Source organism: Actinomadura macra NBRC 14102 (assembly GCF_001552215.1).
GTDB lineage: Bacteria > Actinomycetota > Actinomycetes > Streptosporangiales > Streptosporangiaceae > Spirillospora > Spirillospora macra.
Genome location: NZ_BCQT01000004.1, coordinates 230,687 through 454,926 on the forward strand (window position 1 = coordinate 230,687; position 224,240 = coordinate 454,926).

Annotated in this window: 222 protein-coding genes, 2 tRNA genes, 2 pseudogenes and 2 riboswitches (2 of these 228 running past the window's edge); of the genes and pseudogenes, 74 read left to right on the top strand and 152 right to left on the bottom strand. The window is 70.2% G+C overall.

The genetic code is table 11. The features are described from left to right. A protein-coding gene (locus tag AMA02S_RS05790) for a hypothetical protein (protein WP_067452737.1) crosses the window boundary here: on the top strand, window positions 1-431 show its end. Its footprint begins 577 nt before the window's first position; only the last 431 of its 1,008 coding nucleotides appear in the window; its start codon lies beyond the left edge, outside the window; it ends in the stop codon at window positions 429-431. Here AMA02S_RS05790 and AMA02S_RS05795 read toward each other — a convergent pair. Then, window positions 418-1,860, bottom strand: coding sequence for a WS/DGAT/MGAT family O-acyltransferase (locus AMA02S_RS05795; RefSeq protein ID WP_067452740.1), 1,443 nt, complete (start codon window positions 1,858-1,860; stop codon window positions 418-420). The two genes, AMA02S_RS05790 and AMA02S_RS05795, sit on opposite strands and share 14 nt — an antisense overlap. 243 nt (window positions 1,861-2,103) lie before the next feature. Here AMA02S_RS05795 and AMA02S_RS05800 point away from each other — a divergent pair, with 243 nt between their 5' ends. Then, a complete protein-coding gene (locus AMA02S_RS05800) occupies window positions 2,104-2,781 on the top strand; it encodes a uracil-DNA glycosylase (RefSeq protein WP_067452742.1) in 678 nt (225 codons plus the stop codon). A 243-nt stretch (window positions 2,782-3,024) separates the two neighbouring features. On the opposite strand, the gene AMA02S_RS05805 is transcribed toward AMA02S_RS05800, so the two are convergent. After that, window positions 3,025-3,882: a hypothetical protein gene (locus AMA02S_RS05805; RefSeq protein WP_245667369.1), complete on the bottom strand. Its 858-nt coding sequence runs from the start codon at window positions 3,880-3,882 to the stop codon at window positions 3,025-3,027. A 122-nt stretch (window positions 3,883-4,004) separates the two neighbouring features. Here AMA02S_RS05805 and AMA02S_RS05810 point away from each other — a divergent pair, with 122 nt between their 5' ends. Then, the gene (locus AMA02S_RS05810) at window positions 4,005-4,778 is read left to right on the top strand and encodes a lysophospholipid acyltransferase family protein (RefSeq protein WP_067452748.1); all 774 of its coding nucleotides are present in this window, start codon (window positions 4,005-4,007) and stop codon (window positions 4,776-4,778) included. Window positions 4,779-4,828: 50 nt separating this feature from the next. Continuing rightward, a complete protein-coding gene (locus AMA02S_RS05815; RefSeq protein ID WP_084264695.1) occupies window positions 4,829-5,995 on the top strand; it encodes a DUF5925 domain-containing protein in 1,167 nt (388 codons plus the stop codon). Window positions 5,996-6,137: 142 nt separating this feature from the next. On the opposite strand, the gene AMA02S_RS05820 is transcribed toward AMA02S_RS05815, so the two are convergent. Further along, the gene (locus AMA02S_RS05820; protein WP_067452751.1) at window positions 6,138-7,376 is read right to left on the bottom strand and encodes a trans-sulfuration enzyme family protein; all 1,239 of its coding nucleotides are present in this window, start codon (window positions 7,374-7,376) and stop codon (window positions 6,138-6,140) included. Window positions 7,377-7,697: 321 nt separating this feature from the next. After that, window positions 7,698-8,486, bottom strand: a complete 789-nt coding sequence (locus AMA02S_RS05825; protein WP_245667370.1) for a DUF2470 domain-containing protein — start codon at window positions 8,484-8,486, stop codon at window positions 7,698-7,700. A gap of 67 nt (window positions 8,487-8,553) precedes the next feature. On the opposite strand from AMA02S_RS05825, the gene rpsD reads away from it, so the two are divergent. Then, window positions 8,554-9,159, top strand: coding sequence for a 30S ribosomal protein S4 (gene rpsD, locus AMA02S_RS05830; RefSeq protein ID WP_067452754.1), 606 nt, complete (start codon window positions 8,554-8,556; stop codon window positions 9,157-9,159). A gap of 102 nt (window positions 9,160-9,261) precedes the next feature. Next, the gene (locus AMA02S_RS05835) at window positions 9,262-9,750 is read left to right on the top strand and encodes a GNAT family N-acetyltransferase (protein WP_218004864.1); all 489 of its coding nucleotides are present in this window, start codon (window positions 9,262-9,264) and stop codon (window positions 9,748-9,750) included. 146 nt (window positions 9,751-9,896) lie between these two features. On the opposite strand, the gene AMA02S_RS05840 is transcribed toward AMA02S_RS05835, so the two are convergent. From AMA02S_RS05840 to AMA02S_RS05885, 10 genes are all read right to left on the bottom strand, one after another. Beyond that, on the bottom strand, window positions 9,897-10,379 hold the full coding sequence (locus AMA02S_RS05840; RefSeq protein ID WP_245667371.1) for a MarR family winged helix-turn-helix transcriptional regulator: 483 nt from the start codon (window positions 10,377-10,379) through the stop codon (window positions 9,897-9,899). A gap of 106 nt (window positions 10,380-10,485) precedes the next feature. Then, window positions 10,486-11,367, bottom strand: a complete 882-nt coding sequence (locus AMA02S_RS05845; RefSeq protein ID WP_067452765.1) for a hypothetical protein — start codon at window positions 11,365-11,367, stop codon at window positions 10,486-10,488. Window positions 11,368-11,391: 24 nt separating this feature from the next. Then, entirely contained in the window at window positions 11,392-12,690 is a 1,299-nt protein-coding gene (locus tag AMA02S_RS05850) for an MCE family protein (RefSeq protein ID WP_067452769.1), read from the bottom strand. Beyond that, window positions 12,687-13,736 (bottom strand): MCE family protein, encoded by a 1,050-nt coding sequence (locus AMA02S_RS05855; protein ID WP_157430408.1) that lies wholly within the window; start codon window positions 13,734-13,736, stop codon window positions 12,687-12,689. Before AMA02S_RS05855 ends, AMA02S_RS05850 begins: the two co-directional genes overlap by 4 nt. Next, on the bottom strand, window positions 13,736-14,815 hold the full coding sequence (locus tag AMA02S_RS05860; RefSeq protein WP_067452772.1) for an MCE family protein: 1,080 nt from the start codon (window positions 14,813-14,815) through the stop codon (window positions 13,736-13,738). The genes AMA02S_RS05855 and AMA02S_RS05860 overlap by 1 nt, the downstream gene beginning before the upstream one ends. After that, on the bottom strand, window positions 14,815-15,837 hold the full coding sequence (locus tag AMA02S_RS05865; RefSeq protein WP_067452775.1) for an MCE family protein: 1,023 nt from the start codon (window positions 15,835-15,837) through the stop codon (window positions 14,815-14,817). Before AMA02S_RS05865 ends, AMA02S_RS05860 begins: the two co-directional genes overlap by 1 nt. Beyond that, entirely contained in the window at window positions 15,837-16,916 is a 1,080-nt protein-coding gene (locus AMA02S_RS05870) for an MCE family protein (protein ID WP_245667372.1), read from the bottom strand. Before AMA02S_RS05870 ends, AMA02S_RS05865 begins: the two co-directional genes overlap by 1 nt. Next, complete coding sequence (locus AMA02S_RS05875; RefSeq protein ID WP_067452779.1) at window positions 16,913-17,992, bottom strand: MCE family protein; 1,080 nt, start codon at window positions 17,990-17,992, stop codon at window positions 16,913-16,915. The genes AMA02S_RS05870 and AMA02S_RS05875 overlap by 4 nt, the downstream gene beginning before the upstream one ends. Beyond that, a complete protein-coding gene (locus tag AMA02S_RS05880; RefSeq protein ID WP_067452782.1) occupies window positions 17,989-18,843 on the bottom strand; it encodes an ABC transporter permease in 855 nt (284 codons plus the stop codon). The genes AMA02S_RS05875 and AMA02S_RS05880 overlap by 4 nt, the downstream gene beginning before the upstream one ends. Then, on the bottom strand, window positions 18,843-19,646 hold the full coding sequence (locus tag AMA02S_RS05885; RefSeq protein ID WP_067452785.1) for an MlaE family ABC transporter permease: 804 nt from the start codon (window positions 19,644-19,646) through the stop codon (window positions 18,843-18,845). Before AMA02S_RS05885 ends, AMA02S_RS05880 begins: the two co-directional genes overlap by 1 nt. A 204-nt stretch (window positions 19,647-19,850) precedes the next feature. On the opposite strand from AMA02S_RS05885, the gene AMA02S_RS05890 reads away from it, so the two are divergent. From AMA02S_RS05890 to AMA02S_RS05900, 3 genes are all read left to right on the top strand, one after another. Next, on the top strand, window positions 19,851-20,393 hold the full coding sequence (locus AMA02S_RS05890; protein WP_067452788.1) for a MarR family winged helix-turn-helix transcriptional regulator: 543 nt from the start codon (window positions 19,851-19,853) through the stop codon (window positions 20,391-20,393). Between the two features lie 93 nt (window positions 20,394-20,486). Beyond that, window positions 20,487-21,374, top strand: a complete 888-nt coding sequence (locus tag AMA02S_RS05895) for an aggregation-promoting factor C-terminal-like domain-containing protein (RefSeq protein WP_067452791.1) — start codon at window positions 20,487-20,489, stop codon at window positions 21,372-21,374. Window positions 21,375-21,416: 42 nt separating this feature from the next. Beyond that, on the top strand, window positions 21,417-22,070 hold the full coding sequence (locus tag AMA02S_RS05900; protein ID WP_084264697.1) for a TetR/AcrR family transcriptional regulator: 654 nt from the start codon (window positions 21,417-21,419) through the stop codon (window positions 22,068-22,070). Here AMA02S_RS05900 and AMA02S_RS43330 read toward each other — a convergent pair. Next, window positions 22,067-22,750: a hypothetical protein gene (locus AMA02S_RS43330; protein WP_157430409.1), complete on the bottom strand. Its 684-nt coding sequence runs from the start codon at window positions 22,748-22,750 to the stop codon at window positions 22,067-22,069. The genes AMA02S_RS05900 and AMA02S_RS43330 overlap by 4 nt on opposite strands. A gap of 145 nt (window positions 22,751-22,895) precedes the next feature. Between AMA02S_RS43330 and AMA02S_RS05910 the strand changes: the two genes are divergently transcribed. Then, complete coding sequence (locus AMA02S_RS05910) at window positions 22,896-23,690, top strand: NAD-dependent epimerase/dehydratase family protein (RefSeq protein ID WP_174550934.1); 795 nt, start codon at window positions 22,896-22,898, stop codon at window positions 23,688-23,690. 80 nt (window positions 23,691-23,770) lie between these two features. Then, complete coding sequence (locus tag AMA02S_RS05915; RefSeq protein WP_067452794.1) at window positions 23,771-24,418, top strand: TetR/AcrR family transcriptional regulator; 648 nt, start codon at window positions 23,771-23,773, stop codon at window positions 24,416-24,418. A gap of 174 nt (window positions 24,419-24,592) precedes the next feature. On the opposite strand, the gene AMA02S_RS05920 is transcribed toward AMA02S_RS05915, so the two are convergent. Next, window positions 24,593-26,056, bottom strand: coding sequence for a flavin-containing monooxygenase (locus AMA02S_RS05920; RefSeq protein ID WP_067452797.1), 1,464 nt, complete (start codon window positions 26,054-26,056; stop codon window positions 24,593-24,595). 82 nt (window positions 26,057-26,138) lie between these two features. Here AMA02S_RS05920 and AMA02S_RS05925 point away from each other — a divergent pair, with 82 nt between their 5' ends. Next, window positions 26,139-26,765, top strand: a complete 627-nt coding sequence (locus tag AMA02S_RS05925) for a TetR/AcrR family transcriptional regulator (RefSeq protein WP_245667373.1) — start codon at window positions 26,139-26,141, stop codon at window positions 26,763-26,765. 198 nt (window positions 26,766-26,963) lie between these two features. Then, window positions 26,964-27,827 carry an SDR family NAD(P)-dependent oxidoreductase gene (locus AMA02S_RS05930; protein ID WP_067452803.1) on the top strand — a complete coding sequence of 288 codons (864 nt, stop codon included), beginning with the start codon at window positions 26,964-26,966 and terminating at the stop codon, window positions 27,825-27,827. Window positions 27,828-28,247: 420 nt separating this feature from the next. On the opposite strand, the gene AMA02S_RS05935 is transcribed toward AMA02S_RS05930, so the two are convergent. Then, entirely contained in the window at window positions 28,248-29,042 is a 795-nt protein-coding gene (locus tag AMA02S_RS05935) for a hypothetical protein (RefSeq protein WP_067452806.1), read from the bottom strand. 121 nt (window positions 29,043-29,163) lie between these two features. Between AMA02S_RS05935 and AMA02S_RS05940 the strand changes: the two genes are divergently transcribed. Beyond that, window positions 29,164-30,690, top strand: a complete 1,527-nt coding sequence (locus AMA02S_RS05940) for an ATP-dependent DNA ligase (protein ID WP_067452809.1) — start codon at window positions 29,164-29,166, stop codon at window positions 30,688-30,690. A gap of 58 nt (window positions 30,691-30,748) precedes the next feature. Here AMA02S_RS05940 and AMA02S_RS05945 read toward each other — a convergent pair whose 3' ends face one another. Continuing rightward, window positions 30,749-31,645: a hypothetical protein gene (locus AMA02S_RS05945; protein WP_067452812.1), complete on the bottom strand. Its 897-nt coding sequence runs from the start codon at window positions 31,643-31,645 to the stop codon at window positions 30,749-30,751. 89 nt (window positions 31,646-31,734) lie between these two features. Here AMA02S_RS05945 and cds1 point away from each other — a divergent pair, with 89 nt between their 5' ends. Then, window positions 31,735-32,838 carry an L-cysteine desulfhydrase Cds1 gene (cds1, locus tag AMA02S_RS05950; RefSeq protein ID WP_067452815.1) on the top strand — a complete coding sequence of 368 codons (1,104 nt, stop codon included), beginning with the start codon at window positions 31,735-31,737 and terminating at the stop codon, window positions 32,836-32,838. Between the two features lie 51 nt (window positions 32,839-32,889). Here the strand turns inward: cds1 and AMA02S_RS05955 are convergent, their stop codons facing one another. Beyond that, complete coding sequence (locus AMA02S_RS05955; protein WP_067452818.1) at window positions 32,890-34,188, bottom strand: M50 family metallopeptidase; 1,299 nt, start codon at window positions 34,186-34,188, stop codon at window positions 32,890-32,892. Between the two features lie 261 nt (window positions 34,189-34,449). Next, a riboswitch (glycine riboswitch) is annotated at window positions 34,450-34,545 on the top strand. 4 nt (window positions 34,546-34,549) lie between these two features. After that, window positions 34,550-34,640: riboswitch (glycine riboswitch) on the top strand. Between the two features lie 75 nt (window positions 34,641-34,715). On the opposite strand from AMA02S_RS05955, the gene gcvT reads away from it, so the two are divergent. Genes gcvT through AMA02S_RS05975 form a run of 4 tightly spaced genes read left to right on the top strand, consistent with a single transcriptional unit; the run spans window position 34,716 to window position 38,922 of the window. Beyond that, window positions 34,716-35,810, top strand: a complete 1,095-nt coding sequence (gene gcvT / locus AMA02S_RS05960; protein ID WP_067452821.1) for a glycine cleavage system aminomethyltransferase GcvT — start codon at window positions 34,716-34,718, stop codon at window positions 35,808-35,810. Between the two features lie 20 nt (window positions 35,811-35,830). After that, window positions 35,831-36,235, top strand: a complete 405-nt coding sequence (gene gcvH / locus AMA02S_RS05965; protein ID WP_067452824.1) for a glycine cleavage system protein GcvH — start codon at window positions 35,831-35,833, stop codon at window positions 36,233-36,235. Continuing rightward, window positions 36,232-37,494: a serine hydroxymethyltransferase gene (glyA, locus tag AMA02S_RS05970; protein ID WP_067452827.1), complete on the top strand. Its 1,263-nt coding sequence runs from the start codon at window positions 36,232-36,234 to the stop codon at window positions 37,492-37,494. The genes gcvH and glyA overlap by 4 nt, the downstream gene beginning before the upstream one ends. A gap of 54 nt (window positions 37,495-37,548) precedes the next feature. Continuing rightward, the gene (locus AMA02S_RS05975) at window positions 37,549-38,922 is read left to right on the top strand and encodes an L-serine ammonia-lyase (protein ID WP_067452830.1); all 1,374 of its coding nucleotides are present in this window, start codon (window positions 37,549-37,551) and stop codon (window positions 38,920-38,922) included. A 275-nt stretch (window positions 38,923-39,197) separates the two neighbouring features. Here AMA02S_RS05975 and amaP read toward each other — a convergent pair whose 3' ends face one another. The 9 genes from amaP to AMA02S_RS06015 form a co-directional block, all read right to left on the bottom strand. After that, window positions 39,198-39,758 carry an alkaline shock response membrane anchor protein AmaP gene (gene amaP, locus AMA02S_RS05980; protein WP_067452833.1) on the bottom strand — a complete coding sequence of 187 codons (561 nt, stop codon included), beginning with the start codon at window positions 39,756-39,758 and terminating at the stop codon, window positions 39,198-39,200. Then, the gene (locus tag AMA02S_RS05985) at window positions 39,758-40,324 is read right to left on the bottom strand and encodes a DUF6286 domain-containing protein (protein WP_067452836.1); all 567 of its coding nucleotides are present in this window, start codon (window positions 40,322-40,324) and stop codon (window positions 39,758-39,760) included. The genes amaP and AMA02S_RS05985 overlap by 1 nt, the downstream gene beginning before the upstream one ends. After that, window positions 40,321-40,725 carry an Asp23/Gls24 family envelope stress response protein gene (locus tag AMA02S_RS05990; RefSeq protein WP_067452840.1) on the bottom strand — a complete coding sequence of 135 codons (405 nt, stop codon included), beginning with the start codon at window positions 40,723-40,725 and terminating at the stop codon, window positions 40,321-40,323. The genes AMA02S_RS05985 and AMA02S_RS05990 overlap by 4 nt, the downstream gene beginning before the upstream one ends. Then, a complete protein-coding gene (locus AMA02S_RS05995) occupies window positions 40,722-40,919 on the bottom strand; it encodes a hypothetical protein (protein ID WP_439951580.1) in 198 nt (65 codons plus the stop codon). The genes AMA02S_RS05990 and AMA02S_RS05995 overlap by 4 nt, the downstream gene beginning before the upstream one ends. A 10-nt stretch (window positions 40,920-40,929) precedes the next feature. Beyond that, window positions 40,930-41,238 (bottom strand): hypothetical protein, encoded by a 309-nt coding sequence (locus tag AMA02S_RS06000; RefSeq protein WP_067452843.1) that lies wholly within the window; start codon window positions 41,236-41,238, stop codon window positions 40,930-40,932. Further along, window positions 41,235-41,693 (bottom strand): Asp23/Gls24 family envelope stress response protein, encoded by a 459-nt coding sequence (locus AMA02S_RS06005; protein ID WP_067452846.1) that lies wholly within the window; start codon window positions 41,691-41,693, stop codon window positions 41,235-41,237. The genes AMA02S_RS06000 and AMA02S_RS06005 overlap by 4 nt, the downstream gene beginning before the upstream one ends. Before the next feature lie 122 nt (window positions 41,694-41,815). After that, on the bottom strand, window positions 41,816-41,977 hold the full coding sequence (locus tag AMA02S_RS41390) for a hypothetical protein (protein ID WP_157430410.1): 162 nt from the start codon (window positions 41,975-41,977) through the stop codon (window positions 41,816-41,818). A gap of 61 nt (window positions 41,978-42,038) precedes the next feature. Further along, window positions 42,039-42,710: a response regulator transcription factor gene (locus AMA02S_RS06010; protein WP_067452849.1), complete on the bottom strand. Its 672-nt coding sequence runs from the start codon at window positions 42,708-42,710 to the stop codon at window positions 42,039-42,041. Continuing rightward, the gene (locus AMA02S_RS06015) at window positions 42,707-44,320 is read right to left on the bottom strand and encodes a sensor histidine kinase (protein WP_245667374.1); all 1,614 of its coding nucleotides are present in this window, start codon (window positions 44,318-44,320) and stop codon (window positions 42,707-42,709) included. Before AMA02S_RS06015 ends, AMA02S_RS06010 begins: the two co-directional genes overlap by 4 nt. Window positions 44,321-44,600: 280 nt before the next feature. On the opposite strand from AMA02S_RS06015, the gene AMA02S_RS06020 reads away from it, so the two are divergent. Continuing rightward, a complete protein-coding gene (locus AMA02S_RS06020) occupies window positions 44,601-45,986 on the top strand; it encodes a cation:dicarboxylate symporter family transporter (protein WP_245667396.1) in 1,386 nt (461 codons plus the stop codon). A 44-nt stretch (window positions 45,987-46,030) separates the two neighbouring features. On the opposite strand, the gene AMA02S_RS06025 is transcribed toward AMA02S_RS06020, so the two are convergent. From AMA02S_RS06025 to AMA02S_RS06045, 5 genes are all read right to left on the bottom strand, one after another. Next, window positions 46,031-46,603 carry a hypothetical protein gene (locus AMA02S_RS06025; RefSeq protein WP_067452855.1) on the bottom strand — a complete coding sequence of 191 codons (573 nt, stop codon included), beginning with the start codon at window positions 46,601-46,603 and terminating at the stop codon, window positions 46,031-46,033. 21 nt (window positions 46,604-46,624) lie between these two features. Further along, window positions 46,625-47,239: a DUF6286 domain-containing protein gene (locus AMA02S_RS06030; RefSeq protein WP_067452857.1), complete on the bottom strand. Its 615-nt coding sequence runs from the start codon at window positions 47,237-47,239 to the stop codon at window positions 46,625-46,627. Between the two features lie 139 nt (window positions 47,240-47,378). Beyond that, the gene (locus AMA02S_RS06035; RefSeq protein WP_067452860.1) at window positions 47,379-48,395 is read right to left on the bottom strand and encodes a right-handed parallel beta-helix repeat-containing protein; all 1,017 of its coding nucleotides are present in this window, start codon (window positions 48,393-48,395) and stop codon (window positions 47,379-47,381) included. Between the two features lie 114 nt (window positions 48,396-48,509). Then, window positions 48,510-49,370 (bottom strand): formyltetrahydrofolate deformylase, encoded by an 861-nt coding sequence (gene purU, locus AMA02S_RS06040; RefSeq protein ID WP_067452863.1) that lies wholly within the window; start codon window positions 49,368-49,370, stop codon window positions 48,510-48,512. Between the two features lie 174 nt (window positions 49,371-49,544). Continuing rightward, window positions 49,545-50,150 carry a TetR/AcrR family transcriptional regulator gene (locus AMA02S_RS06045; protein WP_067452866.1) on the bottom strand — a complete coding sequence of 202 codons (606 nt, stop codon included), beginning with the start codon at window positions 50,148-50,150 and terminating at the stop codon, window positions 49,545-49,547. A 106-nt stretch (window positions 50,151-50,256) separates the two neighbouring features. Between AMA02S_RS06045 and AMA02S_RS06050 the strand changes: the two genes are divergently transcribed. From AMA02S_RS06050 to AMA02S_RS42770, 6 genes are all read left to right on the top strand, one after another. Then, window positions 50,257-50,904 (top strand): FMN-dependent NADH-azoreductase, encoded by a 648-nt coding sequence (locus AMA02S_RS06050; protein WP_067452870.1) that lies wholly within the window; start codon window positions 50,257-50,259, stop codon window positions 50,902-50,904. After that, window positions 50,904-51,236: a DMT family transporter gene (locus tag AMA02S_RS06055; protein ID WP_067452873.1), complete on the top strand. Its 333-nt coding sequence runs from the start codon at window positions 50,904-50,906 to the stop codon at window positions 51,234-51,236. The genes AMA02S_RS06050 and AMA02S_RS06055 overlap by 1 nt, the downstream gene beginning before the upstream one ends. A gap of 62 nt (window positions 51,237-51,298) precedes the next feature. Continuing rightward, a complete protein-coding gene (locus AMA02S_RS06060; RefSeq protein WP_067452876.1) occupies window positions 51,299-52,228 on the top strand; it encodes a CE1 family esterase in 930 nt (309 codons plus the stop codon). A gap of 56 nt (window positions 52,229-52,284) precedes the next feature. Beyond that, a complete protein-coding gene (locus AMA02S_RS06065) occupies window positions 52,285-53,469 on the top strand; it encodes an amino acid deaminase/aldolase (protein WP_067453930.1) in 1,185 nt (394 codons plus the stop codon). A gap of 25 nt (window positions 53,470-53,494) precedes the next feature. After that, complete coding sequence (locus AMA02S_RS06070; RefSeq protein WP_067452879.1) at window positions 53,495-54,163, top strand: SIMPL domain-containing protein; 669 nt, start codon at window positions 53,495-53,497, stop codon at window positions 54,161-54,163. 31 nt (window positions 54,164-54,194) lie between these two features. Next, on the top strand, window positions 54,195-54,470 hold the full coding sequence (locus AMA02S_RS42770; protein WP_067452882.1) for a zf-HC2 domain-containing protein: 276 nt from the start codon (window positions 54,195-54,197) through the stop codon (window positions 54,468-54,470). Here the strand turns inward: AMA02S_RS42770 and AMA02S_RS06080 are convergent. After that, window positions 54,421-54,732, bottom strand: coding sequence for a DUF3618 domain-containing protein (locus AMA02S_RS06080; RefSeq protein WP_067452887.1), 312 nt, complete (start codon window positions 54,730-54,732; stop codon window positions 54,421-54,423). The two genes, AMA02S_RS42770 and AMA02S_RS06080, sit on opposite strands and share 50 nt — an antisense overlap. 133 nt (window positions 54,733-54,865) lie before the next feature. Between AMA02S_RS06080 and bcp the strand changes: the two genes are divergently transcribed. After that, window positions 54,866-55,333, top strand: a complete 468-nt coding sequence (gene bcp / locus AMA02S_RS06085) for a thioredoxin-dependent thiol peroxidase (RefSeq protein ID WP_067452890.1) — start codon at window positions 54,866-54,868, stop codon at window positions 55,331-55,333. 53 nt (window positions 55,334-55,386) lie between these two features. On the opposite strand, the gene AMA02S_RS06090 is transcribed toward bcp, so the two are convergent. Together AMA02S_RS06090 and AMA02S_RS06095 are read right to left on the bottom strand one after the other, a co-directional pair. Further along, window positions 55,387-55,755: a hypothetical protein gene (locus tag AMA02S_RS06090; RefSeq protein ID WP_067452893.1), complete on the bottom strand. Its 369-nt coding sequence runs from the start codon at window positions 55,753-55,755 to the stop codon at window positions 55,387-55,389. Beyond that, window positions 55,752-56,048: a hypothetical protein gene (locus AMA02S_RS06095; protein ID WP_067452896.1), complete on the bottom strand. Its 297-nt coding sequence runs from the start codon at window positions 56,046-56,048 to the stop codon at window positions 55,752-55,754. Before AMA02S_RS06095 ends, AMA02S_RS06090 begins: the two co-directional genes overlap by 4 nt. Before the next feature lie 139 nt (window positions 56,049-56,187). Between AMA02S_RS06095 and AMA02S_RS06100 the strand changes: the two genes are divergently transcribed. Further along, a complete protein-coding gene (locus AMA02S_RS06100) occupies window positions 56,188-57,468 on the top strand; it encodes an NsdA family TPR-like regulatory protein (protein ID WP_084264705.1) in 1,281 nt (426 codons plus the stop codon). Continuing rightward, window positions 57,459-57,767, top strand: coding sequence for a 4a-hydroxytetrahydrobiopterin dehydratase (locus AMA02S_RS06105; protein ID WP_067452899.1), 309 nt, complete (start codon window positions 57,459-57,461; stop codon window positions 57,765-57,767). The genes AMA02S_RS06100 and AMA02S_RS06105 overlap by 10 nt, the downstream gene beginning before the upstream one ends. A 164-nt stretch (window positions 57,768-57,931) precedes the next feature. On the opposite strand, the gene AMA02S_RS06110 is transcribed toward AMA02S_RS06105, so the two are convergent. After that, a tRNA-Leu gene (locus tag AMA02S_RS06110) sits at window positions 57,932-58,015 on the bottom strand. A gap of 193 nt (window positions 58,016-58,208) precedes the next feature. Here AMA02S_RS06110 and AMA02S_RS06115 point away from each other — a divergent pair. The 4 genes from AMA02S_RS06115 (at window position 58,209) to AMA02S_RS06130 (ending at window position 62,006) form a co-directional block, all read left to right on the top strand. Further along, window positions 58,209-59,186, top strand: coding sequence for a sensor histidine kinase (locus AMA02S_RS06115; protein ID WP_067452902.1), 978 nt, complete (start codon window positions 58,209-58,211; stop codon window positions 59,184-59,186). Window positions 59,187-59,266: 80 nt separating this feature from the next. Continuing rightward, window positions 59,267-60,184 (top strand): MEDS domain-containing protein, encoded by a 918-nt coding sequence (locus AMA02S_RS06120; protein WP_067452905.1) that lies wholly within the window; start codon window positions 59,267-59,269, stop codon window positions 60,182-60,184. Next, window positions 60,181-61,098 (top strand): anti-sigma factor RsbA family regulatory protein, encoded by a 918-nt coding sequence (locus AMA02S_RS06125; protein ID WP_067452909.1) that lies wholly within the window; start codon window positions 60,181-60,183, stop codon window positions 61,096-61,098. The genes AMA02S_RS06120 and AMA02S_RS06125 overlap by 4 nt, the downstream gene beginning before the upstream one ends. 89 nt (window positions 61,099-61,187) lie before the next feature. After that, window positions 61,188-62,006: an MEDS domain-containing protein gene (locus AMA02S_RS06130; RefSeq protein WP_067452912.1), complete on the top strand. Its 819-nt coding sequence runs from the start codon at window positions 61,188-61,190 to the stop codon at window positions 62,004-62,006. Window positions 62,007-62,195: 189 nt separating this feature from the next. Here the strand turns inward: AMA02S_RS06130 and AMA02S_RS41400 are convergent, their stop codons facing one another. From AMA02S_RS41400 to clpS, 16 genes are all read right to left on the bottom strand, one after another. Beyond that, on the bottom strand, window positions 62,196-62,699 hold the full coding sequence (locus AMA02S_RS41400; RefSeq protein ID WP_157430412.1) for a hypothetical protein: 504 nt from the start codon (window positions 62,697-62,699) through the stop codon (window positions 62,196-62,198). Further along, on the bottom strand, window positions 62,689-63,210 hold the full coding sequence (locus tag AMA02S_RS06140; RefSeq protein WP_067452918.1) for a SigE family RNA polymerase sigma factor: 522 nt from the start codon (window positions 63,208-63,210) through the stop codon (window positions 62,689-62,691). Before AMA02S_RS06140 ends, AMA02S_RS41400 begins: the two co-directional genes overlap by 11 nt. A gap of 16 nt (window positions 63,211-63,226) precedes the next feature. Then, the gene (locus AMA02S_RS41405; protein WP_067452921.1) at window positions 63,227-63,796 is read right to left on the bottom strand and encodes a hypothetical protein; all 570 of its coding nucleotides are present in this window, start codon (window positions 63,794-63,796) and stop codon (window positions 63,227-63,229) included. 89 nt (window positions 63,797-63,885) lie between these two features. Then, window positions 63,886-64,506, bottom strand: coding sequence for an RdgB/HAM1 family non-canonical purine NTP pyrophosphatase (gene rdgB / locus AMA02S_RS06150; RefSeq protein WP_067452924.1), 621 nt, complete (start codon window positions 64,504-64,506; stop codon window positions 63,886-63,888). Further along, entirely contained in the window at window positions 64,503-65,222 is a 720-nt protein-coding gene (gene rph, locus AMA02S_RS06155) for a ribonuclease PH (RefSeq protein ID WP_067452927.1), read from the bottom strand. Before rph ends, rdgB begins: the two co-directional genes overlap by 4 nt. Before the next feature lie 20 nt (window positions 65,223-65,242). Further along, window positions 65,243-65,992: an MBL fold metallo-hydrolase gene (locus AMA02S_RS06160; RefSeq protein WP_067452930.1), complete on the bottom strand. Its 750-nt coding sequence runs from the start codon at window positions 65,990-65,992 to the stop codon at window positions 65,243-65,245. A gap of 30 nt (window positions 65,993-66,022) precedes the next feature. Next, a complete protein-coding gene (gene murI / locus AMA02S_RS06165; RefSeq protein WP_067452933.1) occupies window positions 66,023-66,850 on the bottom strand; it encodes a glutamate racemase in 828 nt (275 codons plus the stop codon). Window positions 66,851-67,041: 191 nt separating this feature from the next. After that, window positions 67,042-67,830 carry a thioesterase family protein gene (locus AMA02S_RS06170; RefSeq protein ID WP_067452936.1) on the bottom strand — a complete coding sequence of 263 codons (789 nt, stop codon included), beginning with the start codon at window positions 67,828-67,830 and terminating at the stop codon, window positions 67,042-67,044. A gap of 137 nt (window positions 67,831-67,967) precedes the next feature. Beyond that, on the bottom strand, window positions 67,968-68,915 hold the full coding sequence (locus AMA02S_RS06175; RefSeq protein ID WP_067452938.1) for a PLP-dependent cysteine synthase family protein: 948 nt from the start codon (window positions 68,913-68,915) through the stop codon (window positions 67,968-67,970). Between the two features lie 22 nt (window positions 68,916-68,937). Continuing rightward, on the bottom strand, window positions 68,938-69,210 hold the full coding sequence (locus AMA02S_RS06180) for a MoaD/ThiS family protein (RefSeq protein WP_067452941.1): 273 nt from the start codon (window positions 69,208-69,210) through the stop codon (window positions 68,938-68,940). A gap of 253 nt (window positions 69,211-69,463) precedes the next feature. Then, window positions 69,464-69,880 (bottom strand): M67 family metallopeptidase, encoded by a 417-nt coding sequence (locus AMA02S_RS06185; protein WP_067452943.1) that lies wholly within the window; start codon window positions 69,878-69,880, stop codon window positions 69,464-69,466. Between the two features lie 55 nt (window positions 69,881-69,935). Further along, window positions 69,936-70,946 (bottom strand): sensor histidine kinase, encoded by a 1,011-nt coding sequence (locus AMA02S_RS06190; RefSeq protein ID WP_084264707.1) that lies wholly within the window; start codon window positions 70,944-70,946, stop codon window positions 69,936-69,938. Further along, a complete protein-coding gene (locus AMA02S_RS06195) occupies window positions 70,943-71,791 on the bottom strand; it encodes an MEDS domain-containing protein (RefSeq protein ID WP_067452946.1) in 849 nt (282 codons plus the stop codon). The genes AMA02S_RS06190 and AMA02S_RS06195 overlap by 4 nt, the downstream gene beginning before the upstream one ends. A gap of 144 nt (window positions 71,792-71,935) precedes the next feature. Continuing rightward, window positions 71,936-72,871 carry an MEDS domain-containing protein gene (locus tag AMA02S_RS06200; RefSeq protein ID WP_067452948.1) on the bottom strand — a complete coding sequence of 312 codons (936 nt, stop codon included), beginning with the start codon at window positions 72,869-72,871 and terminating at the stop codon, window positions 71,936-71,938. A 143-nt stretch (window positions 72,872-73,014) separates the two neighbouring features. Continuing rightward, on the bottom strand, window positions 73,015-73,554 hold the full coding sequence (locus AMA02S_RS06205) for a DUF2017 domain-containing protein (protein ID WP_067452951.1): 540 nt from the start codon (window positions 73,552-73,554) through the stop codon (window positions 73,015-73,017). 7 nt (window positions 73,555-73,561) lie between these two features. Then, window positions 73,562-73,858 (bottom strand): ATP-dependent Clp protease adapter ClpS, encoded by a 297-nt coding sequence (clpS, locus tag AMA02S_RS06210; protein WP_067452955.1) that lies wholly within the window; start codon window positions 73,856-73,858, stop codon window positions 73,562-73,564. Between the two features lie 101 nt (window positions 73,859-73,959). On the opposite strand from clpS, the gene AMA02S_RS06215 reads away from it, so the two are divergent. The 3 genes from AMA02S_RS06215 to AMA02S_RS06225 all read left to right on the top strand — a co-directional run bounded on the left by AMA02S_RS06215 (window position 73,960) and on the right by AMA02S_RS06225 (window position 76,597). Beyond that, on the top strand, window positions 73,960-75,300 hold the full coding sequence (locus AMA02S_RS06215) for a nicotinate phosphoribosyltransferase (RefSeq protein WP_067453940.1): 1,341 nt from the start codon (window positions 73,960-73,962) through the stop codon (window positions 75,298-75,300). A gap of 119 nt (window positions 75,301-75,419) precedes the next feature. After that, complete coding sequence (locus AMA02S_RS06220; RefSeq protein ID WP_067452958.1) at window positions 75,420-76,001, top strand: isochorismatase family protein; 582 nt, start codon at window positions 75,420-75,422, stop codon at window positions 75,999-76,001. Window positions 76,002-76,090: 89 nt separating this feature from the next. Further along, window positions 76,091-76,597, top strand: a complete 507-nt coding sequence (locus AMA02S_RS06225) for a gluconokinase (protein WP_067452961.1) — start codon at window positions 76,091-76,093, stop codon at window positions 76,595-76,597. A gap of 22 nt (window positions 76,598-76,619) precedes the next feature. Here the strand turns inward: AMA02S_RS06225 and AMA02S_RS06230 are convergent, their stop codons facing one another. From AMA02S_RS06230 to AMA02S_RS06245, 4 genes are all read right to left on the bottom strand, one after another. Continuing rightward, window positions 76,620-78,398 carry a DEAD/DEAH box helicase gene (locus AMA02S_RS06230; RefSeq protein ID WP_174550940.1) on the bottom strand — a complete coding sequence of 593 codons (1,779 nt, stop codon included), beginning with the start codon at window positions 78,396-78,398 and terminating at the stop codon, window positions 76,620-76,622. Between the two features lie 36 nt (window positions 78,399-78,434). Beyond that, entirely contained in the window at window positions 78,435-79,292 is an 858-nt protein-coding gene (locus AMA02S_RS06235) for a zinc metalloprotease (RefSeq protein WP_067452963.1), read from the bottom strand. Between the two features lie 330 nt (window positions 79,293-79,622). Further along, window positions 79,623-79,883 carry a DUF3039 domain-containing protein gene (locus AMA02S_RS06240; protein ID WP_067453945.1) on the bottom strand — a complete coding sequence of 87 codons (261 nt, stop codon included), beginning with the start codon at window positions 79,881-79,883 and terminating at the stop codon, window positions 79,623-79,625. A 10-nt stretch (window positions 79,884-79,893) separates the two neighbouring features. After that, complete coding sequence (locus tag AMA02S_RS06245; protein WP_067452966.1) at window positions 79,894-80,469, bottom strand: YqgE/AlgH family protein; 576 nt, start codon at window positions 80,467-80,469, stop codon at window positions 79,894-79,896. A gap of 170 nt (window positions 80,470-80,639) precedes the next feature. Between AMA02S_RS06245 and AMA02S_RS41410 the strand changes: the two genes are divergently transcribed. Beyond that, complete coding sequence (locus AMA02S_RS41410) at window positions 80,640-81,314, top strand: hypothetical protein (protein ID WP_157430414.1); 675 nt, start codon at window positions 80,640-80,642, stop codon at window positions 81,312-81,314. 44 nt (window positions 81,315-81,358) lie between these two features. Here AMA02S_RS41410 and AMA02S_RS06260 read toward each other — a convergent pair whose 3' ends face one another. From AMA02S_RS06260 to AMA02S_RS06270, 3 genes are all read right to left on the bottom strand, one after another. Next, window positions 81,359-82,762 carry an NAD-dependent malic enzyme gene (locus AMA02S_RS06260; RefSeq protein ID WP_067452976.1) on the bottom strand — a complete coding sequence of 468 codons (1,404 nt, stop codon included), beginning with the start codon at window positions 82,760-82,762 and terminating at the stop codon, window positions 81,359-81,361. Between the two features lie 99 nt (window positions 82,763-82,861). Then, window positions 82,862-83,461: a cytidylate kinase-like family protein gene (locus AMA02S_RS06265; protein ID WP_245667375.1), complete on the bottom strand. Its 600-nt coding sequence runs from the start codon at window positions 83,459-83,461 to the stop codon at window positions 82,862-82,864. Window positions 83,462-83,624: 163 nt separating this feature from the next. Continuing rightward, window positions 83,625-84,560: a tetratricopeptide repeat protein gene (locus tag AMA02S_RS06270; protein WP_084264715.1), complete on the bottom strand. Its 936-nt coding sequence runs from the start codon at window positions 84,558-84,560 to the stop codon at window positions 83,625-83,627. Window positions 84,561-84,921: 361 nt separating this feature from the next. Here AMA02S_RS06270 and AMA02S_RS06275 point away from each other — a divergent pair, with 361 nt between their 5' ends. Both AMA02S_RS06275 and AMA02S_RS06280 read left to right on the top strand, forming a co-directional pair. Next, window positions 84,922-85,851, top strand: coding sequence for an ATP-binding cassette domain-containing protein (locus AMA02S_RS06275; RefSeq protein ID WP_067452983.1), 930 nt, complete (start codon window positions 84,922-84,924; stop codon window positions 85,849-85,851). Further along, window positions 85,844-87,160: a hypothetical protein gene (locus tag AMA02S_RS06280; protein ID WP_067452986.1), complete on the top strand. Its 1,317-nt coding sequence runs from the start codon at window positions 85,844-85,846 to the stop codon at window positions 87,158-87,160. Before AMA02S_RS06275 ends, AMA02S_RS06280 begins: the two co-directional genes overlap by 8 nt. 57 nt (window positions 87,161-87,217) lie before the next feature. Here AMA02S_RS06280 and AMA02S_RS06285 read toward each other — a convergent pair whose 3' ends face one another. Next, window positions 87,218-87,529 (bottom strand): DUF3817 domain-containing protein, encoded by a 312-nt coding sequence (locus AMA02S_RS06285; protein WP_067452988.1) that lies wholly within the window; start codon window positions 87,527-87,529, stop codon window positions 87,218-87,220. Window positions 87,530-87,639: 110 nt separating this feature from the next. On the opposite strand from AMA02S_RS06285, the gene AMA02S_RS06290 reads away from it, so the two are divergent. After that, complete coding sequence (locus AMA02S_RS06290) at window positions 87,640-88,356, top strand: DUF4230 domain-containing protein (protein WP_067452991.1); 717 nt, start codon at window positions 87,640-87,642, stop codon at window positions 88,354-88,356. 104 nt (window positions 88,357-88,460) lie between these two features. Here AMA02S_RS06290 and AMA02S_RS06295 read toward each other — a convergent pair whose 3' ends face one another. Beyond that, complete coding sequence (locus AMA02S_RS06295) at window positions 88,461-89,651, bottom strand: acetyl-CoA C-acetyltransferase (protein WP_067452994.1); 1,191 nt, start codon at window positions 89,649-89,651, stop codon at window positions 88,461-88,463. A gap of 106 nt (window positions 89,652-89,757) precedes the next feature. Between AMA02S_RS06295 and mce the strand changes: the two genes are divergently transcribed. The 3 genes from mce to AMA02S_RS06310 all read left to right on the top strand — a co-directional run bounded on the left by mce (window position 89,758) and on the right by AMA02S_RS06310 (window position 93,459). Continuing rightward, window positions 89,758-90,180: a methylmalonyl-CoA epimerase gene (gene mce, locus AMA02S_RS06300; protein ID WP_067452997.1), complete on the top strand. Its 423-nt coding sequence runs from the start codon at window positions 89,758-89,760 to the stop codon at window positions 90,178-90,180. A 361-nt stretch (window positions 90,181-90,541) separates the two neighbouring features. Continuing rightward, the gene (locus AMA02S_RS06305) at window positions 90,542-91,867 is read left to right on the top strand and encodes a DivIVA domain-containing protein (RefSeq protein ID WP_067453001.1); all 1,326 of its coding nucleotides are present in this window, start codon (window positions 90,542-90,544) and stop codon (window positions 91,865-91,867) included. 158 nt (window positions 91,868-92,025) lie between these two features. Next, window positions 92,026-93,459 (top strand): AI-2E family transporter, encoded by a 1,434-nt coding sequence (locus AMA02S_RS06310; RefSeq protein WP_067453004.1) that lies wholly within the window; start codon window positions 92,026-92,028, stop codon window positions 93,457-93,459. Window positions 93,460-93,481: 22 nt separating this feature from the next. Here the strand turns inward: AMA02S_RS06310 and AMA02S_RS06315 are convergent, their stop codons facing one another. The 4 genes from AMA02S_RS06315 to AMA02S_RS06330 form a co-directional block, all read right to left on the bottom strand. Then, window positions 93,482-94,273, bottom strand: coding sequence for an alpha/beta fold hydrolase (locus tag AMA02S_RS06315; protein WP_067453007.1), 792 nt, complete (start codon window positions 94,271-94,273; stop codon window positions 93,482-93,484). 110 nt (window positions 94,274-94,383) lie between these two features. Further along, window positions 94,384-95,106 carry an alpha/beta hydrolase gene (locus AMA02S_RS06320; protein WP_067453010.1) on the bottom strand — a complete coding sequence of 241 codons (723 nt, stop codon included), beginning with the start codon at window positions 95,104-95,106 and terminating at the stop codon, window positions 94,384-94,386. A gap of 59 nt (window positions 95,107-95,165) precedes the next feature. Beyond that, a complete protein-coding gene (locus AMA02S_RS06325) occupies window positions 95,166-95,483 on the bottom strand; it encodes an Rv1322 family protein (RefSeq protein ID WP_084264717.1) in 318 nt (105 codons plus the stop codon). Between the two features lie 63 nt (window positions 95,484-95,546). Next, complete coding sequence (locus tag AMA02S_RS06330) at window positions 95,547-97,127, bottom strand: 3-hydroxyacyl-CoA dehydrogenase family protein (protein WP_067453015.1); 1,581 nt, start codon at window positions 97,125-97,127, stop codon at window positions 95,547-95,549. On the opposite strand from AMA02S_RS06330, the gene AMA02S_RS06335 reads away from it, so the two are divergent. From AMA02S_RS06335 to AMA02S_RS06355, 4 genes are all read left to right on the top strand, one after another. Beyond that, a complete protein-coding gene (locus AMA02S_RS06335) occupies window positions 97,126-98,169 on the top strand; it encodes an LLM class flavin-dependent oxidoreductase (RefSeq protein ID WP_439951581.1) in 1,044 nt (347 codons plus the stop codon). The two genes, AMA02S_RS06330 and AMA02S_RS06335, sit on opposite strands and share 2 nt — an antisense overlap. Window positions 98,170-98,600: 431 nt before the next feature. Further along, entirely contained in the window at window positions 98,601-99,281 is a 681-nt protein-coding gene (nucS, locus tag AMA02S_RS06345) for an endonuclease NucS (RefSeq protein ID WP_067453021.1), read from the top strand. Window positions 99,282-99,490: 209 nt separating this feature from the next. Beyond that, window positions 99,491-99,898, top strand: coding sequence for a DUF3224 domain-containing protein (locus tag AMA02S_RS06350; RefSeq protein WP_067453024.1), 408 nt, complete (start codon window positions 99,491-99,493; stop codon window positions 99,896-99,898). Window positions 99,899-100,022: 124 nt separating this feature from the next. Then, window positions 100,023-100,814 carry a site-2 protease family protein gene (locus AMA02S_RS06355; protein WP_067453026.1) on the top strand — a complete coding sequence of 264 codons (792 nt, stop codon included), beginning with the start codon at window positions 100,023-100,025 and terminating at the stop codon, window positions 100,812-100,814. On the opposite strand, the gene AMA02S_RS06360 is transcribed toward AMA02S_RS06355, so the two are convergent. Then, window positions 100,811-101,437, bottom strand: a complete 627-nt coding sequence (locus AMA02S_RS06360; RefSeq protein WP_067453028.1) for a TetR family transcriptional regulator — start codon at window positions 101,435-101,437, stop codon at window positions 100,811-100,813. The genes AMA02S_RS06355 and AMA02S_RS06360 overlap by 4 nt on opposite strands. Window positions 101,438-101,553: 116 nt before the next feature. On the opposite strand from AMA02S_RS06360, the gene AMA02S_RS06365 reads away from it, so the two are divergent. Together AMA02S_RS06365 and AMA02S_RS06370 are read left to right on the top strand one after the other, a co-directional pair. Next, on the top strand, window positions 101,554-102,375 hold the full coding sequence (locus AMA02S_RS06365; protein ID WP_067453030.1) for an SDR family oxidoreductase: 822 nt from the start codon (window positions 101,554-101,556) through the stop codon (window positions 102,373-102,375). 116 nt (window positions 102,376-102,491) lie between these two features. Next, entirely contained in the window at window positions 102,492-103,991 is a 1,500-nt protein-coding gene (locus AMA02S_RS06370; RefSeq protein WP_067453034.1) for an aldehyde dehydrogenase family protein, read from the top strand. Window positions 103,992-104,322: 331 nt separating this feature from the next. On the opposite strand, the gene AMA02S_RS06375 is transcribed toward AMA02S_RS06370, so the two are convergent. Beyond that, a complete protein-coding gene (locus tag AMA02S_RS06375) occupies window positions 104,323-105,918 on the bottom strand; it encodes a GMC family oxidoreductase (RefSeq protein WP_067453037.1) in 1,596 nt (531 codons plus the stop codon). 91 nt (window positions 105,919-106,009) lie between these two features. On the opposite strand from AMA02S_RS06375, the gene AMA02S_RS06380 reads away from it, so the two are divergent. Next, window positions 106,010-106,660, top strand: a complete 651-nt coding sequence (locus AMA02S_RS06380) for a cob(I)yrinic acid a,c-diamide adenosyltransferase (RefSeq protein WP_067453040.1) — start codon at window positions 106,010-106,012, stop codon at window positions 106,658-106,660. Window positions 106,661-106,778: 118 nt separating this feature from the next. Beyond that, on the top strand, window positions 106,779-107,711 hold the full coding sequence (locus AMA02S_RS06385; protein ID WP_169806785.1) for a DUF4097 family beta strand repeat-containing protein: 933 nt from the start codon (window positions 106,779-106,781) through the stop codon (window positions 107,709-107,711). Window positions 107,712-107,738: 27 nt separating this feature from the next. Here AMA02S_RS06385 and dnaE read toward each other — a convergent pair whose 3' ends face one another. Beyond that, on the bottom strand, window positions 107,739-111,347 hold the full coding sequence (dnaE, locus tag AMA02S_RS06390; RefSeq protein WP_067453046.1) for a DNA polymerase III subunit alpha: 3,609 nt from the start codon (window positions 111,345-111,347) through the stop codon (window positions 107,739-107,741). 118 nt (window positions 111,348-111,465) lie between these two features. Here dnaE and AMA02S_RS06395 point away from each other — a divergent pair, with 118 nt between their 5' ends. After that, complete coding sequence (locus AMA02S_RS06395) at window positions 111,466-112,410, top strand: LysR family transcriptional regulator (RefSeq protein ID WP_067453049.1); 945 nt, start codon at window positions 111,466-111,468, stop codon at window positions 112,408-112,410. A gap of 11 nt (window positions 112,411-112,421) precedes the next feature. Here AMA02S_RS06395 and AMA02S_RS06400 read toward each other — a convergent pair whose 3' ends face one another. From AMA02S_RS06400 to AMA02S_RS06465, 14 genes are all read right to left on the bottom strand, one after another. Then, entirely contained in the window at window positions 112,422-113,981 is a 1,560-nt protein-coding gene (locus AMA02S_RS06400; RefSeq protein WP_067453953.1) for a M28 family peptidase, read from the bottom strand. Window positions 113,982-114,106: 125 nt separating this feature from the next. Continuing rightward, window positions 114,107-114,595 carry a DUF2550 domain-containing protein gene (locus tag AMA02S_RS06405; protein ID WP_281181846.1) on the bottom strand — a complete coding sequence of 163 codons (489 nt, stop codon included), beginning with the start codon at window positions 114,593-114,595 and terminating at the stop codon, window positions 114,107-114,109. A gap of 126 nt (window positions 114,596-114,721) precedes the next feature. Then, a complete protein-coding gene (locus AMA02S_RS06410) occupies window positions 114,722-115,102 on the bottom strand; it encodes a F0F1 ATP synthase subunit epsilon (RefSeq protein WP_067453052.1) in 381 nt (126 codons plus the stop codon). A gap of 73 nt (window positions 115,103-115,175) precedes the next feature. After that, on the bottom strand, window positions 115,176-116,606 hold the full coding sequence (atpD, locus tag AMA02S_RS06415) for a F0F1 ATP synthase subunit beta (protein WP_067453057.1): 1,431 nt from the start codon (window positions 116,604-116,606) through the stop codon (window positions 115,176-115,178). Between the two features lie 2 nt (window positions 116,607-116,608). After that, window positions 116,609-117,508, bottom strand: a complete 900-nt coding sequence (locus AMA02S_RS06420) for a F0F1 ATP synthase subunit gamma (protein ID WP_067453060.1) — start codon at window positions 117,506-117,508, stop codon at window positions 116,609-116,611. 6 nt (window positions 117,509-117,514) lie between these two features. Next, window positions 117,515-119,152 carry a F0F1 ATP synthase subunit alpha gene (gene atpA, locus AMA02S_RS06425; RefSeq protein ID WP_067453063.1) on the bottom strand — a complete coding sequence of 546 codons (1,638 nt, stop codon included), beginning with the start codon at window positions 119,150-119,152 and terminating at the stop codon, window positions 117,515-117,517. 39 nt (window positions 119,153-119,191) lie between these two features. Continuing rightward, window positions 119,192-120,061 carry a F0F1 ATP synthase subunit delta gene (locus tag AMA02S_RS06430; protein WP_067453066.1) on the bottom strand — a complete coding sequence of 290 codons (870 nt, stop codon included), beginning with the start codon at window positions 120,059-120,061 and terminating at the stop codon, window positions 119,192-119,194. Beyond that, the gene (locus AMA02S_RS06435; RefSeq protein WP_067453068.1) at window positions 120,058-120,615 is read right to left on the bottom strand and encodes a F0F1 ATP synthase subunit B; all 558 of its coding nucleotides are present in this window, start codon (window positions 120,613-120,615) and stop codon (window positions 120,058-120,060) included. The genes AMA02S_RS06430 and AMA02S_RS06435 overlap by 4 nt, the downstream gene beginning before the upstream one ends. Window positions 120,616-120,644: 29 nt before the next feature. Continuing rightward, a complete protein-coding gene (atpE, locus tag AMA02S_RS06440) occupies window positions 120,645-120,881 on the bottom strand; it encodes an ATP synthase F0 subunit C (protein ID WP_067453071.1) in 237 nt (78 codons plus the stop codon). 102 nt (window positions 120,882-120,983) lie between these two features. After that, window positions 120,984-121,778: a F0F1 ATP synthase subunit A gene (atpB, locus tag AMA02S_RS06445; protein WP_067453074.1), complete on the bottom strand. Its 795-nt coding sequence runs from the start codon at window positions 121,776-121,778 to the stop codon at window positions 120,984-120,986. A gap of 61 nt (window positions 121,779-121,839) precedes the next feature. Further along, the gene (locus AMA02S_RS06450) at window positions 121,840-122,064 is read right to left on the bottom strand and encodes an AtpZ/AtpI family protein (protein WP_067453077.1); all 225 of its coding nucleotides are present in this window, start codon (window positions 122,062-122,064) and stop codon (window positions 121,840-121,842) included. An 84-nt stretch (window positions 122,065-122,148) separates the two neighbouring features. After that, a complete protein-coding gene (locus AMA02S_RS06455) occupies window positions 122,149-122,568 on the bottom strand; it encodes a Cg1360 family ATP-synthase-associated protein (protein ID WP_067453080.1) in 420 nt (139 codons plus the stop codon). A 380-nt stretch (window positions 122,569-122,948) separates the two neighbouring features. Beyond that, a complete protein-coding gene (locus tag AMA02S_RS06460) occupies window positions 122,949-124,118 on the bottom strand; it encodes an MraY family glycosyltransferase (RefSeq protein ID WP_067453084.1) in 1,170 nt (389 codons plus the stop codon). 116 nt (window positions 124,119-124,234) lie between these two features. Next, entirely contained in the window at window positions 124,235-125,302 is a 1,068-nt protein-coding gene (locus tag AMA02S_RS06465) for a DUF2207 domain-containing protein (RefSeq protein ID WP_067453087.1), read from the bottom strand. 222 nt (window positions 125,303-125,524) lie between these two features. On the opposite strand from AMA02S_RS06465, the gene AMA02S_RS06470 reads away from it, so the two are divergent. The 3 genes from AMA02S_RS06470 (at window position 125,525) to AMA02S_RS06480 (ending at window position 128,662) form a co-directional block, all read left to right on the top strand. Beyond that, window positions 125,525-127,471: a sensor histidine kinase gene (locus tag AMA02S_RS06470; protein ID WP_067453090.1), complete on the top strand. Its 1,947-nt coding sequence runs from the start codon at window positions 125,525-125,527 to the stop codon at window positions 127,469-127,471. 209 nt (window positions 127,472-127,680) lie between these two features. Next, on the top strand, window positions 127,681-128,127 hold the full coding sequence (locus tag AMA02S_RS06475) for a hypothetical protein (RefSeq protein ID WP_157430415.1): 447 nt from the start codon (window positions 127,681-127,683) through the stop codon (window positions 128,125-128,127). A 115-nt stretch (window positions 128,128-128,242) separates the two neighbouring features. Then, window positions 128,243-128,662 (top strand): hypothetical protein, encoded by a 420-nt coding sequence (locus AMA02S_RS06480; protein WP_067453095.1) that lies wholly within the window; start codon window positions 128,243-128,245, stop codon window positions 128,660-128,662. Window positions 128,663-128,668: 6 nt separating this feature from the next. On the opposite strand, the gene AMA02S_RS41415 is transcribed toward AMA02S_RS06480, so the two are convergent. From AMA02S_RS41415 to AMA02S_RS06585, 21 genes are all read right to left on the bottom strand, one after another. Continuing rightward, window positions 128,669-129,874, bottom strand: coding sequence for a hypothetical protein (locus tag AMA02S_RS41415; protein ID WP_157430416.1), 1,206 nt, complete (start codon window positions 129,872-129,874; stop codon window positions 128,669-128,671). Continuing rightward, window positions 129,871-130,371, bottom strand: a complete 501-nt coding sequence (locus AMA02S_RS06490; RefSeq protein WP_245667376.1) for an RNA polymerase sigma factor — start codon at window positions 130,369-130,371, stop codon at window positions 129,871-129,873. Before AMA02S_RS06490 ends, AMA02S_RS41415 begins: the two co-directional genes overlap by 4 nt. A 101-nt stretch (window positions 130,372-130,472) precedes the next feature. Beyond that, window positions 130,473-131,207 (bottom strand): AfsR/SARP family transcriptional regulator, encoded by a 735-nt coding sequence (locus AMA02S_RS06495; protein WP_067453103.1) that lies wholly within the window; start codon window positions 131,205-131,207, stop codon window positions 130,473-130,475. Window positions 131,208-131,259: 52 nt separating this feature from the next. After that, window positions 131,260-133,452 (bottom strand): hypothetical protein, encoded by a 2,193-nt coding sequence (locus tag AMA02S_RS06500; RefSeq protein ID WP_084264726.1) that lies wholly within the window; start codon window positions 133,450-133,452, stop codon window positions 131,260-131,262. Beyond that, the gene (locus tag AMA02S_RS06505) at window positions 133,449-134,120 is read right to left on the bottom strand and encodes an ABC transporter ATP-binding protein (protein WP_067453106.1); all 672 of its coding nucleotides are present in this window, start codon (window positions 134,118-134,120) and stop codon (window positions 133,449-133,451) included. The genes AMA02S_RS06500 and AMA02S_RS06505 overlap by 4 nt, the downstream gene beginning before the upstream one ends. A 108-nt stretch (window positions 134,121-134,228) precedes the next feature. Next, window positions 134,229-134,552 (bottom strand): hypothetical protein, encoded by a 324-nt coding sequence (locus AMA02S_RS06510; protein WP_157430417.1) that lies wholly within the window; start codon window positions 134,550-134,552, stop codon window positions 134,229-134,231. Window positions 134,553-134,746: 194 nt separating this feature from the next. Beyond that, window positions 134,747-135,445, bottom strand: coding sequence for a hypothetical protein (locus AMA02S_RS06515; protein WP_067453114.1), 699 nt, complete (start codon window positions 135,443-135,445; stop codon window positions 134,747-134,749). Further along, window positions 135,442-135,843: a PadR family transcriptional regulator gene (locus AMA02S_RS06520; RefSeq protein WP_084264837.1), complete on the bottom strand. Its 402-nt coding sequence runs from the start codon at window positions 135,841-135,843 to the stop codon at window positions 135,442-135,444. The genes AMA02S_RS06515 and AMA02S_RS06520 overlap by 4 nt, the downstream gene beginning before the upstream one ends. A 91-nt stretch (window positions 135,844-135,934) precedes the next feature. Beyond that, window positions 135,935-136,747, bottom strand: a complete 813-nt coding sequence (locus tag AMA02S_RS06525) for an L-threonylcarbamoyladenylate synthase (RefSeq protein ID WP_084264839.1) — start codon at window positions 136,745-136,747, stop codon at window positions 135,935-135,937. A gap of 120 nt (window positions 136,748-136,867) precedes the next feature. Continuing rightward, window positions 136,868-137,728, bottom strand: coding sequence for a peptide chain release factor N(5)-glutamine methyltransferase (prmC, locus tag AMA02S_RS06530; RefSeq protein WP_067453120.1), 861 nt, complete (start codon window positions 137,726-137,728; stop codon window positions 136,868-136,870). Next, complete coding sequence (prfA, locus tag AMA02S_RS06535) at window positions 137,725-138,789, bottom strand: peptide chain release factor 1 (RefSeq protein ID WP_067453121.1); 1,065 nt, start codon at window positions 138,787-138,789, stop codon at window positions 137,725-137,727. Before prfA ends, prmC begins: the two co-directional genes overlap by 4 nt. A gap of 108 nt (window positions 138,790-138,897) precedes the next feature. Continuing rightward, window positions 138,898-139,116, bottom strand: coding sequence for a 50S ribosomal protein L31 (gene rpmE / locus AMA02S_RS06540; protein ID WP_067453124.1), 219 nt, complete (start codon window positions 139,114-139,116; stop codon window positions 138,898-138,900). 199 nt (window positions 139,117-139,315) lie between these two features. Continuing rightward, window positions 139,316-139,969: a response regulator transcription factor gene (locus tag AMA02S_RS06545; protein ID WP_084264728.1), complete on the bottom strand. Its 654-nt coding sequence runs from the start codon at window positions 139,967-139,969 to the stop codon at window positions 139,316-139,318. Window positions 139,970-140,165: 196 nt separating this feature from the next. Then, a complete protein-coding gene (locus AMA02S_RS06550; RefSeq protein WP_245667377.1) occupies window positions 140,166-141,551 on the bottom strand; it encodes a sensor histidine kinase in 1,386 nt (461 codons plus the stop codon). Window positions 141,552-141,912: 361 nt separating this feature from the next. Further along, window positions 141,913-143,997: a transcription termination factor Rho gene (gene rho / locus AMA02S_RS06555; RefSeq protein WP_067453130.1), complete on the bottom strand. Its 2,085-nt coding sequence runs from the start codon at window positions 143,995-143,997 to the stop codon at window positions 141,913-141,915. 455 nt (window positions 143,998-144,452) lie between these two features. Next, the gene (gene thrB, locus AMA02S_RS06560; RefSeq protein WP_067453134.1) at window positions 144,453-145,406 is read right to left on the bottom strand and encodes a homoserine kinase; all 954 of its coding nucleotides are present in this window, start codon (window positions 145,404-145,406) and stop codon (window positions 144,453-144,455) included. A 128-nt stretch (window positions 145,407-145,534) separates the two neighbouring features. Continuing rightward, window positions 145,535-146,602 carry a threonine synthase gene (gene thrC / locus AMA02S_RS06565; protein WP_067453137.1) on the bottom strand — a complete coding sequence of 356 codons (1,068 nt, stop codon included), beginning with the start codon at window positions 146,600-146,602 and terminating at the stop codon, window positions 145,535-145,537. Between the two features lie 141 nt (window positions 146,603-146,743). After that, the gene (locus AMA02S_RS06570; RefSeq protein ID WP_067453968.1) at window positions 146,744-148,030 is read right to left on the bottom strand and encodes a homoserine dehydrogenase; all 1,287 of its coding nucleotides are present in this window, start codon (window positions 148,028-148,030) and stop codon (window positions 146,744-146,746) included. Window positions 148,031-148,053: 23 nt separating this feature from the next. Continuing rightward, window positions 148,054-149,445, bottom strand: a complete 1,392-nt coding sequence (gene lysA, locus AMA02S_RS06575) for a diaminopimelate decarboxylase (protein ID WP_067453139.1) — start codon at window positions 149,443-149,445, stop codon at window positions 148,054-148,056. Then, window positions 149,442-150,122: a DALR anticodon-binding domain-containing protein gene (locus AMA02S_RS06580; RefSeq protein WP_067453140.1), complete on the bottom strand. Its 681-nt coding sequence runs from the start codon at window positions 150,120-150,122 to the stop codon at window positions 149,442-149,444. Before AMA02S_RS06580 ends, lysA begins: the two co-directional genes overlap by 4 nt. Before the next feature lie 36 nt (window positions 150,123-150,158). Then, window positions 150,159-150,521 carry a response regulator gene (locus AMA02S_RS06585; protein ID WP_067453971.1) on the bottom strand — a complete coding sequence of 121 codons (363 nt, stop codon included), beginning with the start codon at window positions 150,519-150,521 and terminating at the stop codon, window positions 150,159-150,161. A 129-nt stretch (window positions 150,522-150,650) separates the two neighbouring features. On the opposite strand from AMA02S_RS06585, the gene AMA02S_RS06590 reads away from it, so the two are divergent. Then, window positions 150,651-150,722, top strand: a tRNA-Arg gene (locus AMA02S_RS06590). Between the two features lie 437 nt (window positions 150,723-151,159). On the opposite strand, the pseudogene AMA02S_RS45260 reads toward AMA02S_RS06590, so the two are convergent. The 3 genes and pseudogenes from AMA02S_RS45260 to AMA02S_RS45265 all read right to left on the bottom strand — a co-directional run. Next, window positions 151,160-152,184, bottom strand: a pseudogene (locus tag AMA02S_RS45260) (IS701 family transposase); the annotation flags it as partial. Window positions 152,185-152,224: 40 nt separating this feature from the next. Next, window positions 152,225-152,422, bottom strand: coding sequence for a DUF7713 domain-containing protein (locus tag AMA02S_RS41420; RefSeq protein WP_439951585.1), 198 nt, complete (start codon window positions 152,420-152,422; stop codon window positions 152,225-152,227). 89 nt (window positions 152,423-152,511) lie between these two features. Then, a pseudogene (locus tag AMA02S_RS45265) lies at window positions 152,512-152,862 on the bottom strand (DUF7686 domain-containing protein); the annotation flags it as partial. A 509-nt stretch (window positions 152,863-153,371) separates the two neighbouring features. On the opposite strand from AMA02S_RS45265, the gene AMA02S_RS06605 reads away from it, so the two are divergent. Genes AMA02S_RS06605 through AMA02S_RS06615 form a run of 3 tightly spaced genes read left to right on the top strand, consistent with a single transcriptional unit; the run spans window position 153,372 to window position 162,270 of the window. After that, window positions 153,372-156,587 (top strand): helicase-related protein, encoded by a 3,216-nt coding sequence (locus AMA02S_RS06605; protein WP_067453147.1) that lies wholly within the window; start codon window positions 153,372-153,374, stop codon window positions 156,585-156,587. Then, window positions 156,584-159,331 (top strand): hypothetical protein, encoded by a 2,748-nt coding sequence (locus tag AMA02S_RS41425; RefSeq protein WP_157430421.1) that lies wholly within the window; start codon window positions 156,584-156,586, stop codon window positions 159,329-159,331. Before AMA02S_RS06605 ends, AMA02S_RS41425 begins: the two co-directional genes overlap by 4 nt. Before the next feature lie 8 nt (window positions 159,332-159,339). Continuing rightward, window positions 159,340-162,270 carry a DUF499 family protein gene (locus tag AMA02S_RS06615; RefSeq protein WP_067453152.1) on the top strand — a complete coding sequence of 977 codons (2,931 nt, stop codon included), beginning with the start codon at window positions 159,340-159,342 and terminating at the stop codon, window positions 162,268-162,270. A 1,103-nt stretch (window positions 162,271-163,373) separates the two neighbouring features. On the opposite strand, the gene AMA02S_RS06620 is transcribed toward AMA02S_RS06615, so the two are convergent. The 10 genes from AMA02S_RS06620 to AMA02S_RS06665 are packed head-to-tail and all read right to left on the bottom strand — an operon-like array spanning window position 163,374 to window position 171,181. Continuing rightward, the gene (locus tag AMA02S_RS06620; RefSeq protein WP_067453155.1) at window positions 163,374-163,856 is read right to left on the bottom strand and encodes a universal stress protein; all 483 of its coding nucleotides are present in this window, start codon (window positions 163,854-163,856) and stop codon (window positions 163,374-163,376) included. After that, window positions 163,853-164,452: a V-type ATP synthase subunit D gene (locus tag AMA02S_RS06625; protein ID WP_084264730.1), complete on the bottom strand. Its 600-nt coding sequence runs from the start codon at window positions 164,450-164,452 to the stop codon at window positions 163,853-163,855. The genes AMA02S_RS06620 and AMA02S_RS06625 overlap by 4 nt, the downstream gene beginning before the upstream one ends. Then, window positions 164,449-165,894: a V-type ATP synthase subunit B gene (locus AMA02S_RS06630; RefSeq protein ID WP_084264732.1), complete on the bottom strand. Its 1,446-nt coding sequence runs from the start codon at window positions 165,892-165,894 to the stop codon at window positions 164,449-164,451. The genes AMA02S_RS06625 and AMA02S_RS06630 overlap by 4 nt, the downstream gene beginning before the upstream one ends. Continuing rightward, window positions 165,891-167,402, bottom strand: a complete 1,512-nt coding sequence (locus AMA02S_RS06635) for a V-type ATP synthase subunit A (protein WP_067453158.1) — start codon at window positions 167,400-167,402, stop codon at window positions 165,891-165,893. The genes AMA02S_RS06630 and AMA02S_RS06635 overlap by 4 nt, the downstream gene beginning before the upstream one ends. Next, window positions 167,387-167,911 carry a hypothetical protein gene (locus AMA02S_RS43420; protein ID WP_067453163.1) on the bottom strand — a complete coding sequence of 175 codons (525 nt, stop codon included), beginning with the start codon at window positions 167,909-167,911 and terminating at the stop codon, window positions 167,387-167,389. The genes AMA02S_RS06635 and AMA02S_RS43420 overlap by 16 nt, the downstream gene beginning before the upstream one ends. After that, on the bottom strand, window positions 167,908-168,132 hold the full coding sequence (locus tag AMA02S_RS06645; protein WP_067453166.1) for a V-type proton ATPase subunit F family protein: 225 nt from the start codon (window positions 168,130-168,132) through the stop codon (window positions 167,908-167,910). The genes AMA02S_RS43420 and AMA02S_RS06645 overlap by 4 nt, the downstream gene beginning before the upstream one ends. 5 nt (window positions 168,133-168,137) lie before the next feature. Then, on the bottom strand, window positions 168,138-168,389 hold the full coding sequence (locus AMA02S_RS06650) for an ATP synthase subunit C-like protein (protein ID WP_084264736.1): 252 nt from the start codon (window positions 168,387-168,389) through the stop codon (window positions 168,138-168,140). After that, entirely contained in the window at window positions 168,374-169,801 is a 1,428-nt protein-coding gene (locus AMA02S_RS06655; RefSeq protein WP_157430422.1) for a V-type ATPase 116kDa subunit family protein, read from the bottom strand. Before AMA02S_RS06655 ends, AMA02S_RS06650 begins: the two co-directional genes overlap by 16 nt. After that, complete coding sequence (locus tag AMA02S_RS06660; protein WP_067453169.1) at window positions 169,788-170,711, bottom strand: hypothetical protein; 924 nt, start codon at window positions 170,709-170,711, stop codon at window positions 169,788-169,790. Before AMA02S_RS06660 ends, AMA02S_RS06655 begins: the two co-directional genes overlap by 14 nt. Then, window positions 170,708-171,181, bottom strand: a complete 474-nt coding sequence (locus AMA02S_RS06665; protein ID WP_067453172.1) for a hypothetical protein — start codon at window positions 171,179-171,181, stop codon at window positions 170,708-170,710. Before AMA02S_RS06665 ends, AMA02S_RS06660 begins: the two co-directional genes overlap by 4 nt. Before the next feature lie 554 nt (window positions 171,182-171,735). Between AMA02S_RS06665 and AMA02S_RS06670 the strand changes: the two genes are divergently transcribed. The 3 genes from AMA02S_RS06670 to AMA02S_RS06680 all read left to right on the top strand — a co-directional run bounded on the left by AMA02S_RS06670 (window position 171,736) and on the right by AMA02S_RS06680 (window position 174,507). Then, the gene (locus AMA02S_RS06670) at window positions 171,736-172,623 is read left to right on the top strand and encodes a universal stress protein (protein ID WP_067453176.1); all 888 of its coding nucleotides are present in this window, start codon (window positions 171,736-171,738) and stop codon (window positions 172,621-172,623) included. A 188-nt stretch (window positions 172,624-172,811) separates the two neighbouring features. Next, a complete protein-coding gene (locus AMA02S_RS06675) occupies window positions 172,812-173,657 on the top strand; it encodes a universal stress protein (protein WP_067453180.1) in 846 nt (281 codons plus the stop codon). Between the two features lie 199 nt (window positions 173,658-173,856). Continuing rightward, window positions 173,857-174,507, top strand: coding sequence for a CBS domain-containing protein (locus AMA02S_RS06680; RefSeq protein WP_169806786.1), 651 nt, complete (start codon window positions 173,857-173,859; stop codon window positions 174,505-174,507). Window positions 174,508-174,734: 227 nt separating this feature from the next. Here AMA02S_RS06680 and AMA02S_RS06685 read toward each other — a convergent pair whose 3' ends face one another. The 4 genes from AMA02S_RS06685 to AMA02S_RS06700 all read right to left on the bottom strand — a co-directional run bounded on the left by AMA02S_RS06685 (window position 174,735) and on the right by AMA02S_RS06700 (window position 178,870). Then, window positions 174,735-175,430 (bottom strand): S1 family peptidase, encoded by a 696-nt coding sequence (locus tag AMA02S_RS06685; RefSeq protein WP_067453185.1) that lies wholly within the window; start codon window positions 175,428-175,430, stop codon window positions 174,735-174,737. A 349-nt stretch (window positions 175,431-175,779) separates the two neighbouring features. Then, the gene (locus tag AMA02S_RS06690; protein WP_067453983.1) at window positions 175,780-176,598 is read right to left on the bottom strand and encodes an SAM-dependent methyltransferase; all 819 of its coding nucleotides are present in this window, start codon (window positions 176,596-176,598) and stop codon (window positions 175,780-175,782) included. 95 nt (window positions 176,599-176,693) lie between these two features. Then, window positions 176,694-177,926: a DUF5753 domain-containing protein gene (locus tag AMA02S_RS06695; protein ID WP_169806787.1), complete on the bottom strand. Its 1,233-nt coding sequence runs from the start codon at window positions 177,924-177,926 to the stop codon at window positions 176,694-176,696. Between the two features lie 602 nt (window positions 177,927-178,528). Next, window positions 178,529-178,870 (bottom strand): hypothetical protein, encoded by a 342-nt coding sequence (locus tag AMA02S_RS06700; RefSeq protein WP_157430423.1) that lies wholly within the window; start codon window positions 178,868-178,870, stop codon window positions 178,529-178,531. A 71-nt stretch (window positions 178,871-178,941) separates the two neighbouring features. Here AMA02S_RS06700 and AMA02S_RS06705 point away from each other — a divergent pair, with 71 nt between their 5' ends. Further along, window positions 178,942-179,865 carry a hypothetical protein gene (locus tag AMA02S_RS06705; RefSeq protein WP_067453193.1) on the top strand — a complete coding sequence of 308 codons (924 nt, stop codon included), beginning with the start codon at window positions 178,942-178,944 and terminating at the stop codon, window positions 179,863-179,865. A 27-nt stretch (window positions 179,866-179,892) separates the two neighbouring features. Here the strand turns inward: AMA02S_RS06705 and AMA02S_RS06710 are convergent, their stop codons facing one another. From AMA02S_RS06710 to AMA02S_RS06750, 9 genes are all read right to left on the bottom strand, one after another. Next, window positions 179,893-180,648: a peptidoglycan recognition protein family protein gene (locus AMA02S_RS06710; RefSeq protein WP_067453196.1), complete on the bottom strand. Its 756-nt coding sequence runs from the start codon at window positions 180,646-180,648 to the stop codon at window positions 179,893-179,895. Between the two features lie 369 nt (window positions 180,649-181,017). Next, window positions 181,018-182,199 carry a nucleoside hydrolase gene (locus tag AMA02S_RS06715; RefSeq protein ID WP_084264742.1) on the bottom strand — a complete coding sequence of 394 codons (1,182 nt, stop codon included), beginning with the start codon at window positions 182,197-182,199 and terminating at the stop codon, window positions 181,018-181,020. A gap of 26 nt (window positions 182,200-182,225) precedes the next feature. Further along, window positions 182,226-183,239: an ABC transporter permease gene (locus AMA02S_RS06720; protein WP_084264743.1), complete on the bottom strand. Its 1,014-nt coding sequence runs from the start codon at window positions 183,237-183,239 to the stop codon at window positions 182,226-182,228. After that, a complete protein-coding gene (locus AMA02S_RS06725) occupies window positions 183,236-184,786 on the bottom strand; it encodes a sugar ABC transporter ATP-binding protein (RefSeq protein ID WP_067453199.1) in 1,551 nt (516 codons plus the stop codon). The genes AMA02S_RS06720 and AMA02S_RS06725 overlap by 4 nt, the downstream gene beginning before the upstream one ends. 61 nt (window positions 184,787-184,847) lie before the next feature. Next, a complete protein-coding gene (locus AMA02S_RS06730; RefSeq protein ID WP_067453203.1) occupies window positions 184,848-185,813 on the bottom strand; it encodes a sugar ABC transporter substrate-binding protein in 966 nt (321 codons plus the stop codon). Between the two features lie 12 nt (window positions 185,814-185,825). After that, a complete protein-coding gene (rbsD, locus tag AMA02S_RS06735) occupies window positions 185,826-186,230 on the bottom strand; it encodes a D-ribose pyranase (RefSeq protein WP_067453206.1) in 405 nt (134 codons plus the stop codon). Window positions 186,231-186,232: 2 nt separating this feature from the next. Then, window positions 186,233-187,216 carry a ribokinase gene (locus AMA02S_RS06740; protein WP_067453209.1) on the bottom strand — a complete coding sequence of 328 codons (984 nt, stop codon included), beginning with the start codon at window positions 187,214-187,216 and terminating at the stop codon, window positions 186,233-186,235. Further along, entirely contained in the window at window positions 187,209-188,348 is a 1,140-nt protein-coding gene (locus AMA02S_RS06745) for a LacI family DNA-binding transcriptional regulator (RefSeq protein ID WP_067453212.1), read from the bottom strand. Before AMA02S_RS06745 ends, AMA02S_RS06740 begins: the two co-directional genes overlap by 8 nt. 147 nt (window positions 188,349-188,495) lie before the next feature. After that, window positions 188,496-189,023 (bottom strand): hypothetical protein, encoded by a 528-nt coding sequence (locus AMA02S_RS06750; protein ID WP_067453215.1) that lies wholly within the window; start codon window positions 189,021-189,023, stop codon window positions 188,496-188,498. A gap of 103 nt (window positions 189,024-189,126) precedes the next feature. Here AMA02S_RS06750 and AMA02S_RS06755 point away from each other — a divergent pair, with 103 nt between their 5' ends. The 4 genes from AMA02S_RS06755 to bla all read left to right on the top strand — a co-directional run bounded on the left by AMA02S_RS06755 (window position 189,127) and on the right by bla (window position 193,568). Continuing rightward, a complete protein-coding gene (locus AMA02S_RS06755) occupies window positions 189,127-189,999 on the top strand; it encodes an alpha/beta fold hydrolase (RefSeq protein WP_067453218.1) in 873 nt (290 codons plus the stop codon). Between the two features lie 64 nt (window positions 190,000-190,063). Then, a complete protein-coding gene (locus AMA02S_RS06760; RefSeq protein WP_067453221.1) occupies window positions 190,064-190,870 on the top strand; it encodes an SAM-dependent methyltransferase in 807 nt (268 codons plus the stop codon). A gap of 94 nt (window positions 190,871-190,964) precedes the next feature. Beyond that, on the top strand, window positions 190,965-192,524 hold the full coding sequence (locus AMA02S_RS06765) for a serine/threonine protein kinase (RefSeq protein ID WP_067453224.1): 1,560 nt from the start codon (window positions 190,965-190,967) through the stop codon (window positions 192,522-192,524). A 96-nt stretch (window positions 192,525-192,620) separates the two neighbouring features. Beyond that, a complete protein-coding gene (gene bla, locus AMA02S_RS06770) occupies window positions 192,621-193,568 on the top strand; it encodes a class A beta-lactamase (protein WP_067453227.1) in 948 nt (315 codons plus the stop codon). Window positions 193,569-193,582: 14 nt separating this feature from the next. Here bla and AMA02S_RS06775 read toward each other — a convergent pair whose 3' ends face one another. From AMA02S_RS06775 to AMA02S_RS06785, 3 genes are all read right to left on the bottom strand, one after another. After that, complete coding sequence (locus tag AMA02S_RS06775) at window positions 193,583-194,425, bottom strand: transporter substrate-binding domain-containing protein (protein ID WP_067453230.1); 843 nt, start codon at window positions 194,423-194,425, stop codon at window positions 193,583-193,585. Window positions 194,426-194,438: 13 nt separating this feature from the next. After that, window positions 194,439-195,101 carry a hypothetical protein gene (locus AMA02S_RS06780; protein ID WP_157430424.1) on the bottom strand — a complete coding sequence of 221 codons (663 nt, stop codon included), beginning with the start codon at window positions 195,099-195,101 and terminating at the stop codon, window positions 194,439-194,441. A 279-nt stretch (window positions 195,102-195,380) separates the two neighbouring features. Further along, window positions 195,381-195,863 carry a DUF3995 domain-containing protein gene (locus tag AMA02S_RS06785; protein WP_067453236.1) on the bottom strand — a complete coding sequence of 161 codons (483 nt, stop codon included), beginning with the start codon at window positions 195,861-195,863 and terminating at the stop codon, window positions 195,381-195,383. A 154-nt stretch (window positions 195,864-196,017) separates the two neighbouring features. Between AMA02S_RS06785 and AMA02S_RS06790 the strand changes: the two genes are divergently transcribed. Together AMA02S_RS06790 and AMA02S_RS06795 are read left to right on the top strand one after the other, a co-directional pair. Further along, window positions 196,018-196,695: a response regulator transcription factor gene (locus AMA02S_RS06790; RefSeq protein ID WP_067453237.1), complete on the top strand. Its 678-nt coding sequence runs from the start codon at window positions 196,018-196,020 to the stop codon at window positions 196,693-196,695. 36 nt (window positions 196,696-196,731) lie between these two features. Further along, a complete protein-coding gene (locus AMA02S_RS06795) occupies window positions 196,732-198,837 on the top strand; it encodes a sensor histidine kinase (RefSeq protein ID WP_067453240.1) in 2,106 nt (701 codons plus the stop codon). A gap of 146 nt (window positions 198,838-198,983) precedes the next feature. On the opposite strand, the gene AMA02S_RS39965 is transcribed toward AMA02S_RS06795, so the two are convergent. Both AMA02S_RS39965 and AMA02S_RS39970 read right to left on the bottom strand, forming a co-directional pair. Further along, the gene (locus AMA02S_RS39965; RefSeq protein ID WP_084264749.1) at window positions 198,984-199,997 is read right to left on the bottom strand and encodes an SRPBCC family protein; all 1,014 of its coding nucleotides are present in this window, start codon (window positions 199,995-199,997) and stop codon (window positions 198,984-198,986) included. A 72-nt stretch (window positions 199,998-200,069) separates the two neighbouring features. Beyond that, entirely contained in the window at window positions 200,070-200,960 is an 891-nt protein-coding gene (locus tag AMA02S_RS39970) for an SRPBCC family protein (protein ID WP_245667379.1), read from the bottom strand. 612 nt (window positions 200,961-201,572) lie between these two features. Between AMA02S_RS39970 and AMA02S_RS06810 the strand changes: the two genes are divergently transcribed. The 4 genes from AMA02S_RS06810 to AMA02S_RS41435 are packed head-to-tail and all read left to right on the top strand — an operon-like array spanning window position 201,573 to window position 205,515. After that, window positions 201,573-202,823, top strand: coding sequence for an extracellular solute-binding protein (locus AMA02S_RS06810; RefSeq protein ID WP_067453243.1), 1,251 nt, complete (start codon window positions 201,573-201,575; stop codon window positions 202,821-202,823). Further along, on the top strand, window positions 202,824-203,771 hold the full coding sequence (locus AMA02S_RS06815; RefSeq protein WP_245667380.1) for a carbohydrate ABC transporter permease: 948 nt from the start codon (window positions 202,824-202,826) through the stop codon (window positions 203,769-203,771). Next, window positions 203,768-204,637: a carbohydrate ABC transporter permease gene (locus AMA02S_RS41430; RefSeq protein ID WP_067453246.1), complete on the top strand. Its 870-nt coding sequence runs from the start codon at window positions 203,768-203,770 to the stop codon at window positions 204,635-204,637. The genes AMA02S_RS06815 and AMA02S_RS41430 overlap by 4 nt, the downstream gene beginning before the upstream one ends. Next, window positions 204,634-205,515, top strand: a complete 882-nt coding sequence (locus AMA02S_RS41435; RefSeq protein ID WP_157430425.1) for an ROK family protein — start codon at window positions 204,634-204,636, stop codon at window positions 205,513-205,515. Before AMA02S_RS41430 ends, AMA02S_RS41435 begins: the two co-directional genes overlap by 4 nt. Window positions 205,516-205,652: 137 nt before the next feature. On the opposite strand, the gene AMA02S_RS06830 is transcribed toward AMA02S_RS41435, so the two are convergent. The 17 genes from AMA02S_RS06830 to AMA02S_RS06915 form a co-directional block, all read right to left on the bottom strand. After that, window positions 205,653-206,090 carry a hypothetical protein gene (locus AMA02S_RS06830; protein WP_157430426.1) on the bottom strand — a complete coding sequence of 146 codons (438 nt, stop codon included), beginning with the start codon at window positions 206,088-206,090 and terminating at the stop codon, window positions 205,653-205,655. Window positions 206,091-206,332: 242 nt separating this feature from the next. Next, the gene (locus AMA02S_RS06835; protein WP_067453252.1) at window positions 206,333-207,247 is read right to left on the bottom strand and encodes an NADP-dependent oxidoreductase; all 915 of its coding nucleotides are present in this window, start codon (window positions 207,245-207,247) and stop codon (window positions 206,333-206,335) included. Window positions 207,248-207,520: 273 nt separating this feature from the next. After that, window positions 207,521-208,492: an NAD(P)-dependent alcohol dehydrogenase gene (locus tag AMA02S_RS06840; protein ID WP_067453257.1), complete on the bottom strand. Its 972-nt coding sequence runs from the start codon at window positions 208,490-208,492 to the stop codon at window positions 207,521-207,523. Between the two features lie 211 nt (window positions 208,493-208,703). Beyond that, entirely contained in the window at window positions 208,704-210,251 is a 1,548-nt protein-coding gene (locus AMA02S_RS06845) for a tyrosinase family protein (protein WP_218004866.1), read from the bottom strand. A 283-nt stretch (window positions 210,252-210,534) separates the two neighbouring features. Beyond that, entirely contained in the window at window positions 210,535-211,383 is an 849-nt protein-coding gene (locus AMA02S_RS06850) for a methyltransferase domain-containing protein (protein WP_169806788.1), read from the bottom strand. A 461-nt stretch (window positions 211,384-211,844) separates the two neighbouring features. Next, window positions 211,845-212,324 carry an MFS transporter gene (locus AMA02S_RS06855; protein ID WP_067453266.1) on the bottom strand — a complete coding sequence of 160 codons (480 nt, stop codon included), beginning with the start codon at window positions 212,322-212,324 and terminating at the stop codon, window positions 211,845-211,847. Next, a complete protein-coding gene (locus AMA02S_RS06860; protein ID WP_245667381.1) occupies window positions 212,321-212,914 on the bottom strand; it encodes a TetR/AcrR family transcriptional regulator in 594 nt (197 codons plus the stop codon). Before AMA02S_RS06860 ends, AMA02S_RS06855 begins: the two co-directional genes overlap by 4 nt. A gap of 95 nt (window positions 212,915-213,009) precedes the next feature. Beyond that, entirely contained in the window at window positions 213,010-213,942 is a 933-nt protein-coding gene (locus AMA02S_RS06865) for a formylglycine-generating enzyme family protein (RefSeq protein WP_067453272.1), read from the bottom strand. A gap of 95 nt (window positions 213,943-214,037) precedes the next feature. Further along, a complete protein-coding gene (locus AMA02S_RS06870; protein WP_067453274.1) occupies window positions 214,038-215,450 on the bottom strand; it encodes a sulfatase family protein in 1,413 nt (470 codons plus the stop codon). A gap of 954 nt (window positions 215,451-216,404) precedes the next feature. Next, window positions 216,405-216,713: a hypothetical protein gene (locus tag AMA02S_RS06875; protein WP_067453277.1), complete on the bottom strand. Its 309-nt coding sequence runs from the start codon at window positions 216,711-216,713 to the stop codon at window positions 216,405-216,407. Beyond that, window positions 216,710-217,132 (bottom strand): hypothetical protein, encoded by a 423-nt coding sequence (locus tag AMA02S_RS06880; RefSeq protein ID WP_067453280.1) that lies wholly within the window; start codon window positions 217,130-217,132, stop codon window positions 216,710-216,712. Before AMA02S_RS06880 ends, AMA02S_RS06875 begins: the two co-directional genes overlap by 4 nt. Beyond that, window positions 217,129-217,374 (bottom strand): hypothetical protein, encoded by a 246-nt coding sequence (locus tag AMA02S_RS06885; RefSeq protein ID WP_067453284.1) that lies wholly within the window; start codon window positions 217,372-217,374, stop codon window positions 217,129-217,131. Before AMA02S_RS06885 ends, AMA02S_RS06880 begins: the two co-directional genes overlap by 4 nt. A 66-nt stretch (window positions 217,375-217,440) precedes the next feature. Then, window positions 217,441-217,881, bottom strand: coding sequence for a hypothetical protein (locus tag AMA02S_RS06890; RefSeq protein WP_067453287.1), 441 nt, complete (start codon window positions 217,879-217,881; stop codon window positions 217,441-217,443). Window positions 217,882-218,271: 390 nt separating this feature from the next. Then, the gene (locus AMA02S_RS06900; RefSeq protein WP_067453291.1) at window positions 218,272-219,462 is read right to left on the bottom strand and encodes a helix-turn-helix domain-containing protein; all 1,191 of its coding nucleotides are present in this window, start codon (window positions 219,460-219,462) and stop codon (window positions 218,272-218,274) included. Between the two features lie 432 nt (window positions 219,463-219,894). Then, window positions 219,895-220,587: a hypothetical protein gene (locus AMA02S_RS06905; protein ID WP_157430428.1), complete on the bottom strand. Its 693-nt coding sequence runs from the start codon at window positions 220,585-220,587 to the stop codon at window positions 219,895-219,897. Window positions 220,588-220,654: 67 nt separating this feature from the next. Further along, the gene (locus tag AMA02S_RS06910) at window positions 220,655-221,170 is read right to left on the bottom strand and encodes a sigma-70 family RNA polymerase sigma factor (protein WP_067453297.1); all 516 of its coding nucleotides are present in this window, start codon (window positions 221,168-221,170) and stop codon (window positions 220,655-220,657) included. A gap of 468 nt (window positions 221,171-221,638) precedes the next feature. Further along, window positions 221,639-223,522 (bottom strand): ABC transporter ATP-binding protein, encoded by a 1,884-nt coding sequence (locus tag AMA02S_RS06915; RefSeq protein ID WP_067453300.1) that lies wholly within the window; start codon window positions 223,520-223,522, stop codon window positions 221,639-221,641. 114 nt (window positions 223,523-223,636) lie between these two features. On the opposite strand from AMA02S_RS06915, the gene AMA02S_RS06920 reads away from it, so the two are divergent. Next, window positions 223,637-224,240, top strand: the 5' portion of a protein-coding gene (locus tag AMA02S_RS06920) for an aminotransferase class V-fold PLP-dependent enzyme (RefSeq protein ID WP_369688376.1). 584 nt of this gene lie beyond the right edge of the window; 604 of the gene's 1,188 nt are visible here — the first part of the coding sequence; it begins with the start codon at window positions 223,637-223,639; the stop codon falls past the right edge of the window.

Sequence of the window (224,240 nt, forward strand, 5' to 3'; positions counted from 1 at the left end):
TCATGCCCGTCGGGGTGTTCCAGCCGCTGAACGGCGGCCGCCGCGATCTCGACCTGTGGCGGTGCATGGTGCGCGAGTACGCCGAGGAGTTCCTCGGGACGGGCGAGGACTACGGCCCGGACTTCGTCCAGGACGAGTGGCCGTTCCACCGGGACCTGACCGCCGCCCGGACCGCCGGGACCGTCCGCGCCTTCTTCCTCGGGCTCGGCGTCGATCCGCTGACGCTCGCGCTCGACCTGCTCACCGTCGTGGTGTGCGACGACGCGGCGTTCGAGACGTTCTTCGGCGGCCTCGTCGCCGTCAACGACGAGGGGACGGTGTCCCGGGCGCCGTTCGATGGAACCGTGCCCGAGCCCATGCAGCCCGCCGGCGCCGCGGCGCTCCGGCTGGCCTGGCGGCACCGGGCGGCGCTGGGGATCACTCCCGGGTGAGGGACCTCAGCTCGTCCAGGGCGTCCAGGAGATGGTCGACGATCTCCGCTGGGTCGGGGACGAGGTCGCGGCAGGTGACGATGCCGACGTCCATCGTGCCGTCGTAGGAGAACACGGTGATGTTGAGGCCGCCGCTGAGATCGGTGACGAGCGAGAGCGGGTAGTAGGCGAGCACCCGGGCGCCGCACAGGTACAGCGGGAACTGCGGGCCCGGCACGTTCGAGACGACCAGGTTGAGCGGCCGCAGCGCCAGGGACGGGGCCGCGTGCAGCGCGAGCCGGGTGGCCGGCCCGGCGAGAGGCGCGGGGACGAGCCCGCTGAGCTCCCGCACCCAGGCTCCCGAGGACGTCGCGAACCGGCGCTTGACCAGGTCCATGTCGCGGCGCACCGTCGCGTAGCGGTCCGCCGGGTCGGGCACGTGGGTGGCCAGCGGCGCGGTCATGATCGACACCTGGTTCCCCTCGCCGGAGGTCACACCCCGGCGCAGCGACACCGGCACGCCGGCGACGAGCGGGCCGTCCGGCAGGTCGCCGCGCTTGTCCAGCCATTGGCGCAGCGCCGTCGCGCACAGCGCCATGACCACGTCGTTGACGCTGCCGCCGAGGGCCCGCCGGATCTCCTTGATCTGCGCCAGCGGCAACCTGCCGCAGGCGACCGCGCGGTGCGGCCCGATCGGCCGGTTGAACGGGGTGGGCGGCGCGCTCAGCCGAGGCCCGCGCGGGACGTCCTCGCGTCCCAGCGCACCTTGCACGACCGACGACACCAACCCCACGCCCGGGAGGGACGAGACACCCGGGATCTCGTCCATGTGCGGGGCAGTACGCGCCATAGACAGGGCCGTCCGGACGGGATGCGTCACCGCCTTCAGCAGTCCCGCACCGACCATGTTGGCCGTCCCGGGGGCGCGCGCAGGCGTGGCCTCGTCGGCGGGCAGATCACGCGGTTCGGGTGACAGATCCAGCAGCGCGGCGAGCGTCTCGGCGGCCATCACTCCGTCGACGGCGGCGTGGTGCACCTTGACGTAGATCGCCGTCCGCCCGCCCTCCAGCCCCTGGATCACGGCCATCTCCCACAGCGGACGCGACCGGTCGAGCGGCTGCTCGTGCAGCAGCGCCACCATGTCGGCGAGCTGGGACTCGTCCCCCGGCGGCGGCAGCTCGACCTCGTAGACGTGACGCGCCGGGTCGAAGTCCGGGTCGTCTTCCCAGTAGGGATGGTCCAGGCCCAGCGGCACCTGGACGAGCCGCTGCCGCAGTGGACGCGGCGCCAGGTGGGCGCGGGCTCCGATCAGCTCGGCCACCTGCCCCGCGGTGAGCCGCCCACCGGGGCAGCAGGCCGCGTCGAGGACGCCGAGCCCCGCGATGTGCGCGAGCGTGGTGCCGGTCTCGGCGTTGAGGAAGGCGGCGTCCACGGTGGTCAGCTGACTCATTCTCATCCCGTCTGGTCGATTTGCTGCTCTCCTACCTTTCTACGTGTTATGCGGTGATGCCCCGGAGGGTCAACGATCGCGGCCAGAAGTAACGTCGACTTAACGAGGCGTTTCACCCGGTTAATCCGCTAATTTCGGATGACCTTGAAAATTTCTGCCACTCTTCCGGCCTCTAGTGGTCAGATAACTTCACAATCGTGATCAAGGAACGCTCACAAGATCATCTCGTTAGGGTGGTGGGCCATGACCGCACGACCACTCACGGAGATCGTCGAGGCGGGCTGGGCGACGGCGCTGGGCCCCGTCGCCGGGACGATCGCCGCCGCGGGCGACTGGCTGCGCGCCGAAGTCGCCGCCGGACGCCGCTACCTCCCCGCCGGAAACCTCGTCCTACGGGCCTTCACCCAGCCGTTCGACGAGGTGCGCGTGCTGATCGTCGGGCAGGACCCCTACCCGACGCCCGGCCACCCGGTCGGCCTCAGCTTCTCGGTCGCCCCGGACGTCCGCCCGCTCCCGGCCAGCCTGATCAACATTTTCCGCGAGTACTGCGACGACCTCGGCCACCCGCTGCCCTCCAACGGCGACCTCACCCCCTGGGCCGAGCAGGGCGTCCTGCTCCTCAACCGCGCCCTCACCGTCATGCCGGGCAAACCGAACTCCCACCGCGACAAGGGCTGGGAAGAGGTCACCGAACAGGCCATCCGTGCCCTCGCCGCCCGCGGCCGCCCCCTCGTCGCCATCCTCTGGGGCCGCAACGCCCGCAACCTCAGACCGATGCTCGGCGACGTCCCCTGCATCGAGTCCCCGCACCCGAGCCCCTACTCGGCCGACAGCGGCTTCTTCGGCTCCCGCCCCTTCACCCGCGCCAACCAACTCCTAGAACAACAAGGCGCCCACCCAGTCGACTGGAAGCTGCCGTAGCAGTCCAACCACTGCAAGCTTGAAGCTCAGCAGACGCTTGGACCCGCCCCGGCAGATTGAACCCAGCCACCGGCCTGAACCGGACCCCGGCAGGGTCGAACCCCAGCCGGCGACTACGGGACAGGCACGCGGAGCGGGTATGCCCGGCGCGCCGCGCCCCCGTAGCGAGCGCCAGCGAAGCGAGGAGGTGGCGAGCCGCGCAGCCGGGGGTCTGGGGGGGGCGCCCCCAGGCAAAAACAGAGCTCAGTCGCTGGGCAGGCGGCGGAGGAGGGCTGCGAACTCGTCGGAGCCTTCGAGGGGTGTGGTGGCGGGGAGGGGGGTGAGGCGGCGCTCGCCGTGGCTCCAGTAGACGCCGGGGGCGCAGGGGTCGTCGGCGGCCTCGTGCATTTCCCGGACGACGTCGGCGAAGACCGGGAGGACGTCGCGGACGGCGGTCGAGGTGATGGGGTAGAGCAGGAGCGTGCTGTGGCATGGGACGCCGACCAGCGCGCCATGCCGGTTCGGGCCCGGCAGGAACTGGTCGACCTCGCTGAGCAGCGCCGAGACGTACCGGCTGCCCGGCTTGGTCACCACGCGGACGTTGCGTCCCGGCAGCAGTGGTTGGTCGCGGACGGCGACGTCGGCCAGTTCGCGGTCGTGGGTGTTGGTCATCACGTAGCCGAGCTTGCGGAGGCCGAGCAGCCCGGCGCGGGCCTTGGTGAGCGGGCCGCCGTAGCGGGGGTGCTCGATCATCACCATCGCGTCGAAGTGGTCGCCCGCGGGCACCACCACCAGGCCCTCCCGGTCGCGGGGGGCGAGCTTCGGGACGATCCGCAGCCGCAGGAGTTCGCGGACGTCGCCGAACAGTTCCATCTCGCCGACGGCGAGGAACGCGCGGTCGCCGACCTCGCGGACCCACTCGTCCACGACCTTCGGCCAGGCCGAGCGCGGCTCGCGGGCGCAGCGTTCGAGGACCGTCCAGCTGGAGGCGCGCGCCTCCGATCTCCCGACGGGCAGCACCACCTCCGAGGTTCCAGAGTCGAACCAGGCGCTGGGCGCGAGGTCCGGGAGCACGTCACGGATGAGCGCGTGCACGTCCGCCGCGGCGTCCAACGGTTCCATGCTCATCCCCTTTCACCGATCACGTCACCCCCCAACCTTCTCAGAGTTCCGGCCGGTTGTGTGATCCATCGCGATCCTGCACCCTGCTCGCTGATCAGGGGCGGCTCAAGTACGGTGCTTCCATGTCCGAAATCGTGTACCCGCCGGTGATCAAGACGGCTCTCGGAGTGTTCAAGGCCCTGAACATCAGGGTTCGTCTGGAGGGGACCGACCAGATCCCCCGGACCGGCGGCGCGGTGCTGGTCAGCAATCACGTCAGCTACCTGGACTTCATCTTCGCGGGCCTCGCCGCGCACCCGGCCGGGCGGCTGGTGCGGTTCATGGCCAAGAAGGAGATCTTCGACAACCGGGTCGGCGGACCGCTGATGCGCGGGATGCATCACATCCCGGTGGACCGGGACGCGGGCGCCTCGTCCTACGCGGCGGCGCTGAAGGCGCTCAAGAGCGGGGAAATCGTCGGTGTGTTCGCCGAGGCGACGATCAGCCGCTCGTTCACGGTGAAGGAGATCAAGAGCGGCGCGGTGCGGATGGCGGTGGCGGGCAAGGTGCCGCTGATCCCGGTCGCGATCTGGGGCCCGCAGCGGTTGTGGACGAAGGGTCGCAAGCGTCGGCTCCTCCAGCGCAACGTGCCGGTGGCGGTGCTCGTCGGCGAGCCGCTGTACCCCAAGCGCGGCGACGACTACGACCAGGTCACCGCGGACCTGCGGGCCGCGATGTCGGAGCTGCTGGAGAAGGCGCAGCGCGAGTACCCCGACGTCCCGCGTGCGAACGAGACCTGGTGGCAGCCCGCCTACCTGGGCGGATCTGCCCCGACGCCGGGCGAGGCCGAGAAGATGGACCTGGCGGAGGCCGAGGCCCGCAAGACGGCGCGGGAGTCCGGGGCGACCGGTTCCTGACCGGCTAAATCGGTGGACGCCGTCCGCCGACGAGCCTGATCATCGGTGTCATGACCATGCCGCAGGACGTCCTGCACCTCATCGAGCCTCGGGAGAGCGTGACCGATATCGAGGCGGGCTCGCCCGTGCCCGTGGTCTTCAACCTCAGCGACAACAATTCGCCCGCCGACGTGATGGACGTGCTGTCGCTGCGTCCCTTCGCGTCCGGCGAGCAGCCGTGGTCGCGGTCCACCCGGCTCGACCACGTCCGCGCGGACGCGCCGCTCCGCCCGGACGGGGCGCGGCTGGTGCGGGTCGCGCATGAGAAGGGCAAGGAGTCGGTGCTGGCCGAGGGCGACGGCTGGACGCTGCTGACGAACCGGTGGAAGAACGGCGCCGCCTACCTCGCGGTGTCCGCGGTGTCCGATGAGCTGGCCGAGAGCGTGCTGGAGGAGTCGGTCAAGGACGCGACGGAGCCGCCGAAGACCGATGAGACCAACGTCGAGATGGGCTTCTGGCACATGGGCTCGCACGGGCCGGTCCGTACCGAGCGCGCCATCTCCGCCGACTCGTGGGCCGACATCCGCCGCAACTACACCGCGCCGGTCGCGGACGCGCTGGACGAGGTGATGAACCTCACCCGCGAGGAGGTGTCGGGGCGGCTCCTGCTGCTGCACGGTCCGCCCGGTACCGGCAAGACCACCGCGTTGCGCGCTCTCGCCCGGGCGTGGAACGGCTGGTGCCAGGCCGACTGCGTGCTGGACCCCGAGGCGCTGTTCGGCACGCCCAGCTATCTGATGGAGGTCGCGGTCGGTGACGACGAAGACGAGAACCGCCGCTGGCGGCTGCTCATCCTGGAGGACTGCGACGAGCTGATCCGCGGCGAGGCCAAGCAGTCGACGGGCCAGGGCCTGTCGCGGCTGCTCAACCTCACCGACGGGATGCTCGGGCAGGGCCGGGACGTGCTGGTGGCCATCACCACCAACGAGGACCTCGCGATGCTGCACCCGGCCGTCGTGCGTCCCGGGCGGTGCCTCGCGCAGATCGAGGTCGGCCCACTCACCAGGGACGAGGCGACGGCGTGGCTGGCCGAGCCGGACGCGTCGGCGGACGGCGGCCCCGCGGACGAGATCGGCCCGGACGGGGCGACCCTGGCGGAGCTGGCCGCGCTCCGCAAGGGCGAGAAGCGCCCCGAGGGCAACGGAACCCCGACCACCGCCACCGGCTTCTATCTGTAAGGGTGACAGTTGTAAGAGGGACAGGGTCTGTTTCAGGTCGCCCCAGCCGCAGCGTGAGCGCGCAACCTGACCGGTGAGGCGACGCCGGAGGCGAGCCTCACCGGGAAGATCGCGAAGCGATGTCGCGCTCGCCCAGGCACGATCAAGGGCGAGCCGCCAGGCGAGCCGTTGGGCCGGGACTCGTCAACACTGCGAGGGCCTGCTCGATGTCGGCCCACAGGTCGTCCGGGTGCTCCAGGCCCACCGAGAGCCGGACCGTGCCCTCGCCGACGCCGGCGGCGGCGAGGGACGCGGCGTCCAGCTGCCGGTGGGACGTGCTGGCCGGGTGCATGAGGAGCGTGGCGGCGGCGCCGAGCGACGGGCCGAGCGTGACGAGCTGGACCGCCTCGCTGAACACGCGCCCGGCCTCCCGTCCGCCGGCGGGATCGAACGCCAGGACTCCGCCGCTTCCGTCCGGCAGCAGGTGGCGCGCCAACTCGTGCTGCGGATGGTCGGGCAGCCCGGGGTAGTGGACGCGCGCCACGGCCGGGTGCGCGGCGAGGCGGCGGGCGAGGTCCAGGGCGCTCGCGCTCTGCCGGGCGACGCGCATCGGCAGGGTGGCGAGCCCGCGGATGGCGAGCCACGCGGCGAACGGGTCGGCGGTGGCACCGAGCTCGGTCGCGTGCTCCCACACGCGCTGGTGGACGGCCGGGTCCGCGAACACCGTGGCGCCGCCGATGATGTCGCCGTGCCCGCCGATGAACTTGGTCGCCGAGTGCACGACGATGTCGGCGCCGTGCTCGATGGGCGTGCACAGCAGTGGCGCGAAGGTGTTGTCGACGACGGTCAGCACGTCCGTCCCACGGACGGCCTCGGTGAACGCCGGGATGTCCGTCACATGCGTGACCGGGTTGGAGATGGTCTCCAGGTAGAGCAGCCGGGTGTTCGGGCGCAGCGCCTCGCGCACCTCGGCGGGGTCGTCGCCGGGGATGTGGGTCAGCTCGACACCCCACCGGTCGGCGAGGTCGTGCAGCAGCGCGTACGTCCCGCCGTACAGGGAGCTCTGCGCGATGATGTGGTCGCCGGAGCGCAGCAGCGCCATCAGCACGGCGTTGACCGCCCCCATGCCGGACGCGGTCGCGTGGGCGCCGGCGCCGCCCTCCATCTCCGCGAGGGCCCGCTCGAAGGAACGGACGGTCGGGTTGCCCATGCGGGCGTACATGAACGCCCCGTCCGGTGCTCCGAAGGCGTTCGCGAGGGCGTCGGCGCTGTCGAACCCGAACAGGTGCCCCTGGTAGATCGGCACTCCGAGCGGGCGGCTCGCGACGGGCGTGATCACCGGCGGGTGGACGGCCCTGGTCTGCGGGTGGACGTCGCGGTCGTGCGGCTGCTGTCGGGTCATGCTTCCAGCCTGCGGCGCGATCCCCCGGGCGGGCATATCCAATCGCGACCAGTGGCCCGGACCACGCCCCCCGCCTGAGTGCTTCGCACCGCGGCCGGACCACCGGCCCGGCCGGGGGTCGCCGATGCTCATTCGTCCGGTACGGTCCCCCTCGCCGGCTCACCCACCCCGCGAGGGCGAGCCGGCGATCAGGTCCGTTCCGGGCGTTGCGCGTCGGCGTCCCACGGCCGGAGTCCTGAGCATCGCCCGTGGGAACCGTGTTCCACCATCCGGGGGATCACTGGCATCCGGACGGATTTTCCGGACCCGCACCCGTAGGTGCTACGGGGTCGCGTGAGCGAACAGACGTCGGTATACGCACCGTAGCTGGTGGAGATCACTGACAGGTTCCCCGAAAGCGAGACGCAGATCGAACGATCCGGGCGCGTCCGAAAGCGGGGTGGAACACCGTAGCCACATTCCGTATCGGTCGAGGGCCAGCGGCCGGACGGTGGGTTCCGGTGTGTCCTCCGTCACAGCGGCTTCGGGGAGCAGATGCGTCAGTTCGTCCCGGTGACATGAGTCGAGATGGGTGAGTATGCCCGCCTCGACGGCGACGAACGGGTCCGGTGCGGCGGCGGCGTACTCCTCCGGCTCGACGGTGGCGCCGCCCCACGCGTCCTGGACCTCCACCTGGGCGACTTCGAGGGCGAGCACCGTCCACTCGCGGTCGTCCTGGCAGCCGGCGGCGAGGTCGAGCAGTTCGGGACGCGGGTGCGGCCGGGAGAGCCGGAGCGCGGCGGCGCGCAGTTCCCCCGCGGGAACCTCGGTGAGCCAGCCGTGCAGCCAGGCCCGTCCCCGGACCCGGTCGGGCAGCGCGACGGGGGAGACATCGGAGAGGCGCAGCGTCGCGGGCAGGTCCGGTTCCCCCGCCAGCGCGGCGACGATCGGCGAGTCCGCCCGGACGAGCAGCAGCGGCCGGCCGTCGCGGTCGGTCGTGTGCGCCGGGACGGGCGCGCACGGGACTCCCGGCGCGACCAGCACGCCGTCCGCGATGCCGTAGGCGAGCGTGCGGGCCCGCTCGGCCGCGCCGGGCCCACCCACCTGCTCCTGCGTGGTCTCCACCTGCACTCTGACCTCCTTGACGTCTCAGGTTAGGCTTACCTAACTTAGGATCACCTAACCATTAGGGAGCAGAATGAACAACCCCCGGCCCAAGGTGCGCCTGTCCCGCGCGCTCGGCATCCCGCTGACCCCGAAGAGCGTCACGTACTTCGAGGCCCGCCCCTACCCGCCGGGCATGCACGGCCGCGCCCGCAAGCAGGAGTCGGACTACAAGGTCAGGCTCCGGGAGAAGCAGCGGCTGCGCGCGCAGTACAACATCCGCGAGGCGCAGCTGCGCAACGCCTTCGCGAAGGCCGCCAAGGTCGAGGGCAAGACCGGCGAGGCGCTGATCGTCGATCTGGAGCGCCGTCTGGACGCGCTCGTCCTGCGCTCCGGCTTCGCCCGGACGATCTACCAGGCCCGGCAGTTCGTCGTGCACCGCCACGTCCTGGTGAACGGCCGCCGCGTGGACCGCCCGTCCTTCCGGCTCCGTCCGGGCGACGTCATCACGGTCGCCGAGCGCAGCCGCACGATGGTCCCGTTCCAGGTGGCGGCGGCCGGCGGGCACACCGAGAAGGTCCCCCCGTACCTGGACGTCCGGCACGAGGCGCTCGCGGCGCAGCTCACGAGGCTGCCGGAGCGGAGCGAGATCCCCGTCATCTGCGACGAGCAGCTCGTGGTGGAGCACTACTCGCGCTGAGGTACTGGACGCGGCGACGAGAAGCACGTCGCGTTCGCCCGGCGCCGGCACGGGCGCAAATCTCGGTTGCCGCCGCGACCCGATCGACCCATGCTGGCGGCCATGGTGATCCGAGAAGCGACGCCGCACGACTGGCCCCGGATGTGGGCGTTCATGGAGGGCATCGTCCGGGCGGGCGAGACCTTCTCCTGGGACCGCGACACCCCCGAGGACCTCGCGAGAGTGTTCTGGTTCCCCGCGCCGCCCGGACGGACCTTCGTGGCCGTGGACGAGCGGGGAACCGTCCTGGGCACGGCCAACTGCGTCCGGAACCACATGGGCGGCGCGGCGCACATCGCCAGCGCGAGCTTCATGGTGGACCCGCGGCATTCAGGGCAGGGCGTCGGGCGCGCGCTCGGAGAGCACGTCCTGGAGCGGGCACGCGAGGACGGCTTCCGGGCGATGCAGTTCAACGCCGTCGTGGAGACCAACACCCGAGCGGTTGCGCTGTGGGAGTCGCTCGGCCTCAAGGTGATGACCACTCTGCCGGAGGGCTACCTTCATCCGGTCCACGGCTACGTCGGTCTGCACATCATGTACCGGCAGCTCTAAACGGAGCTCAAGGCAACTGGCGGCCGAGAGCGCTCTTGCCGAAGTCGCTCACCATCGAGGCCGAAGTAGCGGAAAGCCCTGGGAACAGGTCCGCACTCCATCCGCGGCCGGCGCGATGCCGCGCTCCATTCGTGCCTCGATTCGGCCTAGCGGAGATCGCCCAGTTCTTCGCGGGCTGTGGTGCCGAGGGTTCGCAGGGCGCCCACCAGGACGTGGCGCTGCTCGTCGGACAGCGGCGCCGCGAAGTGGCGGCGGAGGGTGTCGGCGTGGACCTGGAGTGCCTCGGCCAGTTTGGCGCGGCCGGCGTCGGTCAGCTCCACCATCTGGCGGCGGCGGTCGCCGGGGGCGGGTGTGCGGCGGACAAGGTGGGCCTCTTCCATGCGATCGACCAGCCGCGTCATCCCGCCGCTCGTCAGGATAAGCTCGCCGGCCAGGCCGCCCATCGAGCACGGACGGTCAGCGCCCGCCTCGGACAACCGCAGCAGTACCTCGAACATGGCGTGCCGGATGCCGCAACGCCGCTCCAGTTCGCGTCCCGCGATCCGCTCCAGCAGTTCGGCGGCGCCCAGCAGCGTCCCGAACTCGTGGACCAGATCGTCCGGCACCACCGCGCCGTCCTGTTCCCTCACCGCCGACATCATCCCGCCTTCCACCTGCCCCGTCACTCGTGCAACGCGCAACCCCCCGCGCGGCTTCCACCTGCGCGGGACGCGATTTCGCCTCTGGCCGGTCGGTTCAGTTCTTGGGTTCGCCGCTCTTGCCCGCCTTGGGGGTACCGGACGGGACGGCGGGGAGCTGGCCCTGATCGCGGTTCTGGTCGTTGACGCCGGACGGGTACTGCCGGGTGATCTTCCAGCTGCCGTCGATCTTGGCGAGGGCCAGCCGCAGCAGGGTGGCGGGGGACGAGACGGAGCCGTCCTTGGTCTTGTAGCCGACGTCGACCATGACCACGGCAGTGGCGAACCGGCCGTTGACGCTGCCCACGAAGACCTGGTTCGTCGTGGACGTCAGGCCGACCTGAGGATCGGCTTTGAACGCGCTGACCAGGCTCGACACCGTGTCGCTCCGGAAGCTTTCGAGGAGGTCCCCCGCCATGAGCCGCTCGGCCTTTGCGGTCTGCGACCGGTAGTTGGCGGCGTTGTAGTTGAAGGCCACGTCCCCGTAGGCGGCGGCGACCCTCTCGACCGCGTCCCGGTCGTCCTGCTCGGCGGACAGGCCGCTCGCGCTCCGCCACTGCCAGATCGCCAGGCTGGCCAGGAGCGCCACGACCACGACGATCACGACGGTCGGTACCGTCCCCAGGCCGAAGGTCGTCGAGTGAGTCGCGGGCTCGGGCTCGGCGGGCTCCGGACGCTCGGACTCGGCGCGCTTGGGCTCCGGGCGCTCGTCCTTCGGGGGGTGGACAGGTTCGGGGGCGGGCGGGGGTGGTTCCTCGTCCTCGGCGTCCAGGGCGTCCAGGACCTCGTCGAGGTCCTCGTCGTCGATGATCTCGATGACCCGTACCCGGCGCTTGCGCTTGGCGGGCCGTGCCGGCTTCTCCTCGGCCGCCGGCTCCTGCTGCGCGTCGGCGACCGCCTCGGCCTCGCCGGCCTCGTTCTTGCCGGTCTTGGCTGCCACTTCGGGTACTCCTCGGGGTTGGGGTCAGTCCTTGTTCCGGCGGAGCCGGGACAGGCGGGACACCACGGGCACCGAGCCCATCATGACCCTGATCAGCACCAGCAGGGCGACGACCGGGGGCACGTACACTAGCCAAACCGGTGGCCCGCCAGAAGAGTCCTTGCCGCTGTTCGCCGCCTTTCCGGCCTGGATGTCCTGCCGGCCGATCGACGGGTCGTGGGTGGGGATCGTCTCACCCGGGTTCTTGGCCTTGTAGGGCTTCTGCTCGGTGGGCGCGGGGGTCCGCCCGCCCGCACAGGTGGGCATCCCGTTCACGCGCGGCTGCGGGAGGGGGTACCGGTACTCCAGCGCCGCGAGCTTCCTCAACGTCACGAGGAACACGACGTTGAGGATGGGCTTGCCCTGGTCGATCCCGATGACGTTGTCCAGGACGGTCTTGAGCTGCGGCGCGAGCGCGAGCGTCCGCCGCAGGTCGGCCAGAATGTCGGGGTTGTGCTTTTTCAGGCCCCAGTTCCCGAGGGCGTCCACGGCGCATTCGACGTCGGGGCCGGTCTTGGCCAGCATCGTGTTGACGGTGGCCAGCAGGTCGGGGCCCTCGTCGCGCAGGTCGGCGAGCTGGCCGCGGACCTGGCTGAGCGCCCCGGTGAGCGCCGCCAGGTCGTCGACACCCGCGCCGAGGGCGCCGCGGTTCTGGTTGAGGACGTGGGTGATGCGGCCGAGATCGTGGGTGAGCCTGTCGAGCAGCTCGGTGTTCTCCGCGAAGGTGGTGGTGAGCTGGTCGCTGCCGTTGACGATCTGCCGGAGCGATCCCTCGCGTCCCGCCCAGCCCTCGGCCAGCTCATGGGTGAGGATCTTCGCGTCCGCGGGGTCGACGGCCTTGAGCGAGTCGATGACCGAGCCGAACAGGTCGCCGTACTTCGGCGGGACCTTGGTCTGCGAGACCGGGATGCGGGCACCGGGTTCGAGCGGCGGCGCACCCGCCCTGCCGGGGCCCGGGGTCAGCTCGACGACCGGCTCGCCGACCGCCGACTTGCGGGCGGCGGCCGCGGTGACGCCCTGCGGGATCTTCACGCCGCGGTCCATGTCCAGCCGGACGACGACCTTGTCCTGCTCCAGCCGCACCGAATCGATCTTGCCGACGCGCAGGCCGAGATAGTCGACCTCGAAGTTCGGGTGCAGGCCCGGCGAGGACTCGAACTCGACGGTGACGTGGTACGGCCGGTCGATGAAGTCGAACCGGACGACGTTGCCGAACGCCCAGCTGACCATGATCACGGCAAGCGCGGCGAAGACCGCCAGGTTGATCGCCACCCGCCGGGTCATCGTCCCCCCAGGAGCTTTTCCAGATCCGGCAGGGTGCCCCTGAGCTGGCCGGGTATCTCGGGCCCGTCCTTCTTTGCCCCGGGGGGCTTGCCGGGGAGGACGGGCGTGCCATCCGGCCAGACGATGCGCAGGATCGGGTAGAGCAGCAGTTGGCCGTCGTAGCTGGCGCGGGGCAGCTTGTCGGAGAAGGAGACCAGGCCGTTCACCAGGTCGGTGAGCCGCTTCCGGTCGCCGCCAAGCTGCTGCAGGACGGGGTCGACGTCCCGCAGCAGCCTCCGGAACCGCAGGACGCGCCCCTCCAGGACCTTGTCGTTCAGCTGGACGGCCATCCGGGTGAGCCGGTCGACCGTCTTGATGATCTTTTCCTTGTTGTCGTCCAGCAGCTTCGTCGTGCGCGCCAGCTGGGCGGGGGCCTCGTGCAGCGCGTCGTCGTCGGCGGCCAGGGAACGGCCGAGCCGGGCGAAACGGTCGACGGACTCGCCGAGCTCGCGGCGCTGCTCGGCGAACATCCGCAGCAGGTCGCCGGCCTTGGCGATCGTGGTGTTGAGCTTGCGCCCGTTGCCGTCCAGGGCGGTGGCGCCGGCGTTGACGACGGTCGCGACATCGTCCCCGGCCAGCGCCTTGATCAGCGGTCCGGCCTGGCCGACGACCTGCTCGAACGCCGGCTGGACGCTGGTGTCGGTGATCGCCGCGCCCTGGGCCAGGAACGGGCCGCGGTCCATGCTGCCGCCGGGTGGCAGCCGGAGGTCCACATAGTTCTCGCCGAGCAGCGACGTCACCTTGATCTCCGCGCGGGTGCCCCGCGGGACCTTGACGCCGTCCTCGATGGACAGGGTCGCCTTCGCCCGGTAGCCGTCCAGCTCCACCTTCATGACGCTGCCGACGGTGATGTCGGACATCTTCACGCTGTGCCCGGCGACCAGCCCCTGCGCGTCGTCGAACGTGGCCGTCAGCGTCAGGTCGCCCTTGGGTGCGCCCGCCGTCTTGTAGGAGCACCCCGAGACGGCCAGGGCGATGGCCGCCATGAGCGCGATGAGGCGCCGCATCAGTTGCCTCCGTTCTGCCAGGGGCAGTTGGAGTTCGGCTTGGGCAGCGGGCAGCCGACCGTGTCGTCGTTCATCAGGCCCTTGATCCACGTCCGCAGGAACGCGTCGGTGGCGAACCGGATGTGCAGTGATTTGTCCTTGGGGTCGTAGCCGCCGATGAGCGCGTCGCTGACGCCGGGCAGCACGTTGACGAGCTGGGCGATCTGCTGGGAGTTGCCCTTCAGCATCAGCGCCGTCTGCGTCAGGACGGCGAGGTCGTAGGGAAGCCGTCCCTTGTACCGGTCGAGCAGTTTCCCGCCGTTCCTGGTCAGCTCCAGGATTCCGGTGATGAGCTGCTGGAGCTCGCCGCGCTCGGAGCTGAGCACCCGGGTGGCAGTACTGAAGTCGCGGACCATCGTGCCGAGGATCTGCTCGCGTCCGCGTACCACCCCGGCCAGCCGGTCGAGGTTGCGCGCGACCTGGATGAGCTCCCTGTCCTGTCCGGCGACGTTCTCGACCAGCCGCGCGCTCTGCTCCAGCGTGGCGTTGAACTCCTTGCCGTTGCCGTGCACGGTCTCGGCGGCGCGACCGAGCGCGGTTCGCACCTTGTGCGGGTCGAGCGCGTCGGCGAGGTTGGTGAACGAGCTGAGCGCGTCGTCCACCTCGACGGGCACGTGGGTGCGCTCGATCGGGATCGTGTCGGAGGTCTCCTTCGGCTGCCCCGGCCGCCACGCGGGATGCAACACCAGGTTCCGCTCCCCCACCAGGTTCAGCGGGACGATCGACGCCTGCACGCCCTTCGGCAGCGGAACGTCGTCGCGGACGTGGAACGTCACCTTGATCCGGTCGCCCTGGTTCTGGACGTCGTCGACGAGCCCCACGTCCGCGCCCATCACCTTGACCTTGGACTCCTTGTAGAAGGAGCGGGCCTTCGGGACGTACACCACCATCGTGCGCTCGCCGCCGCCGGACGGAGCGAGGGAGCAGCCGCCGAGGGAGGCCGTGAGGGTCAGGCTGAGCGCGGCGGCGACCGTTCGCCCTCTCCTCCTGCTCGGGGGTCGCCCTCCGACAATGGCGCTGCCCTTGCCCCTTCCGCCCATCAGTTGCCCCCCGGTGGACGGCGCGTGGAGATCGGGCCGGGCGGCTGGAGCGGCCCGAGGCCGGTCAGCAGCCCCTCGATCCAGGGCCCGTTGCCCTTGAGGTTCGCGACCTGCTGGAACGTCGGGCCGAGGAGCGAGAAGTCGGTGTTGAGCGCGTCCATGTTGGGCGCCAGCCTGGTGGTGAGCAGGTGCAGGTTGTCCAGCAGCGCGTCGAGCTGCCGCTGGTTGCGGGAGATCACGTTGGACAGCGTCCGGACGGTGCGGCTGCCCTGGCCGATCGTCGCGGCCAGTTCGTCGCGGCGCTCGACCAGCGCGCGCAGCAGCACCTGGCTGGAGTCGATGATCTCGCGGAGCTCGTCGTCCTTGCCGGCGAGCGTCCCGGTGATGGTCTTGCTGTTCTCGATCAGCTTCTGGACCTCGGGGTAGCTGTCGTTCAGCATCCGCGAGACGTCCTGGATGTTGACCAGGATGCGGCGTAGCTTCGCCGACCCGGGCGACTTGATCTTGGTGACCTCGGTGAGCAGTGTGTCGACGCTCTTCCGGTCGAGCTTGCCGACGATGTTCTGCGCGCCCTCCAGCGCGTCCGGGACGGTGAACGGGACGCTGGTGCGCGCCAGCGGGATGCGCCGCCGCGGCTCCGGCACGCTCGCCATGTAGGGGCGGGCGACCGGCCCCGACAGCCGCAGGTAACGGCCGCCGAGCAACGTCGTCGTCTGGATCTCCGCGCGGGTGTCGGGGCCGAGATCGATCCCGGCGTCGACCTGCCAGGTGATGACGACCCGCCCGCGCCCGAAATCGGGCCGGACGGAGGTGACGCGGCCCGCCTTCACCCCGGCGACCCGCACGTCCTGCCCTTTCTTGATCCCGGCGGTGTCGGTGAACTCGCCGCTCATCGTGTAGCCGCGGTCGAGCAGGTGGAGCTGGCCGACCGCGAACGCGAACGCGCACGCGGCGCCGAGGGCGGACAGGGTGACGATCGCGACGATCCGGGGGTTGGCGTCCCGCAGCGACTTGAGCGCCATCAGCCGCCGCCTCCCGCCAGCATCGCCTTGAGTCTCGCGAGATCGGTGGTGGACGGCCGCCCCGCGCCCGGCGACCTCGGCAGCTGCATCGGGAACGGGCACGGCCCCTGGGCGAGGTTGAGGCACAGCGCGTTCGTCCGCAGGTAGTGGCCGCCGTTCGCGGAGGCGAACAGCTGCCGCAGCGTCAGCGGGAGATGCTGCACCATGCGTTCCAGCTGGTCGACGTTCAGCCGGAACGTCGCGCTGAACCGGCCGAGGTTGGCGATGATGCGGGCGAGCTGCGCGTCGTTGCCGCCGAGCACCTGGTTGAGGTTGGTGGTGACGCCGGAGATCTCCACGACGGCGTTCTCCAGCAGCCGCCGGTTGCCGGCGAACACCTTGGTCAGCGACTCCAGGTTGTCGACGCTGGCGGCGATCTGCCGGTCCCGGGTGGCGACCGCCCTGCTGACCGTCTCGTAGTTGTCGATCATTCCCTGGATGGTCTTCCTGCGGGCCGCGAAGGTCCGCAGGAGCGCGTCCAGGTTGTCGGTCAGCAGCCCGATGTTCTGCTCGTTGCCGTCCAACGCCTGCGAGAACGCGAAAAGGATCTTGTTGAGCTGGGTGGGATCGAGGTTGCGGGTGAGCGGGCCGAGGCTGTTGACGATGTCGCCGAGGTCCACCACCGACCGGGTGCGCGGGACGCGGTCGCCGTCGCCGAGCCTGCCCCGGCTCTGCCCCGGCTCCAGGTACACGACCCGCTGGCCCACGACGTTGCGCCAGCGGATGGCCGCCGTGGAGTCGTCGGGCAGCCGGACCTCGTCGTCGACGTCCATCCCGACGACGGCCTTCCCGCGGACGACCTCGATGCTCTTCACCTGCCCGACGGGGGTGCCCGCGACCTTCACCGCGTCGCCCTCCAGCAGACCGGTGACGTCGTCGAACGTCGCTGTCAGCCGGTAGCGGCCGGCGAAGCTGGTGCCGAGGATCTGCTGGCCGATGAAGACGGTGAGCAGCCCGGTCAGCGCGACGAACGCCAGGAACTTCAGGATCGTGGAGTACTCGGGTCCGCGCGCGGTCCTGGCGCGCAGCCGCGGGCTCACGGCCGCGCTCCGGGCAGGACCCCGGGCAGGGCCCCGGGGAGAGCACCGGGGAGAGCACCGGGCGGGGACGAGCACACGTCGACGAAGATCTCGCACAGGCCCAGCGGCAGCGTGTTGCGGACCTGCGCGATCATCGTGCCCTCCGGGCCGGGGATGCGGATGATGCGGGCGAGTAACGCGAAGAACCCGTTCAGGCTGTCCAGCAGGACGGGGATGTTGCGGCGCTGGCCGTTCAGGACGGCCGCCGTGTCGCCCGCGCCGTCGATGATCGTGCCGAGGTCGTCGCCCTGCCGCTGGAGGGTGGCACCGACGCGCTCGCTCAGTTCACCGGACCGGTCGAGCAGCTGGGCGACCTTGTCCGGTCTGTCGTTGATAACGGCCGAGAGCCGGTTGAAGTCGGCGGTGAGCCGCGTGACGGTGCCGCCGCGGTCGGCCAGCGTCCCGGACAGGCCGTTGATGTCGTTCAGCAGCGCCTGGATCGCCTGCCGGTCGCGCCACGTCGCGTCCACGACCGTGGCACCGTTGTCCACGGTGCGGCGCAGCGCCGGCCCCTGCCCGGACAGGCCGGCGCCGAAGGTGTGCAGGATCGCGGCCACCTCGTCGGGATTGATGGCCTTGGCCAGCCGGTAGGCGGGCCAGGCGGTGTCGGACAACTCCTGCGGGTCCTTCGTGCGGGGGACGTGGCCTCCGTCCTTGAGGTACGGGCCGGTCAGCTCGTTCTTCCCGAGGTCCAGCGCGAGGTCCTTCGGCCCGAAGACCGACACCGGCTCGATCGTCGCGACCGTCGTGTCGGCAATCCGCACGCCCTTGTCGAGCCGGATCCGGACGGTGACGCGGCCGTCCCGGTCGAGTCTGAGCGAGTCGACGGCGCCGACCGCGATGCCGCGGATCTTCACATCCGACTTGCCGGGGTCCAGGCCCTGGCCGGCCCGTCCGAACGTCGCACCGTAGTAGGTGGAGCCCGCGTGCGACGGCGTGGTGCCGACCACGACGAAGATCGCGGCGGCGGCGATGACCCCGGTGCCGACCAGCCCGAAGACCGTCCGGGATCGGGAGGAGATCGTCTCGTCGCTCATCCGGTCAGCCTCACCGTGCTGCCGTGCCCCCAGAAGATGTACGACAGGACGAGGTTCATCAGGATCATCAGGATGGTGGACTCCCGGATCGCGCGCCCGGCGGCGACGCCCACGCCGACCGGCCCGCCCGAGGCGTAGTAGCCGCGGTAGCAGTGGACGAACATGACGATGAACGCGAACACCGCGACCTTGATGACGCTGTAGAACACGTCGATCGGCGGCAGGTAGAGGTGGAAGTAGTAGTCGTAGATGCCAGGTGAGAGCCCGAAGTACTGGATCGTGATGAACCGGGTGGCGAAGAACGCCATGAACAGCGACACCAGGTACAGCGGCACCAGGGCGATCACGCCGGCGGCGACCCGTGTACACACCAGGTAGGCCAGCGAGTTGATCCCCATGACCTCCAGCGCGTCGATCTCCTCGGAGATCCGCATCGCGCCGATCTCGGCGGTGAAGCCGGTGCCGACCTGCGCGACCAGCGCCACCCCCGCGATGATCGGGGTGACCTCGCGGACGTTGGAATAGCTCGCGACCAGCCCGGTGAACGCCTCCGCGCCGATGCGCTCCAGCCCGGGGTAGCCCTGGAGCCCCACCATCGCGCCGGTGGCCAGCGACATGGTGGCGATCACGAAGATCATGCCGCCGCCGATCACCAGCGCGCCGACACCCACGGTGATGTCGCTGACCTGCTTGGCGAGGGTCCTGGCGTACTTGCGCCGGATGATGATGTCGAACAGCAGGTGGTACAGGACGCGGCCGAGGAACACCGGCAGGTCGGCCGACGCGGCGAGGCCCGCGGCCCGGCCCCGCAGGACCCGGCCCAGCCTGCGGACGGGGGTGAGCGCGACCATCAGAACCTCGGGGGGAACAGGACCTGGTAGATCATCGTGAGGACGTAGTTCGCGGCGAACACCACGATCGAGGTGACCACCACCGCCCGGTTGACCGCGCGTCCGACGCCGACCGGACCGTGATCGCAGTTCATGCCCATGTAGCAGGCGACGGCGGCGGCGATGAAGCCGAACACCCATGCCTTGAACAGCGTGATCACCAGGTCCGGGAACTGGAGCAGCGTCGTGGCGCCGTCGAAGAACGCGCCGGAGCTGACGCCCTGCTGGATGACGTTGAAGTAGTAGCCGCCCAGGACGCCCGCGAAGATCACCACCGAGCACAGCAGCGCCGAGACCGTGCTCGCCGCCCACAACCGCGGCGTGACCAGCCGGTGGACCGGGTTGATGCCCATGACCTCCAGGGCCGCGAGCTCGTCGCGGATGTTGCGGGCACCCATGTCGGAGGTGATGGCCGAGCCGCCGACGCCGGAGACCAGCAGGGCGGCGGCCAGCGGCGCCACCTGCTGGATCATCGCGGCGACCAGCAGGGCGCCGGTACCCGACTGCGCGCCGAGCTGCCGGGAGATGTCACCGACCTGGAGGGAGATGGTGGCGCCGAGCGGGACCGCGATGAGCATCACCGGGATGCTGGTCACCCGGGCCAGGAACCAGCACTGCTCGATGAACTCGCCCCACCATTGGCGTACGTCCCAGGTACGGCGTAACCCTTCCAGCAGGGTCACGCACAACAGCCCGGTTTCGTCGAGTGAGCGCTCGACCCGTCTGCGTGCCAGGTCCGGGGCCTTGGTCAGGCTCAGGAGCATCAGCCGGTGACCTCCCCCGCGCGAGTGGGGTGAAGGGTCATTCCAGCCTCCTTCGTTCCCGGACGTCGGCACTCATCCGATGGATCACATGTGGCCCGGGGCGTTCTCCCGGACACACCGGTACCACCTGTGATCTGGAGCACTCTATTGGAAGAAGTTCTAAGAAGCGAGTACTTACATCTGGTTTTCCCCGAAGCTACGATCATGGACGTGCACACCCAGGCGCGACGGGGCGCGGACGCGAACCCGCAGGACAGCGTGGACCCGCTGGTCACCGGCATCAAGGACCGCTGGGACGGGCAGGGCCTGCCGGGCGGGCCGTGGCCGTTCATGGCGATCTGCTCTGTCGGGCGGCTCCAGCAACTCCTCAAGAAGGGGCTGGACGTCGAGCTGAAACGGCTCGACCTCAGCCGCACCGGCTACTTCCTGCTCACCACGCTCGCCCTCACCAGCAGCGGGCACGCCCGGCTGAGCACCCTCGGCCGGATCCTGATGATGCATCCGACGACGGTGAAGCTGACCGTCGACCAGTTGGAGACGGCGGGGCTCGTCACCCGCACCCGGCACCCGCGTGACCGGCGCGCGACGCTCGTCGCCATCACCCCGGCGGGGCACGAGCGGGCCGGCGCGGCCAACCGGGCGCTCGAATCGCCGGACGGTGCGCTCGCGGGGCTCGGCGACACCTACCGCGCCCTGTTCGAGGCGTTGCAACCGGCACGGTTGGCAGCCGGCGATGTGGAGCTCTGAAACGGACATGCCGGAGCGTGAACCACAGGTCACGTCGCGCACGTACATCGTCTAGGACGATACAAATCCCGGCCGATAAGGCAGTCTTCTCCTATGCCACAGAGTCACGGCACGCGCGGGCGTCCCCCGGCCCCCGCACAGCGCACCCGTTCCGAACAGCGCGGATCCGGCCGCAGGCAGGGTGCTGAACGGGGACGGACGGGACGCGGCGACCGTCGGGTGCCGCCCCCGCGTCCCGCGCCGGACGCCGGTGAGCCACCTGATCCGTACGGCTCGCACGCCTACCACGATCCCTATGGGACGGGCCCCTCCCCGGTTCAGCCGCGCAAGCCGCGACGGCTGCGGCGGGTGCTGACGAGCAATGTCACCATCACCCTCGTCGCCATTTGCGGGCTGGCCGCAGCGCTCGTCCTCGTGGACCTGAACAAGATGGGCGGGACCAGCGAACCGCCGAAGATGGCCGCCGGCGGCCTGTCGACCAACGACATGCTCGCGCGGTTGACCGGCTCCGACATGGACCCGATCGCCGCCGACTCGATCGCCGCCGCCAAGAAGCGTGCCTATGAGCAGCACGTCCGCGAGCTGAAGGCACTGAAGGAGAAGGCGAAGCGCGACGCGGCGGCCCGCGCGAAGCTGAAGGCCGAGCAGGAGCGCGAGCGGCTCGCCAAGTCCAATCCCAGCGCCGGGCAGAACAAGGCGTACGGCAAGAAGATGAACGCGCTCAAGGGGTGGGGCCGCTGCTGGCCGTCCCTGCTGACGCTCTGGAACCATGAGAGCGGATGGAACGAGCGGGCCGAGAACCCCTCAAGCGGGGCGTACGGGATCCCGCAGGCGCTGCCCGGCTCCAAGCTCGCCAGCGCCGGCGCGGACTGGCGCACCAGCTCTCCCACCCAGATCGCGTGGGGTCTCGGCTACATCAAGGCCCGTTACAAGGACCCCTGCGGTGCCTGGTCCTGGTGGCAGGCGCATAACTGGTACTGAGGGGTACGCGTGGCACGGCGCGCGACCTGAGACGATGGCGGGATGCGGACGAGCGGGCGCCCGGACGACGGCCAGGACGACGGCGCGGGTGAGGGGACCGGCGGCGGGCGCCAGTGGGCGCGGGCCGACGCCACCCGGCAGGCGCTGCTGACCGCCGCGCAGCGGGTCTTCGCCGACCGTGGGTACGACGGAGCGGGCATCGCCGAGATCGTCGAACGGTCCGGTATCAGCGTCGGCAGCCTCTACCACCACTACGGCGGCAAGGCCGGGCTGTACGTGGCGCTGTGGGAGGAGCTCACCACCGAGCAGGAGCGCAGCGCCGCGCAGGCCGTCGCCACCGCTCGCAAGACCGGCGAGACCGACCCGATCGCGTTGTTCATCGCGGGCGCTCGCGCGTACCTGCGGGTGTGCTGGGAGCGGCGGGAGGCGGCGCGGCTGTTCCATGGTGGGGAAGGTCCGTCCGGTTCGTCGCTCATGCGCCGCAGCCGCGCGCAGCGGTGGATCGCGCAGAACACCAAGCTGCTGCACGGCGCGTCCGACCCGGCCCCGGCGGGACGCGCCGGTCAGGTGCTGAGCCTGGTGCTGACGACCGTGATCGGTGAGGCCGGGCGGGAGATCGCGACCGCCGAGAGCGAGACCGAGGCCGCCGAGATCATCGACGAGGTGTGCCGCATCCTCATCCGGCTGGCCCGCTAGCGCCTACCGCGGCGGACCAGCCGCAACCGGAACAGCAGCAGCGTCACAGCGGACGCCAGGGCGGCCAGCATCCCGGCGTGGGGCGCGGTCAGGTCCTCGACCGTCGATTCGGCGCCGGGGCGCTCGCGCAGGTTGGACATCGGCACCGGGGTCAACGGCATGGACGCGACGCGCGGCGCGGCGACCGGTGGCGCGACCTGGGGTCCCCGCAACCTGGGGAGGGCGCCGGTCCCGCTGATCCGCGAGGCGCCGGCCGGCGCGGAGCCCGCTTCCGTACCGGAAGGGAGCGCACGCGGCAGTGCCGGGGCGGACCGCTTGTTCGGCGCCTGCCCCTGGACCTTGCCGTGGGCCGTGCTCCGCGCTTTGCCCGGAGCCTTGCTGGGCTTGCTCGGGGTCTTGCTCGGGGTCTTGCTTGGCGCCTTGCTCGGAGGCTGTGTCTTCGTCTTCGTGGCCGTCGGGGTGGGCGTCGGCGTCGCGGTCTTGGTCTTGGTCGGGGTGGGCGTCGGGGTCGGAGTGGGGGTGGGCGTCGGCGTCGGCGTCGGGGTCGGGGTGGGCGAAGGGTCCGTGGGGCTCGCTGTGGGCGTGGGCTCGGCCACGACCGGAGTCGCCCCGGCCACGGCGAGAACGGCCGCCACGCCGGCCCCCGCCAGGAACTTTCCGCCGCCCGATCCTGATCGCATCGCCGCCACCCCCAGTTAGTCGACCAATCACAGAAAGGAAACATGCGTTGAATGACCGTTTCAACCCCACGCAAACAGCTTGTCAGTGAAGACTCACCCCGCCGCCAACCCTGCCGGGAACGGCCGGATGCGAGAGACTCCGCCCATGACCCTGGGGACCATCGTGCTCACCGGCGCCGCGGGCCGGGTCGGCACCGCACTGCGAACCCCGCTGCGCGACGCGGCGGCCAGGCTCGTGCTCGCCGACCGGGCGCCGCTGCACGTGGAGGCGCCGAACGAGGTCGTCCACCGGACCGACCTGGACCTGCCCGACGCCGTGCGCGTCGTCGAGGGCGCGGACGCGATCGTCCACCTGGCCGGGGTCCGCGACGAGGCGCCGTTCCCCGAACTGGTCGAGGGCAACATCCTCGGGACCCACCGCATCCTGGAGGCCGCCCGGCTCACCGGAGTGCCGCGCGTCGTCCTCGCCAGCAGCAACCGCCTCACCGGCTGCTACCCGTCCACCGAGACCGTGTCACCTGCCATGCCGCCGCGCCCGGACGGCCTGTACGGCGCCAGCAAGGTCGCCGTCGAGGCCCTTGGCCGGCTCTACGCCGACAAGTTCGGCCTGGACGTGGTGTGCCTGCGCATTGGCAGCCTCGAACTCCATCCGTCCGAGCCACGCCATCTGGCGACCTGGCTCAGCCACCGCGACTGCGCCGGGTTCGTCGAGGCGGCGTTGACCGTCCCGTCGCCGGGATTCCTCGCCGCCTACGCGGTGTCCGCCAACGCGCGCCGTTTCTGGGAACTGGACGAGCGGCTCGGCTACGAGCCCCGGGACGACGCCGCCTCCTACGGTGTCCCCGACACCTTCGTCGCCGAGGGCACGCCGCAGGGCGGCGATTTCGCGTCGGCGGAGTTCACGCTCCGGCACCTGCACGGCGGCGCCGGACGCGGGTGATGTTCAGGTCACATGGGATGCCCCGGACCGTTATCCTGACCCGTGGGTTACCGCTTCCTGACGGAAAGTCGAAGGGGTCCATGCCAACGTCCACGTGGTTCCGGCTCAACGTCGCCAAGCGCGAGCGGGTGCTCGACGTGGCGATGCGCGAGTTCGGCGAGCACGGGTACTCCACAGGCAGCCTGAACACCATCGCCCGCGAGGCCGGCATCGCCAAGGGCTCGCTCTTCCAGTACTTCAGCGACAAGCTGGAGTTCTTCGCGTTCGTCTGCGACGAGGCGTCCCGCGGCATCCGCGAGGAGATGGAACGGCGGATCGCCCGGCTGGACTTCGACCAGCCCTTCGACGAGTGGCTGTTCGACGTCCTGTGCGACTGGACCGAGTACATGGCCGACCATCCGCTGGAGCGGGCCGTCACCGCCGCGACGAACTTCGAACTCGACAACAGCGTCCGCTCGGTCGTCCGCGACACCGCCAACCAGCATTACCTCCAGGTCATCCACCCGACGCTGCGGCTGTGGCAGGAGCATGGCGACATCCGCGACGACGCCGACCTCGACGTCCTCGCCACGCTGATCCTGACCCTTCTGCCGTTCCTGGCCCTCGCCCCCTACTATGACGGCCTCGACCCCATCCACGACCTGCGGGGACGCACCCCCGCCGAGCAGCGGCCCGTGATCCGCCAGCTCATCGCCGGCATCAAGCCGATGTTCGCCCCGGTCAAGTGACGCGTGCCGCCCATGTGCGACGAGATCCTCGGCTCCGGCACCCGTCGGTCATCACCGTGTACGACGTGGCCTGGTACGACAGGCGGCCGTGGATCATGATGGAGTTCTCCCCTGGGACCTGGCGCCCTTCGCTTGAAGGGCGCGCCTGAACCAGTCGCCTGATCGTGGGCGGTCTCAGGACGAGAAGGCGTACTCGTCCGGGTTCGCCTTGCGTGAGGTGGCCCAGAACTCGAAGGTGTGGCCCGGCCAGAGGGTGCGGTTGACGCCCTGCTCGTCCAGGTACCAGCTCTGGCAGCCGCCCTCGCTCCAGACGGCGCGGCGCAGCCGCTTGTGCATCCGGTCGTTGAAGCGGCGGGACGCCTCGGGCCTCGGCTCCATCGCGTCGGCGCCGCGCTCCTGGAGGAGGCGCAGGCAGCTCAGGACGTGCTGGATCTGCACCTCGATCATGAAGACGACCGAGTTGTGACCGAGCCCGGTGTTGGGGCCGAGCAGCATGAAGAAGTTGGGCATCCCCGGAATGGTGGTGCCCCGGTGCGCCTCGATGCCGTCCGCCCAGATCTCCTGGAGTTTGACACCGCCCCGCCCTGTGACGCGCAGTTCGGCGAGGGCGTCGGTCACCTTGAAGCCGGTGCCGTAGATGATGCAGTCGACCTCGTACTCGCGTCCGTCCCGGGTGATGACCGACTGTTCGCGGACCTCGGCGATGCCCGCGGTCTCCACCTCCACGTTGGGACGGGTGAGCGCCGGGTAGTAGTCGTTGGACAGCAGGACACGCTTGCAGCCGATCGTGTAGTCGGGCGTCACCTTGGCGCGCAGGCCCGGGTCGGCGATCTGGTTGCGGATGTGCCAGCGGGCGAGTTTCTCCTGTGGGAACGACAGGCGCGGGTCGATGGTGAAACCGACCGCGCGCGCCTCCAGTGCCCAGTAGATGCTGTTGCGGAATGCCCGCGCCGCGCCCGGGACCTTCTCGAACGCCTTGCGCATGGCCGCGGGGAACGTCCGGTCGGGCTTGGGCTGGATCCACGGTGGAGTCCGCTGGAACAGGACGAGGTCGTCCACCTGTTCGGCGATCTGCGGGACGAACTGGATCGCGGACGCGCCCGTCCCGATGACGGCGACGCGTTTGCCGGTGAGGTCGTAGGAGTGGTTCCACTCGGCGGAGTGGAAGGTGGTGCCCTGGAACCTCTCGATGCCGGGCAGGTCCGGGAACGCGGGGATGTGCAGCGCGCCGATACCGGACACGACGGCCTTGGGGGTGAGGACGGTCCCGTCCGCGAGGGTGATGTTCCAGTGCCTGGCGCCGTCGTCGTACTCCATGGTGTCGACGGTGCTGCCGAACCGGATGTGCTCGCGGACGCGGTACTTGTCGGCGGTGCGCTCCATGTAGGAGCGGATTTCCGGCTGTGGCGCGAACATCCGCGACCAGGCCGGGTTCAGCTCGAACGAGAAGGAGTACATGTGCGAGGGAACGTCGCAGGCACAGCCCGGATAGGTGTTGTCGTGCCATGTCCCGCCGAGGGCGTCGCTCTTCTCCAGGACGACGAAGTCGTGGAAGCCGGACTTCTTGAGCCGGATCGCCATGCCGAGCCCGGCGAAGCCGGAGCCGATGATCACGATCGACGGAGTGCGCTCGCTCATGCCCCATCCTTCCGCGTAACCTACTCCCAGTAAGTTACCGGCAGTAGGTTACTGACGATAGGTCCAACAGAGGGGATTTCCTGTGAGTGGCGCCACATCACGGCCACCGCCCCGCCGGCGGCGGATGTCCCGGGCCGAACGCGAGCGGCAGATGCTGGACGTGGCGGAGGAGGTCTTCGGGGACCGCGGCTACCAGGCCACCTCGATGGACGAGATCGCCGAACGCTGCGGCGTGTCCAAGCCGATGCTGTACGAGTACTTCGGTTCCAAGGACGGCCTGCTCCTGGCCTGCATCACCCGTTCCAAGGCCGAGTTGCTCGACGTCACCCAGAAGGCCATGGCCGGGGCGACCGCGCCCGAGGACATCCTGTGGCGCGGGATGGTCGCCTACTTCTCCTTCATCGACGCCCACAGCAAGTCGTTCGACATGCTGTTGCGCGAGCCGTTCGCCGCGTCGCCGCGGACGCTTGAGGCGGTCGAGGCGACGCGGCGGCAGCAGAGCACTCTGGTCGCCGGCATGCTGACCGCGTTCGCGCCGTCCGCCCCGCAGGACGCGGTCGACGCCTTCACCGAGATCATCATCGGCGGGAGCGAGCGGCTGGCGCAGTGGCGCACACGCCGCCCGGAGGTCACGGCCGAGGACGCGGCACGCTACATGACCGACTTCTGCTGGAACGGCCTGAGCCTCTACGTCTCCGTACCGGACTGAACAAGGATCGAGAAGATAGCCTCAGCCGTCACGCGAGCGCGCGACCTGAGCGGTGGAGCGAAGCCGAAGGCGAGCCCCACCGGGAAGATCGCGAAGCGATGGAGCGCTCGCCCAAGCACGGTCGAGGGGCGAGCCGCTAGGCGAGCCCCTCGGGCCGGGATTGCGTTAGACACCGAATCCCACCAACGGAGGTCTCTCATGCCCCTCGCGCACTTCGACGGCGCGCTCGCCGTCGTCACCGGTGCCGGCAGCGGACTCGGCCGGGCCACCGCGCTGGCGTTGGCCGAGCGCGGCGCGACGGTGATCGCGGCCGACATCGACCTGCCCGCCGCGGACCGTACCATCGCGCTCGCCAAGGCGCTCGGGCCCGGCGGCGCCGCCTACCGGGTGGACGTGTCGGACGCCGCCGCGATGGAGGCGTTCGCGGCCGAGGTGAAGGACACGCACCACGTCCCCGACATCGTCGTCAACAACGCCGGGATCGCCGTCGCGGGGCCGTTCCTCGACACCGGGGTCACCGACTGGGAGCGCGTCCTCGGCGTGAACCTCTGGGGCGTCGTCCACGGCTCGCGCCTGTTCGGCAAGCAGATGGTGGACCGCGTGCAGGCACTGCCCAACAAGCCCGACAAGCCCAATCTCGGCGGCCACATCGTTAACATCGCGTCCGCCGCCGCGTTCGCCCCCTGGCGCACCCTGCCCGCCTATTGCACCACCAAGGCCGCCGTCCTGATGCTGAGCCAGTGCCTGCGCGCGGAACTCGCCGGGTCACGCATCGGCGTCACCGCCGTCTGCCCCGGCTTCACCGGTACGAGCATCATCGAGAACGGGACCTTCGTCGGCCGGGACGAGGCCGTGCGCGAGCGGCTCCGCCGGCGCAGCCACAAGGCGCTGAGGCTGCGCAACTACCCGCCCGAGAGGGTCGCCGAGCACATCGTCGGCGCCATCATCAAGAACAGGGCCGTGGTTCCGGTCACCTTCGAGGGCCACCTGCTGCAGACGCTGTCGCGCGTCTCGCCATCTTCCCTGCGCCTGCTGGCCAGAATTCCCACACCTCAGGGCTAGCCACTCGCCACCGGTCACCATCCCCACGGAACGGCGACCGACTTTACTCGCCACCTTTTGTCACGATGTCAAACTTCATATATACGATCCTGCATACGCCTTTATGAAATTGACTTCGGGCCGCAGCACGGTAGGCCAGGTTCAATGGTCCACCGGAAGAGAATGAGAAGGGCCGCGAAGCGGGGTCCACTTCGCGGCCCGCAGGTGAGAGCCTGTTCTGACCTGGGCTTTACCTCACCCAGGACACTCCAACCGATGGCACGGTCACTGTGTCGACCTCCTCCTCCCAGGCACTCGCACGCCGGTCACCGATCATGGAGCGGGAGCATGACCGGCGCACTCCTCCCCTTTTTCCGTCATCACCTTAGGAGCTGTTGACAGAAATTATGCCATGATCGGCCGATTCAGGTCAGAAATGATTTAGCGCAGTGCGCCCAAAGCTTCCCTTGCCACCTGTGTCGCGTTGGCCAGGCACGATCGCTCCCGCTCAGCCTGCTTGCCCGCGGGCGCGTCCTCGCTGTAGCTGACCGTGACGACCGCGTTGCTGACCCGGGCCGTCACTTGACCGACGACCGTGGGCTGCCCCTTGTCAGCCTTGAACCAGCGGTACGCCTGGTCGCCGACACCCGGCTGCGGCTCCAGCCTGAGGGTCCGCACCAGAGGCGCATTGTGCGCCTGAGTCCACTGCGTCTCGTAGTAGCTCTGGGCGTCCTTGACCGGATCCTCCGTGTTCCCCGGGGCGTACAGGTGCGCCTCCACGCGCAGCCAGCGGAACGCCTGGCCCGTGGAGGAGTACGTGCACGTGGTCAGGGTCGAGTTGGCACTCTCCCGCGGCCGGGCGCCCGGGATGATCCGGCCGATCGTGCCCTTCGACACCGTCCCGCAGGGCTTGGGGAGCGAGGTGATCGGCTGAGCCGGCGTCGCGCTCGGGGTGGGCTTGGAGGTGGGCGCGGCCGTGGGCGAAGGCTGCGGCGACGACTCGGTCGTGGGGGCGGACGCCGGGTCCGACGACCCGCCGGACAGATCATCGGGCGGCGTGCGGGCCGCGTGCTCACCCCCGCCCGCGGGCATCACGAGGAACACCACGACCGCCGCCACGGCGAACGAGACGAGCGCGACGAGCAGCGCCAGAAGCTTCGGCCGACGGGCGACCGACGGCGGATCCGGCGCCGAGTACAGGCGTTCGAACGACTCCGATGGACGCGGAAGCCCCACACCCCGCTCCTCACTCCCCCGACCGTCCTTCGTGTCCCCCACGTCAAGGTAGTCAGGCGCGCCGTCATCGACCAACCCCCCGGCGGGATCAATTGTCAGACCCGGTGGTCACAATGGGAGAGTGCGCATCGCCGAGCTCGCCGGGACGTCGGCGGCGGTGGCGGGTACCCCGGGCCGCAAGGCCAAGGTCACCGCCCTCGCCGAGTGCCTGCGCGCGGCGGAGCCGGGCGAGGCGGCCATCGTGGTCGCCTACCTGTCCGGTGAGCTGCCCCAGCGGCAGATCGGCGTGGGCTACGCGGCGCTGCGCGACGTCCCGCCCCCCGCGTCCGAGCCGTCGCTGACCGTCCCGGAGGTCGACGCGGCGTTCACCGAGATCGGCGGGGTGTCCGGGCCGGGATCGGTGGCCCGGCGACGCGAGCTCGTCGCCGCGCTGCTCGGCCGCGCCACCCGCGCCGAACAGGACTTCCTCATCCGGCTGCTGGCGGGCGAGCTGCGGCAGGGGGCGCTGGACGGCGTGATGGCCGAGGCGATAGCCGCCGCCGCGCAGGTCCCGGCGGCGCGGGTGCGGCGCGCGGTCATGCTGCGCGGTTCACTCGGCCCGGTCGCCACCGCGGCGCTGGCCGAGGGCACCGCCGGGCTGGCCGCCTTCACCCTGGAGGTCGGCCGCCCGATCAAGCCGATGCTCGCGGCGGCGGCCCCGTCGTTGGACGAGGCGTTCGGCAAGCTCGCCGCCGACGCCGCCGTCGAGTGGAAGCTCGACGGCATCCGCGCGCAGGTGCACGTCTCCGGCGGCGAGGTCGCGGTGTTCACCCGGACGCTCGACGAGATCACCGCCCGGCTGCCCGAGGTGGTGGAGGCGGTGCGGGGGCTGCCCGTCCACGACGCGGTGTTCGACGGCGAGCTGATCGCGCTGCGCCCGGACGGGCGTCCGCATCCGTTCCAGGTCACCGCCGCCCGAACCGCCACCCGAACCCCCAAAGGCGTCGCCCCGGTGCCGCTCGCGGTGTTCCTGTTCGACGTCCTGCACCTGGACGGCGCCGACCTCCTCGACGCGCCCGGCGCCGAACGCAATGCCGCGCTGGCCCGTGTCGTCCCGGCTGAACTGCGCATGCCGCGTGTCGTCACCGGCGACCCGGCGCGCGCCAAGGAGGTCTTCGACGAGGCCGTCGCACGCGGCCACGAGGGCGTCGTGGTCAAGTCCCTCGACACGCCCTACACGGCCGGGCGGCGCGGCGCGGGCTGGATCAAGGTCAAGCCCCGGCACAGCCTCGACCTGGTCGTCCTCGCGGTCGAGTGGGGCCACGGCCGCCGCCAGGGTCTGCTGTCCAACCTCCACCTCGGCGCCCGCGACCCCGAGACCGGCGGCTTCGTCATGCTCGGCAAGACCTTCAAGGGCCTCACCGACGAATTGCTGGCCTGGCAGACCGCCAAGCTCCGCGAGCTGGCCGTCCGCGAAGACTCCTGGACGGTGCACGTCCGGCCCGAACTCGTCGTCGAGATCGCCTTCGACGGTGTCCAGCACAGCCCCCGCTACCCGGGGGGCATCGCCCTGCGCTTCGCCCGCGTCCTGCGTTACCGCCCCGACAAGTCCGCGTCCGAAGCCGACACGATCGATACCGTCCGTGCGGTCGCCCCCGTCCTGGACTGACCCGCCGTGCCGAACGCAAGCCCGCTCGCGTGAAGGCTGAGGTCTCCGGTGGCCTTGACTATTTTCGGCGGGTTCTGGGGCTGCGGCGGGTGCCGGAGACCGCGCGGCGGCGGGCGAGGGAGACGGCCTTGCGCTGAGCGCGGGCCACCTTGCGGCGGCGGGTGCGCTCGGCGGCGGTGGCGCCGCGCTGGAGGAGCTCGGGTGGGATGAGGTCGTGGCGCCCGGCGATGAACTCCTGTACCCAGATCTTGGCGCGGATGAGAGGCCGCCGGAACCACTTCTCGTTGCGGACGGCACGGTTGTGCTTGCGCGAGCCCGGCGCGTACCGCCAGCGCGCCCAGGGCGAGCCGGGGCGCGCCACCCGGATGGCACCGACGATCAGCAGGGCGGGGACGAACAGTCCGATCAGGCCCGTCCAGATCTTGCCCTTCAGCAGTGTGAGGACGGCGAGGGCGAGGTTGATGACGAGGGAGGCGACGTAGAGGCTCGTGAGCGCCGAGTCGCCGGGATCGGGATCGACGCCCTCGAAACCGAGCGGGCGGATGCCGAGCAGCAGCAGACCGGTGACGGCGATGGCGACGAAGACAGCGTCCAGGGAGGCGCGGCCCTTCTCCGTCCAGTAGACGTCGCTGAGGTGCAGGATCAGCGCGAACTCGTCCAGGACGAGCGCGGATCCCATGCCGAACACCACGGCGGAGATCACGTGCAGGCCGACGTAGGGGTCGGGGACGGCGAGGCTCCCCACGCCTCCCATGAGCATCAGGACGACGCCGAACACCACATGGTGGATGTGCAGGTCCCCGGTGGTCACGTTGCGGAACCACCACCGGACGTTCGCCCGGATGAGCCGCACGTTCACCCTCGTCAGGACGAACGTGACGATGAACGCGACGAAGAAACCGAACAGCGGCAGCCGTCCGGTGTCCACGATGCGCTGCTCGAACATCTCGATCATCTTCCCCCCGTGGCCCCATCATGCCCTGTGACATGCGGGGATATCGTGGTGATACCGGTGATCAGTGACGATCTAGGGGGAATGCCGCTGTGAGCCACACCGTGGACCACTGCGATCCTGTGTGCCGCGCATGGATCGCCGAGGCGATCCGCAAGGTCGAGGCCGACGCCAACCGCAGTGCCGACACGCATCTGCATGTGTTCCCGCTGCCCCCCGAATGGGGCATCGACCTGTACCTGAAGGACGAGTCGGTGCACCCGACCGGGTCGCTGAAGCACCGGCTCGCCCGGTCGCTGTTCCTGTACGCGCTGGCGAACGGCTGGATCCGCGAGGACACGACGATCATCGAGGCGTCCAGCGGCTCCACGGCGGTGTCGGAGGCGTACTTCGCGCGGCTGCTCGGCCTGCCCTTCGTCGCGGTGATGCCGGCGGCGACGAGCCCGGAGAAGATCGGGCTGATCGAGTTCCACGGCGGGCGCTGCCACCTGGTGGACGACCCGTCCGCGATCTACGACGAGGCGCGGCGGCTCGCGGCCGGGTGCGGCGGGCACTTCATGGACCAGTTCACCTATGCCGAACGGGCGACGGACTGGCGCGGCAACAACAACATCGCCGAATCGATCTTCGAACAGCTGCGGTTGGAGCGCTTCCCCGAACCGTCCTGGATCGTGGTCGGCGCGGGCACCGGCGGCACCTCCGCGACGATCGGGCGCTATGCCCGGTACCAGCGGTTCCAGACGCGCCTCGCGGTGGTCGACCCGGAGGGTTCGGCGTTCTTCGGTTCGTTCGCCGACGGCGATCCGTCCCGGACGGCGGCGGGCTCGCGGATCGAGGGCATCGGGCGCCCGCGCGTCGAACCGTCCTTCCTGCCGACGGTGATCGACCGGATGATCCAGGTGCCGGACGCGGCGTCCATCGCGGCGATGCGCTGGACGAGCGAGGTCACCGGCCGCAGCGTGGGCGGTTCCACCGGGACCGCGATGTGGGGCGCGGCGGAGTTGATCGCGCAGATGCGGGCGGACGGCGAGCGCGGCAGCGTGGTCACGCTGATCTGCGACGGCGGTGAGCGGTACGCGGGCACCTACGGTTCGGACGACTGGCTGGCCGCGCAGGGCCTGGAGATCCGGCCGTTCCTGGCCGTGCTGTCAGAATTCCTGAAGACCGGCGAGATGCCGGACCCAGCTGGCCCGTGAGCCGACCTGTAAGCCGACCTGTAAGTCTGCCTGTGAGCCGGCGCGGGAGCCTCAGCCGGAGAAGCGGATCGGGTTGACGAGGTCGGCGTAGATCAGCAGGCCGCCCATGACGATCAGGACGGCGGCCATCACATAGGTGACGGGCAGGGCCTTGGCGACGTCCACGTAACCCGGGTCGGGGCGGCGGAACACCCGCGCGAACCCCTTCTTGATCGCCTCAAGCAGCGCGCCCGCGATGTGCCCGCCGTCCAGCGGCAGCAGCGGGACGAGGTTGAACAGCCCGACCGCGAGGTTCAGCGAGCCGAGCAGCATCACGAAGTAGGAGACCTTCTCGCCGCCGGTGAGCTGGTCGGAGGCGGCCACGTCCCCGCCGATCCGGCTGACGCCGACGACGCCGATCGGGCCGTTCGGGTCGCGCTTTTCACCGCTGAACGCGGCGTTCCAGATGCCGACCATCTTCTGCGGCATCCGCAGCAGCGCGCCCGCGGTGTGCTTGGTGAGGTCGCCCATGGTGCTCGCGACGGCGCCGGGCCCCTGGCGCTCCATCTCGCTGGTGGGCGTGATGCCGAGGAACCCGACCTCGACGACCTTGTCCTCGTTGTCGAGGTCCCGCATCTTGTTGCGGGTGATCGGCACGTTCAGGGTGATCTGACGGCCTGCCCGGTCGACGATCATCGGGACGGTGCGTCCGGCGGAGTCGCGGATCTGCTTCTGCAACTGCGCGTAGTCGCCGACGCGCCTGCCGTCGTAGGAGACGATCCGGTCACCGGCCTTCAGCCCGACCTGCTGGGCGGGGGTCGGCGCGGCGTTCGCCGGGCAACTGTCGAGCCTGGCCTGGCTCGCCGGGACCATGCAGGGCGAGACCTCCTGGATCACCGGCTGGGCCCGCTGGACGCCGAGGCCCATCAGCAGGATCGCGAAGAAGACCACGGCCAGGATCAGGTTCATGGCGGGGCCACCGAACATGATCAGCAGCTTCTGCCACCACTTCTTGGCATAGAACACGCGGTCCTCGTCGCCGGGCCTGACCTCCTCCAGCGCCGCGCCGCGCGCCGACTCGATGAGGCCCTGCCAGGGGCCGGTGCTGACCCGCCTGACCTGGCCGGGGGCGTCGCCCTTGCGGGGCGGCAGCATCCCGATCATCCGGATGTAGCCGCCGAGCGGGATCCACTTCACCCCGTACTCGGTCTCGCCCTTGCGCCTGGACCACATCGTGGGCCCGAAGCCGACCATGAACTGCGTCGTCCGGACGCGAAAGAGCTTGGCGAACGAGAAGTGCCCGAGTTCATGCAGCGCGATGGACGCCAGCAGGCCGAAGAACAGGATCAGCACTCCCGCCAGCCAGCCCATGCATGCCCCTCCGGTCGTGCACCCCGCACACCGGGGGGTGGTCTTCAGCAGTCTCCAAAGGGTACGTCACCCGCCTGCGTTTCGTTGAGTCTTGACATGATCATGGGGCACGGCAGACCTTCCCTACCGGACGGCCCGGAACCACCGGCAGGGCCATGATCACGCGACCGGACGGCACCCGCGGCCGGCGCCTCCGATCGACCGGCGGGCGCCGCCCCGCTGGTAGCGGGGCAGGGCCGCTGCTAGCCTGGCCGGAGCCGATGATCCCGTGCGGGAGAGTCCCCGGCCGCCAGCGGGGGACGCCGAAGGAGCAAATCCTCCCCGGAACCTCTCAGGCCCACGGACCGCACGGACCAGGCGACCTCTGGAAAGCGGGGACCTCCGTCCCCCGCCGAAGGTGAAAGCCCGCCCTGCACGGCGCGGGTGAAGCTCTCAGGCGCCGATGACAGAGGGGGAGGCACCGGAACGCCCGGTGCGCGAGTGGGACGATGGGTCCACGCGCGCCCGCGACGAAGGAGCCGAAGCCCATGTCCGCCGATCCGAACGTCAAGAAGACGCCGCTGCACGACGTCCATCAGGATCTCGGGGCGAACCTCGTCGATTTCGCGGGCTACCTGATGCCGCTGCGCTACGCGAGCGAGACCGCCGAGCACCAGGCGGTCCGGCAGGGCGCCGGACTGTTCGACCTGTCCCATATGGGGGAGATCTTCCTCGCCGGGCCGGGGGCCGGGGCCGCGCTCGATCACGCGCTGGTCGGCAACCTGTCGCCGATGGCGATCGGCAAGGCCCGCTACACGATGATCTGCGCCCCCGACGGCGGCGTCCTGGACGACCTCATCGTCTACCGGCTGGCGGACGAGACGTGGATGGTCGTCGCGAACGCCGCCAACGCCGCGATCGTCCGCGACGCCCTGGTCGAGCGGGCCGCGGGCTTCGACGCCACCGTGCGGGACCGCTCCGGCGACTACGCGCTGATCGCCCTCCAGGGCCCCCGCTCCCAGGAGATCCTGGAAGGGTTCACCGGCGCCCCGCTGGCCGGCCTGAAGTACTACGCGATCCACGCCGACAAGGTCGCGGGCATCGACGCGCTGATCGCCCGCACCGGCTACACCGGCGAGGACGGTTTCGAGTTGTTCGTCGACTCCTCCGACGCCGTCCGGCTGTGGGAACAGCTCGCGAAGGTCGAGGGCGTCGTCCCCGCGGGCCTGTCGGCGCGCGACACCCTCCGGCTCGAAGCGGGCATGCCGCTGTACGGGAACGAACTGACCACCGAGACGACCCCCTTCGAGGCGGGTCTCGGCCGGGTCGTCAAGCTGGACAAGCCCGCTGACTTCGTCGGAAAGACCGCCCTGGCGGCGCAGGCGCAGACCCCGCCGGGCCGTAGGCTCGTGGGACTGGTGGCCCGGGGGCGTCGAGCGCCGCGTAAGGGGTACCAGGTCGTCGCGTCCGACGGCACGCCGTGCGGAGTCGTGACGAGCGGCGCCCCGTCACCCACACTGGGCAAGCCGATCGCCATGGCCTACCTCGACAGCGGTACCGAGGAGACCGGCCTTGCCGTGGACGTCCGCGGCAGACACGAGCCGGTCGACGTGATCGTCCTGCCGTTCTACAAGCGTTCCTGAAACCTGGAGAGAGAAGAAACGTGAGCGTTCCCGAGCAGCTCCGCTACAGCGAAGAGCACGAGTGGGTCAACGGCCTCGGCCCCGCCCTGCACGTGCCCGAGGACGGCATCGTCACCGTCGGCATCACCGCGCACGCCGCCGACGCCCTCGGCGAGATCGTCTACCTCGAACTGCACTCGTCCGAGGGCGACTCCGTCGAGGCGGGCGAGCCCTGCGGCGAGGTGGAGTCCACCAAGTCCGTCAGCGACCTGTACGCCCCGGTCAGCGGCGAGATCACCGCGATCAACACCGCCGTCGTGGACGAGCCGAAGATCATCAATGACGACCCGTACGGCGAAGGCTGGATCTTCAAGGTCCGCCTGTCCGGGGAGCCGGGCGACCTGCTCGACGCCGCGGAGTACGGCAAGCTGATCGAGGAGAGCTGAACGTGGGCCTGCACGACCCGCTCGCCACGGCCGACCCCGAGGTCGCCGAGGCCGTCGGCGCCGAGCTGCGCCGCCAGCAGACCACCCTGGAGATGATCGCGTCGGAGAACTTCGCGCCCGTCTCCGTCCTGGAGGCCCAGGGCTCGGTCCTGACCAACAAGTACGCCGAGGGGTACCCCGGCCGCCGCTACTACGGCGGCTGCGAGTACGTGGACGTCACCGAGCAGCTCGCCATCGACCGGGCCAAGTCCCTGTTCGGCGCCGAGCACGCCAACGTCCAACCGCACAGCGGCGCCCAGGCCAACACCGCGGTTTACTTCGCCCTGCTCCAGCACGGCGACACGATCCTCGGCCTCGACCTGGCGCACGGCGGGCACCTCACCCATGGGATGCGGCTGAACTACTCGGGCAAGGTGCTGAACGTGGTGCCCTACCACGTCCGCGCCGAGGACGGCCTGGTCGACATGGACGAGGTCGCCGCCCTCGCCACCGAGCACCGCCCGAAGATGATCGTGGCGGGCTGGTCGGCGTACCCGCGCCAGCTCGACTTCCCGGCCTTCCGCAGGATCGCCGACTCGGTCGGGGCGCTGCTCATGGTCGACATGGCGCATTTCGCCGGCCTTGTCGCCGCCGGCCTGCACCCCTCCCCCGTGCCGCACGCGGACATCGTCACGACCACCACGCACAAGACGCTCGGCGGTCCCCGCGGCGGCCTGATCCTCGCCCGCGAGGAGTACGGCAAGAAGATCAACTCGGCGGTGTTCCCCGGCATGCAGGGCGGCCCGCTGGAGCACGTGATCGCGGCCAAGGCGGTCGCACTCAAGATCGCCGCGTCCGACGAGTTCCGCGCGCGGCAGGCCGCCACCGTCGAGGGCGCCCGGATCCTTGCCGACCGCCTCCTCGCCGAGGACTCGGCCAAGGCCGGCGTCAGGGTGCTGACCGGCGGCACCGACGTGCACCTCGTCCTGGTCGACCTGGTCGGCTCCGATCTCACCGGGCGCGACGCCGAGGACCGGCTGCACGACATCGGCATCACCGTCAACCGCAACGCCGTCCCCAACGACCCGCGCCCGCCCATGGTCACCTCGGGTCTGCGGATCGGCACCCCCGCCCTCGCCACCCGCGGCTTCACCGCCGCGGACTTCACCGAGGTCGCGGACGTGATCGCGCTGGCCCTCCAGCCGTCCTTCGACCGGGACGCGCTCGCGGCCCGGGTGCGGGCGCTCGCGGACGCGCATCCCCTGTACCCGGACCTGTAAGCGCCAGCCGCCCCCTCCGCACCGCGCGGAGGGGGCGCTACAAAGAGGTAGCCCATGGCCATCAGTGTTTTCGACCTCTTCAAAATCGGGATCGGTCCCTCCTCGTCCCACACCGGTGGTCCCATGGCGGCGGCGCACCGCTTCGCGCGCGGTCTCCACCAGGACGAGCTGCTGGAGAAGGCCACGTCCGTCCAGGTGATCCTCTACGGTTCCCTCGGCCTCACCGGCAAGGGGCACGGCAGCGACAAGGCCGTCATGCTGGGCCTCGAAGGCGACAAGCCCGAACTCGTCGACGTGGACGGGGTGGAGGAGCGCCTGGCCGGGATGCGCGAGCGCGGCGTCATCACCCTCTTCAACGACCACGAGATTCCCTTCGTGGTCAACGAGCACCTCGTCTTCGAGCGCAAGAAGTCGCTGCCGGGCCATCCCAACGGGATGCGGTTCACCGCATTCGACGAGTCGGGCGACACGCTGAGCAGCAAGGTCTACTACTCGGTCGGCGGCGGCTTCATCGTGGACGAGAACGCCACCGGCGCCGACCGCATCAAGCCGGACGACACCGTCCTGCCCCATCGTTTCGACACCGCCACCGAACTCCTCGAACGCTGCCACGAGACGGGACTGTCCATCTCCGCGCTCATGATGGAGAACGAGCAGGCGTTCGGCCGCTCGCCCCAGGAGATCCGCGAGGACCTGCTGAGGCTCTGGCAGGTGATGCGCGCCTGCGTGACCCGCGGCTGCGCCCGCGAGGGCCTCCTGCCCGGCGGGCTCAAGGTCCGTCGCCGCGCCCCGCAGTTGCACCGACAGCTGGCCGTCGAGAAGCCGTCCGACCCTCTGCACGCCATGGACTGGGTCACCCTCTTCGCACTGGCCGTCAACGAGGAGAACGCCGCCGGCGGCCGTATCGTCACCGCCCCCACCAACGGCGCCGCGGGCATCATCCCCGCCGTCCTGCACTACTACGACCGGTTCGTTCCCGGCCGCGACGACGAGGGCGTCGTCCGGTTCCTGCTCACCGCCGGCGCGATCGGCGTGCTGTTCAAGCAGAACGCCTCGATCTCCGGCGCCGAGGTCGGCTGCCAGGGCGAGGTCGGCTCCGCGTGCTCGATGGCCGCGGCCGGCCTCACCGAGGTCCTCGGCGGTACCCCCGAACAGGTCGAGAACGCCGCCGAGATCGGCATCGAGCACAACCTCGGCCTCACCTGCGATCCCGTCGGGGGCCTGGTCCAGGTGCCCTGCATCGAGCGCAACGCGGTCGGCGCGATCAAGGCCATCAGCGCCGCCCGTATCTCGCTGCGCGGCGACGGCCGCCACTTCGTCTCCCTCGACAAAGCGATCAAGACGATGCGCGACACCGGCCGCGACATGTTGGACAAATACAAGGAGACAAGCCGAGGCGGCCTAGCCGTCAACGTAATCGAGTGCTGACCCCCAGTGGTCACCTCACTGCAATCAACACACCACCCGGGGGCCGCGACGGTACGCCGCAGCCCCCGGGCCATCGGGCCACTCTACGGAAGGGGCCCATGCCGTGGTGTGTCAGTTCCCTCCATGCGTCGAAAAGCCCCTCAGCGGAGCCGCCCGAACCTCATGGTCGGCCAACACCGCCTCCTTACCGGCTGTACGCCATCTCGACGTCACGGACACTTTGGACACTAGCCACATAGAGCGATATATGCCCCCAATAGGCTTCAAAGGTGTCGTCAAGCGTCCGAGACGAGGCGGAGCCGGACGACGGCCGGGACCTCCTCGCGCTCCAGGGCGAGGCACAGGCGGCGCAGCGCCTCGTCCGCTATGCGCTGCCGCAGTTCGGAGAGGTCGGCGCGCCTGCTGTACGCCACGTTGAGGCGCAGCTTCGGGTTCCTGGACGTGCCGAGCAGGCGTGCGCGCGCGCTTCGGACGCCCGGGTACTCCTCGATCTCCGCCTCCAGCGCGTCGGTCACCGCCTTGGCCGGCAGGTGCGTCGTGCCGTCGCCGCCTTTCGGCTCCAGCGTGAGAGCCGGCAACCTGGAGGAGCGTCCCTGGGCCAGCAACCAGGCCAACCCCAAGAGGGCGAGGACGACGCTCGCCACGGCTACGGCGGGCCAGAACCACGACTGGTCGTTCACGTAGTCGTGCACCCGGGTGCTGAGCACCGGGGAGGACGCCCGGCCGTCGCCGAAGGCGCCGAGCCCTCGCGCGAGCGCCGCGGCGCCCGGGATCGCGAGGAGCAGGCCGAGCAGGATGAGGCCCGTCCGGTTGAGGTGGGCGGGACGGCGGTCCATCAGCCCTCCCGGAGCTTGACCCGTACCGACACCGACCGGTCGGGCACTGGCTGGAGCCGGTCGAGCCGGTCACCAACGGCGGCGCCGATGCGTTCGCCCAGATCCGCCGACTCGCGGACGGGCGTCTCGGCGACGACCCGCACACGGCGGCGGCGCAGCTTCACCCGGCGCACACCGGACACGCCCGGCGCCTCCTCCGCGGCCGAGGCGAGGGCGCCCTTCAGGCCGCGCCGGGTCACGCCCATCAGCAGCGCCGGGTCCTCGCCGTGCAGGGGGACGACGCGGGTCCGGCCCGGCAGCAGCCCGGCCAGCAGGAAGATCAGCCCGAGCAGCGTCAGCCCGCCCGCTGCCGCGAGAAAGGACAGGTCCTCCCACGCGGTGTCCTCCGCCCAGTCCCGGACGCGCTCGTAGGGGACGATGTGCGCGGCCTCCCCGGCCCAGGCGGTGATGATCTCCACGGCGGTGATCACACCGGCGGCGGCGAGCAGCAGCGCGGCGAGCAGCCCGAGCCACACCCGGCGCGAACGGAACGCGTGCCGGGCCGCCCGGTCGGCGCGAGCGATCATGACACGGTCCTCTCCACGACCGGGTGCCGCAGCTCGGCGACCTCGATGTCCACCTGCCGGACGGTCAGGCCGGTCAGATCCTCCACCCGTCCGCGCACGCTCTCCCGGACGCGGTGGGCGACCGTCCGCACCGGCCGCGGGTAGGCGACCGACAGCGCCATCCGGACGGTGACGATCCCGGCGTCCACCCGGACGTCGGTGTGGGCCGGGCGCCGCCCCGGCACGGGCACGCCGAGGACGGTCCGCGCGAGCCCGCCGGTGTCCTCGATCTCGTCCGCCACTTTCGCCACGATCCGCGCCACGGCCCGGTCGCTGATGGTCGTCTTGCCGCGTTCGAGGGGGGCGGACGCTTCGGGATCGTCGTCGCCCGTGCTCGCGTCTGGGTGTTCGGGTCGCGTCATCGTGGACGCTTGCCGGAGTTCCGGGACGACAGGAGCTGACCGATGTCGAGGTCGCCCTCCACGGCGCGGCCGACGAGGAAGCCGAGGGCGCCCAGGAAGAGGACGATGAAGAAGGCGCCGAAGCCGCCGAACGCACCCGCGAAGCCGAGGGCGGTACCGAAGGCCAGGCCGACCAGGGGCCACAGAACTCTCATCGCGATCATCTCATTCCACATCGCCGACCAGGACGTCGACCGGACGGTCGCCGGCGAGGGGGCGGACGCGCCGGCGCACGTCGGCGGCCGTCTCGGGGAACGGACGTCGCCCGCGGGCGACGATGCCCACCTCGACGCGGTCCTGATGGACCGCCACACCGGCGAAGGGCAGACCGGCCCGGTAGGTCACGATGCGGGCGTGTGGGCCCGCGGTGAGGGACGGAACGTCCGGGCAGGTGAGCGCGGCGTCCGCGATCCGCTCGGCCTGCGTTCTGGCGGGCGCGGTCTCGGCGTCCGGGGTCGTCTCGGGCGTGATCATCGCACCCGGGGCTGGTCGGAGTCGGACTCGCGCTCGTTCTCGCCCTCGACGTAGATGTCCTCCACGTCGATGTTGACCTCGACGACCTCCAGCCCGCACATGTGCTCGACCTCGCCGATGACGTTGTCGCGCACCGCGTTGGCCAGTTCGGGGATGGACACCCCGTAGTCCACGACGAGGTCGAGGTCGACGGCGGCCTGCCGCTCGCCGACCTGGACGGACACGCCGCGGTTGGCGCTGGAACCGGGCAGCCGCTCCCGGACGTTGCCGAGCGCCCCGCCGTCGCCCATCGCGTGGACGCCGCCGACATCGCTCGCGGCCCGGCTCGCGATCTTGGCGACGACACCGTCGGCGATGTGCGTCTTGCCGCCGGACGTGACGAGACCGCCGCCCGAGTCGCCTCCCGAAGCCGCTACGGCGGCCCCGACTCCCGTGCTCTTCCGCTCCTCGCTCACGGCACCCCCCGATGCGTCTGCTATGTGCAGTTGATGCTCGCGGGGGATCGGGATAAAACCAAACGGCAGGTCAACGCCGCTTTACCGGGGGCCCAGCGGCGCGCTGGACCCCCGGGTCGCCCCTACTTCTCGAACATCGCCCGCATCTTCTTGGCGGCGTCGCTCAGCTTCCTCTTCTCGGCGCCGGTGTCCTTCTTGGTGCGGGCTTCGCGCCGGTTCTCGTCCGCCGGCTCCGCAGCCTCGGTCCGAACCCGTTCCGTCTCGCGGCCAGCCTTGTCGTTCACGACAACTCCCCCGTGTCACTGACGAATCGTTCGCCCTTTAAGTACCCCAGCCGGCGATCGTCTATCCGGGGTAGAAGCGGAGCTCGGGCCGTCCGATCTGGCCGTAGTGGGGACGGCGGCGCGCGAGCCCGTTCTCGGCGAGGTATTCCAGGTAGCGGCGGGCGGTGACGCGGGAGACGCCGGTGAGATCGGCGGCCGCGGCGGCCGACAGCCCGTCCGGCGCCCCGGCGAGGGCCTCGGTGACGGCCTGGAGCGTCTCGCTGCTCATCCCCTTGGGCAGCGAACGGTGGCCGGGGGTACGCAGCGTGGCGAGCATCCCGTCGACGTCGGCCTGCCCGGCGACCTCTCCCGCCCGTGCGGCCTGCTCGCGGAACCGCGCGTACTGGTCGAGCTTGTCGCGCAGTGACGCGAACGTGAACGGCTTCAGCAGGTACTGGACGACCCCGACCGACACCGCCGTGCGGATCACCGCGAGGTCCCGCGCGGACGTCACGGCGATCACGTCCACGTCCCGTCCCCCGGCGCGCAGCGCGCGGCAGACCGTGAGGCCGTGGGTGTCGGGCAGGTAGAAGTCGAGCAGGACGACATCGACCTTGGTCCGCTCGCAGAACCGCAGCGCGTCCGCGCCGGAGTGCACGACGCCCGCGACCGTGAACCCGGCGACGCGCTCGACGTAGGTGCGGTGCGCCTCGGCGGCCACCGGGTCGTCCTCCACCACCAGGACCCTGATCATCGCGGATCCAGGGGCAGCCGGACGCTGAACACCGCGCCCGTGCCGGAGCCCGTGCCGGAGCCCACCTGGATGGTGCCGCCGTGCCGCCGGACGGCCTGCCCGGCCAGCGCGAGCCCGAGCCCGTGGCCGACCGGCCCGCCGGACGACTTGGTCGTCCAGCCGCGCCGGAACATCTCCGGGACGGCGTCGGGGTCCACCCCCCGCCCGCTGTCGGACACCTCCAGCACGAGCTCCGATCCTTCCGTACGGGCGGTGACGGTGACGCGCGGAGGACGGACGTTCCCGCCCTCGATGGCGGCGTCCACCGCGTTGTCGATGAGGTTGCCGAGGATGGTGACGAGGTCGCGGGCCTCGACGGCGTTCTCGACCGCGGTGTCCTCGGTGATCACGAACTCGACGCCGCGCTCGGCGGCCTCGGCGGACTTGCCGAGCAGCAACGCGGCCAGCACCGGCTCGGTCACCGACCCGACGACGCGGTCGGTGAGCCGCTGCGCGGTCTCCAGTTCGGCGGTCGCGAAGCCGACGGCCTGCTCGGGGCGTCCGAGCTCCACCAGGGACACGACGGTGTGCAGCCGGTTGGCGGCCTCGTGCGCGTGGGAGCGCAGCGACTCGGCAAAGCCGCGGACGGTGTCGAGTTCGCCGGTCAGGCCTTGCAGCTCGGTGTGGTCGCGCAAGGTCACCACGTTGCCCATCGCCCGGTCCCTCGACCGGACGGGCGAGGTATTGACCACCAGGATGCGCGTGTCGCCGATATGGATCTCGTCCGGTCTCGGCTCCGCGGAGGCGAGCGCGGCGGCCAGCTCGTTCGGCAGGCCGAGCGTGGCGACCGGGCGCCCGCGCGGGTCGGCGGGCAGGCCGAGCAGGTCGCGGGCGGCGTCGTTGCACAGCACGACCCGTCCGGAGCGGTCGAGCAGCAGGAGTCCCTCGCGGACCGAATGCAGGATCGCCTCGTAGTACTCGAACATCTCGCGCAGCTCGCCGGGTGCGACGCCCCGCGTCTGGCGGCGCAGGCGCGCGGACACCAGGTAGGTGCCCGCCATGCCCGCGCCCAGCACCGCCAGGGCGATCGCGACCAGCAGGACGAGGCGCTGGCGCAGTTCCGCCGACATCGCCTCGATCGTGATGCCGACCGCGACCAGCGCCACGACCCGCCGCCCCTTCCCGAAGACGGGTGTGACCGTGCGCACGGACGGCCCCAGCGTGCCGGTGTAGGTCTCGGTGAACGGGCGCCCGGCGAGCGCGGGGGCCGTGTTGCCGATGAACCGCTGACCGATTCTGGCCGGGTTCGGGTGGGTGTAACGAATCCCCGCAGGGCTCATGATCGTAATGAAGTCGACGCCTGTGTCGCGGCGGACGCGCTCCGCATACGGCTGGAGGGTCCGGCTGGGGGAGGACGTGGTGAGCGCGCGGCGGATATCGGGCGCGTCGGCGATGGTCGCGGCGACCACCGTCACCGTCTGCGTGGCGCGGTCGTCGACGGTCCGGCCCGCGTCGAGATAGGCGAGCGTCACGCCGACCACCACGAGCAGCCCGACGATGACCGCCTGCAGCGCGAGAAGCTGCCGCGCCAGGCTCCAGCGGTCGGGCACCGTCCATGCGGGACGCCGCACTCTCGCACCTCTCGTCTCGTCCACACCGTGAACGAAATGTACACAAGCGTGACCACGGTCACAGGACCGCGCATAGTCACGAGTGCACAGACCCAGCCACCGACCATGCTCCCACCCCTGCGCGGCCTCCACTGGCGCAGGCGCCCGAAGTGTGCATGCGCTAGTCCCCCGCCGGCGCATGGGCGTCTGCCAAGCCGCAGGCCCGTTTGGGATCCGCGCCCCGCCCCGGGCGCGGGTCCCAAGCGGGTGGCCCGAGCACAGGGAGACAGCTTTGCCCGATGTGTCCGACAGTGCCGCCGCACCGGACCGCTCCCGCCCTGATCGCTCCCGCCCTGATCGCGTCCACTACCTGTATCTCGCGGTTGTCGTGGCCGTCGTGCTCGGCGTGGCGATGGGCGTTGCCGCACCGGACGTCGCGGTCGAACTCAAGCCGCTCGGCACCGCGTTCGTCAACCTGATCAAGATGATGATCTCGCCGATCATCTTCTGCACGATCGTGCTCGGCATCGGCTCGGTGGCGCAGGCGGCGAAGGTCGGCAAGGTCGGCTTGGTCACGATCGGCTATTTCCTGGTGATGTCGACCTTCGCGCTCGCCATCGGGCTCGCGGTCGGCAACCTGCTGCACCCCGGCGAGGGCGTCCACCTGGACCCGTCCGCGGTGGCGACCGCCCACGAGCAGGCGGAGGACGCCGAGGGCACCACCGACTTCCTGCTCGGGATCATCCCGTCCACGCTGGTGTCGGCGCTGACCGGCGGTCAGGTGCTCCAGACCCTGCTCGTCGCGCTGCTCGTCGGGTTCGGGCTCCAGGGTCTCGGACCCGCGGGCGAGCCGATCCTGCGCGCCGTCGAGCACGCGCAGCGGCTGGTGTTCCGAATCCTGGCCATGATCATGTGGGCGGCGCCGGTCGGAGCGTTCGGTGCCATCGCCGCCGTGGTCGGCGCGAGCGGGTGGTCCGCGCTGCGCAGCCTCGCGGTGATCATGCTGGGCTTCTACATCACCTGCGTGGTCTTCGTGTTCGTCGTACTCGGTGCGGTGCTGTGGCTGACCACCCGGGTGAACATCCTGTCGCTGCTGCGCTATCTCGCCCGCGAGTTCCTGCTGATCCTGTCGACCTCGTCGTCGGAGTCGGCGCTGCCCAGGCTGATCGCCAAGATGGAGCACCTCGGGGTGAGCCGCCCGGTCGTCGGGATCACCGTCCCGACCGGGTACTCCTTCAACCTGGACGGCACCGCCATCTACCTGACGATGGCGACGCTGTTCATCGCGTCCGCGCAGGACGAGCCGCTGTCGGTCGGCGCGCAGATCCCGCTGCTGCTGTTCATGATCGTCGCGTCCAAGGGCGCGGCGGGCGTCAGCGGCGCCGGGCTCGCCACCCTCGCGGGCGGCCTCCAGTCACACAAGCCCGCGCTGGTGGACGGCGTCGGGTTCATCGTCGGCATCGACCGGTTCATGTCGGAGGCGCGCGCGCTGACCAACTTCGCGGGAAACGCCGTCGCGACCGTTGTGATCGGTCAATGGACGGGCGAGTTCGATGCCGTGAAGGCCGGGCACGTCCTCGGCGGCGCGGATCCGTTCAACGAGGCCACCTTGCTGGACGACGCCCCCGCCGCGCACGACCCCGTGTACGGGCCTCAGACGGACGGGCGGACCACCGCGGCCGCCTGACCGCACAGACGACCGCCTAGCGCCGGCGCCCCCCGCTCCCGGCGCTAGGCGGTCTCCATCCGCGGCCCCCGCCGCGGCCGGGAGAACGCCGGGCGGAGCCTGACCAGCACCGGCAGATCAGGCATTCCGACCGTCCGCCGATACCGCTCGACCGGGCCCGCGCCCAGTTCGCCGTACACCTCGCCGAGGACGGAGTCGCCCTCGCACGTCACGGTCACCACGAGCCGCGGCCGGGTGAGAGTGCCGGTGAGGCGGATGCGCGGGTCGCTGACGCCGGGCAGCGCCGCGGCGTCCCGCGCCAGGTCGGCGGCGGCGGAGCGAGCGAGATCGCGGGTTCTCGGGTCGAGGTCCGGCCGCCACTGCTGGACGAGGGCGCGGCCCTGGACGACCAGCCAGAGCTGCCCGGCCAGCGACAGCAGTTCGGTGACGGCCGCGGCGGCCGGCAGGAACCATTCGCTGCCGCCCGCGAACCGGACCAGCGCCGGGTCGAGCGGCGGCCGGGCCGCGAGGCCGCCCGGCCCTGCGGACAGGCCGTCCAGTCCCCCGAGCCCGAGCACCAGGGCGGCGGCTCCGCAGCTGAACAGCACCGCTCCGGTCACCGCCAGTGCGGCCCTCATGTCAGTTCCTCCGCCGGCATGTCAGTCCTTCCGCCAGCTCAGCCGGACATCCACGGGCGGCCGGTACATCGGCTCGATGCCGTCCAGCCGGTCGTCGACCGCGCAATGGACGAGCTCCTCCAGGTTCGCGGGGTTGCGGTAGCGGGTCGCGGCGCGGACGACGACCCGCCTGCGGAACACGCCCGCTCCCCGGACCCGGGCGCGCTCGATCCCCGGGACGCCCAGCGCCGCGTCCGCGAGGGAGCGGCGGAGCGCGGTACGGCCGAGGACGCCGGCGAGCCGCGGGTCCGAGCCGTCCAGCGGCACGCCGCGCAACCGGCCGGGCACCGCCGCCAGCAGCAGGGCGAGCCCGATGATCGTGAGCACCCCCGCACCGACCCGCACCCCGGGATGCCGCCAGGGCAGCCGCCCGAGAACGTCCACCACGCGGCCCGCGCCCGGTACGGGGTGGACGCCGGAGCCGAGCGCGGCGGCCAGCAACTCGATCGCGGCGGCCCCGCCGACGACGGTCACCAGCAGCGCGGCGACCAGCCCGGCGAACGCCCGGCGCGGCCGGAGCTCCCGTGTGGCGAGCCGCCGCGCCTGCTGCCTGCTCTGCGTTTCGTGGATCAGGTCCCTGACCAGAGATTCGGCCATCGCCACCCCCGTGAGCCATTGGCACGTTCGGACATCTGGCACGTCCGGACATCGCTACCCATGGTGAGGCAATGTCACGCGGAGTGAAACTCGCCATGCCGACATCCCGCACATCCGCCGTGGATTTCACGTGCGGGGCTCAGGGGGCATAGGCATTGCCGGGGCCGACCTTGATCGGGTCCGGGGTGCAGGCGCCCCGCTTGCCGCGCTTGTCCCAGTCCACGGGCCGGCCCTTGAAGCTCTTGACGCGCCCCGGCCGCGGATACACCGTGCCGTAGGTGTTCCCGGCGAAGTAGTTGTCCTTCCCGCAGACGGGGTCGCGGGGGAACATGAAGTAGGAGAACAGCCCGTACCAGCCGGTGGTGCGGAACCGGTTGCCGATCACCCGGTTGCCGCTCGCCCCGTCGCTCGCCCGGACGGGATCGCCGCTGATCTTGAAGAACGTGTTGCCGGACACGGTGTTCCGGCTCGCGCCGTTGGAGAAGTAGACGCCGTGGATGCGGCTGTAGCTCGCCGGCTTCCTGTTCTCCAGCTCCCGGAAGTCGTTGCCCTGGATCGTCATGTTCCACGAGTTGTACATGTGGACGGCGCCGTACCCCTCGGCACCGTCCGCGTGGCGGGTGCCGAGCCTGCGGAAGACCATGTTCCGGACCGAACCGCCCGTGATCCTCTTCCCGGACGCCTTGTCGCCTCTGAACAGGATCCCGCCGGCGGTGTAGTTCTGGACGGTGATACCGCTGACGTGCGTCTTCGCGCTCCCGGCACGCACCGTCAGCCAGTAGCCGTCACGGCCGCCCCCGTCGTAGACGACCCGGCCCGTCCCCTTCTCCGGCCGGATCACGATGTCGCCGCCCGCCGGCGAGTACGTCCATTCGACTGACTCGTCCCGATACGTTCCACCCTGGACGAGGACCGTCCCGGTGGACGCGCCCTTCTCCTCCAGCACCTGCTGGGCCTCCGCCAATGACGAGACCGTGAGCCCCGCCTTCTGCCGGGCACCGCCGTCCGGGGCCACGTGGACGACGACCTTCCCGCCCTCGCCCGCGCCGGTCGGTGCAGCCCGGTGAGGGGCGGGCTCCAAGGCCACCGCGCCCAGCGCTCCAACGGCCACCGCGGCGGTGGTGGCCGAGCCGATCAGCATCCCGCGCCTGCGCATAGTCCGACTCCTCGCTCCATCGACTGATCGGCAAGGACGCTACGGAGCAGGAATGCGCCGCCCTAGGGCCCTAGGACCCCGGGTGGCGCGGGCGAAGACCCCAAGCGGGACGGTTCAGCGGAAGACGACCGTCCGGTCACCGTTGAGCAGGACGCGGTGCTCGGCGTGCCAGCGGACGGCGCGGGCCAAGGCCAGGCATTCAACGTCGCGCCCTACGGCCACCAGTTCCTCGGGACTGTGGGTGTGGTCGACACGCGCGACTTCCTGCTCGATGATCGGCCCCTCGTCCAGGTCAGCGGTGACGTAGTGGGCGGTCGCGCCGATCACCTTGACGCCGCGGGCGTGCGCCTGGTGGTAGGGGCGGGCGCCCTTGAAGCTCGGCAGGAACGAGTGGTGGATATTGATGATCATGCCGGGGAGTTTGGCGCAGAAGTCGTCCGACAGGATCTGCATATAGCGGGCGAGGACCACCAGGTCGACGCGGTAGTGCTCGACCAGGGTGAGGACCTCGGCCTCCTGCGCCGCCTTGCCGCCCGTGCCGACCGGCAGATGGTGGTAGTCGATCCCGTACGACTGGGTGAGCGGCCGCAGGTCCGGATGGTTGGACGCGACGGCGGCGATGTCGATGTCGAGCAGCCCGGACCGCTGCCGGTAGAGCAGGTCGTTCAGGCAGTGCCCGCCCTTCGACACCATGATCAGCACGCGCGGGCGGAACGCGAGGTCGTGCAGGTGCCACTGCAGACCGAGCTCGGAGGCCAGGGACGCGAACGCGCCGCGCAGCTCGTCGGCGTCCGCGCCCGGGGTGGCGCCGGGCGTCCCCGCGAACTGCACCCGCATGAAGAACGTGTCGGACTCGCGGTCGCTGAACTGCTGGCACTCCAGGATGTTGCACCCGCGCTCGGCCAGCAGCCCCGAGACGGCGGCGACGATTCCCGGCCGGTCGGGGCACGACAGGGTCAGCACATATTCGGTCACGGTGTCTCTCTAGCCGCGGTCAATGGTGAACCTGGGCCGCTGGGCACGGAACCGCAGCTCAGAGCCCGAAAGAGCCCAGGACGATTGGTACGAGCTTACGTGCCGCCGCACCGTCCTGCTCCCGTTCCCGACCGAGCTGTATCTCAAAGTAACCAAGCCGTCACGCAAACACGCTCAGGTAGATATCAACCCAGCCAGCTGGGTGAGGGCGGTGGTGATCTCCGCGGGGGTGCGGCCTTGGGCGCGCTGGTGGGCGTAGAGCTCGGACGCAAGGGGCGCGAGGAGCACGTCGGCGAGCGCGTCCGGGCCGGGGACGCCGGCGGTGGCCAGCAGCATCCGGACGTGGGCGCGCCAGAACCCGTACGCACCGGTGGTCAGCCGCGTGCCGCCGGCCTCGGCGCCGAGGACGAGGTCGATGTGCGCTTCGAGCAACTCGACCATGGCGGCGTAGAAGGCGGCGAGGCGCTCGGCAGGCGGGGCGCCGGGGCCGAGGGGCGGGTCACCGCGCAGCAGCCGCTCCTGGAGGCGGCGCTCGTGCTCGTCCAGTAGCGCGAGGGCGATGGAGGTCGTGTCGGGGTAGCGGCGGTAGAGCGTGCCGCGCCCGACGCCCGCGGCCTTGGCGATGTCGTCCATGGTGACGGCGCGCGGATCGCCGGCGGCGAACAGGCCGGCCGCGGCATCGAGGACCCGCGTCCGGTTGCGGGCGGCGTCGGCGCGTTCGCGGGGGCGGGCGTCCCCGCCCGCCGGACGGCCGGTGAGCAGGTCGGTGCGGCGTTCCATCCCGCCGACTGTAACCGACGAAACAAGAAGTGGACAAGGTGTCCACATTCGGGTTAGAGTCAGCGCCGGGAATCAACCGGACATGCTGTCCACTTAAAGGAGAATCATGACCACGCTGCTGCACCTGGACTCCAGCGCCCGGCGCCGCTCCGTCAGCCGGGAGGTCGGGGACGCGTTCGCCGCCGCCTGGCGGGAGGCGAACCCGGACGGCCACTACGTCCACCGCGACCTGGCGGCCGATCCCGTGCCCTTCATCGGCGAGGCGTGGACGGACCTGTGCGACTACGTCCTGGCCAACGGGATCACCGAGATCGCCCGCTACAAGGAGGCCGTCCGGACGCCGGACCAGGCCGCGGCGTGGGCGGTCCTTGAGCCGCTGCTGGACGAACTGGTCGCCGCCGACGTCGTCCTGATCGCCACGCCCATGTACAACTTCTCCGTCCCGGCCTCCCTCAAGGCGTGGATCGACCAGGTCACGTTCCCGCGGATGTCGCTGGCCGGGCGGCGGTTCGTGATCGCCTCGGCGCGCGGCGGCTCGTACGCGCCCGGCGCGCCCCGCGAACCGTATGACCACCAGGAGCGGTTCCTCCGCGACTTCATCGCCGGGCACTTCGGGGTGGAGGACGTGGCGGGGGTGGCCGCCGAACTGGTGAACAGCCGCCTCGACCCGGCGCTGGAGCGGCTGCGCGCCGTCCACGAGCAGTCGTACGCGGACGCGCTGCGGACGGCCCGCACACTCGGGGCGGAGTACTGATGGGCTGGATTCTGCTCGGGCTGGCCGGGCTCGTCGAGATCGCCTTCTCGCAGAGCATCCGCCCGACGGAGAGCTTCACGCGTCCGCTGCCCACGCTCGTGTGCTTCGCGCTCGGCGCCTTCTCGATCTATCTGCTGTCGCACGCGATGCGCACGCTGCCGGTCGGCACCTCGTACGCGGTGTTCACCGGGATCGGCGCGGTCGGCGCCATCGCGCTCGGCATCGTCGTCCAGAAGGACCCGGTCAGCGCCGGACGGGCGGCGGCGCTCAGCCTGATCATCGCCGGGATCGTCCTCGCCCGCGCCACCACCCCGGAGACCGGGTCGTCGTAGTGCCGGCACTTTCGTCTACTGGTGAGTAGTTTGTGGGACGGCGTCGAGGTTACCTTGCCTCCATGCGGCGATTCGTGTGCCTGGCGATGGCGGTCACCCTCGTCCTTGCGGGATGCACCGAATCCAAGGGCGCCAAGGGACGCGACGACGCACGCCCTACCGAGATCGACGGGATTCCGACCAGTGCGGGCACGCACAAGCGGAAGCTGGACGTCGGCACCATCGGACACCGCGAATACCTGCTGCACGTCCCGTCCAAAATAGCGCGAGGCACCTGGCGGGACGGCCGGCCGGCCGACCCGCCCGCGCTCGTCATCGCGCTGCACGGCGGGCTCGCCACCATGGGGCGAATGCGGACGCTGACCGGGTTCGACGGCCTGGCCGACGAGAAGGGCTTCCTCGTCGCCTACCCCGACGGGTTCATGACGACGTGGAACGCCGGGGACTGCTGTGGCCCGGCCAAGCTCGCGCACACCGACGACGTCGGGTTCCTGAGCAAGCTGATCGGCGAGTTGACCGGCGCCGGGCTCGCCGATCCGGACCGCGTCTACGTCACCGGCTTCTCCAACGGCGCGGGGATGGCCTACCGGCTGGCCTGCGAGAAGCCCGCCGAGGTCGCGGCGATCGGGGTGGTCGAGGGGGCGCTGGTGACCCGTTGCGACCCGAACCGTGCGGTCTCAGCGATGATCTTCCATGGAACGGCCGACCGGAGCGTCCCGTTCCACGGTGGGGGCCGGCGCGACATCAACGACGGGCGGCCGTTTCCGCCCGTCTCGTCCGCGGTGGACTTCTGGCGCAAGGTCGATGGCCTGCCAGAACTCGGCGCGCGGGTGCGCACCCCGGGCCGCGGCACGGAGTGCGCGAGCACCGGCAAGGGACGGGGCGGCGCCGAGGTGACCTTCTGCAAGATCGATGGCGGGACGCACGCATGGCCGTCTGGAGCGACCGCCATGCTGTGGGACTTCTTCGCCGCGCACCCGCGTGCCCGGTGAGCGGGCATATATGAGATCTTTTCATATTAGGACGGTAGGCTGGCGGGGTGACCGCCATGAACCTCCGGGACCGCTACGACGCCGCGACCTCCGGTCTTGAGGCGCCGCTCGCCGTCGTCGATCTCACCGCCCTGCGCGCGAACGCCGCCGCTCTCGTCCGCCGCGCCGCCGGCAAGCCCATCCGGGTGGCGAGCAAGTCGGTGCGCTGCCGTGCCGTCCTGGAGGAGGTCCTCGCCATGGACGGGTTCGCCGGGATCATGGCGTTCACCCTCCCCGAGGCCCTCTGGCTGGTGCGGGAGGGAGTGAGCGACGACGTCCTCGTCGCCTACCCGACCACCGACCGCACCGCGCTGTCGGCCCTCGCCGCCGACCCCGCAGCGGCCCAGAAGATCACGTTGATGACCGACTCCCCCGCGCATCTGGACCTGATCGAGGACGCGACGGACGGCCGCCGGATCCGGGTGTGCATCGATATCGACGCCTCGTACCGCCCGCTCGGCGGCCGGGTCAGGATCGGCGCCCTGAGGTCGCCGCTGCACACGCCCGCGCAGGTGGGCGCGCTCGTTGAGCTGATCCTCAAGCGTCCCTCCCTCGCCCTCGTCGGGCTGATGGCCTACGAGTCGCAGATCGCCGGCGTCGGGGACCTCCCACCTGGACGGCCCGCCCGCGCGCGCGCCATCCGCGCCATGCAGCGCCGGTCCAGGATCGAGCTGGCCCGGCGCCGCGCCACGATCGTCCGCGCCGTCCTCGACCTCACCGAACTGGAGTTCGTCAACGGCGGCGGCACCGGCAGCGTCGAGTCGACCGCGGCCGAGCGCGCCGTCACCGAGGTCGCCGCCGGGTCCGGGCTCTACCATCCGCACCTGTTCGACCAGTACTCCGGCTTCACCGGACGGCCCGCCGCGCTGTTCGCGCTGCCCGTCGTCCGCCGGCCCCGCCCCGGCGCCGTCACCTGTCTCGGCGGCGGCTACCTCGCCTCCGGCCCCGCCGACCACCTCCGCCTGCCCCAGCCCTACCTGCCGAGCGGGCTGTCCTACAACCCCGACGAAGGCGCTGGCGAGGTGCAGACCCCGCTGCTCGGCCGCGCCGCCGACCTGCTCGACATCGGCGATCGGGTCTGGTTCCGGCACACCAAGGCCGGCGAGCTGTGCGAGCGGTTCGCCGCCCTGCACCTCATCGAGGGCGACCGGTTCGTCCGGACCGTCCCCACCTACCGGGGCGAGGGACACACCTTCCTCTGACCAACGGCCGGATAGGTTGGGCGATATGAGCGACGCTCCCCTGATCAGTGTCCGCGGCGAGGCCGTGCTGGAGGTCGAGCCCGAGATCGCCCGGCTGTCGGTGTACGTCCAGTCGCACGAGAACGACCGGCGCACCGCGCTCGACCGCCTCGTCGAGCGCAACCAGCAGTGCCTCGACCTCGTCAAGTCCTACGGCGACGCGGTGGAGAAGCTGGAGACCGGTGGCCTGTCCATCACCCCGTTGCTGCGCCACCGGCGCCGTGAGGGCGACATCCGCGCCTACCAGGGCACCAGCTGGATCAAGATCACCGTGTGTGACTTCGCGGTGCTCGGCGAGCTCGTGACGCGCCTCGGCGATCTGGAGCGCACCGCCGTCAACGGCCCCGACTGGGCGCTGCGGCGCGACAGCGAGGTCTACGCGCGGGCCGCCCGGCAGGCCGCGCACGAGGCCGTCGCCCGCGCCCGCAGCTACGCCGAGGCGCTCGGTGCCCGGCTCACCGGCCTCGTCGAGCTGGCGGACGAGGGGCTCACCAGCAACGACGCCGGCGGCGGCCCGGTCACGCTGGCCGCCGCGTACGGGGCCGCGCCCGGCTCCCAGGATCAGCCCGAGGCGATCGACCTGGAACCGGCCTCGCAGATCGTCCGCGCCGCCGTGGAGGCCCGCTTCACCGCCACGGCCCCCACCCTGGACTGAACGGGGCCGCGCCCGTCCCCGTACTGAGGGCGTGGGACTAACGAACTGCGGCGCGTACCGTCTCGGCCTCGGCGTCTACGCCCTCGGGCGGCTCGTCGGCGCGGAGGCCGACGCGCTGTCGACCCACCTGGCCGGCTGCCCGCGGTGCCGCGCCGAACTGGCCGAGCTGCGCGGCGTCGCCGACGTGCTCGCCAGGACGCTCCCGGCACGGCGAGGCGCCGGCCGCGGACCGCGCACCGGCGCCCGGGCGACCAGGCTCAGCGGCGTCTGCGCCTACGGCGCCACAGGACGAGGGCGGTCACGGTGACCGCCGCCCCGACCCCCGCCAGCACGAGCCGCTTGTCGAGCTGACCTGGCCCGCCGTCGTCGTCCTCGCCGTCCGACCGCACGATCGACCGGGCCGCCTGCACGACCTGGGCGGCCTCCTCCTTGAGCCGCTCGGCGCCCCGATGCGCGACGTTCCTCGGGTTGACCCGGTCGGCGAGCTCGTCGATCGTGCGGGCGAGCTCCAGCCGGGTCCGCTCGATCTCCCGCTCCAGCGCCTCCGGGTCGCGGGCCCTGTCAGCCATGCCGTGTCCTATCGTCTCGGGCGACGCATGATCCGAACAGTCTTGCAGGTCTTCCCCCGCGGCGCCCGCCCGCACCCGTGCCGGTCTTGAGCGGTACCGTTGCATCCACCAACCGAGCGAAAGGCGGAACAGGGTGTCCGAGCGGCTGCAGCCGGGCGACGTCGCCCCCGATTTCGAGCTTCCCGACGCGGACGCCTCCCCGGTGTCGCTGGCCTCACTGCGCGGGAGGCGCGTGATCCTCTACTTCTACCCGGCCGCCATGACGCCCGGCTGCACGAAGGAGTCGGTCGACTTCCAGAGCAGCCTCGCCGACCTGGACTCCGCTGGCGTCACCGTCGTCGGTGTCTCCCCGGACGACCCCGCCAAGCTCGCCAAGTTCCGTGAGAAGGAGGGCCTGACCTTCCCCCTCCTGTCCGACCCCGACACGAAGGTCCTGCGGGCCTACGGCGCGTACGGCGAGAAGAAGCTGTACGGCAAGACGGTCGTGGGTGTGATCCGCTCCACCTTCATCATCGATCCCGAGGGCAAGGTCGAGAAGGCGTACTACAACGTGAAGGCCACCGGCCACGTCGAGCGCCTCCGCCGCGACCTCAACGTCTGAGGGGCCGCAAGAGGACACGTCCCTCCGGAGTGCGCACTTCTCCCGCTCGTCCATCATGTTCGCCTCAGCCAGATCCGGACTCGGCTGAGGGGACAGCGCGAGGGCGTGTCCCGCTGTGCGGTGGTGGCCGCTCGTCGGACGGTCGCGGCCATGGCGTGCGGGGTGAGCCGCGCGCCGATCCGCGCGACCGCTCCGGGGAGGTCGTGACAGGGGGCGAGCGGGTCGCCGGTGGAGGCGATGAACCAGGGCACCCCGCCCTCGTCCACCTGGACAAGGACGCTCTCCCCGATCGTGGGGAGGCTGGGACAAAGGACATGCAGCCGCGGGGGAGGTTGATCGTAGCGGCGGCGCACCGTCCACCCCTCGGTGGCCAAGACCCGCGCGAGCAGATCGAGATACGGAGCAGCGATTCCTGCGGTCATGGCGCGGGAGTCAGGTGCCCCGCGACGATCACGGCGGCGTCGACGATGTGCTCGGCCTCGGCGATCGGCTCCCCGTTCACGTCGAAGAACCACATCCGGTCTTGATCGGTGACCCGCGGCTTGCACGTGATCGTCTGAGTCGCGCCCGTGGGATCGTCCGGCCTGGTCACGATGATGGCCAGCGGGCTGGCGCGCAGTTCCGTAGCGAACCCGCGCCCCTGCAAGGCGTTCATCAGCATGTGAAGCCGCGGATAGGAATGCCGGTGTTCCGTCCCGTCAAAGGTGCCTGCCATGGCCCGTCTCCTGACGTGATTCACGTGGTGTTTCGGTCACTGTCAGTGAACATGTGGCGCGTGCCACATCGGGAGATGGATGATTAGGGGTGGCAGGGGGCGCGCGCCCCCTGCCTTCGACGATCGGAGGGTGCCTCGCATGTCCCCGGACAAGAAGGCCATCGGCGCACATCTGCGCGAGGTCCGCGAAGCACCGCCGTACTGGTCACGCGCCGACCTGGCGCGGCTCTTGCGTCAGGCGTCCGACCCGCTCGATCGGCCGAATCTGCCGCACGTCAAGACGCTCGCCGAGATGATCAAAAACTGGGAGTACGGGAAGTACACGCCCAACCCTCGGTACCGGGTCCTGTACTGCCGCGTCACGGGGAAGAATGAGGACGAGCTGTTCGGCGCTGACGTGGACGGACGGATTTCCCGTCGTGACGGCCTGTTACGGGAACCCGCTGCCGATATAGCGCTTCCCCAGCGGCTTTCCGACCCAATTGCCCCGGAGCTGGCGGACTACTTTGTCGAGCAGCTCGCCGGGCACTACCGCGCTGATCGCTATCTTGGTGCCCTACGGCTCATCCCTACCGGCATGGCTCAGTACGAACTGCTATGTGACCTGGCGAATGCCGCGCGAGGGACGCTCCGGCCGCGACTATGGTCCCTGGCCACCGGCTATGCCGCGTTCCTCGGCTGGACCTACCAGGACGGCGGCGACATCGACCGGTCCGCGTACTGGCACGACGTGATGCTTGAGCGCTCACATCGATCCCACGATCTAAATCTCGTGGCGTTCGCGCTGCACAACAAAGCGATGCTGCATGCCGACCTCCTCGACGGCCCCGGCGCCCTCGATCTCGCTCGCGCCGCCCTGGTGAAACAAGACACGCTTACGCCCAAGGTCCGGGTTCTGGCGTTGCAACAGGCGGCGCATGCCATGTCTTTGATCGGCGGGCAAGGCGCACGCGACGAGTGTGCCCGCCTGCTCGATGAGGCTGCCGCATTGGTCGATCAAGTGGATGACCCTTATCCGTGGGGCGGCGCCTGTCTCACTTCGCACTACCTTGACATCCAGCGGGCGACCTGCCTGGTACGGCTCGCGGCGCCCGCTGAGGCATCGGCGAATCCGTCGGCCGCCGCTGAGGCTCTGGCAATCTGGGAGCGGATCATGCCCGACCTGTTGACCGCCGACGCACGCCGGGACGTGGGCGTATTCCGTGCGCGGCAGGCACAGGCGTACGCCCTCCAGGGCGAGCCCAGGCAGGCCGTGCGCCTTGCTCGCGAAGTCGTCCAGGCCGCTGATGAGACGGGCTCAGGCCGGATGCGGAGCGAACTTCGAGGGCTCGCGGCGTACATGAGACCGTGGGCGCTGGAGCAATCGGGACAACAGCTCTCGGAGATGCTCGCCCCCATGGGAGGAAGCACGTGGCTCTGAGGACGCCCCTGCCCGCGGACCAGGTCGCCGAGCGGCTCGGCCAGACCGGGTGGTCGGGAGACACCACCGAGATCCACCGAACATTCGCAGTTGAATACGACATCGCGATGAGGATCGTCGCCGAGGTCGCCGAAGCCGCGGTGGAGTTGGAGCACCGACCCGACATCGATATCAGGTGGGATCGGCTGCACTTCGCGATGACCACTCACACGGCGGGCGATGTGGTCACTGAACTCGACTTCAAAACGGCGGAACGGATCAACGAGATCGCTCGGCGCCATGGGGCCGCCCCGGCCTAGGCATCGCCAAGCGATGCACCGGCGCCCAGCCACCCTCCAGCGCGAGGAGACGGGGCGCCGGTTTCGTTCAAGGGCTTAGCCCGTGAAGTATCAGTGGGCTTCTACGCGACTCGCCGCGGCATGGATTCGCGTCTACGACAAGCCCCGCAGCATGATCGGCCGAGTGCGGGCGGGGGGACTCGAACCCCCACGGTGTCGCCACCAACAGGACCTAAACCTGCCGCGTATACCTACTTCGCCACGCCCGCCGGCGCTCCGCGAGGGAGCCGGTCCAGCTTAGCGTCCCGGCCCGTCCGGACGTGGAGCGATTTTCGGTCCGGGCCCGAACCGCGGTATTTGAAAAATGACGCCTGCGGCGCCGGGGGGCGGCGTCCTACCCTGGGTTGGTCCGTCCGTGCCGGGGCGGGCGGTGTCGCCATGATCGAATCCAGGTGAGCCACCGTGAGCCAGTCCTTCACCCATCGCGTACTGCCGTACGACGGGGTGGACGAGTTCCTCGACGGCGCGCTGCCGTTCCTGCGGGACGGGGTGGACGCCGGCGACCGGGTGCTCGCGGTAGGCGGCATGGCACGCGAGATGCTGCTGCGGGACGCGCTCGGACCGGCGGCGGCCGGCGTCGAGTTCGCCGATGCCGCCACCTGGTACGTGCATCCGTGCCGGACGCTCGCCGACTGCCTGAGCGACGCCGACAACACCGCGTGGCAGGGACGGCGGCTGCGCGTCCTCGGCGAGCCGGTGTGGGCAACGCGCTCGCCGCTGGAGGTCCTGGAGTGGCAGCGGGCCGAGGCGATCCTCAACGTGGCGTTCCGCGACACCGAAGCCGCCTTCCTGTGCACCTACGCGTCGTCGCTCCCCGCGGGCGTCGTCGCGTCCTCACGTCAGACCCACCCCGAGACGGTCCGCGGCGTCACGGCGCTCCCGAACCCGGGCTACATGGACCCCTGGGCCTACAGCGCGCAATGCGACCGTGAGCCGCTGCCGGCGCCCCCGCCCGGTGCCGAGTCACTGAAGGTCGACCGTCCCGACCTGTACTGGCTGCGCGCCTATGTCAGCGAGTACGCGCGGCAGACCCGGCTGCCCGAGGAGAGTTTGCAGCGCCTCCTCGTCGCTGTCACCGAGATCGTCACCAACGCGCTGCGGCACGGCGAGCCGCCGATCGTCCTGCGGATGTGGATCGAGGCGTCCGACGATGAGCCCGCCCTCGCGTGCGAGGTCGCCGACGAGGGACGGTGGGACCCCGGGACCGGCTTCGGGCTCATCCCCCCGCGTCCGGCCGACACCGGCGGCGGCCGGTTCGGGCTGTGGGCGGTCCGGCTGCTGTGCGCAAGCGTCCAGATCCGGTCGGGTGAAGGGGGCACGACCGTGCGGCTCAGGCTGCGCCTGCCCGCAGTGCCCGCCGCGTCCATCAACGGAGCGTGAGCGAACCCATGCGTTGGGCTTCCAAAACACCGGGATCGGCGTACGCTGGACGGATCCGCGACAACCTCGATGGGCAGGCCATGGAGACACCCTGGTTCGCCAAACGACCCGTCAGCGCCGTACGGCCGGGAGATCACGGCTGGCTGGCCTACTCCTGCACCGAGGAGCGCGATCGTGTCATCGGCACCTTCGTCCGGGAGGGCCTGCTCACCAACGAGAAGGTCGTCTACGTGACGGACGCGCCGGCCGAATTGCTGCCCGGGTTCGACCCGCGGCATCCGATCGACATCGGCACCTACACCAGGACGGGCCAGCTGCGGGTCATCCCGCGGCGGGACGCCTGCCTCGATCGGCACGGCGCGTTCGCACCCGCGATGATGCTCGAAACGCTGGGCAAGGAGGTCGAGGAGGCGTTCGGCCAGGGCTTCCGTGCCGTCCGGCTGACGACCGACCACAGCTGGGTGCTCCACGGCCCCGGGCGTGCCGGCCTGCACCAGATGCTCGGTTGCGAGCATCGCGTCGGCGACGCCGTCTCGCCCAGCACCATGGCGATGGCGATCTGCCAGGTCGACAAACACGCCCTCACACATGACGAACTGGTCGCCCTACGGGATACCCATGAGGTCCTGGTGGAAGTGAACCCCGAATTCGACGACGGGATCTTGAAGATCGTGCGCACTTTCAAGCCCGACGGGCTGCGCGTCGAGGGCGAGTTGGACGCCGCCCGGCACGCCGTGTTCGCCGAGAAGCTGACCCAGGTGGGCAAGGGCCGACGGCGCGTCCACCTCGACTTCTCCCGGCTCGGCTTCATCGACCTCGGCGGGCTCAACCTGCTGGCGCAGCACGCCACCGGGCTGCCCGCCGACGACGCCCTGGTGCTCGACCACCTCCCAGCCGACGTGGAGAACGTCATCGAGCTGGTGGGCTGGCACCGGCTGCCCGGCCTGGCCCGGGGAAGCGAGGGCACCCTCCCGAAGACGGAGGGCATCGGCCGATGACGCTGGAGCACAGAGCGTTCCTGTACAAGGGCACCGACGAGTTCCTGTCCGTCGCCGTCCCGTACCTGGAGTCGGGGCTGGAGAAGGACCAGGCCGTCGTCGCCGTGGTGCGCGAACCCCACCTGTCCGCGCTGCGCGACGTCCTCACCGTGCACGGGGAGACGATCCAGTACTTCGACTCGGCGGTGTTCTACCAGCATCCCGTCCACACTCTGCGCGACTACCAGACGATCGTCTCGACGAGCATGCCGCGCACCGTGTGCGCGCTCGCCGAACCCGTCTGGGACGGGTGGGACGAGCAGCAGACACAGGAATGGATCCGCTACGAGTCGCTGATCAACGTCGTGTTCGCGGGGTCGGGCGCGCGGGCGCTGTGCCCCTACGACAGCGGCGAGCTGACCCCGCACGTGCTGGACGAGGCGCGGCGGACGCATCCGCTGCTCCTGCACGACGGCCGCAACGGCGTCAACGAGGAGTACGTCGACCCGGCGACGTTCGGGGCGGGCTGCGACCGCGCCCGCCGTCCGGGACGCCCGGACGGCGCGGAGTACCTGCCGATCAAAGGCACCGACCTGCACGAGTTGCGCGCGTTCGTCGCCGAGCGGGCGCTGACGCACGGGCTGGCCAGGCAACCCGCGCAAAACTTCATCACCGCCGTCAACGAGGTCGCGGCGAACGCCCTCCAGCACGGCATCCCGCCGATGGGCCTGTGGACGTGGCGCGACGACGCCGACCTCGTCTGCGAGATCGGCGACAACGGCTTCTGGCAGCCCAGCCCGCTCACCGGATTCATCCCTCCCGACTCGGCACTACAACGCGGCTTCGGCCTGTGGACCGTCCGGCTCCTGGTCGACCTCATGGAACTGCGCGCGGGGTGGGACGGCACCTTCGTACGCCTGCGCGTCCGACGGTGACCTGTTTCGCGCTAAGTCTCAGATACTGGAAAACCCTGGCGGAAAGCTCACCGCATCGCTCGGCTCACCCGTCGTAACCTGGACACGTCATGGAGACGCTCTGGTCCGTCCGCAGGCCGGTCCGCGATCTGCGGCCCGGCGACCACGCATGGCTCGCCTACGCCAACGAGGAGGAGCAGCGTCACGTCGCCGGGGCCTTCGTCCGGGACGGGCTCCTCGCCCGCGAGAAGGTCGTCTACATGGCGGCCTCGGTGAAGGACGCCGTTCCCGGCGTGCCGCCGGACGCGCCCGCCGGGCTCCTGACGTTCCTGCCGATCGGCAGTCCGTTCGACCCACGCGCGGCGGCCGGGGCGCTGGCCGCCGAGATCGCGCAGGCGAAACGGCGGGGCCTGCGCGCCGTCCGGATCGCCGCCGACCTGACCTCGGCCCTGCGCGCCCCCGACGGCCTGGAACGCACGCTCGTCTTCGAACGGCACCTGGAGCGGACGGTGCCGCCGAGCACGCACATCACGGCAGTCTGCCAGGTCGACCGGCGCCGCTGCCGCCGCAGCGACCTGGAGGCGCTGTGCGCGAGCCACGCCGTGCTGGCCGCGCCGGACCCCGAGTTCGAGGACGCCGTACTGAAGATCGTTCGAACGTTCCAGCCCGCCGGGCTGTCACTGTCGGGCGAGCTCGACGCGTCCCGGCACGCGGTCCTCGACCAGGCGCTGGCCTCGGTGCTGTCCCCCGACAACACCCGCGAGATCCACCTGGACCTCGCGGGTCTCGGCTTCATCGACCTCGGCGCGATCAACATCCTCGCCGACATCGCCGTCCGCCGCACCGGCCCCGGCCGCCTCGTCCTGGACCGTATGTCGCCGCAGCTCCGCGCCGTCCTGGAAACCGTCGGCTGGACGATGTTGTTTTGAATCCCGGCCCAAGCGGGCTCGCCTGGCGGCTCGCCCCCTTGACCATGATTTGCGAGCGCGACATCGCTTCGCGTGACGGTTGAGGTTGCCGCAGGGTTCTGAACCTGCGGGTCTCTTGCTCTCGGACGGGCGTATCCAACGGCCTCTGTCCTGCTGGGCGGGGTGGCGCGCTTGTTAGGCGGGCTCGGCCTATGGGGTTCTCGTCGCGGACGGGCGTGCGTCTGGTGGATGTGAGCCTGACGGCGTCGGCTTGGAGTTCCCCGTTTTGGACGGCGTCGGTTTGGGGGCCGCTGGTGTGGACGGCGTCACGGTTTGCGGCGGTGGGGCGGCGGTCGGCCTCGGGTCCGGTGTGTGCGACGGTTCGCTCGTCGGACCGCTGGGCTCCGGCGGCGAGGAGGGCGTGACCGGGGGGCGCGGCGTGGTGGTCGAGGCCGGCGGGCCGAGGGGGCTTGGCGACTCCTGTCGTCCGGTCCCTCGGCCCGGCCACAGGAGCACGGCCGCCACGATGACGACCGCGGCCGTGACGGCCGCCGCGAGGATCGGGAACGTCCAGCGCCGGACGCCGCGGACCGGCGAGGCCGCCGCCGCCCGTCCCGCCTTCTGGAAGCGGCGGACGGTCTCCGGGCCGGCGTGGATCTCGTCGGCCGCCGCGCGGTAGTGCGCGCGCAGCAGGGCATCGAGCTCATCGCTCATGGGCCCGGCCCTCCCTCATGTGCTCCCGCAGCGCCGCCATGGCGCGCGCGGTGTGGCTCTTCACCGTTCCCCGGGAGATCCCGAGCGTCTCGGCGATCTCGTGTTCGCTCAGGTCGCACCAGTACCGCAGTACGACCACGGCACGCTGCTTGGCGGGCAGCGCGCGGAGCACCTCGTCCAGGTCGCCCCCGGGGATTCCCGCGACCGGGGGCGCCGCGGCGAGGCGTTCCACGTCCATCACCGAACCGACCGGTGTGTCCCGGCGGCGGGCCCGCCGCTTGTTCTCGTCGATCGCGAGGTTGACCAGTACCCGGCGCGTGTACGCCTCGGGGTTGCCCGACGCGACGCGACGCCATCGCCGCGCGACCCGCTCGTAGGCGATCTGCAGCAGGTCCTCCGCGAGGTGCCGGTCGTAGACCATGAACACGGCGGTGCGCAGCAGGCGGCCCGCGGTGGCGGTCACGAACTCCTCGAACGTGACCTCCGCACCGCGGGGCTCCTGGGTGCTCAACGTGGACAGACCGCACCTACCCCCGGCTGGGCGGCATCGCGTTCGGGGTGCCGCGCGGAGGCGTCGGCGTGGGCGACAGCCGGGACGGACTCGGCCGCACCGTCGGCGGGGCGGTCGGCGTCGGCTTCCCCGTCGGCGGGGCGGTCGGGGTCGGCGTCGGCTCCGCGGACGGTGGAGCGGTCGGCTCCGGCGCGCAGGTCGGCTTGCCCCCGGGCGGCCTGGTGGCCGTGGGCCGGGGCTTGGGCGGGCGCGACGCAGTCGCCGTCGGTCGGGGCTTGGGCGGGCGCGACGGAGTGGCCGTCGGTCGGGGCTTGGGCGGGTGCGACGGGGTGGCCTTCGGCTCGGCGAAGCCGGCCTTCTTGGTCGGCCGCGGCGGTGCCGAGGGTGACGGGCAGCCCGGGTCGGTCGGCGAGGGGCTGGGCTTGGGTGGGCGCGTCGCCACCGCACCCTGCGCGGCGACCGGCCTCACCTCCGGCGATCCGCCCGGCCCCGCGGCCAGCCAGATCCCGGCGGCCAGGAGACCCGTCCCGCTGAATCCGGCCAGGACGACCGCCGGCCAGCGGCGGATGCGACCCTTGTCGATCATGATGCTCCTCGAGGCGAAGTTTCCTTACACCCCGATAAACCCCCGCTCGCCGTGCCGCGGTTGTCACGCCTGCCGGTTTTCTCCTCGGGTCAGGTCAGTCCGGCGGCGGACAGGGCTTCGGGGAGCAGCTCCGCGAGGGTGCGGAAGGCACGGCCCCGGTGGCTGATCGCGTCCTTGTCGGCCGGGGACATCTCGGCGGTCGTGCGGGACTCACCGTCCGGGAGGAAGACCGGGTCGTAGCCGAAACCTCCGGTTCCGCGCGGGGTCCGCACGATCGTGCCGCGCATCCGCGCCTCGACGCAGTGCTCCACGCCGCCCGGCAGGACGAGCGCGGCGGCGCAGACGAAATGGCCGCCGCGCAGGCCGTCGGGGACGTCGGCGATCTGGTCGAGGAGCAGCTGGAGGTTGGCGGCGTCCTTGTCACCGGTCGCCGCGCCGAACCGGCCCGACCAGCGGGCCGACAGCACGCCCGGCATGCCGTTCAGCGCGTCCACGCACAGGCCCGAGTCGTCGGCGACGGCGGGCAGGCCGGTGTGCGCGGTGATCGCGCGGGCCTTGAGCAGCGCGTTGCCCTCGAAGGTCAGCTCGGTCTCGGGCACGTCGGGGGCATCGGCGAAGGCATCGAGCCCGGCGACCTCGATGTCGGTCAGGATGCGGTGCAGCTCGGCGACCTTGCCCCTGTTACGGGTCGCCAGGACGATCCGGGTCACGTGGCGAGCGCCGCGGCCTGGAGGCGGGTGAGTTCGGCGCAGCCGCCGGCCGCGAGGTCGAGCAGCGCGTCCAGCTCGGCGCGGTCGAACGGGGTGCCCTCGGCGGTGCCCTGCACCTCCACGAAGCGGCCGTCACCGGTGCAGACGACGTTCATGTCGGTCTCGGCGGCCGAATCCTCCTCGTAGCACAGATCGAGGCGGGCCTCGCCGGCGACCACACCGACGCTGACCGCCGCCACCGAGGTGATCAGCGGGTCGCCCCGCAGCAGCCGGCGGCCCCGCATCCACGACACCGCGTCGGCGAGCGCGATGTAGGCGCCGGTGATCGCGGCGGTGCGGGTGCCGCCGTCGGCCTGGAGGACGTCGCAGTCGAGCTGGACGGTGTTCTCGCCGAGCGCCTTGAAGTCCAGGCAGGCGCGGATGGAACGGCCGATGAGCCGGGAGATCTCGTGGGTGCGTCCGCCGACCCGGCCCCGGATGGACTCGCGGTCGTTGCGGGTGTTGGTGGCGCGCGGCAGCATCGCGTACTCGGCGGTGACCCAGCCGAGGCCGCTCTCGCGCCGCCAGCGGGGCACCGACTCCTGGACGGAGGCGGCGCACAGCACCCGGGTGCCGCCGAACTCGATCAGCGCCGACCCCTCCGCGTGGTCGAGCCAGCCACGCTGGACGCGGACGGGACGGAGCTGGTCGGATGCGCGATCATCGGGGCGAGCCATGCGCCCCACCTTAACGGCACTCAGAGGTCGTACTCGGCGCCCACGTACGCGAGTTCGACGTCGCCGTCGTAGTGGCTCGCCTTCGCCTCCTTGAGGGAGACGTCCCGGTCGTTCCACGGCACGAGGTGCGTGAGAACAAGCCTTCCGACACCGGCGGCGGCGGCGTGCTCGCCGGCCTCCCGCGCGGTCAGGTGCAGCTCCGACGGGAGCCCGGGGCCGTCCAGGAAGGACGCCTCGCACAGGAACAGGTCGGCGCCGCGGGCCAGGTCGACCAGCGTCTCGGACGCGCCGGTGTCGCCGGAGTAGGCGAGGGCCTTGCCGCCGTGCTCGATGCGGAACGCGTACGCCTCGACCGGGTGCGGCATCAGCGCGGTCGTCACCCGGAACGGGCCGATGTCGTACGGTCCGCGGCGCAGCGTCTCGAAGTCGAACGTCCCGGTCATACCGGGGTCGGGATCGAGATCGTATGCCTTCGCCAGGCGGACGGCGGTGCCCTCGGGCCCGTGCACCGGGATCCGCGGCGGCGGGCCGCTCGGGCGGTAGGTCCGGGCGACCCAGTAGCCGCACAGGTCGAGGCAGTGGTCGGCGTGCAGGTGCGAGATGCAGACGGAGTCGATCTCGTACAGCGGGTGGAAGCGCTGCAGCGTCCCGAGCGCGCCGTTGCCGAGGTCGAGCAGCATGGCGTAGCCGTCCGCCTCGATCAGGTAGCTGGACGCGGGGCTATCCGGCCCCGGAAAGCTGCCGGAGCAGCCGATCACAGTGACCCGCACGCTCACTCCTCCTCTTGTGTCCCCGAGGAATCAGGTGGTCAGAGCCTTGGTCAGGGTGGTCTCCACCGACCCGATCTCCGGCCCCAGGAACCGGCGGCCGAGCGTGGCGAACACCTCGGGGTCCCCGGTCGCGCGGAAGCGGTGACACGGCTCTGGCATCGACTCCGCCCGTGCGAGCCCACGGTCGTGCAGCACTCGATACACGTCCTTGGCGGTCTCGTCGGCACTTGACACCAGTGTGACCCCGTCCCCGACGACATACGAGATGACCCCGGTCAGATGTGGGTAGTGCGTACAGCCGAGAATGAGGGTGTCGCATCCGGCGTCCACGATCGGCTGGAGGTAGACGCGGGCGACGTCCAGCAGTTCCTCGCTCATCGTCACGCCCGACTCGACGAACTCGACGAACCGCGGGCAGGCGGTGCTGACCAGCTCGATGTGCGGCGCGGCGGCGAACGCGTCCTCGTAGGCCCGGCTGTTGACGGTGGCCTCGGTGGCGATCAGGCCGACCCGCCCGTTGCCGGTGGCGCGTGCGGCGCGCCGGGTGGCGGGGTTGATGACCTCGATCACCGGGACGTCGTAGCGTTCCCGGGCGTCGCGCAGCATCGCCGAGCTGGCGCTGTTACAGGCGATCACCAGCATCTTCACGCCCTCGTCGACGAGCTGGTCGAGCATCTCCAGCGCGAACGCGCGCACCTGCGCGATGGGACGGGGCCCGTACGGCTGGCGCGCGGAGTCACCGAGGTAGACGATCGGCTCGTTCGGCAGCTGGTCGAGGATCGCCCGTGCGACGGTGAGCCCGCCGAATCCGCTGTCGAAGATGCCGATCGGCGAATCGTTGCCTGGTGAATCTGACATGGTGCATAAGGCTAGGCGAGTTCCTCGCGGGTAGGCGCGTCATGCGTCGTACATCACATGGCCACGCGTCGGCAATAGGCGCAGTTCACGGGTGCTGCGGGCGATGCGGTCGCCGTACGGGGCGAAACGCCGGTGAAACGCTTCACGAGTGATCCGTCCGTGCGGGGCCGGATCGAGGCTCGGTGGGACGGTCAGCGCCCCTCGCGGGCGATCTGGCGGCTCTGCGCGACGAGGCGTCCGGTGGAGTCCCAGACCTCGACCTCCTCGTCGAACCAGCCGCCGGACAGGAGCCGTCCGGTGCCGTGGAGGCTGAGCCAGCCCGGGGCGGGGACGGCCCGCATGTGCCAGGTGAGCTCGACGGTGGGCGCCCATCCCTTGGCGCCGAGGTTGAGGGCGACGGGCGGCAGCGCGTCCACGGCGAGGGCCAGCGCGAACGCGTCGGGCTCGTGGGGGTCGCGGAGGCGGAACCAGGCGCGGATCTCGGGGCTGCCACTCGGGTGCCCGCCCATCCAGCCCATCGTGGCGGCGTCGAAACGCATGTCGATCTGGCCGGCGAAGCCCTGCTCGCCCGCCGTGGTGAGGAAGTCGGTGCACTCCTCCAGCGGCGGGATCGACGGGACGGGGTGGGGCCCGGCCCAGGACGCCTCGGTGCCCGCGTCGAGCGTGCCGGTGGTGATCAGCGCGTCCACGACGCGCCGGCCGTCCTGGACGAGGGTGACCAGGGACGTGGCGGCGGTGCGGCCGGTCTTCCGCGGCTCGACGATCACCTCGGCGGGGCCGGGACCGGCCACGCGCAGGAACGTCGCCGCGGTCGAGACGGGGTGGGCGTGCGGGGAGGCATCGATGGCGGCGCGGTCGAGGACGGCCATGAGGTAGCCGCCGTTGATCGCCTCGGCGAACCCGTAGTCCCCGTGGAGGACGGTCTTGTAGCGGCCCTCACCGGTCCGCTCGACGGCGGTGGCGTCGCCGAACCCGCTCATGCGCGCTCCCGTCTCCACGGCGGCGGCCCGCCGACCCGATTCTAGAATCCTGTTCGAATACGGACTCTACCGCGCCATCCGAGCGGTCCCCGGCCCGGGGGTGCCGTCGGGGGCGGGAGTGGCGTCGTGGGCGGGGGTCACGCCCAGAGCTGGCCTTCGAGGCGCGCCTCGGCCTCCTCCAACGTGCCGCCGTACGCGCCGGTGGACAGGTACTTCCAGCCGCCGTCCGCCACGACGAACGCGATGTCCGCACGCTCGCCCGCCTTGACGGCCTTGGCCGCCATGCCGAGGGCCGCGTGCAGCGCACCGCCGGTGGAGATGCCCGCGAATATGCCCTCCTGCTCCAGCAGCTCGCGGGTGCGGCGCAGCGCGTCCCGGGAACCGACGGAGAACCTGCTGGTCAGGACGGAGTCGTCGTACAGCTCGGGGATGAAGCCCTCGTCGATGTTGCGCAGCCCGTACACCAGTTCCCCGTACCGCGGCTCGGCGGCGACGATCTTGATGCCGGGGACGTGCTCGCGCAGGTAGCGGCCGACGCCCATCAGCGTGCCGGTCGTGCCGAGCCCGGCGACGAAGTGGGTCACCGACGGCAGGTCCGCGAGGATCTCCGGGCCGGTCGTCTCGTAGTGCGCGAGAACGTTGGCCTCGTTGCCGTACTGGTAGAGCATCACCCAGTCCGGGTTCTCCGCCGCCAGCCCCTTCGCGACGCGGACGGCCTCGTTGGAGCCACCCGCTGCCGGGGACGAGATGATCCGCGCCCCCCACATCTCTAGCAGCTGGCGGCGCTCGGCGGAGGTGTTCTCCGGCATGACGCACACCATGCGGTAGCCGCGGAGCTTGGCGACCATGGCCAGCGAGATGCCGGTGTTGCCGGACGTCGGTTCCAGGATCGTGCAGCCCGGCGTGAGAAGCCCGTCCTTCTCCGCCTTCTCGATCATGTAGAAGGCGGGCCGGTCCTTCACCGAGCCGGTGGGGTTGCGGTCTTCCAGCTTGGCCCAGATGCGGACGTCGGCGGACGGCGAGAGCCGCGGCAACCCGACCAGCGGGGTTCCGCCGAGCGAGTCCAGCAGCGAGTCGAAACGCATGATCGGCTCGTCCCGGTGCCGGTCAGCCGCCGGCCACGGCCGGCAGGATCGTCACGTTGTCGCCGTCGGCGACCGCGGTCTCCAGGCCGCCGAGGAAGCGCACGTCCTCGTCGTTGAGGTAGACGTTGACGAACTTGCGCAGTCCCTTGTCGTCCACCAGCCGGGCGCGCAGCCCGGCGTGCCGCGCGTCCAGGTCGCTGAACAGCTCGTCCAGCGTGCCGCCCTTGCCCTCGACGGCCTTGGCGCCGTCGGTGAGGTTGCGCAGGATCGTCGGGATCCGGACCTCGATCGCCATCGCGATGATCTCCTTAGGTCGTACGGGGCTTCCCGCCCCAGCGTGACAACCGGGCGGGGCGCGGGGGAATTCCGGGCGTGTACCGCGCGTCAGAGACAGTCGTAGACGACCGCGGCGCGCGAGTGCCCGAACAGATAGCTCTGCACGGGTGGCACGACGGCGGAACGGATGCGGCGCCGTGCGCCCGCCCTGTGCCCGCTCGTCCCCATGACGACCAGTTTACCGGCCGCCGTCCGGCCCTTCCCCGCCACGGTCAGGCGTACGACTCGACGACCGTGACCTCTTCCTCGGTCACCTCGCCGTCCACGATCCGGTACGACCGGAACTCGGTCTCGTCCGCCTCGCGCGTGGAGACGAGAACGTAGTGGGCGTTCGGCTCGGACGCGTACGAGATGTCGGTCCGGGACGGGTACGCCTCGGTGGAGGTGTGCGAGTGGTAGATCACGACGGGCTCCTCGTCCCGGTCGTCCATCTCGCGCCACACCTTGAGCTGCTCAAGGGAGTCGAAGCGGTAGAACGTCGGGGAGCGCTCGGCGTTGGTCATCGGGACGTACCGGGCGGGGCGGTCGGACCCGATCGGGCCGGCGACGACGCCGCAGGCCTCGTCGGGGTGGTCCGCGCGCGCATGCGCGACGATCCGGTCAACCAGGGCACGCTCGATCGTCAGCATGACGTGAAGGCTACCGGGCGTCGGCGGGGCGCTCTGCACCCTGCTCGCACGCCGCTCACCCGAGCTTGACGTGCATGCGGATGCGCGTGCCGTCCATGCCGGAGCGGATCTCCACGATGTGGCACAGCCGCCGGACGGCCCACATCGCGGCCTCGCCGCCGCGCTGCCCGCGCGGCGGCGCGTAGCCCAGGAACCGGTCGGTGAGGGCCCGCCCCGGGTCGCTGACGTCGCAGACGAGCGCGCCCTCCTCGGCCCACAGCCACAGCGCGCCCCGGCCGCCTCCCTCGCGGATGATGTTCGTGGCGACCTCGTTCACGGCGAGGACGAACGGGAGCGAGCGCTCCTTCGGGAGCCCGAGCCGGCGGGCTTCGGCGCCGAGGAAGTCGCGCACGCCGGGCAACTCCCCGGCGGCGAACGGCCTGCGGGCCGCGATCGACGGTGGTGGCGGCAGCGGGACGGCGTTGCACTCGGCGTAGAACGCGGCCGGGTCGGTGAAGCCCTCGCTCGGCCGCTCCCCGTCCGGCCCGGCGATCTCGGGGTGGGTGCGGGCCGCGTCCGCCAGGACGTGCCCGGGCAGCGCCGACGCGTCGTAGGCGCACATGATCGAGGTCGGCGTGCCGGCGAACGCCACGTTCAGGATCGCCTCGTGCCGCTTCCACTCGCGGGTCTCCAGCGGCGTGAGCCCGTCCCAGACCGGCTCGGTGAGCAGCCGGAGCCGCCCGCGCGGCCACCAGTCGGCGCGCGTCCGGTCGTAGTAGGAGGCCAGGGCGTGCATCGGGCCCTGGAACCAGTCGGCGGAGTCGATGAACTCGACCGGCGCGGCCGTCCCGGTGCCGAGCCGCTCGCGCAGGAGGGCGGCCGTGTCGGGCGCGGCGATGACGACCACCGCGTCGCCGGCGCGGCACCCCGCCCGCAGGAAGGGGACGGCGGTGAGCGCGAACTCGCCGCGCGTCGGGTACGGCAGCGCCCGGTGCACGAGCACGTCACGGCCCTGCTCGCCGAGGGCCGGACCGGGGTCGGCGGCCTGCCGGGCGGGCGGCTCCGCGGAGAAGGAGAAGGCGATCATCGGACCGCCTCCCGGACGACACCGGGCGCGGTGTCCCAGCCGGACACGCGCAGCATCAGTTCCACGCAGCCGGGCATCGAACGCAAGATCACCTGCCGGTCGAGGACGGTGCTGGTCCGGTTGGCCTCGATCAGGGTCCGCAGCCCGTCCAGGTCGCAGAAGTCGAGCCGGGACAGGTCGAGGCAGAGGTGCGCGCCGCCCGGCCCGGCGGACGCGTCGAAGTCGCGCAGCGCCGCGACCAGGGCGGGCAGGGTGGACTCGTCGATCGCCCCGGACAGCCGCAGCCCGGGCGGCGCGAACAGCGGGGTGATCGTCAGAACGCCGTCGTCGAACACGTCGTCGGCGCGGACGCGCGTGCCGTGGTGCTGGTCCACCAGGCGCAGGTGCCCGGTGCCGAACCAGCGCCGGTCGTACTGGCACAGCGCCATGACCCGCGACCCGGGCGCGGTGACCGCGCTGTGGAGTGCGTCCTCGAACGCGGCGAACGGTTCCGTGCCGGGCCAGCCGCGCGGGGACGGCGACGCCTCCGCCGTGACGCGCACACCCGGGACACGCGCGCCCGCACCGTCAGCGCGCGTCACGGCCCTGATCGCGTCCGCGATGTCCGCGTCCGCAGGCAGAACGATCAGCCGGTCGGCACCGGCGCCCGCGCCGGCCTCGGCGAGCAGCCGGCCGGCCGCGGACTCCGCCGGATCGCCGTCGACCAGGCAGACGACGGCGTGCCCGGCGCGCAGCCCGCCCCGGACGTACGCCGCCATGATCGCGTCGCGTTCAGCGTCGGTGTCGTAGGCGAGGCATGCGTGATCGCCTGGCAGCATCTCGCCGACCGCCTTGGAGTGCGCCATGCGACCTCCTCGGGAGCCGGTCAGTGGTCAACGTATCAAGGCGGGACGGACAGGTCGACGGAGGACGAACAGGACGAGAGCGGCGGGCGAGGGTGGCGGGCGAGGGCGGCCACGCCGGAGCGGGTGGCGGCGGGTCCGCGTCGTTCAGCCCGGCCCGTCCTCGATCGCCACGCCAGGCCGCGCGACCAGCCCGGACGAGCGGAGCCGCTCACCGAGCCCCGGCGGGACGCCGCGCAGCAGCAACCCCCGGTTCGGGCCGAGGTCGGGACGGTCGGCGCGGGTCAGCAGGCGCAGCCCGTCGTCGTCGCAGCCGGTGACGCCGCCGAGATCCAGACAGAGCAGGCCGGTACGGGTCGAGATCGACGCGAGGACCTTCTCGGCCGCCGGCCGGGTCGCCCCGTCGATCACACCCGACAGTTCCACGCCCGGCGGGCTGAAGATCGGCGTGATCCGCAGCGTCCCGTCGTCGTAGTAGTCGTTCACCCGCACCCGCCCCATGTGGCAGGACTCCAGCTCCTCCAGGTAGGCGGCGTTGAACCAGCGCCGGTCGAACTGGCAGATCGCCATCGCCTTGATGTCGGTGGTCATGAAGACCTCATCGAGCATCCGCTCGAAGTCGCCGTGCTGGTCGGTGCCGGGCCAGCGGCGCAGCGAGAACCGCGCCTCGCCGGCGATGCGCACCCCGGAGTAGCCCTGGACGAGCGCGAGATCGATCTCGGTCGCCATCAGCTCGATGCTCTCCTGCGGGTCGAACCGCCCGCTGGCGAGGAAGGTCTCCTCCGCGGTCCGGACGACGAAGTGTCCCGCCTCCATCGCCTCGGCCAGGTCGACCCGCTCGCCCTCCGCGGGCATCACGGCGTCCTTCTCGTCGCCGGTCAGCCAGTCGAGCACGTCCCCGGAGCGGACGGCGTCGGAGATGTAGATGATCTTGTGCCCGGCGCGGACGCCGTCCCGGACGTAGGCGGCCATGATCGACCGCCGTTCCTCGTCGTTGTCGAAGAGCAGGCACAGATGATCGCCGAGCTTCATCTCGCGGACGGCCTTCCGGTGGGCGGTCATCGCGGCCTCCGAGTGTGTCATCGGCCCGTCCAGGCGGGCGCCGGCTTCCCTCGCGGACAACGGTAGCCACGGACCGCACAGCCGTCTCGACAATCCGTAATGAGGGCAGTGGCCGAGTGTGGACGGGCGCAGGGCGCCCCACCCAACGGCTGTCCAGAGGACGGCTACCAGAGGACGCGGACGAGGCTCTCCTGAAGCATCGTGAGCCAGTCGTAGGCGGCGAACATGGGCGTACGGGGATCACGCGGGTCGAGCCGCGACGCCTCGTCGTACCACTCCTCGCCGATGTCCAGCCGGGTGCCCAGCGCCAGGCGCACGTCGTTCAGCGCGCGCAGCCACGCCTGCGCCTGCTCCTGGTCGAGGATGATGTCGGCGCGGGGCTCCTTGAGCGAGCTCAGGACCGTGTTGGCGGCCTCGCGCTTGCCGTCGCGCAGCCCCATCTCGGTGTAGCGGCGGAACTCCCCCGCCGCCTCGCCGTCGTCCCGGTAGGCATCCGGGAAGAGCCGGGCCAGGACGGGATCGTCGGACTTGGTGGCGTCCTCGGCGATGCCCATCGACGCGAGCTCGTCCGCGAGCCCCTCCTCGGCGCCGGGCCCGTCCCCCAGCAGCGCGATGAGCTGCTCCATCAGTGCCCGGACGAGCGCCGTCTCCTCGGCCTCCAGCCGAACCCTGACACCCTGGCGGGTCTTCTTCACATCACTCATGAGTGGCTCAGTCGTCCCGCTTCACGGTGGCCCACAACCCGTAGGAGTGAAGGATCTCCACGTCGCGTTCCATCTCCTCGCGGGTGCCGTTGGCCACGACGGCCCGGCCCTTGTGGTGGACGTCCAGCATCAGTTTCTCGGCCTTGGACTTGCCGTAGCCGAACACGGTCTGGAACACGTACGTGACGTAGGACATCAGGTTGATCGGGTCGTTCCAGACGATCGCCAGCCAGGGCCGATCGGCGCTCACGTCCTCCGCGACGTCCGGTCGTTCCAGCTCGACCGGCGCGGGCGCCGTGCTCATGGCGCTCATTGGCCGTGTCTCCCCTTTCCCCGGTAGGTCGGTCCACCCGACCCCCGATGCTATGCGTCCCGGCCTGGCGGGGTGTGATGGCCTGCACGTCCATGGTGCACACAGTGGGCCGTAAGGTGCCAGTTGTGGACCTTGGCGCCGGCACTGCCCTGCTCACCGACCAGTACGAACTCACCATGTTGCAGGCCGCGCTCCGCGGCGGGACGGCCGGCCGGCGGGCCGTCTTCGAGGTGTTCGCCCGGAGCCTGCCCGCCGGCCGAAGGTACGGCGTCGTCGCGGGCACCGGGAGGCTGCTGGACGCGATCGAGGCGTTCCGGTTCGAGCAGGCGGAGCTTGAGTTCCTGACGGCGAACGGCATCGTGGACGAGCCCACCGCGCAATGGCTGGAAAAATACCGCTTCTCGGGGAACATTTGGGGATATTCGGAAGGCGACTGTTTCTTCCCGGAATCGCCGATCTTGGTGGTCGAGGGGACGTTCGCGGAGGCGGTCCTGCTGGAGACCCTCGCGCTGTCGATCCTCAACCACGACTGCGCCATCGCCTCGGCAGCCTCCCGGATGACGCAGGCCGCCCACGGCCGTCCGATCATCGAGATGGGGTCGCGGCGGGCGCATGAGCGGGCCGCCGTGGCGTCGGCGCGCGCCGCCTACGTCGCCGGGTTCGCCACCACGTCCAACCTGGAGGCGGGCCGCCTCTACGGGGTGCCCACGGCGGGGACGGCCGCACACTCGTTCACGCTCCTGCACGACAGCGAGAGGCACGCCTTCAAGGAACAGCTTGCCGCACTGGGCGAGGGCACCACGCTTCTGATCGACACCTATGACGTCGAACGGGCCGTCACGACGGCGGTGGACCTGGCCGGGCCGTCCCTGGGGGCCGTCCGGATCGACAGCGGCGACCTGGGCGTGATGGCACGTCGCGTGCGGGATCAGCTCGACTCCCTCGGCGCACGCGACACGCGCATCGTGGTGACCGGTGATCTTGACGAGTTCGGTATAGCGGCCCTCGGCGCGGCCCCCGTGGACGGCTACGGCGTGGGGACGTCCCTGGTGACCGGCTCCGGCGCGCCCACGGCGTCCCTGGTCTACAAGCTGGTCGCCCGGTCGGACTCCCCCGATCCCGGCGCCCCGATGCGTCCGGTGGCCAAGCGTTCCCCGGGCAAGCCGAGCCGGGGCGGCCGCAAGACGGCCGTCCGGCGCATCGACGGGCGTGGCACCGCCTACGCCGAGACGGTCTCGACGGGAGAACCCACTCCCGGCCCCCGTGATCGTGTCCTCCAGGTTCCGCTGGTGCGGGACGGTGAGATCGTCGGCCGGGAGACGCTCGGCGAGGCCCGGGAACACCACGCGCGGTCGGTGGCGGAACTGCCACCGACGGCGCTCCAGCTCTCCAAGGGCGAGCCGGCCGTCCCCACCGAGTTCGTCGACGCCTGACCGCGCCGCCGCCCCTGTCCGGGCGAAAGCCGGAACACGCAGGCAGAAGTGCGGGTGTACTGGGGTAGCGTCCCCGTGTTGGGGGACACCTGGAGGAGACACCGGTACAAGGAGCGGTCATGGGCAAGAAGGCTCTGATCATCGTGGACGTGCAGAACGACTTCTGCGAAGGCGGCTCGCTCGCCGTGGACGGCGGCGCGGGCGTGGCCACGGCGATCTCCGAGTACATGGCCGCGCACCGGCCGGAGTACGCGCACATCGTGGCGACCCGCGACTTCCACCTGGACCCCGGCGCCCACTTCTCCGAGACCCCCGACTTCGTCGACTCGTGGCCGCCGCACTGCGTGATCGGCACGCCGGGCGCCGACTTCCACCAGAACCTGGCCCTCGCCCCCATCGAAGCGGTGTTCAGCAAGGGCCGCGAGACCGCCGCCTACAGCGGCTTTGAAGGCGCGTCCGATGACGACGTGCTCCTCGCCGACTGGCTGGGCGCGCGCGGGGTGGACGCCGTGGACGTCGTCGGGATCGCCACCGACCACTGCGTCCGGGCCACCGCCGTGGACGCCGTCCACGCCGGCCTGCGGACGGCCGTCCTGCTGGACCTCACCGCCGGCGTCGGCAGGCCCACCACGGACCGCGCCCTGGCGGAGCTCAAGGACGAGGGTGTCGCCCTCTCCGGCGACCCGGTGGTGAGCGCCTGACCATGTCAGCCACCACACCGGACACCGGCACGCCAGACGCCGGCACTCCAGACACCGGCGCTCCGGACACCACCAGAGACGGACCTCGCGTGATCCTGGTCGCGGGCGTGTCGGGCAGCGGCAAGTCCACCATCGGGATCATGCTCGCCGAGAGCCTCGGCTGGGACTACGCGGAAGGCGACGCGTTCCACTCGCCCGCCAACATCGCCAAGATGAGCGCCGGGCAGCCCCTCGACGACGCCGACCGCCTTCCGTGGCTCCGCTCGATCGCCGCCTGGATCGACCAGCGCCTCGCCGAGGGCGACCCCGGAGTCGTCACCTGCTCCGCGCTCAAGCGTTCCTACCGCGAACTGCTCACGCGGGGGCGCCCCGAAGTGAGCATCGTGCTCCTGGACGGCGACCGCGACACCATCGCCGCGCGCATGAGGGAGCGCAGCGGCCACTTCTTCAGCGCCGGCCTGCTGGACTCCCAGTTCGCCGATCTGGAGCTCCCGTCCCCCAACGAGAACGTCCTCACCGCCCACATCACAGGTACCCCCGGCGAGACCGTCGCCCGCATCCGGGAGGCCCTGGACCTCACGTCCGCCTGCCGCTGACGCGGCCCAGGTCGACCGTGGGTCACGAGCGCCGTTTGGCGGCCCACTCGCGGATCTTGGAGATTCGCTTGCGGATGTCCTCGCCGCTCGCCTGGGGGACGGCGGGGCCACCGCAGGCGTCGCGCAGCTGCTTGTGGATGACGCCCTGCGGCTGCCCGGTGCGGTGGTTCCAGGCGTTGACGAGACCGTTCAGCTCGCGGCGGAGGGCGGCGAGGTCCTCGGCGGCCGTCCGGTCGGTGCGCGGATCGCCGGTCTTCTTGCGGCGCTCCCCCGCGATCTGCTCCGCCTGCCGCTTGCGCAGCAGCGCCGTCACCTGCTCGGGTTCCAGCAGGCCGGGGATGCCGAGGAACTCCTCCTCCTCGGCCGAACCGGGCTGGGCCTGCATGCCGAACTCGCCGCCGTCGTACAGGACCCGGTCGAACGTGGCGGACGCCTCCACCGTCTCGAACGGCAGCTCCTCGCCGACGTCGGGGCTGTCCTGCTGCCGGTTGGCCTCGGCGATCAGATCGTCGTCCAGGCCGTCCTCGCGGACGGGACGGTCGAGCACGTGGTCGCGTTCGGTCTCCATCTCGGCGGCGTGCCCCATCAGCGTCGGCACCGACGGCAGGAACACCGACGCGGTCTCCCCTCGCCGGCGGGCCCGGACGAAGCGCCCGATGGCCTGCGCGAAGAACAGCGGCGTGCTGGTGGACGTGGCGTACACGCCGACCGCGAGGCGCGGGATGTCCACGCCCTCGGACACCATCCGGACCGCGACCATCCAGCGGTCCTCGGTCTCGCCGAACGCTTTGATCTTCTTGGACGCGGACGGGTCGTCCGACAGCACGATCGTCGCGCCCTGCCCGGTGACGGCGCGCAGCATCTTGGCGTAGGCGCGGGCCGCCTCGTGGTCGGTGGCGATCACCAGGCCGCCCGCGTCCGGGATCGCGCGCCGCAGCTCGGTCAGCCGGCGGTCGGCGGCGGCCAGCACCTGCCTGATCCAGTCGCCCTTCGGGTCGAGCGCGGCACGCCACGCCTGGGAGGTCTGGTCCTGGGTGAGGGGTTCGCCGAGGGTCGCGGTGATCTCGTCACCGGCGCGGGTGCGCCACCGCATCTCGCCCGCGTACGCCAGGAAGATGACCGGCCGGACCACACCGTCGGCCAGAGCGGGCCCGTAGCCGTAGGTGTAGTCGGCCTGGCTGCGCCTGACGCCGTCCGGGCCCTCCTCGTACTGGACGAACGGGATCGGGTTGATGTCGGTGCGGAACGGCGTGCCGGACAGCGCGAGACGGCGTGTCGCGGGCTCGAACGCCTCCCGGACGGCGTCGCCCCAGGACAGGCCGTCGCCGGCGTGGTGGACCTCGTCGAAGATGACCAGCGACTTGCGGGACTCGGTGCGGTTGCGGTGCAGCGCCGGGCGCGCGGCGACGGTCGCGTACGTGACGGCGACGCCGTCGAAGTCCTTGCCGACCGGGCCGTCCCCGTTCTGGTACTCGGGGTTGATCTTGATGCCGACGCGGGCCGCCGACTCGGCCCACTGGCGCTTGAGGTGCTCGGTGGGGCAGACGATGGTGATCGCGCCGATGATGCGGCGCTCCATCAGCTCACGCGCGAGTCGCAGCGCGAAGGTCGTCTTGCCGGCACCGGGCGTCGCGACGGTCAGGAAGTCGCGCGGCCCCGACCGCCGGGTGTCGGTCTCGCCCTGCCCGTCGGCGGCGCGCTCCGGCGGGCCTCCGAAGTAGGCCTCGAGCGCCTGCTGCTGCCAGGCACGCAGGGACGACGCGGTCCCCCAGGCGGCCCGCTCGGGGAATGCGGGGGGCATGCTCGATGCGGCGAAGGTGCTCACGGTCATTGAAGGCTACCGAGCCTCACCGACAAATCGCGCCGCGGTGGCAGTTCCCGTGGCGGAACCCACACCCCACCGGGCCGCGTCCGGCCCGCCGGTCGCGCGCCGGCCGGTGTCGCGGTAGGCGGCCCACGAGGCCCGCATCCGACGCCCCTGACCTGCGGTGAATCCCCGCATGCAGGAGTCGAAGGCGTAGTTCATGAAGTTGTGCACCGGGTCGGTACCGTCCTGCGGACAGGTGTCCCTGACGCCCGGACAACCCGCTACAGGCTCCGCCTCGTACGGAGTGTCGGCCACCCCGTCGCCCGGCGGCACACATCCGTTCTCGAACGTGTGCAGCAGCCCGAGCCAGTGACCGACCTCATGGACGGCCGTGTAGCCGCGGTTGAAACGCTTGTAGGGGCCGCCGGGAAGGCTCCTGTAGTCGATGACGACACCGTCCATGCGCGGCTTGCCGCCGTACCACTGGGGGAACGTGGAAAAGCCGAGGACGTCCCTGCCCACCGCGGCGGTGAAGATGTTCAGCGTCCTCGGGCCGCCCTTGCGCAGGCGCTTCTTCATCTGGCCCTCGTACCGCCGCGGTTGCTGGAACCATGCGCGGTTGTTCGTGACGTCGTATCCGACGAGGCGGAACCTGATTCCCGTGTCGGCGCCACCCCTTCCGCCCCCGTACGCGGCGTTCAGCGTGGATATCTGCCGCCGAACCGTCGAGGCGGGCACCCGACCCCGCCGCCCCCCGGCGACCGTATGGAAGCGCACCGGGACGACCAGGCGTCCTCTTCTCCGGAAGCCGGCGTCGATCCGGTCCTCGTCGGAGGTGCCGAACCGGTGCAGGAGCGTGCGGCGCAGATCGGCGAGCAAGGCGTCCACCTGGCGCGGATCCAGGTCGTCCCCGTCCTTCCTGGTCGCCCCCGGACGCGAGGCCAGACGCGCGGCCGGCGTCGCACAATCCGCGCGCTGAGCGGCCGGCGCGAACCGTCTCAGCCGACCATCACCCATCGAACTCGATCCAGCACACACTGTGACCATCACTGCGCATAGCGAACCCACGGCAAGCCGCCGCATCTTCCCCCCGTACGTCCTTCGCGGAAACGCGAAGATCCCGCGGCCGGCCGTCAGCCGCCGACCGCGGGATCATCCAGGCATGTCAGACGCGCTGCGCCCGTACGGGACGCGGCGCCTCCGGTCGTCAGTCGGCCGTCACTCGTCGCCCTGCTTGCCCGGCTGCATGGATTCGTAGATCTCCTTGCACTCCGGACAGACGGGGTACTTCTTCGGATCCCGGTTGGGCACCCAGACCTTGCCGCACAGCGCGATCACCGGCGTACCGGCCACCGCACTCTCGGTGATCTTGGCCTTCTTCACGTAGTGCGCGAACCGCTCGTGGTCGCCGTCGCCATGCGAGAGGTCAGGCCTGACATCGCTCTGGGTGTCACTGTCGGGCAGGATCTTCGTGCTCACGGGATACACCTTAGTTCAGCGTCGGGTCCTCGGGAAAAGTGGAGACGAACGCCAGATCGCCGCCCTGCCGGCGCAGCACCGTCTGCCACAGCCGGTCGGGGTCGCCGGCGAACACGTCCCCGGCCTCGGCCGGCACCAGGTACCAGGCGCCCTCCTCGATCTCCGAGCGGAGCTGCCCGGACGACCATCCGGCGTACCCGGCGAACACTCGCAACTGCAGCAGCTCGGGCGCCAGCAGCGCGGGCGGCGCGTCCAGATCCACGAGGCCGACCCTGGACACCTCCGCCCCGCCGTCGAGCGCGCGCCAGCCGAGCGGCTCGTCCTCGCCGGGCAGGCGGGCCAGGGCGAGCGCGTTGTCGAGCGCCACCGGTCCGCCCTGGAACACCACGGACGGGCCCGTCACCAACTCCGCCCAGGGAGGCAGCACCTGATCGACCGGAACCTCCGTCGGCCGGTTGAGGACAACCCCCAACGTTCCCCCCTCCATGTCATGCTCGACCACCAGGACGACACTGCGTCTGAAGTTGGGATCGTCGAGCTGGGGGGTCGCGACCAGCAGGAGACCCACCCGGATGCCGTCTTCCATGGGCTCCATCATGCGTTGCGCAGACCCCCGGCGGCACGTCCCCCCGCTCGTTAGCCTGTTACGCATTCCTATCGATGGGGATATCGGCACGACAAGGACCTAGGTTAAGAATGATCTAGGATCATCGGCCACCCGCTTGGCCAGTGCCAGGCGGGCCGGGGAGGAACGCGATGCAGTTGCCCAGGGTCGTCATCGCCGCCGTGTTCTTCGTCATCGCGGCGCTCATCGCCGTCCCCGCGCTGTGGAAGGCCACGTCGTCAGACTCCAGGGCGTCCACGTCCGCGACGCCGTCCGCCAGCCCGACACCGTCCGGCTCAAGCGCCTCGCCGTCGCCGTCGACGTCGAAGGGCAAACAGTCCAAGTCGCCCAAGCCGTCCACGTCCACCAAGCCGCCCACGTCCACGCGGCCGCTCTCGGCCGACATCGGAGCGGTGAGCTGTCCCGGACGTGAGGCGAAGGTCACCATCCGCAACACCGGGGCGCAGCGCGAGGACTACAGCATCGAGAAGAACGACGACACCGCCGCGATCCCCGGCCAGATCGCCGCGAACTCCTCCAGGACGGTCACCGTCACGCTCCGCGAGGACCGCCGCACCCGCGTCACGGTCACCTGGGAGAACAAGCCAATCGAGACCCGGACGCTGCGGGCCGACTGCAAGAAGTCGGGCGCCGCGCCACCCGCCACACCCCCGAACAAGCTGCCCCACACCGGCCCCGACAACGACGTCCTCTGGGCACGTGCCGCGACCGGCGGCGCCTTCCTGCTCACCGGTCTGATCATCTTCTGGTACGGCGGCATCTGGCCCCGCCGCCGCGAGCAGATCTTCACGAAGAAGGCCGACTAGCCGTTCTGTCCCAGAGATCCGCCCGGACGGCCTGACCCCGTTCGTTACGCCTCTGTGCGGGGGCGGCCGCCCGCGGCTTCGCGGACGGCGCCGGCGACACGGTTGCTCACGTCCGGGTGGAAGACGCTCGGGACGATGTAGTTCGGGCCCAGCTCGTCCGGGGTGACGACCTCGGCGAGGGCCTTGGCCGCCGCCGCGAGCATGTCCTGGGTGACGCCGTCGGCCTGCGCGTCCAGCAGCCCGCGGAAGACGCCCGGGAACGCCAGCACGTTGTTGATCTGGTTGGGGTAGTCGCTGCGGCCGGTGGCGACCACGGAGGCGTGCTCGCGCGCCTCGTCCGGCGAGACCTCCGGCTCGGGGTTGGCGAGCGCGAACACGATGGCGTCGTCGGTCATCGTCGCGATGTCGTCGCCGGTCAGGATGCCGGGCGCGGACACGCCGATGAACACGTCCGCGTCCTTCACGGCGCCGCGCAGGTCACCGGCGTAGCCGTCCTCGTTCGTGTGCCCGGCGATCCAGCGCAGCGACTCGTCCAGATCGTCACGGCCCTTGTGGACGGCCCCGCGGTAGTCGCAGACGACGAGGTTCCGCGCACCGGCGTGCATCAGCAGCTTGAGGATCGCGGTGCCCGCCGCACCCGCGCCCGCCATCGTGATCCGCACGGCGCCGATGTCCTTGCCGACGACGCGCAGCGCGTTCGTCAGCGCGGCCAGCACGCAGATCGCGGTGCCGTGCTGGTCATCGTGGAAGACCGGGATGTCGAGCAGCTCGCGCAGCCGCGCCTCCACCTCGAAGCAGCGCGGGGCGGAGATGTCCTCCAGGTTGATGCCACCGAACGCCGGAGCGATGATCTGGACGGTCCGGACGATCTCGTCGGTGTCCTGGGTGTCCAGGCAGATCGGCCACGCGTCGATCCCGGCGAACCGCTTGAACAGCGCCGCCTTGCCCTCCATCACCGGCAGTGCCGCCTCCGGGCCGATGTTGCCGAGGCCCAGCACCGCCGAGCCGTCCGTCACCACCGCGACGCTGTTGCGTTTGATCGTCAGCCGCCGGACGTCCTCGGGGTTGCGCGCGATGGCCAGCGACACCCGGGCGACACCGGGCGTGTAGGCCATCGACAGCTCGTCGCGGGTCCGCAGCGGCACCTTGGACTGCATCTCGATCTTGCCGCCGAGGTGCATCAGGAACGTCCGGTCACTGACCTTGTGGATCTTGATGTCGGACATCTTCTCCAGCGCGCCGGCGATGGCCTCGGCGTGCTGGGTGTCCCGGGTGGCGATGGTCACGTCGATGCGCAGCGTCTCGTGGCCCGCGGTGTTGACGTCGAGGGCCGTGACGATCCCGCCCGCGCTCTCGACCACGTGGGTGATCTGGCTGACGGCTTTGCCGCCGGCCGGAACCTCCAGGCGGACGGTGATGGAGTACGACACGCTGGGCACGCTCGCCACGACACTTGCTCCCTCTGCTACCCGGTACGTCCTGTCCCGGGCGTATCGTCCCATGGCGGGACGGACGTCCGGGGGCCGCGGCCCGGCCTCACCGGCGGCTCAGCACGCCCGTGCCGCGGTCACGATCAGGTCGGCGGCAGCGGGCGCGGGCAACCTCGTAGTGTCGATCACGAGGTGATAGAGCCGCGGATCGGCGGGGTCGGCCCCGTAGAAGTGCTTCACGTAGGCCGTGCGGGCGCGGTCGTTGTCATCGAGCATACGCTCAACATCGCGTCCCGGTGCTCTGCTCCGGACAGCCGGCCCGGGCATCTCGGACGCGGCGAGGGCGAGCCGCCGCTCCCGCGGGCCGTCCAGCCGGACGTGCAGCGCGTCCGGGCGGTCCGCCAGCACCACCGCGGCGGCCCGGCCGAGCAGCACGCCCCCGCCACCGTCGGCGGTCCGGGTGATGAGCTTCTCGGTGTGCCCGACGAACTCCTCCGGCGGGACGACCGTCCGGTCGGGGAGGTAGACCTCCATGGCCCCGAGGGCGACGTTGGGCAGCCGCGCGGCGCCGGAGAGGATCCGCCCGATGCCGCGTTCGGCCCGGCCGTCGTGGGCGAGGGCCTCTTCCAGAGTGCAGCCGATCTCACCGGCGACGGTCTCGGGAATGGCCCGGTCGATGAACGGCAGCCCCAGCCGCTCGGCGACGGCCGGCCCCACGGTGCCGCCCCCCGCCCCGAAAGTGGCCGAAATAGTTACAACACGTACGTTCACTCTCGATTCATGCCCGTTTCCGCGCCGGACAACGTCGTCCCGCGCACATCCGGCACCGGGCGCTCCCGGCACCGGGCGCTTCCGGCGGGAAGGATCACCGCACGGCCGCTCAGAACAGGGCGGCCTGGAGCGAGCGCCGGGCCTTGGCGATCCGCGGGTCCTCCGGCGGGAGGAGGTCGAACAGCGACAGCAGGTGCTTGCGCGCCGCGTCCCGGTCGTCGCCCGTGCTGCCCCGGACCGCAGCCAGCAGGCGCGCGAACGCCTCGTCGATCCGGCCGGACACCATCTCCACGTCCGACGCGTTGATCTGTGCCTGCACGTCGCCCGGCTTCTCGACGGCCTCGCGAATCGCGCGCTCGGGGTCCAGCGACCGCACGCGCAGGCTCAGCTCCGCCAGGCCGAGCCCCTGCTTGGCGTGCCCGTCGCGGGGGTTCGAGGCGAGGATCCGCTGGAACGCCTCCCTGGCGCCCTCCAGGTCGCCGCTCTGCAAAGCCTCTTCGGCCGCCCCGTACACCGGGTCGACACCCGGCTGCTGGGGTTGTTCATCGGCCGGGGCGGGCTGCTGCTCTCCCTCGACGCCCTCCGGGAGGATGCCCTCCTTGCGCAGCGCGTCGAAGAGCTGGTCAATGGCCTCGCGCACCTGCTGCTCGGGGGCGGCGCCGTTCAGGAACGGCAGCAACTGGCCGCCCACGACAACCGCGACGAACGGGATGCCCCGTACGCCCATCTGCTGCATGTACGCGCCGAGCTGCGGGTTGGCGTCGATGTCGACCTTGGCCAGGACCCACTTGCCGGCCGCCTCGCCGGCGAGCTTCTCCAGGATGGGGCCGAGCTGCTTACACGGCCCACACCACTCCGCCCAGAAGTCCACGAGGACGGGAACGGTCTGTGACCGCTCCACGACCTCGGTGTTGAACGTCTCGTCGGTGACGTCCATGACGTACTGTCCGCCGGCGGCGCCCGCCGGCGCACCGCCCTGGGCCTGGCGCTCCTGCTGCTTCCTGGCAGCGGCCTGGCGGGCCCCCAGGTCAATGGCCCCGTGCAACGAAAAGTCCCGAGAAGGCATGGGTCCATCCTGCCCCATGACCACCCCCGCCTGTACGTCCGTCCGCTCGGAGCTGAGCGAGCCGTCCCCGCACGGCGCCCGAGACGTCACGCCGATTCCGTCCTCGCGTAAATTGTCCGGCTTTTCGAATTTTCACGTCGGACGCCGTTGGCAAAGAATCCAGATGCGCCGCCGTAAAGGCAAAAAGATTGCTGACAGCGATCACCAAGCCCGGTTATAGTCACGATGTCGATGCATCGCGGCACGGCAAAACGAGCCCGGTGCCGGGCCGCCCGGCACCGCGTGGCGGGGGAAACCCACCGGTGGCCGCGATCGCACGACGAGCAACGGGGGGAAAGAAGTGATCGCGGAGCATTCCGCGATCGTGGCCCGAGGGATGGGTGTCCGCCGCAGGGGGCGGTGGCTCCTGCGCCCGGTGACCTTCGGCGTGGCCGAAGGCGTGGTCGGCCTTGCCGGTCCACCTGGTGTCGGTAAATCCACTCTGCTGGCCACGTTCGCGACCTTGCGCCGGCCGAATGCCGGCGCGCTGCACATTCTCGGACATGACCTTACGAACACCGCTGATCTGCGCGCCGCGCGGGCCCGCATCGGATACCTGCCGGGCGATCTCGCCCTCGCGGAGAACATGACCGCGGGCGAGTTCGTCGCCTATGCGGCCTATTACAAACGCAGGAGCGCGTCCGCGGCGCGCGACATGGTGAGACGGCTTGACCTCACCGAGGCCGCCGGCACCGAACTCTCCCTGCTGCCGCCCGACGTCCGGCTGCGCGCCGGGATAGCGGCCGCCTGCGTCCACCGGCCCGCCGTCGTCCTGCTGGACGACCCGTTCGTCGACCTGCGGAGCGCCGGGTCCTGGTCCCGCGGCACCACCGGCCACGAGGGGGCCGGGCCCCTGCACGAATCGGCAATGTCGGAACTGGTCCCCGTGCTCCGCTCCCTCGCGCCCACGGTCATCGTCACCGCCGACGCGTCCGGGTTGCTCACCGGTTGGTGCGATCGCCTCCTCACCCTCTCCCGCGGCAAGCTGGCCGAGCTGCCCACCCGCTCGGCCGCCCGCCGGGAACGCGCCACCGCGGACCGCTGGTCGCTCGGCCATCGGGCCGACGTCCCCGCATCACGGTCTCCCGCCGTCGCACGGCATCCGGCGGACGAGCCAGGGTCCCCGGTCCTGCTCCGCTCCGCCGACCGCGGTCGGTGGCGGCCGGCCCGGCTGGGGTTCCCGCAGATGACCAGGCTGCGGGAGCCCGCGCGGAGCGGCGCCGGTGTCTGAGCTGGGGCGGGTGCTCCGGCTGGACGCCCGCCGCGCGGCCCTGCTGGTCGCGGTGCCGGTGCTCACCGGGGTCGGGGTCGCGGCGGCGGTGCCCTCGCTGGTCGTCTCGGTCGCGTACTGGGACAACTCCGTCGTCACGCTGCTGAACGCGGTGCGCCTCCTGGCCCCCGCGGCCGCCGGCCTGGCGGCGTGGACGGCGGTACGCGAGCGTCCTCTGGACTACCTACGCGAGCTCACGACCCGCTCTCCCGCGACCGGTGTGCTGTTCGACCTGTTCCTGCTGTCGACCGCCGCACTGGCCTCCTACGTCGCGGTGACCGTGGTGGTGGTCGTGGTGACACTGCTCCAGCAGGAGGCGGGCCACCCCCATCCGCTGGGCATGCTCGTAGGCGCGGGCGCGCTCGTCCTGCACATCGTGGCGGGATACCTGTCCGGACGGGTCGCCCCGCACCGGGCCACGGCGGTCGTGGTCCTCGTCGTCACCTTCCTGTGGGCGACTCTGCGCGTGCCCGGGGTGTCGTGGCTGAGCCTGCTGCCCCCGGCGGCGTTCCATCGTCTCCACCTGTTCACGACCTTGCGGCCGGCGGTGCTCGTCGACCAGGCCGTCTGGACGGTGGGGGTGACGGGCGCGCTGATCCTGGGGTACGTGCTGTGGGCCACACGGCGGCTGGTCCTCGTCCTGCCACTGGCCCTGGCGCTGGCCGCCGCCATAGCCGCGACGCTGCACCTGCACGGGTCGGTGGACGGGGCGGTCGCGCCCGTGGCGGCTCAACCGGTGTGCCGCGAGTGGCCGCTCACCGTCTGCGTCCACCCGGCGCTGCGCGGCGCCCTGCCCCCGCTGATGGCCGCGGCGACACCGCTCGCCGCGCGGCTGGACGGGACACCCGGCGCGTTCACCCGCGTGGTGCAGCGCCCGTCCTGGACGCCCGCGACGGTCGCGGACGGCGTCGCCACCATCCACCTCGACGAGGACCTCGCCCGCGGATACGAGGTACGCGCCGTCAGACAGATCCGTGACGGTCTGATGGACGCCGGGGCATGCGCGGCTCCTCGCCGTCCCGGCTCGGACGGCTACAGGGCTCTGGTGGACGCGTGGCTCGTCGGCGACGAGGCCCCCGCCATCCCCGACACACGTGCGGCGCGCCAGTTCGCATCCTGGAGCGAGAACCGCCGCCGCGAGTGGCTACGGCTGCATTTCGCCTACTACCGGGCATGCGCGCTGGGCCCGCAGGACTTCCACGCATGGCGCAACCTTCCAGTCCTGCTCCCCAAATACGGACAGGCACGCGCAGCTAGCCCCAGCGAGTAAGGAACCACCAGCCCGCGCAGCCCGGGGTCTGGGGTCGCCCCCCAGATAAATACGAGCTCAGGCTTGGGCGGGGGCTTCGCCGGCTGGGGCGGGCTTGGCCCAGTGGTGCTCCACGAAGAACGGCGCTACGGGGAGGACCCCGGCGGCCAGGGCGAGCACGGTCCGCTTGATGTCCCAGCGGAGCTGTTCCCGGACGAAGAAGACCATCCCGGTGTAGGCGATGAACAGGACCCCATGCGTAGGACCCATGATCTGCACCGCCACCGGTGCGTCCGCCATGTACTTCAGCGGCATGGCGATCAACAGCAGCACCAGGAACGAGACCGCCTCGGCGATGGAGACGATCCGGAAGGCACGAACGATGTCCACGCACCCTCAACGCGCGTGGGGCGCCTGAGGTTTCGGTGAGGTTTATGGCTCTGCTCACATCAGCACGATGGGGTGCGGTAGGAGGGCGCCCGTCCGGGAATGTCCCGTATATGGCCCGCTCGGATTCGAGTAAAGACACCCCCCGCGAACCCGCGCCCGAGAGGACGGCGGCCCCGCGACGCCTTCCCTGGCGTGGGCTCCGCGCGCCCCTGCTGCTGGTCGTGGCGACCATCGCGCTCGTGCTGCTTGCCCAGCTCACCCTGGGCAAGCTGCCCCACTGGATGAACCCGTTCGGCGAGGAGACCAAGGACCGCAGCGGCCCCGCCCTGCTCCAGTCGATCCGCGACCTGCACCGGTACGAGGCGGCCAGCGGCAACTTCCAGGTCATCGTGGACCTGGAGAAGGACGCCAAGTTCCTGCCGGACGCCGTACGCGGCAAGCGGACGCTCTTCATCGGCAACGGGTCCGTCGACGCCTATGTGGACTTCTCCAAGGTGGCCTCCGGCGCCATCAAGGTGAACCCGGACCGGACGTCCGCGACCATCACCCTGCCGGAGGCCCAACTGGAGCCGACGAACCTCGACTCGAAGCGCAGTTACGTGTTCTCCACCGAACGCGGCCTGTTCAACCGTTTCGGTGACTTCTTCAGCGGCAACCCGAACGACCAGCAGCAGCTCTACATCCTGGCGAGCCAGAAGATCCAGGCCGCCGCGAACGAGAGCGGGCTGCGGCAGCGCGCGAACGCCAACACCAAGCTCATGCTGGAGAACATGCTCAAGGCCCTGGGCTTCACGACGGTGACCGTCCGGCAGACCGCGCCGCAGTGACACACACCCCGCTGAGCCGCCGACCCGTGAGCGGAGCCCCAGCCCGCACGCGAGCGCGATGCAGCGCTCGCCACGGCCCGGTCGGTGGCGAGCCGCCAGGCGAGCTACCGAGCCGGGACGCGGATCACCAATGCGTCGCCCTGTCCGCCGCCGCCGCACAGGCCCGCCGCGCCGACGCCGCCGCCGCGCCGACGCAGCTCGTAGGCCAGGTGCAGGACGATGCGGGCGCCCGACATGCCGACCGGGTGACCGAGGGCGATGGCGCCGCCGTTGACGTTGACCTTCTCGGGGTCGACGCCGAGATCGCGTATCGACTGGACGCCGACCGCCGCGAACGCCTCGTTGATCTCGATCAGGTCCAGGTCGTCCACGGTCAGGCCCTCCTTGCCGAGGGCGTGCGCGATCGCGTTGGACGGCTGGGACTGGAGCGAGTTGTCCGGGCCGGCGACGTTGCCGTGCGCGCCGATCTCGGCGAGCCAGCTCAGCCCGAGCTCAAGCGCCTTGGCCTTGGACATCACCACGACCGCGGCGGCGCCGTCGGAGATCTGCGAGGACGAGCCGGCGGTGATCGTCCCCTCCTTGCTGAACGCGGGGCGCAGCCGTGCGAGGGACTCGGCGGTGGTGTCGCCGCGCACGCCCTCGTCCGTCGCGAAGACGACCGGCTCGCCGCGCCGCTGCGGGATCTCCACCGGCGCGATCTCCTCGTCGAACACGCCGTTCTTGATGGCCTCGGCGGCGCGCTGGTGGGAGCGCGCGGAGAATGCGTCCTGCTCCTCGCGGGTGATGCTCAGCCTGGTGTTGTGGTGCTCTGTCGACTCGCCCATGGAGACGCCGTCGAAGGCGTCGGTGAGCGCGTCCAGCGCCATGTGGTCGAGGAGCTCGACCGACCCGTACTTGTAACCGCCGCGCGACTTGGGCAGCAGGTGCGGCGCCTGCGTCATGGACTCCATGCCGCCCGCCACGACGATGTCGAACTCGCCCGCCCTGATCAGCTGGTCGGCCAGGGCGATCGCGTCCAGCCCGGACAGGCACACCTTGTTGATCGTGACCGAGGGGACGCTCATGGGGATGCCCGCCTTGACCGCCGCCTGCCGGGACGGGATCTGCCCCGCGCCCGCCTGGAGCACCTGCCCGAGGATCACGTACTGCACCTGGTCGCCGGACACGCCGGCCCGGTCCAGCGCCGCCTTGATCACGTGTGCGCCGAGGTCGGCGGCGGAGAAGTCCTTCAGCGAGCCGAGAAGGCGCCCGATGGGGGTGCGGGCACCGGCGACGATCACGGACGTGGCGGTCATGCGGGGGCCTCCAGAGTGGCGCTGCGGCGACGTTTGCCACCATACCCAGCACGACGACACGAGCTCCCATTCGGCACCGTCTGAGCACTATGAGGGAGAAACGCCCATGCTGACGCGCATCGACCACATCGGCATCGCCTGCCACGACCTGGAGGCGACCGTCGCGTTCTACAAGCGGACGTACGGCTTCGACGACCCGCACTACGAGGTGAACGAGGAGCAGGGCGTCCGCGAGGCGATGCTCAAAATCAACGACACCGGCGACGGCGCCGCGAGCTATCTCCAGCTGATCGAGCCGATCCGGGAGGACTCGGCGGTCGCCAAGTGGCTCGCGAAGAACGGCGAGGGCGTCCACCACATCGCCTTCGGCACCGACGGCGACGTGGCGGACGAGGCCGCGGGCATCGCCGGCAAGGGCGTACGCGTGCTGTACGAGGCGCCCCGGAACGGCTCGATGGGCTCCTTGATCAACTTTCTGCACCCGAAGGACTGCCACGGCGTGCTGACGGAGATCGTCCAGAAGCCTTGACGGCTTCCGACACGCCGTCCGCTACCACATGATCTTCCGGGGAAGGCGGCACACGGACGCGACCGGATCGTGACGTGTTCGATATCACCGGAGCAACTGGGCGGGCACAGACCGCCACCCTGTGACCATTCGGACACATCTGGTGCATTTGTGGTGCCCGCACCTGGGCACCTGAGGCCGGGGCGAGCGAGGTTGCGAACCAGACAAAACACGCAGCGCGTCAAGATGAGCCCCCAACACGGCAGTGTCGGGAGTACGCTTCATTCGCCGGAAGAGGTCTGGGGCACTGCGCCCGTTCATGCCAGGCGATCAACCGGTCCCCGGAACTACCCGTAGCCCCGTCACATCAGGATTGAGCCACATGCAGTCCGACATCGACGCCCAGCTCAGCAACTTCTTTGAAGACACGCCCCCGCGCGAGTTCGACGTGGTGCTTCGCGGCTACGACCGGCACCAGGTCGACGAGCACATCAAACAGCTCGACAACGAGGTCCGGCAGACCCGCGAGCAGACCCAGGCCCTGCAGCGGGAGCTGTCGGACGCCCATCGTCAGCTGCAGGAGCAGGAACGTCCCACCTACTCCGGCCTCGGCGCGCGCATCGAGCAACTGCTGAGGCTCGCCGAGGAACAAGCCACCGAACTCGTCCAGGCGGCCCGCTCCGAGGCGAACGAGATCAAGGCCGCGGCCAAGGTCGACGCCGCCGAGCAGCGCGCCACAGCCGAGAACGACGCCTCCGAGCTGCGCGCCAACGCGCAACGCGAGGGCGACGACATGCGGGGCGCCGCCGAACGCGAGGCCGAGGAGGTGCGCACCTCCGCCCGCCGCGAGGCCGACGAGCTGACCTCCACGACCGAGCGCGAGGTCGCCAAGCTGCGCGCCACCGCCGACCACGAGGTCGCCGAGAAGCGCGCCGCCGCCGAACGCGAGATCGCCAAGCTGCGCACGACCACCGAGCGCGAGGTCGCGCAGCTGCGCGCGTCCACCAAGCGCGAGCGGGACGAGATCCTCACGACCGCCAAGCGCCAGGCGGACGAGATGCGGGCCCAGGCCCAGCGCATCCTGGAGGAGAGCGAGGCTCAGCGGGCTCAGGCCGAGGCCGAGTTCGAGATCCAGCTGGCCGCCCGCCGCGAGGAGGCCGACCGGCAGGACGCCGAGCGCCACTCCGCGGCGCAGGCGGCCACGCAGAAGCTCGTCGCCGAGGCCGAACAGCGTGCCGCTTCCGCCGAGCAGCGTGCCGCCAAGGCCACCCAGCAGGCGGAGCAGACGCGGCGCGAGGCCGACTCGCACGCCAAGCAGCTCATGGCCAACGCCCGCAAGAACTCCGACAACGTCATCGCCGAGGCCAAGTCGCAGGCCGAGCAGCTGCTCGCCGAGACCAAGGCCGAGGCCGACCGCGTCCGCACCGCCGCGCAGCGCCAGGTCGACGAGCTGACCCGGCAGCGCGACAGCATCACCAGCCACCTCAACCAGCTGCGCCAGCTCATCGGCGGCGTGGCACCGGCGATGGGTGGCGACCCCGAGCTGGCCGCGGCTCCGGAGAAGGCGGCCATCCCGGCCGCCGAGCCCAAGCCGACCCCGGCTCAGCAGCCCCAGCAGAAGCAGCCCGCCGCGGCCAAGGCCGCGTCCGGGAAGCCGGCGCAGGGCAAGAAGTCCGACGAGGACGACGAGGACTGGTGGCAGGAGTGACGGCCCGCCGGGCGCTCACCGGCGCCTGACCCGTCCAACGCGTAACCGGAAAGCCTAGAGGCACCGACTGCCTCTAGGCTTTCTGTCATCTCATCCACGGAACGCGGTCTCGGTCCAGGCCGGTGTCCAGCGGATGCAGTACGGAAGAGGAGAACGGCGTGCCCGACGACACCCCCACCGAGGACCGTCCTGCGGTTCCGTCCGGCGACGACCGTCCAGACAACGGCGGCGCCGTTCCCTTCCCTTCCCCGCCCGCGGACAACGGATCTCCACTCGCTGACGACCCCGCGCCCGCCGACAAGCCCGAACCCGCTGACGACCCGGCGTCCGCCGACGCCGACGCGGCGATGCCCAGCGGGGCCCTGGATCCGGACAAGACTGACAAGCCGTTCGGGGAGCGGGATCCCGCGACCGGAGGGCCGGTGGAGCGTCCGGTGCCCGCGCCCGTCGTCGAGCCGGTGGTGCCCGAGCCGGGCGCACCCGACCCGGCGCACGACATCGAGCAGCGCAAGCGCGAGGCCGGCGTCGACCACCTGTTCCCGTTCGGACGACCCGGGGAGCCGATCGGCCGCGCGCACCCCTTCATCTTCGGGTTCACCGGCGCGCTCGGTGTGATCACCGCTTGGATGCTGGTGAAGGCCGCCACGAACGCCAAGTCCGTGATCGTGATGATCGTGGTGGCGATGTTCCTCGCGGTCGGTCTGAACCCGGCGGTGGAGCGGCTGCGCAGGCTCGGGCTGCCGCGCGGGCTGGCGGTCGGCTCCGTGTTCATGGGGGTGCTGGCGTTCTTCGCGGGCTTCGTGGCCTCGCTGGTGCAGCCGGTGTCCGAGCAGGTCACCGAACTCAGGAAGAACATTCCCGACTACGTCACGCAATTGCAGCACAACGAGCGCCTCGCCGACTGGGACAAGCGCTACGGATTGCTGGACCGTGCCCAGAAGGCGGTCAACAGCAAGGGTTTCCAGGACGGGCTCACCGACACCGCCACGGGGATTGGAAAGGTGGCGATCAACGGCGTCTTCCAGACGGTGACGATCCTGATCCTGACGCTCTACTTCCTGAGTTCCCTGCCCCAGATCAAGGCATTCTTCTACCAGCTCGCACCGCGGTCCAGGCGGGCGCGGGTCGCGCTGCTCGGCGACGAGATCCTCGACCGGATCGGCGGCTACGTCGCGGGACAGTTCACGATCGCGTTCATCGCGGGCCTCACGTCCTATATCTTCCTGGAGATCATGGGCGTGAAGTACGCGCTCGCGCTGGCGCTGATCGTCGCCGTGAGCGACCTGATCCCGCTGGTCGGCGCCACGATCGGGGCGGTGGTCGTGTGCCTGGTGGCCTTCCTGACCGGCACGGTCACGGACGGCGTCGTCTGCGTGATCTTCTACGTCGTCTACCAGCAGGTGGAGAACTACGTCGTCTATCCGCGCGTCATGAAGCGTACGGTCGACGTGCAGCCCGCGGTGACGATCGTGGCGGCGCTCATCGGCGCGGCGCTGCTCGGCGTGGTCGGCGCGCTGCTGGCGATCCCCACCGCGGCGGCGATCTCGCTGCTCATCCGCGAGGTCGTGATGCCCCGCCAGGAGACGCTCTAGCCGTCCTGCCCGGGGACGTTGGTCAATGGGTCGTGCGGGCGAGCGCGGTGGCGAATTCGGCCACGGCCTGGTTGAAGAGATCGGGCTGCTCGACGGCGCACAGATGCCCGGCGCGCGGGATGACCAGGAGTTCGGCGTTCGGCAGGGCGTCGGCCATGAGGCGGGCCTCGTCCTCGGTGGCGAGGGCGTCCTCGTCACCGACCATCACCAGCGCGGGCACCCGGAGGTTGCGCAGGGTCTCGAACGCCTCCGCGCGGCCCGCCATGGCGCGCTGCGCCCACGCGGCGGCCTGCGGCGGGGTGGCCTGGACGAGCCCCCGGATCCGGCCGTAAACGAGGGCGCGCTGCCGGAACGTCGTCGGCCCGACAAGTGCCGGCAGGGTCTCCTCCACCAGGACCTGGACGGTGCCTTCCCGTTCGAGGCGTTCGGCCTGCCGGAGCCGCCGCTCCCGCACGGGGTCGGTGTCGGCGCCGGCACGGGTACCGGCGAGCACGGCGCCGAGGACGAGTTCCGGATGGCGGCGGCACAGCGCCATGGCGACGTAGCCGCCCATGGACAGGCCGCCCACGACGGCCCGCTGGAGGCCCCGCTGCTGGACGAGACGCGCAACGTCGTCGGCCATCGCGTCGATCGAGGGCTCCTCGGCGCCGAGCACCGACCCGCCGAAGCCGCGCAGGTCAGGGGTGATCACGCGGAACCGGTCGGCGAGTGCCTCCCGTTGCGCAAGCCACATCGCGGACGAGAGGGGAAAGGCGTGCAGCAGCACGAGCGGCGTGCCGGAACCGACGTCCCTTGCGTAGAGCTGCACGGTCATTGCGTCCTCACGTCGACGTCACCGCTGGCCGCCGTGGGTACGGCGGCTACGCAATCGTCACCCCGAACGGGGTCCGGTGAACACGTGTGGCCGTGATCGGTCGCGCCGATTTAGCCGTCCGAATCGTCCCAATCAGTGGGGAGCGGGAAGGCGTCCGGCGCCACCCGCCGGACGATTTCGTTCAGAACGATGCGGACATACGGCTCGCCCACCCACAAATGCTTGGCATTGTCGACGGCAATGATCTCCGCCTGCGGAATGCGTTTGAATCGTTCGTGAGCCTCCGCAGGGCGCAGATAGTCATCGAATTCGGGCACGAGCGCCACGACCGGCCGCCCATCGGCCCCCCATGCGTCCAGATCGGCGTCGGTCGCGCGGTGCAGCGGCGGGGAGAGCAGGATCGCCCCCTCGACCAGCGGGTCCCGCCCCCACTTGAGGGCCAGCTCGGTGCCGAACGACCACCCGAGCAGCCACGGGCGAGGCAGATCGTGGTACTCGGTGTACTCCAGCGCGGCGGCCACGTCGTACCGCTCGGTCTCCCCCTCGCCGAACTCGCCCTCGCTGGTGCCGCGCGCGGAGGTCGTGCCCCGCGTGTTGAAGCGCAGGACGGCCACATCGGCGAGCGCGGGCAGCCGGTAGGCCGCCTTGCGCAGGACGTGGCTGTCCATCATACCCTCGGCCGTGGGCAGCGGATGCAGGCAGACCAGCGTCGCCACCGGCGGCCGCTCCGGCGGCAGCGCCAGCTCGCCCACCAGCTCCAGCCCGTCGGAGGTGTGCAACGCGATCTCCGCGCGCCGAGCCGGCAGCACGGTCGCCGCCCTGATCTCCCCCATCGCTCTCCCTCTCATGATCGCCCCCTGTGGGGCGCGTCTCGTGCTCCCGCGAGAACAGGTCAGTAGCGCGGGGCATTCCGGGAGCGCTGCGTGCGCGGCGCGCGGCGGCCCCGGGCCTGCCAGCACGGCCGGTGCCAGTGCCGCCGGTCGTCCGCGCCGCCCCGCCCGTCGGCCGGCCACGCCACGACATGGGCGACACCGGGCGGTATCTCCTGATCACAGCCGGGGCACCGGTACGCCTTGCCCGCGTTCGCCCCGGAGATCATCCGGACGACCCAGTCGCCGTCCGGCCCCTCCTCGGTCTCCTCGACCCAGCCGCCTCCGCCGCCTCGCGGACGGGGGTCCGACATAGCGCGGCGGTTCTTGCGGGGGCTCATGGCCCCAGGATATTGCGCCTCCGCACGGCACACGGCCCCCCTCTCGATAGCCGGCGACGGCGGTCAGCGAAGGGGCCGGGCGGCGGTCACGTGCTCGGCAAGGAGCGGGGTGGGCGCGAAGGCCGGATCGCGGGTCTCGGCGTAGAGGGCCCGCAGGACGGTGACCGCCCGGTCAAGGCCGAGCCGGTCGAGGTCGGCGATCGGGCCGGACGGGTAGCCGCAGCCGAGCGTCATCGCCGCGTCGATCGCGTCGGCGCCCGCGTACCCGGCGCCGAGCATGGCCGCCGCGTCGTTCAGGTAGGGAAAGCGCAGGGCGTCCACGATGAAGCCGGCGCGGTCACGGCAGCGCACGGTGGTCAGGCCGAGCCGTCCGGCGAGGGCGGCGGCCCTGTCGGCGACGCCGGGCGCGGTCACGACGGTAGCGGCGATCTCGGCGAGCGTCCCGTCCGCCTCGGGCAGATGCAGGCCGACGACGTCGCCGGGCCGTCCGGTGGCCATGGCCTGCTCGATCACGGGGACGGTGGCGGACGTCACGGCCAGCACGGCGCCCTCCTTCGCCGACTCGGCCGCCGCGACCAGCAGCGCCCGCCCGGCCTCCGCGTCCTGCGCGCACTCGATCACGAGGTCGCAGTCGCCGAGTTCGGCGGCGGTGGTCCTGACCTGCCCGCCCGCGCGGCCGCAGTGGGCGGCGACCGCGTCCGCGAGCGGGCCCGTGCCCAGCACGCCCACGATCGGCGCAGGGGTCTCGGCGTCGTGCTCCGCCGGCTCGTCCGGACTCCCTTGCCCGTCATGGACATAGAAGCCATGGCCGCTCTTGCGTCCCAGCAGTCCCGCGGTCACCCGCTCGCGCAGCGCCGGCGAGGGGGCGTGCCGCCGGTCGCGCGACTCGGCGTGGACGGCCTCCAGGATCTCCAGACAGGTGTCGAGACCGATCAGATCCATCAGGGCGAAGGGCCCCATGGGCAGTCCGGCGCCGGCCTTCATGGCGGTGTCGATGTCGTCGCGGGTGGCATGCCCGGACTCCAGCATGGTCGCGGCCTGGTTCAGGTAGCCGAACAGCAGACGGTTCGCCACGAACCCGGCGCGGTCGCCGATCGTCACCGCCGTCTTGCCGAGCCCGTCGACGAGCGCCGCGACGCGCTCGACCGCCTCGGGCTCGGTGAGCACCGTCCGGATGACCTCGACGAGCTTCATCACCGGTGCGGGATTGAAGAAGTGCACCCCGACGATCTTGGTGGGTCGCCCGGTGGTGACCGCGATGTCCGTGACCGACAGCGACGAGGTGTTGGACGCGAGGACGGCGTCGTCGCGGCAGACCCGGTCCAGCTCGGCGAACACGCGCCGCTTCAGGTCGAGCCGCTCCGGGACGGCCTCGATGACCAGATCGCACTCGCCGAGATCCGTGAAGTCGACCGACAGGGTGATCCGGTCGAGGATCTCCCGCTGCCCTTCCTCGGTCAGCCGCCCCCGCTTCACCGCGCGCCCGGTCGAGCGCTCCAGGTGCCCGCGTCCCCGCTCCAGCGCGTCCGCGTTCACCTCGATGCCGACGACCGCCAGATCACCGCGCGCCAGCACCTCGGCGATGCCCGCGCCCATGGTCCCCAACCCGACGACCCCGACCCTGCCGAACGAAGCACCAGTCATGAACGGCAGTCTCCCAGAATGCTCGACCGTCCCGTATGTCGGGTACGACCAGAAGGTGCGCTTCGGAATCTTCCTCCTCGCCGCCCGTTTCCCCCACCAGGACGACGCCGCCGCACTCGCCCGCACCGTCGAGGCGGCCGTCACCGCGGAGCAGTCCGGATTCGACGACGTGTGGCTGGCCGAGCACCATTTCATGTCGTACGGCGTCGTCCCGTCCGCGACCGTCCTGGCCGGGCACATCCTCGCGCTCACCCACCGCGTCCACGTCGGGACGGCCGTCAGCGTGCTGTCTAACCAGCATCCGGTGGCGCTCGCCGAACAGGCGGCACTGCTGTCGCTGCTGTCCCAAGGGCGGTTCCGCCTCGGCGTCGGCCGCGGTGGCCCGTGGCGCGACCTGGAGGTCTTCGGCACCGGCCTGCCCCGCTACGAGGACGGCTTCGCCGAGTCCCTCGACCTCCTCCTGACCTGGCTGCGCTCCGACCGCGTGGCGTGGTCGGGCGAGCAGTTCCGGTTCCGCGAGGTCCCGGTCGTCCCGCGGGCGCCCGTCCCCCCGCCGGTCGCCGTCGCGTGCACGTCCGCCGCCACCGAGGCACTCGCCGCCGAGCGCGGCCTGCCGATGCTGCTCGGCATGCACACCGGCGCCGAAGAGAAGGCCGCCGCCGTCGCCCGCCACGGCCTGCCCGGAACACCGCACATCTCCACCCACGTGGCCCAGGTGGCCGACACGCGAGAGGAGGCGGTCAAAACTCTGCTGGACGAGATGCCCCGCTGGCTCGGCCCCGGACTGGACGGCTATGTCCCCGTGGACGACCGTCCACGCCCACCCCGCGACCCTCTCGCCTACACCCGCCAGATGTGCGACCTGCACCCCGTCGGCTCACCGGACGACTGCGTCGAATCCCTCGTCACCACCGTCGAACGCACCGGAATCCGGCACCTCATCCTGCTGGTCGAGGCCGCCGGATCCCATCACGCGACCCTGGAGAACATCACCCGCCTGGGCGCCGAGGTCCTTCCCAAAGCCAGGGCGGCCCTCCCCTAACGCGCCTGAACCCTCCCGGACTGGCAGGTGCAGCGAGCCTGGGCGGCGTACCGGGGACCGTGGGGCCCGCGGCGCCTGCTCAGACGTGTGGTGGTGCGCTGGGCCTGCTCCTCCCAGAACCGCAGGGCCCGGCGCGCGATCCCGGCGTCCCTCGCTGCTCTGGCCTCCCTACGCAGCTCACGAACCCGTTCCTGCATAAGCGCCTGCATGATGTCGTTGTGGAACACGGCTCTCCTCCGTCTTCAGGCCGCCGGCCCGGCCCGATGCCTCCCCAATGCCTCACAGCCTCGTCCTAAGGTGGGCCCTCCCACATGGGGACGACGCCCTAGATTGACCGCCTTAGCCGCTCCCGCCCAGCTCAGGCCAGGTCATCGGGCGGGTGTCCGCGCTTAGGACACGCATCGGCGGCGGCGTCACTAAGGTGGGGCACCGTGCGTCTCGTTATCGCCCGCTGTAGCGTCGACTACGCCGGCAAGCTCACCGCCCACCTGCCGATGGCCCCCAGGCTGATCCTGATCAAGGCCGACGGAAGCGTGAGCATCCATGCCGACGATCGCGCCTACAAGCCCCTCAACTGGATGAACCCGCCGTGCTCCCTGCGCGAGGAGCCGTTCGAGGAGAACGGCGCCGTCGCCCGCTGGACGGTCACACACGGCAAGTCGGGCGAGCGCCTCATCCTCACGATCGAGGAGGTCCTGCACGACACCAGCCACGAACTGGGCCTGGACCCCGGCCTTCAGAAGGACGGGGTGGAGGCGCACCTACAGGAACTCCTCGCCGAGCACATCACCACGCTCGGAGACGGATGGTCGCTGATCCGGCGCGAGTACCCCACCGCCATCGGGCCGGTCGACATCCTGTGCCGGGACGCCGCCAGCGGCACCGTCGCGGTGGAGATCAAACGGCGCGGCGAGATCGACGGCGTGGAGCAGCTCACCCGGTACCTGGAACTGCTGAACCGGGACCCGCATCTGGCGCCGGTCCGCGGGATCTTCGCGGCGCAGGAGATCAAGCCGCAGGCGCGGGTCCTCGCCGTCGACCGCGGCATCCACTGCGTGACGCTGGACTACGACGCCCTCCGCGGCATCGAACACGAGGGCACGTTGTTTTAGTGCAATCCCGGCCCGAGGGGCTCGCCTGGCGGCTCGCCCCTCGACCGTGCTTGGGCGAGCGCGTCATCGCTTCGCGATCTTCCCGGTGGGGCTTGCCTTCGGCTTTGCCCCACCGCTCAGGTCCCGCGCTCGCGTGACGGCTTGGGCCGTCGCTTTCGCATGACGCCTTCGAGCACGTGAAATACGGTCGCGTCCGGCATTATGGCGGGATGACCCTTCACGCCAGCGGCACTTTCGACCTCGACTCCTGGGACGCCGAGAAGCCTTATGACGAGCAGGGCGGCAACAAGCTGACCCAGGCGCACGTCCGCAAGACGTTCCATGGCGATCTCGTGGGGACCAGCACCACGGAGCTCTTCACCGTGGAGTCGTCGGCGGGGCCAGTCGCCTATGTCGCGGTCGAGCACGTCCAGGGCATCCTGCACGGGCGTGAGGGAACGTTCGTGCTCCAGCACAGCGCCGGCAGCGAGGACGGGACGGCCGACACGCAGTGGCTGCGCTGGCTGATCGTCCCGACGACCGGGACCGGCGAGCTGACGGGCATCCGGGGGCTCGGGCAGATCACCGTCGGCGAGGACGGCGGCCACTCCTGGTCACTGGAGTACACGCTCGAATAGCCGTCGGGCCGTTCCCGCCGTCTCGGTGATCGCGGCCGACTGACACGGGCCACATGGGCGAGGCGGTAGCTTCGAGGGGCCCGGCTTCACCGGGCGGCGGGACGGGGCGAGAGGGGCCTGAAGGATGATGATGGGGGCGGTTCCCGAGCGGCGGAGGCAGTCGGCGGTCCGGCCCAGCCCGGTGTTCCTCGCGATCGTGGGGGCGACCGCCCTGTTCGGCCTGGCCGCCTGGCGGTACGGGGAGGACCCGGGGAAGCCGGCGCGGCTGGCGCTGTTCGGCTTCGTGATCTCCGCGTGGATCCTGTCGCTGTCCCTGCACGAGTTCGGGCACGCCTACATGGCGTACCGGTCGGGCGACCGGAGCGTGGCGGCCAAGGGCTACCTCACCCTGAACCCGCTGAAGTACTCGGACATGGTCCTCAGCTTCCTGATCCCGGTGGTGTTCATCCTGCTCGGCGGGATCGGCCTGCCGGGCGGCGCCGTCTGGATCGACCGCCACTCGATCCAGGGCCGGCTGCGGCACAGCCTGATCTCCGCGGCGGGGCCGCTGTCCAACGCGATCTTCGCGATCATGCTGGCGGTCCTCTACAAGAACTTCGTGCACCAGGACCACGGTGTCTTCTGGCTGGGTGTGGCCTTCCTGGCATTCCTCCAGGTCACGGCCGCGCTCCTGAACCTGTTGCCGATCCCCGGCCTGGACGGCTTCGGGATCATCGAGCCGTACCTGCCGCGGCGGTGGGCCGACCAGGCGTCGGCCTACGGGGGCTATGTCTTCCTGGCGCTGATCGCCCTGCTGTGGATCGGCCCGTTCAACCGCGCCTTCTTCGACGGGGTCTACAACATCACCGACGCTCTGGGCATCGGCGAGCTGGCCATCCAGTTCGGGCACTCGCTGTTCACCTGGTGGCAGGACTAACCGTCGGCGCGGTCCGCGGCGGCGAGATGGCGGATGATCCGGCGGAGCTGGTCGGCGTAGCGGTCCTGGAACTCGGGTGAGTTCGGGCTCAGGCCGAAGACGCGGCGGACCGCCAGGGGCATCACGACGGGGGCGGCGACGGCGGCCGTCATCAGCAGCATGACGGCGGCCGGGTCGAGGTCGTCGGCGAGTTCGCCCTCGGCCTTGCGCCGCTCCAGGTCGGACAGGTCCTCGCGCAGGTCCTCCGGGATCTCGTCGATCTGCTCGGTGAGGCCGCGCCAGGCGTTCAGCCGCGTTCCGCGCGGGTCTGCGAGAGCGTGCGTCAGGTAGCGGACCAGCAGCTCGTCCAGCGGGACGGACGGCTCGTTGAACTCGGCCTCGCGCTCCAGCCAACGGCGGCCGAGCTCGCGGTACAGGCCCTCCTTGCCGCCGAAGTAGTAGTTGATCAGCTGTTTGTTGACGCCGGCGCGGTCGGCGATGTCCTGGACGCGGGCGCCCGCGAACCCCTTGGCGGAGAACTCGTCCAGCGCCGCGTCCAGCAGCAGCCGCCGCGAACGCTCGGCGTCGATCTTGCGCTCGTCCGGCCCGGGCGCGCGCCGGGGCCGTTTTGTGGTTTCGGACACCTCCTCATCGTAGCCGCCAGGCTGAAACTGTCATCCATCTGGCTGTTTGACATGTTCATCCATTTGGTTGAAGCTGGGGACATCCGTACCGGAATGAACCGAAAGCTGAGAGAACGATGATCCTTGTGACCGGGGCCACCGGAAATGTCGGCCGCCACGTCGTGGGCGAGTTGCTGTGCGCGAACGCACGGATTCGCGCGCTGAGCCGCGATCCCGCGTCCGCGAACCTGCCCGGCGACGTCGAGGTGGCCCGCACCGACGAGATGCCGATGGACGGTGTCACGTCCCTCTTCCTGAACCCCGCAGTGTTCTGGCACGGTCTGGGCGACGTGCTCGACCGCGCGAAGTCCGCCGGGGTCACGCGGGTCGTGATGCTGTCGTCCGCCGCCGCGCTGGACACCGACCCGTCCAACCACATCGCCGCTCATCACCTGGAGGTCGAGCGCGCCATCGAGGACTCCGGGCTTGAGTGGACGTTCGTGCGCCCCGGCGAGTTCTCGTCGAACGCGCTGGCCTGGTCCGAGGCGATCCGCGCCGGCGAGCCCGTCCGGGAGCCGTTCGCGGCGGCACGCACGACGCCGATCCACGAACGCGACATCGCGGCCGTGGCCGCGCTCGCCCTGACGGCGGACGACCTCGTCGGCGCCAAGCCCGTGCTCAGCGGGCCGGAGTCGCTCACCCACCCGGACATGGTCCGGATCATCGGCGAGGTCACCGGCCGCCCGGCGCGGTTCGAGGAGATCACGCCCGAGGAGACGCGGAAGGAGATGCTGACCATGCCCTACATGCGCGAGGGCCTGGTGGACACGCTGCTCCGGATGCGCGCCGAATCCCTGGACCGGCCGGCCGAGATCTCGCCCGAGGTCGAGCGCATCACCGGCCGTCCCGGGCGGACGTTCGCGGAGTGGGCCGCCGACCATTCCGACGGCTTCCGCTGAGCCGCGCCGCCGGCGAGCACCCCGGGCGGGATCGCGGTGAGGACGACCTAGAGTGCTTTACTAGCGAGTACAGCTGTGAAAGCACATACTTACCAGGCTCCTCCCGGGAGGTTCCCATGTCCGTGGCCACGGAGAGCGCCGAGACCTTCGCGTCCCTGAACCCGGCCACCGGCGAGGTCGTCGCCGAGCACCCCGTCCACGAAGACGCGGCCGTGGCCGGGGCGCTCGACCGGGCCCGCGAGGCGGCGGGCTGGTGGCGCGCGCTCGGGGTGAAGGAGCGCCGGCTGCGGCTGCTGAACGTCAAGGGCTCCCTCGCGCGCAACCTCAACCGGATGGCCGAGCTGATCCACCAGGAGACCGGCAAGCCGCTCCAGGACGCCCAGCTGGAGACGATCATGGCGATCTCCCATCTGGACTGGGCGGCGCGCCACGCCGGGAAGGTGCTCGGCCCGCGCACCGTCTATCCGGGGCTGATGGCCGTCAACCAGCGGTGCGTCGTGGAGTACCAGCCGCTCGGCGTGGTCGGGGTCATCGGCCCGTGGAACTACCCGCTCTTCACCCCGATGGGCTCGATCGCCTACGCGCTGGCCGCGGGCAACGCCGTGGTGTTCAAGCCGTCCGAGTTCACCCCGGGCGTCGGCGTGCTGCTCGCCGAACTGGTCGCGGCTGTCGTCCCGGAACATCCCGTCCTGCAGACGGTCACCGGCCTCGGCCCGACGGGCGCGGCGCTCGCCTCGTCCCCGGCCGTGGACAAGATCGCGTTCACCGGCTCGGCGCGTACCGCCCGGCTCGTGATGGCCGCGTGCGCGCGCAACCTCACCCCGATCGTCGCCGAGTGCGGCGGCAAGGACGCCTGCATCGTCGACGCCGACGCCGACCTCGACGCCGCCGCCGACGCCGCGCTGTGGGGCGCGATGTCGAACGCGGGGCAGACCTGCATCGGCGTCGAGCGCATCTACGTCGTGGACGAGGTGTACGACAGGTTCCTCGGCAAGCTCACCGACAAGGCCCGCGACCTGCGCCCCGGCTTCGACCGCGAGGCCGCCTACGGGCCGATCACGATGCCGGGCCAGCTCGACATCATCGAGCGGCACATCAGGGACGCCCTGGACCGCGGCGGCAAGGCCGTCGTGGGCGGCGCCGAGTCCGTCCGCAAGCCGTACGTGGAGCCGGTGGTGCTCACCGACGTGCCGGACGACTCGTCCGCCGTGTGCGAGGAGACGTTCGGCCCGACGATCACCGTCCACCGCGTCAAGGACCTGGACGAGGCGGTCGAGAAGGCCAACCGGACCGGCTACGGCCTCGCCGGGACGATCTTCTCCGGCAGCAGGGCCCGCGCGATGGACGCCGCCCGGCGGATGCGTTCGGGCATGACGTCCATCAACGCCTTCGCCGCGTTCGCGCAGGTCGCGGCGCTGCCCTTCGGCGGGGTCGGCGAGTCGGGCTTCGGCCGCGTCCACGGCGCGGACGGGCTGCGCGAGTTCGCGCGGGCAAAGGCGATCACCCGGCAGCGGTTCGCGACGATGAACCTGGCCTCCTTCTCCCGGACGGAGCAGGAGATGGCGCGCGTCCTCGGCCTCATCACCATGATCCACGGCCGGCGCTACAAGCGCTGACCCGCGGGCGGCCGCCGGATGCTTAGGCGGGCTGCCCGGTCGCGGGCTCCTAAGGCGGTTCTGAGGCGGTGGGATAAGGCTAAGTCCCGATGTGCGGTGGGGTGCCTTAGCGCGAACCTTGTACATGTCGGGCCAAGAGGGCCCGGCAGGGACAAGGAGAAGAACATGATCCGCCCAGAGTTCTCCAGGGACCTCGTCAAGGACCGGGTACAGCAGCTGCGCGCCGAGGCCAAGAACGCCCGCAGGGCGCGCCTCGCCAAGGCGCTCAAGCGGTGACGCCGCCGCACTGTCCGATCCACCACACGCCCCCGCCGCCCGGCGGGGGCGTTTCTCATTGCCGGGCGTTCGCCGGCTTCAGCGGCGTGCGGCCGCGGATCAGGTCCGCGGCGCGTTCGGCGATGGCGATCGTGGGGGCGTTGGTGTTCCCGCGCGGGACGGACGGCATCACCGAGGCGTCCACCACGCGCAGTCCCTCGACACCGCGCACGCGCAGGTCGGTGTCGCAGACGGTGTCGTCCGAGCCGCCCATCGCGCAGGTGCTCGTCGGATGGAAGAGCGTCGCGCACTCCCGCCGGACGAACCCGCTGAGCGCCTCGTCGTCCTCGACCTGCTCGCCCGGCGCCCATTCGCCGCCGACCAGCGATGCGAGAGGACCGGCGGCGGCGATCTCGCGGGCCTGCCGGACGCCGGCGACCAGGATGTCCAGGTCGGCCTTGTCGGCGAGGTAGCCGGGGTCGATCAGCGGCTTGGCGTGCGGGCTGGCGGAACGCAGGGTGAGGCCGCCGCGGCTGGCGACGGCGATGGCGGTGACCAGGACCGACAGGAGTCGCTGGGACGACTCGACGAGGCCCTGGTTGATGAACGGGGTGGGCAGGACGTGGTACTGGAGATCGGGTGCGGGCAGCCCCTCGACCGTCCGGACGAACCCGCCCGCCTCCGCGACGTTGGACGCGTACGGGCCGCGCCCGAGGGCCTGGTACAGCGCGAACGAGCGGGCGTTGGCGACCTCCCAGAGGGCTTTGGTACGGGGCGTGGCGAACATGACGTTCACGAACGGGTGGTCTTGGAGTCCCTCGCCCACCGGGGAGTCCACCAGCACGTCGATGCCGTGCGAGCGGAGCTGGTCGGCGGGCCCGATCCCGGACAGCATGAGCAGCTGCGGGCTGTTCACGGCACCGCCCGACAGGACGACCTCGGCCTCCGCGCGGGCCTCGACGGCCTCGCCCCGGATCTCGTAGCGGACGCCGGCGGCCCGTCCGCCCTCGATCAGGACACGGGTGGCGAGCGCGTCGGTGACCACGGTGAGGTTCGGCCGGTCCTCGATCGGGTGCAGGTATCCGGCGGCGGTCGACCAGCGCTTCCCGCGCTTGTGGGTGACCTGGTAGAAGCCCACACCGTCCTGGTCGGCGCCGTTGAAGTCGGCGTTGGCGGGCAAACCGAACGCCTTCGCCGACGCGACCCACGCCTGCGTCAGCTTGTGCTTGTAGCGCAGGTCCTCCACGCGCAGGGGGCCGCCTACGCCGTGGTACGGAAGGGCGCCGCGCTGCTGGTCCTCGGCGCGGACGAAGTAGGGCAGCAGGTCCTCATACCCCCAGCCCTCGCAGCCGTGGGAGTCGCGCCAGGTGTCGTAGTCGTACCGGTGCCCGCGGATATAGATCATCGCGTTGGTGGACGAGCTGCCGCCGAGCGTCCGGCCGCGCGGCCAGTAGACGCTGCGTCCCTCGGCGTGCTCCTGCGGGACCGTCGTGTAGTCCCAGTCGTAGGGGCCCTTGATCAGCGCGGCGACGGCGGCCGGGATGTGGATCTCGGGGGCGTCGTCGGGCGGGCCCGCCTCCAGCAGCAGGACCTTCACCGAGGCGTCCTCGGTGAGCCTGGCGGCGAGCACGCAGCCCGCGCTGCCGGCTCCCACGATGATGTAGTCGTACACGGCGGCCTCCGGGGGGTTCGTCCGGTGAACACTACCGAACCGCCTTCTAGCGGCAGCAGCCGTGGGGGCGACCGGTACTAGGGTGACGGTCATGGCGAAGAACAGGGAGAACCCCGTCGTCCTGTCGCGTATCTACACCCGGACCGGTGACGACGGCACCACCGCTCTGGGCGATGCGTCCCGCACCCGCAAGACCGATCCGCGCCTGTCGGCCTACGCGGACGTCGAGGAGGCCAACGCCGCGATCGGCGCCGCGCTGGCGCTCGGCTCGCTCCCCGAGGACCTGGTCACGCTGCTGACCCGCATCCAGAACGACCTGTTCGACGTGGGCGCCGACCTGTGCGCGCCGGTGGTGCCCGACCCGCGGTATCCGCCGCTGCGCGTCGACCCGTCCTATGTCGACCGGCTGGAGGCGGCCTGCGACGAGCACAACGAGGCCCTCCCGCCACTGCGCAGCTTCATCCTCCCCGGCGGGACGCCCGGCGCGGCGCTGCTGCACGTCGCGCGGACCGTGACCCGGCGGGCCGAACGGTCCGCGTGGACGGCCATCGAGGCGCACGGGGCCGCGCCCGTGACCGGCGCGGGCGGCGCCGCCGAAGCCGGCCCTGCCGGCCCGGAGGGCGGCGTCAACCCGCTGACGGCCCGCTACCTCAACCGGCTGTCGGACCTGCTGTTCATCCTCTGCCGGGTCGCGAACGCCGGGCACGGGGACATCCTGTGGAAGCCCGGCGGGGAACGCTGAGCGGAGCCGGAGGTGGGGCTAACCCCACCCTGGAGATACCGGCCCGCCTCCTGGTGACGGTCTCCCTCGCAGGTGGAAGCTGGTCCTCGTACGGGGACGAGGCGACGGGAGTGGCGACGTGAGGATCCTGATTGGCGTGACGGTGCTGGCCGTTCTGGCGGTGACGCTGACGGGATGCGGCCTGAGCGTCGGCGGCCGGCACGAGGAGACCACCTCCTATGACGGGCCCGCGGGCGTCACCAAGCTGAAGGTGAAGGCCGGCAGCGGGCGGGTGGAGATCGTCGCGTCCGACTCCCCCGGCATCAGGGTGCACGAGAAGCGGAGCTGGTCGAACGAGCGGAACAAGCCGGAGGCCGAGCACGTCGTCGAAGGCGGGATGCTCTCCCTGTCGGCCAAGTGCGGCAGGAACGTGATCGGTTGGGGCGGCGCCTGCGGGGTGTCCTACCGCGTCGAGGTGCCGCGCTCCATTGCCGTCGAGATCGTCAACGACGACGGCTCGATCAACGTCGCCGGTCTCGCCGGGGCCGTCCGGCTCAGGACCGGCACCGGCGCCATCACCGCGAGCGACCTGCGCGCGTCCACGGTGTCGATCAGCGCCGGCGACGGGCGGCTGCGGGTGTCGGGCCGCGTCGGCACCGCCGACCTGCGCACCGGCACGGGGGCGATCAACGCGACCGGCCTCACCGCCGACCGGGTCACCGCCCGCTCGGGCGATGGCACCATCCGCGTCAGCGGACGCGCCACCACCGCCGAGTTGCGCACCGACACCGGCACCATCGACGCCGACGGGCTGAGCACCGACCGGATCATGGCCCGCACCGGCGACGGTCAGATCAGCCTCGCGCTCGCGGCGCCGCCGAGCAACGTCCGCGCCACCACCGGTACCGGCACCATCAGCGTCCGGCTTCCCGGCGGCCAGCCCTACAAGCTCGACCTCAGCACCGGAACCGGCGGCAAGAAGATCGACCCGGCCGTCCACAACGACTCCGCGTCGCCGCGTCTCGTCAAGCTCACCACCGGCGACGGCAGCATCATCGTCTCCCCCGCCTGATCAACCGACCCGGCCCGATCGTCAGGATCACGCGGACGAGGCCGGCTGAGGGCCAAGCAAAGGCTTGACGTCCCCGTAGAAGGCGGGCGTGGGAGCGACCCGGAAGTCCGGCAGGTCGAACAGGACGTCCGTGGCCCCGGAACGCCGGCGCAGCAGCAGGTGCACCGGCGCCGGACCGGGGTGGGCGATGAGGATCTGCTTCAGATCCCGGACGAGCCGGAGCGTCACCCGCGACTCGGCCACCGCGATCACCACGGGCGGATGGTCCCGCTGAGCGTCCATGTCGAGGACGGTGAGGTCCTCGACATGGACGCTCAGCGTGTCGTCCCGCACGTTGACGCGTCCCCGTAGCGAGACGACCAGGTCCTCGGCCAGCAGGTCGGCGAACAGCAGGTAGGTCTTGGGGAAGATCAGGCACTCCAGTGCGGCGTCCAGGTCCTCCAGCGTGACGATCGCCCACGGATCGCCGCGCTTGGTGACCTTGCGCTGGAGCGAGGCGATGATGCCGCTCACCCGTACCAGGCCCTTCTGGGCGTGGAAGGTCGTGCCTCCGCCGGAGTCCGGCCCGTCCGTGCCGCCGGAGGCGAGGAGGTCGGCGAGGGAGAGGTCGCGGTGCGCCTTCAGCAGTTGCTCCGCGCCGTCGAGCGGGTGGCTGGAGACGTAGAGGCCGAGCATCTCCCGTTCGTGGGCGAGCAGTGTGGCCCGATCCCACTCCCCGTCCGGGACGGTGATCGCTGTTCCCGGGTCGAGTGCGGGGTCAGGGCCGGGGCCTGCGGACGTCCCGAACAGCGCGTCCTGGCCCTGCGCCTGGTGCCGTTTGATGTCGATGGCCGCGTCCACGGCCTGCTCGTGGAGCCGGACGATGGCCCGGCGGTGATGGCCCAGCCCGTCGAACGCGCCCGCCTTGGCCAGCGACTCGATCACGCGCTTGTTGCAGACGACCGCCGGGACCTTGGCGAGGAAGTCGGCGAAGCCGGTGAAGCCGCCCTCCCGCTCGCGGGTCGCGATGATCGCCTCCACCACCCCGGTGCCGACGTTGCGGATCGCACCCAGGCCGAAGCGGATGTCGCCGCCGACCGCCGCGAAGCCCAGCGCGCTCTGGTCGACGTCCGGTGGCAGCACCCGGATGCCAAGGCGACGGCAGTCCGACAGGTAGACGGCCATCTTGTCCTTGTCATCGCCCACGGACGTCAGCAGCGCGGCCAGGTACTCGGCGGGATGGTTGGCCTTCAGGTAGGCCGTCCAATACGACACCAGCCCGTAGCCGGCGGTGTGGGACTTGTTGAAGCCGTAGCCGCTGAACGGCACCAGGACGTCCCAGACGGCCCGGATCGCTTCGTCGGAGAAGCCCCGCTCGCTCATCCCCGCGCGGAAGCGTCCCCACTCGGCGTCCAGCACCTCCTTCTTCTTCTTGCCCATCGCGCGGCGCAGCAGGTCCGCCGCGCCCAGGGAGTACCCGGCGAGTTGCTGGGCGATGGCCATGACCTGCTCCTGGAAGACGACCAGGTGGTAGGTGTCGCCGAGGATCGGTTCGAGCGCCTCCGCCAGTTCCGGGTGGATGGGCTCGACCTTCTGCCGTCCGGTCTTGCGCAGCGCATAGTTGGTGTGGGCGTTCATCTCCATCGGGCCGGGCCGGTACAGGGCGGACACGGCGGCGATGTCGGTGAACTCGGTCGGCCGCATCAGCTTCAGCAGCGTCCGCATCCCGCCGCCGTCCAGCTGGAACACCCCGAGCGTGTCGCCGCGCGCCAGCAGTTCGTAGGTCAGGGCGTCGTCCAGCGGAACGTTGAGGATGTCGATCTCCACGCCCTTGTTGGCCGCGACGCCCGCGATGGCGTCATTGATGACCGTGAGGTTGCGCAGCCCGAGGAAGTCCATCTTCAGCAGGCCCATGTCCTCGGCCTGCGTGAACGGGAAGCCGGTGACGACCGGCCCGTCCGCCTTGGGACGGGCCAGCGGCAGCACGTCGATCAGCGGGTCCGACGACAGGATGACGCCCGCGGCATGGACGCCGGTGCCGCGGGTCAGCCCCTCGACGCCGAGGGCGGTGTCGAGGACGCGCTTGACGTCGGGTTCCTCCTCGTACATCCGCCGCAGCTCGGTGGCCTCGCCGTACCGGGGGTGGGACGGGTCGTGGACGGCGGAGAGGGGGATCTCCTGGCCGCCGGCCGCGGCGGGGAACGCCTTGGTGATCCGGTCGCCGAGCGCGTACGGCAACCCCAGCACCCGGCCCGCGTCCTTCACGGCGGCCTTCGCCTTGATCGTGCTGAAGGTGACGATCTGGCAGACCCGGTCGGCGCCGTACCGGCGGGTCACATACTCGATCATCTCGTCGCGGCGGCGGTCGTCGAAGTCCAGGTCGATGTCGGGCATCGTGACGCGCTCGGGGTTGAGGAACCGCTCGAAGATCAGCTTGTGCTCGATCGGATCCAGTTCGGTGATCCCGGTGCAGTAGGCGACCATCGAGCCGGTGGCCGACCCCCGCCCCGGGCCGAGGCCGATGCCGCTCGCGCGGGCGTGCCGGCAGATGTCGGCGACCACCAGGAAGTAGCCGGGGAAGCCCATGCCGTCGATGACCGACAGCTCATAGTCGATGCGCTCCAGCACCTGCCGGGGCGGGTCTCCCCCGTACCGGCGGCGCGCGCCGGCCAGCGTCTCGGCGCGCAGCCAGGACGCTTCGGTCTCCCCGTCCGGAACGGGGAACCGCGGCATCAGGTCGCGGTGGGCGAACACCGCGCCGTAGTCGCCGGCGCGCTCGGCGACCAGCAACGTGTTGTCGCAGGCGCCGGGGACCTGCGCGTCCCACATCGCGCGCATCTCCGGCGCCGTCTTGAGGTAGTACCCGCTGCCTCCGAACCGGAAGCGGTCGGTGTCGGCGAGCCGCTTGCCGGTGCCGATGCACAGCAGCGCGTCATGTGCCTCCGCCCGGTCCTCGGTCACGTAGTGGGAGTCGTTGGTGGCCAGCGGCGGCAGCCCCAGGTCGCGGCCGATCCGCAGCAGGTCGTCGCGGACGCGGCGTTCGATGGGCAGGCCGTGATCCATGAGCTCCAGGAAGTAGTCGCCCGTCCCGAAGATGTCGCGGTACCGGGCGGCGGCCTCGACGGCCGCGTCGTACTGGCCGAGGCGCAGCCGGGTCTGGACCTCCCCGGACGGGCAGCCGGTCGTGGCGATGACGCCCGCCGCGTGCTCGGCCAGGATCTCATCGTCCATGCGCGGATACTTCTGGGCGCGCCCCTCCAGCCAGGCCCGGGACTGGAGCCGGAACAGGTTCCGCAGCCCGTCGGCCGACGCGGCCCACATCGTCATGTGGGTGTAGAGGCCGCGTCCGGAGACGTCGCCGCCCGCCCCCGTCCGCTCGTCGGACCTCCGCAGCGCCGGGTCGTCGCTCCAGAACACCGGCTCGCGGTGCCGCCGCGACGCCGGGGCCACGTACGCCTCGATGCCGATGACCGGCTTGACGCCATGGCGCTCGGCCGTCCGGTGGAACTCGAAGGCGCCGTGCACGTTGCCGTGGTCGGTCATGGCGACGGCGGGCATGCCCTGCCGCGCGGCCTCGGCGATGAGCGGTCCCACCTTCGCCGCGCCGTCGAGCATCGAGTACTCCGTATGGACGTGCAGATGCACGAAGGAGCCCATCGACTACCCCCACTGGTTGTAGGCTTCCGCCGGTGCCGGCATCACATCGCCTATTCACCTGGCACGTCCAACAACCGGCACGGAAACGATCACAACAGGTCGTTGTAGTAGGAGCTGAATGGACCTGGACCTCGGCGCGATCCGCGCCTTCGTGGCCGTGGCGGACGACCGCTCGTTCAGCGACGCCGCCGCGCGGCTCGGCCTGAGCCAGCAGGCGGTCTCCAAGCGGATCGCGAAGCTGGAGTCCGACCTCGGCGCGGCCCTGCTGGCACGGACGAGCGGCGGCGCCGAGCCCACCGCGGACGGCCGCTCGTTCCTCGTCTCGGCCCGCGCCCTGCTCGACCTCGCCGACCAGGCGGTCGAGCGCCTGCACCGCCGGTCGCGTACCTTCCGCGTGGACGTGCTCGACACCCGTATCGCCTCGATCGAGCTGGTCCGGGTCTTCCACGAGTCCGTACCGGACGTCGAGATCGAGATCGTCACGTCCGACGGGCTCACCAGCGCCGCCCCCGCGCTCCGGGCGGGCAGGATCGACGCCTTCTTCGGCCGCGCCGTCGCCGGCCTCGACGCGCCGCTCGTCCACGCACCCGTCTACCTGGAGCCGCTGCATCTCCTGGCCGGCCGGGGACACCCGCTCGCCGGCCGTTCAGCGGTCCCCATCTCCGATCTGGGGGGCACGACCGCATGGATGCCGGGCAACGCCCGGGACAGCGAATGGTCGGAGTTCTACCGCCATCTCAGCGCCGACTTCGCCATCGGCATCGACCTGTCCGGACCCAACTTCGGGTACGAGCATTTCGTGGAGCGGATCGGCTCGTCCGACTCCGTCTACAGCTTCATCGGCGAGAAGACCCGCATCCCATGGCATCCGGACGTCGTCCGGATGCCGGTCGTCGAACCGATCCCGGTGTACCCCTGGTCGCTGATCTGGCACGAGCCGAACCGGCATCCGGTGCTGCCCCTGCTCATCGCCCACACCGCGGCGGTGCACCGGCCCTTCGACCCCGGACGCGAATGGCTCCCGCAGTTCGACCGCGCCCTCTTCGCCCCGTCCGCGACGTAGACGCGCCGCGCTCAGCGGATCAGCAGCGACCCCCGCCAGGACGGGGCGTACCGGGCATCGCGTGCGGTGTCCAGGCGGGAATGGCCGTTCACGGCGACGGTGCTGGCGGCGAGGTGCTGGGCGACCCACGCCACGGCGTCGGCGTTGGTGTCGAAGAGCTTGAGGTTGACGTTCTTCAGCCGGTCGCACTTGGCGTGATAGCAGGGGTCGTACACCTTGCCCGCCCTGCCGCCGAACGCCTTCGCCTCCGCGCTGGTCTTCACCCCGTCCGAGCCGGACTCCAGACCGCCCGCCGGGATGCCACGCTCGACGAACGGGCCGTAGTCGGAACGGCCGTTGAACTCGGTCTGGGAGGTCGGGAGCTTGCGACCCGCGAAGTAGTCCAGGAACATCTTCTCGATCGCGCCCGACCCGGCCGGTGGCTTCGTCCCCGCACCGAGGGAATGGTCGCCGTCGTACACGCCCCGGACGCCGTTCACCGACCCGAGCATGTCGAAGTTGAGGTTCAGCGCGATCTTGCGCCGGTCGGCGTCGGTCAGCGTCCGCACGTAGTGGGTCGAACCGCGCAGGCCCTCTTCCTCGGCCCCCCACCAGGCGAAACGCACCCGGTTCCGCAGGCCCTTCGCGCCGAGCGCGCTGATCTTCTCGGCGACGGCGAGCAGCGCGGACGCGCCGGTGGCATTGTCGTTGATGCCCGGCCCCTCACGGACGCTGTCGAGATGGGCACCGAGCAGCACGACGTTCCCGGCGCGCCCGTACTCGGTGTCGGCGACGACATTGGACGCCGACCGCCTCCCGTGCGACGTGTCCGTCTTCACCCGCACCCTGAGCCCGCCCGCCCTGGCCTTCTCGGACACCTTGGCCGCCTTCGGCTCGGCGGTCCCGGACGCCTTGACCAGTTCCGCCCCCAAGGCGTGCGTGATGCTCAGCACCGGGAGGGACTGCGGCTTGTTCATGGTGCCCTGGACCGGGCCCTTCTCGCCCGCCCTGTTGTAGATCAGCACGGCGCCCGCTCCGGCCGCCTTGGCCCTGGACGCCTTCGTCTCGAACGTGCACCCGCCGCGCTGCACGAGGGCGACGGCCGCGGTGGGGATCCCCGTGAAGTCGGCGGCCTCGCACCCGCTAGTGCCCTCGCCCGACGACGGGACGTCCACGGCGGTCACGGGTCCCGTCACGTCCCCCGAGCCCGAGAAGCCCATCGTCAGAAAGTCGTCGCCCCGCTTGTAGGACACCTTGTGCGGTGCCGTCTGGGAGAACGCCGCCCCGGACTTCTCCCGCCAGTACGGGAACGTGAACTTCTGCACGACCGGCTCGAACCCCGCCTTGCGCAGCCGTCCCTCCACATACCGCACCGAGATATCGGAACCTGGACGCCCCGCGGCGCGGTCACCGCCGTTGTAGTCGGCGATCTCCTGGAACGCGGCCAGATGCCGCCGCAGGTCCTTGAGCGTGACCAGCGTCGCGAGGTCGGCCTTGGCCGGATCCGCGCCCGCGGGCGGGACGGACAACAGGGCGGCCGACACCGCCACCACAGCCGACGCCCCGACGGCGCCGATGAGTCGCTTGCGCACGAGCACTCCTGCCAAAGGAAGGGAGCGGACCAGCAGCGATCCTGGTCCCGCACCCCGCCCGCCTCAACGGACGCGCCCGTCGCACACCAACTCCATACCCGCTTCTTACGTTCGCTTGCGGCGGGTCAGGACTCGTCCGGGGGGTGGATGTCCACCGGAAAGCCGGGTGGAGCCGCCTCCAGCCAGGCCAGGAAGCCGGTGAGAGCCGCCGCGCCCATCGCCAGCTCGACGGTGAGGTCGCCGTCGCGCACCTCGATGACGCTCACGTCCGGCAGCAGTCCCTCCGCCTCGCCCGGGTCGGGGCTGCGGCGGTTGGACACGACAAGGCCCCGGCGGTGGATCACTTGCCGGGGCCTGCGGCGGAAGCCGAACACGCGATGCCAGTGCAGGACATCGCCCTTGTAGCGGCCGATGCCGAGCCTCCACGCCCCGGGCGCACCCTCCATGGGCAGCACCCGCAGGCTGCACTCGACGGCACCGCCGCCACGGACGAACAACCACCGGCGGACGGTCATCGCCACGAAGACCAGCGCCACCACCAGGATGACGGCGGCGAGCACCCCGCCCGCATCAAGTGCCAGGTGCCCGCCCAAATCCCCCCGCCATTCGCTCACAACTACGCTGTGTTACCGCATCCCGGCCCGAGGGGACTCGCCTGGCGGCTCGCCCCCCTGACCGTCCTCGTCCGAGCGCGACATCGCTTCGCCCGCGTGACCGCCGGGGACACCTTGATGCAGGTCCTAGGCTTCGATGCCCGCGGCGCGCAGCCGCGCGCGGGCCCGCCGCTCGGCCGTCGCGTCCTCGCCGCCGACGGCCTCCTCCAGCGCCCGCTCGGCATCCGGAACGTCGATCTCACCGCTCAGCTCGGCCTGCTCGGCCAGCACCGCCACCTCGTCTCCGGCGACGGAGAAGAAGCCGCTGCCGACCATGGCGATGATCGCCTTGTCGCCGTTCGCGGGCTCGATCTTCACCACGCTGCCGTCGAGGAGGACGCCCAGCACCGGGGCGTGGCCCGGCAGGATGCCGAGCGAGCCCTCGATGGTCTGCGCGACCACCGTCCTGGCCTCGCCGGACCAGAGCTCACGCTCCGGCGACACCAGCCCGACCTTCAGGGTTGCCACTGTCTCTCCTCCGAATACTGGAGTGGATCCGGTGAGGCCGGGCCCGCGCCGAGCCCGACCTCACCGAAGCTGATTACTTCTCCAGCTCCTTGGCCTTCTTCTCGACATCCTCGATGCCACCGCACATGAAGAACGCCTGCTCGGGCAGGTGGTCGTACTTGCCCTCGGCGAGAGCCTTGAACGAGGCGACCGTCTCGTCCTTGGAGACCGTCACACCGGGCTGGCCGGTGAACTGCTCCGCCACGTACATCGGGTGCGACAGGAAACGCTCGATGCGCCGCGCCCGCTGGACGGTGACCTTGTCCTCCTCGGAGAGCTCGTCGATACCGAGGATCGCGATGATGTCCTGGAGCTCCTTGTACTTCTGCAGGATCCGCTTGACCTCCTGGGCGACCTCGTAGTGCTCGGTCCCGAGGATCTGCGGGTCCATGATCCGCGACGTGGAGTCCAGCGGGTCCACCGCCGGGAAGATGCCCTTCTCGGAGATGCTCCGCGCGAGCGTCGTGGTGGCGTCCAGGTGCGCGAACGTGGTGTGCGGCGCCGGGTCGGTGATGTCGTCGGCGGGCACGTAGATCGCCTGCATCGAGGTGATCGAGTGACCGCGCGTCGAGGTGATCCGCTCCTGTAGCACGCCCATCTCGTCCGCCAGGGTCGGCTGGTAGCCCACCGCGGACGGCATGCGGCCGAGCAGGGTGGAGACCTCCGAGCCCGCCTGGGTGAACCGGAAGATGTTGTCGATGAACAGCAGCACGTCCTGGCCCTGGACGTCGCGGAAGTACTCCGCCATCGTCAGGCCGGCCAGCGCGACGCGCAGCCGGGTACCCGGCGGCTCGTCCATCTGGCCGAACACCAGGGCGGTGTCCTTGAGGACGTCCGCCTCGTCCATCTCCACCCAGAGGTCGTTGCCCTCACGCGTGCGCTCGCCGACGCCGGCGAACACCGAGGTGCCACCGAAGTTGCGGGCGACACGGCGGATCATCTCCTGGATGAGGACGGTCTTGCCCACGCCCGCGCCGCCGAACAGCCCGATCTTGCCGCCCTTGACGTACGGGGCCAGCAGGTCGATGACCTTGATGCCGGTCTCCAGCATCTCGGTCTTGGACTCCAGCTGGTCGAACGCCGGGGCGCCGCGGTGGATGCCCCACCGCTCGTTCACCTCAAGGGAGGCCGTCGGAACGTCCAGCGACTCGCCGAGGGCGTTCCACACGTGCCCCTTGGTGATGTCCCCGACCGGCACCGCGATGGACTGGCCGGTGTCGCTCACCGGCGCGCCGCGGACCAGGCCGTCCGTCGGCTGCATCGAGATCGCCCGGATCATGTTGTCGCCCAGGTGCTGGGCGACCTCGAAGGTCAGGGTCTTCTCCTCGCCGCCCAGCGTGACCTGGACGTGCAGCGCGTTGTAGATCTCCGGAATGGCGTCGGCGGGGAACTCCACGTCGACGACCGGTCCGATGACGCGGGCGACGCGGCCGGTGGCGGTCGCCGTCTCTACCTGAGCAGTCATTATCACTCCCCGCCAGATTCGGCGAGCGCGTCAGCGCCACCGACGATCTCGCTGATTTCCTGGGTGATCGCGGCCTGCCGCGCCTGGTTCATCTGGCGCGTGTAGACCCCGAGCAGTTCGTTGGCATTGTCGGTCGCGGACTTCATGGCCCGCCGGACGGACGCCTGGAAGGACGCCGCCGACTGGAGCAGCATGTGGAAGATGCGGCTCTCGACATAGTTGGGCAGCAGCAGGTCGAGCGCGGCCTGGGCGGACGGCTCGAACTCGTACGCCGGCGGGACGGTACCCGTGCTCTCGCGCTCCGCGATCTCCAGCGGCATCAGCCGTTTGACCTGGACGGTCTGCGTCAGCATCGAGACGAACTCGGTGTACACGACGTGGATCTCGCCGACCCCGCCCTCGGCGTCGGTCTTGAGGAAGTCCTCGGCGAGCCGCCGCCCGATCCCCTCCGCGTCCGCGAAGGCCGGCCGGTCGCTGAACCCGTGCCAGGTCTCGGCGACCTCCCGGTCCCGGAACCGGTACCAGGTGATGCCCTTGTTCCCGACGACGTAGGGAACGGGCTCGCGCCCGTCCTCACGCAGCGCCTTGATCAACGACTCGGCCTCGCGGATCACATTGGCGTTGTAGGCGCCGCAGAACCCCCGGTCGCTGGTGACGATCAGGACGGCACTGCGGTTGTCGGCCGGCTGCTCGTGCAGCAGCGGGTGGTCGATACCGACGTGATGGCTCACCAGCGCGGTCAGGGCCTGCGTGATCTGGTCGGCGTACGGCTTGGACGCCGCCACCGCCTGCTGGGCCTTGACGATCCGCGACGTGGCGATCATCTCCTGGGCACGCGTGATCTTGGCGGTCGACTTCACCGTCTTGATCTGCTGCCGGAGTTGACGAAGCTGTGCGGCCATGGCCGATCAGCCCTTCTTGACGCGGGTGATCGTCTCCTGCTCGACGGCCTCGTCCTCGATCGCCTCGACCGGCTCCTCCGCGCCCAGCAGGTCGCCCTCGCTGGTCTGGAAGCCCTTCTTGAACTCCGTGATGGCGTTCTTGAGGCTGGTGAGACCGTCGTCGGAGAGCTGCCCCGTCTCGCGGATCGAGGTGAGCAGACCGCTCTCCTCGCGCTCGACGTAGTCGAGGAACTCGCGCTCGAAGCGGCGCACGTCCGCGACCGGCACCTCGTCCAGCTCGCCGGAGGTGCCCGCCCACACGGACACGACCTCCTGCTCCACCGGGAACGGGCTGCCCTGCGGCTGCTTGAGCAGCTCGACCAGACGGCCACCGCGGTCGAGCTGGGCGCGGGACGCGGCGTCCAGGTCGGACGCGAACGCCGCGAACGCCTCCAGGTCGCGGAACTGCGACAGGGCCAGGCGCAGCGTGCCGGCGACCTTGCGCATCGCCTTGATCTGCGCCGAGCCGCCGACCCGGGACACCGAGATACCGACGTTGATCGCCGGGCGGACGCCCTGGTTGAACAGGTCCGTCTCCAGGAAGCACTGCCCGTCGGTGATCGAGATGACGTTCGTCGGGATGTAGGCCGACACGTCGTTGCCCTTGGTCTCGATGATCGGCAGACCCGTCATCGAGCCGGCGCCGAGGTCGTCCGACAGCTTCGCGCAGCGCTCCAGCAGCCGCGAGTGCAGGTAGAACACGTCACCGGGGTAGGCCTCGCGGCCCGGCGGGCGGCGCAGCAGCAGCGACACCGCGCGGTACGCCTCGGCCTGCTTCGACAGGTCGTCGAAGACGATCAGGACGTGCTTGCCCTGGTACATCCAGTGCTGGCCGATCGCCGACCCGGTGTAGGGGGCGATGTACTTGTAGCCGGCCGGCTCGGACGCGGGCGCCGCCACGATCGTGGTGTACTCCAGCGCGCCGGCCTCCTCCAGGGAGCGGCGGACGTTGGCGATCGTGGAGCCCTTCTGGCCCACCGCGACGTAGATGCAGCGGACCTGCTTGCTCTCGTCGCCGGTCTCCCACGCCTCGCGCTGGTTGATGATGGTGTCCACGGCGACGGTGGTCTTGCCCGTCTGCCGGTCACCGATGATCAGCTGCCGCTGGCCGCGGCCGATCGGGGTCATCGCGTCGATGGCCTTGATGCCGGTCTGCAACGGCTCCTTGACCGACTGCCGCTGCACGACGGTGGGCGCCTGCAGTTCGAGCGCGCGGCGCTCGGTGCTCTCGATCGGGCCCTTGCCGTCCAGCGGGTTGCCCAGCGAGTCCACGACACGGCCGAGGAAGCCGTCGCCGACCGGGACCGAGAGGACCTCGCCGGTCCGGCGGACCTTCTGACCCTCCTCGATCTTGCTGAAGTCACCCAGGACAACGACACCGATCTCGCGCACGTCCAGGTTCAGAGCCAGGCCACGTGTACCGTCCTCGAACTCGAGGATCTCGTTCGCCATCGCGGAGGGCAGCCCCTCGACGTGGGCGATACCGTCGCCGGAATCGACGACGGTGCCGACCTCTTCGCGCGCGGCGGCCTCAGGCTCGTACGACTGGACGAAGCGCTCCAGCGCGTTCCGGATCTCATCCGGACGGATCGTCAGCTCCGCCATGATTCCTCTCTTGCTCCCTTGGGGTCAGCTCGGGCGGCGTCAGCCGGTACCGAGCCGCCGGCGGACATCGTCCAGCCGTCCGGCGATCGTGCCGTCGATGATCTCGTCCCCGATCTCGACCGACAGACCGCCGATCGCCGTGGGGTCGAGCTCGATGTTCAGGTGTACCTCGTGGCCGTAGGCGGCGGCGAGCACCGCGGCCAGCCTGCCGCGCTGCGCCTCCGACAGCTCGACCGGAGTGTGGACGAGCGCGACGAGCCGCTGCCTGCGCTGGGCGACGATCTTGCCGTACTCGGCCAGCCCGCCTTCCAGGCTACGTCCTCGCGGACGCAGCACCAGCTCGGTGATCAGCGTCAGCGCGGACGGCGTGACCTTGCCTTCCAGCAGCGACTCGACCAGGCCGAGCTTGCGCTCGTCCGGCAGCCCGGGCGCGGCCAGCGCGCCGCGCAGGGCGATCTCGCCCTCGATGACCCGGGAGAACCGGAACAGCTCGTCCTCCAGGTCGTCGATGCGCCCGTCGGCCTCGGCGCGGGCGGCCTCGGCGGTGACCGCGAGGGTCTCCACCGCGTCCGACAGCTCCGACGGCTTGGACCAGCGCAGCCGGACGACCTCGGCGACCAGCCCGAGAGCGGCCGGCGACACCTTGCCCTCCAGCAGGATCTGGACGAGCTGCGCCTTGTCGGCACCGTCCCGCGCCGGGTCGGAGACCGCCCGCCGCAGCCCGTGCTCGCGGTCGATCAGGTGCAGCACCGCGAACAGGTCGCCGCCGAGCCCGGCCAGGCCGGACCCCGAGTCATTCTGGGGGGACGACCCCCCAGACCCCCCGGCAACCGCCGAAGCCACAACCGCCTCGAACCGCTCCCGCGCCTCGGCCAGCGACGCCCTGCTCACCGCTCCCGTGATGGTCATGATGTGATCTGCTCCTGCGTGCGGGCGCGCTCCTCAAGCTCTTCGAGGAACCGGTCGACCACCCGGCTCTGGCGGGCGCTGTCCTCCAGGGACTCGCCCACCACACGTCCGGCCAGCTCGACCGAGACCGCGCCGATCTCGGCCCGCAACGACTGCAGCGCCTGCTGACGCTCCGCCTCGATCTGGGCCTTGGCGGCCTCGATGATGCGGCGCGCCTCGGCCTGGGCCTGCTCCTTCATCTCCGCGATGATCTGAGCGCCCTGCTCCTCGGCCTTCTTGCGCAGCCGGGACGCCTCAAGCTGGCCGTCCTTCTGCTGGGCCTTGTACTGCTCCAGCGTCTGCCGCGCCTCTTCCTGGGCCTTCTCGGCCCGGATGAGTCCGCCCTCGATCGCGTCGGTGCGCTCCTGAAGGGTCTTCTGGATGCGCGGGGTGAGGATCTTGCCGACGACGATCACGACGACGAGGAACGAGAAGATTCCGACGACGAGCTCGTAGGTGTGCGGGATGAGGGGGTTGTTCTCCTCCGCCGCGATAACGGAAGCCGCGGTGATCATGTGTGCAGCCCTCCCTCAGGGAACTCGGACTACTTGATGCTCTGGAAGAGGAACGGCGCGACCAGTCCGATCAGGGCGAGCGCCTCGGTGAGGACGAAGCCCAGCATCATGTTGGTACGGATGACGCCCGTCAGTTCCGGCTGGCGGGCGATCGCGTTCACACCCTGGCCGAAGATGATCCCGACGCCGATACCGGGGCCGATGGCCGCGAGGCCGTACCCGATCGCGGTGACGTTGCCGCTGACCTCAGCGAGGACTCCCGTCATGGGTTCTTTCCTTTTCTGTCGGCCGGCGGAGTGTCCGCCGGTCTGGCTTATCGAGGTGATCTGTTTGGGACGCGCACCGTGGGGGCACTGCGACCCATAGGTCTAGTGGTCCGCGTGCAGGCCGCTCTGGATGTACATGGCGGCGAGCATCGTGAACAGGAACGCCTGCAGGAACTGGATGAACATCTCGAACGCGGTCATCACGATGGTCATGAGCACGCCGACGATGCCGACGCCGAACCCGAGAGGCGTGGGCTTCTCGAAGATGAACCAGAAGCCGACGAGGCTGAAGAACGCCAGGATCATGTGGCCGGCGAACATGTTGGCGAAGAGCCGCACCGCGTGGGTGAAGGGGGCCAGGATGAACGTGGACAGGTACTCGATCGGCACCAGCAGCACGTAGATCGGCTTGGGCAGGCCCCGGGGGATCAGGTTCGTGAAGTACTTCGCGGGGCCTTGGTTCTTGATGCCGAGGTAGACCTTGAGGAAGTAGACGCTCAGTGCGAGGACCGCCGGGAACGCGATGTGCGAGGCGATCGGGAACTGGATGATCGGGACGACCGAGAAGATGTTCCAGGTCCAGATCAGGAAGAACAGCGACATGAGCAGCGGCATCCACCGCTCGGTGTCCTTGCCGAGGAACGGCCGCCCGATCTGGTCGCGGACGAACATGTAGCCGACCTCGCCGACGTTCTGGATGCCCCTCGGCACCAGCTTCGGGTTGGAGAAGGCGCTCCAGAGGAAGACGCACACCACGAGCGCGCCGACCACCGAGAAGACAAGGGGCTTGGTGAGCCACTCCGGGCCGCCGGCGAACAGCGGCGGGAAGTCGAAGAGCTCTGGCCCCGGGGCTTGGAACTCCTCCCCTCCGGAGGCGAGGACCGTCAGCGCGTTCACGCGGCGTTCCCTTCATCAATGTGGTGATGGATCACGAAGGCTTCCTCGGCGGCGGGGCCGCTCAGAGGGGATGGCGACCGTACTTCACGTAGATCAGGTAGATGGCGAGCACGACACCGATGACCAGGCCGATCGGGGTAAACCAGATCAGACCCGTCCACTTGGACAGCAACCAGCCGAGCCCACCCCAAATGACCATCCCGGACAGGAGGTAGCTGGGCGCGGACCAAGCGGCGTCGGCGAATTCCCGTTGGCCGTCTTCCGGCCGACGTTTCTGCTCGCTCATCGCGCTCCGGACGATAGCAGGCCATCCCGGCGGTGGTCATATTGGAGTAGTCCGAAGATGCCAGCACCGTCCGCGCGCGTGGCATCACGGGCTCCGGTCGAGCACGTTCTCGGGCTCGTCAATGTAGGGCCTCCCCTTCTGCAGGGCGACGCGGAACTCGGCGGCGATCCAGGTCAGGGCGAGCCCGACGACCGTCCAGCCGAAGACCGTGGTGTTCCAGATCGAGACGCCGTCCATGGCCGTGACCAGCACCATCACAGCGAGGATCTTCACGAGATAGCTCGCCAGCGCGGCGAGCATCATCGTCTGCGAGGAGACCTTGGCGGCCCAGGAGACCGCGAGTGCGCTGATCGAGAAGAAGGCGATCACCACGACGGCGGCCAGCGCGGCCGCGAGGGCGCCCTTGGCGCCGGCGGTCAGCAGGCCGATCAGTACGGCACCCACCCCGACCATCGCGGTCGGGAGCGCGGCGCCGCGGAGAATCCGGGCGTCAGACGGTTGCATGAGGGCTCCGGCTGGTCACGGTCAGTGTTCGTCTCTCGTTCGTGAAAGGTATCACAAGCGTCCGGATTGTCCACAATTACCCTAGAGGTAACGCGACGGCCGCTGCCGGGCGCCCGTCCGAACCATGCTCGCACCACGGACCTTAACCCAGGCCAGACCATAGAATCCGGGGGAACTTCCCGGACGCGCCGCGAACGCGGCGGCCGGAGCAAACACGCCGCGTGACGCATGCTCAGAGGTTCAGATCTTCTACCCTGGGCCGCCCGTGCTACACCCGTCCCGTGCTGCCATCCGGAGGTGTTCTACAAAGCGTCACTCTCCAGACATGTCGCGACATGCCCGGCACGGATGGCAGTCCCCCGCGAGTCAGGACGAAATAACTAGACCGGCATGGTGGGGCGTTCGGCGGGGCGGTCACGGTCACCGTGCCCCTCGCGTTCGGCGGCGGCGCCGCGGCGGCGGCGCCCGGGGGTCAGCAGCATCAGCAGCATCCCGCCGAGCGCGACCGTCACGGTCGCCCCGAGAGTGATCCAGGCGGCGTCGAACAGCGCGAGCCCGACCAGGCCGGAGGCGAGCAGCCCCACCCAGAAGTACATGATCAGCACGGCGCGGCGGGTGGAGTGGCCGAGTTCCAGCAGCCGATGATGCAGGTGCTGCTTGTCCGGGGAGAAGGGCGACCTGCCCTGGTTGGTGCGCCGCCACACGGCGAGCAGCATGTCCATGAACGGGACCGCGGCCACCGCCGGGACCAGCAGCAGCGGCACGTAGAACGGGAAGAGCCCGTTGGCGAGGACGGCGGGGTCGAACCGTCCGGTCAGCATGATCGTGGACGCGCTGAGCAGCAGCCCGATCAGCATCGAGCCGGTGTCCCCCATGAAGATCTTGGCGGGGCTGAAGTTGTGCGGCAGGAAGCCCGCGCACATCCCGAACAGGATCGCCGCGGTGAGCGTCGCGCCGCTCAGGGTCGTCATCCCGTTGCTCTTCGACAGCAGGTAGGCGTAGGAGAACAGGGCCAGCGCCGCGATCCCCACGACGCCCGCGGCCAGCCCGTCCAGGCCGTCGATGAAGTTCACCGCGTTGATCGTCGCGACGACGACGAGCACCGTGAGCGGCACCCCGTAGGCGGGCGGCAGCGACAGCGACTCGCCGTTGGGCATCGGGATCACATAGATCTGGATGCCCTGCATGATGAAGATCCCGGCGGCGGCGACCTGGCCGGCGAACTTGGTGAGCGCGTCCACTTCCCAGCGGTCGTCGGCGATGCCGATCAGCACGATCAGCCCGCCCGACATCAGCAGCGCCTTGCCGACGTCGACCTCACCGTCCCCGAGGTACTTGCGCATCTCCGGCAGCCCGGACGCGACGATCAGCGCGGCCACCATCCCGCCGAACATCGCGAGCCCGCCGAGCCGCGGCGTCGGGATCACGTGGACGTCACGGTCGCGGGGGACGGCCTGCGCGCCGAACCACACGGCGAACCGGCGCACGGTGGGGGTCAGCAGATAGGCGACGAGGGCGGCGGCCAGGATGGTGAGCAGGTATTCCCGCACTCCCCCGCGCCTCCCTCCGCCGTCTCGACCATGGCCGCGGTGGCCCGGTCCTCACGTCCGTCACCTTGGTAGACGTCCGTCCGGGTTGATCAGTTCGCCCCGGCGACCGATCAACTCTAGTCCTCCCTGAGCGCGCTCGCCCCACGTTTCACTGTCCCGGACCGATGCGCCCGGACGATCGCCGCCCCGACGATCATGAGGGCGAGCCCTGCGAGGGACCGGTCGCCCAGCGAGAACGCCCACGGCCCCCGGGCCACGACGTCGTCGCCGACGTCGGCCACGACGAGCAGCGCGCCCACCGCGATGAGCCCCCATCCCGCCCGCCGGTGCGGTGCCGGGCGCCGCGCCACCAGCACCACCGCGCCGACGGCCAGCGCGAGCACCGCCGTACCGGGCCACGTTCCCGTCCAATGCGGCGGCGCGTACCGGGGCGGCGGCACGGAGATCGCCCCCTTCGGCAGCCGGACCCGGACCGTCATGCCCTCATGGGGCCGCAACGCGCTCTGCGTGAAGTCCACCGCGTAGGGGCCGTCACGATCGCGCAGGCACCTCGTCGTCTCGCCCCGCGCACCCGCGCGGCAGTTCACATGCCAGAGAGGTACCGGCGCCTCGACCCGCACCGCCGCGTTCCCGATGGGCACGTCCCAGGACGTCCCGAGCGCGTCCCACACCAGTTCGTCGTGGTCGGTGTGGGGGGTGAACACCCACGCCATCTCGTACTCGATCACGTACGCCTGCCGCCCCCGCACCTCGCGGTGCCGGTCGCCGACGCTGATCTGCACGTCGTGCAGGAGCGTGAGCGTCCTGGCACGGGCCGGGGCGCCGGTCGAGGAGCTGGTGCGGACGTTGCGGACGTCGTAGAGCCGGTCGGCGTGCCGGAACGGGACGCGCCGGACGATCCCATGCTCCCCGCCACGCGCGAAGTCATAGGTGATCGTCTCCCTGACCTGCAAGATCCCGTCGGTGCGGAGGGTCAGCACGACGTCATAGGTCGGGATGCTCTCATGCTGCACGGGCTCCGGCGGCGGCACGGCGGCCGCGGGAGGCGCGGCAAGCGCGGCGGGCGGCCGTTCGTCGCTCGCGGGCGGGGCGGCGGCGTTCGCGGGCAGGACGAACAGCGCGGCCACCAGCGGCATCGCCGCGGCGACCGCCGCCCCCCGGACACGACCACGCACGTCAGGCATAGTTCCACCGTTACCGTCAGGACGTCTGCGTAACGAAGCGATTACCCGTGGACCTGGTTCGGGTCATGCATCCCCCACCGACGTTTTGAACGGACCAACCACCCGTCAAACCCCCCGTAAGGTCGTGGCGTGGGGAAACGGGGACGAAAGAAAGCTGAGGTCGCACGGCCGCCGGGGGCGCCCAGGGGGGCGGCGCCGTGGCCGAGTGTGCCGGATTTCGCCGTGCCCGCACTGCTGGCGACCGTCCAGATCGGCGGGTCCTGGGCACTGGCGGCAGCGGACGACCTCCACCGCAGCCAGGGCCGCTGGATGGCCGCGCTCGCCTGCGTCGTCATCGCGTGCGTCGCGCTGATCTGGCGGCGGACGGCGCCGGTGCCGGTCCTCGTGGCCACCATCGCCTGCTCGGGGGCCGGTGTCCTCGTGATGGGCACCCCCGACACCCTGGTCGGCGGTCTCTCGGACGCGGTCGCCCTCTACTCGCTCGCGGTGCACCGGGAACGTCGGCAGGTGATGGTCGGCGGCGCCGTCGCCATCGCGGTGTCCCTGGCCACCGTCGCGCCGCTGACGAAGAGCCTGGCCGACGGCCTGCTCAACTGCACGCTGAACGTCCTGTACTACGTGGTGATCACCGCGCTCGGCCAGCTCCGCCAGCAGTACAAGCAGCGGCGGCGAGCGCTCGCGGAGCAGCTCGCCGAAGCGGAGCGGGCCCGGCGCGCGGCGGCGGGCTCCGAGCGCGAGCGGCTGGCCCGCGACCTGCACGACGTCGCGGGCCATCACCTCAGCGCCGTCGTCGTGCACAGCGGCGCCGTCTCCCGGACGACCGACCCCGACCTGAAGCGGCAGGCGCTCGCGGCCGCCGCCGACACCGGCCGCGACGTCCTGCGCGCGCTCACCCGCCTGGTCGACGTCATGGGCCCGCAGGACCCGGACGGCGGCCTGGACTCCAGCCTTCCCCAGCTCTGCCAGGGCCTGGCCCGGCTCGGCGTCCCGGTCTCGCTGACGATCGAGGGACGCACACCGAGGCTGCGTCCCGAGGTGGGCATGGCCGCGTACCGGATCGTCCAGGAGTCCCTGACCAACGCGATGCGCTACGCCCCGGGCGCCCCCGTGGCGGTCGAGGTCCGCCACGTGCCGGGCGCGATCGAACTCCTGGTCGCCAACGAGGCGCCCGCCGAGGACGCCGCGGTCCCGGCTCTCGGCACGGGGCGCGGTATCGCCGGCATGCGCGAGCGCGCGGAGGCCTTGGGCGGGACCCTGACCGCCGCCGCTGCCGAGCGCACCAAAGAAGTGTCCCGTTCACGGGACACGATGCTCACCGAAGCGCGAGACACCGGCCTGGCGGGCTGGACGGTCCAGGCGGTGCTGCCGACCATCTCCGGCGGCGGACGGCGGCTGGGATGGTCCGAGGTGCTGGACGCGACGGTGGTCGCCTCCTGCGCGATACTCCCGGCGCTGGTGGCCTTCACCCCGCCCGAGCCGATCCTCGGGCACGCCTCGACCATGGGCGCCGCGGCGATCGTCGTCTTCCTGCTGCTGCGCGGCGTCCCGCTGTGGTGGCGGCGCCGCGCCCCCTACCTCGCCCTCGGCGGGCTGGCCGCCATGGACATCGCCGCGGCCCTCACCGCCGGGACACAGGCCCAGTCGCTCCTCGCGCTGCTGCTGATCGGCGCCCCGGCGGAGATGGTCGCGGTCTACGCGGTGGGCGGGCACGCCCGGCACGGCAGGCGGACCTGGCCCGCCCCGTTCATCGGCGCGGTGCCTTGGGCGGTGACGTTCACGGTGCTGCTGGTGACCGACCCGGAGACCGAGCAGACATCGGGCGTCATCCCGTTCACGCTCGGCGCGGGCGGCCTGTTCGGCGTCCTCGTCCTGCTGCCGTTCTGGGCCTGGGGCAAGACCGTCACCGGGCGGGGCCAGCGCTGGGAGGCGACGGCGCGGGAGACCATGGCGGCGCGCACGGGCGAGGCCGTCCAGGCGGAACGGCACCGGGTGGCACTCGGTCTGCGCGCCACCGTCCTCGACCACACCGCGCGCCTCGTGCGCGCCGCCGAGGCGGGCATGGCCGGAACCGAGGCGGACGCGAGGGCGGCGCTGGACTCCGTCACCGAGCTCGCGCGGACCGCTCTCCTCGACATGCGGGCCCTGCTCGACGCGCTGGAAGAGGAATGACACCGGTGTGATCTTGGTCATGATCTCCGGCTCGTTCAGCCCGAGCGGAGCACGCCCGAGACCTTTGGACGACGGGGAAGCCGTTGCGGTTCGCCGCATCGCCGGTTTCGGCCACGGTGATCTCGATCTAAGCTCTCCATAAAAATGATCTTGCCCGTCCTGCTAGGTTTCCCCGCTAAACCCCGGAAGATCACCATACGGAGGGACCAATGCGGAGATTTGCTGCCGTGGCGCTGGCCGCCGGCACCATGATGACCGGCATGGCGGTCGTCGGCGCCCCCGCCGACGCCACCGTCACCACCAAGGCCGCCGCCAAGAGCTGGGCGCCGTACAACTCCTACGCCAACATCAGCGCTTGGGGCACCTACACCCGTACCAGCAGCACCGTCACCGTGAAGGGATACCTCGCCGACGGCAAGAAGAACGGCTGGACGGCCTGCGTGCGCTTCCTCTTCACCGAAGGCAATCTGCGCTACTGGTCCCGGCACAAGATCGTCGGCATCGACCGGAACGGGAACCAGTACAACTACGACGGTGCGGCGAAGGTGGCCATCAAGACCAGCTCCAGCTACACCGGCCACCTGTACGTGCAGGAGTGCGGCCGCAACAAGAAGACCGGCAAGTACGCCTACGGCAAGAGCAAGCGCATCTTCTGAGCCCGAGCCATCCCCCGCATTGAGTCACAGGGGCCCCACCGTTTCGCGGTGGGGCCCTCCCCGTACCCACCCGACTGCTATTTTCGGACTGCTCCCAACGCGGCAGGAGGGTCCCATGCGGCGCATCGCGACCGTGACGATCTCCACAGGACTCGTCCTCATCTACCTCAGCGCCTCGTCTGCCAGCGCCTCAGCCAAGAACTGGGAGACCACCGGCGCCTACAAGGCTGTCCAGGCAGGCGGCACGTACACCCGCGGGTCCGGCAAAGTGACCATCAGCGGATGGCTCCAGGACGATAAGTCCAACGGCTGGGCCGCCGCCGTGCAGTTCAGAACGACCGAGGGCGACGGCCGACACACGAGCGAAGTGTTTTTCTTCCTCTCCAATGGCATCCCCGCGGATCTGAAGTACCACCAGGACTACGGGAAGTTCTTCACATCCGACTACACGACCCACCTCTATGCCCGCGAGTGCGGCGTGACCCCGGATAAGAAACGCACCACCAAGTGCGCGGACTGGCAGAAGATCTACTGAGCCCGGTCACCAGTCCAGGTCGTAGAAACTCTCGACCGCCGGAAGCTTGACCGCCATCCTCTTGTCCACGAGGTCGAAGAGCCCTGTAGCCGTTATCACAAATCGCCCCGAGGCGTCGGCCTTGAGAATCTCACCCTCGACGAAGCTGACACCAGAACGACGAATCGAACGCAGCACCCGTCCATCATCGGCCGAAACCACAAATCCCTCGGTCATAGCCGAAGAGGGAGAAGGGGACGCACGCTCATCCGTCGCGACCGCCTTGAGAGCAAACTCGACGACCAGGGCCTGGCGACCGTCCGCGCTGGCAACCACTCCTTCAAAATTCCGTCCCATTGTGATCACGCGAATGGCGCGACTTACGGTGACCACATGCCCCGCCGGTGCCGTGGCCACCGGAAGCCTCCGCAGTTCGTGAATGTCCTTGCGGTGCGCGGAATTATCGCTCACATACCTGGAACGCACAAAGAAGAGCCAGTCACCAGAGTTTGAGAGTGACAGTTTACCATCGCTGGCACCTTGAGTTTCCTTCCATACCTTCCGCCTGCCGGACAGCGTGTCGAGTGCCATGATACGTGTGCCTACCGCGTTTTCTCCGGCGGGTATCTCAGCCGAACAGGCCGCGACACTATAGGCCAGCCTGCTTCCGCTGGGTGTGACCGCGAGAGAGCTCTTCTCACTGGGAATGCCCGAAATGTAGGAACCGGGTACACGCCGATAGCCAGTGAATTCCCCTGTGGCGTTGACCGAAAATCTGGCGATGCTGCTGCCACAGCGCCCCGCCGTCCCCGCGCCCATGAGCACGAACAGCGTCCTGCCATCGCCGGAGGCAGCCAGCCCGTGAAAGGTAACGCCTCGCGGCGCGGCCCGCGATCCCAGCAGTCGTCCGGTGCGCGAATCGCGGACCTCCACTCGGGAAGGACTCTTCCCGTCGGCGAGATAGCCGGCGAAGAGGAACCGCGGCATCGTCGGGACCTTCTGGAGGCGGCGGTCAGGCTGGTGGACCAGTTCCCGCAGCACCACCAGCCCGGCGATCATCGCCAGGACGGTGACGACCGCGCACAGCGGCAGCACCCAGCCGCGCAGCGGTGCGCCACGGGCGATGCGTTCCCTGCGAGGGTGCCGCCGTCCAGGGAAGGGCCTCGGCTTGTCGTCCACCGTGTCCGCCGAGGCGCGCAGCGCGTCACGCAATCGGTTCTCGATGTCGGTCATCGCGCCTCCTCCCCCAGCTCGCGGGTCAGCGCGGCGAGCGCCCTGACCATCGTGGACCGGACGGTCCCGGGACGGATACCCATCGCCTCCGCGACCTCGGCATCGCTGAGGTCGAGGTAGTAGCGCAGCACGAGCGCCTCGCGCTGCCGGCGGGGCAGTCGCCGCAGCGCCGCCATCACCTCCCGGCGGTCCTCCCCGGCCAGGGCGGCCGACTCGGCCGACCAGACCGGTGGTTCATGCGGTTCGGTGTGCCGCCACACCATCTTGCGCCGCCGCAAGGTCATCCGGCACCCGTTCAGCACTGCGGCGCGCACATAGGCGAGGAGCTTGCTCTCATCGTCGAGCTTCGGGGCCTTGTCCTGCATGCGCAGGAAGACGTCCTGCACGACGTCCTCGGCGGTGGCCTCGTCCCCAACGAGCAGGACGGCCATCCGGACGAGACCGGTCTGGTGCTCCTCGTACAGCGCGACGAGATCGCGAGCCTGGGGGATCACCACGGAGGGATCTTAGGCGTACACAACTCGCAAACCCATGCAAACCATGAAGTATCTGACGGCCAGTGAAGGCCACCGTCATCCTGGTGCCGAAACGCCGCGCGCTACCTCAGCGATGCGAACAACTCGCTGAACCCCGTGCTCGGCTCGAGTCCCAGTTCACGCTTGAGGAGCCGGCGGTAGCCCGTGTACACGCGCCATGCGCTGGCGTGATCGCCGCGGCCCAGGTGGGCGGACGCCATGATCCGGTGAGGCGCCTCGCCGAACGCATCGACCGCCGCGGCCGTCCCGGCGAGTTCCAGCGCGTCGACCGTGCCACCGGACGCCAGGCTCTGCTCGGCGAGCCGCTCCAGGGCGAGAACGCGAAGCCTGTCCCACTGCACCCGGACGACCTCCACCTTCTCGTCCGTCCAGCCGTGGAGCAGTTCCCTGCCGAGGACGCCCGTATCGGCGGACCGCGCGGGCTCCGGCGGGACCTTCCTGTCGATCACCGACCGCGCCAGACTCCGGGCCTCACACAGGTCGACCCGGACATCTTGCACCAGCCGGATATGCCCAGTCGTGGCTTCCAGAAGCCTCCCGCCGGTCTCCCGGCGGACGCGCCACAGCGCCTGCCGCAGCCGCTTCGCCGCACCGACGGGCTCCGCGTCGGGCCACAGCCTGGCTTGGACGGTGCGTCTCGCGATCCACGTCTCTTCTAAGGCCACCATGACGACCAACGAGCAGATCCCCTCCGACAGACGGACCTCCCGCCCTCCCACCTGGCAGCGGAAGGACGGGAGCAGTTCCAGCCGAACACCGTCGGCCCCGCCGGTCTCGTCGGTTCCTTCATTCCCCATGCACAGTAGATGCGCGGGCGCGTTCTTCTGCTGCTCGGTGGCGGCGGGGATTTCAGTCGTTCACGGGTCGCCAGCGCCGGGCCGCACGTGCGGCACCGACGCCCCCGGCCAGCCCGATGAGCAGGGCCAGTGCCGCCGCACCGCCCATGCCCGTAGCGAGGGCACCCCAGGAGAACCGCCCCTCCTTCACCTGGGCGATGAAGAACAGCCCGTGCCAGGCCGTGACGGCACCGCCGACGATCGTCGTCAGCCACAGCGGGACGGTGAGGTTCCAGAGCGCCACCGACATGTAGACCGACCGGCGGTCGGTCTGCACGGCGAGCGGTGCGAGCGCGTCGCTGAACTGGAGGAACTCCGCCGCGGCGCTCGTCGCCGCGGCCAGCATGAGGATCAGGATTCCGGCGCCTCCGAACAGCATCACCCACTGGCCCAACCGCATGAGGGACGCCGCCGCGCCGCCGTACTCGATCCCCAGCCCCTCCGCGGTGAATCCGAAGACGGCATACGCGACCTGCTGGACGCGCCATCCTTCGCCCTGGCGTTCCCCGACCACCACGAGGTAGTTCTCCTGCCTCTGGGGGCGTCCGTCGCCGAGGAGCGCCCTCTCGGGCACGGCCTGGACGTGCAGTCCGGATTCGTCTCCTGCCCACCATCGGGCGAGTTCCTGGATCCTGGCGTCGCCCGCCTGGAGGGACGTCCCTTCAGGCCGGATCGGACACCCCAGCCCGACCGTCCTCAGGGTGGTGCAGGTCCCGGTCAGCGTGACCGGCTTTCCGTCGTCTCCTCTGCCAAGCCGGAGGGTTCTGGCCTCCGGCGGGATGCCGCGCAGGAACCGCTGAATCTGCCCGCGGCTCGCTTCGCTGATGTCGACGAGGAGGACCCGGTCGCCCACGCGGTTCTCGGTCTCGACGGCCGCGCGGGCCGGCTCGTTGAGCCTGCTGGTCCAGACCTGGATCTGCGTGATCAGCCCCAGCCCGATGACCAGCGCGGTGGCCAGCCGGACGATCACCCCCGGGTGCGCGGAGATCCACCGTCCGGCGATCAGCCGCGGGGGCGAGCCCCGGCGCCGCCCCGCCGAGGTGACCAGACCGCCGAACCGGCGGCTGACGGCGGCCGCCACGGAGGGCAGCGAGGCCCACATGGTCATGGTGGAGGCGATGTAGAGCAGCAGTCCGTTGAGACCCGGGACGCCGCTGCTGACGACGACCCCGGCGACCGACGTGATGAAGACGGCGACCCGCCATTTCGGCACCCGTGTGGCGAAGCTCCTCGGACGCGTCGCCCGTCCCGTGCGATCCACCCGGTGCAGGCCCACCGCCAGGACGAGGACAAGCAGGAATGACACCGCGAGGGCGCAGGGGACGGCCCATGCCCAGGCCCGGACGTCCGCCTTCCCCACGATGTAGCCGGTGACCGGAAGCGGCATGTTCACGATCATCAACGGGATCGTGAGCACGCTCGCGACGACCGCGCCCAGCAGCGCGGGAGGCGCCGCCTCGCCGACGGTGACCAGGGCCCGGTGCCGCCAGCCGGCGCCGAGGACCTGCAACAGCGCGCCACGGCGATCACGGGCGGACGACCCGCACCGCGCGGCGACGACCACCAGCGCGAGACAGGGCAGGCCCGCCAGCCCGCCGATGGTCGCCAGTACCTGGATCATGGGCCACGCGTCGAGCCGCTCGCCGATCGGGGACCACTGACGGTTCCCGAATCCGGCGATCTTGTGCCAGCCGTCCCCCGCGACGTCGGCGTTCGCCGGATGGACGTAGGCGAACAGTTCGGACGGAGAGGAGAGGCCGGACTCCGCGATGCGGCCGGCGAAACGCCCGTAACGGGTCGTCACATGCTCGTCCGACGGCCGATCCGCCAAGGCCGGCGACAGGAACACCTCCCCGGGACCGGGCCATCGGGTCAGGCCCGGGGGCGGAGGGGCCGTCGGGTCGAGCGGCACGACCTCGATGATCCCCACCGATGCGCCGTGGAGCGTGTCGGTGCCTTCCGCCCACAAAGCCACCGTCGCCTGCCCGGATCTGGTCGGCAGCGGGCTGCGCGCCACGTCCCGCCGCTCCCGGCCGTCATAGATCGCCGCGGTGCAGACCAGGGCGGTCAAGCCGATCGTCAGCACCAGGGAGGCCAGGAACAGTGAGACGAACCGCAGCCGGCCGCCCTGGGCCGCCCGTCCCGCCGCCCAGCCCGTCCTCAGCAGCTGGCCGGCCAGCCGCCGGCCGCTCGCACCGCCCCTCACGACCGCTCCACGAGCCGGCCAGAGTCGAGCGACACCTGGGCGTCCGCCCTCCCCGCCACGGCGGGGTCATGGGTGACCACCACGAGCGCGCAGCCGCGCCGTGCCGGAATGTCGAAGAGCAGGTCGGCGACCGTCTCCCGGGTCCGCTGGTCCAGGGCGCCCGTCGGCTCGTCGGCCAGCACCAGGGTCGGTTCCATGACGAGGGCGCGAGCGACGGCGGTGCGCTGCCGCTCCCCGCCGGAGAGCAGCCCCGTCGTCCCCTGCTCCGGAACGCCGAGCCAGCGCAACAGGTCCCGAGCGTCGGCGTAGGCCTTCCGGCGGTCGACGCCGGCGAGCAGCGCGGCGATCGCGACGTTCTCCGACGGCGACAGCTCGGGGAGCAGTTCACCGAACTGGAACACCACTCCGAGATGCCTGCGGCGGTGGGACGCGAGCGCGCGCGCCGAGAGCCGCGTCATATCCTTGCCCGCCACAGAAACCGTTCCCGAGTCGGGTTTCACCAGGCCCAGGGCGCACATCAGCAACGTGGACTTACCACTTCCGCTCGGACCGGTCACCGCAAGCGAATGCCCTGCCGACACCTGAAGGTCAAGATCGTCAAGGAGAACCCGATCACCGATCTCGTACCGCAGTCCTTCTATCTGTAATGCCGGGGCGCGAACTGTCACGGTTCTCCTCCTTGGGTGAGCTTTTCCAGGCAGCTTCAAGCAGCGTCGATCACCTTGGCCGGCCGCGATCCGGGTCGGCCCGCGGGCGCGGGCCGACCCGGTCGCGGGCTACTTGACCCGGTGTTCTGTCTGGCCCTTCACCGCCCACTTGGTGCAGATGTCGGGCTTGAAGTCGTGCTCCTCACACGACTTCAACTTGGTGATCGTCGCGCCGCGGGGCGTGGAGACGGTCTTGTTGTAGCCCGACTTGTTCCACAGCGTCTTCTTCCTCGAGGAGTTGCTGCGGTAGTACTCGGCCTTCACCCACTGGTTCCTGCCCAGGTCCCTGAGCATCAGCGTCTTGTAGCCGCCGTCGTTGTACCTGTAGCTGTAGGTGTAGGCGTGCACCCTGCCGTTTACCAGCGCCGACAGATGGGCACTGGCGGGCGCCAACGGAATGCCAGCGGTAAGCGCCAGCACCCCTCCCGCGATAATCTTCGCTCCGCGCATTCTGTGCGCCTTCCTATGGCCGGTGGTTCATCCACCGAAAGCCCGCTCTGGGCTCCACGGAAAACTTCAGCAGCGATGCGTCTCCGCGCCGACTCGCCGGCGTTGCCGGTCCGTCGTGGCGGTGTCTCAGGGGTGTCTCAGAAGACCATCGCGCCCTGCGCCGACCTGGCCGGATCCGCCACCGGACGGAATCGGCGCACGATCACGACGCGCGCCAGCCCCAGGGAGGCGATCACGGTGGCCAGCGGGACCGCCACCTCGGCCAGCACCACACCGAGGCCGTACGGATACCCCCAATGCCGGGCGACCAGGGCGGTGGCACCCGCGGCGCCGACGGCGGCGAGGGGCAGCCACGCGGCGAGGACGCGCACCGTGATCTGGCGCGCCGCATCCGCGTGGTATCGCAGAACCGCGGAGGACGCGGCGAGGGTCCCCGTCCAGGCGAACGCGACGCTCATCGCCCAGAAACAGATGTCCAGCCAGCCCGGCAGGTCAACGGCATCCGACTCCCGTCCGAGCACCTGCGCCAACCCATCGCTGGGCAGGCCGAACACGAGGAACATCCCGGCGAACGACCCCGGCAGCGCGCCGAACAGGGCCGCGAGCATGAGACGGCCGGCCAGGTACCGGACGGGCACGACCCCCCGCTCCGACGCCCAGGCGCGGGCGAATCCGGTCGGGTCCCCGCCGACGAAGGACTGCGGGTCCCGGCCGTCCTGCCGCGCGGCGTCGAGATCGGCCGTGAGCTCGGCGGCCATCTCCGCGGCGTCCTCGCGGGTCACGCCGATGCGCCGCCACGTGCGCCTGCACTGCCCTACGACCTCGCGCGCCATCATGACTCCCCTTCCCTGGTCCCGCCACCGTCACCGGGGACGAGCGTTCGCGTGGGCTCGGTGACGCGGGCGAGGACGGCGTGGATGCCGTCGGTGAGCAGCGCCCACTCCCGTGACCACGCGGCGAGCGCGGCGCGTCCGTCCTCGGTGGGCCGGTAGTACTTGCGCGCGGGGCCGCCATCGCTCTCCACGAGATAGGACTCCACGAGGTCCTCGCGTTGCAGCCGGCCGAGGGCCGGGTAGATCGAGCCCTCGGCGACTGCGTCCAGCCCGGCGGCGGCCAGCCGTTGCGCCATCTCGTACCCGTAGGCGGGCTCGTCCGCGATCACGGCGAGCAGGCACAGGTCGAGTACGCCGCGCAGCCATTGGCTCCGGCGCCGTCCGGTGTCCGACACTGTCATGCACAGCATGATAGGTACCTAATACCTTGCAAGGCAAGGTAGCTGGTCAGGCGGGAGACCGGACTCGGTAGCGCCTGTCGGTCGGGTCGCCTCAGTCCGACTTGTCGGGGGCGGGGGTCGGCGCGTCCTTGGTCAGGGAGGGCTTCGCGGCGGCCTCGTCATGGCTGCCGGACGGCCCGTCCTTGATGAGGGACGGCTTCCCCTCGGGCTCGTCCTTGGTGAGGGACAGCCTCTCCTCGGACGGCTCGTCCGGGTCGTCCTCGTCGGTCAGCAGGACACCGACGACGGAGCGGATCTTGTCCTCGGGGATGGCGCCGACGCGCAGGAGGCGCGGGACGGAGCCGGTCAGGTCCACGATGGTGGACGGGTCGGCGTGGCCGGACGGGCCGCCGTCCAGGTAGACCGAGACGCTGTCGCCGAGCATCTTCTCGGCCTCGGCGGCGGTACGGGCGGCGGGCTGCCCGGTCAGGTTGGCGCTGCTGACCGCGAGCGGGCCCGTCTCCTTGAGGAGTTCCACGGCTAGCTCGTGCATCGGCATGCGCAGGGCGACGGTGCCCTTGGTCTCGCCCAGATCCCACATGAGGACCGGGTTCGAGCGGCAGACCAGGGTGAGGGCACCCGGCCAGAACTCGTCGATCAGGTCCTGGCCGTAGGTACCGAGGTCGTCCACCAGCGCGGTCGCGGCGCGGACGGAGCCGACCAGGACGGGCGGCGGCATCTCGCGGCCCCGCCCCTTGGCCTCCAGCAGCGCCTCCACGGCGATCGGCATGAACGCATCGACGCCGACCCCGTACACGGTGTCGGTCGGCAGGACGATCAGCTCGCCACGCCGTGCCGCGGCGAACGCCTCGGCGATTCCCCGGGTGCGCTCCATCGGCTCGGAGCAGTCATAACGTCGGCTCACGGTCGCCCGTCTTCCCATCTGCGCGGCGCTCGTCGGATCAGCAGGCCCCAGGATATCCGCGCCCGGGGGCTCACCGCGCCCCCCGATGTCGATCAACGGTGCCGCCGGTGCGGGGACCGGTCAGTCGGAGGCGAGTCGGGAGGTGACGAATCGGTCGCGGTTGGTCAGGTCGCGGCGGTTGCGGACGTCCCGCCAGCCGTTCTCCTCGGCGAAAACCCAGTACACGCCGTTGCCCTGAAGATCGCTGTGCTCGACCGCGGCGTACCCGCCGGGGCGCAGGAGGCGGCGGGCGGTGCGCTCGACGACCCGGATCGCGTCCAGGCCGTCGTCACCGCCTCCCCACAGGGCGTCGGCGGGGTCGTGATCGCGGACGTCGCGGGGGACGTACTCCCACTCGCTCATGGGGATGTACGGGGGGTTGCTGACGACGAGGTCCACGGTGCCGTTCAGCTCTGTGAGGGCGGTGCCGAAGTCGTCCAGGTGGAGGCGGACGCGTCCGCGCTCGTCCAGTTCCTCGATGTTGCGGGTGGCGTGCACGAAGGCGGTGGGGTCCTTCTCCACGGCGTGGACGCGCGCGCGGGGGGCCTCCAGTGCGATCGACAGCGCGATGGCTCCGGACCCGGTTCCGAGGTCGACGACAAGGGGATCGCGGACGTCCATGTCGCGAAGGGTCTCCAGCGCCCAGCCGACCATCACCTCGGTCTCCGGACGGGGGACGAAGACGCCGGATCCGACCTTCAGCTCCAGGTAGCGGAAGAACGCGCGGCCCGTGATGTGCTGGAGCGGCTCGCCGGCCTCGCGCCGCGCGACGAACTCCCAGAACCGGGCGTCGAACGAGCTGTCGGGGACGCCGTGCAGCTCCGAGCGCTTCACCCCGTGGACGGCCGCGGCGAGTTCCTCGGCGTCCGCGCGGGGGGAGGCGGCCCCGGCGTCGGCGAGCCGTGCGGTGGCTCTGGCGATCTCGTCGAGCAGCAGCTTCATGATCCTTGGGCTTCGGCCAGCCGGCGTTCCATGTCGGCGTCGACCAGCGCCTGCGTCACGTTGTGCAGGTCGCCGTCCAGGACCTGGTCGAGGTTGTACGCCTTGTAGCCGACACGGTGGTCGGAGATCCGGTTCTCCGGATAGTTGTAGGTGCGCACGCGCTCGGACCGGTCGACGGTGCGGACCTGGCTCTTGCGCTCGGCCGAGGCCGCCGCGTCCGCCTCCTCCTGCGCCATCGCCAGCAGCCGGGACCGCAGGATGCGCAGCGCCTGCTCCTTGTTCTGGAGCTGGCTCTTCTCGTTCTGGCAGGACACCACGACACCGGTCGGCACGTGGGTGATACGCACGGCCGAGTCGGTGGTGTTCACGCTCTGACCACCCGGGCCGGACGAGCGGTACACATCGATGCGCAGGTCGTTCGGGTCGACCTGGACGTCGACGTCCTCGGCCTCGGGCGTCACCAGCACACCGACCGCGCTCGTGTGGATGCGGCCCTGCGACTCGGTGGCGGGCACCCGCTGCACCCGGTGGACGCCGCCCTCGAACTTCAGCCGCGTCCAGACGCCCTCGTCCTGGCCGCCCTTCGCCTTCACCGCGACGGTGACATCCTTGTAGCCGCCCAGATCGGACGGGTGGGAGTCGAGGACCTCGGTCTTCCAGCCCTCGCGCTCGGCGTACCGCAGGTACATCCGGAGCAGATCGCCGGCGAACAGCGCCGACTCCTCGCCGCCCTCCCCGGCCTTGACCTCCAGGATGACGTCCTTGCCATCGCTCGGGTCGCGCGGCACGAGCAGCTGCCGCAGCCGCTCCTCAAGAGCTTCCCGGCGCTTCTCCAGCTCGACGGCCTCGGCGGCGAACGCCTCGTCCTCCCCAGCGAGCTCGCGCGCGGCGGCCAGGTCGTCGACGGTCGCCGACAGGTCCCGGTAGGTCTCGACGATCGGGCGCAGTTCGGCGTAGCGCTTGCCGAGCCTGCGCGCCAGGTTCTGGTCGGCATGAACGGACGGATCGGCGAGCCGTCCCTCGATGCCCGCGTATTCGCTGATCAGATCGTCGAGATTCACGCTGTGTCCTGGCCCGTCCCGGCCCCCGAGACCGGGTGCCGACTTCGAACGGCCCGGGGACCTGGAGAGTCCCCGGGCCGTCCCTGTGGTCGCGGTGCGGCGCTCGCCCTACTTGCCGGCCTTCTTCTTGCCGAAGCGCTGCTCGAAGCGCGCCACCCGGCCGCCGGTGTCGAGGATCTTCTGCTTGCCCGTGTAGAACGGGTGGCAGTTCGAGCACACGTCAGCGTGGATCACGCCGTTCGCGGCGGTGCTGCGGGTCTCGAAGGTGTTGCCGCACGTACACGTCACGGTCGTGACGACGTAGTTCGGGTGAATGTCTGGCTTCACGGGTCTCTCCTCGCCTCAAGCGGTCGCCGGGCGCCTCCGGTCCGCATGGCGGAGCCATGGGAGATGTGGGAAGCGTGAACCGGTACCGCAGCGGTTGCACTCCAAGTGTGCCAGATACCCGAACGTGCCGAGGTCACCGGGCATTCCCGATCTTGCCCGGGACGTGCCCCACCACCGCTGAACAGCGGGCCCGCCGCGCTCAGGCGTCGGTACGGCCCAGATAGGCGAGGACGGCCATGACGCGGCGGTGGCCGCCCTGCGCGGGCTGGAGGTGGAGCTTCATGAAGATGTTGGAGATGTGCTTCTCCACAGCGCCTTCGGTGACCACCAGATCCTTCGCGATGGCCCCGTTCGAGCGTCCCTGCGCCATCAGCCCGAGGACCTCGTGCTCGCGCGGGGTCAACGCCTCCAGCGGGTCGCCGGTGCGGCGGCGGCCGAGCAGCTGGCCGATGACCTCCGGGTCGATGACCGTCCCGCCGGCGGCGATGCGGCGGACCGCGTCGATGAACTCCGCGACATCGGACACCCGCTCCTTCAGCAGGTACCCGACACCCTCGGCGCCACCGCCGATGAGGTCGGTCGCGTACCGCTCCTCCACATACTGCGACAGGACGAGGATCGGCGTGCCCGGCCTGCGCTCGCGGACCGCCAGCGCAGCGCGCAACCCCTCGTCGGTGAACGAGGGCGGCATCCGGACGTCCACGATGGCCAGGTCGGGAGTGTGTTCGTCGACGATGCCGAGCAGCCCCGGCCCGTCCCCGACCGTCGCCGCGGTCTCGATCCCCGCGTCCTCCAGCAGCCGGACGAGCCCTTCCCGCAACAGCACCGAATCCTCGGCGATCACTACCCGCATGCGCCCATTATCGGGGCTCCCACCACCGCCGCGCCCCGTGAATCCGCCCGATGAGCTGGAGGCGTCCGCGATCCGGGATCCCGTCGCCGGGGCGAACCGGGCCGCGCCTCCGGGACCCCCGACGACGGCGCGCCGGCCCGTCCCTCAGGGGACGGACCGGCGCGGGGGTGGGTGCCCTTGCGGGCGGCGGAAGGGGCTACCAGGTACAGGGCAGATCGGCGCGGATGATCGTGGGACCGCCGGGAGGGCTGTCCACGATGAGCATCCCGTCGATGGTGGCGGCGCGATCGGCCAGCCCGGACAGCCCGCCGTCGGGGTGCGCGACGGCGCCGCCGACACCGTTGTCGATCACCTCGACGACCACCCAGGCGTCCTCGCGGGCCACCCGGACGGACGCGCGGGTCGCGCGGGCGTACTTGGCGATGTTGGCCAGGGACTCTGCGACGATGAAGTAGGCGATGCTCTCGACCGCGGCGGGCGGGCGCTCGGGCAGGTCCACCTCCACCTCGACGGGGACGGGGGCGCGGCCGGCGAGGCCGGACAGCGCCGGGTCCAGGCCGCGGTCGGTGAGGATCGCCGGGTAGATGCCGCGGGCCAGGTCGCGCAGCTCGGAGATCGCCTCCTTGGTGCCCGAGTGGGCCTGCTCGATCAGCGTCCGCGCGCCCTCCGGGTCGTCGTCGAGCTTGGCCCGGGCGCGTCCGATGTCCATCGCGACGGCCAGCAGCCGCTGCTGCGCCCCGTCGTGCAGATCGCGCTCGATGCGGCGGCGCTCGAACTCGGCCGCGTCCACCCCGCGAGCACGGCTGGCCTGAAGGTGCGCCGTCCGCTCCCGGAGCTTCTTGTTCTCGGCCTGGGAGGCGCTCTGGCCGAGCAGAAGCTTGGCGATCAGGGCGTGGCTGACCGCCATCACGCGGGTCACGTACATCGCCAGGACGAGGAACACCAGACCGCCCACCGAGATGGGCAGGGCCTCCACCGGGTTCCCGGCCCAGTACGAGACGACGCCGAAGTTCACCTCCACGCCGCCCGCCCCCAGGGCGACGATCAGCGGCATGAACAGCAGGGTCCCCGTCGCCGCCCAGGCCGTCACCGACACGACGAACTCCACCAGCGTGAGGGGGAACAGCAGCAGCAGGTACGCCAGGTCCTTCCAGGTCGCCTGGTCGGCCGCCATCGCCTTGAGCTTGACGAGCGGGTTGCGCCCCGGCGGCATCCGCCGGTACGGCATCGGGATCGCGACGCCGAACGCGGCCCGCAGCAAGATCCGGTCCAGCATCGCGCCGAACCGCCACGCGACCATCATCATGGCCAGCATCGGCAGGCCCACCCAGATGATCAGCAGTGCGCCCGAGAGCGAGAGTCCCACGACAAGCACGATGAACCAGCCGAGCCCGAACGCCAGGCTGGTCGTCAGGTAGAGCGCCGCACGCCAGGTCAGCGACGACCTCGCCATCGCGAGCGGGTTCCACGCACCGTCGAAGACGGTCTTCGGTGCTCCCGCGCCGTCCCCCGCCGTGGCCTTGCGCGCCCCACCGCCCGCCGTGGTCCCCGGGATCCCGGAGTCCCTGCTCAGCTCGCCCACGTCGTCCCTCCGTGCCCGTCCAGCCGTATGGCCCAAGCCTGCCGGGCTCGCCGTCCCCCCACCATGATGTCCTCCGCCCCTTCCATGGTGGGGTTAGCCCCAGTGTCTATTTCAAACCCGGCCCAAGGGGGCTCGCCCCCTTGACCGTGCTTGGGCGAGCGCGACATCGCTTCGCGATCTTCCCGTTGGGGCTCGCCTTCGGCTTTGCCCCAACGGTCAGGTCGCGCGCTCGCATGACGGTTGAGATCACGGAGCTGAGCGGCTTAACGCTGGGCCATGACGGCCGGACACGGTCGGCGCCTCCATGCGGAACGCCCCCGTCCGGTGGGCCGGACGGGGGCGTTCGCTGCTACGGGCCTGGTCAGCGGTCGTCGGAGACCGTGGTCTTCTGGACCTGGAGCAGGAACTCGGCGTTGGACTTGGTCTCCTTCATCTTCTCGATGAGGAGTTCCAGCGCCTGCTGGGTGTCCAGAGCGTGCAGCACCCGGCGGAGCTGCCAGACGACGCGCAGCTCCTCCGGCGCCATGAGGATCTCTTCCTTACGGGTGCTGGACTGGTCGACGTCCACCGCGGGGAAGATGCGCTTGTCGGCGAGCGACCGGTTGAGCTTGAGCTCCATGTTGCCGGTGCCCTTGAACTCCTCGAAGATGACCTCGTCCATGCGGGATCCGGTCTCCACCAGCGCGGTGGCGAGGATCGTCAGCGAGCCGCCGTTCTCGATGTTGCGGGCCGCACCGAAGAACCGCTTGGGCGGGTACAGCGCCGTCGAGTCGACACCACCGGACAGGATCCGCCCGGACGCGGGGGCCGCCAGGTTGTAGGCGCGGCCCAGCCGGGTGATCGAGTCGAGCAGCACGACGACGTCGTGGCCCAGTTCCACCAGCCGCTTGGCACGTTCGATCGCCAGCTCGGCGACCGTCGTGTGGTCTTCGGCGGGACGGTCGAAGGTCGAGTGGATGACCTCGCCCTTCACCGTCCGCTGCATGTCGGTGACCTCTTCCGGACGCTCGTCCACCAGGACGACCATCAGGTGGCACTCCGGGTTGTTCTTGGTGATCGCGTTGGCGATCGCCTGGAGCACCATGGTCTTGCCGGCCTTGGGCGGCGACACGATCAGCCCGCGCTGGCCCTTGCCGATCGGCGACACCAGGTCGATGATCCGCGTGGTCAGGATGCCCGGGTCGGACTCCAGCCGCAGCCGCTCCTGCGGGTACAGCGGGGTCAGCTTGGCGAAGTCGACGCGGCCCTTGGCCTGGTCGGGCTCCATCCCGTTGACGGTGTCGAGGCGGACGAGCGCGTTGAACTTCTCGCGGCGCTCGCCCTCGCGGGCCTGCCGGACCGCGCCGGTGATGACGTCGCCCTTGCGCAGGCCGTTCTTGCGGACCTGCGCCAGCGATACGTACACGTCGTTCGGGCCGGGCAGGTAGCCGGTGGTGCGAACAAAGGCGTAGTTGTCCAGGATGTCGAGGATTCCCGCGACGGGGATGAGGACGTCGTCCTCGGTGAGCACCGGCTCCTCGTAGCGTTCGCGTCCACCGCGGCCCCGGTTGCGCTCGCGGAACCGACGCCCGCGCCGTCCCCTGCCGCCGCTCTCGTCGTCGTCGTTCTGGCCGCCGCCGCCCTGGTTCTGGCCGCGCTGCCGGCCGCCCCCGCCCTGGTCGCCGCGGTCGCCCCGGTCACGGCCTTCGCCGCGTTCACCGCGGTCACCGCGGTCACGGCCCTCGCCCCGCTCACGGCCGCCGCGTCCGCGCTGGCGTCCGCCGCCTTCACGGCCCTCACGGCCGCCGTCGCGTCCACCGCCCTGGGACTCGCCGTCCTCCGAGCCGCCCTGCGCCGCGGCCGGCTCGCGGGTCTGCCGGTCACCGCGCTCGGTCCGGCCCTCGGACGCCCCCCGGTCCTGCTTCTCGCCGCCCGCCCTCGCGCTCTGCCGGCCGCCCTGGCGCTCGCCCCGCTCGCCACGGTCCGTACGCTCGGCCCGGTCGGAGCGGTCGCTCTTGTCGGACGCCTTCTCGGCGGGCTTGTCGGCCGGACGGTCGGACGCCTTGTCCGCGGGACCGGCGGTGGCCGGGGCCTGCTCTACGGCGGGCGCGGCCTCGGCGATGCTGACCTGATCGTCGGAGACCTCGTGCTTGGCGGCCGTGGTGCGTCCCCTGCGGGGGCGCTCGGTCTTCGCCGTGGCAGCGGCTCCCTGCTCTCCGGCCGAGCCCTGCGCCTGGCCGCCCTGCTTCTCCTGGATGGCGGCGATGAGCTGGCTCTTGCGCATCCCGGTGGTACCGGTGATGCCGAGGCTGGACGCGAGCGCCTTCAGCTCGGGCAGCACCATGGCCGAGAGGCCGGTGCCCTGCCGGCGGCGCCGGGGGGCGGCGGGCTCCGCGCCGGCCGGGGCGTCGTCGGCAGCGGGTGCCGTGCTGGATGCGTCCGTAAGGAGTTCGCTGGATTCGCTCACTAAGGGTCCTTCCCAGGGAGCGGGCGTTGGCCGGCGTTCGGCCAGTCAACCCGGTGGTGCGGCCCGGCGGGGGCGCCGAGTCGGGCTCCGCTGATCACGATGGCACCGCGATCGGCGGGTTCTGGGTACAGCCAGATGGTGGTCGGGACGGTTCGCTCGTGCGCGACCCCCGTCACCGCCACGTCCGAAGTTTCGCTGGAAAGCCTGACAACGGAATGTCACGGTGTCGGGGAGCCTGGTACGCGGGACCAACACGACCGAAGGGTCGAACAGGTGACGCGCGGCTGACGAGCACGCTGCCCCGAACGGGGCATCTGGTGCGGCATTCAGCCTAACATCACCAGGGCACACTGCTATTCCCCAGAGGTCGATGTCTTCGCATTTTACCTAGCTGGATCTTGCCGGAACACGCACCGGCCGGAGCGTCGCCCCGCCCCCGGCCCTCGACACCGGCGTCACGGCCGGACCTGTGCTCCACCGGCCACGACGCGGGCACCACGGGACGCGACGTCCAACGGGTGTTCGTGCCACCCATTACCCACTTCCGAGTCCATCGAATCAACTTGTGATGCGGTTGTGAAGGCCAGGACAGTAGGACCTGCCCCGGAAATCACTGCCGGCACACCCGCCGCACGCAACCCGGCGACGAGTTCCGCCGAGCCGGGCATGGCGGGCGCCCGGTAGTCCTGATGGAGTCGGTCCTCTGTCGCGTCCAGGAGTACCGCATCGCCCAGTCCGCCGGTGAGGGCGGCTATCAATAGAGCGGCACGTCCGGCGTTGGCGGCGGCGTCGCCGTGCGGGACGGTCTCTGGGAGCAGTCCGCGCGCGCGCTCAGTGGCCAAGCGCTGCTCTGGGACGAACGCCATGACCCGCTTGACCTGCGACTCCAGCCGAACCAGTTTGGGTCCGTCCGGGGTCGTCCAGGCGATGGTCAAGCCGCCCGCCAGGCAGGGCGCGACATTGTCTGGATGCCCTTCGATATCGGTGGCGAGACGCAGCGCGGCCTCATCATCGAGGAGTTCACCGAACGGGTGCAGCGCGCGCGCCGCGACAATGCCCGCAACGATCGCGGCCGAGGACGACCCCAGACCACGGCTGTGCGGAATCCGGTTCTGGCATCGCAGCCTGATTCCCTTCGGCTGGCCCAGGGCATGGCCGGGTCCGGCCTCCGCGAGTTCGTCGAGCACACCGAATGTCCGGCGCAGCACTCTCACGATGAGATGCCGGTCTCCCCTGTCTGCGACCTCCGCGCCCTCCCCGTCCACCTCGATGGACAGCCCGTCGCCTGTCACCGCGACCTCGACGTCGTCGTAGAGCGACAACGCGAGCCCCAGCGAGTCGAAGCCCGGGCCCAGGTTGGCGCTGGTCGCCGGCGTCCGCACCAGCACCGGCTCGTTCGGCCACCTCATCGCCGCCCCCTTAGAAGTAACTGCGTCCGGCCGGGTAACACCGACACACCGACAAGCCGCCAATACCCGGGCCCCCAAGCCGCGGGAAATGCATATCCGTGAAGCGCTGCACGGATATGCGCCGGCGCCTAAGTAAGGCCCAGGGCGGACGCGGCGGCGTGCGCGTCGACTTTCACGACGGTCGGGGCGGGAGCGCCGGAGATCGCCCAGTCGGGGTCCTTGAGACCGTTGCCGGTCACCGTGCAGACGACCTTGGAGCCGGGCTCCACGACGCCCTGCTGAGCCGCTTGCAGGAGCCCGGCCACGCTCGCCGCGGAGGCGGGCTCCACGAAGACGCCCTCCTCCCTGGCCAGCAACCGGTAGGCGGCCAGGATCTGCCGGTCGGTGACCGAGTCGATCGCCCCACCCGACTCGTCCCGCGCGGCGATGGCCAGGTTCCAGGACGCGGGATTGCCGATCCGGATCGCCGTGGCGATCGTCTGCGGCTTCAGGACGGGCCCGCCCTTCACGAACGGCGCGGCGCCGCTCGCCTGGAAGCCCAGCATGCGCGGCGTCCTGGAGGCCACCTCGTCGGCGGCGTACTCCTTGTAGCCCATCCAGTAGGCGGAGATGTTGCCCGCGTTCCCCACAGGCAGGCAATGGACGTCCGGTGCGTCGCCCAGCGCGTCCACGATCTCGAACGCGGCGGTCTTCTGACCTTGCAGGCGGTACTTGTTGACCGAGTTGACCAGGGCGACGGGGTAGTCGACCGACAGCTTCTGGGCGAGTTCCAGGCAGTCGTCGAAATTGCCGTCCACCTGGAGCAGCCTGGCCCCGTGCACCAGCGCCTGCGCGAGCTTGCCCATGGCGATCTTGCCGTTGGGAACGAGGACCGCGCAGGTCATGCCCGCCCGCACCGCGTACGCCGCGGCCGACGCCGACGTGTTCCCGGTGGACGCGCAGATGACCGCCTTGGCGCCGTCCTCGGCGGCCTTGCTGATCGCCATCGTCATCCCGCGGTCCTTGAAGGAACCGGTCGGGTTCGCGCCCTCGACCTTGAGGTGTACCTCGCAGCCGGTCAACTGCGACACCCGGTTCGCCGGAAGCAGCGGGGTGCCGCCCTCCAGCAGGGTGACGACGGGCGTCGCGGCCGTCACCGGCAGGCGGTCACGGTACTCCTCGATCAGACCACGCCACGACCGAGTGTTCGCGTTCACGTCGCTCTCCTTGATGACCTGCGATGTCCTGCGAATTCTAGCGGGACGACCACGGACTCGACGCCGTCGGCCCGTCCACGGCGACGGTCGCTTTCCGACCCCGCCCGGCCGGCGGCCGCACCTCGGTTTCGTCCCGGACGGTCACTCCTCGCCCTCGACGCGCATCACGCTCGCCACCTCGCGGACGATGTCCAGGCCCCGCAATCCCTCGACCGTCGTCGACAGTGCCGCGTCCGGCGCCCGGTGGGTCACGACCACGAGTTTGGCCTCCTCGCCAAGACCGACCTGCCGGACGGCCTGTATCGAGACACCGTGCTGGGCGAACTCCTCCGCGACCGTGGCGAGCACTCCTGCTTCGTCTGCCACGTCCAATTGGATGTAGTAGCGGGTCACCGTCTCACCCATCGGCAGGACGGGCAGCTTGGCGTACGTCACTTCCACCGGGCCGGGCGTTCCGCCGGCCACGTTCCGCGCGACCGCGACCAGATCACCCAGGATCGCCGACGCCGTCGGAGCCCCACCCGCACCCGCGCCATAGAACATGAGCGACCCGGCGGACTCCGCCTCCACGAACACCGCGTTGTACGCCTCACGGACGCTCGCCAACGGATGCGACCGCGGGATCATGGCCGGATAGACGCGGACCGACACGCCACGGCCATTGCGCCCGTCCGCCGAGGGAACCCGTTCACAGATGGCCAGCAGCTTGACGACGCAGTCCATCCCCTTCGCGCCCGCCACGTCCGCGGCGCTCACCTCAGTGATCCCCTCACGGTGAACGTCCGCCGCGGTCACGGGAGTGTGGAACGCCAACTGCGCCAGGATCGCCGCCTTGGCCGCCGCGTCGAAACCCTCCACGTCCGCCGTCGGATCGGCCTCCGCGTAGCCGAGAGCCTGCGCCTCCTCCAGCGCATCGTTGAAACCGGCCCCGTGGGTGTCCATCTGGTCGAGGATGTAGTTGGTCGTACCGTTCACTATGCCGAGCACCCGGTGAACATGGTCGCCGACCAGGGACTCCCTTAGGGGCCGCAAAAGGGGAATGGCTCCCGCCACAGAAGCCTCGTAGTAGAGGTCCGCTCCGTACTCCCGCGCCGCCGCGAACAGGGTCGCGCCATCCTCGGCGAGCAGCGCCTTGTTGGCGGTGATGACGGACTTGCCGGTCTTCATCGCCCCCAGCATCAGCGTGCGGGCCGGCTCGATGCCGCCGATCACCTCGACCACGATGTCGACGTCATCCCTGGTCACCAGCGACTGGGCGTCCGTGGTCAGCAGGTCCCGGTCGACGCCGGCACGGACCTTGTCCGGCCGCCGCACCGCGATCCCCGCCAGCTCCAACGGCGTCCCCACACGCGCGGCCAGGTCGTCCGCCTGCTCCCGAAGCAGCCGCACGACCTCCGTGCCGACGACACCGCATCCGAGCAGCGCCACCCGCAACGGACCACGTTCGTGTTTCACGCTTCGACCTCCGCATCAAGCCGCAGCAGGTCCTCCATGCTCTCCCGGCGGACGATCACTCGTGACCTGCCGTCCCGCACCGCCACCACGGCGGGCTTCAGGACGTGGTTGTAGTTGCTTGCCATCGACCGACAGTACGCACCGGTCGCCGCCACCGCCACCAGGTCCCCCGCCGCAAGATCTTCGGGCAACCATAGGTCTCGCACCACGATGTCCCCGCTTTCGCAGTGCTTTCCGACAAGCCTACTGAGCATCGGCGCAGCGTCCGACGTACGGCTCGCCAGGACGGCGGTGTACTCGGCGCCGTACAAGGCAGTACGCAGGTTGTCGCTCATCCCCCCGTCCACGGACACGTACGTCCGCAGACCCTCGACGTCCTTGACCGTTCCGACCTCGTACACGGTCACGCCTCCCGGCCCCACGATCGCCCGTCCCGGCTCGACGGTCAGGCGCGGCATGGAGAGTTCATACGCCCGGCACTCGCGCGCCACGATCGCCCTCAGCCCGTCCGCGATCGCCTTGGGGTCGTGGGGCTCCTCCCCCGGCACGTAGGCGATCCCATACCCACCGCCCAGATCCAGCTCCGGAAGCTCGATCCCGTGCTCGTCCCTGATGGCGACGAGCAACTCGGCCAACCGGTGGGCCGCCACCTCGAACCCGTCCACATCGAAGATCTGCGACCCGATATGGCTGTGCAGACCCACAAGCTCAAGCTGCTCAAGATCCATAACCCGCCGGACGGCCTCCAGGGCAGCCCCAGAACTCCGGGAAAACCCGAACTTCTGGTCGTCATGAGCCGTCGCGATGAATTCATGGGTGTGCGCCTCAACCCCAGTAGTAACGCGCACCATCACCTTGGGCCTCGCCCCAAGTTCCTGGGCCAGATACCCCAACCGCGCAATCTCCTCGTACGAATCGAGAACGATCCGTCCGACACCCACCTCCAGAGCCCTCTCCAACTCAGAGGACGACTTGTTACTCCCGTGCAAGGTAATGCGCTCGGCAGGGAACCCCGCGGCCAGAGCGACCGCTAGCTCACCCCCACTGCACACGTCCAGCCCGAGCCCTTCCTCATCCAGCCACTTGGCCATGGCCACACAGAGGAACGCCTTACCCGCGTAGTGCACGTCCCCGTCATGGAACGCCGCCGCATACTCCCGGGCCCGGCTCCGCACGTCCTCCTCGTCGTACACATACAGAGGCGTCCCGTACTCCTCCGCCAAATCCCGAACGTCGACACCCCCCACGGTGACGACGCCCTCCTCCCGCCGGGAATTGCGCGGCCAGATATGCGGGTCCAGAGCATTCAGATCGTCCGCCGGCTGCGCCGGGTGGTCTTCGGGCAGGACGTCCGCGTGCCGTTGCCCGGCAGGGTGAACTCGACTCATATCCGCTCTCTAGGGGTCTCACCGATCATGTTCAGTCCGTTGCCGAGGGCGATGCGCGCAGCCTCCGCCAAACTGGCCCGGCCAGCATGCACCGCCCCGGGTTTCTCGTCACCCTTCGGCACGGCGGAACACCGCTCATGCACGTCGTGGTACGCCCCGGCCAACCTCTCCAAACAGAACACCAACGCCCCGGCATCCCGTTCCCGCTCGGCCTGAGCCGCCCGTCCAGGCATGTCCCCAAGCGCCGCCACCAAGGACGACTCCTCAGACGTCGGCGCCCCGAAGACCCCGCGCCGAATCCCCAACTCCCGCACCCAGCGCCCCACCCAACAAGCGCGGGCATAGGCATAACGCACGGCGAACCCGGGATTCTCAAACGTCCTCGGCCACTCGTCCCACCCACCCGACGGCACGCCGGCAAGCCCATATCCGGGGTCCCGCAGAACCCCGTCCACAAGAGCCCCGGCCCCGACCTCGACCCGCACGAACCCGCGCCCGGTAACGGTCCCCCCGACCCGCCGCGCGATCACCCCGGGATCGACACCCAACCTCAACGCCACAGGACTCTCGAAAACCCCGGCCCCACCACAGAAAACGAGGACCTCCTCCGGCACAGGCACATCAAGCTCCCCCTGCGCCACGGCATCGCGAACCGCGGCCACAAGGGCATCGCCCACACCGGCTGGAGTCACCCTGGCGAGACTATCCGACCACTATCTGGACACAGCCGCGAGCTTCCGCACCGTCTGGATCAGCTGGTTCGGATCGAAAGGCTTGGTCACATAAGCGTCGACACCGATCTCGTGCCCCCGCCGCACATCATGCTCCTGCGCGCGCGCCGTGATCATCACGACCCTGATGTGCTCGGTCTCCGGATCCTCCCGCAACCGGATCGCCGTGACCCACCCGTCCAGCCGCGGCATCATCACGTCCAGCGTGATCACGTCCGGCGCAACCTCCACCACCTTGTCCAGGCAGTCCTGCCCGTCCACCGCGGTCCACACCTCGAACCCCTCCAACTGCAGGTTCACGGCGATGAGCTGGCGGATCACCTCGTCATCATCGACGACCAGCACGCGTCCCAGTGGCTCGGTCACGGCCTCGAAGTTAGTCGACTCGTCCCCCCAACGCACGGCGAACGTCCACGTGCGCGTCAACCCGCCAACCCTGGTAGCCTTCTTCTCGCGCCGCCCACCAGCGCGCAAGCCCCCTTAGCTCAGGGGATAGAGCAACGGCCTCCGGAGCCGTGTGCGCAGGTTCGAATCCTGCAGGGGGCACCCCGAGATAACCACCCGAAACCCGCAACGACCTGGAAGAACAGGCCGAGCGGGTTTTTTCACGTGTGCAGCCCGGTGCAACTGAGAGCCACGAGCGGCGGCTATCTGGGGACTCAGTGGGGACCGGACATTTCACCCTCGCCTCGCAGGACGGATCACTACCGCCTCGGCGAGCTCCACGCGCAGAAGGCACCGTCCCGATGACGGCCCCCAGAAGCGGCAGGGCGCCCCGCGGTCACGTCCAGATCCCGCGCTCTCTCCTCTACTCCCCCGACCACAGCGGCCTAGTACTACTATCAGCCTTCGTAACTAAATTTGTATGACGTTGTGGCGCAGCCAGCGTTTCCAGTAGTGGGTGCTGCGGGCGCGGGCTTGGCGGGTGCGGCGCAGGGCCGACCAGGCCAGGGCGTGGTCGAGGGTGCGGTTGGCGGCGCTGGTCAGGTGTGCCAGGAGACGGCGGATCTCGGCTGGGGTGAGGGGGACCAGGCCGCATGTGCTTTTGGGGCACGGGCGGCGGTGACGGCCAGGTAGGCGTGGGCGAGCATGGCCAGGGTGATGTGTCGGTGCCAGCCGTCGAAGCGTCTGACCTAGTACTGGTCCAGACCGACCTCGTTCTTGGCGGACTGGAAGCATTCCTCGATCGCCCAGCGGGCACCGGCCACACTTGCGAGCTGGTCGATCGTGGTTTCGGCGGAGCCGAAGCACAGGTAGTAGGCCAGCCCCAGTTCACCCTCGTCGTCGGGGGTGAGGATGCGGCGAACCAGCAGCCAGCGGCCAAAGGATGCCTGGCCACCAAGGTCGTCATCGGGATGCGGTGCGAGGGTGGCCATCGCCCAGTCATACGAGCGCGGGCCTTTGGCGCCGTCTCCCACCGACAGTCGTTTCCACGCCCGCTCGGGTGCATCGGCGGTCACATCGTCGGCCCGCAGGCCGCTGGTGCCATAGCCGACGCCGGCGCGCAGCGACTGGCTCTGGGAGCGGCGACCACGTATCCGACCTGCCGCTTCTCCAGGAAGGCACGGAACTTGTGGTCCTGGCCGTAGGCCTCATCAGCCGCGATCCACCCGGCCGGGGCGCCTTCGTCCAGAGCACGTGCAATCATCGCCTGCGCCAGCACGGGCTTGGTCGCGAACTTCCGGTCTTCGCCGATACCGGCCTGAGCGCAGCGGGCACGGTCGGCCAGCCACGGCTTGGGCAGGTACAGCTCGGCGTCGATCAGCGCCCGTCCGCGCGGGGAGGCATAGGCCAGGAAGACTCCGAGCTGGCAGTTCTCCACCCGCCCGGCAGTGCCAGAGTACTGCCGCTGCACCCCGGCCGAACCGGTGCCCTTCTTGATGAACCCGGTCTCGTCCACGATCAGCACACCCGCCTGATCCCCGAGCTCCTGGAACACGTACTCGCGCAGGTCCTCGCGCATGCCCCGGGGATCCCAGCGGGCCTGGTTCAACAACCGCTGCATCTGGCTGCGCCCCGATCGGCGGGTTCGTCGGTGTCACGGTCGGTCAATGGTCGCCGTCCGGGTGGGAGTCATCCCAGTCGGTCGCGGAGCGCAGGTCCAATGACGGGTCATCGAGCTGGATCCGGAACCGCCAGCCCTCGAAGGACAGGCCGAGGGCTTCGCCCAGTTGCTCCCACGACAAGACGCGCCCATCAACCACCATGGTGAGCAGACCCCCGCCCAGGTCGGCATCGACCTCCAGGCCCCCGCGACCTCCTCACCGGCGACCTGCCACCCGGCTCCGTCCGGGCCAGGCTTCAGGTAGCGGTGGCTCATCTCGATTTCGGCCTGCGCCCGTACTGCCTCAGCCAACGCCGCGATGTCGGCGTCGTGGTCCCCGAGAGCACGGAACGCATAGCCCTCGCCCTCGGGGACGCCGTCCTCGTAAAGGCGCACCGAGATGCCCGTCGGGGCACGCCAGAGCCGGTACCGCATCAGATGCCGCCGACCGTCCCCACCGGTGATGGGAACCGGAGGCGGCGCGTCCGGCAGCCGAGGCCACCCCGTCACCGCGGCGATCCGCGCCTCCGCGCAGGGTTCGCACAGCGGGCCTTCACCGTCGATCCAGTGGTCAGCCGGGCCTCGCCCGCATACCCGGCACCTGCCCGCCCGTTCGTCCACATCTGCCCCCTGCACGCTCATGCCCCACGAGGATCTGGCTGCACCATGAGTAAACCGTCGACGAGTACCACCAAGGTCACATGTGGGATCGTCTCGCCCGCGAACGTACGCGCCCGCGCAGCCGCCGGAGCCTACCCACGCCGAGGTGCTGCGCCGCCTGCTCACTTGCGGCCCCCAGCCTGACAGGTCGACGCCACACCTTCTCCGGCAACCACCAGTTGCCCGCTCGGCCTTCCGGTTTGCTCATTGTTTAAGGCCGATGGTGGCCACCGGGGTCATCTGTTGGATCCGCACGATGGAACTGGTCGAGTCAACGCACACGGGGAGTCAGCAAACCGTGGTGACTTGGACTGTTGCCTCCACGAAGGACTCACGCATGGGCGATATGTCTCGCTTGCGGGGCCGCATGTACCCGCTTCGTTGAACAACCGCATTGAACGAGTGGTGGAAACGGGTGATTTCATACGCTCCTTCATGGAAAGGTAATTCTCCGTCGCTCGGTCGCTTCGGGTAGTCGAGAGGAGGTTGCGGTGGAGATCGCCAGGGACGAGCGGCTCCTCATCGACGGCGAGGTGGTGACCGTCGTCGCCTCGACTCCGACGCGCGCCGGGTTCGACTGTGTTGTGAGGTCTCCGTCCCGCGGGCTTGTGGAGGTGTTCGTCCGGCTGGGGGATGTCGCGTCATGCAAGGTGCCGACGTCGGACGGGAGCGGTGGCAGCGGTCGGGCGATCACTGCGGTGTGGGCTCAGTGGATGCGGTGGGCCATCCCGCGGATCCGGTCTGCGGTATTGGCAACACGTCCGTTACGCCCGTACGCACATCAGGACGACGCGGTGTTCGGGGTAATGCTGTCTCAGCCCCGGCTGCGGTTCCTATTGGCGGACGAACCGGGCACCGGTAAGACGCTGATGACTGGCATGTACCTGGCCGAAGGACAGCGACGCAGCCTCATCCCGGGCAAAACGGTCATCATCGTTCCCGCTCACCTGGTAGGTAAATGGGTGCGGGAACTCGAACGGTTCTTCGGTATTCACGCGCATCCGATCACAGCGGAGATCGGCCGGGACCCGCTCGATCTGCGTGACGACGTCGGTGTGTGGATCGTGTCGCTGGATCTGTACACCTACAACACCGATGTGCGCCGCAAGGTCGTCGGCAGCCGCGCGTCGTGGTCCCTGGCGGTGTTCGATGAGGCGCACCGTCTGACACCGACCTCGCAGTACCTGGGTGCGGCGCGGCAACTGTCGGAGGTCACCCATCACCTGCTGCTGCTGACGGCCACCCCGCACCGCGGCAAGGAGCATTATTTCAGGGCGCTGTTGAACCTGCTGGACCCGGCGATCTACCCCTGGGACGACGCGGTCCGCACCTACGACACCGCGCTGCGGCCAGGGCGCGACAACTTCCTGCGCCGGATGAAGGAGGACCTGCGCGATCTCACGGGCGCCAGACTGTTTCGCGCCCGCTACGCCGAGACCTGCGAGGTGTTCCTGTCCCCAGCCGAGTCCGACGCCTACGAGGCGGTGATGGACTACGTCACCACCTGGTATTCGGCCGATTCGGTGCTCGCGCGGTCCATCTACGGCAAACGCGCCGCATCGTCGGTGACCGCAGCGCTGGAGACGTTGCGGCGCCGCCGCTCCGCGCTGTCGGGCAGCCAGATCGGCAGGGTCGCCCGGGTGCCGCCCGATGGTTTCGACCGGCCTGATTTTTCCCGGGCCGATCTGGACTCCGACGATGCCTGGCAGGAAGCCGAGCAGGCGGTGCTTGAGGCCCGGAGCCGGGACAGGCGCGCCGAACTAGAGGTCGTCGATGCGGTGATCGGGCAGCTGGAGCGTGCCATGACCGCCAGCGACGAGCCTGCGAAATGGCGAACCGCCCACGAGATCATGACACGGCACGGGATCAGTCCAGGTGCCGGTCAGCTGTTGGTGTTCACCGAGTTCACCGACACCGCCAGGTGGCTGGCAGAGGTTTTCACCACTGCTGGATTCAGCACAGAGGTCCTGGAGGGGAGCGTCGACCAGCGCGGCCGGGAGGACCTCCAACTGCGGTTCTTGGGCGGGCAATTCCAGGTGCTGGTGTCCACGGACGCTGGCGGCGAGGGCATCGACCTGCAATCCGCGCACGTGATGATCGACTGGGACATCCCCTGGAGCCTGGTTCGGCTGGAGCAGCGAGCCGGGCGGCTCCACCGGATCGGCCAGGAGCACGACGTGTTCGTCTACCACCTGGTCGCTCCCGGCACCCGGGAAGGCCGGGTCCAGCGGGTCATGCTGGAGAACCTGACCGCCGCCTCCCGAGCGTTGGACGGTCGTCTGTACGACCTGCTGGACGCCACCGTCGACCAGGCCGGGTTCGACTTCGGCGCCGCCATGGCTGCGGCCTACCGTGAGCCCGACGCAGTGGGGAACGTCATCGCAGCAGTGCCGGACACCCAGACTCTGATCGCCCGCGCCAAGGAGATCGTCACCGATGAGGACCGGCTGAAAACACCGGTCGACCATGACGAGGTATTGCAGCGACTCGCCGCGGACCGTCTCCAGGCCATCAATCCGGTGATCGTGTCGGCGTTCATCGACCACGCCGCCGAGGTCGAAGGATGGGATGTGACGACCGGGCCCACGCCCGGCATCCGCATCCTCAGCATCGGCGCCACCGGCAGTGTCCTGCCCGAGTCATTCGGCGGGGGACGCGAATGCCTGATCGCAGCCGACGCGGACGCCGTGGCGAAAGCCAAGAAGGAACAGTTCGGCCGCGCCAAAGATGTCGTGGTGTTCGGCCCCACCGAGGAACCGTTCCAGGAGTTGGTCGAGCGCGCGGTCCGCCGATGTGAGACCGACCTGCTCGCCGGCGCCGCCGCCGTCGACCTGGCCTCCCTCACCGGCTACACCCTGTTCGTGTACACCGCCGACCTGGAGCATCACGACGGTCTCCACCGTGCTCGACGCACCGTGCCGTTCCTGATCCGCTACTCGGGCGCGGGCGCGTTCCCCACGGCATGGGAATCGGTGATGAACCTGGCCGCCTCCACCGTCTCCTCGGCTCCTCCGGAGCCGGCCGCACGTTTCGAAGCCGACGACGCTGCCCGCGAGTCCGTCGCCACCGAAGCCGCCGCCATGCAGCAGCGGCAACAGGCGATCACGGCCAAGACACGTGCCGACCTCGGCGACATCGAACGCCGCTACAAACGCCAGATCCGGGGCCTGCCACCCGCTCCCAAGAGAGAAGCGCTCGACCGGTTCGAGACCATCAAGGCCGACCGTCTCGCGCAGCTCGACCTGATCGATGCCGTCACCCACTCCAGCCCGACATCCCTGGGATGGATTCAGGTGGCCGGCGGCGCACGTGCCGAGGAGTTGGGCCGCGACCCCGATTCCGAAACGCTCGCCGTCGCCACCGTGGTCGCCGAACTCGAAGGACTCGGCTGGGTCGTCGACGACCGGCAAACCGCCGGCCTCGGATACGACCTGCTCGCGCAGCGGCCCGGTACCACCGATCAACGACTGATCGAAGTCAAGGGGTTCGCAGGCGACCTGCGGCCGGTGGTCCTCGAACAGCACGAATGGGCCCAAGCCCAGCAACGCGGCAACGACTACTGGCTTTACGTGGTGCTGCACTGCGCGTCCGAACCGGCTGTCGTAATCCGCTGCCAAGACCCCGCCGGAACACTCGCCGGACCAAGACTGATCCAACGCTTCACGATCCCCGTATCCCGGCTTCGCCGCCTGATGGAGACCCCATGACCCCCGACCCCGGCCGCAAACTCATCGACACCTGGTTCCCTTGCGCCGCTGTCGACGAAGCATGCGGCAACAGCACGGGGTCGGGTCTCAATGAGAAGGCCATCTTCACCTGGTTCGCGTCCCGGCCGATCGCTCAGGCCCGCGCGGCGGTGATCACATCTCTGCTTCCCGAGCAGCCCGGAGTACACGCCCTGGTCGATGCCGCGGTCCTCGGAGACCACACCGCGATCGAAAAACTGGGCGGTACCGTCTCTGAACTCTACGGTGGCAGCCCAGTTGTCCTTGATGTTTTCTCCGGCCGAGGGATGATCCCCTTGGAGGCCGCACGGCTCGGCGCGACCGCCGTCGGCTTGGACCTCAGCCCCGTGGCCACGCTCGCAGGCAGGGTCCTCGCCGACTACCCGATGCGCGACTGGTCCACCGAACCCCCGCTGCCTTGGCCGTCCCGGAAAGACCCCCCCAAGACACTCTTCGAGGACGAGAGCACGCCGCGGCTGATCTCCGATCTCGCAAACTTTCTCGGCGAGGTGGGCGACCGAATGCGAGCCGCCGTGGAACGCTACTATCCCCGCAACCCCGATGGGTCGTTCCCGTGGGGATATCAATGGGCGATTAGCATCCCATGCGATGGATGCGGTCGACGATTTCCCCTCCTCGGAAGTTTCACCCTCCGCCAGCCCTACCGCAAGACCCGTGACCCCGGGCAAGCGCTCCGGCTCGTGATCGAGGGCGACAGTTGGGGCGTCGAGGTAATAGAGGGAAATCCAGAGCAATCACCAACATATTCCTCCACCGAACTTGGCGACGGCAAAAGACGCAAGGGCAAGAGCGCACGATGCCCCTTCCCCTGCGGCCACGTCCACAGCCTGGAGACCGTCAAGTCCAAAGGGATCGCAGGCGAGTACAGGGACGAACTTATCCTGGCCATCGACACCGAAGGTGAAGCCAAGCGCGTGTTCAGAACATTGCGCCCCGAAGAACGCCAGGCAGCGGAATCCTTAGACCTCACCAAGCTAGAAGGATTCGGACCATGGAGCGCCATCCCCGATGAAGCCATCCCGGCGGGAAACGTCCATACGGTAATGGCCAGCGGTTACGGCTACCGCACCTTCGGTGAACTCATGTGCGACAGACAGGCGTTTCAATTTTCAGAAACAGTTCGCGCAATCCGTACTTGTCACGCCGAGTTGATCTCGGCGGGCGCGACGCCAGAGTATGCACGGGCCTTAACTTCCTTTGCCGCAGCCACTCTCGCACGAAGGCTCCGTCGCTCAACCCGAGGATGCGCTGTCCAAGCAAGAGGAAAAAGCAATGGATCGGCACAGAATCGAACCTATGTCACCGACCTCTTCGCCAATGAAGCGAGCCTAAATTTTCAATTCGACTGGGTTGAAACCGGACCTGGCCTGGGCCCGGGAACCTGGTCCTCGATTTCGGCTATGGGGATCCGTCCGTACTCGACTCACGTTCGGGGCCTGCGCGGATCCCCGGCGCGGTTCCGTCAGGCGAATTCCATGGCACTGCCTTACCGAGACAGCAGTGTCGACGCGGTCGTCACGGATCCTCCGTACTACGACATGATCGAGTACGCGGACGCCTCCGACCTCATGCATGTGTGGCTGAAGCGCATCCTGTTCGACATCGAGCCCGACTTGTTCGACACGAAGGCAACGCGTACCAAGGACGGCCTGCAGAACAAGAACGACGAGATCATCGTCCGGCGGGTTCACGAGCCGGGCAGAGTTCGCCACGACAAGGACTTCTACGAGGCGTCCCTGTCCACCGCGTTCCGCGAGTGCCGCCGTGTGTTGCGCCCTGAGGGCCACCTCGTCGTCGTGTTCGGCCATTCCGACCCCGATGCGTGGAAGAGACTCTTGGCGGCGCTGCATGACGCAGGGTTCGTGATCACCAGTTCGTGGCCGAGCCGGACCGAGTCAGCCAACACCGGAGTGGCATCGATCAAGGTCACGGTCACCATCGGCTGCCGAGTCGCCCCAGACGGACGGGAACCGGCAACCGCTGCGCAGGTCGACAAGGAGGTCGCGGACGCTATCAAGGAACGGGTGCGGCGGTGGACTCATGAAGGTTTGACGCTGGGTGACCAGATGATGGCCGCCTACGGGCCCGCCATGGAGGTCTACGGCCGGTATTCCACGGTAATCCAGCCCGATGGGCAGATCGCTTCGCTAGAGCGGTACCTGACGCTGGCGCGCCGCTGTGTGCGTGAAGCGACGGCGCTGCGGCTAGATCAGATCCCGATCGAGACCTTCGACGCGATCACCCGGTTCGCGGTGTTCTGGATGCGGGTACATGGCCGCACGGTCGTAGCCAAGGGCGAGGCCCGGTTCCTGGCGCAGGTCGACAACCTCCGGATCGACGATGTCCGCGGTGACCTGCTGGACGAAACCAGCAAGGGATTCCGGCTGCTGCTCGACCCGCCGTCCCGCATCGACGCCGCCAGTGCCGAGTTCGATGTTGCTCGGGCGTTGGCCGGCGCCTACGCCTCAGGAGGCACCGAAAAGGCGGCAAGTGTGCTGGCTCGTTGGGAACGCCCCGCCGATGACGAGCACCTGTGGGCCGTCATCGGCGACCTGGCCGCCCAACTACCGCCCAGCGACGACACTGCGAAGACCTTGGCCGCCCTGCAGCGGAACGCCAGCGCGGTCAAGAACATCGCGCAGGGCATCGCCAACGCCCGCATCGATGCCAGTCCAGAAAAGACCCCGACCCTGTTCGACGTCTAGGACACCCGATGACCTCCCCATATCCGCACTGGGCGGACGTGCTCACCCTTCGCCCGGAAATCACCGACGCGGCCGGCCAGATCGCCGATCTGCAAATGTCGCTGTACAGCGCGGTCTACACCGACCGTGAGGTCCCCTATTCCGATCCCCGGTACTACGCGGAGATCACCGAACCGACCGCAGGTTTGGTGCTGTTCATGGCCGCCGTCGCGCGCCGTCTCGGCACACGCGGCCGTACCGGCAAGGCACTGTTCCACCTCCATCAAGGGATGGGCGGCGGGAAGAGCCACGCGCTGGTCGGTCTCTACCATCTGGCCAACGACCCCGCCGAATTCTTGTCGACGGAGTTGGGCCGACAGATCGAGAATGAGGCAGAGCAGGCGGGCGGCACGATCGATCTCACCGACGCGCGGGCCGTGGTGCTGTCAGCCGACAACATGACACCCGGTGCGCCAAGTCCGGAGTTCGGTCCCGCGACGACGTTGTACGAACGGTTCCTGTGGTCGCTGTTCCGCGGCGACCGTGAGCTGTACACCCGGCACCGTGCCGAAGGGCCGAACAAGGCCGCCTTGGGCCGCGCGCTCAATGCGGTCGATCGTCCGGTGCTGATCCTGCTGGACGAGCTCATGGACTATGCGATGGATCTGTCCGACCAGCGGCATCTGCCCACCATGCCGGGCGAGAAGGCATTCCTCAACAACCTGATGGACGCCGTAGACGACATCGATGGCGGGCGAGTCGCCTTCGTCGTGGTGATGATCCGCTCCGACCAGGACGAGCGCGGGTATCCCGTGGAGGCCGCGGATCTGCGGGCGTACATAGCCAGCCGGATCGAGCGCAACGGCACCACTGTGTCGGTCACCGAAGCACAGGACTTCGCGGCGATCATTCGCCGTCGGCTCTTCGAACGGACCGAGAACCTACCGACCACCATAATCGCCTCAGCCTGGGAGACCAGCACGCACGGGGCATGGCAGGATCAGGTATTCGGGCGTCTAGGCTCCCGGCGAGGTACGGCCGGGTTCGGTGACCGGCTGGCCGACAGCTACCCCTTCTCCCCGGACCTGATGGCGCTGGTGCGTGAGGACTGGTCACGCCACGCCGGATTCCAGCGTGTCCGGTCCACCGTCGAGATTTTCTCCGCGACCGCCTACCACTGGATGCGTGAGCACGCCGCAGGCCGCTGGGCACCTGACCTGGTCGGCGTCGGCGACCTTCCACTGCACGTCGTCATCGAGCACGTGCTGTCCTCCGGACTACTCCACGAAAACGAACGCGCCATCCAAGGCTACCGCCAGGTCGCCGCCACCGACGTCACCACCAAGGACGCCCGGCAAGGACGCGCCCGCGAACTCGACCGCATCCTCACCGGCAGGGACGTCGACGCGGGGCAACCATCGCCCGCGCTTCGCATGGCCACCGCCCTGTTCTGCTACTCCCTGGTACCCCGCGAACAGGCCAAACTCGGCGCCACCAAACCCGAACTCCTTGCCGCCGTCTACGCACCAGCCGTCCGATTCCAAGCCGCAGAGGAGGTCTTCAACGCCCTCGTCAGCGATGAGGAAGGCCTCGGCGCCCTGGAAGTGACCGACTCCACCGCCGGCAGGGCGGCCACCCGCTACCACCTGGCCATCGCCCAGACCCTGCGGATGTTCTACAAACAGGCACGCGGCACCGTCCAGCCAGACGAACGCGACAGCTACCTGTGGGACAGAGCCCAGTCCATCGCCAACAGCAGCCCCGGCCCCTTCGAAAAGGTCACCACCGTGTCCAGGCCCGACGTCCCCGGCACCGCACTGTCGCAGGTGTTCGCCGACGTCGACCAAAACGGCAAGACCCGCCTGGTCGTCCTCGACCCACGCCGATGGACCCTGCACAACGGGCGCGACACCCCCACCCGCGACGACGTCGCAGCACTGCTCGGCGTCGGCGACCACGCACTACCCGTGGACAATGCCGCGTCCTGCGTCGTCGCCTGCGTCAACACCCAGCGCCGCGACACCGTCCGCAAACGCGTCATCGAGGTCCTGGCCTGGCAGGCCGTCATCAAGCAGCTCGACCCCGCCGACGACAAACGCGCCGAAGCGCAAGCAGAACTCCGCACCGCGACCAAGCGAGTCGACGACGACCTGGAGAAGGCATTCCAGCACTTCGCCTACCTCACCCGCACCGACCGCATCGAGGTCGACTGGCAACGCTTCGACGACGACACCAAGACCACCCTCAAAGGCACCCACGTGTGGGCCGCCCTGGTCGACAACGCCCGCGCCGTATACCCAGGCAAACTCTCCGGCGACTACCTCAAGACCCTGCTCAGGCGGATGCCGCGCGACCCCACCCTCAAAGAGGTCAACCAGCAGTTTTACAAGAACCCGGCGTTCCCCATGGTTCCCGCAGTCGAGGACATCCGCCGCGCCATCTACCAAACCCTCACCGGCCCCGATCCGTACGAAGTGGTCGATAGCTCCGGCGTCACGCTACGCATCACTTCGGCCGAAGAGCTGTCGATCGGTTCCATGGAGCTGTCGCTGCGCAAGGCCATACCCGTGACGCCTCCCGGCCCACCCGACCGTCCGTCCCCCCGACCACCGGGACACCCGCAACCGCCCATCGCCGGGCCGCCTCCTGCTCCCGGACCACCTCACCTCCCCGGACCACCCCCTACCCCCGAACCACCTGTCGACCAGCCTGAACCCGCCGAATACCGCCGCTACCAACTCGAAGTACCCAACAGGAGCCTCGTCCATCACGACACCCGCCGCAAGCTCGCCAATCTCCTCCAGGCCGTACTTGATGCGGTCGACCCCGAATACGGCGGAGACCTGCAACTCGTGGACCTCCAACTCAACCTCACAGCCAACGCTGCCGCCGTCCGCGCAATCCAAGACCAAGCTGAGCAAGCTGGAGCGACCTGGAGCGAAGAGAACCTCGACTTCTGACCGTCGACCCAACGCCCAGAGGTCACTACTCACCTCCAGACTGCGGCGCACCACCGGTGGGGCAAACCACACCCCGTGAGCGATTGGGTGGTCATTTAGTGGGCCTTAGATGGAGAAAGGGGCGAGACCTGTGTAGTCGATGCGTCCCTGGTGGGCCCGAAGTGTGACGGAAATCCTTGGGTACATCAGGCCGAGGGATAGCGCGGGGGGGGCGTTGCGGTACTCGGCGAAGAGGCATCCGGACAAGTGCGGGCATCGGTCCACCCGGGAGTTGCAGTCCTGGCATACCAGCCCACGGATCAGGCCGGTAAAAGGATCATGATCCACGTTGACGCCGAGGAATCGTCCGCAGCAGTGATAATCTGGTCCGAGCGCGTCGACGAGTGCCGTGAGGATTGCACCGTCCCGCGATCCTGGGCCGCGGTGGGGTGGCCAGGTGCCGAAGGTTTCATTGATAGTGCACCGGTAACGCTTGGCGACAAGGCCGGGGTCGATGGTCGTCTCGGTGAGGGCGACTGACCAGCGGACCTTTCGGTGGTCGTGGCGTCCTTTTATGGCGGGTTGATTAGACCGGGCTTGAATTCGATAGGCGGTTCCGTCAGTCCACCACCCGCACAACTGCTCATGTTGTCGCCATAGTGAGCGTGAACGCCTGGCACGTGACGTGCAGATCGGTTGGCCGTCCACCAGCAGGTGATAGCGGTTGTCATCGCCCAGACGGCAACGCACTCGGGCCGTTGGCCAGCGTGTCGGCCCCGTGGTATCGGGATGATGGTGGCGGATGTACATGGGTGATCGGCGGCCTCGGCCACCAGGTCTTCGACACCGTCGTAGTCGAGTTCGAGGACATACCGCCATAGAGTAACTCGCGACGACGCCGCGGCCATACGTCAAGGCTGCTCCTAGCCTCGGATGCGTCTGCTGCTGTCGACCTCGTCATAGGCCAAATGCTAAGACGGCCCGCCGACAGAACCACACACTGTGCTCTTTGAGTACCTTGCGGCTCTGCTCGGAAAGTAGTCTGGTGGGGTAGGCTAGCTGGCACAACTGAACGCAATCGGCTCGGCAAGGGTCTAGCGCATCACCATGCCAGAGTCCCCGAATCACGCTTCGACGACCCAGCCCTCTATCTGCCCACGGGATGAAACCGCTCGCTCGCCGGGCACCACGAGGACGGGTTGCTCGGCGAACTCCAGCAGGCGTCCGGCCCATGGGGCGAGAGCCCGGCCGCCGGGTCGGGGGGCGCCACCCCGGGCCAGGACGATCAGGTCGGGATGGACGCGGCGGCTCTCGTCCAGGACGCGTTCGGCGATGTCCCCGAACAGCAGCCCGGTCTCTATCTCAACCTCCTCCAGGCCGGCGAGACGTTCGACGTGGGCGAGCACGGAGTGGGCGGCCAGATCTCGGCGAGCGCCGACGTCCGGGTGGGCCGACACGCTGGTCACGGCGTCGGTGAGGACGCCGTCGGCGACGATGCTCACGGCTCTGACCCGCGCCCCGAGAGCCCGGGCCAGGTGCAGGGCGTAGCGGGCGGCGGCCAGCGTGGCGGGCGAGTCGTCGACGACGAGCAGCAGGCAGGCGGTCATGATCGCTCCCTGGTGGAGCGGCGGAGGCGGGCGCCGTCCTCGCGCTCCCGTTCCTCCAGCGCGAACTCGATGCCGGCCAGCGCGGCGCGCAGCTGGGGCAGGCGGCGGCGCTCGATCGCGCGGGCCCGCTGCCCGGTGGCCCTGACCTCGGCGTCGAGGATGGCCGCCGCCGCGGTCGCGGCGGCGTGGGCGCACGCGGCCCGCAGGGCGGCCTCGCAGGCCCGGCGGGCGGGCGCCAGGGCGATCCCGCCCGGTGCGGGTGCGTCGTCGGCAGGCGGCTCGAAGACGACGCGCTCCGGATGGCTCACTCCCATGGAGTCGGCGTACTCCACGGTCACGTCCGCGAGGCGCCCGCCGCAGGACAGGGGGAGCACCCGGCGTCCGCCGAGCAGGGCGGCGCGGAGCAGGGCCTCGTCCGCCTCCGCGCAGCAGCGGCGCCACTGCTCCTCCGTGCGGGAGGCGAGCAGTCGCATCCTGTCGCGCTCGTCCCGGAGGATGGCCAGCTTGCGCTGGAGGAGTTCGGCCGCGTCCTCGGCGAGCCCGATCCGCCGGCGGAGCCACAGGCGTCCGGCGCGTCCCTGAGGGTAGGCACTCATCGTCCCTCCCCTGCATGGTAGGCGTCGATCATCGCGCTCGGCAGCATCGTGAGCTCGCGCCGCGGCAGGACGGCCAGTGCCCGCCAGACCCGGTCCAGGGTCTCCTCCAGCGGACGCGACTCCGCGGTCCCCTGCGAGATCAGGACCTCCTGGTAGACGCGCTCGAACTCCAGGTAACGGCGGTCGGGCTCGCTGAGCGCGCCGGTCCCGACCAGCTCGCCGAGGTCATGGGCGCGGCGGGCCCTCGCCAGCGCCGCGAGGACCTGCGCGGCGACGTCCAGGTGGTCGTCGCGGGTGCGAGCGGGCCCGGCGGCCTTGCGCATCAGCCGCGACAGCGACTCCAGCGCGTCGACGGGCGGGTACACGCCGGACGCGTGCAGGTCCTCGGAGAGAACGATCTGCCCCTCGGTGATGTACCCGGTCAGGTCCGGCACCGGGTGGGTGATGTCGCCACCGGGCATCGTCAGCACCGGCACCAGGGTGACCGAACCGGGCCGGCCGCGGACGCGTCCGCACCGCTCGTACAGGGAGGCCAAGTCGCTGTAGAGATAGCCCGGGTAGGCGCGCCGCGCCGGGATCTCCCCTCTGGCCGCCGACACTTCGCGCAGCGCCTCGCAGTAGGCGGTCATGTCGCCCATGACGACCAGGACGTGCCGTCCCTCTTCGAAGGCAAGGTGCTCGGCCACGGTGAGCGCGATGCGGGGGGTGAGGATCCGTTCGATGACCGGCGCGTCGGCGAGGTTCAGCAGCAGCACGAGGTCACCCGCGGCCGAGCGGTCCTCCAGGGTGTCGCGGACCGCGGCGGCGTCAGCGTGGGTGAGCCCCATGGCGGCGAAGACGACACAGAACGGCTCGCCGCCCGCCGATGCCTGGGCGGCGATCTGCGCGGCAAGCTCCAGGTGCGGGAGCCCGGCGCGGGAGAAGATCGGCAGTTTCTGCCCGCGGGCGAGCGTCGCGAGCGCGTCGATGGCCGAGATCCCGGTCAGGACGGGCTCGGCCGGCGGCTCGCGGTGGACGGGGTTGAGCGGGACGCCCGCAGCCGGTGCGTCGGCGTCACCGATGACGGGCGGGCCGCCGTCCAGCGGGGCGCCGAGCCCGTCACAGACCCGGCCCAGCCAGGACGTCCCGACCGGGACGCGCAGCGGGGTGCCGCTGAAGGCGACCCGGGTGGCGTCGGAGCGCATCCCGCCGGTCCCCTCCAGTACCTGGACGAGCACGCGGTCGCGGGCGGTGTCGAGTACGAGGCCGTGCCGTGTCTCTCCCGTGGCCTCGCCGGAACCGAGCCGGATGTCGGCGAACTCGTCCCAGCCGACGCCGTCGGCGTCGCGCACCTCCAGCAGCGGCCCGCGGACCCGCGAGACGCGCGTGTACGCCGGTCTGAACCACTGGCCGTCCTCGTCCGGGCGGCGGGGCCGCTCGGGTGCACCGTCGCGTCCACTCATGGCAGCTCTCCCAGTCGGTTCAGCATCGCCTCACGGCGGGCGCCGATGTCCGCCGCCGTCGCGGCGTCCTCGCGGGCGCGGACGATCGGCGCGAAGTCCTGCTCCTCGACGGCGCCGGCGGGGACACCCCGTCCGACCAGTTCCTGGCAGCGGTCGACGACCGCGAGCACGGCCTCGGTCAGGGCGGCCCCGCGCTCCGGGGTGCAGAAGGCGTCGCGGGGGCTGAGCGCGCTCTGCTGGAGGACGCCCTCGCGCAGCAGCCGTCCCGCCAGCAGCACCATGCGTTCGTGCCCCGGCAGGGTGCTCGAACCGACCAGTTCGGCGAGCGCGGCCAGGCGGTCGGACTCGGCCAGCAGGCTCGCCGTGCGGGCGCGCCTGCCCGCCCAGCCCGGGTCCCCTGCGGCGGCATGGTGGCGGGCGAGCGCGGCGGTGTCACGGGCGAACGAACCCGACCAGGAGACGGCCGGGTAGTGCCGTGAGTAGGCCAGGTCCTTGTCCAGGCTCCACCGGGCGCGGACGAAGCGCTCGGTGTAGGCGGTAACGGGCTCGGTCATGTCGCCTCCCGGCGGGGACACTGCGCCGATGATCGTGACGGACCCTTCGGCGCCGTCCAGGGTGCGGACCCGTCCAGCCCGTTCGTAGAACGCGGCGAGCGCCGACGGGAGCGCGGCTGGAAATCCCTCCTCGCCCGGCAGTTCGCCGCCGCGGGAGGCGAACTCGCGCAATGCCTCCGCCCAGCGGGACGTCGAGTCGGCGATGACGACGGCGTGCCTGCCCTGGTCGCGGAAGTACTCGGCGACGGTGACGCCGCTGTAGACGCCCGCCTCGCGCGCCATCATCGGCATGTTGGAGGTGTTGGCGATCACGACGGTCCGGTCGGCGAGCCGTCCGCCGGTCCGCGGGTCGTCGAGCGCGGCCAGTTCGGCGAGCACGTCGGCCATCTCGTTGCCGCGCTCGCCGCAGCCGACGTAGACGATGACATCGGCGTCGCACCACTTGGCGACCTGCTGCAACAGCATGGTCTTGCCGGTGCCGAAGCCGCCGGGGACGGCGACGGTCCCGCCGAGCGGCACTGGAAAGAGCAGGTCCACGACGCGCTGGCCCGTGTGCAGGGGCACGCCGCCGTCCAGCCGCTCGGCGTAGGGCCGCGGTCTGCGGACGGGCCAGAACTCGACGGCCCGGCCGTCCTCCGCAACCGGTGGGTGACGCGCCGGATCGAGCCAGACACCCGCGCCCGTCAGCGGCCGCAGCAGCCCGTCGTACACCCCGCCGAGCAGGTGCGGGCCGAGCGGCGCGGACAGGGCACGGCCCGTCCCGCGCCCGGCCTGGCCCGGGGCCAGTCCTCCGGTGTACTCGTACGCTTGGACGGTGGCGACGTCGCCGTCCAGGGCGACGATCTCGCCGGGCAGGAAGTGCGCTCCCACCTCGACCACGTCGCCCATGGCCGCGCCCTTTACGCCGGACAGCTCCACCAGGGGCCCGCTGACCCGTGTCACCTCGTGTCCCACAGCCGTGCCACCTCCGCTCCCAGCGCCGCCACCGCCCGCTCGGCGAGGACGTCCGCGGACAGGTCGAGCTCGGCATGGGCAGTCCGGGCGACTAAGCCGCCGCCGGGCGCCTCCGCGGTCTCCGCCGCGGGCCCGAGCCGCCGCCGCGCCAGTGTCGTCAGCCGCCGGACGGTCTCCGGGCCGCTCGCTCCCGTGCATCGCTCGCGCACCTCGGCGCGGACCCGGCGGCACAGCTCGCCGTAGGCCTGCCTGCGGGCCGCCAGCACGACCGTGCGGGCCTCGCTCCGCGTCCGCGAACGCTCGGCGGCGGCGGCCGCCGCCCCGTCCGCGCGGCCCGCCGCGCGGGCCTCGTCCAGGATCCGCGCCGCCTCGGCACGGGCGGTCGCGAGCAGCGCGGCCGCCTCCCGCTCGCCGCTTGCGCGGACGTCCGCGGCCTGCTCGCGGGCGCGGCCGAGGAGCGCGTCGCGCACCGGCGCGATCGCTGCCGCGGCGTCCGGGTCACCGGTCATGGCGGCATCACCACGATCAGGACGGCGTCCGTGCGCCGCTCCCGTTCGGCCTCGACGCACCGGGCGGCCTCGGCGGTCAGCACGACGACGGACACGTCGTCGCCGAGCGCGTCCCACGCCGCCAGAACCGCCTCCGGGCCGTCCGCCGCCCCGACCCGCGCCCCGCCGAGGGCCCACCCCTCCACCCGTGCGGGCTCTCCGATGACGGCGATGTGCGCCATGCCGCTCACGCCTTTCCGATCAGGATGATTCCGATGATCAGCCCGTAGATGGCGATGCCCTCGGCAAGGCCGACGATCACCATCGCGCGGCCGAACAGCTCGGGCCGCTCGCTTATCGCGGCGAGCGCCGCGGCGCCGACGTAGGCCACCGCGATGCCCGCGCCGATGGCGGCCCCCGCGACGGCGATCCCGGTGCCGAGATAGGGGGCCCAGTTCGCCGCCGCGACCTGGGCCGTCGTGATCATTTCTGCGGACATGAGTCGTCCACCTCCTGCGCGATCATGGGTATGTGCCAGGGCCTGAATGGACGGCCCTGGGTCCGGAAGAGCCGTGAGAACAGCTCGTAGTACTCCAGTCGGAGCGCCTGCACGCCCGCGACGAGCGCCTCCAGAGCGAACGTCACGGCGGTGCCCGCGGCGAACACGACGGCGGCGAGGGCGGCGGCGGGCGCGCTGCCCCGATCCCAGAGCGCGGCCGTTCCGGACCAGACGATCCCGGCGAGCGCTGCGTGAGTGAGCCCGAACGCCGCGAGCCGCGCGAACGACACCACGTTCGCGCCGAGCCGCACGACCAGGTCGAACACCTCGACGACGGCTTGGACGAGGCCGGTGCCACCGCCACCCCCCGAGACGAGGAAGCCGGTGAAGGCCAGCCCAAGGCCGAGCGCCCCGAGCACGCCACCCGTGACGGCGAGCCAGGGCAGGCCGAGATAGGCGCCGCCGGCCAGCGCGCCGAGCCCGAGGAACGCGCAGGCGCCGGCGATCCCGGACGGCTCGTACAGCGCGACCGGCCAGCCGCCCTCCCGCCACCGGTTGGCGATGCCGATCGCGTACGCGCCGGACAGCAGGACCGCGCCCACACCGATCGCCGCGGCCAGCAGTTCGACCGGGCTGTCGAGCGGGTCGAGCCACAGCTCCGGGACGACGTGCGTCGGCCCGAAGAACTCCCCGTACAGTGCGCCGAAGGCCGTGCTCGTGACCCCGGCGCCGAGGACGAACGGCCACACCCGCCGCAGCCGCGACAGCCGGCGCGGATACCCGGCCAGCAGCGCCACGGCGCCGACGACCAGCATCAGCCCGTGGCCGACGTCCCCGAACATCATCCCGAACATCAGCACGTAGGCCGCCCAGGCGAGCGGCGTCGGGTCCAGGTCGGCGTAGGGGACGGTCCCGTACGTGTCGACCAGGGCTGCGAGCGAGCCGCGCCCGTCCGCCTCGCGGGCCGCCCGCGGCAGCAGCGTCGGTGCCTCGGCGCCGCGCGGATGCGGGAGCGGCACCACCGCGGCGCCGGTCTCCGCGAGCCGGGCGGCCAGTTCGGTGCGGGTCGCCTCGGGTGTCCAGCCTGCCAGCGCCGCGACGCCGTCCCTGCGGAAGGCCGCGGCGCCGTGCTCCTCCAGGGTCGCCTCGCCCGCGAGCAGGTCGAGGCGATGCCGGCTGGCCAGATCGTCCAGGTCGGGGACGCTCGGCAAGAGCGCCGGTTCGCGGCTTACGCCCCCGGCACGCTGCAACATCCGCGCCGCCTCGCCCTGCGCGGTGCGCTCGGGGGGAAGGTCGAACTCGACCGCCCCGGCGTCGGCGACCCGGGCCAGGGCGTCCCGCAGCGACTCGACCGGGGCCACCACGGCGACCCGGGCCATCCGCAGCGGCCGCAGGCTCTCAGGCCAGCGCATCGTAGGCTCCCATCGGATCGCCGCCGCGCGACGCCATCTCCAGCGCCGCCCGGACCCGCCACGCGTCGACCGCCAGCAGCGTCGCCGCGCCCAGCACCGGCCCGGCGGCGAACTCCGAGCGGCGCAGCAGCAGGTCGCCGTCGCGTTCCAGCCGTTTCCAGCAGCGTCCCTCGGCCCGCCACAGCTCCACCGGGTCGTCGATGCCGTCGAGGGGCCAGCGCGCGTTCCGGTCGAGCCGGGCCGTCATCTCGCCGAGCGCGGACGCCTCCACCGGCGACCGGCCGAGCAACCGGGCGGCCCGCTCGGACGTCGCCAGGGGCAGATCCCGTCCAGCCCCGAACCGCTCCCCGGCCACCAGGACGGCGGCCGCGCCGGCCGCCCAGACGGCGGCGGGTCCGCCGAGCGCGGACATGCGCGCCGCCCACGACAGCCGGAGGAACACCCGGATCGTCCACGGATCGGTGCCCCCCGGGTCCCCCCAGGAGGTCGTGGCCAGTCGCTCGCGCAGGCCCGCGGCGTCCGGGGCGTCCGCGAGACGCGGCCACGCGGTCCCCAGTGCGCCGAGAACGTAGGGTTCCTCCGCCGGACGGCCGTCCAGCCGCTGCAGCAGGCCGTCGACGTTGGCCAACTCGAACCATCCGGCCACCGGCCGCAGCACCGCCGTACCGCCCCGGGGCAGCCACCCCGCCAGCACCCGCAGATGCCAGAGCAGCGCCGCCGCGACTCCGTGCTGCGCCGCGGCCAGGCTCTGGCCCTCGGCGACGCCGCGGCCGTACGGCGTCGCCGCCAAGATCGTGAGGGCCTCCGACAGCGACGCCGACCCCGCCAGCGACCTCGCGCGCCCGGGCCCGAGCCGCCGCAGCGCGAGCGCCTGCGCCCGGACCCGCCCCGCGACCCAGCCCGCGCTCACGGCGCCCCCCGCCGTCCGGGGTGCGTCTCTCCGGAGGTCGCCGTACCATCGGCCGACAGGACACCGAGCGCGCGCACGGCCCGCTCGACCAGTTCCGGCATCCGCGCGGCGGCGACGGCGCCGATACGTGCGGCCTCCTCCCGCGCGGCGGCCACCCGGGCCTGCTCCGCCTCCACCGCACCCCGCCGGACGGCGGCCGCGGCCTCCGCCCGCTCCGCCGCGGCATCGGCTTTCGCCCGCCGCACCAGCGCGGCGGCCTCCTCGCGGGCCGCGTCGCGCACTGCGCGCGCGTCCCGTTCCGCCTCGTCGGCGAGGCGGTGCCGTTCCTCCTCCGTCCCGGCGAGCAGGGCGAAGACCGGTTCGAGCTCCGCGGCAAGGACGCTTCGCCGGTCCGCGGGGACAGCCACCGCGGCCGCCCCGGGGGCCCCGGCCGGGCGGAATCTCTCCAGAAGATCGCGGACTGCGGGCATGGTGCCTCCCTGTTCGTTCGTCCCCATGCTCCGGACCGGACGGGAGACCGTCCCAGGGCTGGAAGACCACGATCGGGGGACGAAGGTCCCGACCACGGTCGGCCACGCGCCGCCGCGGCGCCCCGAGACTCAAGGCACGGATCCTCGGGTCCGCCGGCTCTTCCTCCGCGATCGGTGACCTCCTTCGATCGGTTCTGCCATCGAATTCTCCTCCCTCTCCGTGTTCTCGACGCGACCCTGAGTGTTCAAACCGCGCCGACGACGGCCCTCATGTGGGCGGCTCTTTTCCGTGGTAGGGCGCGTACTCGTTACGTCGAGGTCAAGAGCGGGCGCGTGTCCGTACCCGATGGCCGGGGGGTGATACGCCCGCGGCGGCGGCGTGCCCCTTGGAAGGTCGGCGGGTGTTCTACGCCTCCACGGTCGCAGGCGGCCGGTGACTCTCGCTGAAAGGCGGGAAGGCAGGCCGAGAGGCCGTCGAAGCGGGAGCGGGCGTCCGGTGCCCGCACCCTCTCCGCCAGGCGTAACTGGACACCCGCCCAGGGAGGAGGCGACAAATGAACGATGGCCATGAGAGGGGCACTGTCCTGGTCGGATATGACGGGTCACCTGCCGGCGATCAAGCCCTTTATTGGGCGGTGGGGGAGGCTCGGCTCCGCCGCCTGCCCCTTACCGTCTGCCATGCCTGGCACTGGCCCTACCCGTTGCGCCCGCCGGACGAGGACACCCTGGAGGTCGTCCGTGCGGCGGCCGCGGTCGTGGCCGACGAAGGCGTGCGCCAGGCCTATGCCCTGGACGAAGGCCTGGACGTCCGCTGGCGGCTGGAACGCGGGTGGGCTTCCGCCGTGCTGTTGGCGGCGTCCCGGGAGGCCGCCCTGGTCGTGCTCGGAACACGCGGTCACGGCGGGTTCGAGGGCCTGACAGTGGGCTCTACCGCGGCGCAGGTCGCCGCCCATGCCGACCGGCCGGTCATCGTCGTACGGTCAGGCGAGCCACACGCCGAGGGGCACGGTGGGCGGCTCGTGGTCGGCGTTGACGGCTCGCCGGCCGGCGAGGCGGCCCTCGGCTTCGCCTTCGAGGAGGCCGAGTTGCGCGGGGCGTCGGTGACGGCCGTGTGCAGTTGGTGGGACCCGGCCGTGCTCCCCGGCCCGGACCGTGTCCCCTTCACCGATCCACCGGCGGTCAGGAGCGAGGCGATGGCGCGATTCGATCAGGCCGTCACACCGTGGCGGCGCGAGCACCCCAAGGTGCCCTTGGACACCGAGTTCGTCGTGGAAACGCCGCGTCAAGCCCTGGTCAACGCCGCCCAAGGCGCCGCGCTGCTGGTGGTGGGCGACCGCGGGATCGGCTCGGTGCCACCGCTGCTCCTGGGGCCGGTGACCCAGGCCGCGCTGCACCAGGCCCCCTGTCCTGTCGCGGTTGTGCCGGCGCAGCAGACCGAATAGCGACAAGGCCGAGCGGTCGCGGACGCCGGCGAGGCCGAAGTCGTACTCCTCTTCAGGGATGGGGGGCTACTCGAAGGGGGGACCTTTGCCCCTAGGACGGAACCAGCGGGCGTTGAAGTGTGGAAACAAGAGTCCTCGCGGCCCGAGCGTCCCGGTCCGCCACACGGATCGACATGAGGGGAAGCCCGATGTCCGCACCGATCGTCATCGGCACCGATGGTTCCGGTGAGTCGGCGCGTGCCCTCGAATGGGCAGCCGCTGAAGCCGCCCTGCGTGAACGTCCACTGCACATCGTCCACGCCATTGAGAGCCGGCCGTACGGGAGGGTGCACGTCGCGCAGCCCGAGGGCGCCGAGCCCATCACCTGCGCGGGCCGAATGGTCCTGGCAGCCGCCCGCGAACGTGTCCAGGAGCGGTGGCCCGGCCTTGAGACGACGACCGCTCTGGTGAACGGAGAGCCTCGGCAGGCTCTCCGAGCACAGTCGGAGAAGGCGTTCGAGCTGGTTCTGGGAAGTCGGGGCCGCGGCGGTTTCGCTGACCTACTGCTGGGTTCCACGAGCCTGCGCATGGCCGAATGCCTTGCCGTCCCGGTGGTGATCGTGCGCGGGAACGCCACCGATGGCGGCGAGATCCTCGTGGGCATCGACCCCGTGCGGGATGCCGGCGCGATCCTCGACTATGCCTTCGACGCAGCCGAACTCCACCATGCCCGGCTCCGCGTCATCCACGCGTGGCGGACGCTCGCGACCTACCTGGAGGCGGGTTACGCCGACGTCGAGCAGATCGAGACGGACCTGAGGAAAGCCGTCCTGGCCGCCTACCAGCCCCTGCGACGGAAGTACCCGCAAGTCGACGTCGTCGACGAAATCGACCTGGAGCATCCGGTCACCGCACTGTCCAGGCCCTCGCGCAACGCCCGCCTGCTGGTGGTCGGTGCCTACGACTGGCGCTGGACCTCGCCCCAGCTCGGTTCCATCAGCCACGGGGTCATCCACCACGCGCAATGCCCGGTAGCGGTCGTTCCTACCCGCTGATCTTCAACCCACCGGTCGCATTCTCCTCACCTACATGCCCGCGCCCCGTATGCGGCGGCCGGCGGGACCTTTGCCCGGGGGTCCGGGACCTCCGTCCTCTGGTACCGCAGGTGCGGTCCGACCAGCCTCGATAACAAGGGCAGACCGACTCGCCGGAAGGGGGCCGTGCCAGATGAAGCGATCGACAGTGGGAACGGTCATGACATCCGATGTCGTGACGGTCCCGCCTGACGCCTCACTCAAAGACGTGATCGACACTCTCGCCGATCACGAGGTCAGCGGGGTACCGGTTGTGGACGGGGAGGGGCGTGTCATCGGCGTGGTCACCGAGGCCGACCTCCTGCGCAAGGCGGCAGCCGGCCCACGCGACGGACCGCGCCGGAAGCCGCGTCTCGTGCGGGAACCGTCCAAGGCCACCACGGCCAGGGAGGCCATGAGCTCGCCTGCGGTCACCACGACCGCGGGCACCGCGGTCGCCGAAGCAGCGCGATCACTATGCCACCACGGGTTCAAGCGGCTTCCGGTCGTGGATCTCGATGGCCGGCCGGTGGGCATCGTCAGCCGGGCCGACCTGCTGCGCGTCTTCTTGAAGACGGACGCGCAGATCCACGACGAGGTGACCCACGAGATCGTCATCCAGAGCCTCTGGCTCGACCCAGCCGAGGTCGAGGTGGACGTCCGCGCCGGCGTGGTCACCCTGCGAGGCCGCGTGCCGCTGGCAAGCCTCGTCCCCATCGCCGAAAGCCTGACAGCCTCCGTCGACGGCGTCATCCAGGTGATCAACAAGCTCCACTACGACGAGGACGACAGCGCGCATCCGCACCGCCGCCGCGCGGGACGTCGGCACTAGCCGCCCAGCAGCGCATTGTCCCGACAGAACCGGAACCGGTTGCTGTCGATCGGGCGAGCACGAGCGTTTAGGGTCCATTCGTGTGCTCGTCTTGCGGACGTGGGTTGGTCCTCGCCTATGCCGGGGGCTGAATGGGTACCGCTCGCGACAGACTTTGCCTTCTCTTTCGGATCCTGTTCTGGTCCGCGGAACGCCCGGCCGGGGTGGGCCGGCCGGGCGTTCTTGGGTCAGACTCCGGCTATAGAGCGGATCCAGGCCCGGCTTGCGGGGACGCTTCCGTAGGTCTGCTCTGAACGGCCGTCGGCGGTGGAGGCGACGGCGACCTGCTTGTCGTTGTAGCGCTGCGGGCCGCCCGAGTCACCGCTCCAGGCGTTGCCGTTGATCTTGCTGCTACAGATCGCGGGACCGTAGCGGTGGTCGTAGCACGTGGTGGACGTGACGCGGACGTCGGCGCATTTGAGCTGGTCCGAGAAGGGGCCCTTGGAGCTGGTGTAGCCCCATCCGCAGATCTGGTTGGTCGAGTCGACCGGCGGGTCGGCGTCGGCGAGTGGGGAGTAGGTGGTCTCGTATGGGCTGGCCAGGTGCACCAGGGCAAGGTCGCCCTTCGGCGCCACCTGGTAGTCGCTGACTTTGATCGCGGTGGCGCGTGACCGGAAGACGTCGCCGACGCGGACCGAGATGCCGCTGCCGACGCAGTGGGCCGCGGTGAGGACCCACGTCGGCGCGACGATGGTGCCGGAACAGGTGAACGATCCGTCGCTGCGGTAGATCGAGGCGGCCCAGGGGGCGTCGGTGACGAGATAGCCGCCGATGATGGGCGCGGCCGCCTGGGGGCGGGGCTCGCCGGCCGCTGTGGCGGGGAGGGCCGTTCCGATGAGCAGGGCCAGCGCGGCGCCTGTCAGGGCAATGGTGCGGGGGGGCATGCACAGCTCCTTTGCCGGTATGCACAAGGACCCGTTAAAATAGACCAGTTGCCTTCTTCTGTCGCGCCTCAGTTTTTCAGTCTTGATTCTCTTGGCGCAGAATATCTCGTCCGGTTCACGTCGGCTGCTCTTGAATTCTTTGTTCCACTTGATGATCAGTGTTGGGCGCTATCGCGGACGTTCCGCACGTTTTCGTGGCCGGTTAGGGCACCGGCGCGCAGGGCCGGGAGCCAGGGGGCGGCGATGGCGGTGGGGCCGTAGAGGACCTCGGCGAAGACCACGCAGCCCACAGGGTCAGGGCTCCCCAGGTGGCGGTGGGCAGGCCGAGCACATCAGGGCGGCGACGTGATCACTTCTTTGCCACGCCGCAGTAGGCGTCGACCGAGGGTGGCATGCCTAAGGGGCTCGGGTCGGGGCGCCAGTGCGGCAGTGGCACCACGCCGGGGTCCAGCAGTTCGAGGCCGGCGAAGAAGTCGGCCACGCGTTCGGGGTGGCGTAGCCGGTAGGGGACGGCGCCGGTGTCGTCGTAGCCTTGCTGGGCATCGATGAACGCCTGGTCGGTGGCGGTGCCGTCGTAGAGGACGAGATAACTCCCCGACGGGAGCGCGCCGACGAGGTGCCGGACGATGGAGCGAGCCTCTTCGTCGTCGTTGACGTGCCCGAGGATGCCCATCAGCATCAGCGCGATGGGTTGCTCGAAATCCAGATAATCGGCGGCCTGGCGGACGATACCGGCGGGATCGTGCAGATCGGCGTCGATGTAGTGGGTGGCTCCCTCTGGTCTGCTGGTCAGGAGGGCTCGGGCGTGGACCAGGACCAGGGGGTCGTTGTCGACATAGACGATTTTGCAGGAGGGTGCGGCGCGCTGGGCCACCTGGTGGGTGTTGTCCTCGGTGGGGAGGCCGGTGCCGATATCGAGAAACTGGCGGACGTCCTGATCGGCCGCCAGGTGCCGGACGGCGCGACCGAGGAATTCCCGTGAGGCTCGCGCCAGTTCGATGATGCCGGGAAAGGTGCGCGTGTACTCGTCACCCGCTTCCTGGTCGACGACGAAGTTGTCCTTACCTCCGAGCCAGTAGTTCCAGATCCGGGCCGAATGCGGAACGCTGGTGTCGATTTCTGCCATCAGCTCTCGTTCGGCAGCCGCAAAGAACTCTTCGTTACTCATCGTGACCTTTCTGAGGCCGGTCGGCACTGGGTGGGAAGACTCACCACCATCAGACCAGATCAACGATGAGGGGGAAACGGTTACCGGCCCGTCGGCTAGAGCTCTCCGAGCATGCTGCGCAGTCGCTCGATACTCTGCTCGATCGGCCAGGCTTTGATGGCGAGATTGCCGAACGTATGAACGAAGTAGTCGACGTCTTTCGACATGTGCGGGTACAGGCCGTAGGCGGCGTGCTCCAGGTAGATGAGATTCGGTTTGTGGGTTTCTGTCAGCTGGATGATGGTGATCGGGCCCTCGGTGACCGCGTGTTCGGCGGATCGCTCCGGCACCAGTTGGATCGTGACGTGCTGGAGCCGGGCGAGCTTGATGAGGTGCTTCAGCTGGGAGCGCATCATGAAGGCCGTGCTCTTGGTGGTACGCAGCGCCCGCTCGTCTATCACCGCCCAGAGCTGGGGCGGGTCGGGACGACGCAGGATCTCCTGGCGCCGCATGCGCAGTTCGACCACGCGGGCCTGATGCTGGGGGCTGATGTCCGCGAGATCAAGACTGATCATCGTGTGGGCGTAGTACTCGGTCTGCAGGAGGCCGGGAATGCGGTTCGGGGCATAGGTCTTGATCACGCTTAGTTCGGGTTCCAGGGTCAGGTAGATCTCGAAGTACTCGGGGACGACAGTGCGATAGGGCTGCCACCATGCCTGCTTACCGCGCTCCCTCGTCTCGGCCAGCAACTGAATGCGCGCGGTTTCCAGCCGGCTGGTCGGCCCGCTCCTGGAGGGCTCCCGGTGGGGTGATCGGACGGCCGGAACGGTCGTCGACATGTCGGGCTTATCGTGTTGCGCTTCTTTGAATGCATGAGTGATGCCGGCTGTCGGCGTCCTGTCGGGGCGTGGCGGCCAGCCCGCTTGATGGTGCATGTGCAACTCTTCAAGCGAGATCATTTCAGTGGTGTCCCGGCCGTCCCGCTCGGCGATCTCGAAGATCGTGGCCCAGAGGGACGCCACCAGATCCCAGCGGCGAATACGTGAAGGCTTGCCGTGCATGAGCTCATGGGCGGTCGATTTCGGGATGTGAACGACCTGGACCCCGCGTATCGGAGTCGAGGACGTCGTTAGCTCGAATGACACCTTGTCGATCTTCATATAGGGAGCTGGGCCTGCGAGGAAGCGGTTGTACTCCAAGGCTGCGATCACGCTTTGGTAACCACTTCCGCGACCGTCGTCCGGCATACCCTCGACCCGTTCCTTCGTCACCATGTCCGACCGTCCACCGTCGAGCGACATGATTTCACCGGTGCCATCACAAGTCATGTCACACGACACAATTGCCACCCATCAGGTTTAGGGCACCTCAAGTCTACTTAAGGGTAGCGCTCCGGTTCACTTCCTGCAGGTCGGACATCCTCGGATGCAGTCCGGATACCCAGCGGTATATCCGAATGCGTCCGAAACCCCAGGTCTTTCATCGCCACCGGGGGTCCCTGCGGCATCGTGAAGGCTTCGATGGCCGCCACGGATACACGTGCGGCAGGGTTGCCAGAAAGGAGCTAAATGTCTTCTTTGAGCGGACGCGGAGATTTTGTTGATTCCCTTACCACCTCGCGACGTGGCGACTGGCTGGAGGGGGACTCCTCGGATGACGCCCTGATGGCGCTGTCGTTGATCACCGTGTGGGCCACCCGGACCGGGCGCTCCCTACGGGCGGTTCCCGTCCACGAGCTCACCGCCCAGGAGCTGGAGGACTTCTGGGCTGATGATCAACTTTGGCCCGGCCCCGGGGCCCGAGGTCCGCACGGATGAACCGGCAACCGGCTCTGTCGACCTTCTCGCACACCTCCGCCCGGGGAGAGCGGCAGGTCACGTGCGGGCCGCCGACCACGCCGCCGAGTTCGCCTGATCGGCGGCTCCGAGTTCGTAGCGTACGCCGCGGCGTGCTACTCCGCCCCGTCCGAGCCATCACCGCCCGCGTCGGCGCCTCTGCCGTCCGCCGCATCGGGGTCGGTCAGCGTGAGTTCCTCGATCAGGGAGCGGACCGTCGTCAGCGCCTCCCCGCTCTCCCGTGAGGTGGCACGGAAGATTTCCGCGGACCCGGGGCGGCCGCGTTCCCCGGCAGCGGCGGCCATGCGTTCGGTCATCCGCAGGCGCTCCTCCAACCGTAGCGCCGCGACCCACAGCGCCCGCTCCACCGCGTCGTCCTGGCCGCCGGGGAGGCTGGCCGCCGACCAGGCATGTCCCAGCCGGCACGCGTACCGGACGGGACGGGTGTCCAAGCGCACGTTCAGGGGGCCGCCACCCCCCTCTGCCGGAGGGCTGGACACCGGAGATCAGGTGGGCTTTCACTGGAGTCATGGAGGAGCTGCCGCTTCCTGATCCTGACCTGGTGCGAGCCGCCCGCCGGCATCTCACGTCCCGCTACGCCTCCCGTGTGGAGGCCGTCTTGTGGGAGATGCACAAGCATCCGATGCATGATCTGGACGCCGTCAGCCGGGTGCTGCGATCCCACCAGGAGCCGTCCGATATCTGGTCCGAATCCGACGATGACGGCGCATCGGACGGCGTCCTTGCGGAGGGGCGGACACCACCAGGGTCGGCGACGGCGATGGACGTCGGTGCGGCGTTCATGGTCCTGCTGGCCGCCCGGCAGGACGTCGACCAGCTGGAGGCGGCGCTGTTCGAGCAGGGGCTGGGCCTGGGCCTCGGGTACGAGCAGATCGCCGCGGTGCTGGACCTGCCGGACGCCGAGGCCGCACGCATCCGCCGCGAGGCACTGGCCGACCGTGTCCGGGCGTCCGAGACCGACCACGTGAACCCGCTGGACGAGCGAAGCGCCCAGCGCGGGGCACGTGACCAGGCAGCCCGGCAGCGAGCCGGCGAGGCGGCGCGGCGGGCCGGCGTGATCGGTCGCCGGCGGCGACTGCTGAGGCCGCAGGTGCCGGAGCTGATGCCCGATTGCGACGGGCCGGCGTGGGATGGGGAGCTGTTCTGGCAGGACCCCGAGGAGGAGTCGACGGAGTCCGCCGGCCTGTCCATGGCCTCGCTGGGCATCACCGGGGACGAGGATGCGGCCGTTCTGGCCGCGCTACGTGCGGTGCAGGCCGAGCGTTTCAACGCCGCGGCGCGCGAGGCGGTGTCGCGCGCGCATCGGGAGGCCGCCGAACGCCATGAGGCGGCGGCGCGCGCGCATCAGGGTGATGTCACCGAGCATCGCCGGCTGGCCGACCATCACCGGCGCGCGACGCGGGACGACTGCGATGACGTCCCGACCGAGTGAGCGTGCTCGCCGCCCGGCGGGCGGGGCTCACCCGGGGTCCGCCGCGGGTCCGTGGTCGAAGGTGGAAACCGGTCCGGGCAGCCCGCTGGGCACGGCCGGGATCTTCTCCTCGACGCGTTCCAGGTCGAGCCTGTCGGCCACCGCGTTGCGGAGCTTCGGCAACCGCGCGTACAGGACGTCGCCGGGGCAGGAGGTCTTGTTGTAGTCGCGGTGCCCGACGATCGCCGAGTGCGGGTTGAGGTCGTAGGCGGTGCACAGCCACGTGCAGGTCGCGACGAGGGTGTTCCACAGAGCGCTGGTGGGCCCCTCGGTCATGTAGGTGCCCTCGTTCTCGATGCCGATCGTGTGGTCGTTGTGGCCGAGGGTGTGCGCTCCGACGACGTGGGCGTCGGTGTTGATGGCCTTGAGGGTGCTGTTGTGCCCCTCCATGAGGTGACCGCCGCGGCTGATGGTGAGCTGCTGGCCGATGTCCTCCCATTTGTTGGTGTCCATGTGGAACTTCTGGATCGAGCGGGACAGGGCGGCGGCGTGCCCCCGCGAGGTGTCGGCGGAGTTCGCCGTGGCGGTGTGGTGGATGACGATGTGGTCGGGACCCCGGCTCAGCACGGTGGCCGCCCGCGCGGGCTTCCGTGCGTGCCACGCGGCGCGGGTGTACAGGCGGGGCGCGGTCTGTGCCGAGGGCATGGGCAGCGGGCCGGTCACCGGGCCGAGCAGCGCACCGCCCACGACCACGGTGGTGCCTCCCAGCAGGCGCCGGCGGGTGAGACCTAGATCCGCCGTCATCAGCGGCTCCCTCCAGTCGTCCGACACGAATCAGATGATCTTGCGGCGAGGCTACCCAGAATGGAAAGCGACTTTTGCGTATATTTCGGAACTCTCATTGATACGCGGCTCCACCGGGATTCGGCTCACCATAGTTTTTGATCTTCATGGCGGGCTTACCGCGACTCCGAGATGCGCGATATGACGCCTCGAATCCGTTCGAGCGCACGGAGAAGTTGAAAGTTAACGCAACATCTCATACTGGCTTCGGCGGGCTTGTGAGCGAGCACCCCCGCACCGGCGTCCTCCAGATCACCGTCCGGACGGATCCGGCGGACGGGCGGGATCGCCGCCCGTCCGCCGGGACGAACCAGGTGCGGTTCTAGCGCGTCATCGGCGCATGAGGTCGATGTAGAGGTTCCAGAAGGCGTCGCGGTTCACGTCGAACAGGATGCGGACCTTCTGCGTGCCCGCCGGGAAGTTGCCGGGGTCGCTGAACGACCGGCGGCGCGACTCGCCGTAGCCGATGGCGCGGCCGTAGTCGGGGCCGTAGGTGTCGTCGACGTCGATGAAGCGCTCCTCGACCTTGGTCGCGATGTCGGGGCGCAGGTAGATGCCGGCCGTCAGGGCGTCCCAGACGAACGAACTGGACTGGGGGTTGCGCTCGAACCGGGGACCGTGCAGGTCCTTGTACATCTTCTTGAGGGGTGTCTCGGGTCCCGCGACGATCCGGTCGTACTCCTTCTTGGTGTAGAACACCCTCTCGGCGATGTCGTTGGGGACGACGGTCTGCTTCTTGAAGGGCGTGCGGAGGGTCATCTTGATGGCCTCCGGGTCGAACCACCAGTTGAACTCGGCGGCCGGCGAGGTGTTGCCGGGGATGTCGATCGCCCCGCCCATGTAGATGACCTCCTTCACCAGGGGGACGATCTCGGGGTGGGTCTTGACGGCGAGCGCGACGTTGGTGGCGGGGCCCAGCACGAACAGCGTGACCTGACCGGGGTTCTTCTTGACCTGGTCGACGATGAAGTCGGCCGCGGCCTCGCGGCTGGGCCTGCTCTTGGGGTAGCCGCCGTAGGGCGCCGACCCGAGCTTGAGGTAGGACTCGGGCCGCTTGCGCGAGAACGCCCCCATGTACTCAACGTTTCCGAAGAGCTTCTCTTCGGCGGGCAGCGTCGCGGCACGCGCGGCGTTCAGCGGCTCCCCCGCGCCGACGACCACCGGGATGCGGCGTTCCCCGATGAGTTCGAGTTGGCGGAGCGCGTAGGCGGTGCCCTCCTCGGCCCAGGTGTTCCCGGCGACGATCGTCACGCCGAGGACACTGCGGGGGTCGGCGTTGCGCAGCATGAACATGGCGGCCGCGTCGTCGTTGAGCTGGCCCATGTCCGTATCGATGATCACTTTGCCCTGCGGTCCGTGGGCGGACGCCGGCGCCTGCACGGGCGCGGCCGGACGCTGGGCGGGGACGGCGGCCGGACGCTGGGAGGGGGCGGCGGCCGCGGTGGATGACATCGCGGTCAGCGCGGCGACCAGGACGGCCGACACGGTGAGCGCTGGGGTGGGGATCTTCATGGGGGGTGTTTCTCCTTTGTCTCCCGTCAGGTGATGCGTTCGGCCAACCTGCGCCGGTACGCATCGATGACGACGGCGATCATGATCACGCCCCCTGTGATCATGAGCCGTTGAAAGTCGGACACCCCCAGCAGGAGGAGTCCGTTGGTGAGCACGCCGAGCAGGCATGCCCCGAGGAACGTCCCGATCATCGAGCCGCGCCCGCCGCTGAGGCTGGCGCCGCCGATCACGACGGCGGCGATGGCGTTCAGCTCGTAGCCCTGGCCGAGGATCGGGCTGGCGATGTTGAGCCGCGCCATGTAGGTGAGCGCGGCGATGCCGACGGTGACGCCCGCGATCACGAACGCGAGCACCTTGATGACGCCGGTGCGGTGCCCCGACAGCCGCACCGCCTCCTCGTTGTCGCCGACGGCGTAGACGAGGCGTCCGAAGACCGTCCGGGTGAGGACGAACCAGCCGACGCCGGCGAGGATCAACGCCACCCAGAAGACCGCCGGGACCCACAGGACGGTGAGCGTCCCGAAGTCGTTGAACTGCTGGGGAAGGTCATAGATGGTCTTGGCGTCGGTGAACTCCTGCGCGGCGCCGCGCGCCACGTAGAGCATGCCGAGCGTGATGATGAAGGACGGCACCTTCCAGCGTTCGGAGACCGCGCCGTTCACCAGCCCGCATCCCGCGCCGATGACGACGCTCGCCAGCAGGGCCAGCAGGATCGCCGCCGGCACCGGCAGCCCGCCGTCGGTCATCACGGTTCCGGCGACCACCGCGCACAGTGCCAGCACGGAGCCGACCGACAGGTCGATCCCGCCGACCAGGATCACGAACGTCATCCCCACCGCGAGGATCGCGTTGAGCGTGATCTGGGTCATGATGTTGCGCAGGTTCTGCGTGGTGGCGAAGTCACCGGCGGTGAACGCGAAGATGAGCGTCAGCAGGACCAGGGCGATGCCGATGCCGGCCTCGCCCATGATCTGCTGGGCGAAGCGCGGGGTCCGCGCGGTGGGCTTCGGCTTCACCGCCGGGGCGGCGGCGTTCGTCATGGCCGCTCAGCCTCCTTTCCTTGGAGAAATCCGGAGTAGGCCAGGGTGAGGATGTGCTCGGCGTCGAACTCCGTCCGGGGCACGTCGGCGACCACCCGGCCGCGGGAGAAGACGAGGATCCGGTCGCAGACGCCCATCAGCTCGGGCAGGTCCGAGGAGACGACCAGCAACGCCTTCCCCTCGTCCGCCAGGTCCATGAGCAGGCGGTGGATCTCGTAGCGGGCGCCCACGTCGATGCCGCGGGTGGGCTCGTCGATGATCAGCACGTCGGTGCCGGCCTGGAGCCAGCGGGCAAGGACGACCTTCTGCTGGTTGCCGCCCGACAGGGTGCGGACCACCTGCCGGACGCCCGCGGACCTGATGCGCAGCCGCTCCGCCATCGTCTCGGCCGCCCGAGTCTCGGCCCCGGACCGCAGCAGGCCGGCCCGGGAGACCTTGCCCAGGCTGGCGAGGCTGACGTTGGCGGTGATCGGCAGGCTGAGCGCGAGCCCCTGGGCCTTGCGGTCCTCGGTGAGCAGCCCGATCCCCCGGGCGACGGCGTGCCGGGGATGGCGGATGCGCACCGGGCGGCCCCGTACCTCGATCCGGCCGCCGTCGGACCGGTCGGCCGCGAACAGCGCCCGCATGGTCTCGCTGCGCCCGGCGCCGACGAGCCCCGCCACGCCGACGATCTCGCCGGAGCGGACCCCGAAGGACACGCCTTCCGAGGCGCCGGCCGGGGTGCCCGCCGGGCCGCCGGCCGGGGTGCCGCGCACCCGCAGCCCTTCGACCCGCAGCAGTTCCTCGCCGGGCTCGGACGGCTCCCGGGTCGGGAACTCCTGGGCCAGGTCGCGGCCGACCATCAACCGGACCAGCTCCGCCGGCTCGACCTCGCGCAGCGGCCTGGTCGTCACATGCCTGCCGTTGCGCAGCACGGTCACCCGGTCGCCGATCTCGTACAGTTCCTCCAGGTGGTGGGAGATGTAGACGACCGCGACGCCGCGTCCGGTGAGCCGCCGCAGGATCTCAAAGAGCCGCCCGCTCTCCCTACTGGTCAGCGTGGCCGTCGGCTCGTCCAGGATGAGCAGCCGCGCCTCCTGGGACAGCGCCTTGGCGATCTCGACGAGCTGCACCTGCGCGATGCCCAGCCGTTCCATCCGGGTGTGCGGCGGAACGTCCAGGCCCACCTCGTCCAGCAGGGCGCGGCACCTGCGGTCCAGGACGCGCCGGTCCACCACGCCGAACCGGCGCGGAAGCCGCTGGAGGAAGAGGTTCTCCCCCACGGTCAGCCCGGGGATCGGCGTCAGCTCCTGGTGGACGACCTGGATCCCGGCGCGCAGCGCGGCGGCGGCGTTCGCCGGGGCGTGCGCTGCCCCGGCGAACGTCATCGTCCCCGAGTCGGGCCGTTCGACCCCGGTCATACACCTGACCAGCGTCGACTTCCCGGCACCGTTCTCCCCGACCAGGACGTGGACCTCCCCGGGCCGGACGTCGAGGTCGGCGCCGTCCAGCGCGGTGACGCCCGGGTAGCGCTTGACCAGCCCCGAGGCCGTCAGCAGCGCGTCCATGCGTGCTTTCCTTCCGTGCGGTGCGGTGCGAGGGGTAGGGGTGGTGTGGCGGGCGGACGGGTCAGCTCTGCCCGGCCGCGGTGATCAGCTTGATCTGGGTCTTCTGCCAGCCGGTGATGGTCTCGCCCTTGATCATCCGCATGGCGTAGTCGATGCCGACGGCGGCCTGCGCCGAGCCGAACTGGTCGACGGTGGCGACGACGCTGCCATCCTTCAGGCCCGGCTGGATCGCGGGGATGTTGTCGAACGAGGCGACCTTGATCGCGTTGGTCTTGTGGGCGTCCTGGATCGCCTTGAGCACCCCGAGCGCCATCGAGTCGTTGGCCGCCAGCACTCCCTGCACGTCCGGGTGCGCGGTGAGCATGTTGCCCATGACGGTGTGCGCCTCGTCGGTCTCCCAGTGGGCGGTCTTGGAGTCCAGCAGCTTGAGGCCGCCTTGGGAGACCGCGTCCTTGAAGCCCTGCGCGCGCTGCTCGGCGTTGGCGGCGCCCGGGTTGCCCTCCAGCATCACGACCTTGCCGCCCTTGCCGAGCTTCTTGGCCAGTTCGGCGCCCGCCAGCCGGGCGCCCTCGCGGTTGTCGGGGCCGACGAAGGGCACCTGCACGCCCGCGCCCTTCAGGGCGGCGTCGTCGAGCTTGACGTCGATGTTGACGACCTTCACGCCGGCCGACATGGCCCGCTTGAGCGGTGCGATGAGCGCGCGGGAGTCGGCCGGGGCGATCACGATCGCGGACACGCGCTGCGTCACGCACTTCTCCACGGCCGCGACCTGGCCGTCGATGTCGGTCTCGTTCTGCGTGCCGACCGCCTCCAGGGTCAGGTCGGCGCGCTTGTTCGCGTGCGCGACCGCGCCGTCGCGCATGCCCTGGAAGAAGTCGTTGGCCAGCGACTTCATCACCAGGCACACCTTGGGCTTGCCGGACTTGGGCGGCCCGCCCGCCGAGCCGCCGCCCTCCTGCCCGCAGGCCGCGGAGGTCGCGGCGAGGCCGAGGGCGGTCAGGCCGATGAGGAATGCTCGTCCTGCCATCGGGTTCTCTCCTTACCGTGGGGTGGGCGCGAACGGGACGCCTGCACGCAGGACGACGTTCGCGTAGGGGGTTGCCTCGCCGGTGCGGACGACCGCGCGGGCGTCCGCGACCATGCGTTTCAGCCGCTCGTGCGACACCCGGGTCACGGGGATCGCCGTCAGCGCGTCGTCCAGCCCGGAGAGCAGGCCCGGGTCGGCGGCCTCGTCGGCGAGCACGGCCGCCTCGACCACGAACTCCGCCAGGACCGCCCGCAGGACGGGCAGGAAGCGCGGTTCGCCGCGCCGCCACACCAGATCGACCGTCTCCACGCCGCGCGGCACCGGCAGCCCGGGGTCGGCCACCACGACGAGGTCGGTGTGTCCCGCCGCCGCCAGGATCTCCAGCAGGCGCGGGTGCCACAGTCCATCGGGACGCATGCTCATCGCCTCCCGGCAGGCTCGCCGGCGAGCAGCGCGTCCACATCGGCGCCGTGGGGAAGGGAGCCCTGGGCCCCGCGGCGGGTCACGGCCAGGGCGCCGGCGGCGCACGCCCGCCGCGCGGCCCGGCGCAGCGGCAGCCCCTCGGCGACCGCGATGGTCAGCGCGGCGCAGAACGCGTCACCGGCTCCGACCGCGTCGACCGCGGGCACGGGGAAGGCCGCGACACGGAACGTTCCACTGGCATCGGCGCCCACGGCACCGTCCGCACCGAGCGTCACCACCACCCGGTCCGGACCCAGCCGCCGCAGCGCCGCGGCGACGGCCTCGCCGTGCTGCTCGTCGTCCGGTCCGTCGCCCCCGCCGGACGCCGGGGAGCGGCGCAACGCCTGGTAGAGCGTCGCCGCCTCGCCCTCGTTGACGATCAGCAGGTCCACCAGCCGCAGCAGCCGCGCCATCGGCGCGTCCACCGCTCGCGGCGAGGGGGCCGCGTTCAGCACGACGAGCGTCCCCCGCCGCTTCGCCTCGGCGGCCGCGGCCTCGCAGGCGTCCACCGGGATCTCCAGTTGCAGCAGCAGCGCCGCCGCCCCGTCTTCGGCCGCCGCCGCCCGCGCGGTGCCCGGGCCGAGCGCCGCGTTCGCGCCCGGTGCGACGGCGATGGCGTTCTCGCCGTCCGACCGCACCATGATCATGGCCAGTCCGGTCGCCGCGCCCGCGACGACCTCCACCCCGGCCACATCGACCCCTTCGCCGGCGATCGCCTCGCGCAGCTGGGCGCCGAAGACGTCATCGCCCACCAGGCCGACCATGCGGACCTCGGCGCCGAGACGGCGCGCGGCGACGGCCTGGTTCGCGCCCTTCCCGCCGGGGGTCCGCGCCGCGTCGCCGCCGAGCACGGTCTCGCCGCACTCGGGCAGGCGGGGCACCGTGACCGTTAGATCCATGTTGGCGCTGCCCACGACCAGCAGCCGCACCGGTTCACTCATGGGTCGGCCCCCCTCGCCCCTCGTCCAGCGCCGGCTCGTCCTGCACGCGCTCGTCCTGTACGGGGTCGATCCCGTGCTCGCCGCCTGCCGGGTCGGCGCATCCGCACGAGCCGCGCGCCACCAGCTCCGTCTCCAGCACGATCCGCTCGGGCACAGCGTCCGCGGACGTCTGGGACAGGGCGTCCGCGGACCTCTCGCTCCCGGGAGCGCGCCTGGCCAGGAGCATCTCGACGACCGTCCGGCCGAGCGCCTCGAACGGCTGGCGCATCGTGCTCAGGGACGGGATCGTGTAGGCCGACGCGGCGATGCCGTCGAAGGCGAACACCGCCAGGTCGTCCGGGACGGCGATGCCGAGCTCGGCCGCCGCCCGGAGCACCCCGATCGCCTGCTCGTCGCTCGTCACGAACAGCGCGTCGACGTCGCGGTGCGCCGCCAGCAGCCGCCAGCCGGCCCGGTACGCCGCGGCACGCCCGAAGGGGGCGTGCTCGACCGGCATCGCCGCGGGGTCCAATCCGCCCTCGGCCAGGGCCCGCCGCCAGCCGTTCACCCGGTCCACCGTGGGATGGAAGCCGTCCGGACCCGCCACGCACCCGATCCGGGTCCGGCCGTGTCCGATCAGATGTCGCACCGCCGCCGCGGCACCGCCCTCGTTGTCGACCAGGACCTGGACGGCGTTGGTGCCCTCGATCTCGCGGTCCACCACCAGGCAGGGGATGCGGGCGTGTGCCAGCTCGGCGCGCCAGGCCCCCGGGCCGTGCGAGGGGATGAGGATCAGGCCGTCCACCTGCCGGTCCACCAGCGTGCGGACCTGGGCGACCTCGCGCTCCTCGTCGTCCCTGGCGTTGGCGAGCAGCAGGGTGTGGCCGTGCTCGAACGCCACGTCCTCGATCTCCCGCGCCAGCTCGGCGAAGAAGGGGTTGGCGTTGTCGGGCACGACCAGCCCGATGGTCGTCGTCCGGTTGCTCCGCAGCGATCGCGCCACCGCGTTCGGGCGGTAGCCGAGCTCAGTGATCGCCGCGAGCACCCGCTCACGGGTCGAGGGCGCGACATTGCGGGGGCCGTCGTTGAGGACGTAACTCACCACGGCTTCTGACGTGCCGGCACGACGTGCGACATCACGGCGGGTGACCATGAGCTCCCTTGTTCAACTCGTGTTGGCAACTCGTGTTGATGGATCTTGCGCCTGCTCAGGGGGCGGCTGTCAATACACGCTCGCAGATGACCTGAAACGGACACGCGGAGGCCGTGCGGTGGCGGAGAGTGCCGGGTCAGTGCCTCGTCATGAGGTGGATGCGGCCGTCCCTGTGGGCTCCGAAGCGCGGAACACCTTCTGGACCGCCGCCATCCGAAGCTCTTCGAGGACGCTGATCTGCGCCTGCGCGCGTCCCTCCAGCACCCGGAGCTCGGCGGCGTCCAGGTCCGGGAACTCGTCCACGATGGTCAGCAGGGTGCGCCAGCCCGCGGCCTTGCCCTCGACCGCGAGGCGCAGGCCCTCCAACTCCAGCAGGTCGCTCAGCGGGGAACGGCTCCGCAGGCGGCCGTTGAACTTCAGCCGCCCGGCCTTCTCCGCCGCCCACACCGCCATGCTCTTGTACCGGCGGACCGGTATCCCAAGCGACATGATGATCGACAGCAGGGCCCCGCGGTCGGCGGCGATGTCGTCCGCCAGCCGCCGCAGCCGTTCGCCCTCGCCGGTGCCGCCGTGCGCTCCCGCCGCCCGCCGGGCGAGTTCCACCCCGCCCGCCGCCCCGGCCAGATGGTCGTTGAGGTAGATCCCGAGGAACGCCCGAGTCGCCGCTGCTTCCATTCGCGTCCCGTACCCCCCGTCCCCCACCTGAAGCACCTGGACACGCGTACGATCGCCGGCGGGTGGAGCTGATCTTCGATGCCGAGACCCCGGGGGGCCTGGCGTGTACGAGGGATTCGAGAGTTTCGACATCAGGACGGCGGAGACGACCGTCCACGGTGTCCGGGGCGGGTCGGGGCCGCCGGTCCTGCTGCTGCACGGCATCCCCGAGACCCATCTGATGTGGCACAAGGTGGCGCCGCAGCTGGCCGAGCATCTAACGGTCGTCGCCACTGACCTGCGCGGATTCGGTGGCAGCGGCACCCCGCCGAGCACGCCCGACCACGCCCCGTACAGCATGCGGCGGATCGCCGGCGACCAGGTCGAGGTCATGGAGGCGCTGGGCTACGACCGGTTCGGCGTCGTCGGGCACGACCGGGGGGCGCGCTGCGCCTACCGGATGGCCCTGGACCACCCGTCCACCGTGACGCGGCTGGCGGTGCTCGACATCGTCCCGACGGGAGACGCCTGGGGCCGCGCCGACAAGGAGTTCAGCCTGGGATTCTGGGTCTGGTCGTTCCTCGCCGCGCCCGAGCCGATCCCCGAACGGCTGATCGCCCATGAGCCGGCGCTGATCGTCGACCACATGCTCGACTCGTGGTCGGACGTCCCGGACGCCTTCCCCGAGCCGGTACGTGCCGCGTACATCGAGACGTTCCGCAACCCGGCGCGTGTCCACGCCATCTGCGAGGAGTACCGTGCCGCCGCGACGCTCGACCACGAGCACGACGAGAGCGACCGCGGCCAGCGGCGGGTGAGCTGCCCGGCACTCGCTCTGTGGAGCCGGACGGGCGCCGTCGCCGCCTGGTACGACCCCCTGGAGACGTGGAAGGCCTGGTGCGACGACGTCCGGGGCGCCTCGATCCCGGCGGGTCACTTCTTTCCCGAAGAGGCGCCCGACGTCACCGCGCGCCATTTCCTCGATTTCCTTATCTGAAGCGAAGGGTTCATCCGGCATCATGGGACGGTCATCCGCCCTCGATGCCGTGGGAGCAGTCCTCATGCCAGACGACGCGCGGTCACAACTCGACACGAGCGTGCCGCATTCGGCCCGGATCTGGGACTACTGGCTGGGAGGCAAGGAGAACTTTCCCGTCGACCGCGAGGCCGGCGACGCCGTTCTGCAGATCGTCCCGGGGATCGCCACCTCCGCCAGGAACGATCGGGCCTTCTTGGGACGCGCGGTGCGGTTCCTGGCCGAGGAGGGCATCGACCAGTTCCTGGACCTCGGGACCGGGCTGCCCACCGTGGACAACACCCACGAGGTCGCCCAGCGGGTGGCCCCCGGATCGCGGATCGTCTACGTCGACAACGACCCGCTGGTGCTGCTGCACGCGCGAGCGCTGCTGCAGAGCAGCCCCGAGGGCACGTGCGACTACATCCAGGCGGACATCCGCGACACCGGCACGATCCTGGCGGAGGCCTCCCGCACGCTGGACTTCGACCGTCCGGTGGGGCTGATGCTGCTGGGGGTCCTGAACCACATCCTGGACGACGACGAGGCACGCCAGGTCGTCGAGGGAGTCCTGAGCGCGCTGGCCCCGGGCAGTTTCCTGGTCATCTCCCACACCTGCGACGCCACCACCGAGAACCTGGACGGCGAGGCCATGCGCCGGGCCGTCCGGGAGGTGATGGAACGGGGCGGCACGCCCATCTGCGCCCGTTCCCCCGAGCGGATCGAGGCGCTCTTCGCCGGAACCCGGCTGCTGGACCCCGGCGTGGTGTCCTGCTCGCGGTGGCGTCCCGAGCCCTCACCCTGGCCGCCGGAGGAGGTCCCCCACTTCTGCGGGGTCGCCGCCGCCCCGTAGCCCCGCGCGGAACTCCGATCGGCGTCCCCGAGGACTCGGCCACAGCCGGACCCCCGCGGATAGGATCTCGCCTGAATCGGACATTGGAGGCGAAGTGCCCGAGTGGATGGCCCTACAGCCCAGTGACTGGGAGACCGTGGGGCCGTACCGCCTTGAGGGCCGGCTCGGCGCCGGCGGGCAGGGCACGGTGTACGTCGGCAGCGCCGTCCCCGAGAGCCGGGTGGCGATCAAGCTGCTGCACCCGCACCTGGTCGTGGACGAGCGGGCACGGGCCCGTTTCCTCAGCGAGGTCGACATCGCCAAGCGGGTGGCCCCGTTCTGCACGGCTCAGGTGCTCGACAGCGGCATCATGAACGAGCAGCCCTACATCGTCAGCGAGTTCGTGGACGGGCCCTCGCTCCAGAGATCGGTCCAGGGCGTCGGCCCGCGCGGCGGGGCGGCGCTGGAACGGCTCGCGCTCAACACGGCCACGGCGTTGGCCGCGATCCATCAGGCGGGCGTGGTCCACCGGGACTTCAAGCCGGGCAACGTCCTGCTCGGCCCGGACGGCCCGGTGGTGATCGACTTCGGGCTGGCGCGGGCGCTGGACGCCAGTCAGTCGATCATCACGAGCCAGGCCGTGGGCAGCCCCGGCTACATGGCGCCCGAGCAGATCGCGGGCGACGAGGTCGGGCCGGCGGCCGACCTGTTCGCCTGGGGCGCGACGATGGTCTTCGCCGCCACCGGCAAGAGGGCCTTCTACGGCGAGTCGATCCCCGCGGTCATGCAGTCGATCCTGCACGCGGATCCGAACCTGGACGCGCTGGACGGCAGGCTCGGCGGCATCGTCCGCGCCTGCCTGGCCAAGGATCCTGCGCGGCGGCCCACCGCCGCCGAGGTCGGGGACAGGCTGCGGGTCCTGACGGGCCCGGCGTGGCGGATCGAAACTCCTGCGGTCGCGGGTAACGACGGGCGGGAAGGCTTAACGGAGCACGCGACCGAGCGGCCGTCAGAGCAGCCGTCAGAGCAGCCGGGACAGCCGGGGCGGCCGTCGGGGCAACCGACCGAGCACTCGATCGAGGATCAGACTGAGCATGGCGGGTGGCGGAGCCCGTTGGAGGACGACGGGTGGGAGAGCCCGACGGAGGTGGCCGGCAGGCGGCGCCGTCCCGTCCGCGCCGGTGCCGTCGCGGTCGTCCTGCTCGCGTTCCTGGGCCTCGGTTCCGCCGTCCTCTTCACCGACCGGGGCTCCGAGGTGTCATCCGATCTGGCCGGCCCGTCTCCCGGCCGCACGTCGGTGCCGACGGGACGGCCCGGGACACCGAGCGCGAAGGCCCGCTCGCCGGTCCGGAGTCCGGCGGTCCCCCCGACCGGGGCGGGGCGGGATCCACGCAAGCGCGAGGGCACGGATTCGTCGGCCTCCCCGAAGCCGACGATCCCGACCAGCAGTGAGAAGCCGCGCTCTTCGAGCCCGAGGGTCCTGGGCAAGGTGTCCTCGGATGATGTGCACCGCTACTGCCGCGCCAAGGGATATTCGGACAGCGGCGGCGGTGACGGCAATTACTGGTGCTACGGGCCAGGCGGCATGCAGGTCAGCCTGGCCAGCGTGTGCAGGTGGGCCTATCCCGGGCACCGCAACGTCATGGCGGACGGGCACACCTGCAAGACGTCCTGAACAACTGTCTGAGCTCGGATGATGAGAGTTTTGATATTGATTCTCCCGCAATATCAATATTGGACATGACGCACGGCGTTCTGCTGTGCTCCTCGCATGCACAGATCAACTCGAACCCGGATTCGCACCGTTCTCGGCACGGTCACGCTCGCCGCCTCGCTGGGGCTCGGGCTCTCCGGCTGCGGTACCGCACCGGCCCCGGTCGCGCCGCGCGGCGCCGGTTCCGCACTGGCCGCGCAGGATTCCGCCGTCCTGAGACTGAGCGAACTGGAGCGGTCGTACAAGGGACGCATCGGCGCATTCGCGCTCGACACCGGAAACGGCCGGGTCGTGTCGTACCGGGCGCACGAACGTTTCCCGTTCGCCTCCACGTTCAAGGCGATGACCGGCGCCGCGATTCTGCACAAGGCCCGCCGGTCCGACCCCGGCCTGCTCGACCGGCGCCTGCACTGGACGAAGAAGGACCTGCTCCCGAACTCGCCGATCACCGAGCAGCACGTCGAGGACGGGCTCACGGTCGCCGAACTCTGCCACGCGGCCATCACCCGGAGCGACAACACCGCCGCCAACGTGCTCCTCGGCCAGCTCGACGGCCCGGCAGGGCTGACCCGGTTCCTGCGCTCGATCAAGGACCCGGTGTCGAGGTTGGACCGGTACGAGACCGACCTCAATATCTGGAAGCCCGGCCAGAAGCGGGACACCACCACGCCCGCCGCCGTCGGCCGCGACCTTGCGGGTCTCGCCGTCGGCCGGACGCTGGCCCCGCCGGACCGGGCACGGCTCAACGGCTGGCTGCGCGCCAACCTCACCGGAGACGCCCGCATCCGCGCCGGCGTGCCCAAGGGCTGGATCGTCGGCGACAAGACCGGCACCGGGTCGACCTACGGCACCGCGAACGACATCGCGGTCGTGACACCGCCGCACCACGCCCCACTGATCATCGCCGTCTACACCAACCGCAAGGACCCGAAGGGCCAAGCGGACGAATCCGTGATCGCGCGGACCACGTCCATTCTGGTGGACGCACTCGGACTGACCCGCTGACGCTCTTCCCGCGGTCAGAGCTTGCAGGACAAAGAGGTCATGTCCGCCTCTTTGGGCTTGAACATGCTCTCGAAGTCCCCTGTGTTCGGATCGGCGCCCGTGTACGCCTTGGCTGCCAGAGGCAGCTGGGCCAGAAACACATTGCGCCACTTGTCTCTCAGGAAGACCCGGATCTTCTCGTTGAGCTTGAGGCAGTCGTCGTGGTGCCCGGCCAGAAATCCCACACCATAGTATTGGAGTTGACCGAACGTGCCGGGCAGCACCACGCGATAGCGATTGGGATTGGCCTGCATGAACCCATAGAGGATGAGGGTGTCGTTGAACACCGCGTCCGTGTTCCTCTTGTCCATCTCTGCTACGCATTCCGTGGTCTTCGGCCGCTGCGTGGCCATTCTCGCACCGGGGATCTTGACTTCTGATCCGGTGGTGCTCCCCACCGTGCAGACGCTCTTCTTCCGCACGGACTTGAGATCGACGATACGGTGATCGTCCGCGCGCACCAGCAACGCCTGATCGCTCACCACGTACGGCCCGGCGAAGTCGATCCCCGCTTCGTTTCGCTCCTTGGTGATCGAGAAGCTCGATATGACCAGGTTCGCGGACTTGCCTTTGAGGAAACCCGTCCGGTCCCGGGAGGTGAGGATCGTGGGGGCGTAGGGCAGGCCCAGGCTCTCGGCCAGAAACTTCGTGAGATCGATGTCGAAGCCGGCCAGGTTGGTCGTGCCCGAGGCGAACCCGGGGCCGTCGTTGGCCACCCCCACCGTCAGCCGGTCGCGCAGGATCGTGTCCGGCTGCTCGGCGGCCGACGAGCAGCCCGCCAGCAGGAGGACGAGTAAGCCAGAAAGGGTCCGCCGCATCTGCGCGTCACTCCTAGTTTGTGAGCACCGCTCGAGAGACATGGAGGTCGATCAAGCAGTTCTTGTCGCGTTCGTTGGTCACCGTGATCTCCAGGCGCACTCTCGCGAGCCCGGGCGCGAGCGGAATCTCGGCAGGCCGGCCGGGCATCACCTTGATCGGCGCACCGCGGTTGCCCTCGGCCTCCGTCCGCACCGTCAGCGCGGTCGTGGGGACGCAGATCCCGATCGCCGCGTTGTGATCGGTGATCTCGAACGTCAGCACGAGATGGCGGCGCTTCGCCGCAAGGGTGTCGAGTTCCAGGGTTGCTCCGCCGCCCGCCCGTATCCCCTCACCGCGGTCGAGTTTGACGGCGGCCATCACATTGATGCTCCGGTTCGCTCGATAAAAGGACCATCCGCCCCACCACACCGAGACGACGGCATCGGTGACCAGCACTCCGATGACCACGCCGATCTTGAGTTGGTCCGAGAAACCCGAGAATCCACGAGGCTCGTAGAGCGCGGCCCACAAAGCGGCCGCCGCGCTCACGACACCTGCCACGACGCCCGCGGAGGCCACGAATTGTGACGCTCCACTCGTCGTCACCGCCGCCAGCACGAATAAGGCGATCGTCCAACCTATGGCGATCACCATGCCAGGCATCAGCCAGCGAGGGCGGGTCTGCCCAACGACCATGGCGACCAGTCTGATCCAGCACACGGCCGACGTACAGGAGTTCGGCAGATCTTCCACTTTTGACGGGAAATGGCGTCGGATCGCCTGTAGGGAGAATAGTCCCGATTGGACAGACGAAAAACGCGCCACCAGAACACGCCGGACGATCAATAGCGGTGGCGGGTCACGCCAGGCGGTGTCCGGGTCGCCGGCGGACGACGGGATTCGCGGGCCCCTCACCTGGGCAGGTACGACGGAGCACGGCACCCGCCCGTCGCGGGGCCCGCGTGATCGAGGGGGTCACGCGGGCCTGACGGGCTCCCTCGTGGTGGACGCCCCTGAGGTCTCCGGGCCGGCGGCCTTGGTGTCCGCGTAGGCGACGGAGCCGATGCACGCGGCTAGGGCCAGGCAGAGGGGCGAGTACAGCCGCAGGTTCCAGGTCACGAACTCGTCGGTGGCGCCGGCATTGAACAGCGGGCCGCAAACGCCGCGGGCCAGCAGGACGGCGGTCAGGCCCCAGGTGGTCAGGCGGTGCGGCCAGACGGGCCCGATCCGGGGCACGAGCCGGGCGGACGCCAGGACGGGCAGCGCCGACGCCGCGAGCACCACACCGAGCGCGAACGTCAGGGTGCGCGGCGGCATGTCACCGGTCTGGCCGAGGACGTAGGTGGCGACCTCGTCCCGCGACCCGAACGGCCAGGGTGAGAACGCCCAGACCATGTGCTGGGCCCCGACCACCGCCAGTCCGGCGGCCGCGAGCCCGCCGGTCATCTTGCGCCACATGTGAACCTCCTCGTCACTGTCGGTTCCGACGCTACGCAGCGGCAAACCTCGGGACGATCCTGGAGGCATCACCTTCTCCAGCGGGAATCTGCCCCCGGATGGTGGTGCCACCACGATGCCGGAACCACGCGTACGGGGTCATATCATCGCCGGCATGGCACTGCGGGTCGTCTTCGCCGACGACGACTACCTGGTCCGGGAGGGGGTCGCGGCCCTGCTCGGGCGCTCCGGCGTGCGGGTCGAGGGGACTGCGGCGGACCTGCCGGGGCTGCTGGCCGCCGTGAACGAGCACCGTCCGGACGCCGTCCTCACCGACATCCGGATGCCACCGACGGGCACCGACGAGGGCATCCGCGCGGCGAAGGCCATCCGCCGCGACCATCCGGGCGTCGGCGTGGTGGTGCTGTCGCAGCACGCGGAGGCCGACTACGCCTACGACCTGCTGGGCGAGAGCGCGGAGGGCCTCGGCTACCTGCTCAAGGAGCGGGTGGGGCATGTGGACGAGCTCGTCCGCGCGCTGGAGGACACGGCGCGCGGCGGGTCTGCGCTCGACCCGAAGGTGGTGGGCGCGCTGATGGCGGAGCGGCGCCGGTCGGCCGGCTCGCCGCTCGGCCTGTTGTCGGCGCGGGAGCGGCAGGTCCTCGCGCTGATGGCGGAGGGCAAGAACAACGCGCGGATCGCCGCGGAGCTGACGGTGTCGTTGCGCGCCGTCGAGAAGCACATCAACGCGATCTTCTCCAAGCTCGGCATCGCCGCGGAGCCGGTGGTGCACCGGCGGGTCAAGGCCGTCCTGCTGTTCCTGGACGACGAGGGGCTGCTCGCACCCGGCTGAGGCCGGGACGGCGGGCGGGCGGCGGCGGGGGCTCGTATGCGGATCGGAACCCGGCTGGCCCGGCAGGCGGGGCATGCGCTGTGGCTGGGCACGGTGGTGCTCGCCTCGGCGAACCTCCTCCTCGCCGTCCTGAACGGGACGGACGCGGCGGGTCTCGGCCTCGCGTACCCGGTCGGGATCTCGGTCATGGCGGTGGCGTTCTCGGCGGTCGGCTCGGTGGTGTCGCTGCGTCTCCCGGCGAACCCGATCGGGTGGCTGCTCAGCGGTATCGGCGCCGCGATAGCGGTGACCGGCCTCTGCCAGTCCTACGCGATCTACACGCTGGTCACCCGGCCGGGCGCGCTGCCCGGCGGGGAGCTCGCGAGCTGGGCCGGGTCGTGGACGTGGGTCTTCGCGGTGTTCCCGTCCGGTACGTTCCTGCCGTTGCTGTTCCCGGACGGCCGGCTGCGGTCGCGGCTCTGGCGGGCCGTCGCCTGGCTGTCGGCCGCGGACCTGGTCGCCGCCGCGGTGTGCTTCGCGATCCTGTCGGCCGGGTCCGACCCCCGGATGTTCCACCCGAGCGTGCACGGAACCGCCGACGTGCTGCTGATCGTCCTGCCCGCGGGGATGTTCGGGCTGCTCACCGTGCTGTCGGCGGCGGCGAGCCGGGGCCGCTACCGGCGCGCCCGCGGCGACGAGCGGCAGCAGCTCAAGTGGTTCGGGGCCAGCATCGCGCTGGGCGCCGTCTCGGTGACGCTCCAGTTCCTCCAGCCCCTGGCGCATCCGGACCCGTGGTTCAGCTCCCTGCTCGTGCTGGGCGTGTGCACACCCGTCGCGATCGGCTTCGGGATATCCAAGTACCGGCTGTACGACATCGACGCCGTCCTGCGCAGGACCATCGTGTACGCCACGCTGGCAGCGTTCATCACGGTGGTGTACGTCGCGGTGGTCGTGGGCGTCGGTTCGCTGTTCGGAACCCGCGCGGACGGTTGGCCACAGGCCGGTGGCGGCCCGCTGCTGCCCCTGGTGGCGACGGCCATAGCGGCACTGGGATTCGGCGGTGTGCGCACACGCGCGAAGCAGTTCGCCGACCGTCTCGTGCACGGGGTCAGGGCTACGCCTTACGAGACCTTGTCGCACCTGTCCGAACGGCTCGCGTCGTCTGCATCGATCGAGGAGTTCTTGCCCTCGCTCGCGCGCGCTCTGGCCGAAGCCACAGGCGCGTCCCGGACGGAGGTCTGGATCAAGGTGGGCGACCGCCTGCACCTGGCCGCAGCGCACCCGTCCGGTTCCTCCGGCGACGCTCCACTCGTCCTGGACGGGGCGGCTCTCCCCCACTTCACCTGGGCGGACGTGACAGCGGAGGTGCGCGACCAGGGCGAACTCCTCGGGGCGATCACGGTGGCCAAGCCGCCGGGTGACCCGGTGACCGAGCGGGACACCGCGCTGACCGCCGACCTCGCCGCGCACGCCGCCATCGCCTTCCGCGACGTGGCCCGCGCCGCCGAACTACGGGAGTCGCGCAAGCGGCTGGTGGCCGCGCAGGACACCGAGCGGCGGCGGCTGGAACGCGACCTGCACGACGGAGCGCAGCAGCATCTGCTGGCCATCACGGCGAAGGTCGGGCTGGCCCGGGGCCTCCTCGCCGACGCCTCGTCCCCGCGCGTCCGGGAGGCGCGGGCGCTACTGGACGAACTGGGACGTGACACCGAAACGGCCCTGGAGACGCTCCGCGACCTGGCCCGCGGGATCTTCCCCGCGATCCTCGCCGACAAGGGCCTCGTCCGGGCCCTGCGCGCGCAAGGGCGCCGCCTCCCGCTCCCGCCGGAGTTCACGGTCGCACCGGGGTCGGCCGCGCGGCGGTTCGCCCCCGAGGTCGAGACGGCGGTGTACTTCTGCTGCTTGGAGGGCCTGCAGAACGCGGCGAAGCACGCCGCCGGAAGCGCGCCCCGGGTCCGGCTGACCTTCGACGATGACGGCCTGGAGTTCACGGTGGCCGACGACGGCCCCGGCTTCGACCCCGGGATCGCCGCATCCGCCGCCGGTTCCGGGCTCCGTAACATGCGGGACCGGATCGAGGCCGTCGGAGGCCGCCTGGACATCCGCTCGGCACCGGACGGCGGCACCACCGTGACCGGCCACGTGCCCGTCCCTCACGCCTGACCCGGTGACGGGAAGCTGCGGGAGGCCGTCGTGGAATGACAGGCAGGGCTATCTGACCTGGGCAGCCCTCCCCGGCCTCCCCGGAGTCGCCTGCCATTCCACGACGGTGCTCGCCCCGTCCCGCGTCCCTCACCGGAGACCCATGGTCAGCGGGCGGACGCGGCGTGCTCCTCGGTGTCCTTGCCCTCCTTGCCCTCCTTGCCCTCCTTGCGAGCGCGCTTCTCGTCGTCCAGCGCCTCCTCGTGCGTCTTGACGACCTCGCTGTCGCGGATCTCGCCACGCCAGCCCTCCACCTCGTCGGCCCGGGTGAGCGAGTTCGTCATGACGAAGCGGCCGAAGTGCTTCAGCTCCAGCCGGACGCGGCGGCCCTGGGCGCGCCACAGGTTGCCCGTCCGCTCGAAGAGACCCTGCGGGTGGTATTCGAGGACGAGCAGGACGCGGGTCAGGTTCGGGGAGAGCTTGTGGAAGCTCACCGTCCCGTCCACATGGCCCTTGGAGCCCTTGGAGCGCCAGACGATGTGCTCGTCCGGGACCTGCTCGACGATTGTGGACTCCCACGTCCGGCTGGACCAGAAGATCTTCGCCTTCCAGTTCAGCTTGCCCTCCTCGGCCTGGTCGACGCTCACGACCTTCTTCATGAAGGACGGGTAGTCCTGGAACTGCGTCCACTGGTCGTAGACGAGACGGCGCGGCGCCCCGATGTCGGTGTGCTCGACGATGTTGGTGACCTTGACCTTCTTGCCGCCACCGCCCTTGCCGCCGCCCTTGAGCGCCTTGCCGACCGTCTCGGTCAGGCGGCCGAACAGGCCCTTCCCCGACGACTGGTCCTGCTCGTCCTTCTCGTCCTTCTTCTGACCGTTCTTCTGGCTCTTGGCCTCGGACGCCTTCGACGTTTTGGACGTCTTGGCCGAGGTCCCCTTGGTGTCCTCGTTCTCGTCCGGCCCCGAAGCGCCGTTGCCGCGGCGGCTGAGCGCCCGGCCCGCGGCGACGGCCGCACCGGCACCGAGCAGGATGCCGCCCGCAGTCCCGGCCGTCCGCCCGGCCGGCAGGTTCTTGGTGAGCCGGCCGAGGTCCGGTGTGCGGCTCTTGCGGCCGCCGATGGGCAGCCGTTTGGTGATCTTGCCGACGGGCAGCACGCCCGTCCGATTACCGCGCTTCATGATGTGTTACCTCCGCTGGTTGTTACGGGTTCTCCGGATGGCCGCCCTCTGGGGACATGCCTGGGGACGTTTTCAGGGGGATGTGACGACCTCGCCGTCACGGATCTCGCCACGCCAGCCCTCGATCTCCGCGGGCCGCGTCAGCGAACGCGTCATCACGTGACGGCGGAAGTGCTTGAGCTCCAGCCGGACGCGGCGTCCCTGCGCCCGCCACAGGTTGCCGGTCTTCTCGAACAGGCCGCGGGGGCGGTATTCGAGGACGAGCAGGACGCGCGTCAGGTTCGGGGCGAGTTCGTGGAAGCTGACCGTGCCGTCCACCCGGCCCTTGCTGGCCTTGGACCGCCACACGATGTGCCGGTCGGGCAGCTGCTCGATGATGCTCGACTGCCACGTCCGGCTGGACCAGAAGATCTTCGCCTTCCAGTTCAGCTTCTCGTCGGACGCCTGGTCGACGCTCACGACCTTCTTCATGAAGGACGGGTAGTCCTGGAAGCGCGTCCACTGGTCGTAGACGAGACGCCGCGGGGCACCCACGTCGATCTGCTCCACGATGGTGGTGAGCTTGCCCGGCCGTCCGCGCCCGAAGAGGCGGGAGAGGGTCTCCTTCAATGCCGCCCATCCCGCGCTGAGCAGTGCGCGGCCCGGGGATTTGCCGTCGTTCAGGGCGCGTGCTCCTGCCAGGGCCGCTTTGGCGAGGGGACCGGCGTGCTCCGCCTCGGCGGCCAGCCGATGGACCGTCCGCCCCAGCTTCCGCTCGTACCGGGCGATGATCCTGCCGGTCAGCCGGCGGCCGGCGCGCCGGGTCGCGCGCGCCGCCGCGTAGCCGCCCGCCCCGACCGCGGCGCCCGCCACGGTGCCCGCCGCAGCGCCCACCGCGGTGCCCGCCGCCGTGCGCCTGCCAGCGGTGCGCCTCGCCATGGCGCGCTTCGCCGAGCGCGCCGCCGCGCCCGTCCGCAAGTTCATGCCCTTGTCACCTCGTCGCCCGCCGTTCACGGGTGCTCTGTTCGTCCGCCGTCTTCTGTCCTATGCGCCCCGGTGGGGGCACGGCAGCCGGGTTACCCGTACAAAGAGGGGCAAAACAGCCGCCAGGCCAGGGGCGGGACGATGACCGCATCGGGTCACGACGGCGGACCCGCCCGCGCTGTCGCGACACCGCGCTTCAGGCCGGTGCACAAATACGCTCAGAGTGAACACATGGACACTCCTGGCATCCCGACCAGACCACCCCAGCGTGCACACCGGACCAGAACGCCGCAGTTCCGGCGCCCGGTAACAGTTAAGACTCTTGCGTAATAGACCTCTTGAACTGGTACGGACCAGCTTTTATCTTCAGGGCCAACGCGCGTTTGTGCTCAGAGAGCATTCATACCGCGCACAAATCGTCATGCGCGGAAGGGGGAACGCCGAGCGGAACCCGAGACCGCTCGGAAACGGACCCAGAGCACACGACACCGCCAAAGGGCCGGGAGGGGACAGATCCCGGCCGCCTCCGGGGGGTTGGCGGAGCCAGTGGACCGAAGTCGGCATGGACGCGCCCATGCGTCCGAAAAAGTAAGCCGGAGAAGGCGGGGACAGATGAAACGGCACCTCACGGTGGCCATCGCCACGGGCCTGACGGTGGCCCTCGGTGTCAGCGGATGCGGGAAGGGCAGCTCGTCGGACGACGGCGGCTCCGACGGCAAGACCATCAAGTTCGTCGCGGCGATCTACGACGACAACACCAAGCCCTATTGGGACGCGCTCATCAAGGACTTCGAGGCCAAGAACTCCGGCTACAAGGTGCAGCTGGAGATGGTCGACTGGACCCAGATGGACGCCAAGGTGAAGACCTACATCCAGACGAAACAGGCGCCCGACATTCTCAACTACAACGCCTTCTCCGACTTCGCGCGGGACGGCCTCATCTACAAGGCCTCCGATGTCGTGTCGCCGACCACGCTGAGCGACTTCACGCCGACATTCGTCGAACAGGCCAAGTACAACGGCGAACAGTACGGCCTTCCGTTCATCTCCAGCGCGCGGCTCCTCTTCTACAACAAGGACCTCTTCGCGAAGGCGAAAATCGCTGACGCGCCGAAGACCTGGGACGAGGTCAAAGCGGACGCCGAGAAGATCAAGAAGGCCGGCGCCACCGGCTACGGGCTGCCGCTCGGCCCCGAGGAATCGCAGGCGGAGTTCTACTCCTGGGCGATGAACAACGGCGGCGGCTGGGTCGACGCGTCCGGCAAGTGGGCCATCAACCAGCCCGCCAACGTCGACACCCTGACCTTCCTCAAGGGCCTCACCAAGTCCGGCCTGACCCAGCCGAACCCGGAGACCACCGACCGCAAGACGGTGTTCAACCAGTTCGCGCAGGGCAAGGTCGGCATGGCGATCGGCGGCCCGTTCACCAAGGCCGGCTTCATCGACCCCGTCAACAAGAGCCTGAACTTCGGTGTCGCGCCGCTGCCGAGCAAGAGCGGCTCGGAGCACAACACGCTCGGCGTCATGGACGTCCTCGCCGCGTTCAAGAAGAGCGACGGCAAGAACAAGGACGCCATCAAGAAGTTCCTCGACTTCTTCTACCAGAAGGAGAACACCTCCCGGTTCCTCAGCAAGGAGGGCTTCCTCCCGGTGACGAAGTCGGCGGGTGACGCGCTCAGCTCCGACCCGTACATGAAGCAGTTCGTGGACGCGCTGCCCACCTCGAAGTTCGCCCCGACCAGCAACCCGGCGTGGTCGGCGGTCGCGGGCGCGGTCAAGCAGGACCTCGGTACCTCGGTGGCGAACAAGGACCCGAAGAAGGTCCTGGACGGCATCCAGAAGACGGCCGAGAAGAGCGGCTGAGTGCAGGACGTGAAACTCCGGGAGCGGGACCCCGTCGCCTCGGCGCGGGTGTCCCGCCCCTCCGCACTCCGGCGGACCGGGCGGGCCCTGACCCCGCTGCTGTGGCTCGGCCCGTCCCTCGCCCTCATCATCGTCGTCGTCCTGTGGCCCGTCTTCGAGATGGTCCGCACGTCGCTGCTGAAGATCAGCTCGTCGGGCGTCACGCTCGGCGGCAACGGCACCACCAACTACTCCGACCTGTTCGACGAGGACGACCTGATCCCCGTCGTGCTGCGGACGCTCGGCTGGGTCGCCGGCGTCGTGGTCATCACGATGGTGCTGTCGCTGGCGATCGGGCAGCTGCTGAACGCCCGCTTCCCGGGGCGGCGCATCGTCCGCTGGACGGTGATCGTCCCGTGGGCCGCGTCCGTGCTGATGACGTCGCTGATCTGGAAGTGGATGCTGGACAACTACTCCGGCCTGGTCAACCGGGTGCTGCTCGACCTGCACCTGATCGACAAGCCGGTGAACTGGCTGGCCCACCCCTGGCAGGCGATGCTGTGGATGATGTGGGTCGCGGTGTTCGTGTCGCTGCCGTTCGCGTCCTTCGTGATCCTCGCCGGGCTCCAGACGATCCCGGACGACGTCTACGAGGCGGCCCGCGTCGACGGCGCGGGACCGCTGCGCATGTACTTCGGCATCACGCTGCCGCTGCTGCGGCCCGCGATCCTGATCGCCTCCATCATCAACGTGATCAACGTCTTCAACAGCTTCCCGATCATCTGGGCGATGACCGGGGGCGGCCCCGGGCACGCCACCGACACCACCACCACCTTCATGTACAAGCTCGCCTTCTACGACCAGAACGTCGGCGAGTCCGCCGCGATGGCCGTGGTCAACTTCGTCCTCATCCTCGTCATGGTGCTGCTGTACCTGAAGGCTTCGCGCTGGCGGGAGGAGGTCCGATGAGCGCCACGGGCACGCCCCCCACTCCGTCCGGCAGGACCCGCCGTCCGATCAGGCTCCGCACGGTCCTGCTGACCGCGACGGGCTGGCTCGTCGCGATCGGCTTCCTCATGCCGTACGTCCAGATGGCGCTGACCGCCCTCAAGCCCGAGAAGGAACTGACCAGGTCCCCGGGCTCCTACCTGCCCGACCACTGGACCTGGTCGAACTTCGTGGACGTGTGGTCGGCGGCGCCCGTCTGGACGTACCTGCGGGTCTCCCTCGTCGTCGCGGCGGCGGCCACCCTCCTCACGCTGGCATGCGCCATGCCCGCCGCCTACTACACCGCCCGCAACCGTTTCCGCGGGCGCGGCGCGTTCCTCCTGCTCGTCCTCATCACCCAGATGTTCGCGCCGACCGCCCTGGTCATCGGCATCTACCGGGAGATGGTCGCGCTCAACCTGACCGACACCCTCATCTCCCTCATCCTGGTGAACGCCGCGTTCAACCTGCCGTTCTGCATCTGGATCCTGCACGGCTACTTCTCCAGCATCCCCAAGGAACTGGAGGAGGCCGCGTTTCTGGACGGTGCCGGACGGCTCGGCGCGCTCACCCGCGTCACCTTGCCGATCTCCATGCCGGGCGTGGTCACCGCGATCGTCTACACGTTCATCGCGGCGTGGAACGAGTACATCGTGGCCCTCACGGTCACCGCGTCCCCGGACCGTCGTCCCCTGACCGTCGCCATCCCGTCCTTCGTCACCCAGTACCAGGCGCACTGGCAGTACCTGTTCGCCACGTCCCTGATCGCGATCGTGCCCGTCGTGATCCTGTTCGTCTTCATCGAGCGCTACCTGATCGGCGGCCTGACCGCGGGCTCGGTCAAGTGACCCTGATCGGCCTGGACGTGGGCGGCACGTCGATGAAGGCGGAACTCACCGTGGACCACCAGATCCTGGCGACCGAGTCATGCCCGACCGACCGCGGGGATCCGGTCGGCGGCATCCTCGACTTCGCCGCCCGCCTCGCCGCGCGCGCGGAGGAGCTGACCGGCTCCCCCGCCGCCGCGGCGGGCATCGTCCTGCCCGGCATCGTGGACGAGGCCGCCGGCACCGCCGTGCACTCCGCCAACCTCGGCTGGCGGGACGTCCCGATACGGCGCCTGGCCGCCGAACGCCTCGGTATCCCCGTGGCGATCGGCCACGATGTCCGCACCGGCGGCCTCGCCGAAGCCGAGTTGGGCGCCGGCCGTGCCGCGGGTGACTTCCTCTTCGTCGCCATCGGTACCGGTATCGCCGCGGCGCTCGTCCTGAACGGCGCCCCCTATCCCGGGACCTCCGGCTGGAGCGGCGAGATCGGCCACATCGTCGTTCGCCCGAAGGGCGAGCCCTGTGCCTGCGGGAACCGGGGATGCCTGGAGACCTACGCGTCCGCCGCGGCGATCACCCGGCGGCACGGCGCGGACCTTCCCGCCGAGGACGTCATCGCCCTGGCCGCCACCGGTGCCCCCCGCGCCGCCGCGGTCTGGAACGAGGCACTGGACTGCCTGGCCGACAGCCTCGCCTCCGCGACCCTCTTCCTCGATCCCGAAAGGATCGTCATCGGCGGCGGCCTCGCCCAGGCGGGATCCGCCCTCCTGGACCCACTGTCCTCCCGCCTGCCCGGACGCCTCACTTTCCGCTCCGCGCCCGGCCTCGTCACGTCCGAACTTCACGACCAGGCCGCCGTCAAGGGCGCCACGATCCTCGCTTCCCGCCTTCTCAACTGAGCATTCGGCTCCCTGGGAGCGCGTCAGAGGGGGCCGAGCCGACAGGCGGTGAACTCCGGGGCCAGGGGATCGGACCGCGCGGAAGCCCGATCCCCCAGTCGTCGCCGTGACCCCAGACGGCGGCGTTTACCTGGCGGCTACCCGGCGTCGCTCCCCTGAGGCGCCGCCTGGCCGGCGTCACTTCCCTGAGGCGGTGCCGCCTCGCCGGCGTTGCCCGAGGTCTCGACGGGGGCGCAGTGCCGTCCCTGCACCGATTCGGGGAGGTTGGCGATGCCGGAGAACGGCCGGACGACCTCGCAGAGGACGGTGGCGCCCTTCCGGTCCTCGATGCTGAACACCCCGAAGATGGGCCCCTGCTCGGGGAGGTCGCCTGCGGTCACCTCACAGTTCCCGGTACCCGCGTAGCCGCCTGAGCGATGGTCCTCAGACGGTTCCACCTGGTCACAGGTGTAGCCAGGTGGCCTCTCCCTGGTCGCCGCCGCGGCGGTGCCGGGAAGCAGTGCCGCCAGCGCCACCGCCGCGGCACCCACTGCCGTGGGACCCGCGATCCCTCGTACTTTGGTCCGCTTGCTCATCGGTGTTCCCCTTTCCGAGCCGCTGGGGAAGACCCGCAGTGGCTCTTCGTTAAGTTTCAACTACCGAGAGTGAGTTTAGGAGTGACGCACTGTAACCTCACCAGTCCCCCTGATGTCTCCACCACGACAGCCGGGCCGCACCATCTCGAACATCACGGCCCCCACTCGCCCACCGGTCCCCCGGTGTTATGCAGGCACGAAGCGCGATCCGGGACACCTCCGGCACCCGGGGAGGGACCTCGCTAGGGGGTGATGACGAGCTTGCCGCGGGTGTGGCCACTGCGGCTGGCGTCGAATGCGGCACCGACCTCGTCCAGGGAGAACGTCCCGGCCACATCGACCGTGAGCGCGCCCTGTTCCACCAGGTCGGACAGCAGGGCGAGTTTCGCGCCGTCCGGCCGGACCCAGATCCAGTGCCCGCCGTGCTCCTCCACCTCGCGGTCGGCCACCGAGGTGTGGCGCCCGCCCGGCCGCAGCACCGCCAGCGTCGTCGCCAACTGCCCGCCGACGAAATCGGCGACGGCGGACACACCGTCCGGTGCCAGGTCCCGGACCCGGTCCGCCAGACCGTCCCCGTAGGCGACCGGTTCGGCCCCGAGTTCGCGCAGGTAGTCGTGATTCGGCTCGGAGGCCGTCCCGATGACCCGCGCACCCCGGCTGCGGGCGATCTGCACCGCGAATCCCCCCACGCCAGCGGACGCCGCGTGCACAAGGAGGACGTCGTCATGGCCGATGTCCAGCCTGTCCAGGGACCGCTGCGCCGTCATCCCCGCCAGCGGAAGCCCACCGGCCTGCTCCCAGTCGAGCGCGACGGGCTTGAGCGCGACATGGGCCGCCGGAACGGCCACATACTGCGCGAACGTCCCATCCCTGAGGATTTCCTTGCGCGCGTAGGCCATCACCTCGTCCCCCGGCGCGAACTCCGGCACATCAGGCCCTCGCCCACGGACGACCCCCGCGACGTCCCAGCCGGGAATGACCGGGAACACCGCGTCCATCAGAGGGTCCAGCCCACCGGCCATGGCCTTCCAGTCCACCGGGTTGACCCCGGCGGCGCGCACCTCGACCAGCACGCTTCCCGGCCCGACCTTGGGTTCGGGCACCTCGCCGACCGTCAGCCGCGGATCGGCGTACGAGTCATAGGTGACGGCGCGCATGAGCCGATTCCCTCCCGAAGTCGCGAGCGCGGAATACTCACAACCTGCCACCCCGCCGCCCCACTAAACCCTGCTCGCACCACCGCGTACGCCGAAGCAGCACCCGCGATCGGCGGACGCCAGCGGGACAGGTCTGGGAACCGGCGAACGATCTATGGGCCGTGCAGTCTGCACAAGGGCACATGACCTAGGACAGCAGCCCGAGATAGTTTGTAGGTCGGCGGCCTCGTCGCTGGTAGTGGCTTTGCCGGGCGTGGCGGCGACACCAGGCCGCTAGTTCGAGGACACGACGACGATCACGACGTTACCGATTTTCTGGCCGGTCTCGACATACCGGTAAGCCTCGACGATTTCGTCGAATGAATAGCGTCGGTCGATGACCGGCCTGTACTCTCCGGTCTCGACCAGCTCCTTGAAATACAGCGCCATCGACCGGTTCTGCCGGGGCAGCGGAAACTTGACCTTCCGGCGGCGAAACAGCGGAGTGACGAGCGCCAGCAGCGGGTTCTGCCCCATCGGACCCAAATCCGACGAGACATAAGTCCCGCCCGGTTTCAGCAGTCGCCGACACTGCCCGAACGTGCTCTTGCCGACCAGATCGAGCACAACGTCGTATTCCTGCTCGTCCTTGGTGAAGTCCTCAGCCGTGTAGTCGATGACCCTGCCGGCACCCAGGCCCTTGACCAGGTCCACGTGCTCCGAGCCGCAGGTCGCGGTCACGTCGGCACCGAGACTCTTCAGCAATTGCACCGCCGCCGAGCCGATGGCCCCGGTCGCGCCGTTGACGAGAACGGCCTGCCCACTGTGGATCTTTGCCCCTCGGATCGCTGAAAGAGCATAGTGCGAACCCTCCAAAATGGGCGCGGCCTCCTCGTACGTCAATCCCGCCGGAATGGTCGCAATCATGCCACCCTCACGGATCGCGATGTATTCCGCATGACCACCGAACGGGTTGTCGCGGTATCCGAATACCCGATCGCCGACCGCGAAGGACGTCACGCCGCCGCCGACCGTCTCGACCTCTCCAGCGAATTCATTTCCGAGGATCGTCACCCGTGGCCGGATCAGTCCGGCGACAAATCGTACGATGAACGGCTTGGCCGCCCGGAAGCCACAGTCCGTCCGATTCACCGTCGTCGCATGAACCTTGACGAGCACCTCGCCGACCTTGGCCGACGGCTTTTCCACCTCTGCGATCCGGACCGCCTCCGGCGGGCCATATCTGGTGAGGACTGCTGCCTTCATGGCTGATCATAACGACGGCGCCGAGATCATTTTCAACCCTCCCTCCGCCGCCCGGCCGCAGTCGGCCATACGGCTGCCACGATCACCCGCCGCCGGACCCGTCAATGAGCTGCCATTTCGTCCACCTCGCCGGCCGGCCCGTCCCTCAGGCGGCGGACTTCGGGGACGGTCAGTGGGAAGGCTAGCTCCGGCCGGAACGGAGAGCCGGCACTTAGAGGTGCAGCCGAACGTTCAGCGAACCGATGTCCACCTGTTCCTCCGTCAGGGGCATGGTATGGGTGACGCTCGTCTCCTCATCGTGGGTGAGCACCTGTATCCGGATTCCGCCTCCGGAGTCCCGCCTGGCCAGCAGTTCTTGCGGTAGCGCGAAGCGCGCCGTTGCCTCCAGATGGGTCTGGCAGTTCATGCATCCCCGCACGTGCCATCGGCTCAGCACGGCCTCGGTACCAAGATGGCGGGTCTCACCATCGATCTCGGCGAAGGCCGAGATCGTGAAGGACCCGCGGATCTCGGCGCGATTGATACCGCCGATCCGGATCGTGGCTCCCGACTCTGATTCCCTCAGCTCCTCAAGCCCGACGCCGTCCAGCGATCCCGGACCGTACGTGTAGTCGAGGTCCTTGATGTTGATGCAGGCTTTGGAGGTGTACAGGAAGGGATCGAGGGGCGAATCGAGATCCAGCCATTGATTGGGCAACACCCCAGGCGTGGGGCCCTGCGAGTCCACGGTGTTGGTACCGGGGTATTGCGGCCAGATCTCCAGCTCTTCCGTCCTGTTGTGTATCTCCTGCCACCGCCAGAACACATAGTCGATGAAGCAGTGATGGAAATAGAAGATCGGGTCGAGGGCCGCGGTGTCGTTCTCGCCCATGTCGCCGTTGGCGCCCCGGATAATCTCCGCGAGCGATGTGCCAGGGGCGGTGAACCCGCCGACCGCTAGGTGAACGGCATTGTGCGGGCTCTCTAGAGAGACGCTCCGCTGGGCACTGTTGTCGTTCCACGCCGCCATGCTGGTGGTGTTGGAAAAGGTGGTGTAGTCGGGCACCTTAAGACAGTCCAGATACTGCTGGTAGACCACCCGACCCGGAACGGCCACACCCTTCAGCCAGTTGCGGACATTTTCGTTCAACAAGGCACGGGCGTTGGCGGCGTACCTATCGTTGTGCTCTTTGGTTTTCCGCCGGTCCTCTGCCGTACCCACCAGCCCGGAAAGCGGATACCGGACGGTGACGTAGCCCGCGTCTTTGGTGTAGTTCAACGGCCTCCGCCTGGCATCCTGCCCGGCGAGGTGGTCACGGATGTTCCTCGGGAACTTGAACGAGTACAGCGGGTTGGGGATGATCGTATTCGCTTCCCTGACCTCCCCGGTTTTGAAGGTGAACGTCTCGGCCGTGAGCACGTCCGGGATACCGTTGTTCCGCGAGTATTCGTCCGTCTCGTCCCAGAAGGGCATGGCGACATCTTCGCAACCCTCCACACTGCGCAGCGCATTCTCGACTGCGAGTATGTACGCACGGTGCCAGGTCGGAAACAGAACATTGCCATGGTGGCAGTATCCACCCCAGAAGTCGACATCACCCCAGCCCGCCCCCCGGAAGGGCGCACCATGGAGGCCACCGAGAGCGAAGAACGATTCCTTGTCACTGAACTCACGTTCTTTGAATTCAGCCCAGGCATGCACCAGCTTTTCCAGCGGCACGGGGTCTTTGCCGCTCTCGTAGTCCTTTTGCAGCTGGAGAATTGATTGACGTATCCGCACGATAGCTCCAATCCGTTACGCGAGTAATATTCACCTCATCTCATACGACTAAAGTTCTCGACACCTCAAGTGCTCGTAAAAGTATCGAGCCAAATCTCACGTAAGGCCCTGTCCGAGTCGGACACGGGCCGTCCGTGTCGGGCCATGACCTCACGCCCTACACGATGCACTGCCGGGCGGGCATGCCGAGACGCGGGCGACGCATGGACCTCGAAGACAACGAACCGGCGCGACGCGCATACGCACGGCGGGCTGGCGCAAAGCCGGAAAGTCCAACTGTGCCTCAAGGCGTGATGATATTGGTGGGGTCATCGCACCAGATGACCTGGTGACCATTTTGGCCGACGGTCATGCCGAACCGGGAGCGCTCCGCACGGCCCCAGCCCACCCACCGCTGATAGGCGTCGGCGACCTCGTCCCAGAGGCGGCGGGGCCCTGCTTGCCGGACGTGATGCTCGGCGCCACCGGTCCGGCTCACACGGGCCCAGGAGGTGCCGCCGGTATCGGCCAGCAGCAACTCGAACCGTCCGGTCTCGTGTTGCGGCAGAGCCATGACGTCCGGCAGCATCCCGGCGATCGCGGCATCGGCACCGTAACCGCCCTCGGTCACCTGCCGAGGATCGAGGCAAGTCCCGGTCTCGGCGGCGCCCGCCGTGTCCTCGGGGAGATGGAAGCCACCACGCTGGGAGCGGAGCATCATGTAGTGCGCGGTACCTGTGAGCCGGCCGATCGCGCGCCCGTCCTCGGTGACGGTCAGCAGCACCTTGTGGCCGTCACCGAACTCGGGCTGCCAGGGCGCGACGATCCGGCCGCCCGGACGCGTCTGCTCGACCCACGGATAGGGGATCTCGGTGACCGCGCAAGTGACGTGCACGCCACCGAACAGCCCGCTCTCGGGCGCACCCTCCGCGCCATCACCGATGAGGACCACGGCGTCGAAGCCGGTGGCGCGCAACCTCTGGTCGGCGGCCGAGGCGATGACCGGGTCGATCTCGATGGTCGTGACGCCGGCGCCGAGTGCCGTCAGCAGAGCCGCGGTCCATCCGGTGCCCGTCCCCACCTCCAGGACACGCTCGCCGGGTTGGACGTTGAGCAACTCCAGGAAGGCCACCACGGCACCAGGCGCCGACAAGGACGAGGTCGCCTCGGCGATACCGGCGGCGGGATCGGCGGCCCCGTCGGCGGCCTGGGTGACGATGGAAGCATGGCATTCATGGAAGTTGAGGTAGCGGCCGCATTGAGGTCGAGTGCGACGACCCCCGACACGCCGGCGAGGGTGCCCCAGTCGTCTTCTCTCTGAGGGCAGTGCACCTGGGACTCGGGGACGGTGCTGACGTGGGTGCCGCCCGTGCTGGCGCGCAGGATCAAGGTGTACCTCTCGAAGTAGGGCGCGTCATCCCGCATCCGTCGGAAGTACACACACTGGTGAAGGTTCAGATATCGGGGTGAGGCGTGTGCTGCCACCCGCGCCGCCGGGGCGGCTGCGGCGGCACCGGATGTGCGGGCCTGGATCGCGGCCACGGCGAGGAGGTGTCGTTGCCAGCGCCGCCCACCAGCGCGCGGCCGCGGTCGGCCGAAGTCGGCGGGTGATGCTCATCGGGTAGCAGAATGGATGACACGGTTGATGACCGCAAACGGTCGCCCGAGCGCTTGACGTTGGGTGAAGATGACGCGGAGCAACGACAGGGTGGTCGGCATGATCATTGCTCCGGCGGCGCAGAGCAGGGCGCGGACGGCGATCACCCCGGCCGGGGAACCGGCCGCCAGCACGGCCAGCGAGACGCCGCCGAACAGCACATACCCGGCGAGCAGGACGCGCTTGCGCCCGTAACGGTCGGCCACGGCGCTGACCGGCACGAGCAGCCCGGCCAGGATCAGCGAGTAGACGTCGACGATCCACAGCTGCTGGGCGGCCGTGGGCGCGAGATCCTCGGTGATGTGCGGGAGGGCGACGTTGAGGATCGTCATGTCCATGGCGATGACCAGGAGGCTCGCCGACAGCACCGCCAGTGCCGCCCAGCGCCGTCTGGTCCCCATCGTGGGATGCGGCTCCGTGACCTGGGTGGCACTCATCGCTCGTCCTTCGCCGGGCCCATCAGGGCGGTCATCGCGCGGGCGATGGCCGCACGGTCCAGGGGCTGGCCGTGGAAGGTGGCGTGCAGGCAGGCGCCGTCGGCGAAGACGGCCAGCAGTTGCGCGGTGGCGGGGTCAGCCCAGTCCGACAGCAGCTCGACCACCCCGTCGAACCAGCGCAGGGCGAGTGCGCGCAGCTCCGGACGCTGGATCGCGGCGCCGTACAGGGCGGCGTCGGCACGCACCTGGTTCTGGTCGCTGAGGTAGTCGTGCAGCAGCGAGGCCAGGACCTCCGGGTCGCCCGAGGACTCCGCCGCCTCCTGCCTCATCTCCGCCAGGGCCTCGTCCAGCTCGGTCGCCAGCAGTTCCAGACCTGCCTCGCGCAGCTCGTCCAGCGAGGAGAAGTAGTAGGTGGTCGCGCCGAGCGGAACGTCGGCGCGTTCGGCGACCCGGCGATGGGTGAGGTCGCCGCCGCCCTCCACCAGCAGGTCGGACGCCGCCCGGACGATCGCCTGGCGGCGCGCCCCCGGGTCGCGGCGACCACGCGTGGCGGTGGTCTGTCCGGTGCCGTCGGGTACTGCGGCCATCATGATCCCCCCAACATGTACAGATGTACTAGTACAAGTGTACATGTACATTAGTACCAGTTGTGGGCGATCTTCCGTTGCGGGCCGGCGTCAGGCGATCAGCCGGCGACGCGGAAGCCGATGTTGCCCGCGGAGCTGTCCGGGGTGTTGGAGGATCTCGCCGCCACGCGATACCGGTTGCAGTACGACTCGTGGCACATGTGGGAACCGCCGCGCATCACTCGGGCGGTGCCTTCGGGCGGACCTGACGGATTCTCGCGCGGGCCGGTGCGGTGGAAGCCGGCGCTGAACCAGTCGGCGCACCATTCCCAGACGTTTCCAACGACGTTGTAGAGGCCGTATCCATTCGGCCGGTACGACTTCGCGGACGCCGTGCCCTGGTGGGCGCCGGTGTTGAGTGTCGGGAAATCCCCCTGCCAGACGTTGCAGAGGTGCCGTCCGCCCGGCGTCAGCTCGTCCCCCCACGGATAGCGGCGCTGTTCCAAGCCGCCGCGGGCGGCGAACTCCCATTCCGCCTCGGTGGGCAGCCGGGTGCCCGACCAGCGGCAGTAGGCCTGTGCGTCGTTCCACGAGACGTGCACGACCGGATGGTTCTGCCGTGAGGTGATGGACGAGCCGGGCCCCTCGGGCCGCCTCCAGAATGCGCCCGGTACAGAGCGCCACCAGGGAGCCGCGGGCACGACCTGTGAAAGGCGCGCGTTGTTCGGGCTGAGGAAACCCTCGAAGACGAAGGAGAACCCGAAGTCCTCAGCCTCGGTGACATAGCCGGTCGCCTTGGCGAAGGTGGCGAACTGGGCGTTGGTCACCGTCGTCGTCTCGATCCGGAAGGGGCGCAGTTCGATCTCGCGGACCGGCCCCTCCCCGTCGGCGCGATAGCCCACCTCGTCCTCGGTGCCCATGAGGAACGACCCACCGGGAAGCCGGACCATGCGCTTGTGGCGGGGTTCGGCCGGCCGCGGGGCGTGGCGCTGGTCCAAGGTCAGCGGGATGCCCGCCGGCTCGCGGCCGGGGGTGCAGCAGGACTTGTCCATGGAACTCTCCACTCGGCCGGGGACCGCGGCCCGTCCGCGTCCACGCGATCGCGTGACGTGCGGACGGTGCCGCGGTCCTGGTCGTTGCCGTCGCGTCAGCTCTGGCGATCCGCGGTGAGCTGGGCGGCCAGCGCGGGGATGCCCAGGCTCTGCTCTTCGGCGGGTGTCGCCTGGTAGAGCTTGTTGGTGAGCTGGTACTGGTCGTTGACGAGGTCGTAGTACTCGCGGAAGGTCACCTGCCCGGTGCCCGAGACCGCCCCGGCGGCGTTGGTGTGCAGGTCGTAGTACTCGACGTACTGCTTGTTCTTGGCGACGTAGGACGCCCAGCTGTCCTTGACGCCCCCCGTGCCCTGCTTCCACCACTCGACCAGCAGGTGGTCACGGTTGAAACCGGACAGCAGCGACTTGCCGTCCTGCGACGCGGTGGGAGTGATCCCGGCGGCGGCGAGGATGGTCGGCGCGATGTCGATGTTGGCGACGATGCGGTTGTCGGTGGTGCCGGCGCCCAGGCCGCCGCCGGGCCAGGACAGGTAGAACGGCACCTCGTGGGCCGGGGAGTAGGGCGTCCCCTTCCCGAGAAGGCCGTGGTCGGCCCACTGGAACCCGTTGTCGCCGATGTAGATGACCAGCGTGTTGTCCAGTTGCCCGAGGGCCGTCAGCTTGTCCTTGAACGCCTGTACGGCGTCGTCGACGGACAGCAGCGTCCGCAGTTGCCGCCGGCGCACCGCCTTGCCGTCGGCGAGGGTGCTGGTCGCGTTCTGGACGTAGGCCGGCTTGTCGCTCCGGTCGGCCTCGGGGACGGAGGGACGGCCGTTCCAGGCCGGCACGGTCGTGTCGGCGTACTGGGCGGCGGGCGTGTTGGGCTCGTGCGAGGCGTACGGGGTGACGTACGCGAACCACGGGCGGGTGTCGGTCGTGGACTTGTTCAGGAAGGCCAGCGTCCTGTTCTTGACGATGTCGGTGGTGTATCCGTTGATCGTCTGGACGGTGCCGTTGACGTTCCACTGCGCGTCCACGTAGGCGGGCTTGAGAAGCGCCCATTCCTCGAAGTGGGGAGGGTTGTCGGACAACGTCCAGGAGTTGAGGTACTTCCCGAACAGCCCGGTGCGGTACCCCGCCTGCTTGAGGTAGCGCTGGACCGTCGTGCTCTGGTCCAGGCTGTAGGAGGCCGCGTTGTTCCGCACGCCGTGGTTGTGCGCGTAGCGTCCCGAGAAGATCGACGACCGCGAGGGGGCGCACAGCGGGGTGGTGACGTGGCCGTGGTTGTAGGTCACGCCCTGCCCGCCGAGCCAGGCGATGGTCTTCTGAAGCGCCCAGTTGGTCTGCTTGGGGTTGTCGTCCGTAACGATCAACAGGACGTTCGGGCGGGTCGCCGCCGACGCCGTCCCGGACAGGGCCGGAAGCGTCCCGGAGGCCGCCACCACCGCTGCCGCCGCCGAGCCGGCGAGGAATCGCCGCCGGCTGACCTCGGCTCTGTCACCCCTGTTCTCTTGCTGTTCCTCGGTCATGTTCTCCCAGCTCCTCTCGCTGACAGCGACGTGCTGTCTCCGGACGTAAATACGAAGGTCTGACGGACGCACAGGAAAGGAAAAGAACAGACGGATTGGAAGGGACAAGTGGCGTGCCAAATACCGCTTGCGGCGCCGATTGATCGAATCTACGACGCTTCCACAAAGCGTTCCAATAGGGGATGCCTCAACCCGGAGTTCCCGGCTCAGAAGGCAAGATGGGACAGACAGAGCGCGCTCGCCTGCCGCTTGAAATCGACGTGCAGGCGAGCGACCAGAAAGTCACCCGGAGCCATAATCAAACGCTATAAACTGATTCCGGTCGCGTCAATCCCGCAGGTTGCCCTATTTCTCGGGAAGCTGGACCTCGCAACCATGGACCAAGGCCGCAAGGATGCACAATCGAAGTGCTTTTACATGCGCAATAGCGACCCAAAGGCGAGTTCGCAGGAAAATGCGGTACTTCCATTCCGGGCGCGACTCCGGGACGCAGCGAATACGCCGATGACCATTCGGCGACGGGCGCGCGGGTGTTCACACGACCGTCCGAGAGCCACCTCAAGCGGCTTCGGAGATCTCAACTAAAACAATAGGAAAAGCAGGATACTTTGTCAACGGATTCGGCTGCCGGGGCCGTGATCCTGTGAGGGCTGCTCACCCAGCCCTCACAGGATCACGGGGTCCAGCGCCGCAGTCGCCGGGCGACGTCCACGACGGTGATCATCTTGTCGTCGATGGCCTCGTCTCCCTCACCCGCGGGGAGGGCCCTCCCCGCGTGGACGCGTAGCGGCGGGAGGTACGGACTCCCGGTCGTCGCGCCCTGCCGCAGGGCTGTCCACGGTCCGGCGTCGTGGGTCTGGCCGCACGCACGCCGGGTGGAGATGGCGAGGCCCGCTCAGCAGCCACCACCACGTCCAGGGGCCCGACCTTGGGTCCTCCCAGAGGCCCGGCATGTCAGGCGCGCCCGGGTTGGACGAGCGACGCGGCTGCTACGGCGCCACCCCTGGCTCGCGTTGCCCGGCCGTCCAGCCCGGGAGTGTCCTTCATGAGCTGGCGGACCTCCTCAGCAAGGGCGGCCTCGGTCGCGGCCTCGATCAGCCGGTACCCGTGCTCACCCCAAGGCCACGGCACCAGCGCCCAATGGCGCAGAGTCGCCCGGCCGAGCCAGTGCCGCACCCCGCGCGGAAACTGCACCGCGGCCTGGACGGGTGCCGCGGACAGGAACATCCGGGGAACCTGCGACGGGATCGGCGCGCCGGTCATGACGGGCTCCTCTGGACGGCGTCCACAACGTCCTGCACCACTCCGCTGATGTCGACGATGGGGCCGATGTCCTGGCCCATCGCCCAGCGGAAGGTGCCGCGCTTGCAGTTGATCAGCAGCTCCCGCCCGTCCGGCCGGGTGATGATCAGGTTGGTGACATAGGTGCGGACGGTGACGCCACGCTCGCTCAGCTCGGCGCCCAGCCGTCGCAGCGCCAACCGGTGGTCACAGTGCTCGGCCGTTTCCAGCAGTTCCCGCAACACCTCGGCGTCGGCGGCATGAATCCCGACAAACCCGCCGCATCCCACCGCGAGCGGACGGCCCGCCCGCCAGTCGGCGCCGAGTGCGTCGTCGCCCGTCTCGATCAGCCAGTCAGGGAACTCCTCGGTCAGCGCGCGCACCTCCGCGTTCCCGCTCACTGTCCGATCACCTTGGCGCCCGTGGCCTCTCTCAGCATGGCGCGCAGCCCCTCGGCGGTGTCGGCGTCGAAAGTAGCGCCCTCGACGCGAGACAGGTCCTCACTGACGAGGCTCGCCCGCGTCGCCCACCACCGCCCGGTATCGCTGGTGTGAATGATCGACCAGCCGCCGAACTCTTCACGCAGCGCAGCCTTCTCCGCTGCGACAGCGTCCGCTCCTGGCGGTTGTTGTAGCTTGCCCATAGCCGAAGCTCCGTTTCGGTTAGGCCCCGGGTCCCCCGGCGTTTGCCCGCCGGGCCGGGGTCGCCCTTATCTCGTGACCTCGTGCGGCGCCATCCGAATGGCGTCCACGACACGTCTGATCACCAGACGCGTATCGGTGATCGGCCCTATCCGCCGATCGTCCTGAGCCCAGTGGAATAGCCCGCGCCGGCAGGTGATCAACCGCTCGTCCTGCCCGGGCAGCCCTACACCCAGGGTGGTGAGGCAGGGCCGTGCTCGGATACCGCGCACGGCCAGGCCTGCGGCCAGTGCCCGTATGGCGAGGCGGGAGTCACCTCGGTCCGCGTCCTCCAACAGCTCACGGAAGAGGGCCAGGTCATCGCTGTAGAGATCGACCGGCCCGCCGTGTCCCGGGGCAAGCGGACGGCAGGCCTCGAAGGACACTCCGAACTCGCTTTCGGTCACCTCGACCAGCCAGCCCGGAAACTCCGCCAGCAAAGCGAGGCGCACCTCGCCGACCTCGTTCACCGCGAGGCCTTGGTGCCTTCGCCGGCCTCGAAGCCGAGCACTTCGCGCAGCCGTACACGCAACTCGTCCGCAGAGCTGGCTCCGAGTTCGGTCGGCATGTGCACACCGAGGAGGGGGCCGTCGAGGCGGGCGCGCCGACCAGGTCGCGTCGCCCGCCACCGGTCTCTGTCGAGGGTGATGTCCCACGCGGGGAACTCATTGCGGATTGCGGACGCCGCCTGGTCCGTCTCTCCAATATCTGTGTCACGGGTCACACAGAACATTCACCCGCAGTCTTGCGTGACGAACCAGTGACACGGCGTCCGCATTCGCGCGTCCCCGACTGGCCACGTGATGACGCCATGTCCACTCCCGACCGGATCATCACCCGACGGTCAAGGACGCCGCGTCCTAGTCGATGCCCACCTCGTGAGCAAGTGCCCGGATTCTCGGGGTCGGCCGGCTCATCACCTCGCGCACTTCCCCGACCAGGCCCTGTGCAAGTGTCTGGTGCCGGAACCACTGGGGTGCCACCGCCTGGGCGTCGGCGAGCCGCGCCTCGGCGGCCCTCGGCTGCCGAGCGTCCACGTGTGCCTGTGCTACGTCGAGGAGGTGTCGGCCCCGATAGATGCCGTGCAGGCCGCTGATCTGCACGCTGCGGGCCGCCTCCAGCGCCCGGCCGGGCTCCCGCAGCGTCGCCCAGGCGTACACGCCTTGCATGTTCACCGTATGAGCTCCGAACCAGGCGTCGTAGTGCTCGACGCGGCGGCTGCCGATCGCGGCGGCCGCCGCGCGCGCCGGTGAAAGGTACTCCTCTGGGTCGTTGCCTGCGACGATCCGGGGTGCCAGTGCGTTCAACAGCAGGCCACCCCATACCGAGAGCCGAACTGGCGAATCGTTGAACGATGGCTCGATGGAGGAGGCCGCCTTCGCTGCGACCTGTTCGGCCTCGGTGAGCCTGGCCTGGCGGTGCAGCGCCCACGCGTACGTGCCCTGGACGGTCGCGTGTTGCAGCTCGTCGTCGCCCTGGTAGGCGACAGCGATGGCACGCTCAGCGGCGATGGCGGCGAGCTCGGGCTTACCGAGATGGTTGAGCAGACAGGCGGCGAGCTGGTAGGCCCGCGACAGCGGCACCGCTGCCTGTGCCCCGAGGGAACGTTGCGTGAGACGCCCCTCGGCGATCAAGCCCGGGACGGTCACCGTGAGCGCCGTGAGATCGCCCTCCCAGTACATCCGCCAGCCGCGCGCGACTGCGGCCTTCAACTCAGGCAGAGGAGTTGGGTCTCCGGCATCGTCCGCGTCCAGCCCGCCCACACCGGGAAGTAGCGAGGGCGCAAGGATCACATCGCGCACGGCTAGGACACTCGCGCCGTCCCGCCCGCCGACCCGTTCGCGGCGTCCGGTCAGCTCGCCCAGATCCACGTCGAGCGCGTTGGCAAGCCGCATGAGCGTGGTCGTCCGCTCACCGCGCCGTCGGCCCTGCTCCAGCTTGGCGACGGTATCCCTCGACAGCCCGGCCTTCTCGGCCAGCCCCTCTTGGCTGAGGCCACGCTCGGTACGGATGCGCCTGAGCGCGGTTCCGATCGTGCTAGCTTCGGGCATGAGCCCTGCTCCTCTCCTGAGGTCTCGTCAACGTCAGGGTAGGTCGCGGGGCTCGAACTCGTCAGAGGGACGGGCCGACCACGCCACCCTCGCCTCGCAGCCTCCTCTTACGCCGGGTCAAGCTGTCCGTCCCGGAGGTGGGGTCCTGGGGTCCTGATGGGCGGTGGCCTCGTCCAGGATCACGACGCGCTGCCGGGCAGGCAGCAGGCGGGCGCACATCTAGGGCCCACCGCTGTGGCGTGCGGGGTCTGGGGCGCCGATGTCGTCGCGCGGCGCCGCGACCGTGGCCGGAGGGTGCTGGCCTGGCCAGGCGCCACGCGACGGTGTGGGCGAGGTGCTCACAACGTTCAAGCCCTTGCGCCCAGGTTGGACGAGCGATGCGGCTTCTACGGCGCCACCCCTGCGCGCGGTGCCCGGCGTCCAGCCCTGGGCTTAAACACTGGCCGACTCGTGGGGGTCGCGTTCGGTACCGCGGCGCACCCGGTACAGGCCCGGCTCGATCTGCTCAGAACGGGCCTTAATCCACTCCCGGACGTTGGGCGGCCAGGAGGTGGCTTCATCCCACACCACCCCCGCCAGCGCCTCACTTCGGTCGACCTGTGTCAAGTCCACGTCGGTCAAGTCGATGCCCGAGACATTGACCTGCGTGTCCTTCAGAAGCCCAGCGACAAGGGCCCAAGCTTTGTCGAGGGCGCTGGCAAGGTCGATGGAGAGATCGAGGTCGTCGGCGCGGACACGATCGAGGGCGCGGGCAAGAGCGCGGGCGCGGACGACAGTGCGATCGAGGTCAAGGTCGAGCCTGCAGATGCGAGCGAGGTCGCGAGCGCGCACGAGGGCGCGGACGAGGTCGAGGGCGCGGACGCGAGCGCGGTTGAGACCGCGGATGCGAGTGAGGTCGCGGACGAGACTGCGGGCGAGATTGCGGGCGCGGGCGAGGTCGCGGGTAAGTGTCCAGGTCTGGATGCGGTTCAGGAGTTGCTGTTTCGATCCCGTCATTGCGATCGGCGGATGGGTTGGGACCGGTTCGGGTCGGCTGTTTTGAGGAAGATCCAGCAGTGCGGTCAGGATCTGGGTGGGGTTGGTGTAGGCGCGCACGTGGTCGAGCAGGTCGGCGGCGCCGGACACGAGCAGAGCGTCTAGGGCCCGCTCGGCAGGGTCGTCGCTGGGGTTACCGGGCCCGTCCGGGGGTGTGTTATCCACTGGTGGTCCTCCTCTCCCGGCCGGTGATGTCTGTGATGCAGGGATGTCGTTTCAGTTGCCGGCGGGCCTTGGCTCTCAGGTCCAAGACCTTGCGCCGCGTGATGTTCAGTGCGGCGGCGATGTCGGCGCTGGAGAAGCCGTCGAGATCGAACGCGAACACCGAGCGACAGTCGGCGTCCAGGGATCGTAAGAGTGTGACCAGATCGCGGGCCTGGCCGGTCAGCTCGGCGTGGTCGGGGCCGGGTTCGGGAGGATCGATGCTGGTGCCGAGCGGGAACCCAGGGTCGTTGCGATGCTGAGCGCGGTGGTGGTTGAGGGCGACGGTCCGCGCCCATGCAGGCGGGTTGGTGACCTGATCCCACACTCCGTCCAGCACCTTGCGCCATCCTTGCAGGGCCATGTGCTGGGCGGCGTCGCGGGCGTCGGCCAGGCTCGCGCCGGTGTACATCACGAACCGGACCACGAGGGCGTACTCGGCGTCAACGAAGTCCAGGAAGTCCTGCCGCATCGCCACCATCCTGGTGCTGGGGCCGCCGCAGGCATCGAGGTTGGCCGGGGCCGGTCGGTGGGCGGGGCCAGGCTCTGGAGAATCACGGCTACTCATCGCCGGCGGGCCCGCCGCGGCCGCGGCGGGCCCTGAGCCGGGTGTCGGCCACCAGGATCACCGCGGCCAGCACCGGGGCCACCGCCCCTACCGCCGTTACCAGCTGCATCGCATTCGTCCTCCCGTCCATGGCCCGCCTCGGCCGCTGGAAACGCCGGGCCGTGGGGGACGAGCCATCGCTTGTAAGAGGGCAAAACCAAGATCAATGAGAAGCCCGGTCCCGACTTTTTGTCGCGTCCAGCTCTCCTTGACCTTCCGACGGCATCCACGACGCGTCCAGGACGACGAGAACCCCGCCGAGTCATCCGGCGGGGTTCGTCCACGGCTCCCGATGCGAGATGCCGGACGTGGGGACGGCTGGCGAGTGGTGGTTCAGGCGACCGGTTCCAGCGGGGTGTTGTCGTTGAACTGGGTGCGGTAGAGGTCGGCGTAGCGGCCTCCGGCGGCCAGGAGATCGGTGTGGGTGCCGCGTTCGATGATGCGGCCCGCCTCGACGACCAGGATGACGTCGGCGGCGCGGACGGTGCTGAGGCGGTGGGCGATGACCACGGCGGTGCGGCCGTCCAGGGCTTCGGCCAGGGCCTCCTGGACGGCGGCCTCGGACGTGGAGTCCAGGTGGGCGGTGGCCTCGTCCAGGATCACGACGCGTTGCCGGGCGAGGAGGAGGCGGGCGATGGTGAGGCGCTGGCGTTCGCCGCCGGACAGGCGGTAACCACGCTCGCCGACGATGGTGTCGAGGCCGTCGGGCAGGCCCTCGATGAGGGTGTCGAGGCGGGCGCGGCGCAGGACGTCCCAGAGCTCGTCCTCCTCGGCTTCGGGGCGGGCCAGCAGAAGGTTGTCGCGGATCGACTCGTGGAACAGGTGGCCGTCCTGGGTGACCATGCCGAGGGTGTCGCGGATCGACTCGAAGGTGAGGTCGCGGACGTCGACGCCGCCGAGGCGGATGGCGCCGGTGTCGGTGTCGTAGAGGCGCGGGAGGAGCTGGGCGATTGTGGACTTGCCGGCGCCGGAGGAGCCGACGAGCGCGACCATCTGGCCGGGTTCGGCGCGGAAGGAGACGCCGTGCAGGACGTCGACGCCGCCGCGGGTGTCGAGGGTGGCGACCTCTTCGAGGGAGGCGAGGGAGACCTTGTCGGCGGATGGGTAGGCGAAGCGGACGTCGTCGAACTCGACGGCGACGGGGCCGTCGGGGACGGTGCCGGCGCCCGGCTTCTCGGCGACCAGGGGCTTCAGGTCGAGCACCTCGAAGACCCGCTCGAAGCTGACCAGGGCGCTCATGACCTCGACGCGGGCGCTGGCCAGGGCGGTCAGGGGCGCGTAGAGGCGGGTCAGCAGGAGGGCGAGGGAGACGACCGCGCCGGCGTCCAGGGTGCCGCGCAGGGAGAACCAGCCGCCGAGCCCGTAGACGAGGGCGAGCGCGAGGGCCGACACCATGGTCAGCGCGGTGATGAAGACGTGCTGCACCATCGCGGTGCGGACGCCGATGTCGCGGACGCGGCGGGCGCGGGCGGCGAACTCGGCGGACTCGCGGGCCGGGCGTCCGAACAGCTTCACCAGCGTGGCGCCGGGGGCGGAGAACCGCTCGGTCATCTGGGTGCTCATCGCGGCGTCGTGGGCGGCGGCCTCGCGTTCGAGGCGGGCCAGGCGGGTGCCCATGCGGCGGGCCGGGAGCACGAAGACGGGCAGCAGCAGGAGGGCGAGCAGGGTGATCTGCCAGGAGATGCCGATCATCACGGCGAAGGTGAGCAGCAGCATCACCAGGTTGCTGACAACGCCGGACAGGGTGTCGCTGAAGGCCCGCTGGGCGCCGATCACGTCGTTGTTCAGGCGGCTGACGAGGGCGCCGGTGCGGGTACGGGTGAAGAAGGCGACCGGCATCCGCTGGACGTGGTCGAAGACGGCGGTGCGCAGATCGAGGATCAACCCCTCGCCGATGCGGGCCGACAGCCACCGGTTGGCCAGCCCCAGCGCGCCCTCGGCGAGCGCGAGCAAGGCGATCAGCACGGCGAGCTTGACGATGGTGGAACTCGCGGAATGGTCGACGATGGCGTCGACGACCCGTCCGGCCAGCACAGGTGTCGCCACCGCGAGGACCGCCATCACAACGCTCAGTGCCAAAAAGGCGTACAGCAGCCGTCTATGAGGGCGGGCGAAGCGTCCTATTCTTCGCAGGGTCGCCTTGGAGAAGGGCCGACGGTCGTCCTTCGCGTTCATCGCGTGATGCAGGGACATCCACGCGGTCACTTCCATGTCCATCGTTCGCCACTCCGTTCTTAGAGGATCTCGCTAGAGCATCATGAGACCTCAAGGAACGTTGAGGTCAAGTGGTCGGCAGGTGTTCAGCATCGCTCATGGGTACGACACTGCGCGGTGAAGATCTTCTACGAAGGGCTGCATGTGGACATCGGCAGGGCGCGCATGGACACTCCCGGCTGCAAGAACGTGGCACATCTCAACAACGCGGGGGCGGCGCTGCCCCCGCGCCCGGTGATCGAGGCGCTGACGGAGCACCTCGCTCTGGAGGCGGCCATCGGCGGGTACGAGGCGGCCGAACAGAACGCGGCGGCGACCGAGGGCTTCTATACGGCGGTGGCGCAACTGATCGGGGCGAACCCGGACGAGATCGCCTATGTGGAGAACGCCACCCGGGCGTGGGACATGATGTTCTACGCCATCCCGTTCGCGCCCGGCGACCGGATCCTCACGACGACGAGCGAGTACTCCAGCAACGCGATCGCCTACCGCCAGGTGGCCGCGAGCAAGGGGGTCCGCGTGGACGTGATCCCGGACGACGCGGAGGGCACCCTGTCATTGGACGCGCTGGACGCGGAACTGTCGAGGGGCGATGTGCGGCTCGTGTCGCTGAACCACATCCCCACGCACAACGGGCTGGTCAATCCCGCCGCGGCGGTCGGACGGCTCTGCCGCGAGCACGGCGTCCTCTACCTGCTGGACGCGTGCCAGTCGGTCGGGC

Excerpts from the sequence above, each read along its gene's own strand:
- AMA02S_RS05795 (WP_067452740.1), bottom strand. The coding sequence starts at position 1,860 with ATGAGTCAGCTGACCACCGTGGACGCCGCCTTCCTCAACGCCGAGACC.
- AMA02S_RS05800 (WP_067452742.1), top strand. The coding sequence starts at position 2,104 with ATGACCGCACGACCACTCACGGAGATCGTCGAGGCGGGCTGGGCGACG.
- AMA02S_RS05805 (WP_245667369.1), bottom strand. The coding sequence starts at position 3,882 with ATGGAACCGTTGGACGCCGCGGCGGACGTGCACGCGCTCATCCGTGAC.
- AMA02S_RS05810 (WP_067452748.1), top strand. The coding sequence starts at position 4,005 with ATGTCCGAAATCGTGTACCCGCCGGTGATCAAGACGGCTCTCGGAGTG.
- AMA02S_RS05815 (WP_084264695.1), top strand. The coding sequence starts at position 4,829 with ATGACCATGCCGCAGGACGTCCTGCACCTCATCGAGCCTCGGGAGAGC.
- AMA02S_RS05820 (WP_067452751.1), bottom strand. The coding sequence starts at position 7,376 with ATGACCCGACAGCAGCCGCACGACCGCGACGTCCACCCGCAGACCAGG.
- rpsD (WP_067452754.1), top strand. The coding sequence starts at position 8,554 with ATGAACAACCCCCGGCCCAAGGTGCGCCTGTCCCGCGCGCTCGGCATC.
- AMA02S_RS05835 (WP_218004864.1), top strand. The coding sequence starts at position 9,262 with ATGGTGATCCGAGAAGCGACGCCGCACGACTGGCCCCGGATGTGGGCG.
- AMA02S_RS05850 (WP_067452769.1), bottom strand. The coding sequence starts at position 12,690 with ATGACCCGGCGGGTGGCGATCAACCTGGCGGTCTTCGCCGCGCTTGCC.
- AMA02S_RS05855 (WP_157430408.1), bottom strand. The coding sequence starts at position 13,736 with ATGCGGCGCCTCATCGCGCTCATGGCGGCCATCGCCCTGGCCGTCTCG.
- AMA02S_RS05860 (WP_067452772.1), bottom strand. The coding sequence starts at position 14,815 with ATGGGCGGAAGGGGCAAGGGCAGCGCCATTGTCGGAGGGCGACCCCCG.
- AMA02S_RS05865 (WP_067452775.1), bottom strand. The coding sequence starts at position 15,837 with ATGGCGCTCAAGTCGCTGCGGGACGCCAACCCCCGGATCGTCGCGATC.
- AMA02S_RS05875 (WP_067452779.1), bottom strand. The coding sequence starts at position 17,992 with ATGAGCGACGAGACGATCTCCTCCCGATCCCGGACGGTCTTCGGGCTG.
- AMA02S_RS05880 (WP_067452782.1), bottom strand. The coding sequence starts at position 18,843 with ATGGTCGCGCTCACCCCCGTCCGCAGGCTGGGCCGGGTCCTGCGGGGC.
- AMA02S_RS05885 (WP_067452785.1), bottom strand. The coding sequence starts at position 19,646 with ATGCTCCTGAGCCTGACCAAGGCCCCGGACCTGGCACGCAGACGGGTC.
- AMA02S_RS05890 (WP_067452788.1), top strand. The coding sequence starts at position 19,851 with ATGGACGTGCACACCCAGGCGCGACGGGGCGCGGACGCGAACCCGCAG.
- AMA02S_RS05895 (WP_067452791.1), top strand. The coding sequence starts at position 20,487 with ATGCCACAGAGTCACGGCACGCGCGGGCGTCCCCCGGCCCCCGCACAG.
- AMA02S_RS05900 (WP_084264697.1), top strand. The coding sequence starts at position 21,417 with ATGCGGACGAGCGGGCGCCCGGACGACGGCCAGGACGACGGCGCGGGT.
- AMA02S_RS43330 (WP_157430409.1), bottom strand. The coding sequence starts at position 22,750 with ATGCGATCAGGATCGGGCGGCGGAAAGTTCCTGGCGGGGGCCGGCGTG.
- AMA02S_RS05910 (WP_174550934.1), top strand. The coding sequence starts at position 22,896 with ATGACCCTGGGGACCATCGTGCTCACCGGCGCCGCGGGCCGGGTCGGC.
- AMA02S_RS05915 (WP_067452794.1), top strand. The coding sequence starts at position 23,771 with ATGCCAACGTCCACGTGGTTCCGGCTCAACGTCGCCAAGCGCGAGCGG.
- AMA02S_RS05920 (WP_067452797.1), bottom strand. The coding sequence starts at position 26,056 with ATGAGCGAGCGCACTCCGTCGATCGTGATCATCGGCTCCGGCTTCGCC.
- AMA02S_RS05930 (WP_067452803.1), top strand. The coding sequence starts at position 26,964 with ATGCCCCTCGCGCACTTCGACGGCGCGCTCGCCGTCGTCACCGGTGCC.
- AMA02S_RS05945 (WP_067452812.1), bottom strand. The coding sequence starts at position 31,645 with ATGATCGAGATGTTCGAGCAGCGCATCGTGGACACCGGACGGCTGCCG.
- AMA02S_RS05955 (WP_067452818.1), bottom strand. The coding sequence starts at position 34,188 with ATGGGCTGGCTGGCGGGAGTGCTGATCCTGTTCTTCGGCCTGCTGGCG.
- gcvT (WP_067452821.1), top strand. The coding sequence starts at position 34,716 with ATGTCCGCCGATCCGAACGTCAAGAAGACGCCGCTGCACGACGTCCAT.
- AMA02S_RS05975 (WP_067452830.1), top strand. The coding sequence starts at position 37,549 with ATGGCCATCAGTGTTTTCGACCTCTTCAAAATCGGGATCGGTCCCTCC.
- amaP (WP_067452833.1), bottom strand. The coding sequence starts at position 39,758 with ATGGACCGCCGTCCCGCCCACCTCAACCGGACGGGCCTCATCCTGCTC.
- AMA02S_RS05985 (WP_067452836.1), bottom strand. The coding sequence starts at position 40,324 with ATGATCGCTCGCGCCGACCGGGCGGCCCGGCACGCGTTCCGTTCGCGC.
- AMA02S_RS05990 (WP_067452840.1), bottom strand. The coding sequence starts at position 40,725 with ATGACGCGACCCGAACACCCAGACGCGAGCACGGGCGACGACGATCCC.
- AMA02S_RS05995 (WP_439951580.1), bottom strand. The coding sequence starts at position 40,919 with ATGAGAGTTCTGTGGCCCCTGGTCGGCCTGGCCTTCGGTACCGCCCTC.
- AMA02S_RS06000 (WP_067452843.1), bottom strand. The coding sequence starts at position 41,238 with ATGATCACGCCCGAGACGACCCCGGACGCCGAGACCGCGCCCGCCAGA.
- AMA02S_RS06010 (WP_067452849.1), bottom strand. The coding sequence starts at position 42,710 with ATGATCAGGGTCCTGGTGGTGGAGGACGACCCGGTGGCCGCCGAGGCG.
- AMA02S_RS06025 (WP_067452855.1), bottom strand. The coding sequence starts at position 46,603 with ATGAGGGCCGCACTGGCGGTGACCGGAGCGGTGCTGTTCAGCTGCGGA.
- AMA02S_RS06030 (WP_067452857.1), bottom strand. The coding sequence starts at position 47,239 with ATGGCCGAATCTCTGGTCAGGGACCTGATCCACGAAACGCAGAGCAGG.
- AMA02S_RS06035 (WP_067452860.1), bottom strand. The coding sequence starts at position 48,395 with ATGCGCAGGCGCGGGATGCTGATCGGCTCGGCCACCACCGCCGCGGTG.
- AMA02S_RS06045 (WP_067452866.1), bottom strand. The coding sequence starts at position 50,150 with ATGGAACGCCGCACCGACCTGCTCACCGGCCGTCCGGCGGGCGGGGAC.
- AMA02S_RS06050 (WP_067452870.1), top strand. The coding sequence starts at position 50,257 with ATGACCACGCTGCTGCACCTGGACTCCAGCGCCCGGCGCCGCTCCGTC.
- AMA02S_RS06055 (WP_067452873.1), top strand. The coding sequence starts at position 50,904 with ATGGGCTGGATTCTGCTCGGGCTGGCCGGGCTCGTCGAGATCGCCTTC.
- AMA02S_RS06060 (WP_067452876.1), top strand. The coding sequence starts at position 51,299 with ATGCGGCGATTCGTGTGCCTGGCGATGGCGGTCACCCTCGTCCTTGCG.
- AMA02S_RS06065 (WP_067453930.1), top strand. The coding sequence starts at position 52,285 with ATGAACCTCCGGGACCGCTACGACGCCGCGACCTCCGGTCTTGAGGCG.
- AMA02S_RS06070 (WP_067452879.1), top strand. The coding sequence starts at position 53,495 with ATGAGCGACGCTCCCCTGATCAGTGTCCGCGGCGAGGCCGTGCTGGAG.
- AMA02S_RS06080 (WP_067452887.1), bottom strand. The coding sequence starts at position 54,732 with ATGGCTGACAGGGCCCGCGACCCGGAGGCGCTGGAGCGGGAGATCGAG.
- AMA02S_RS06090 (WP_067452893.1), bottom strand. The coding sequence starts at position 55,755 with ATGACCGCAGGAATCGCTGCTCCGTATCTCGATCTGCTCGCGCGGGTC.
- AMA02S_RS06095 (WP_067452896.1), bottom strand. The coding sequence starts at position 56,048 with ATGGCAGGCACCTTTGACGGGACGGAACACCGGCATTCCTATCCGCGG.
- AMA02S_RS06100 (WP_084264705.1), top strand. The coding sequence starts at position 56,188 with ATGTCCCCGGACAAGAAGGCCATCGGCGCACATCTGCGCGAGGTCCGC.
- AMA02S_RS06120 (WP_067452905.1), top strand. The coding sequence starts at position 59,267 with ATGGAGACACCCTGGTTCGCCAAACGACCCGTCAGCGCCGTACGGCCG.
- AMA02S_RS06125 (WP_067452909.1), top strand. The coding sequence starts at position 60,181 with ATGACGCTGGAGCACAGAGCGTTCCTGTACAAGGGCACCGACGAGTTC.
- AMA02S_RS06130 (WP_067452912.1), top strand. The coding sequence starts at position 61,188 with ATGGAGACGCTCTGGTCCGTCCGCAGGCCGGTCCGCGATCTGCGGCCC.
- AMA02S_RS41400 (WP_157430412.1), bottom strand. The coding sequence starts at position 62,699 with ATGAGCGATGAGCTCGATGCCCTGCTGCGCGCGCACTACCGCGCGGCG.
- AMA02S_RS41405 (WP_067452921.1), bottom strand. The coding sequence starts at position 63,796 with ATGATCGACAAGGGTCGCATCCGCCGCTGGCCGGCGGTCGTCCTGGCC.
- rph (WP_067452927.1), bottom strand. The coding sequence starts at position 65,222 with ATGGCTCGCCCCGATGATCGCGCATCCGACCAGCTCCGTCCCGTCCGC.
- murI (WP_067452933.1), bottom strand. The coding sequence starts at position 66,850 with ATGTCAGATTCACCAGGCAACGATTCGCCGATCGGCATCTTCGACAGC.
- AMA02S_RS06170 (WP_067452936.1), bottom strand. The coding sequence starts at position 67,830 with ATGAGCGGGTTCGGCGACGCCACCGCCGTCGAGCGGACCGGTGAGGGC.
- AMA02S_RS06175 (WP_067452938.1), bottom strand. The coding sequence starts at position 68,915 with ATGCGTTTCGACTCGCTGCTGGACTCGCTCGGCGGAACCCCGCTGGTC.
- AMA02S_RS06180 (WP_067452941.1), bottom strand. The coding sequence starts at position 69,210 with ATGGCGATCGAGGTCCGGATCCCGACGATCCTGCGCAACCTCACCGAC.
- AMA02S_RS06185 (WP_067452943.1), bottom strand. The coding sequence starts at position 69,880 with ATGCTGACGATCGAGCGTGCCCTGGTTGACCGGATCGTCGCGCATGCG.
- AMA02S_RS06190 (WP_084264707.1), bottom strand. The coding sequence starts at position 70,946 with ATGATCGCCTTCTCCTTCTCCGCGGAGCCGCCCGCCCGGCAGGCCGCC.
- AMA02S_RS06195 (WP_067452946.1), bottom strand. The coding sequence starts at position 71,791 with ATGGCGCACTCCAAGGCGGTCGGCGAGATGCTGCCAGGCGATCACGCA.
- AMA02S_RS06200 (WP_067452948.1), bottom strand. The coding sequence starts at position 72,871 with ATGACACACTCGGAGGCCGCGATGACCGCCCACCGGAAGGCCGTCCGC.
- AMA02S_RS06205 (WP_067452951.1), bottom strand. The coding sequence starts at position 73,554 with ATGAGTGATGTGAAGAAGACCCGCCAGGGTGTCAGGGTTCGGCTGGAG.
- clpS (WP_067452955.1), bottom strand. The coding sequence starts at position 73,858 with ATGAGCACGGCGCCCGCGCCGGTCGAGCTGGAACGACCGGACGTCGCG.
- AMA02S_RS06215 (WP_067453940.1), top strand. The coding sequence starts at position 73,960 with ATGGTGCACACAGTGGGCCGTAAGGTGCCAGTTGTGGACCTTGGCGCC.
- AMA02S_RS06220 (WP_067452958.1), top strand. The coding sequence starts at position 75,420 with ATGGGCAAGAAGGCTCTGATCATCGTGGACGTGCAGAACGACTTCTGC.
- AMA02S_RS06230 (WP_174550940.1), bottom strand. The coding sequence starts at position 78,398 with ATGCCCCCCGCATTCCCCGAGCGGGCCGCCTGGGGGACCGCGTCGTCC.
- AMA02S_RS06245 (WP_067452966.1), bottom strand. The coding sequence starts at position 80,469 with ATGGAAGACGGCATCCGGGTGGGTCTCCTGCTGGTCGCGACCCCCCAG.
- AMA02S_RS41410 (WP_157430414.1), top strand. The coding sequence starts at position 80,640 with ATGCAGTTGCCCAGGGTCGTCATCGCCGCCGTGTTCTTCGTCATCGCG.
- AMA02S_RS06290 (WP_067452991.1), top strand. The coding sequence starts at position 87,640 with ATGGCCCGCTCGGATTCGAGTAAAGACACCCCCCGCGAACCCGCGCCC.
- AMA02S_RS06295 (WP_067452994.1), bottom strand. The coding sequence starts at position 89,651 with ATGACCGCCACGTCCGTGATCGTCGCCGGTGCCCGCACCCCCATCGGG.
- mce (WP_067452997.1), top strand. The coding sequence starts at position 89,758 with ATGCTGACGCGCATCGACCACATCGGCATCGCCTGCCACGACCTGGAG.
- AMA02S_RS06305 (WP_067453001.1), top strand. The coding sequence starts at position 90,542 with ATGCAGTCCGACATCGACGCCCAGCTCAGCAACTTCTTTGAAGACACG.
- AMA02S_RS06315 (WP_067453007.1), bottom strand. The coding sequence starts at position 94,273 with ATGACCGTGCAGCTCTACGCAAGGGACGTCGGTTCCGGCACGCCGCTC.
- AMA02S_RS06320 (WP_067453010.1), bottom strand. The coding sequence starts at position 95,106 with ATGGGGGAGATCAGGGCGGCGACCGTGCTGCCGGCTCGGCGCGCGGAG.
- AMA02S_RS06325 (WP_084264717.1), bottom strand. The coding sequence starts at position 95,483 with ATGAGCCCCCGCAAGAACCGCCGCGCTATGTCGGACCCCCGTCCGCGA.
- AMA02S_RS06335 (WP_439951581.1), top strand. The coding sequence starts at position 97,126 with ATGAACGGCAGTCTCCCAGAATGCTCGACCGTCCCGTATGTCGGGTAC.
- AMA02S_RS06330 (WP_067453015.1), bottom strand. The coding sequence starts at position 97,127 with ATGACTGGTGCTTCGTTCGGCAGGGTCGGGGTCGTCGGGTTGGGGACC.
- AMA02S_RS06350 (WP_067453024.1), top strand. The coding sequence starts at position 99,491 with ATGACCCTTCACGCCAGCGGCACTTTCGACCTCGACTCCTGGGACGCC.
- AMA02S_RS06355 (WP_067453026.1), top strand. The coding sequence starts at position 100,023 with ATGATGATGGGGGCGGTTCCCGAGCGGCGGAGGCAGTCGGCGGTCCGG.
- AMA02S_RS06365 (WP_067453030.1), top strand. The coding sequence starts at position 101,554 with ATGATCCTTGTGACCGGGGCCACCGGAAATGTCGGCCGCCACGTCGTG.
- AMA02S_RS06370 (WP_067453034.1), top strand. The coding sequence starts at position 102,492 with ATGTCCGTGGCCACGGAGAGCGCCGAGACCTTCGCGTCCCTGAACCCG.
- AMA02S_RS06380 (WP_067453040.1), top strand. The coding sequence starts at position 106,010 with ATGGCGAAGAACAGGGAGAACCCCGTCGTCCTGTCGCGTATCTACACC.
- dnaE (WP_067453046.1), bottom strand. The coding sequence starts at position 111,347 with ATGGGCTCCTTCGTGCATCTGCACGTCCATACGGAGTACTCGATGCTC.
- AMA02S_RS06395 (WP_067453049.1), top strand. The coding sequence starts at position 111,466 with ATGGACCTGGACCTCGGCGCGATCCGCGCCTTCGTGGCCGTGGCGGAC.
- atpD (WP_067453057.1), bottom strand. The coding sequence starts at position 116,606 with ATGACTGCTCAGGTAGAGACGGCGACCGCCACCGGCCGCGTCGCCCGC.
- AMA02S_RS06420 (WP_067453060.1), bottom strand. The coding sequence starts at position 117,508 with ATGGCCGCACAGCTTCGTCAACTCCGGCAGCAGATCAAGACGGTGAAG.
- atpA (WP_067453063.1), bottom strand. The coding sequence starts at position 119,152 with ATGGCGGAGCTGACGATCCGTCCGGATGAGATCCGGAACGCGCTGGAG.
- AMA02S_RS06430 (WP_067453066.1), bottom strand. The coding sequence starts at position 120,061 with ATGACCATCACGGGAGCGGTGAGCAGGGCGTCGCTGGCCGAGGCGCGG.
- AMA02S_RS06435 (WP_067453068.1), bottom strand. The coding sequence starts at position 120,615 with ATGATCACCGCGGCTTCCGTTATCGCGGCGGAGGAGAACAACCCCCTC.
- atpE (WP_067453071.1), bottom strand. The coding sequence starts at position 120,881 with ATGACGGGAGTCCTCGCTGAGGTCAGCGGCAACGTCACCGCGATCGGG.
- AMA02S_RS06450 (WP_067453077.1), bottom strand. The coding sequence starts at position 122,064 with ATGAGCGAGCAGAAACGTCGGCCGGAAGACGGCCAACGGGAATTCGCC.
- AMA02S_RS06455 (WP_067453080.1), bottom strand. The coding sequence starts at position 122,568 with ATGCAACCGTCTGACGCCCGGATTCTCCGCGGCGCCGCGCTCCCGACC.
- AMA02S_RS06465 (WP_067453087.1), bottom strand. The coding sequence starts at position 125,302 with ATGCCTGACGTGCGTGGTCGTGTCCGGGGGGCGGCGGTCGCCGCGGCG.
- AMA02S_RS06475 (WP_157430415.1), top strand. The coding sequence starts at position 127,681 with ATGCGGAGATTTGCTGCCGTGGCGCTGGCCGCCGGCACCATGATGACC.
- AMA02S_RS06480 (WP_067453095.1), top strand. The coding sequence starts at position 128,243 with ATGCGGCGCATCGCGACCGTGACGATCTCCACAGGACTCGTCCTCATC.
- AMA02S_RS41415 (WP_157430416.1), bottom strand. The coding sequence starts at position 129,874 with ATGACCGACATCGAGAACCGATTGCGTGACGCGCTGCGCGCCTCGGCG.
- AMA02S_RS06495 (WP_067453103.1), bottom strand. The coding sequence starts at position 131,207 with ATGGGGAATGAAGGAACCGACGAGACCGGCGGGGCCGACGGTGTTCGG.
- AMA02S_RS06515 (WP_067453114.1), bottom strand. The coding sequence starts at position 135,445 with ATGATGGCGCGCGAGGTCGTAGGGCAGTGCAGGCGCACGTGGCGGCGC.
- AMA02S_RS06520 (WP_084264837.1), bottom strand. The coding sequence starts at position 135,843 with ATGACAGTGTCGGACACCGGACGGCGCCGGAGCCAATGGCTGCGCGGC.
- prmC (WP_067453120.1), bottom strand. The coding sequence starts at position 137,728 with ATGAAGCTGCTGCTCGACGAGATCGCCAGAGCCACCGCACGGCTCGCC.
- AMA02S_RS06545 (WP_084264728.1), bottom strand. The coding sequence starts at position 139,969 with ATGCGGGTAGTGATCGCCGAGGATTCGGTGCTGTTGCGGGAAGGGCTC.
- thrB (WP_067453134.1), bottom strand. The coding sequence starts at position 145,406 with ATGAGGTGGCCGAACGAGCCGGTGCTGGTGCGGACGCCGGCGACCAGC.
- lysA (WP_067453139.1), bottom strand. The coding sequence starts at position 149,445 with ATGAGTCGAGTTCACCCTGCCGGGCAACGGCACGCGGACGTCCTGCCC.
- AMA02S_RS41425 (WP_157430421.1), top strand. The coding sequence starts at position 156,584 with ATGACCCCCGACCCCGGCCGCAAACTCATCGACACCTGGTTCCCTTGC.
- AMA02S_RS06615 (WP_067453152.1), top strand. The coding sequence starts at position 159,340 with ATGACCTCCCCATATCCGCACTGGGCGGACGTGCTCACCCTTCGCCCG.
- AMA02S_RS06620 (WP_067453155.1), bottom strand. The coding sequence starts at position 163,856 with ATGACCGCCTGCCTGCTGCTCGTCGTCGACGACTCGCCCGCCACGCTG.
- AMA02S_RS06625 (WP_084264730.1), bottom strand. The coding sequence starts at position 164,452 with ATGAGTGCCTACCCTCAGGGACGCGCCGGACGCCTGTGGCTCCGCCGG.
- AMA02S_RS06630 (WP_084264732.1), bottom strand. The coding sequence starts at position 165,894 with ATGAGTGGACGCGACGGTGCACCCGAGCGGCCCCGCCGCCCGGACGAG.
- AMA02S_RS43420 (WP_067453163.1), bottom strand. The coding sequence starts at position 167,911 with ATGACCGGTGACCCGGACGCCGCGGCAGCGATCGCGCCGGTGCGCGAC.
- AMA02S_RS06645 (WP_067453166.1), bottom strand. The coding sequence starts at position 168,132 with ATGGCGCACATCGCCGTCATCGGAGAGCCCGCACGGGTGGAGGGGTGG.
- AMA02S_RS06650 (WP_084264736.1), bottom strand. The coding sequence starts at position 168,389 with ATGTCCGCAGAAATGATCACGACGGCCCAGGTCGCGGCGGCGAACTGG.
- AMA02S_RS06655 (WP_157430422.1), bottom strand. The coding sequence starts at position 169,801 with ATGCGCTGGCCTGAGAGCCTGCGGCCGCTGCGGATGGCCCGGGTCGCC.
- AMA02S_RS06665 (WP_067453172.1), bottom strand. The coding sequence starts at position 171,181 with ATGCCCGCAGTCCGCGATCTTCTGGAGAGATTCCGCCCGGCCGGGGCC.
- AMA02S_RS06670 (WP_067453176.1), top strand. The coding sequence starts at position 171,736 with ATGAACGATGGCCATGAGAGGGGCACTGTCCTGGTCGGATATGACGGG.
- AMA02S_RS06675 (WP_067453180.1), top strand. The coding sequence starts at position 172,812 with ATGTCCGCACCGATCGTCATCGGCACCGATGGTTCCGGTGAGTCGGCG.
- AMA02S_RS06680 (WP_169806786.1), top strand. The coding sequence starts at position 173,857 with ATGACATCCGATGTCGTGACGGTCCCGCCTGACGCCTCACTCAAAGAC.
- AMA02S_RS06685 (WP_067453185.1), bottom strand. The coding sequence starts at position 175,430 with ATGCCCCCCCGCACCATTGCCCTGACAGGCGCCGCGCTGGCCCTGCTC.
- AMA02S_RS06690 (WP_067453983.1), bottom strand. The coding sequence starts at position 176,598 with ATGAGTAACGAAGAGTTCTTTGCGGCTGCCGAACGAGAGCTGATGGCA.
- AMA02S_RS06705 (WP_067453193.1), top strand. The coding sequence starts at position 178,942 with ATGGAGGAGCTGCCGCTTCCTGATCCTGACCTGGTGCGAGCCGCCCGC.
- AMA02S_RS06710 (WP_067453196.1), bottom strand. The coding sequence starts at position 180,648 with ATGACGGCGGATCTAGGTCTCACCCGCCGGCGCCTGCTGGGAGGCACC.
- AMA02S_RS06715 (WP_084264742.1), bottom strand. The coding sequence starts at position 182,199 with ATGAAGATCCCCACCCCAGCGCTCACCGTGTCGGCCGTCCTGGTCGCC.
- AMA02S_RS06720 (WP_084264743.1), bottom strand. The coding sequence starts at position 183,239 with ATGACGAACGCCGCCGCCCCGGCGGTGAAGCCGAAGCCCACCGCGCGG.
- AMA02S_RS06725 (WP_067453199.1), bottom strand. The coding sequence starts at position 184,786 with ATGGACGCGCTGCTGACGGCCTCGGGGCTGGTCAAGCGCTACCCGGGC.
- AMA02S_RS06730 (WP_067453203.1), bottom strand. The coding sequence starts at position 185,813 with ATGGCAGGACGAGCATTCCTCATCGGCCTGACCGCCCTCGGCCTCGCC.
- rbsD (WP_067453206.1), bottom strand. The coding sequence starts at position 186,230 with ATGCGTCCCGATGGACTGTGGCACCCGCGCCTGCTGGAGATCCTGGCG.
- AMA02S_RS06740 (WP_067453209.1), bottom strand. The coding sequence starts at position 187,216 with ATGAGTGAACCGGTGCGGCTGCTGGTCGTGGGCAGCGCCAACATGGAT.
- AMA02S_RS06745 (WP_067453212.1), bottom strand. The coding sequence starts at position 188,348 with ATGGTCACCCGCCGTGATGTCGCACGTCGTGCCGGCACGTCAGAAGCC.
- AMA02S_RS06750 (WP_067453215.1), bottom strand. The coding sequence starts at position 189,023 with ATGGAAGCAGCGGCGACTCGGGCGTTCCTCGGGATCTACCTCAACGAC.
- AMA02S_RS06760 (WP_067453221.1), top strand. The coding sequence starts at position 190,064 with ATGCCAGACGACGCGCGGTCACAACTCGACACGAGCGTGCCGCATTCG.
- bla (WP_067453227.1), top strand. The coding sequence starts at position 192,621 with ATGCACAGATCAACTCGAACCCGGATTCGCACCGTTCTCGGCACGGTC.
- AMA02S_RS06775 (WP_067453230.1), bottom strand. The coding sequence starts at position 194,425 with ATGCGGCGGACCCTTTCTGGCTTACTCGTCCTCCTGCTGGCGGGCTGC.
- AMA02S_RS06780 (WP_157430424.1), bottom strand. The coding sequence starts at position 195,101 with ATGGTCGTTGGGCAGACCCGCCCTCGCTGGCTGATGCCTGGCATGGTG.
- AMA02S_RS06785 (WP_067453236.1), bottom strand. The coding sequence starts at position 195,863 with ATGTGGCGCAAGATGACCGGCGGGCTCGCGGCCGCCGGACTGGCGGTG.
- AMA02S_RS06790 (WP_067453237.1), top strand. The coding sequence starts at position 196,018 with ATGGCACTGCGGGTCGTCTTCGCCGACGACGACTACCTGGTCCGGGAG.
- AMA02S_RS06795 (WP_067453240.1), top strand. The coding sequence starts at position 196,732 with ATGCGGATCGGAACCCGGCTGGCCCGGCAGGCGGGGCATGCGCTGTGG.
- AMA02S_RS39965 (WP_084264749.1), bottom strand. The coding sequence starts at position 199,997 with ATGAAGCGCGGTAATCGGACGGGCGTGCTGCCCGTCGGCAAGATCACC.
- AMA02S_RS39970 (WP_245667379.1), bottom strand. The coding sequence starts at position 200,960 with ATGAACTTGCGGACGGGCGCGGCGGCGCGCTCGGCGAAGCGCGCCATG.
- AMA02S_RS06810 (WP_067453243.1), top strand. The coding sequence starts at position 201,573 with ATGAAACGGCACCTCACGGTGGCCATCGCCACGGGCCTGACGGTGGCC.
- AMA02S_RS41430 (WP_067453246.1), top strand. The coding sequence starts at position 203,768 with ATGAGCGCCACGGGCACGCCCCCCACTCCGTCCGGCAGGACCCGCCGT.
- AMA02S_RS06830 (WP_157430426.1), bottom strand. The coding sequence starts at position 206,090 with ATGAGCAAGCGGACCAAAGTACGAGGGATCGCGGGTCCCACGGCAGTG.
- AMA02S_RS06835 (WP_067453252.1), bottom strand. The coding sequence starts at position 207,247 with ATGCGCGCCGTCACCTATGACTCGTACGCCGATCCGCGGCTGACGGTC.
- AMA02S_RS06840 (WP_067453257.1), bottom strand. The coding sequence starts at position 208,492 with ATGAAGGCAGCAGTCCTCACCAGATATGGCCCGCCGGAGGCGGTCCGG.
- AMA02S_RS06855 (WP_067453266.1), bottom strand. The coding sequence starts at position 212,324 with ATGAGTGCCACCCAGGTCACGGAGCCGCATCCCACGATGGGGACCAGA.
- AMA02S_RS06860 (WP_245667381.1), bottom strand. The coding sequence starts at position 212,914 with ATGATGGCCGCAGTACCCGACGGCACCGGACAGACCACCGCCACGCGT.
- AMA02S_RS06865 (WP_067453272.1), bottom strand. The coding sequence starts at position 213,942 with ATGGACAAGTCCTGCTGCACCCCCGGCCGCGAGCCGGCGGGCATCCCG.
- AMA02S_RS06870 (WP_067453274.1), bottom strand. The coding sequence starts at position 215,450 with ATGACCGAGGAACAGCAAGAGAACAGGGGTGACAGAGCCGAGGTCAGC.
- AMA02S_RS06875 (WP_067453277.1), bottom strand. The coding sequence starts at position 216,713 with ATGACCGGCGCGCCGATCCCGTCGCAGGTTCCCCGGATGTTCCTGTCC.
- AMA02S_RS06885 (WP_067453284.1), bottom strand. The coding sequence starts at position 217,374 with ATGGGCAAGCTACAACAACCGCCAGGAGCGGACGCTGTCGCAGCGGAG.
- AMA02S_RS06900 (WP_067453291.1), bottom strand. The coding sequence starts at position 219,462 with ATGCCCGAAGCTAGCACGATCGGAACCGCGCTCAGGCGCATCCGTACC.
- AMA02S_RS06910 (WP_067453297.1), bottom strand. The coding sequence starts at position 221,170 with ATGCGGCAGGACTTCCTGGACTTCGTTGACGCCGAGTACGCCCTCGTG.
- AMA02S_RS06915 (WP_067453300.1), bottom strand. The coding sequence starts at position 223,522 with ATGGACATGGAAGTGACCGCGTGGATGTCCCTGCATCACGCGATGAAC.